Origin of the sequence: Bacillus sp. SIMBA_008 (assembly GCF_046535495.1) — a bacterium.
Taxonomy (GTDB): Bacteria; Bacillota; Bacilli; order Bacillales; family Bacillaceae; genus Bacillus; species Bacillus subtilis.
Genome location: NZ_JAWRWL010000005.1, coordinates 1 through 230,686 on the forward strand (window position 1 = coordinate 1; position 230,686 = coordinate 230,686).

General features: G+C 45.6%; 226 protein-coding genes, 8 pseudogenes, 4 riboswitches and 2 other annotated features (1 of these 240 cut by a window edge). Of the genes and pseudogenes, 68 read left to right on the forward strand and 166 right to left on the reverse strand.

Annotation, left to right across the window (positions count from 1 at the left end):
• Window positions 1-132: 132 nt before the first annotated feature.
• Window positions 133-361 (reverse strand) — a binding site (T-box leader).
• A gap of 54 nt (window positions 362-415) precedes the next feature.
• From SB658_RS16280 to SB658_RS16300, 5 genes are all read right to left on the reverse strand, one after another.
• Window positions 416-1,816 (reverse strand): MFS transporter, encoded by a 1,401-nt coding sequence (locus SB658_RS16280; RefSeq protein WP_015714901.1) that lies wholly within the window; start codon window positions 1,814-1,816, stop codon window positions 416-418.
• The gene (locus tag SB658_RS16285) at window positions 1,816-2,286 is read right to left on the reverse strand and encodes an Rrf2 family transcriptional regulator (RefSeq protein WP_015714902.1); all 471 of its coding nucleotides are present in this window, start codon (window positions 2,284-2,286) and stop codon (window positions 1,816-1,818) included. The genes SB658_RS16280 and SB658_RS16285 overlap by 1 nt, the downstream gene beginning before the upstream one ends.
• A 111-nt stretch (window positions 2,287-2,397) precedes the next feature.
• Window positions 2,398-2,898, reverse strand: coding sequence for a YwgA family protein (locus tag SB658_RS16290; protein WP_003227524.1), 501 nt, complete (start codon window positions 2,896-2,898; stop codon window positions 2,398-2,400).
• A 35-nt stretch (window positions 2,899-2,933) separates the two neighbouring features.
• On the reverse strand, window positions 2,934-4,235 hold the full coding sequence (locus SB658_RS16295; RefSeq protein ID WP_024571616.1) for an HD domain-containing protein: 1,302 nt from the start codon (window positions 4,233-4,235) through the stop codon (window positions 2,934-2,936).
• 161 nt (window positions 4,236-4,396) lie between these two features.
• Window positions 4,397-4,621, reverse strand: coding sequence for a YuzB family protein (locus tag SB658_RS16300; RefSeq protein ID WP_003222050.1), 225 nt, complete (start codon window positions 4,619-4,621; stop codon window positions 4,397-4,399).
• Between the two features lie 215 nt (window positions 4,622-4,836).
• On the opposite strand from SB658_RS16300, the gene rsfA reads away from it, so the two are divergent.
• Window positions 4,837-5,613, forward strand: a complete 777-nt coding sequence (gene rsfA / locus SB658_RS16305) for a prespore-specific transcription regulator RsfA (protein ID WP_015714903.1) — start codon at window positions 4,837-4,839, stop codon at window positions 5,611-5,613.
• A 143-nt stretch (window positions 5,614-5,756) separates the two neighbouring features.
• Here rsfA and SB658_RS16310 read toward each other — a convergent pair whose 3' ends face one another.
• The 4 genes from SB658_RS16310 to pta all read right to left on the reverse strand — a co-directional run bounded on the left by SB658_RS16310 (window position 5,757) and on the right by pta (window position 9,728).
• Window positions 5,757-6,650, reverse strand: a complete 894-nt coding sequence (locus tag SB658_RS16310) for a carboxylate/amino acid/amine transporter (RefSeq protein WP_015714904.1) — start codon at window positions 6,648-6,650, stop codon at window positions 5,757-5,759.
• A gap of 167 nt (window positions 6,651-6,817) precedes the next feature.
• The gene (ywfL, locus tag SB658_RS16315; RefSeq protein ID WP_015714905.1) at window positions 6,818-7,663 is read right to left on the reverse strand and encodes an octanoyl-[GcvH]:protein N-octanoyltransferase; all 846 of its coding nucleotides are present in this window, start codon (window positions 7,661-7,663) and stop codon (window positions 6,818-6,820) included.
• Window positions 7,664-7,711: 48 nt separating this feature from the next.
• Window positions 7,712-8,611: a cysJI operon transcriptional regulator CysL gene (gene cysL / locus SB658_RS16320; RefSeq protein ID WP_014481233.1), complete on the reverse strand. Its 900-nt coding sequence runs from the start codon at window positions 8,609-8,611 to the stop codon at window positions 7,712-7,714.
• 145 nt (window positions 8,612-8,756) lie between these two features.
• Entirely contained in the window at window positions 8,757-9,728 is a 972-nt protein-coding gene (pta, locus tag SB658_RS16325) for a phosphate acetyltransferase (protein ID WP_015714906.1), read from the reverse strand.
• A gap of 269 nt (window positions 9,729-9,997) precedes the next feature.
• Between pta and hemQ the strand changes: the two genes are divergently transcribed.
• Together hemQ and bacG are read left to right on the forward strand one after the other, a co-directional pair.
• On the forward strand, window positions 9,998-10,762 hold the full coding sequence (gene hemQ / locus SB658_RS16330) for a hydrogen peroxide-dependent heme synthase (RefSeq protein WP_003242896.1): 765 nt from the start codon (window positions 9,998-10,000) through the stop codon (window positions 10,760-10,762).
• 132 nt (window positions 10,763-10,894) lie between these two features.
• Window positions 10,895-11,674: an NADPH-dependent reductase BacG gene (gene bacG, locus SB658_RS16335; RefSeq protein WP_015714908.1), complete on the forward strand. Its 780-nt coding sequence runs from the start codon at window positions 10,895-10,897 to the stop codon at window positions 11,672-11,674.
• Window positions 11,675-11,688: 14 nt separating this feature from the next.
• Here the strand turns inward: bacG and bacF are convergent, their stop codons facing one another.
• From bacF to spsA, 23 genes are all read right to left on the reverse strand, one after another.
• Entirely contained in the window at window positions 11,689-12,888 is a 1,200-nt protein-coding gene (gene bacF, locus SB658_RS16340; protein WP_014481235.1) for a transaminase BacF, read from the reverse strand.
• Window positions 12,889-14,073, reverse strand: a complete 1,185-nt coding sequence (bacE, locus tag SB658_RS16345) for a bacilysin exporter BacE (RefSeq protein ID WP_014481236.1) — start codon at window positions 14,071-14,073, stop codon at window positions 12,889-12,891.
• Entirely contained in the window at window positions 14,070-15,488 is a 1,419-nt protein-coding gene (bacD, locus tag SB658_RS16350; RefSeq protein WP_003242921.1) for an alanine--anticapsin ligase, read from the reverse strand. Before bacD ends, bacE begins: the two co-directional genes overlap by 4 nt.
• 18 nt (window positions 15,489-15,506) lie before the next feature.
• Window positions 15,507-16,268: a dihydroanticapsin 7-dehydrogenase gene (gene bacC / locus SB658_RS16355; protein ID WP_026009856.1), complete on the reverse strand. Its 762-nt coding sequence runs from the start codon at window positions 16,266-16,268 to the stop codon at window positions 15,507-15,509.
• 2 nt (window positions 16,269-16,270) lie between these two features.
• A complete protein-coding gene (gene bacB / locus SB658_RS16360) occupies window positions 16,271-16,978 on the reverse strand; it encodes a 3-((4R)-4-hydroxycyclohexa-1,5-dien-1-yl)-2-oxopropanoate isomerase (RefSeq protein WP_003244300.1) in 708 nt (235 codons plus the stop codon).
• Window positions 16,968-17,582, reverse strand: a complete 615-nt coding sequence (bacA, locus tag SB658_RS16365) for a prephenate decarboxylase (protein WP_009968341.1) — start codon at window positions 17,580-17,582, stop codon at window positions 16,968-16,970. Before bacA ends, bacB begins: the two co-directional genes overlap by 11 nt.
• A 151-nt stretch (window positions 17,583-17,733) precedes the next feature.
• Window positions 17,734-18,972, reverse strand: coding sequence for an MFS transporter (locus SB658_RS16370; RefSeq protein ID WP_095010536.1), 1,239 nt, complete (start codon window positions 18,970-18,972; stop codon window positions 17,734-17,736).
• 209 nt (window positions 18,973-19,181) lie between these two features.
• Window positions 19,182-20,594: an amino acid permease gene (locus SB658_RS16375; protein WP_144500472.1), complete on the reverse strand. Its 1,413-nt coding sequence runs from the start codon at window positions 20,592-20,594 to the stop codon at window positions 19,182-19,184.
• A complete protein-coding gene (locus tag SB658_RS16380) occupies window positions 20,594-22,294 on the reverse strand; it encodes a M20 family metallopeptidase (protein WP_003227487.1) in 1,701 nt (566 codons plus the stop codon). Before SB658_RS16380 ends, SB658_RS16375 begins: the two co-directional genes overlap by 1 nt.
• Window positions 22,295-22,367: 73 nt before the next feature.
• Window positions 22,368-23,915 carry an L-glutamate gamma-semialdehyde dehydrogenase gene (gene pruA / locus SB658_RS16385; protein WP_003243454.1) on the reverse strand — a complete coding sequence of 516 codons (1,548 nt, stop codon included), beginning with the start codon at window positions 23,913-23,915 and terminating at the stop codon, window positions 22,368-22,370.
• A 226-nt stretch (window positions 23,916-24,141) separates the two neighbouring features.
• Entirely contained in the window at window positions 24,142-25,416 is a 1,275-nt protein-coding gene (gene rocG, locus SB658_RS16390; RefSeq protein WP_003227482.1) for a glutamate dehydrogenase, read from the reverse strand.
• 176 nt (window positions 25,417-25,592) lie between these two features.
• Window positions 25,593-26,057: a biofilm surface layer hydrophobin BslB gene (bslB, locus tag SB658_RS16395; protein ID WP_003242493.1), complete on the reverse strand. Its 465-nt coding sequence runs from the start codon at window positions 26,055-26,057 to the stop codon at window positions 25,593-25,595.
• A 323-nt stretch (window positions 26,058-26,380) separates the two neighbouring features.
• Window positions 26,381-26,836, reverse strand: coding sequence for a dTDP-4-dehydrorhamnose 3,5-epimerase family protein (locus SB658_RS16400; RefSeq protein ID WP_003242881.1), 456 nt, complete (start codon window positions 26,834-26,836; stop codon window positions 26,381-26,383).
• Window positions 26,829-27,680 (reverse strand): dTDP-4-dehydrorhamnose reductase, encoded by an 852-nt coding sequence (rfbD, locus tag SB658_RS16405; protein ID WP_003242585.1) that lies wholly within the window; start codon window positions 27,678-27,680, stop codon window positions 26,829-26,831. Before rfbD ends, SB658_RS16400 begins: the two co-directional genes overlap by 8 nt.
• Before the next feature lie 13 nt (window positions 27,681-27,693).
• Window positions 27,694-28,641 (reverse strand): dTDP-glucose 4,6-dehydratase, encoded by a 948-nt coding sequence (rfbB, locus tag SB658_RS16410; protein ID WP_072173258.1) that lies wholly within the window; start codon window positions 28,639-28,641, stop codon window positions 27,694-27,696.
• Window positions 28,641-29,381: a sugar phosphate nucleotidyltransferase gene (locus SB658_RS16415; protein ID WP_014478328.1), complete on the reverse strand. Its 741-nt coding sequence runs from the start codon at window positions 29,379-29,381 to the stop codon at window positions 28,641-28,643. The genes rfbB and SB658_RS16415 overlap by 1 nt, the downstream gene beginning before the upstream one ends.
• A gap of 24 nt (window positions 29,382-29,405) precedes the next feature.
• Window positions 29,406-30,425 carry a PseG/SpsG family protein gene (locus tag SB658_RS16420; protein ID WP_144500470.1) on the reverse strand — a complete coding sequence of 340 codons (1,020 nt, stop codon included), beginning with the start codon at window positions 30,423-30,425 and terminating at the stop codon, window positions 29,406-29,408.
• 2 nt (window positions 30,426-30,427) lie between these two features.
• Window positions 30,428-31,150 (reverse strand): glycosyltransferase family protein, encoded by a 723-nt coding sequence (locus SB658_RS16425; RefSeq protein WP_029726216.1) that lies wholly within the window; start codon window positions 31,148-31,150, stop codon window positions 30,428-30,430.
• Complete coding sequence (locus SB658_RS16430) at window positions 31,143-32,264, reverse strand: N-acetylneuraminate synthase family protein (protein ID WP_029726215.1); 1,122 nt, start codon at window positions 32,262-32,264, stop codon at window positions 31,143-31,145. The genes SB658_RS16425 and SB658_RS16430 overlap by 8 nt, the downstream gene beginning before the upstream one ends.
• Window positions 32,264-33,133 carry a GNAT family N-acetyltransferase gene (locus SB658_RS16435; RefSeq protein ID WP_029726214.1) on the reverse strand — a complete coding sequence of 290 codons (870 nt, stop codon included), beginning with the start codon at window positions 33,131-33,133 and terminating at the stop codon, window positions 32,264-32,266. The genes SB658_RS16430 and SB658_RS16435 overlap by 1 nt, the downstream gene beginning before the upstream one ends.
• On the reverse strand, window positions 33,134-34,303 hold the full coding sequence (locus SB658_RS16440) for a DegT/DnrJ/EryC1/StrS family aminotransferase (RefSeq protein ID WP_014481249.1): 1,170 nt from the start codon (window positions 34,301-34,303) through the stop codon (window positions 33,134-33,136).
• 20 nt (window positions 34,304-34,323) lie between these two features.
• Window positions 34,324-35,748, reverse strand: a complete 1,425-nt coding sequence (locus tag SB658_RS16445) for a CDP-glycerol glycerophosphotransferase family protein (protein ID WP_085185484.1) — start codon at window positions 35,746-35,748, stop codon at window positions 34,324-34,326.
• A gap of 4 nt (window positions 35,749-35,752) precedes the next feature.
• Window positions 35,753-36,523: a spore coat dTDP-glycosyltransferase SpsA gene (spsA, locus tag SB658_RS16450; protein WP_015250957.1), complete on the reverse strand. Its 771-nt coding sequence runs from the start codon at window positions 36,521-36,523 to the stop codon at window positions 35,753-35,755.
• Between the two features lie 319 nt (window positions 36,524-36,842).
• On the opposite strand from spsA, the gene gerQ reads away from it, so the two are divergent.
• Window positions 36,843-37,388 (forward strand): spore coat protein GerQ, encoded by a 546-nt coding sequence (gerQ, locus tag SB658_RS16455; protein ID WP_014481253.1) that lies wholly within the window; start codon window positions 36,843-36,845, stop codon window positions 37,386-37,388.
• Window positions 37,389-37,431: 43 nt separating this feature from the next.
• Here gerQ and SB658_RS16460 read toward each other — a convergent pair whose 3' ends face one another.
• From SB658_RS16460 to SB658_RS16470, 3 genes are all read right to left on the reverse strand, one after another.
• Window positions 37,432-37,803: a DUF423 domain-containing protein gene (locus tag SB658_RS16460; RefSeq protein ID WP_003227446.1), complete on the reverse strand. Its 372-nt coding sequence runs from the start codon at window positions 37,801-37,803 to the stop codon at window positions 37,432-37,434.
• 61 nt (window positions 37,804-37,864) lie between these two features.
• The gene (locus tag SB658_RS16465) at window positions 37,865-39,187 is read right to left on the reverse strand and encodes a purine/pyrimidine permease (RefSeq protein WP_015384975.1); all 1,323 of its coding nucleotides are present in this window, start codon (window positions 39,185-39,187) and stop codon (window positions 37,865-37,867) included.
• 19 nt (window positions 39,188-39,206) lie between these two features.
• The gene (locus tag SB658_RS16470; RefSeq protein ID WP_003243806.1) at window positions 39,207-39,524 is read right to left on the reverse strand and encodes a YwdI family protein; all 318 of its coding nucleotides are present in this window, start codon (window positions 39,522-39,524) and stop codon (window positions 39,207-39,209) included.
• A 167-nt stretch (window positions 39,525-39,691) separates the two neighbouring features.
• Between SB658_RS16470 and SB658_RS16475 the strand changes: the two genes are divergently transcribed.
• On the forward strand, window positions 39,692-41,062 hold the full coding sequence (locus SB658_RS16475; RefSeq protein WP_003227441.1) for an aldehyde dehydrogenase: 1,371 nt from the start codon (window positions 39,692-39,694) through the stop codon (window positions 41,060-41,062).
• Between the two features lie 24 nt (window positions 41,063-41,086).
• Here the strand turns inward: SB658_RS16475 and SB658_RS16480 are convergent, their stop codons facing one another.
• Window positions 41,087-41,764 (reverse strand): uracil-DNA glycosylase, encoded by a 678-nt coding sequence (locus tag SB658_RS16480; RefSeq protein WP_014478341.1) that lies wholly within the window; start codon window positions 41,762-41,764, stop codon window positions 41,087-41,089.
• 12 nt (window positions 41,765-41,776) lie between these two features.
• Window positions 41,777-42,583, reverse strand: coding sequence for a glycosyltransferase family 2 protein (locus tag SB658_RS16485; protein ID WP_015250953.1), 807 nt, complete (start codon window positions 42,581-42,583; stop codon window positions 41,777-41,779).
• Window positions 42,584-42,773: 190 nt separating this feature from the next.
• Between SB658_RS16485 and SB658_RS16490 the strand changes: the two genes are divergently transcribed.
• Window positions 42,774-43,589, forward strand: coding sequence for a bifunctional hydroxymethylpyrimidine kinase/phosphomethylpyrimidine kinase (locus SB658_RS16490; protein WP_014665830.1), 816 nt, complete (start codon window positions 42,774-42,776; stop codon window positions 43,587-43,589).
• A gap of 90 nt (window positions 43,590-43,679) precedes the next feature.
• Here the strand turns inward: SB658_RS16490 and SB658_RS16495 are convergent, their stop codons facing one another.
• From SB658_RS16495 to scrA, 3 genes are all read right to left on the reverse strand, one after another.
• Window positions 43,680-43,928 carry a hypothetical protein gene (locus tag SB658_RS16495; protein WP_003243437.1) on the reverse strand — a complete coding sequence of 83 codons (249 nt, stop codon included), beginning with the start codon at window positions 43,926-43,928 and terminating at the stop codon, window positions 43,680-43,682.
• 93 nt (window positions 43,929-44,021) lie between these two features.
• The gene (gene sacA, locus SB658_RS16500; protein ID WP_029726209.1) at window positions 44,022-45,461 is read right to left on the reverse strand and encodes a sucrose-6-phosphate hydrolase; all 1,440 of its coding nucleotides are present in this window, start codon (window positions 45,459-45,461) and stop codon (window positions 44,022-44,024) included.
• On the reverse strand, window positions 45,458-46,843 hold the full coding sequence (scrA, locus tag SB658_RS16505; RefSeq protein WP_410601953.1) for a PTS system sucrose transporter subunit IIBC: 1,386 nt from the start codon (window positions 46,841-46,843) through the stop codon (window positions 45,458-45,460). Before scrA ends, sacA begins: the two co-directional genes overlap by 4 nt.
• 301 nt (window positions 46,844-47,144) lie before the next feature.
• Here scrA and SB658_RS16510 point away from each other — a divergent pair, with 301 nt between their 5' ends.
• Window positions 47,145-47,915, forward strand: a complete 771-nt coding sequence (locus tag SB658_RS16510) for a formate/nitrite transporter family protein (RefSeq protein WP_014481261.1) — start codon at window positions 47,145-47,147, stop codon at window positions 47,913-47,915.
• 38 nt (window positions 47,916-47,953) lie between these two features.
• On the opposite strand, the gene sacT is transcribed toward SB658_RS16510, so the two are convergent.
• Complete coding sequence (gene sacT / locus SB658_RS16515; protein WP_119899917.1) at window positions 47,954-48,784, reverse strand: sac operon transcriptional antiterminator SacT; 831 nt, start codon at window positions 48,782-48,784, stop codon at window positions 47,954-47,956.
• A 39-nt stretch (window positions 48,785-48,823) separates the two neighbouring features.
• Window positions 48,824-49,126 (reverse strand): hypothetical protein, encoded by a 303-nt coding sequence (locus tag SB658_RS16520; protein WP_003222155.1) that lies wholly within the window; start codon window positions 49,124-49,126, stop codon window positions 48,824-48,826.
• Window positions 49,127-49,655: 529 nt separating this feature from the next.
• Between SB658_RS16520 and vpr the strand changes: the two genes are divergently transcribed.
• Window positions 49,656-52,076 carry a serine protease Vpr gene (gene vpr, locus SB658_RS16525; protein ID WP_144500468.1) on the forward strand — a complete coding sequence of 807 codons (2,421 nt, stop codon included), beginning with the start codon at window positions 49,656-49,658 and terminating at the stop codon, window positions 52,074-52,076.
• 37 nt (window positions 52,077-52,113) lie between these two features.
• Here the strand turns inward: vpr and SB658_RS16530 are convergent, their stop codons facing one another.
• The 3 genes from SB658_RS16530 to rodA all read right to left on the reverse strand — a co-directional run bounded on the left by SB658_RS16530 (window position 52,114) and on the right by rodA (window position 55,325).
• Complete coding sequence (locus SB658_RS16530; RefSeq protein ID WP_144500467.1) at window positions 52,114-53,115, reverse strand: LLM class flavin-dependent oxidoreductase; 1,002 nt, start codon at window positions 53,113-53,115, stop codon at window positions 52,114-52,116.
• A gap of 173 nt (window positions 53,116-53,288) precedes the next feature.
• Complete coding sequence (nfsA, locus tag SB658_RS16535; protein WP_017696211.1) at window positions 53,289-54,038, reverse strand: oxygen-insensitive NADPH nitroreductase; 750 nt, start codon at window positions 54,036-54,038, stop codon at window positions 53,289-53,291.
• Window positions 54,039-54,143: 105 nt separating this feature from the next.
• Window positions 54,144-55,325 (reverse strand): cell shape-determining peptidoglycan glycosyltransferase RodA, encoded by a 1,182-nt coding sequence (gene rodA, locus SB658_RS16540; protein WP_015250943.1) that lies wholly within the window; start codon window positions 55,323-55,325, stop codon window positions 54,144-54,146.
• 496 nt (window positions 55,326-55,821) lie between these two features.
• Here rodA and ywcE point away from each other — a divergent pair, with 496 nt between their 5' ends.
• Window positions 55,822-56,085, forward strand: a complete 264-nt coding sequence (ywcE, locus tag SB658_RS16545) for a spore morphogenesis/germination protein YwcE (protein ID WP_003227411.1) — start codon at window positions 55,822-55,824, stop codon at window positions 56,083-56,085.
• 41 nt (window positions 56,086-56,126) lie between these two features.
• On the opposite strand, the gene qoxD is transcribed toward ywcE, so the two are convergent.
• From qoxD to qoxA, 4 genes are read right to left on the reverse strand one after another with little or no spacing between them, the layout of a single operon-like run.
• Window positions 56,127-56,501, reverse strand: a complete 375-nt coding sequence (gene qoxD, locus SB658_RS16550; RefSeq protein ID WP_003227410.1) for a cytochrome aa3 quinol oxidase subunit IV — start codon at window positions 56,499-56,501, stop codon at window positions 56,127-56,129.
• A 1-nt stretch (window position 56,502) separates the two neighbouring features.
• Window positions 56,503-57,117, reverse strand: a complete 615-nt coding sequence (gene qoxC, locus SB658_RS16555; protein WP_003227409.1) for a cytochrome aa3 quinol oxidase subunit III — start codon at window positions 57,115-57,117, stop codon at window positions 56,503-56,505.
• Between the two features lie 13 nt (window positions 57,118-57,130).
• Window positions 57,131-59,080, reverse strand: a complete 1,950-nt coding sequence (gene qoxB / locus SB658_RS16560; protein ID WP_003227407.1) for a cytochrome aa3 quinol oxidase subunit I — start codon at window positions 59,078-59,080, stop codon at window positions 57,131-57,133.
• A 27-nt stretch (window positions 59,081-59,107) separates the two neighbouring features.
• Window positions 59,108-60,073: a cytochrome aa3 quinol oxidase subunit II gene (gene qoxA, locus SB658_RS16565; protein ID WP_010886637.1), complete on the reverse strand. Its 966-nt coding sequence runs from the start codon at window positions 60,071-60,073 to the stop codon at window positions 59,108-59,110.
• 515 nt (window positions 60,074-60,588) lie between these two features.
• On the opposite strand from qoxA, the gene SB658_RS16570 reads away from it, so the two are divergent.
• Entirely contained in the window at window positions 60,589-60,834 is a 246-nt protein-coding gene (locus SB658_RS16570) for a GlsB/YeaQ/YmgE family stress response membrane protein (protein ID WP_009968363.1), read from the forward strand.
• Between the two features lie 70 nt (window positions 60,835-60,904).
• Here the strand turns inward: SB658_RS16570 and galT are convergent, their stop codons facing one another.
• The 4 genes from galT to slrC form a co-directional block, all read right to left on the reverse strand.
• A complete protein-coding gene (gene galT / locus SB658_RS16575) occupies window positions 60,905-62,446 on the reverse strand; it encodes a UDP-glucose--hexose-1-phosphate uridylyltransferase (RefSeq protein WP_029726204.1) in 1,542 nt (513 codons plus the stop codon).
• A gap of 3 nt (window positions 62,447-62,449) precedes the next feature.
• The gene (locus SB658_RS16580) at window positions 62,450-63,622 is read right to left on the reverse strand and encodes a galactokinase (RefSeq protein WP_015250940.1); all 1,173 of its coding nucleotides are present in this window, start codon (window positions 63,620-63,622) and stop codon (window positions 62,450-62,452) included.
• Between the two features lie 80 nt (window positions 63,623-63,702).
• Complete coding sequence (locus SB658_RS16585; protein ID WP_003227398.1) at window positions 63,703-64,086, reverse strand: GtrA family protein; 384 nt, start codon at window positions 64,084-64,086, stop codon at window positions 63,703-63,705.
• A gap of 17 nt (window positions 64,087-64,103) precedes the next feature.
• Window positions 64,104-64,775, reverse strand: coding sequence for a transcriptional regulator SlrC (gene slrC, locus SB658_RS16590; RefSeq protein WP_014478350.1), 672 nt, complete (start codon window positions 64,773-64,775; stop codon window positions 64,104-64,106).
• 354 nt (window positions 64,776-65,129) lie between these two features.
• On the opposite strand from slrC, the gene slrA reads away from it, so the two are divergent.
• From slrA to SB658_RS16605, 3 genes are all read left to right on the forward strand, one after another.
• Window positions 65,130-65,288 carry a transcriptional regulator SlrA gene (gene slrA, locus SB658_RS16595; RefSeq protein WP_003243648.1) on the forward strand — a complete coding sequence of 53 codons (159 nt, stop codon included), beginning with the start codon at window positions 65,130-65,132 and terminating at the stop codon, window positions 65,286-65,288.
• Between the two features lie 442 nt (window positions 65,289-65,730).
• Window positions 65,731-66,039: a DUF485 domain-containing protein gene (locus SB658_RS16600; protein ID WP_003227392.1), complete on the forward strand. Its 309-nt coding sequence runs from the start codon at window positions 65,731-65,733 to the stop codon at window positions 66,037-66,039.
• Window positions 66,036-67,577: a solute symporter family protein gene (locus SB658_RS16605; RefSeq protein ID WP_003227390.1), complete on the forward strand. Its 1,542-nt coding sequence runs from the start codon at window positions 66,036-66,038 to the stop codon at window positions 67,575-67,577. The genes SB658_RS16600 and SB658_RS16605 overlap by 4 nt, the downstream gene beginning before the upstream one ends.
• A gap of 12 nt (window positions 67,578-67,589) precedes the next feature.
• On the opposite strand, the gene SB658_RS16610 is transcribed toward SB658_RS16605, so the two are convergent.
• From SB658_RS16610 to cidR, 7 genes are all read right to left on the reverse strand, one after another.
• Window positions 67,590-68,210 carry a DsbA family oxidoreductase gene (locus tag SB658_RS16610; protein ID WP_029318659.1) on the reverse strand — a complete coding sequence of 207 codons (621 nt, stop codon included), beginning with the start codon at window positions 68,208-68,210 and terminating at the stop codon, window positions 67,590-67,592.
• Window positions 68,211-68,490: 280 nt separating this feature from the next.
• Window positions 68,491-69,741, reverse strand: coding sequence for an iron uptake transporter deferrochelatase/peroxidase subunit (gene efeB / locus SB658_RS16615; protein ID WP_017697028.1), 1,251 nt, complete (start codon window positions 69,739-69,741; stop codon window positions 68,491-68,493).
• Window positions 69,742-69,759: 18 nt separating this feature from the next.
• On the reverse strand, window positions 69,760-70,917 hold the full coding sequence (gene efeO / locus SB658_RS16620; protein ID WP_144500466.1) for an iron uptake system protein EfeO: 1,158 nt from the start codon (window positions 70,915-70,917) through the stop codon (window positions 69,760-69,762).
• The gene (efeU, locus tag SB658_RS16625) at window positions 70,914-72,359 is read right to left on the reverse strand and encodes a ferrous ion permease EfeU (protein WP_144500465.1); all 1,446 of its coding nucleotides are present in this window, start codon (window positions 72,357-72,359) and stop codon (window positions 70,914-70,916) included. Before efeU ends, efeO begins: the two co-directional genes overlap by 4 nt.
• Before the next feature lie 156 nt (window positions 72,360-72,515).
• Window positions 72,516-73,184 carry a thiamine phosphate synthase gene (gene thiE, locus SB658_RS16630; protein ID WP_029318655.1) on the reverse strand — a complete coding sequence of 223 codons (669 nt, stop codon included), beginning with the start codon at window positions 73,182-73,184 and terminating at the stop codon, window positions 72,516-72,518.
• On the reverse strand, window positions 73,181-73,999 hold the full coding sequence (gene thiM, locus SB658_RS16635) for a hydroxyethylthiazole kinase (protein WP_029726196.1): 819 nt from the start codon (window positions 73,997-73,999) through the stop codon (window positions 73,181-73,183). Before thiM ends, thiE begins: the two co-directional genes overlap by 4 nt.
• Before the next feature lie 7 nt (window positions 74,000-74,006).
• Window positions 74,007-74,912: a cidABC operon transcriptional activator CidR gene (gene cidR, locus SB658_RS16640; protein ID WP_015250931.1), complete on the reverse strand. Its 906-nt coding sequence runs from the start codon at window positions 74,910-74,912 to the stop codon at window positions 74,007-74,009.
• A 105-nt stretch (window positions 74,913-75,017) separates the two neighbouring features.
• Here cidR and SB658_RS16645 point away from each other — a divergent pair, with 105 nt between their 5' ends.
• The 4 genes from SB658_RS16645 (at window position 75,018) to SB658_RS16660 (ending at window position 77,600) form a co-directional block, all read left to right on the forward strand.
• Window positions 75,018-75,404, forward strand: coding sequence for a CidA/LrgA family holin-like protein (locus SB658_RS16645; protein WP_003227375.1), 387 nt, complete (start codon window positions 75,018-75,020; stop codon window positions 75,402-75,404).
• Complete coding sequence (locus SB658_RS16650; protein ID WP_003227371.1) at window positions 75,386-76,063, forward strand: CidB/LrgB family autolysis modulator; 678 nt, start codon at window positions 75,386-75,388, stop codon at window positions 76,061-76,063. The genes SB658_RS16645 and SB658_RS16650 overlap by 19 nt, the downstream gene beginning before the upstream one ends.
• Before the next feature lie 103 nt (window positions 76,064-76,166).
• Window positions 76,167-77,369, forward strand: a complete 1,203-nt coding sequence (locus tag SB658_RS16655) for an MFS transporter (RefSeq protein WP_015250930.1) — start codon at window positions 76,167-76,169, stop codon at window positions 77,367-77,369.
• A gap of 33 nt (window positions 77,370-77,402) precedes the next feature.
• Window positions 77,403-77,600 (forward strand): YwbE family protein, encoded by a 198-nt coding sequence (locus SB658_RS16660; RefSeq protein ID WP_015385004.1) that lies wholly within the window; start codon window positions 77,403-77,405, stop codon window positions 77,598-77,600.
• Between the two features lie 33 nt (window positions 77,601-77,633).
• Here SB658_RS16660 and SB658_RS16665 read toward each other — a convergent pair whose 3' ends face one another.
• Window positions 77,634-78,821, reverse strand: a complete 1,188-nt coding sequence (locus SB658_RS16665) for a class I SAM-dependent rRNA methyltransferase (protein ID WP_038428011.1) — start codon at window positions 78,819-78,821, stop codon at window positions 77,634-77,636.
• A 120-nt stretch (window positions 78,822-78,941) separates the two neighbouring features.
• Between SB658_RS16665 and glxA the strand changes: the two genes are divergently transcribed.
• A complete protein-coding gene (gene glxA, locus SB658_RS16670; protein ID WP_003227362.1) occupies window positions 78,942-79,322 on the forward strand; it encodes a glyoxalase GlxA in 381 nt (126 codons plus the stop codon).
• Window positions 79,323-79,359: 37 nt separating this feature from the next.
• Here the strand turns inward: glxA and SB658_RS16675 are convergent, their stop codons facing one another.
• Both SB658_RS16675 and celB read right to left on the reverse strand, forming a co-directional pair.
• Window positions 79,360-80,037: a DUF2711 domain-containing protein gene (locus SB658_RS16675; RefSeq protein ID WP_003242887.1), complete on the reverse strand. Its 678-nt coding sequence runs from the start codon at window positions 80,035-80,037 to the stop codon at window positions 79,360-79,362.
• 76 nt (window positions 80,038-80,113) lie between these two features.
• Window positions 80,114-81,448 (reverse strand): PTS cellobiose transporter subunit IIC, encoded by a 1,335-nt coding sequence (gene celB / locus SB658_RS16680; protein WP_003242539.1) that lies wholly within the window; start codon window positions 81,446-81,448, stop codon window positions 80,114-80,116.
• Between the two features lie 227 nt (window positions 81,449-81,675).
• On the opposite strand from celB, the gene epr reads away from it, so the two are divergent.
• The 3 genes from epr to sacY all read left to right on the forward strand — a co-directional run bounded on the left by epr (window position 81,676) and on the right by sacY (window position 86,316).
• Window positions 81,676-83,613, forward strand: coding sequence for a minor protease Epr (gene epr / locus SB658_RS16685; protein WP_003243950.1), 1,938 nt, complete (start codon window positions 81,676-81,678; stop codon window positions 83,611-83,613).
• A 427-nt stretch (window positions 83,614-84,040) separates the two neighbouring features.
• Window positions 84,041-85,420, forward strand: a complete 1,380-nt coding sequence (gene sacX, locus SB658_RS16690) for a SacY negative regulator SacX (protein ID WP_003243800.1) — start codon at window positions 84,041-84,043, stop codon at window positions 85,418-85,420.
• Between the two features lie 53 nt (window positions 85,421-85,473).
• Window positions 85,474-86,316, forward strand: coding sequence for a transcription antiterminator SacY (sacY, locus tag SB658_RS16695; RefSeq protein WP_003244589.1), 843 nt, complete (start codon window positions 85,474-85,476; stop codon window positions 86,314-86,316).
• Between the two features lie 50 nt (window positions 86,317-86,366).
• On the opposite strand, the gene SB658_RS16700 is transcribed toward sacY, so the two are convergent.
• Window positions 86,367-87,227 (reverse strand): glycosyltransferase family 8 protein, encoded by an 861-nt coding sequence (locus SB658_RS16700; RefSeq protein ID WP_003242748.1) that lies wholly within the window; start codon window positions 87,225-87,227, stop codon window positions 86,367-86,369.
• 109 nt (window positions 87,228-87,336) lie between these two features.
• Window positions 87,337-88,050 (reverse strand): YwaF family protein, encoded by a 714-nt coding sequence (locus SB658_RS16705; protein WP_003242863.1) that lies wholly within the window; start codon window positions 88,048-88,050, stop codon window positions 87,337-87,339.
• Window positions 88,051-88,200: 150 nt separating this feature from the next.
• Here SB658_RS16705 and ywaE point away from each other — a divergent pair, with 150 nt between their 5' ends.
• The 3 genes from ywaE to ywaD all read left to right on the forward strand — a co-directional run bounded on the left by ywaE (window position 88,201) and on the right by ywaD (window position 91,731).
• Window positions 88,201-88,716, forward strand: coding sequence for a tyrZ transcriptional regulator YwaE (gene ywaE / locus SB658_RS16710; protein ID WP_410601965.1), 516 nt, complete (start codon window positions 88,201-88,203; stop codon window positions 88,714-88,716).
• Window positions 88,711-88,925 (forward strand) — a binding site (T-box leader). Its footprint overlaps the gene before it by 6 nt.
• 41 nt (window positions 88,926-88,966) lie before the next feature.
• Window positions 88,967-90,208 (forward strand): tyrosine--tRNA ligase, encoded by a 1,242-nt coding sequence (gene tyrS, locus SB658_RS16715; RefSeq protein ID WP_144500464.1) that lies wholly within the window; start codon window positions 88,967-88,969, stop codon window positions 90,206-90,208.
• A gap of 155 nt (window positions 90,209-90,363) precedes the next feature.
• A complete protein-coding gene (gene ywaD / locus SB658_RS16720) occupies window positions 90,364-91,731 on the forward strand; it encodes an aminopeptidase YwaD (RefSeq protein WP_003242515.1) in 1,368 nt (455 codons plus the stop codon).
• A gap of 29 nt (window positions 91,732-91,760) precedes the next feature.
• Here ywaD and ywaC read toward each other — a convergent pair whose 3' ends face one another.
• From ywaC to SB658_RS16735, 3 genes are all read right to left on the reverse strand, one after another.
• On the reverse strand, window positions 91,761-92,393 hold the full coding sequence (gene ywaC / locus SB658_RS16725) for a GTP pyrophosphokinase YwaC (protein WP_003244564.1): 633 nt from the start codon (window positions 92,391-92,393) through the stop codon (window positions 91,761-91,763).
• Between the two features lie 141 nt (window positions 92,394-92,534).
• Window positions 92,535-93,470 carry a 1,4-dihydroxy-2-naphthoate polyprenyltransferase gene (locus SB658_RS16730; RefSeq protein WP_009968370.1) on the reverse strand — a complete coding sequence of 312 codons (936 nt, stop codon included), beginning with the start codon at window positions 93,468-93,470 and terminating at the stop codon, window positions 92,535-92,537.
• A 162-nt stretch (window positions 93,471-93,632) separates the two neighbouring features.
• Complete coding sequence (locus tag SB658_RS16735) at window positions 93,633-93,767, reverse strand: hypothetical protein (protein WP_021480955.1); 135 nt, start codon at window positions 93,765-93,767, stop codon at window positions 93,633-93,635.
• Between the two features lie 149 nt (window positions 93,768-93,916).
• Here SB658_RS16735 and SB658_RS16740 point away from each other — a divergent pair, with 149 nt between their 5' ends.
• The 7 genes from SB658_RS16740 to SB658_RS16770 all read left to right on the forward strand — a co-directional run bounded on the left by SB658_RS16740 (window position 93,917) and on the right by SB658_RS16770 (window position 100,291).
• On the forward strand, window positions 93,917-94,066 hold the full coding sequence (locus SB658_RS16740) for a teichoic acid D-Ala incorporation-associated protein DltX (protein ID WP_003227330.1): 150 nt from the start codon (window positions 93,917-93,919) through the stop codon (window positions 94,064-94,066).
• 17 nt (window positions 94,067-94,083) lie between these two features.
• Window positions 94,084-95,595, forward strand: a complete 1,512-nt coding sequence (gene dltA / locus SB658_RS16745; protein ID WP_144500463.1) for a D-alanine--poly(phosphoribitol) ligase subunit DltA — start codon at window positions 94,084-94,086, stop codon at window positions 95,593-95,595.
• Window positions 95,592-96,779 (forward strand): D-alanyl-lipoteichoic acid biosynthesis protein DltB, encoded by a 1,188-nt coding sequence (gene dltB / locus SB658_RS16750; protein WP_003227327.1) that lies wholly within the window; start codon window positions 95,592-95,594, stop codon window positions 96,777-96,779. Before dltA ends, dltB begins: the two co-directional genes overlap by 4 nt.
• A gap of 16 nt (window positions 96,780-96,795) precedes the next feature.
• Entirely contained in the window at window positions 96,796-97,032 is a 237-nt protein-coding gene (dltC, locus tag SB658_RS16755; RefSeq protein ID WP_003227325.1) for a D-alanine--poly(phosphoribitol) ligase subunit DltC, read from the forward strand.
• A complete protein-coding gene (gene dltD, locus SB658_RS16760; protein ID WP_144500462.1) occupies window positions 97,032-98,210 on the forward strand; it encodes a D-alanyl-lipoteichoic acid biosynthesis protein DltD in 1,179 nt (392 codons plus the stop codon). Before dltC ends, dltD begins: the two co-directional genes overlap by 1 nt.
• Window positions 98,211-98,300: 90 nt before the next feature.
• Window positions 98,301-99,059 (forward strand): SDR family oxidoreductase, encoded by a 759-nt coding sequence (locus SB658_RS16765; RefSeq protein WP_029318645.1) that lies wholly within the window; start codon window positions 98,301-98,303, stop codon window positions 99,057-99,059.
• 140 nt (window positions 99,060-99,199) lie between these two features.
• Window positions 99,200-100,291 carry a branched-chain amino acid aminotransferase gene (locus SB658_RS16770; protein WP_003244231.1) on the forward strand — a complete coding sequence of 364 codons (1,092 nt, stop codon included), beginning with the start codon at window positions 99,200-99,202 and terminating at the stop codon, window positions 100,289-100,291.
• A 33-nt stretch (window positions 100,292-100,324) separates the two neighbouring features.
• On the opposite strand, the gene licH is transcribed toward SB658_RS16770, so the two are convergent.
• From licH to SB658_RS16805, 7 genes are all read right to left on the reverse strand, one after another.
• Window positions 100,325-101,653, reverse strand: coding sequence for a 6-phospho-beta-glucosidase LicH (gene licH, locus SB658_RS16775; RefSeq protein WP_003244285.1), 1,329 nt, complete (start codon window positions 101,651-101,653; stop codon window positions 100,325-100,327).
• Window positions 101,650-101,982, reverse strand: a complete 333-nt coding sequence (gene licA, locus SB658_RS16780) for a PTS lichenan transporter subunit IIA (RefSeq protein WP_003227313.1) — start codon at window positions 101,980-101,982, stop codon at window positions 101,650-101,652. Before licA ends, licH begins: the two co-directional genes overlap by 4 nt.
• Before the next feature lie 18 nt (window positions 101,983-102,000).
• The gene (gene licC / locus SB658_RS16785) at window positions 102,001-103,359 is read right to left on the reverse strand and encodes a PTS lichenan transporter subunit IIC (RefSeq protein ID WP_015250911.1); all 1,359 of its coding nucleotides are present in this window, start codon (window positions 103,357-103,359) and stop codon (window positions 102,001-102,003) included.
• Window positions 103,360-103,374: 15 nt separating this feature from the next.
• Window positions 103,375-103,683: a PTS lichenan transporter subunit IIB gene (gene licB / locus SB658_RS16790; protein WP_003218755.1), complete on the reverse strand. Its 309-nt coding sequence runs from the start codon at window positions 103,681-103,683 to the stop codon at window positions 103,375-103,377.
• A gap of 128 nt (window positions 103,684-103,811) precedes the next feature.
• Entirely contained in the window at window positions 103,812-105,737 is a 1,926-nt protein-coding gene (licR, locus tag SB658_RS16795; RefSeq protein WP_032676958.1) for a transcriptional regulator LicR, read from the reverse strand.
• 162 nt (window positions 105,738-105,899) lie between these two features.
• Window positions 105,900-106,058, reverse strand: coding sequence for a hypothetical protein (locus SB658_RS16800; protein ID WP_009968374.1), 159 nt, complete (start codon window positions 106,056-106,058; stop codon window positions 105,900-105,902).
• A gap of 28 nt (window positions 106,059-106,086) precedes the next feature.
• Window positions 106,087-106,677, reverse strand: coding sequence for a DNA-3-methyladenine glycosylase (locus SB658_RS16805; protein ID WP_003227303.1), 591 nt, complete (start codon window positions 106,675-106,677; stop codon window positions 106,087-106,089).
• A 128-nt stretch (window positions 106,678-106,805) separates the two neighbouring features.
• Here SB658_RS16805 and katX point away from each other — a divergent pair, with 128 nt between their 5' ends.
• Complete coding sequence (gene katX, locus SB658_RS16810; RefSeq protein WP_144500461.1) at window positions 106,806-108,449, forward strand: catalase KatX; 1,644 nt, start codon at window positions 106,806-106,808, stop codon at window positions 108,447-108,449.
• Between the two features lie 103 nt (window positions 108,450-108,552).
• A pseudogene (locus SB658_RS16815) lies at window positions 108,553-109,735 on the forward strand (MFS transporter).
• Here SB658_RS16815 and SB658_RS16820 read toward each other — a convergent pair.
• Genes SB658_RS16820 through sigY form a run of 6 tightly spaced genes read right to left on the reverse strand, consistent with a single transcriptional unit; the run spans window position 109,732 to window position 112,636 of the window.
• Window positions 109,732-110,508 (reverse strand): ABC transporter permease, encoded by a 777-nt coding sequence (locus tag SB658_RS16820; protein WP_024573402.1) that lies wholly within the window; start codon window positions 110,506-110,508, stop codon window positions 109,732-109,734. The pseudogene SB658_RS16815 and the gene SB658_RS16820 sit on opposite strands and share 4 nt — an antisense overlap.
• A complete protein-coding gene (locus SB658_RS16825) occupies window positions 110,505-111,392 on the reverse strand; it encodes an ABC transporter ATP-binding protein (protein WP_085185429.1) in 888 nt (295 codons plus the stop codon). The genes SB658_RS16820 and SB658_RS16825 overlap by 4 nt, the downstream gene beginning before the upstream one ends.
• Before the next feature lie 6 nt (window positions 111,393-111,398).
• On the reverse strand, window positions 111,399-111,587 hold the full coding sequence (yxlE, locus tag SB658_RS16830; protein ID WP_003227293.1) for a sigma Y negative regulator YxlE: 189 nt from the start codon (window positions 111,585-111,587) through the stop codon (window positions 111,399-111,401).
• Complete coding sequence (yxlD, locus tag SB658_RS16835) at window positions 111,584-111,790, reverse strand: sigma Y negative regulator YxlD (protein ID WP_014481311.1); 207 nt, start codon at window positions 111,788-111,790, stop codon at window positions 111,584-111,586. The genes yxlE and yxlD overlap by 4 nt, the downstream gene beginning before the upstream one ends.
• Complete coding sequence (locus SB658_RS16840) at window positions 111,787-112,107, reverse strand: YxlC family protein (RefSeq protein WP_085185427.1); 321 nt, start codon at window positions 112,105-112,107, stop codon at window positions 111,787-111,789. The genes yxlD and SB658_RS16840 overlap by 4 nt, the downstream gene beginning before the upstream one ends.
• On the reverse strand, window positions 112,100-112,636 hold the full coding sequence (gene sigY, locus SB658_RS16845; protein WP_015250905.1) for an RNA polymerase sigma factor SigY: 537 nt from the start codon (window positions 112,634-112,636) through the stop codon (window positions 112,100-112,102). Before sigY ends, SB658_RS16840 begins: the two co-directional genes overlap by 8 nt.
• A 211-nt stretch (window positions 112,637-112,847) precedes the next feature.
• Between sigY and SB658_RS16850 the strand changes: the two genes are divergently transcribed.
• Window positions 112,848-114,221, forward strand: a complete 1,374-nt coding sequence (locus tag SB658_RS16850) for a cytosine permease (RefSeq protein ID WP_003244111.1) — start codon at window positions 112,848-112,850, stop codon at window positions 114,219-114,221.
• Window positions 114,222-114,235: 14 nt separating this feature from the next.
• Here the strand turns inward: SB658_RS16850 and SB658_RS16855 are convergent, their stop codons facing one another.
• From SB658_RS16855 to cydA, 5 genes are all read right to left on the reverse strand, one after another.
• Window positions 114,236-115,066, reverse strand: coding sequence for an NAD(P)H-hydrate dehydratase (locus SB658_RS16855; protein WP_410601973.1), 831 nt, complete (start codon window positions 115,064-115,066; stop codon window positions 114,236-114,238).
• 85 nt (window positions 115,067-115,151) lie between these two features.
• Window positions 115,152-116,879: a thiol reductant ABC exporter subunit CydC gene (gene cydC, locus SB658_RS16860; RefSeq protein WP_049140906.1), complete on the reverse strand. Its 1,728-nt coding sequence runs from the start codon at window positions 116,877-116,879 to the stop codon at window positions 115,152-115,154.
• Window positions 116,876-118,579 carry a thiol reductant ABC exporter subunit CydD gene (gene cydD, locus SB658_RS16865; RefSeq protein WP_410601975.1) on the reverse strand — a complete coding sequence of 568 codons (1,704 nt, stop codon included), beginning with the start codon at window positions 118,577-118,579 and terminating at the stop codon, window positions 116,876-116,878. The genes cydC and cydD overlap by 4 nt, the downstream gene beginning before the upstream one ends.
• Window positions 118,579-119,595 carry a cytochrome d ubiquinol oxidase subunit II gene (gene cydB / locus SB658_RS16870; RefSeq protein ID WP_003244559.1) on the reverse strand — a complete coding sequence of 339 codons (1,017 nt, stop codon included), beginning with the start codon at window positions 119,593-119,595 and terminating at the stop codon, window positions 118,579-118,581. The genes cydD and cydB overlap by 1 nt, the downstream gene beginning before the upstream one ends.
• Window positions 119,579-120,985 carry a cytochrome ubiquinol oxidase subunit I gene (cydA, locus tag SB658_RS16875; protein ID WP_144500457.1) on the reverse strand — a complete coding sequence of 469 codons (1,407 nt, stop codon included), beginning with the start codon at window positions 120,983-120,985 and terminating at the stop codon, window positions 119,579-119,581. The genes cydB and cydA overlap by 17 nt, the downstream gene beginning before the upstream one ends.
• Window positions 120,986-121,538: 553 nt before the next feature.
• On the opposite strand from cydA, the gene cimH reads away from it, so the two are divergent.
• From cimH to SB658_RS16890, 3 genes are all read left to right on the forward strand, one after another.
• Window positions 121,539-122,891, forward strand: coding sequence for a citrate/malate transporter CimH (gene cimH / locus SB658_RS16880; protein WP_015714950.1), 1,353 nt, complete (start codon window positions 121,539-121,541; stop codon window positions 122,889-122,891).
• A 121-nt stretch (window positions 122,892-123,012) separates the two neighbouring features.
• On the forward strand, window positions 123,013-124,701 hold the full coding sequence (locus SB658_RS16885; protein WP_082200987.1) for a M56 family metallopeptidase: 1,689 nt from the start codon (window positions 123,013-123,015) through the stop codon (window positions 124,699-124,701).
• 57 nt (window positions 124,702-124,758) lie between these two features.
• The gene (locus SB658_RS16890; protein ID WP_038429858.1) at window positions 124,759-124,959 is read left to right on the forward strand and encodes a hypothetical protein; all 201 of its coding nucleotides are present in this window, start codon (window positions 124,759-124,761) and stop codon (window positions 124,957-124,959) included.
• Between the two features lie 13 nt (window positions 124,960-124,972).
• On the opposite strand, the gene SB658_RS16895 is transcribed toward SB658_RS16890, so the two are convergent.
• The 3 genes from SB658_RS16895 to SB658_RS16905 form a co-directional block, all read right to left on the reverse strand.
• Window positions 124,973-125,812 (reverse strand): polysaccharide deacetylase family protein, encoded by an 840-nt coding sequence (locus tag SB658_RS16895; RefSeq protein ID WP_144500455.1) that lies wholly within the window; start codon window positions 125,810-125,812, stop codon window positions 124,973-124,975.
• A gap of 106 nt (window positions 125,813-125,918) precedes the next feature.
• The gene (gene msmX, locus SB658_RS16900) at window positions 125,919-127,016 is read right to left on the reverse strand and encodes a maltodextrin ABC transporter ATP-binding protein MsmX (protein ID WP_003242648.1); all 1,098 of its coding nucleotides are present in this window, start codon (window positions 127,014-127,016) and stop codon (window positions 125,919-125,921) included.
• A gap of 120 nt (window positions 127,017-127,136) precedes the next feature.
• Window positions 127,137-128,030, reverse strand: coding sequence for a PucR family transcriptional regulator (locus SB658_RS16905; RefSeq protein ID WP_038429859.1), 894 nt, complete (start codon window positions 128,028-128,030; stop codon window positions 127,137-127,139).
• Window positions 128,031-128,213: 183 nt separating this feature from the next.
• On the opposite strand from SB658_RS16905, the gene SB658_RS16910 reads away from it, so the two are divergent.
• The gene (locus SB658_RS16910; protein ID WP_038429860.1) at window positions 128,214-129,671 is read left to right on the forward strand and encodes an aldehyde dehydrogenase family protein; all 1,458 of its coding nucleotides are present in this window, start codon (window positions 128,214-128,216) and stop codon (window positions 129,669-129,671) included.
• Between the two features lie 41 nt (window positions 129,672-129,712).
• Here the strand turns inward: SB658_RS16910 and SB658_RS16915 are convergent, their stop codons facing one another.
• On the reverse strand, window positions 129,713-130,549 hold the full coding sequence (locus tag SB658_RS16915; RefSeq protein WP_003242615.1) for a YitT family protein: 837 nt from the start codon (window positions 130,547-130,549) through the stop codon (window positions 129,713-129,715).
• A gap of 76 nt (window positions 130,550-130,625) precedes the next feature.
• Window positions 130,626-130,728: riboswitch (guanidine-I (ykkC/yxkD leader) on the reverse strand.
• Between the two features lie 388 nt (window positions 130,729-131,116).
• Here SB658_RS16915 and SB658_RS16920 point away from each other — a divergent pair.
• Window positions 131,117-131,659 carry a DUF4352 domain-containing protein gene (locus SB658_RS16920; RefSeq protein ID WP_003227255.1) on the forward strand — a complete coding sequence of 181 codons (543 nt, stop codon included), beginning with the start codon at window positions 131,117-131,119 and terminating at the stop codon, window positions 131,657-131,659.
• A 71-nt stretch (window positions 131,660-131,730) separates the two neighbouring features.
• Here the strand turns inward: SB658_RS16920 and galE are convergent, their stop codons facing one another.
• Entirely contained in the window at window positions 131,731-132,750 is a 1,020-nt protein-coding gene (gene galE / locus SB658_RS16925; RefSeq protein WP_003227253.1) for a UDP-glucose 4-epimerase GalE, read from the reverse strand.
• A gap of 113 nt (window positions 132,751-132,863) precedes the next feature.
• On the reverse strand, window positions 132,864-133,370 hold the full coding sequence (locus SB658_RS16930) for a YbhB/YbcL family Raf kinase inhibitor-like protein (RefSeq protein WP_003227251.1): 507 nt from the start codon (window positions 133,368-133,370) through the stop codon (window positions 132,864-132,866).
• A gap of 129 nt (window positions 133,371-133,499) precedes the next feature.
• Between SB658_RS16930 and SB658_RS16935 the strand changes: the two genes are divergently transcribed.
• The 10 genes from SB658_RS16935 to SB658_RS16980 all read left to right on the forward strand — a co-directional run bounded on the left by SB658_RS16935 (window position 133,500) and on the right by SB658_RS16980 (window position 142,271).
• A complete protein-coding gene (locus tag SB658_RS16935) occupies window positions 133,500-134,375 on the forward strand; it encodes a LysR family transcriptional regulator (protein WP_029726185.1) in 876 nt (291 codons plus the stop codon).
• Between the two features lie 78 nt (window positions 134,376-134,453).
• Window positions 134,454-134,927, forward strand: coding sequence for a DUF1453 family protein (locus SB658_RS16940; protein WP_015714958.1), 474 nt, complete (start codon window positions 134,454-134,456; stop codon window positions 134,925-134,927).
• Window positions 134,928-134,944: 17 nt separating this feature from the next.
• The gene (gene yxjM, locus SB658_RS16945; protein WP_129138213.1) at window positions 134,945-136,165 is read left to right on the forward strand and encodes a two-component system sensor histidine kinase YxjM; all 1,221 of its coding nucleotides are present in this window, start codon (window positions 134,945-134,947) and stop codon (window positions 136,163-136,165) included.
• A complete protein-coding gene (gene yxjL / locus SB658_RS16950; protein WP_410601981.1) occupies window positions 136,152-136,808 on the forward strand; it encodes a two-component system response regulator YxJL in 657 nt (218 codons plus the stop codon). Before yxjM ends, yxjL begins: the two co-directional genes overlap by 14 nt.
• A 49-nt stretch (window positions 136,809-136,857) precedes the next feature.
• Window positions 136,858-138,090, forward strand: coding sequence for a peptidase T (gene pepT, locus SB658_RS16955; RefSeq protein ID WP_046161014.1), 1,233 nt, complete (start codon window positions 136,858-136,860; stop codon window positions 138,088-138,090).
• 105 nt (window positions 138,091-138,195) lie between these two features.
• Window positions 138,196-138,324 carry a hypothetical protein gene (locus SB658_RS16960; RefSeq protein WP_003227241.1) on the forward strand — a complete coding sequence of 43 codons (129 nt, stop codon included), beginning with the start codon at window positions 138,196-138,198 and terminating at the stop codon, window positions 138,322-138,324.
• 289 nt (window positions 138,325-138,613) lie between these two features.
• On the forward strand, window positions 138,614-138,877 hold the full coding sequence (locus tag SB658_RS16965) for a hypothetical protein (RefSeq protein ID WP_072173222.1): 264 nt from the start codon (window positions 138,614-138,616) through the stop codon (window positions 138,875-138,877).
• Between the two features lie 128 nt (window positions 138,878-139,005).
• Window positions 139,006-139,494, forward strand: coding sequence for an LURP-one-related/scramblase family protein (locus tag SB658_RS16970; protein ID WP_106073246.1), 489 nt, complete (start codon window positions 139,006-139,008; stop codon window positions 139,492-139,494).
• A gap of 65 nt (window positions 139,495-139,559) precedes the next feature.
• Window positions 139,560-139,666, forward strand: a riboswitch (SAM riboswitch).
• 82 nt (window positions 139,667-139,748) lie between these two features.
• Window positions 139,749-140,882: a 5-methyltetrahydropteroyltriglutamate--homocysteine S-methyltransferase gene (locus tag SB658_RS16975; RefSeq protein ID WP_033882904.1), complete on the forward strand. Its 1,134-nt coding sequence runs from the start codon at window positions 139,749-139,751 to the stop codon at window positions 140,880-140,882.
• A 68-nt stretch (window positions 140,883-140,950) separates the two neighbouring features.
• Window positions 140,951-141,057: riboswitch (SAM riboswitch) on the forward strand.
• A gap of 77 nt (window positions 141,058-141,134) precedes the next feature.
• The gene (locus SB658_RS16980) at window positions 141,135-142,271 is read left to right on the forward strand and encodes a 5-methyltetrahydropteroyltriglutamate--homocysteine S-methyltransferase (RefSeq protein WP_144500454.1); all 1,137 of its coding nucleotides are present in this window, start codon (window positions 141,135-141,137) and stop codon (window positions 142,269-142,271) included.
• A gap of 51 nt (window positions 142,272-142,322) precedes the next feature.
• On the opposite strand, the gene SB658_RS16985 is transcribed toward SB658_RS16980, so the two are convergent.
• From SB658_RS16985 to SB658_RS17005, 5 genes are all read right to left on the reverse strand, one after another.
• The gene (locus SB658_RS16985) at window positions 142,323-143,096 is read right to left on the reverse strand and encodes a 3-hydroxybutyrate dehydrogenase (protein WP_029318623.1); all 774 of its coding nucleotides are present in this window, start codon (window positions 143,094-143,096) and stop codon (window positions 142,323-142,325) included.
• Window positions 143,097-143,112: 16 nt separating this feature from the next.
• A complete protein-coding gene (locus SB658_RS16990; protein ID WP_003243049.1) occupies window positions 143,113-143,763 on the reverse strand; it encodes a CoA transferase subunit B in 651 nt (216 codons plus the stop codon).
• The gene (locus SB658_RS16995; protein ID WP_106073245.1) at window positions 143,760-144,476 is read right to left on the reverse strand and encodes a CoA transferase subunit A; all 717 of its coding nucleotides are present in this window, start codon (window positions 144,474-144,476) and stop codon (window positions 143,760-143,762) included. The genes SB658_RS16990 and SB658_RS16995 overlap by 4 nt, the downstream gene beginning before the upstream one ends.
• A gap of 23 nt (window positions 144,477-144,499) precedes the next feature.
• On the reverse strand, window positions 144,500-145,918 hold the full coding sequence (locus SB658_RS17000) for a GntP family permease (protein WP_160221906.1): 1,419 nt from the start codon (window positions 145,916-145,918) through the stop codon (window positions 144,500-144,502).
• A gap of 153 nt (window positions 145,919-146,071) precedes the next feature.
• On the reverse strand, window positions 146,072-146,920 hold the full coding sequence (locus SB658_RS17005; RefSeq protein ID WP_015250893.1) for a methyltransferase domain-containing protein: 849 nt from the start codon (window positions 146,918-146,920) through the stop codon (window positions 146,072-146,074).
• Between the two features lie 386 nt (window positions 146,921-147,306).
• Window positions 147,307-147,408: riboswitch (purine riboswitch) on the forward strand.
• 127 nt (window positions 147,409-147,535) lie between these two features.
• Between SB658_RS17005 and SB658_RS17010 the strand changes: the two genes are divergently transcribed.
• Window positions 147,536-148,729 carry a NupC/NupG family nucleoside CNT transporter gene (locus SB658_RS17010; protein ID WP_014478419.1) on the forward strand — a complete coding sequence of 398 codons (1,194 nt, stop codon included), beginning with the start codon at window positions 147,536-147,538 and terminating at the stop codon, window positions 148,727-148,729.
• Window positions 148,730-148,770: 41 nt separating this feature from the next.
• On the opposite strand, the gene SB658_RS17015 is transcribed toward SB658_RS17010, so the two are convergent.
• The 3 genes from SB658_RS17015 to SB658_RS17025 form a co-directional block, all read right to left on the reverse strand.
• A complete protein-coding gene (locus SB658_RS17015; RefSeq protein ID WP_144500452.1) occupies window positions 148,771-149,442 on the reverse strand; it encodes a DUF3298 and DUF4163 domain-containing protein in 672 nt (223 codons plus the stop codon).
• A gap of 144 nt (window positions 149,443-149,586) precedes the next feature.
• Window positions 149,587-149,877: a hypothetical protein gene (locus tag SB658_RS17020; RefSeq protein ID WP_014478421.1), complete on the reverse strand. Its 291-nt coding sequence runs from the start codon at window positions 149,875-149,877 to the stop codon at window positions 149,587-149,589.
• Between the two features lie 49 nt (window positions 149,878-149,926).
• Complete coding sequence (locus SB658_RS17025; protein ID WP_015714970.1) at window positions 149,927-151,987, reverse strand: catalase; 2,061 nt, start codon at window positions 151,985-151,987, stop codon at window positions 149,927-149,929.
• Between the two features lie 200 nt (window positions 151,988-152,187).
• On the opposite strand from SB658_RS17025, the gene citH reads away from it, so the two are divergent.
• On the forward strand, window positions 152,188-153,468 hold the full coding sequence (gene citH, locus SB658_RS17030) for a citrate transporter CitH (RefSeq protein WP_003227205.1): 1,281 nt from the start codon (window positions 152,188-152,190) through the stop codon (window positions 153,466-153,468).
• Window positions 153,469-153,623: 155 nt separating this feature from the next.
• Here citH and bglS read toward each other — a convergent pair whose 3' ends face one another.
• The 3 genes from bglS to SB658_RS17045 form a co-directional block, all read right to left on the reverse strand.
• Window positions 153,624-154,352 carry a beta-glucanase gene (gene bglS / locus SB658_RS17035; protein ID WP_024571825.1) on the reverse strand — a complete coding sequence of 243 codons (729 nt, stop codon included), beginning with the start codon at window positions 154,350-154,352 and terminating at the stop codon, window positions 153,624-153,626.
• A 295-nt stretch (window positions 154,353-154,647) separates the two neighbouring features.
• The gene (gene licT, locus SB658_RS17040) at window positions 154,648-155,481 is read right to left on the reverse strand and encodes a transcriptional antiterminator LicT (RefSeq protein WP_003242598.1); all 834 of its coding nucleotides are present in this window, start codon (window positions 155,479-155,481) and stop codon (window positions 154,648-154,650) included.
• Between the two features lie 94 nt (window positions 155,482-155,575).
• Window positions 155,576-156,256 carry a hypothetical protein gene (locus tag SB658_RS17045; protein WP_046664020.1) on the reverse strand — a complete coding sequence of 227 codons (681 nt, stop codon included), beginning with the start codon at window positions 156,254-156,256 and terminating at the stop codon, window positions 155,576-155,578.
• Between the two features lie 206 nt (window positions 156,257-156,462).
• Here SB658_RS17045 and SB658_RS17050 point away from each other — a divergent pair, with 206 nt between their 5' ends.
• A complete protein-coding gene (locus SB658_RS17050) occupies window positions 156,463-157,749 on the forward strand; it encodes an MFS transporter (protein ID WP_003227194.1) in 1,287 nt (428 codons plus the stop codon).
• A gap of 18 nt (window positions 157,750-157,767) precedes the next feature.
• On the opposite strand, the gene dbpA is transcribed toward SB658_RS17050, so the two are convergent.
• The 12 genes and pseudogenes from dbpA to SB658_RS17110 form a co-directional block, all read right to left on the reverse strand.
• The gene (gene dbpA, locus SB658_RS17055; protein WP_085185406.1) at window positions 157,768-159,207 is read right to left on the reverse strand and encodes an ATP-dependent RNA helicase DbpA; all 1,440 of its coding nucleotides are present in this window, start codon (window positions 159,205-159,207) and stop codon (window positions 157,768-157,770) included.
• 81 nt (window positions 159,208-159,288) lie between these two features.
• Complete coding sequence (locus tag SB658_RS17060; protein WP_144500451.1) at window positions 159,289-160,437, reverse strand: rhamnogalacturonan acetylesterase; 1,149 nt, start codon at window positions 160,435-160,437, stop codon at window positions 159,289-159,291.
• 371 nt (window positions 160,438-160,808) lie between these two features.
• Window positions 160,809-160,937 (reverse strand): annotated as a pseudogene (locus tag SB658_RS17065) (hypothetical protein); the annotation flags it as partial.
• Window positions 160,938-160,954: 17 nt separating this feature from the next.
• Window positions 160,955-161,407 (reverse strand): hypothetical protein, encoded by a 453-nt coding sequence (locus SB658_RS17070; protein WP_144500450.1) that lies wholly within the window; start codon window positions 161,405-161,407, stop codon window positions 160,955-160,957.
• Between the two features lie 15 nt (window positions 161,408-161,422).
• Complete coding sequence (locus SB658_RS17075) at window positions 161,423-161,719, reverse strand: YxiJ family protein (protein WP_144500449.1); 297 nt, start codon at window positions 161,717-161,719, stop codon at window positions 161,423-161,425.
• Between the two features lie 26 nt (window positions 161,720-161,745).
• Window positions 161,746-162,234, reverse strand: a complete 489-nt coding sequence (locus SB658_RS17080) for a DUF2716 domain-containing protein (RefSeq protein ID WP_021480992.1) — start codon at window positions 162,232-162,234, stop codon at window positions 161,746-161,748.
• 17 nt (window positions 162,235-162,251) lie between these two features.
• Window positions 162,252-162,704: pseudogene (locus tag SB658_RS17085) on the reverse strand (hypothetical protein).
• 72 nt (window positions 162,705-162,776) lie between these two features.
• Window positions 162,777-163,103: pseudogene (locus SB658_RS17090) on the reverse strand (DNA-binding protein); the annotation flags it as partial.
• A gap of 119 nt (window positions 163,104-163,222) precedes the next feature.
• Entirely contained in the window at window positions 163,223-163,639 is a 417-nt protein-coding gene (locus SB658_RS17095) for a YxiG family protein (protein WP_144500448.1), read from the reverse strand.
• A gap of 46 nt (window positions 163,640-163,685) precedes the next feature.
• Window positions 163,686-163,979, reverse strand: coding sequence for a DNA-binding protein (locus SB658_RS17100; RefSeq protein ID WP_250634986.1), 294 nt, complete (start codon window positions 163,977-163,979; stop codon window positions 163,686-163,688).
• Window positions 163,980-164,615: 636 nt separating this feature from the next.
• A complete protein-coding gene (locus tag SB658_RS17105) occupies window positions 164,616-165,551 on the reverse strand; it encodes a DMT family transporter (RefSeq protein WP_021480999.1) in 936 nt (311 codons plus the stop codon).
• 68 nt (window positions 165,552-165,619) lie between these two features.
• Window positions 165,620-166,363, reverse strand: a complete 744-nt coding sequence (locus tag SB658_RS17110; protein ID WP_144500447.1) for an SDR family NAD(P)-dependent oxidoreductase — start codon at window positions 166,361-166,363, stop codon at window positions 165,620-165,622.
• A gap of 167 nt (window positions 166,364-166,530) precedes the next feature.
• Here SB658_RS17110 and SB658_RS17115 point away from each other — a divergent pair, with 167 nt between their 5' ends.
• Window positions 166,531-167,262, forward strand: coding sequence for a 2OG-Fe dioxygenase family protein (locus SB658_RS17115; RefSeq protein WP_144500446.1), 732 nt, complete (start codon window positions 166,531-166,533; stop codon window positions 167,260-167,262).
• A gap of 32 nt (window positions 167,263-167,294) precedes the next feature.
• On the opposite strand, the gene SB658_RS17120 is transcribed toward SB658_RS17115, so the two are convergent.
• The 14 genes and pseudogenes from SB658_RS17120 to SB658_RS17185 form a co-directional block, all read right to left on the reverse strand.
• Window positions 167,295-167,741, reverse strand: coding sequence for a universal stress protein (locus SB658_RS17120; protein WP_113712947.1), 447 nt, complete (start codon window positions 167,739-167,741; stop codon window positions 167,295-167,297).
• 102 nt (window positions 167,742-167,843) lie between these two features.
• A complete protein-coding gene (gene bglH / locus SB658_RS17125) occupies window positions 167,844-169,253 on the reverse strand; it encodes an aryl-phospho-beta-d-glucosidase (protein WP_144500445.1) in 1,410 nt (469 codons plus the stop codon).
• A 21-nt stretch (window positions 169,254-169,274) separates the two neighbouring features.
• On the reverse strand, window positions 169,275-171,104 hold the full coding sequence (gene bglP / locus SB658_RS17130) for a beta-glucoside-specific PTS transporter subunit IIABC (protein ID WP_213384300.1): 1,830 nt from the start codon (window positions 171,102-171,104) through the stop codon (window positions 169,275-169,277).
• A gap of 390 nt (window positions 171,105-171,494) precedes the next feature.
• A complete protein-coding gene (locus tag SB658_RS17135) occupies window positions 171,495-171,797 on the reverse strand; it encodes a contact-dependent growth inhibition system immunity protein (RefSeq protein ID WP_038428046.1) in 303 nt (100 codons plus the stop codon).
• A gap of 45 nt (window positions 171,798-171,842) precedes the next feature.
• Window positions 171,843-172,286, reverse strand: a complete 444-nt coding sequence (gene yxxD, locus SB658_RS17140) for a type II toxin-antitoxin system antitoxin YxxD (protein WP_015714989.1) — start codon at window positions 172,284-172,286, stop codon at window positions 171,843-171,845.
• Window positions 172,283-173,563: pseudogene (locus tag SB658_RS17145) on the reverse strand (pre-toxin TG domain-containing protein); the annotation flags it as partial. The pseudogene SB658_RS17145 and the gene yxxD, both read right to left, overlap by 4 nt.
• A gap of 31 nt (window positions 173,564-173,594) precedes the next feature.
• Window positions 173,595-173,801, reverse strand: coding sequence for a hypothetical protein (locus SB658_RS17150; RefSeq protein ID WP_041850331.1), 207 nt, complete (start codon window positions 173,799-173,801; stop codon window positions 173,595-173,597).
• On the reverse strand, window positions 173,802-174,080 hold the full coding sequence (locus tag SB658_RS17155) for a DUF4176 domain-containing protein (RefSeq protein WP_041850330.1): 279 nt from the start codon (window positions 174,078-174,080) through the stop codon (window positions 173,802-173,804). It lies immediately after the preceding gene.
• A 12-nt stretch (window positions 174,081-174,092) separates the two neighbouring features.
• Entirely contained in the window at window positions 174,093-174,341 is a 249-nt protein-coding gene (locus SB658_RS17160; protein WP_041850329.1) for a hypothetical protein, read from the reverse strand.
• An 834-nt stretch (window positions 174,342-175,175) separates the two neighbouring features.
• Window positions 175,176-175,908: pseudogene (locus SB658_RS17165) on the reverse strand (ribonuclease YeeF family protein); the annotation flags it as partial.
• 19 nt (window positions 175,909-175,927) lie between these two features.
• The gene (locus SB658_RS17170) at window positions 175,928-176,197 is read right to left on the reverse strand and encodes a YwqI/YxiC family protein (protein ID WP_038428049.1); all 270 of its coding nucleotides are present in this window, start codon (window positions 176,195-176,197) and stop codon (window positions 175,928-175,930) included.
• A gap of 11 nt (window positions 176,198-176,208) precedes the next feature.
• The gene (locus SB658_RS17175; protein ID WP_038428052.1) at window positions 176,209-176,574 is read right to left on the reverse strand and encodes a YwqH-like family protein; all 366 of its coding nucleotides are present in this window, start codon (window positions 176,572-176,574) and stop codon (window positions 176,209-176,211) included.
• 305 nt (window positions 176,575-176,879) lie between these two features.
• Window positions 176,880-178,289: an arabinan endo-1,5-alpha-L-arabinosidase AbnB gene (abnB, locus tag SB658_RS17180; protein WP_069703581.1), complete on the reverse strand. Its 1,410-nt coding sequence runs from the start codon at window positions 178,287-178,289 to the stop codon at window positions 176,880-176,882.
• A gap of 136 nt (window positions 178,290-178,425) precedes the next feature.
• A pseudogene (locus SB658_RS17185) lies at window positions 178,426-178,588 on the reverse strand (hypothetical protein).
• A gap of 344 nt (window positions 178,589-178,932) precedes the next feature.
• On the opposite strand from SB658_RS17185, the gene hutP reads away from it, so the two are divergent.
• The 6 genes from hutP (at window position 178,933) to SB658_RS17215 (ending at window position 186,406) form a co-directional block, all read left to right on the forward strand.
• The gene (gene hutP / locus SB658_RS17190; RefSeq protein WP_003243875.1) at window positions 178,933-179,379 is read left to right on the forward strand and encodes a histidine utilization transcription antiterminator HutP; all 447 of its coding nucleotides are present in this window, start codon (window positions 178,933-178,935) and stop codon (window positions 179,377-179,379) included.
• A 112-nt stretch (window positions 179,380-179,491) separates the two neighbouring features.
• Complete coding sequence (hutH, locus tag SB658_RS17195) at window positions 179,492-181,018, forward strand: histidine ammonia-lyase (RefSeq protein WP_015714995.1); 1,527 nt, start codon at window positions 179,492-179,494, stop codon at window positions 181,016-181,018.
• Window positions 181,015-182,673, forward strand: coding sequence for a urocanate hydratase (gene hutU, locus SB658_RS17200; protein ID WP_015714996.1), 1,659 nt, complete (start codon window positions 181,015-181,017; stop codon window positions 182,671-182,673). Before hutH ends, hutU begins: the two co-directional genes overlap by 4 nt.
• A 12-nt stretch (window positions 182,674-182,685) precedes the next feature.
• Complete coding sequence (gene hutI / locus SB658_RS17205) at window positions 182,686-183,951, forward strand: imidazolonepropionase (protein ID WP_015714997.1); 1,266 nt, start codon at window positions 182,686-182,688, stop codon at window positions 183,949-183,951.
• Window positions 183,944-184,903, forward strand: coding sequence for a formimidoylglutamase (hutG, locus tag SB658_RS17210; protein WP_015714998.1), 960 nt, complete (start codon window positions 183,944-183,946; stop codon window positions 184,901-184,903). The genes hutI and hutG overlap by 8 nt, the downstream gene beginning before the upstream one ends.
• A 75-nt stretch (window positions 184,904-184,978) precedes the next feature.
• The gene (locus SB658_RS17215) at window positions 184,979-186,406 is read left to right on the forward strand and encodes an amino acid permease (RefSeq protein ID WP_015714999.1); all 1,428 of its coding nucleotides are present in this window, start codon (window positions 184,979-184,981) and stop codon (window positions 186,404-186,406) included.
• 43 nt (window positions 186,407-186,449) lie between these two features.
• Here the strand turns inward: SB658_RS17215 and SB658_RS17220 are convergent, their stop codons facing one another.
• The 18 genes and pseudogenes from SB658_RS17220 to SB658_RS17305 all read right to left on the reverse strand — a co-directional run bounded on the left by SB658_RS17220 (window position 186,450) and on the right by SB658_RS17305 (window position 202,959).
• Window positions 186,450-187,751, reverse strand: a complete 1,302-nt coding sequence (locus tag SB658_RS17220) for a pyrimidine-nucleoside phosphorylase (protein WP_144500443.1) — start codon at window positions 187,749-187,751, stop codon at window positions 186,450-186,452.
• A 29-nt stretch (window positions 187,752-187,780) separates the two neighbouring features.
• Complete coding sequence (gene nupC / locus SB658_RS17225; protein ID WP_003244143.1) at window positions 187,781-188,962, reverse strand: nucleoside permease NupC; 1,182 nt, start codon at window positions 188,960-188,962, stop codon at window positions 187,781-187,783.
• Window positions 188,963-189,042: 80 nt separating this feature from the next.
• Entirely contained in the window at window positions 189,043-189,714 is a 672-nt protein-coding gene (gene deoC / locus SB658_RS17230) for a deoxyribose-phosphate aldolase (protein ID WP_003227127.1), read from the reverse strand.
• Window positions 189,715-189,819: 105 nt separating this feature from the next.
• Window positions 189,820-190,761, reverse strand: a complete 942-nt coding sequence (deoR, locus tag SB658_RS17235; RefSeq protein ID WP_014478458.1) for a DNA-binding transcriptional repressor DeoR — start codon at window positions 190,759-190,761, stop codon at window positions 189,820-189,822.
• A gap of 133 nt (window positions 190,762-190,894) precedes the next feature.
• Window positions 190,895-191,722, reverse strand: a complete 828-nt coding sequence (locus SB658_RS17240; protein WP_003227122.1) for a DUF1206 domain-containing protein — start codon at window positions 191,720-191,722, stop codon at window positions 190,895-190,897.
• A gap of 72 nt (window positions 191,723-191,794) precedes the next feature.
• Window positions 191,795-192,907 carry an ethanolamine utilization protein EutH gene (gene eutH, locus SB658_RS17245; protein WP_032676947.1) on the reverse strand — a complete coding sequence of 371 codons (1,113 nt, stop codon included), beginning with the start codon at window positions 192,905-192,907 and terminating at the stop codon, window positions 191,795-191,797.
• A gap of 69 nt (window positions 192,908-192,976) precedes the next feature.
• Complete coding sequence (locus SB658_RS17250) at window positions 192,977-194,314, reverse strand: MmgE/PrpD family protein (protein WP_003227118.1); 1,338 nt, start codon at window positions 194,312-194,314, stop codon at window positions 192,977-192,979.
• On the reverse strand, window positions 194,311-195,453 hold the full coding sequence (gene sndB, locus SB658_RS17255; protein WP_003227116.1) for an N-acetyl-sulfur-metabolite deacetylase SndB: 1,143 nt from the start codon (window positions 195,451-195,453) through the stop codon (window positions 194,311-194,313). The genes SB658_RS17250 and sndB overlap by 4 nt, the downstream gene beginning before the upstream one ends.
• Before the next feature lie 16 nt (window positions 195,454-195,469).
• Window positions 195,470-196,219, reverse strand: a complete 750-nt coding sequence (locus SB658_RS17260) for an amino acid ABC transporter ATP-binding protein (protein ID WP_014478463.1) — start codon at window positions 196,217-196,219, stop codon at window positions 195,470-195,472.
• A gap of 12 nt (window positions 196,220-196,231) precedes the next feature.
• Window positions 196,232-196,906, reverse strand: a complete 675-nt coding sequence (locus SB658_RS17265; RefSeq protein ID WP_003227111.1) for an amino acid ABC transporter permease — start codon at window positions 196,904-196,906, stop codon at window positions 196,232-196,234.
• Between the two features lie 22 nt (window positions 196,907-196,928).
• Window positions 196,929-197,723, reverse strand: a complete 795-nt coding sequence (locus SB658_RS17270) for an amino acid ABC transporter substrate-binding protein (RefSeq protein WP_003227109.1) — start codon at window positions 197,721-197,723, stop codon at window positions 196,929-196,931.
• Window positions 197,724-197,747: 24 nt separating this feature from the next.
• Window positions 197,748-198,245 (reverse strand): sulfur-containing aminoacid acetyltransferase SnaB, encoded by a 498-nt coding sequence (snaB, locus tag SB658_RS17275; RefSeq protein ID WP_003227107.1) that lies wholly within the window; start codon window positions 198,243-198,245, stop codon window positions 197,748-197,750.
• A gap of 13 nt (window positions 198,246-198,258) precedes the next feature.
• The gene (locus SB658_RS17280) at window positions 198,259-199,584 is read right to left on the reverse strand and encodes an LLM class flavin-dependent oxidoreductase (RefSeq protein ID WP_003227105.1); all 1,326 of its coding nucleotides are present in this window, start codon (window positions 199,582-199,584) and stop codon (window positions 198,259-198,261) included.
• A 185-nt stretch (window positions 199,585-199,769) separates the two neighbouring features.
• Window positions 199,770-200,006: pseudogene (locus tag SB658_RS17285) on the reverse strand (hypothetical protein).
• Window positions 199,993-200,979 (reverse strand): penicillin V amidase, encoded by a 987-nt coding sequence (gene yxeI / locus SB658_RS17290; RefSeq protein WP_029726152.1) that lies wholly within the window; start codon window positions 200,977-200,979, stop codon window positions 199,993-199,995. Before yxeI ends, SB658_RS17285 begins: the two are co-directional and overlap by 14 nt.
• Window positions 200,980-201,134: 155 nt before the next feature.
• Window positions 201,135-201,947: a sugar-phosphatase gene (gene yidA / locus SB658_RS17295; protein ID WP_003227099.1), complete on the reverse strand. Its 813-nt coding sequence runs from the start codon at window positions 201,945-201,947 to the stop codon at window positions 201,135-201,137.
• A 39-nt stretch (window positions 201,948-201,986) separates the two neighbouring features.
• Window positions 201,987-202,544: a hypothetical protein gene (locus tag SB658_RS17300; protein ID WP_003227097.1), complete on the reverse strand. Its 558-nt coding sequence runs from the start codon at window positions 202,542-202,544 to the stop codon at window positions 201,987-201,989.
• Window positions 202,525-202,959: a lipocalin family protein gene (locus tag SB658_RS17305; RefSeq protein ID WP_003227095.1), complete on the reverse strand. Its 435-nt coding sequence runs from the start codon at window positions 202,957-202,959 to the stop codon at window positions 202,525-202,527. Before SB658_RS17305 ends, SB658_RS17300 begins: the two co-directional genes overlap by 20 nt.
• Before the next feature lie 90 nt (window positions 202,960-203,049).
• Here SB658_RS17305 and cotNE point away from each other — a divergent pair, with 90 nt between their 5' ends.
• Together cotNE and SB658_RS17315 are read left to right on the forward strand one after the other, a co-directional pair.
• A complete protein-coding gene (gene cotNE / locus SB658_RS17310) occupies window positions 203,050-203,415 on the forward strand; it encodes an inner spore coat protein CotNE (RefSeq protein WP_003227093.1) in 366 nt (121 codons plus the stop codon).
• Window positions 203,416-203,662: 247 nt separating this feature from the next.
• Window positions 203,663-204,016, forward strand: coding sequence for a hypothetical protein (locus SB658_RS17315; protein WP_003236356.1), 354 nt, complete (start codon window positions 203,663-203,665; stop codon window positions 204,014-204,016).
• A gap of 43 nt (window positions 204,017-204,059) precedes the next feature.
• Here the strand turns inward: SB658_RS17315 and SB658_RS17320 are convergent, their stop codons facing one another.
• Entirely contained in the window at window positions 204,060-204,458 is a 399-nt protein-coding gene (locus tag SB658_RS17320) for a hypothetical protein (RefSeq protein ID WP_003227087.1), read from the reverse strand.
• 176 nt (window positions 204,459-204,634) lie between these two features.
• On the opposite strand from SB658_RS17320, the gene SB658_RS17325 reads away from it, so the two are divergent.
• Window positions 204,635-205,600: an iron-hydroxamate ABC transporter substrate-binding protein gene (locus SB658_RS17325; protein ID WP_144500442.1), complete on the forward strand. Its 966-nt coding sequence runs from the start codon at window positions 204,635-204,637 to the stop codon at window positions 205,598-205,600.
• 40 nt (window positions 205,601-205,640) lie between these two features.
• On the opposite strand, the gene SB658_RS17330 is transcribed toward SB658_RS17325, so the two are convergent.
• The 15 genes from SB658_RS17330 to iolA all read right to left on the reverse strand — a co-directional run bounded on the left by SB658_RS17330 (window position 205,641) and on the right by iolA (window position 221,834).
• Window positions 205,641-205,988 carry a YxeA family protein gene (locus tag SB658_RS17330; protein ID WP_003227084.1) on the reverse strand — a complete coding sequence of 116 codons (348 nt, stop codon included), beginning with the start codon at window positions 205,986-205,988 and terminating at the stop codon, window positions 205,641-205,643.
• A 13-nt stretch (window positions 205,989-206,001) separates the two neighbouring features.
• On the reverse strand, window positions 206,002-207,870 hold the full coding sequence (yxdM, locus tag SB658_RS17335) for an ABC transporter permease YxdM (protein ID WP_119899948.1): 1,869 nt from the start codon (window positions 207,868-207,870) through the stop codon (window positions 206,002-206,004).
• A complete protein-coding gene (gene yxdL, locus SB658_RS17340; RefSeq protein ID WP_003243557.1) occupies window positions 207,845-208,618 on the reverse strand; it encodes an ABC transporter ATP-binding protein YxdL in 774 nt (257 codons plus the stop codon). The genes yxdM and yxdL overlap by 26 nt, the downstream gene beginning before the upstream one ends.
• Window positions 208,619-208,761: 143 nt before the next feature.
• Window positions 208,762-209,739 (reverse strand): two-component system sensor histidine kinase YxdK, encoded by a 978-nt coding sequence (gene yxdK, locus SB658_RS17345; protein ID WP_015385109.1) that lies wholly within the window; start codon window positions 209,737-209,739, stop codon window positions 208,762-208,764.
• On the reverse strand, window positions 209,736-210,425 hold the full coding sequence (gene yxdJ / locus SB658_RS17350) for a two-component system response regulator YxdJ (RefSeq protein WP_003243527.1): 690 nt from the start codon (window positions 210,423-210,425) through the stop codon (window positions 209,736-209,738). Before yxdJ ends, yxdK begins: the two co-directional genes overlap by 4 nt.
• 107 nt (window positions 210,426-210,532) lie before the next feature.
• Complete coding sequence (gene iolJ, locus SB658_RS17355) at window positions 210,533-211,405, reverse strand: 6-phospho-5-dehydro-2-deoxy-D-gluconate aldolase (RefSeq protein ID WP_119899950.1); 873 nt, start codon at window positions 211,403-211,405, stop codon at window positions 210,533-210,535.
• Window positions 211,406-211,425: 20 nt separating this feature from the next.
• Window positions 211,426-212,262, reverse strand: a complete 837-nt coding sequence (gene iolI / locus SB658_RS17360; RefSeq protein WP_080529990.1) for a 2-keto-myo-inositol isomerase — start codon at window positions 212,260-212,262, stop codon at window positions 211,426-211,428.
• A gap of 85 nt (window positions 212,263-212,347) precedes the next feature.
• Entirely contained in the window at window positions 212,348-213,217 is an 870-nt protein-coding gene (locus tag SB658_RS17365) for a sugar phosphate isomerase/epimerase family protein (RefSeq protein ID WP_015250852.1), read from the reverse strand.
• A gap of 19 nt (window positions 213,218-213,236) precedes the next feature.
• Window positions 213,237-214,271, reverse strand: a complete 1,035-nt coding sequence (iolG, locus tag SB658_RS17370; RefSeq protein WP_003244482.1) for a bifunctional inositol 2-dehydrogenase/D-chiro-inositol 1-dehydrogenase — start codon at window positions 214,269-214,271, stop codon at window positions 213,237-213,239.
• Between the two features lie 22 nt (window positions 214,272-214,293).
• A complete protein-coding gene (gene iolF, locus SB658_RS17375) occupies window positions 214,294-215,610 on the reverse strand; it encodes a myo-inositol transporter IolF (RefSeq protein WP_015715016.1) in 1,317 nt (438 codons plus the stop codon).
• A 14-nt stretch (window positions 215,611-215,624) separates the two neighbouring features.
• Window positions 215,625-216,518, reverse strand: a complete 894-nt coding sequence (iolE, locus tag SB658_RS17380; protein WP_003227062.1) for a myo-inosose-2 dehydratase — start codon at window positions 216,516-216,518, stop codon at window positions 215,625-215,627.
• 15 nt (window positions 216,519-216,533) lie between these two features.
• Entirely contained in the window at window positions 216,534-218,447 is a 1,914-nt protein-coding gene (gene iolD / locus SB658_RS17385) for a 3D-(3,5/4)-trihydroxycyclohexane-1,2-dione acylhydrolase (decyclizing) (RefSeq protein WP_049140861.1), read from the reverse strand.
• A gap of 32 nt (window positions 218,448-218,479) precedes the next feature.
• Entirely contained in the window at window positions 218,480-219,457 is a 978-nt protein-coding gene (gene iolC, locus SB658_RS17390) for a 5-dehydro-2-deoxygluconokinase (RefSeq protein WP_038429915.1), read from the reverse strand.
• Window positions 219,458-219,480: 23 nt separating this feature from the next.
• Window positions 219,481-220,296: a 5-deoxy-glucuronate isomerase gene (gene iolB, locus SB658_RS17395; protein WP_144500441.1), complete on the reverse strand. Its 816-nt coding sequence runs from the start codon at window positions 220,294-220,296 to the stop codon at window positions 219,481-219,483.
• A 74-nt stretch (window positions 220,297-220,370) separates the two neighbouring features.
• Window positions 220,371-221,834 carry a methylmalonate-semialdehyde dehydrogenase gene (gene iolA, locus SB658_RS17400; protein ID WP_003243682.1) on the reverse strand — a complete coding sequence of 488 codons (1,464 nt, stop codon included), beginning with the start codon at window positions 221,832-221,834 and terminating at the stop codon, window positions 220,371-220,373.
• A gap of 416 nt (window positions 221,835-222,250) precedes the next feature.
• Here iolA and iolR point away from each other — a divergent pair, with 416 nt between their 5' ends.
• The 5 genes from iolR to SB658_RS17425 all read left to right on the forward strand — a co-directional run bounded on the left by iolR (window position 222,251) and on the right by SB658_RS17425 (window position 226,839).
• The gene (iolR, locus tag SB658_RS17405) at window positions 222,251-223,006 is read left to right on the forward strand and encodes a myo-inositol utilization transcriptional regulator IolR (RefSeq protein ID WP_003227050.1); all 756 of its coding nucleotides are present in this window, start codon (window positions 222,251-222,253) and stop codon (window positions 223,004-223,006) included.
• 53 nt (window positions 223,007-223,059) lie between these two features.
• The gene (locus SB658_RS17410; protein WP_003227049.1) at window positions 223,060-223,992 is read left to right on the forward strand and encodes an aldo/keto reductase; all 933 of its coding nucleotides are present in this window, start codon (window positions 223,060-223,062) and stop codon (window positions 223,990-223,992) included.
• 261 nt (window positions 223,993-224,253) lie between these two features.
• Complete coding sequence (locus tag SB658_RS17415; protein WP_019712600.1) at window positions 224,254-224,904, forward strand: hypothetical protein; 651 nt, start codon at window positions 224,254-224,256, stop codon at window positions 224,902-224,904.
• A gap of 3 nt (window positions 224,905-224,907) precedes the next feature.
• Window positions 224,908-225,216, forward strand: coding sequence for a DUF2653 family protein (locus tag SB658_RS17420; RefSeq protein WP_019712601.1), 309 nt, complete (start codon window positions 224,908-224,910; stop codon window positions 225,214-225,216).
• Window positions 225,217-225,453: 237 nt separating this feature from the next.
• Window positions 225,454-226,839 (forward strand): sugar porter family MFS transporter, encoded by a 1,386-nt coding sequence (locus tag SB658_RS17425; RefSeq protein WP_019712602.1) that lies wholly within the window; start codon window positions 225,454-225,456, stop codon window positions 226,837-226,839.
• A 41-nt stretch (window positions 226,840-226,880) separates the two neighbouring features.
• Here the strand turns inward: SB658_RS17425 and htpG are convergent, their stop codons facing one another.
• Both htpG and SB658_RS17435 read right to left on the reverse strand, forming a co-directional pair.
• Window positions 226,881-228,761: a molecular chaperone HtpG gene (gene htpG / locus SB658_RS17430; RefSeq protein ID WP_017696079.1), complete on the reverse strand. Its 1,881-nt coding sequence runs from the start codon at window positions 228,759-228,761 to the stop codon at window positions 226,881-226,883.
• Window positions 228,762-228,928: 167 nt separating this feature from the next.
• Window positions 228,929-229,180, reverse strand: a complete 252-nt coding sequence (locus SB658_RS17435; protein ID WP_003227043.1) for a hypothetical protein — start codon at window positions 229,178-229,180, stop codon at window positions 228,929-228,931.
• Between the two features lie 116 nt (window positions 229,181-229,296).
• Here SB658_RS17435 and SB658_RS17440 point away from each other — a divergent pair, with 116 nt between their 5' ends.
• The gene (locus SB658_RS17440) at window positions 229,297-230,118 is read left to right on the forward strand and encodes an SDR family oxidoreductase (RefSeq protein WP_069323024.1); all 822 of its coding nucleotides are present in this window, start codon (window positions 229,297-229,299) and stop codon (window positions 230,116-230,118) included.
• A gap of 28 nt (window positions 230,119-230,146) precedes the next feature.
• On the opposite strand, the gene SB658_RS17445 is transcribed toward SB658_RS17440, so the two are convergent.
• Window positions 230,147-230,686: the end of a TetR/AcrR family transcriptional regulator gene (locus SB658_RS17445; RefSeq protein ID WP_144500439.1), read on the reverse strand. The gene runs 606 nt beyond the window's last position; only the last 540 of its 1,146 coding nucleotides appear in the window; its start codon lies off the right edge, out of view; its stop codon occupies window positions 230,147-230,149.

A 230,686-nucleotide genomic window follows, 5' to 3' on the forward strand; every position in this document is an offset into this window, starting at 1 on the left:
CCAAGGCGGTAAATGATATTCCTAAGCTGGGAAGCTCTCACCTTTCCTTCCCTCTCTGAAAACCGTAACTATCATTCGTGTCCTTTTCAACGCATTTATGTAGTTCATATAAAAAAACACACCCATCCCTCTAAAAGGGACGAATGTGTTGATCATCCGTGGTTCCACCCAAATTCCCGATCAATTACACATGGTGATCGGCTTAAAGATGCTGTAACGCAGCATGACGGTATCAGATACTTGTTTTCCCCGATACGGCTCAAAGGCGGTAAGCTGCTTTCCCTGCGTTAGGAAGATCTCAGCTGTCCTTCCCTCTCTGGAAACCGTAAAAAGCATCTCGTGTCCTTATCAGTGCCTGTTGTTTCAATAATTTTTTACATCTTACTATATATTCCCACAAAGTGCAATCAGTGATTTACATTTTTTCTGACGCGGCAGTCCCGTTATGGGCAGCCAGAAACAGCCATACAAGCAATGCAGCGAGGCTGTATGACGCTCCCATCATCAAAAACGTAAACCCGGCACCAGCATACCAAGTGGCGGACAGATGAATGATCACCCCGGTTATCGCTACGCCGACCAAGGCTCCGATTTGCCGGTTTGCATTTAACGCCGCACCGGCGATATTAGCATGTCTTTGCCCGGCAGCCTGCATGATCACAGTTGTCATGGCAGGAACTGTAATACCGGTACAGAGGTTCATAACAGACATCAACACCGCCAGCTGCCAATAAGGAAAATCCGGAGAAATCAGCACAAACAACAGCAATGCAATGATACAGCTGACCGCCATTGATACAAACATAAGCTGCCCGGCTTCAAACCGATTCGCCAGACGGGCAAACAGCAGATTGCCGATCACGAAGACCGCCATCATCGGCAGCAGCTCCACTCCAGCCATAAAGGAACTTGCACCTCCTGCTTCCTGCAAAAAAAGGCTGAGCATAAACATGCCGCCAAAAAGGGCGAAATTCAGCAAAAACCCGATAAATTGGGCAGCTGAGAAGCGGCCGTTTTTGTATAAGGACGCCGGCAGGATGGGTGCTTTTGCAGAAATTTCCCGCAGCAAAAACAGCACAAATGCCAAAATCGCTGCAGTAAATGCTACAAGAATCACTGGCGAGCGCCAGCCCGCTGAAGGCCCCTGTATCAAAGCATAGGAAAGAAACCCGAGAGCCATCATGCCAAGCAGATGCCCGATGATGTTCACGCGGCTGCTTTTTCCCGGAACGCGGCTGAGGATTCGGTAAGCTGAAATGAGCGCAGCAGCCCCTATTGGCACATTGATCAGAAAAATACTCTGCCATCCCGCCAACTCTACCAGCACGCCCCCGATAAAAGGCCCAAGGGCTGAAGCGGCGGAAACAAGCGCGGCCCACAGTCCAAACATTCTCGCCCGCGCCCGCTCATCAGGGTAAGAGGCAGCCAAAAGGCTGAGTGAGCTTGGCATAAACAAAGCTGCGCCAATTCCCTGTATAAGGCGTCCGGCAATCAGCATTTGCCCATTAAAGGATGCACCGCATAGACAAGAGGCGAGAACAAAAATAGCTAAACCCAAGATATAGATCGTCTTCGATCCGAAACGGTCGGCCAAGGCTCCGCCCGCCAGCAGAAGCGACGCAAAAGTAAGAATGTACCCGTCCACAACCCACGTTACACCTGAAAGTGACATTGAAAGAGTGCTTTTCATATCAGCCATCGCCACATTCACAACGGTCACATCAAGAGTTGCCATGAGGAAACCAAGTGCGAGCACGATCAGCACGGATATGCCTGTTGATGATGTTGATTCTTGTATAGACGCGCTATTTTTCATTACAATTGCCCTTTCACTTGCTTGATTACCCAATCATCTATTTTTTCAAGATCATACAATTCCCCGACTCTGTCCATGACATGCTGCAAGGATTCTTCTCTCATGAGATTAGCCCATTTATCCTCGATTTCCGCCATGACTGTCTCCAGCACACATTGACTTTCCCCCTCAAATACAGATTGCAGCAGGCCTTTCCCCTGATACATCGAACCTCTGCCTTCGACCGCTTGATAAACATCATAAAGCGTAATGTCAGCCAAAGGCTTCGTCAGGGTAAAACCGCCCTTCGTCCCTGGTAAGGATTCTGCCAAACCGGCTTGAACTAATGTTCTCATCAGCTTCTTCAAGTAAGACGGAGACACACGCAATCGCTGGCTTATAGCCTCTGACGTCAAAGAAGCCTGTACAGGCAGCCGTGACAGTAAAAGCAACACAGAAACCGCCTGCTCCATTCCTGATTTCATTTTCATCCTATTCACTCCTGATTCATTATGGATAACTATTATCCATAATGAATCTCTTAGCAGCTTTTGTCAATAAAAAAAGCAAAAGAAACGATTCATTTCTTTTGCTCGGTATGGTTAACAAATCTGCTTCAGTTCCTCTATGTATTGAAGCGCTTCGTCATATTCTTCATTTGTATATTTTTGCTTACTTTTGATGGTAAAGACTTTTTCTTTCTTTTCCTCATCCTCAAGCCCGTCAAAGTAAAGGATCGTGGAAACCAGCTCTAAAAACCGTGAAGAACGGCTGTTTACACTGTCGATATAGCCTTTCATATCCGGCATGTCCAGATCAGCATGGTCTAAAAATGCGGAGCCTGTCTCAGTCAGCGAATACCGGTATTGAAAGTAGCCGCCCTTTTTTTCCTTCACCTCATGCAGAAATCCAAGGTTGCACAGCTCTTCAATCTGGAGCGTCAGTTCCTCTGAATATGGTCCGTAAAAGTGAAAATCATATTTCTCATAGAAAGGAAACTGCATTTTCTTGGCGATATAAATCATTTTCTGCAGCTTCTTTCGCCCGATGATTTCTCCAGAATCCGAGAACACCTTCATCAGTTTTGCATGTTCTTTCAACAAATTCCCGACATCTCCTTTTTCCTTCTTTCCAATTTCTATGTCAGTCCCAGCAGCTGCCGGATTTTCATTTTCGCTTCCGGATGTTCAGAGCCGTCACAAATCAAGTCCTTTGGATAGTACAGCTTGTGGTCCGTCCGCCGTTTACCTGAGATGGATTCCACAATAGCCGACTGCCTGGACAGCTCTTTAATTTGGCCGTTTTGCGTCAAGAGATGGATCGGCAGACGCTCCTCTTCCTCTCCCGGTCGGTAAAAATCGTATGGCAGATCTGATGAAGAATCAACGACCAAATAATAGCTCGGATCGATTCCCGCCTCTTTGAACAATGAAGTCAGCTCAAAATAAGCCGACATTTCTTCATTCGGATTGAATTCAACGTATTGGAACAGCTGGCGGTTAATGAATCTGCGGCACAAGTCGGATAAAATCGCGTCTTCTTCATCCTCCCAGGCCTGGAAGTAATACAAAATAATAGATTCATCCAGCTTTACATAATCCTCCAGTGTCAATTTCCCTTCAAAAATAGAATAGAAATGAACAGGAGCGTGAGTGAAGACATAGCCTTCATCGTGCAGCTGCTTCGCCCTGTGAAGAATCTTCGTTAAAATGACCTCTGCACTTCTAGTCACAGGATGGAAGTAGACCTGCCAGTACATTTGGTAACGGCTCATGATATAGTCTTCGACAGCGTGCATTCCGCTTTCTTTAATGACGATCTGATCCTCGCGCGGCCGCATCACCCGAAGAATCCGCTCCATATCAAAATGGCCGTAGCTGACGCCCGTATAATATGCGTCGCGCTGGAGGTAATCCATGCGATCTGCGTCAATCTGACTCGAAATCAGGCTGACCACTTGCTTGTTTTTATATGTTTTGGCAATGACTTCAGCAACATCCTGAGGGAACCCCGGGCTCACCTTTCTGAGCACCTGATTAACCTCCGTGTCTCCCAAAATGATACCTCTTGTAAAATCCTCGTGGTCAAGGTGAAAGACCTTTTCAAATGAATGCGAGAACGGCCCGTGCCCGAGGTCATGAAGCAGCGCCGCGGCCAAACAGAGTTCGCGCTCACTGTCATCCCATTCAGGGCGGCCTTTAAAGACGTCATCAACCATTCTTCTGACAATTTCATAGACACCGAGAGAATGGTTGAACCGGCTGTGCTCAGCCCCATGGAACGTCAAATAGGTCGTTCCGAGCTGCTTAATTCTGCGGAGACGCTGAAATTCACGGGTTCCGATCAAATCCCATATCAGCTTGTCCCGAACATGAACATAGCGGTGCACCGGATCTTTAAACACTTTTTCTTCTGATAATTTTCCATTTGGATACGCCATCGTCATTCCCTCTTTTTTTTAGCCGTGTTTCTATTATATCGACTCTATTCTTTGAAAACATCCTTGAATTTGCCCGGCGATTTGTTCCATCTTCATGAAAAACACATCTTGTGAAGCAAAAAAGCCTGACCTGAGGGCCGAGGCTAAGAAAAAATATGTTTTTACTTTTTTATTTTCTTTTTTACTTTGTCAATCAGCTCATCCTCTGTCGGAGCTGACAGCGGGCGATTGTTCACAAAAGCAAATGATTTTTTCCGTCCGGGCCCGCAATAAGATTGGCATCCTACCTCAACCTTTGCGTCCGGGTCCACTTCTTTCAAACGCGGCAGCAATGTTTTGATATTAGTGGCTTGGCAATCATCACACACTCGAAATTCATTAGCCATGACGTACGCTTCCCTTCATTTCTATGTTCATCTATGTGAATAACCTAAAATCACGTTTCAAAAAAAAATCACATCACTCTTCATTTTACAAGGATTCGACTGTTCCTGCAAGCCGCTCCATCCTTCGTATCTCCTATTCTTTCAGCCAATTTGTATAAATATTTTCCAACCTGGACATTCTAATACCATGAAAAGAAAAATGGGAGTTGAGATAAATGACAAAACAGCGACAAGACGCTTGGTCAGAGGAAAACGATCTGCTTTTAGCCGAAACAGTGCTTCGGCATGTGAGGGAGGGCAGCACTCAGCTGAACGCCTTTGAAGAAGTCGGCGATAAATTAAACCGGACATCTGCAGCCTGCGGATTCAGATGGAACGCAGTGGTCCGCCATCAATATGAAAAAGCGCTCCAGCTTGCGAAGAAACAACGAAAACAGCGGATGAGAGCGCTCGGAAACGGGCAGCCCGCGAAAAAAAGATTATTATATCAGCCTCCTGCCGTTGATCCTGAAATCATTCAAGAAACCGCTGCAGAAGAGCCGGTTAAAATGGAAACACCATCTGTCGAAAATGAGCAACCTTTAATGTCTGGCGAACATATGCCTTTTGTTGATGAAAGCTTTAAGGAAGAGTTAGCTAGTCTATCACACTTATTGTCTCCTCAAACGCCTGCAGCTGCGCCTGAGATGACGATGAATGATGTGATCCGCTTCCTGCAGAATTACGAAGGCAATAACGAGCAATCATCAGCATTAAAAATGGAAAACGAGCGTTTAAAGAAAGAAAATCATGAATTGCAAAACAAAACAGAGCAGCTAGAGGCAGAAGTTCAAAAGCTTGAAAAAGACCAAAAAACGATCCAAGAAGATTATGAAACCTTGGTGAAAATTATGAACAGAGCCAGAAAGCTAGTTTTATTTGAAGAAGATGAACATGCCTCTCCGTCCTTCAAAATGGACCGGAACGGCAATTTAGAAAAATTAGCGGAATGACATAGAAAAATCCCAAAACGGGCAGCTGTTTTGGGATTTTCGCCATGTGCAAAATCCCCTTTTCTATTGAGAAAAGAGAATTTCCTCATTTTGCAGCCGGATCAGCTATTCTTGTAAAATGAGGCGAAGCTTATGTGAATCTATTAAGACATGTGAGTTGCCTCGGCCGTTTTTTGTTTTCGAGGCTCAGCAGAAATGACCAAAAGCCCCAGCATCATAAGCGCAATGCCGCCCAGCCACGAGGAAGGCGAAAGCATTTCCCCTATGAAAAACACGCCAAGCAATGAAGCCGTCAGCGGTTCAGCTAAAGACAGCGTGACCGCCGCCGAGGCCGGAACCCCGGTAAGCCCTTTCGCAAACAAAAAGTATGCGGCACATGTTGCAATTAACCCGATGTAAAGGCTTGTTCCCAGTCCTCTAGGGGTCCATATCCACGAGATATCTGACTGCCATAATAGCGGCGTCAGCAAGATGGCGCTGATCATGAATACAACGGCGGAGGTCGCTCGAGGAGGCTGGGTTTTCATCATCGCTTTACTGATGAGCGTATAGCCTGCAAAAGAAGCACCCGCTCCAAGCGCCATAAGAACACCAGCCACATCAATCCGAACATTGGAACTGTCGGAAAACAGAAGCCAGCAACCCGCTAAAGCCAGCACAGTCGCAATCCACCAAGAGTTTCGCGGGCGTTTCTTCAATACAGCCCATTCGAGGGTCCCGGCAATGATAGGCGCACTGCCGATGGCAATCACAGTTCCCACTGCAATTCCCGTTTCTTTAACCGCTGTGAAAAACAGCGGCTGGTAACACGCCATACAAACAGCGGCTAAAAATACGAGCGGCCATGACCAATTTTTCACGTGAAGCTCTCGGCTGATCCAAACCGCAAGCAGCATGGCGCTCCCTCCTATTAATAACCTGAACGCCCCAAATGCCAGCGGTGTGGCGCTTTCTGGAGCCAATGCCTGAACGGTTCCCGTGGTCCCCCAGAAAAAAGCCGCAATCAATACAAAAAGGCTGTAAATATTCCCTTTCATCTGCCTCTCCCCTTTAATATGGATGCTGATATCATTTTATCGTTTTTCTTTTTGCTGTGGTTATCTGTATGTAAGAAGGATTTATCTGAAAATAAGATTATTGGGGTAAAATGCCGCTTGTGATAAAAAATGCATGCCGGCATATACAGCCGGCATGCGAAGAACGTTCACCCAAATACCTTTGCATTCCGCTCAGCCATCCGGGCGAGGTTTTTCTCAAATTCCATTTCCTCATCAATGGACAGTCCGGCAGAGTAAAGATGGGTGCTTAACGCTTTTAATTCCGTCAATAAAGCGAACATTAAGTCTTGTACGGAGATGTCTTTTTGCAGAAGCTCACTTAAGGACGCCATCGTTTCCGGACGTATTTCCGGATAGACGCCTTTTTTATCGTTTTGTTTGTCTTTCAGCGCCGCTTGATAGAATCGTCTGATCAAGTCGGCCCTTTCACTGCCGCTTTTATCCGCACAGAGATAAATTTGAACAGCAACTCCGCCGCGAACGCGTCTCTGAGAGATGCCGGCGAACTTTTTGCCATTTATACTGAGGTCATAGCTGCCGGGACAATAAGACCCTTCAATTTCATAGGCTTCGATCTTTGCGTTGTACGGTCTCAGCATTCGTCTCATCAGCTCGACCATCGCTTCATATCCTTTGTCTATATCGATGCCTTTCTTTTCGTCCTCGAATATGAGAGAGATATTTAAAACACCGTCATCCAATACGACGGCAAGACCGCCGGAATTGCGTACGATCACACGGTATCCTTGACTCTCCAGCAAGGAGATGCCATCCTGCAAAAACGGGAGGCGTGTATCCTGTATTCCAAGGACAATTGTATCGTGGTGCACCCATGAGCGCGCTGTCGCCGGCGACACGCCTTTTCCGACGGACATGCACAGCGTATCATCCATTGCGAAGGATTGCTTCGCATCAAATAAAGGGCCGAGACTGGATTGGTCAATGACTCTCCATTTCGGCTGCATCAGTAAATCAATCGGTTGGTTTGCCATCTATGTAAAACCCTTTCATGTTAGGCTTATTGAACGAAAACTATTATATCATTTCAGCAGCTGTGATTGATAATTGCTTTTCAGCATCGTAATAAAAATTTCTTTATTTTTTGTATTCTCCATGAGAGGAGAATGAATGTAAGACAGCTTGCGCTTTAACGAGAAATCTTTAATATGCAGAATTGAGATTTCCCGGTGGATCAAATCCTTATGCAGTACGCTTCTGGATAGAACCGAAAGTCCCATGCCGTTAATCACCGCTTCCTTTACACCTTGATTGCTGCTGATGGTGAACATTGATTTCGGCCGAAGTCCATTTGAACTGAGTACATGATCGAGATATTCTCTCGTCCCGGAGCCTTTCTCTCTTGTCACCCACGCTTCGTTCTGCAAATCGCTGATCGAAATCTCTTTCCGCCCGGCGAGCGGATGCTGATTTGGAGCGGCAATGCACATTTCATCCTCCATGAACGGTTCAATTTCCAGCTCATTCTCGTTTGTATGTCCTTCAATCAGCCCGATATCAGCCTGAAGCATCCGCACACGCTCGCTGACCTCCTCTGTATTGCCAATCATGACATCTAGATTCAGCTCTGGATACAGCTTTTGCAGCTGGGCCAATAGCGGCGGAAGAATATACTCACCGATTGTAAAGCTTGCAGCTATTTTCAATTCACCCTTCACATAGTGATGATGCGCATAGATTTCAGCCTTGGCTTGTTCGTAGAGAAACACCATTTGCTTTGCTCTTTGATATAAAATGTCTCCTGTCGGCGTTGTCGTAAAGTGTTTTGGCGACCTGTTCAGAAGAGCCGTTTGAAATTCTTTCTCAAGATTTTTGATATGCAGACTGACGCTGGGCTGGGAGATCATCAGCTTTTCCGCCGCTTTTGTGAAGTTTTTTTCTTCTACCACCGCTATAAACGTTTTCAGCACGTCGTAATACAAAAACCCCACCCCTGTCATTAATGAAATATATGGTTATGATTAGTTTTCTTTATTGTACTCATATCATCCGTCTTGGTAAAGAAGGCTATACGGAAGCGCAAAAAAGGCAGCCCTCGGTCGAGAGCTGCCATCGCCTTCATTTTTACTACAGTGCTTGCGCCGCTGTAATTAATGCGAGATTGTAAACATCTTCAGCGTTACATCCTCTTGAAAGGTCGTTTACAGGCATATTTAAACCTTGCAGGATTGGTCCTACCGCTTCAAAGTTGCCCAAACGCTGAGCGATTTTATAGCCGATGTTTCCTGCTTCAAGGCTTGGGAATACGAATACGTTAGCGTCCCCTTTGATCTCGGAATCCGGCGCTTTTTTCTCAGCTACAGATGGAACAAATGCAGCATCAAATTGGAATTCGCCGTCAAGTGTCAGTTCAGGCGCTTTTTCTTTCGCGATTTTAACTGCATCCGCTACTTTTTCTGTTTCATCAGATTTTGCTGAGCCTTTTGTAGAGAAGCTGAGCATTGCCACGCGAGGCTCAATGTCGAACATTTTTGCCGTATTGGCACTTTCGATCGCAATCTCGGCAAGATCTTGGCTGTCAGGCGCAATGTTGATCGCGCAATCTGCGAATACGTATTGCTCTTCTCCGCGAGCCATGATGAACACGCCGGAAGTCTTTTTCACGCCTTCTTTTGTTTTGATGATTTGAAGAGCCGGGCGGACAGTGTCAGCAGTTGAGTGAGCAGCTCCGCTTACAAGTCCGTCTGCAAGTCCTTTATACACCAGCATTGTACCGAAGTAGTTCTCGTCTAATAATGTTTTACGAGCCTGTTCTTCAGTCGCTTTGCCTTTGCGGCGTTCTACGAATGCTTGTACAAGGTCTTCCATGCCTTCATATGTATGAGGATCATAAATCTTAACGCCGTCCAGCGTAAGGTTCAATTCTTTTGCTTTTGCTTGGATCTCATTTTCATTGCCGATCACAATCGGATTCAGCACTTTGTTTCCTGCAAGCTTGCTGACCGCTTCTAAAATACGCTCGTCTAAGCCTTCAGGAAATACAATTTTAACGTCTTTTCCAGCTACTTTTTCTTGCACTGTTGAAAATAAATCTGCCACAATAAAACCTCCTCAAAAAGTTACAAAAACGCTTTCTTTTACTAGCATACTCTTCTTCCAATCAAATTCAAACAGCCAACTTTCATTATAGCGCTTTCATAAAAAAATCTTATTTTTCTAACTAATTTAAGTGACTCAATCTTCCCTTATAGGTTCTTCTATTTTGATGGAGTTATACGGAAGGGATGTTCAAGGTTTCTCCACAGTAGAATCGGATAAACTATGGTATAGTGAAGGCAATCATGAAAAGATAATGGGAGTGAAGATAAATGAGTGAACAGCAAATGACGAATGAAGCGGCAAAAACGCTTGACGGCTGGTATGCGCTTCATGATTTCCGCACAATGGATTGGGCTTCCTGGAAGCTTCTGTCCAGTGATGAGCGCCAATCTATCATACATGAATTCACCGGGTTGCTTGAAAAATGGGGCGTAGCCCAAAAAGAAGGAAAAGGATCGCAAACTCTTTACAGCATCGTCGGCCAAAAAGCTGATTTTATGCTGATGATCCTTCGTCCTACAATGGAAGAATTAAATCAAATTGAGCTTGAATTCAACAAATCAAGACTTGCTGAGTTCACCATTCCGGCATACTCCTACGTATCAGTGGTAGAGCTGAGCAACTACTTGGCAAGCGGTGACGGCGATCCTTACGAAAATCCGCATGTGCGCGCGCGCCTTTACCCTGAACTGCCGGAATCAAAATATGTATGCTTCTATCCAATGGATAAAAGAAGATCCGGCAACGACAACTGGTATATGCTTTCAATGGAGGAACGCAGAAACTTGATGAGAAGCCACGGTTTAATCGGCCGCAGCTATGCGGGCAAAGTCAAACAGATCATCACCGGCTCTGTCGGCTTTGACGATTACGAGTGGGGCGTTACATTATTCAGCGATGATGTCCTTCAATTCAAGAAGCTAGTGTACGAAATGCGTTTTGACGAAGTCAGCGCTCGCTATGGCGAATTTGGTTCATTCTTTGTCGGCAATCACCTTTCGCTTGATACACTTCCTCAATTCTTATATGTATAATATCCCCTCCCGCCCTATCCGGCGGGAGTTTTTCAATTCTCCTTTATCAGAATTTAAATAAAATTTGCTATTTTCTTCGTTTTTTCTTACGATGTAGATAATAATCCATTTTTTTCAAAGGGGTGCAGTTATTTGTCAAAACGAACCGCATTTGTTATGGGAGCCAGTCAAGGGATTGGGAAAGCAATCGCTCTGAAATTAGCAGACCAGCACTTTTCCCTCGTCATTAATTCGCGAAATTTGGATAATATTGAATCTGTCAAAGAAGACATTTTGGCCAAGCATCCTGAGGCGAGCGTCATTGTCCTTGCGGGCGATATGTCTGACCAGCATACGAGAGCGGCCATTTTTCAGGCAATCGAATCTCAATGCGGACGGCTTGATGTTCTGATTAATAATATCCCGGGCGGCGCGCCTGACACATTTGATAACTGCAATATAGAGGATATGACGGCCACGTTCACTCAAAAGACCGTTGCCTATATTGACGCAATCAAGCGTGCTTCCTCACTGATGAAACAAAACGAGTTTGGCAGAATCATCAACATTGTCGGAAATCTGTGGAAGGAACCCGGCGCCAACATGTTCACAAACAGTATGATGAATGCCGCTTTAATTAACGCCAGTAAAAATATTTCCATCCAGCTTGCTCCTCACAACATTACTGTCAACTGTCTGAATCCTGGTTTTATCGCTACAGACCGTTATCATCAATTTGTGGAAAATGTGATGAAAAAGAACAGCATATCCAAACAGAAAGCAGAAGAACAGATTGCTTCCGGGATTCCGATGAAACGGGTCGGATCAGCCGAAGAAACCGCAGCGCTCGCCGCATTTCTTGCCTCTGAGGAAGCCTCCTACATCACGGGACAGCAAATTTCCGCTGACGGCGGCAGCATGAAAAGCATATAAAAACATCCCGCTTTTTAGCGGGATGTTTCTTGTAATGACCCGAACGGCAGGTTCAGCTTTTGAATCCGCGTGACAAATTCCCTCAGATCCTCCTGCTTCGACACCATTGAGATTCTGACATGCCTTTTTCCGTTGCTTCCAAAAATTTCGCCCGGTGTGACTACGACATGGGCATGCTCCAGCAAGTAATCGGAAAATTGGTGAGATGTCTCAAACGTATTCGGAATTTCAGCCCATACGTAAAAGGTTCCTTTTGGCTTTTCCATCTTCCAGCCCAGTTCCTTTTCACAAAGCGCCGTAAAAAAGTCAATTCGTTCCTTATAAATTCGTTTCAACGATTCCGTATGCTCCGGATCTCCAGAAAGCGCCGCACTCGCTGCCTGCTGCAGCCCGCCGAACATGCCGACAAATACATGATCCTGAAATTCATTGACGGCCTGAATGATCCTTTCGTTCCCAACCGCAAACGCCATTCTCCAGCCGGCCATGTTAAATGTTTTTGAAAATGAATAAAGCTCTGCTCCGACAATTTTGGCATCCTCTGCCTCAAGAAAGCTGGCCGGTTTTTGATCGAATTCAAACGCTCCGTATGCAAAATCATGAATCAAATGGATGTTATGCTCTTTCGCAAAAGCAGCAGCTCTTGCATAAAAAGCCGCATCAGCCACAGCTCCAGTGGGGTTGTTCGGGTAGTTTAAAAACATAAGCTTCGCTTTTTCCAGCACGGCTGGATCAATCTTTTCAAAATCCGGCAGATAGCCATTTTCTTCATACAGCGGCATTTCGTAAAGCTCAGCTCGCGCCATCGTAATCCCTGATAAATATTCAGGGTAGCCTGGATTCGGGACTAAAGCGATGTCTCCCGGATTGAGCAGGCATTGTGTCAGCACATACAAACCGGCTTTCCCGCCTCCGAAAAGCGCGACCTCCGTTTCAGGATTGATTGTCACGCCGTATTCTCTTTTATAGAAAGCAGCGATTGCTTCCTTCAAAAAAGGATAGCCCCTGAATGGGCCGTATCCATGAAATGAAGGATTCAGAGACGCCTCCCGCAAAGCCTCGACAATATGCGGCGGAGTGGGAAGGTCAGGGTTCCCCTGTCCGAGATTAATGATATGGGCTCCCGTTTTTTCCATTTCCTTTACCTTTTGAAAAACGAGAGAAAACTCCTGCCTTGGAAGTGTCTTGATGACATCGGACGGTGTTATTTCCATCTAAAAGACTCCTTTTTGCTCCGTTTTGTTATCCCGTTCCAAAAACGATTTGTTGACGAGCTTCGTATGCAAAAACAAACCGCATACGATCACGACAATCAGCCCCATAATGACCGGAGCGCTTAGGATATTAATGAACATTGAACCAATAGAAATGCATAATCCGATAGACGCTTCGGCCACTGAAAAAATGCGCCCTTGAATCTGGTTTGCCGCATTTTCCTGAACCTTCACTTTTGCAAGCACTTCCCCGTATTCCATCGCGATGAAAAAGAGGATCGCCGCGATGACAGAAACAGCGAATATCGGTGTGAATAAAAACAGCGCCAGCGAGACAATGGATAAAACGGTAAAGTACGTCAGGCCTCTATTGTTGTTAAAGCCCCATTTGCTGACAAGCGCCGCTCCGATAAAGCCGCCGAAGCCGATGCAGAACGTGAGAATAAAGTTACCGATTTCCCCGTCACCCAGAAAGCGGCTGACAATCGGAAAATAGCTGTACACAACTCCCCACAGCAAAGCCATCGTAATCATCGTAAACATGGCGTTTAATACGAATGCATTGGTTTTGATTTCCTTGAGTCCTTCCTTAAAAGACTGAAAGGCCTCTTTAATGTTTTCAGATTGAATCGGCACAAATTGCAGCTTGATACGGCTGATAAAAAATGCCGAAACCAGGTATGTCACACCGTTAAAGGCAACAGCCAGCTCTACAGATCCGCCTAACAGAAAGAGCCCTCCGGCAGCCGCCCCGACGATAATGGAAATGGTTGTCGCTTTTGCAAATAACGTGTTGATGCTTTTAATATCTGATTCTAAGGACGACATGACAGCGAGACGGGCGGGATTAAAAAACACGCCGCTTCCATAAGAAATAAACAGCAGGGCCAGAAAAATCAGCGGATACTCGCCTTTTGGAAGAAATGTGAGCCCCAAAAAGATGATGCCTCTGATGATATCCGTCCACAGCATGATCTTAATTCTGTCTAACCGGTCGACCAGAACCCCCAAAAACGGCTGAAACACCATCGGAATGCTTCTGACCACGATGACCCCGGACGTCACCCAATAATCGTGATAATATGTAGACAAAATGAGCAGGGCAGGGAGAACACAATAGTCTCCCATGAATGATAGCGCCTGCCCGTAAAGCAAGTATTTAGAGTTGGGTTTCAGCTGTTTCATACTGGCAGCACATACTTTGCCGTCAGCTTCGCATGCTGCTGAATTTGTCTGATTGATTCAGCCACATCCTGTGAATTACTGCCTTTCAGTTCAAATGCAGCAATGGAATTGAAAGCTTCAAACAATGTCAAATCAACTGAAGTTCCTGGTGCTGCGGCCGAAAAAGAAACGATTTCAGTATCCCCTTTTAAAAGCCCGTCCGGAATATCGATCGCTTCAATGACCAAATCCTCAGCAGTTTCAGGAATTTGGCCATTTTGTTTGAAATGCTGCGGGTACAAATGGCAGTCGGCAACATAATAAGGCTCTTGATCCAATAATCCGTCCGGCAGATCGGCGTCTTTTCCGAAACAGAGGACATCTAATAATAATTGCGCCATATCAAGGCCGAAAACCTTTTTAATGTTAGGGATCATATTCCAGCCGGCAAATCTGGCTGCTGACTCTATTAAACCCGGTTCTCTGTTTTTCATTAGCTTGATCTCTGTATGTGTTGCGCAATTTTGCAGGCCAAGACCTTCATTTGCCTTTTTGGCAGCTTCGACAATTTTCTTTTTTGCCTCTTCATCCAGAATGGACGGCGTAATGTGGGATGTCTCTGTAAACCCGATTTGCGGCGTTTTATCATGAATGGCGATCGGGAAATACTCACCGTCAGCCATGATGCCTTCTATACTGATATAGTCGGAGTACCCTTCTGTTTGATACCAGTCTCCGTACTCACCCTGTAAAAATTCTTCAGCGATAAACGGCGCTTCAAACGTAACCGCCTTTGGCACGTTAATTGATTTCAGATAGTCATTGACTCTGTTAAATTCATCTTCTGCCGTCTCAGTGTCCGTAATCAGCGTTACACCGATTGAACTCGCTAAGTATGTAGGCTTTAAGATAAGAGGTGTGCCGATCTCTTCAAGAGCAGCACGGAAATCTTCGAGAGTTGTGACTCGTTTGTTTTTGATCGATTTGACTCCGGCCTTATTAAAAGCGTCCCTCATTTTATTTTTATCTCTGGCATTTTCGGCTGCCTGCACGCCGGCACCTCTCAAGCCCAGACGTTCACAGGCTTTCGCCATCGGAGCAATGAATAATTCATTGTTTGTTGTGATGGCATCCGCCCCAAACATTTCGGCAACCTTGACGATTTGCTCGACGACCTCTTCCTCAGGCTTGTTATGATCCTCATGCGCCCAATAAATGGAGTCAGGATGCTCAAAATCAGCTAAACTCTTAAAATAGTCTTTATCTTTTATGACCGCGACCGAGTATTTTTCAATCAATGCTGCATGGGAGGCTGTAATTGCAAAAGGTCTTGGAATAAAGCTGACCAGGTTATATTTTTCAGCAGCGCTTTTATAAAACATGTGCGGCGGGCAGCCTCCAAGATCAGCGATGACCAATACTGTTTTTCTCTCCATATGTAAAACACTCCTTCTCTATTGTGCGGTGTATCCTCCGTCTGCGGTGATGGCGCTTCCGGTCATATAGCTTGATAAATCCGAGGCTAAAAACAGCATCACGTTTGCGATTTCTTCAGGTTTCCCAAGCCTCAGCAGCGGATTTACCTTCGCCTTTTCTTTTTTGATCTCTTCAAGTGTGCCTTCGTTATTTTCAAGGAATGATTTTTCATTCAGCGGTGTGTCGATGATCCCCGGGCATACGCAGTTCACGCGAATGTGATGTTTCGCATAATCAACGGCCATTGATTTAGTCAGCTGCAAAACCCCGCCTTTGCTGGCGTTATAGGCAGGAATATCAGGCCATGCCACGAGTCCGCCGACAGAGCACGTATTAATGATGTTGCCCTTGCCGGCGGCCAGCATATGCTTGAGTGCATGTTTGCTCATTAAAAACATGCCGGTCAAATTGACTTGCAGCACCTTGTTCCAATCGCTGAGCTCCATCTCGTGAATAGGCGCCACGATTTCAATGCCTGCATTATTAATCAAGACATCGAGCCCGCCAAATGTATGAACCGCCGATTCAACTGCGTGCTGGCAGGCAGCTTCGTCTGTGATGTCCGTTTGCACAAAGTGCAGCCTGTCATTATTTTCTTTTCGTACCATTGCTTCTCCCTGCGCTTCGTCAATATCCGCCACAACCACATTGGCCTGCTTGCCCAAAAAAGCCTGAACCGCAGCATAACCAATGCCTGATGCGCCTCCTGTTATGAGGACGGTTTTATCGGTGAGGTTCATGATCATTCATCCGCCTTCATTTTTTTTGCTTTTGCTCTGTTGTAGCGCGGCGGGAAGAAGATATTAATCGATTTTGATTCTTTTTCCGAACGGTTGATGGCACCATGATCTTCACGAGGCTCACAGAAATAGGCTGTGCCGAATTTCATCTCGACTGTGCAGCCTTCGACCGTCATGTCATAGCCGCCGCCGATGCAGATGCCGATTTGTTCATTCCGATGTTTATGGAAAGGCATTTCTCCGCCATTTCCAGGGATTTTGGCAAGCATAATTTCTACCCAATCCTCAACAAAGAACGTAACTTCCATGCCCGGCAGCAGGTCTCTTGTTTTGAAAATATCCAAAAAGTAGTCCTCAGGACTTGTATATGTTTCATCAGCTTTCAGCCGCTTGATATCAATAGCAATCACTTCTTGGTCTGTGTCGTTTCTTGCCCCGTGAGGCACATGCGGCGGCGCGATATAGGCAGATTCCAAGGCTGTCATTTTTCTTGTCACATCTCCGACAGTCATCATCAGCTCGCCAGAAACGACCATGCCGATTTGGACCTCCTTATGCTGATGGGGTTCAACATTGGTATGCGGCGGGACGTAAGACATTAATACTTCAGTATCCCCTCGTACGGTTGAATACTGCCTCACTCCGTTTTCCCATTCAATTAATTTCGGTGTCGGGAAATAAAGCTCCTGCATATCTTCTTTAGTTTTCATCATCAACGTCTCCTTTTCCAAATAATGACCAGCTCATTGGAATGCTTTTGAATGTTTTTACAAAGGTTAGCCCGTACTTTTGCCGTGCAAGCTCATTGGTTAAGGCAATGTCATACAAACCTTCTTTTACTTTTCTTGCGGCTTGACTGGTTGAATTGACTAGTTTGAAACGAACATCTTTGCGGGTAAAATATTTTATTAAATTAATAGGTGAAGGATGTGAAACAATAACAGATGTATCAAGCATATCGTCCCTGAATTCAAAATCAGGACGAACAGCCAGGCCGTACATCGGTGTATCGCACCTGAAGATCTGCAATAGCTGCAAATCCGGCCTCATGTAGAAATGCTTAATGCCATCGTAAGCATGTGGGACGATGGTATATTCCAGCGGGCTTTGGAGCGTCCTTTCGATGCATGATTCAAAAGTATCATGCAAGGACAATTTACTGTTCAGCCCTTGTAGAAGAGTAAAATTGGAAATGAAATGCTTTGCTGCGTACTCACTGCTTGTCCCCTCAGGGCCGAGCGTGTTGACTGTAATGAGTTTGGATAGTGAATCAGTTCTTTTTTTTGTCTGAATGCTATTATCCAATATAATCATGAGCACCAACCAATCTTTTAAAATTTTAAGTAAATTTTATCCAGCGGAAATTGAACTGTCAATGTTTTTTGAAAATATTGATAATTATTCCCATACAAACAAAAAAACCCTTTAAAAAGGGTTTTTAATTATAGGAATTTAGAAACTTTGTTTATTGAGATAAGGATTGATCGGCCTTCTGCTCAAGTTTGCCGTACTTTTTATATGCGAATATACTGAGCACAAATCCGAGGACTGTGATGGCTGCGCAAATCAATCCGACAGCTGCATAGCCGTATGCCACATAGACGGGTCCCATTAAAGCAGAACCTAATGTCACGGCCAGATTCGAGGCGAGGCTGTAAAACACCATGACTTTTCCGCGATGACGCTCTGAGCAGTCACTCAAAATGGTGCTGAGCAGCGTCACCGTCAAACTTTGCATTAATCCCCAAATAAATAGGCTGGCGATTAACAGAAACATAGACGCCGGCGCATATGGTAAACACGCCAGCAGAACACTGATGACCCCCAGCGCAATCAAAAGGGAGCGCATTTTTCCGATGCGGTCGGCTATCTTTCCTGTAATCACACTCATGGAAAACCCGATTCCATAAATCATGATAAATAAGCCCGCAGCCGTGTTTCCTCCGGTAAAAACGTCCTGAAGATAGGTGCCTAAAAAGGAATACATACCGTAAAAACCAATCATATTACAAAAGGTTATCGTGATATAAACAGGTACACGAGGGACTTTCAGCGCATCCCGGAATGTTCCTGCCGGCTCTTCTATTTCTTCCTTGCCGCTGTTTTTATGTTGGGCATGGCGGCGCATTTCAAGGAGAATCAGCAGGACAACTAAAACGCCCATCAAGGCGAAAATCCAAAACGTCCATCTCCAATGCAGGACGCCGCCGATAAATGATCCGAGCGGCACTCCGAAAATCAGCGCCAGCGACCAGCTTGAAACGATCAGTCCCATCACCTTGCCCCGGTATGTATAAGGGACACGATCACCGACAACTGCGTAAGCGGTCGGAACAAACGCTCCCGCAGCCAATCCCGAAAGCGCCCGGCCTAAAAAGAAGAAAAAAATATTTTGAGCTAAAGCGCATATCACCGTTCCTATGATAAAAATCATAAGCCCGGCCAATAAGCTCAGTTCTCTGGAGTATTTATCGCCTAATGGAACCAAAAGCGGCGCACCGATAAAAATCATAACGCCGTAAATACTGATAGATAATGCAAGGACGCTGACATCTGAGCTGAAGGCTTTTGCTAAATCCGGCAGCAGCGGTGAGATTACAAGCTCTTCAGATCCGGCCGCAAATACCCCCATCGTTAAAGCCAGTGCCAACAATAACGGAAAATGATGTTTTGTTTTGATGTCATTGTTTTGATTGCTGTTCATTCTTTCTCAAACACCTCTTCCATAATCTTCTTATCATAAAGTTGTATTATAGTTTAGCATTGTTTTTTCACTATTTACAATTCGAACGAAATATTTATAAGTTTTATTGTTTTCATTTAAATCCCATTATATATTTCTATATTTCATTCTAAAAACACATGAGGATGTAATGCGTAGAAAAAGCTCTCCGGCCTCCCGGAGAGCTTTTTCTATTGCGCCTCTGTCTGCTCTTTTTCAATCGTTTCATGATTTATACGCTTTTTGATGCTTAGATGATAGTATGCATAACAGAAAATAATGATCGGCACACCGCAGTATAAGCCAATTCTTTGATCCGGAATGAAAATAAGGCTGATCAACACGCAGCCATATAAACAAAATCCGAGAATCGGGACTAGCGGATAAAGCGGCGTTCTGAACTCCAGATCATTCACATTTCCGCCTTCAGCAAGGAAACGCCTGCGAAAGAAAAATTGCGACGCACAAATGGACATCCACGCGACAACTGTCACCATGCCCGAGATTGAGATACACCATAAATACACTGTTTCTGCAGCCATGACACTTGTCAGCAGCGAACAGCCTGAAATGCCTAGCGTAATCAGCAGGGCATTCATCGGCACGCCTTTTTTTGTCAGTCTGGTGAGAAAGGAGGGACCCATTTGATTTGATGAAAGTGACCACATCATACGCGACGCCGCATACAATCCCGAATTAGCAACAGATAAAATGGCCGTTAAGATGACAAAGTTCATGATATCTGCCGAAAATGGGATGCCGATTTGATCGAGTACCGCTACAAACGGGCTTTCAATCACCCCCGCCGTTTTGTACGGAAGGATGGCAACCAAGACGAACATAGCGAGCACAAAGAAAAACAGCGTGCGCCAAATAACATTTCGAATGGACTTTGGCAGTGTTTTTTCCGGGCTTTCACTTTCCCCTGCCGCAATGCCGACAAGCTCCGTTCCCTGGAACGAGAAGTTTACCATGACCAGCGTAAACATAACGGCCAGCACCCCATTAGGGAAAAGCCCTCTATCAGTCATAAAGTTAGACAAAAAGGGTGTCTCCTGTCCGCCTTTAAAGTCAATCAAGCCAAACACAGCGGCTCCGCCAATCACAATAAATAATATGATCGCCGCCACTTTGATGCTTGAAAACCAAAATTCCATTTCCGCAAAGCTTCTGACAGAGAGCGCATTAATCAAAAAGATGACGATGCCGAACACGAGGCACCATATCCAGATCGGAACGGAGGGCAGCCACCTTTGCATCAAAATGCCTGCTGACGTCAGCTCTAACCCCACTGTATTCGCCCAGCTGAACCAATACAGCCAGCCAATCATAAAGCCTGTCGACGGTCCCAGAAATTTAGTGGCGTAGGCCTGAAACGATCCGGCCACCGGCATGGCAACAGCCAATTCTCCTAAACAAAGCATGACGAGATACATTAAAAATCCGCCGATGATATACGCGGCAATGGCGCCGAGCGGTCCCGCCTGGCTAATGGTAAAGCCAGAGCCTAGAAACAGCCCAGTGCCAATCACCCCTCCCAAAGCAATCATAAACAAATGCCTGCTTTTCATGCTGCGCTGCAATTCATTTTTATGATTCTGCATCATCCTTCCCCCTTTGGTTCTTTTGCCGTGATGGTCATCCGGTAGCTTTGCAAAAGATGAACGGTGGTTTGCTGTATGAGGAGAGGCAATACATGAAATGTGTACGGTTTATAGACTCGTTCTGTCCATTTATGGCCGTCTTTTCCGTACACGCCCATATTAATGGATGGAATATTCAGCTTGCGTATGTCTTTGAACGGAATGGTCCCAATCATATTCCACCCAGGGAAGTTCCTGATAAAAGAATCAATTTCGCCATCGGTTTCGTGCAGTGATAAAAAACTGCCGTCTGCCAAGTAGGGGAAAAACTTTTTGAAGACAAATGTTTCGCCTGTCGATTCAGCGGTTTTGTCAGCCGCTTCTTTAATCACATGCTGCAAAAGCTGATCTCTTGCGCTATCTTCTTTCAAATAGTTATGCGGCAGGTAAGGAGGTGCGTAAAATAGAATGACTTTTGCGCCTTGATCGGGGTCAAGCTTTTGAAGCTCTTCGATTGCCTGAAAGCATCTCATGCGAAGTTCAAGGTGCTCGTTGGCTTTGAATGTCTGCTCGATACACTGCTCGGGATCTATTCCCCGGTTTCTCAGCTTTTCTAAGTATTGCTCCAGGCTATACACTTGAATGCCCCATGATAAATGTTTCTTTGGCAGGTTGGCTCTTTTTACATATTCTTCGTAATAATCTGATAATTTTTGTTCTGTCTCCCGGCATGCTTCCTCAGTGACTTCAATAAGCAAATCCATCATTTCTTTTGCTGTTCTTTCATAAATAAAACAATTGAAATACAAGCTGGTGCTGACAGCCGTTTGCACATTATAGGATTCCTTGTTATCACGCTGATACAAACAGGATGGGGGCAGAACCAACTCCCCTTCAACCTTTTCTGCCAGATGGATGTTATTGTGGAGACGGCTTGTGATTTCAGATGAAATGAAATTTGGGTCAATCCCTGCCAGTGTATCGCCAACATGGACTTCACGCCCGTAAATGTAAAAGCAAGGCAACAGTTTTCCCGCGGCTCCGGTATAGATATATCTTGTCTGATCACCATCGTAAAGCGGGGTAATAAAATCCGTATTAATAGCAGCCAAATAGTGAAGCTGTTTTTCTTTTTTTAGCCGGTTCAGCTCTGAAATGCTGGCGAGAATGCCCGAATGCTGGCTCTCCTCATCGGGATTGGCCATAAACAATACATTTCCCGGCAACGTCTCAAGGTTCTCCGAAAAATGCAGGAGATTGGCTAAATGCACGGCGATGCCGCTTTGCATATCGACAGATCCTCTTCCGAACATCCACTCGCCTGATTTGGCATCCCGCTGAACATCCTGATCGAACTCATAGCGGCTGAAATACTCGGCCAATTTCTCACAATCAAAAGCGATATCCTTTAAAGGGCCGAAATCTTCAATTCCAACTGTATCCAGATGGGCATGGTAAATGACTGTATTTCGGCTTTCTCCATGTCCTTTAATAAACGCAAAAATATTTTTGCGTTTGTATGGGTCATTGGGAATGGCCTGTTCCCACACATGACTGGGGTTTTCCTGAAAATAAGGATAGCTCGTGATCACTTCTTTGATGAAATCTGCTTTTGTCCCTTCTCCAACGGTGCCGTTCACGCTGCTGAGGCTGACCAGAGATGCTGTCAGCGCCTCCACTCTTTCAGCCGGATTCATGTGACTGATTTTTGTATACTGCATAAATTGTCCTCCTGATCAAAAAGTTGAAATCGTGCGATCCGCTAAAGAATCGCACGATTTTATTTCTCTCAAATCAAAAAGCTTCGGACGTTGTTTTGGCTTGCATATGAAGAATTAAGTAATCGGGACCGCCTGCTTTTGAGTCTGTTCCTGACATATTAAAACCGCCGAACGGCTGATAGCCGACAATTGCTCCGGTACATCCTCTGTTAAAATATAGGTTTCCGACATGGAAATCCTCGCGCGCCCGTTCAATGTGCGCACGGTTTTTCGTCAGAAGCGCACCTGTTAATCCGTATTCCGTGTTATTGGCAATCTCCAGCATATGATCGAAATCACGCGCTTTGCAAATCGCAACAACCGGGCCGAAAATTTCTTCCTGCATCAAGCGGGCGTTTTCATCAACATCTGCAAAGATCGTCGGCTGAATAAAGTAGCCTTTTGAATCATCGCCTTCTCCGCCGGCCAATAGCTTGCCTTCAGATTTGCCGATTTCAATGTATTTCATCACTTTGTTGTAGGATGCTTCATGAATCACGGGACCCATATACGTATCAGGATCTTCTGGATTGCCGACAGTCAGCGTTTTGGTCAGCGCCACAGCTTTTTCCACCACTTCATCATACACATCCTGATGAATGACCGCGCGGGAGCCCGCAGAACACTTCTGTCCTGAATATCCAAATGCTGAATACACGATAGAGGATGCAGCAAGGTCAAGATCAGCGTCCTTGTCGACAAGCACTGTGTCTTTTCCGCCCATTTCTGCAATTACCCGTTTGAGCCATTTTTGGCCCGGCTGCACTTTGGCAGCTCGCTCATAAATCCGGCAGCCGACTGCACGGGAACCTGTAAATGAGACAAACCGTGTCTTCGGATGCTCAACTAAGAAATCACCGATCTCCGCACCATCTCCCGGAATGTAATTCAGAACGCCGTTTGGCAGACCCGCTTCCTCCATGACCTCGACAAATTTTGCTGCCACTACCGGGGCTGCGTCAGCCGGTTTTAAGAGAATCGTATTTCCTGTCACAATCGCTGCCACCGCTGTTCCCGCCATAATCGCGAGCGGGAAGTTAAATGGAGAAATGACGATGCCGACGCCAAGCGCTTCGTAATGATATTGATTGACCTCGCCAGCACGGCTCTTCACCGGAGCCCCTTCCTTGAGCTTTAACATTTGGCGCGCGTAGAACTCTAAAAAGTCTATCGCTTCAGCCGTGTCCGCATCTGCTTCCTTCCACGGTTTTCCTGCTTCCTTCACAAGATAGCTTGAAAATTCATGCTTTCTTCTGCGCAAAATAGCCGCTGCCTTAAAGAGAATATTTGCGCGGTGCTCCGGTCTTTGTTTTTTCCAGGAATCAAATGCCTGCAATGCGGCTTGCATCGCTTTTTCAGCAAGCTCTTGATCCGCTGTAGACGCGTACCCAATGATCTCTTCTTTATTTGCCGGGTTAATAGAAATGATTTTGCGGTCCGTTTCAATTTTTTCTCCATTTATGACAAGCGGATAATGCTTGCCGAGCTGAGTGTTTACAAAGGCCAATGACTCCCCAAATGCAGTTTTATTCTTTGCTTCCGTAAAATCGGTAAATGGTTCGTGCGCGTATGTGACTGTCATATGTAGTCCCCCTCGTGTTATGAAATATATCTTCGCATATGAATAAAAATGCAAGAATCATGCCATTTTCTTGTCTTTTGCTGAAAAAACTTGTTGAATCGAACAGAAATTTGTCTAACAGGTGATCACCTTTCTCTATTTCCGATCTTGAACGCAAATTTATTTTGCGTTTTTTGCTCTTTACGCAAAAAACAAATGCAAAATTATTTTGCGGAGGCTTCTCAAATTAGACCCATCCGCGGAAACGCGATGCTTCTGCCGATTTTCTGATGCCCGTCATGTAAGCCGCCAAACGCATATCCACTTTATGTGTTGCCGCTGTTTGATAAATTGTTTCGAACGAGCTGACCATGACGCTTCTCAGTTTTTCTGCAACCTCTTCTTCCGACCAATAATATCCTTGGTTGTTTTGCACCCATTCAAAATAAGAAACCGTGACGCCGCCGGCACTCGCTAGGATATCCGGCACAAGCAGCACGCCTCTTTCATTCAGGATCTTAGTGGCATCAATGGTTGTCGGGCCGTTCGCCGCTTCAACGACGATTGACGCCTGAATGTTATGTGCGTTTTTGGCTGTGATTTGATTGGAGATCGCGGCAGGCACTAAAATATCGCAATCCTTTTCAAGCAGCTCCTCATTTGTGATGACGTCAGTAAATAAATTGGTGACCATACCAAAGCTGTCCCGTTTATCGAGCAAATAAGGGATATCAAGGCCGTCTGGGTTGTAGAGCCCGCCATTGGCATCAGAAATCCCGATCACCTTCGCGCCCGCATCGTGCATGAATTTGGCCAGGAAGCTACCCGCGTTTCCAAAGCCCTGTATGATGATGCGCGCGTTTTGCAGCTTGATCCCTTTTTTCTTCACCGCCTCTTCAATACAAATCGTGACGCCCTGTGCCGTCGCTGTTTCCCGTCCTTGCGATCCTCCCAAAACAAGCGGTTTACCTGTAATAAAGCCCGGAGAATCGAATTCCCGCAGCCGGCTGTACTCATCCATCATCCACGCCATAATCTGCGAATTGGTGTACACATCGGGAGCTGGAATATCCTTTGTCGGACCGACGATCTGGCTGATGGCACGGACATACCCCCTGCTCAGCCTTTCCAGTTCTCCAAATGACATTGTCCGCGGATCACAAATAATACCGCCCTTCCCGCCGCCGTAAGGAAGATTGGCAATCCCGCATTTGAGCGTCATCCAAATGGATAATGCCTTTACTTCCTCTTCATTAACTTCTGGATGGAAGCGAACGCCCCCCTTTGTCGGACCGACAGCATCATTGTGCTGTGACCGGTAGCCTGTGAACACTTTGACGCTCCCATTGTCCATTTTGACCGGAATGCGGACAGTGAGCATTCTCTGCGGCTCTTTCATGAGTTCATACATATCTCCCGGATAACCCAGCTTCCGAAGGGCTTCCTTAATGATTGTTTGGGTAGACAGAAATAAGTTAAGAGCTTCTTTTTCTTCATCTTTCGAGACTTGCTTTGCTGACATCTTTTTCACCTCATTGTTTTTTTGGCCGGCTGTAATGTAAGCGCTTTAAAAAATCAGCCCGCCAATTCCTTTCTTCATTGGATTCACCCTTATCATCATGCAAGATCCGTACCAGCTTTTGAATCCACAAAAAAAGAGACTGAAAACATCTCAGTCTCTGACTACAAATCTATCGATTAACGGGGATCAATCACCAGCTGCGTTTCAGCATAAAAACTGCCGATTCCCAAACCGTTTACTACATCGCCTTTAATCGTGTAAGTGCCTGCGCGAGGAAGCGTTTTGCGCACCATGACAAGGTCAAATTCGGATGCGCCTAACAAATCAAGCGTAAGCGGGAGTCTGACTGTTTTTCCATCGTTTAAAATCTGTGTTTCTTTCAGTGTTCTTCCATTCACTGAATCTCTTGTCGTAGCATGAAACCCGTCAGGAAATTGAAATTCTACCGCTCCAAGAGAAAGCACCGCATTTGGTTTATATGTCACTTCAATATCAGAAATGGTCCACTCTTTCGTGCTGTTAACTGTTTTTGCCTCGATTGATGCAGACTGTGCATGAGCTTGGCCCGAAGGAAGTAAGATTGATAGTAAAACAGCTGAACTGATGAATAATGAAGATACGAATGAAGTTCTTTTTAGCATGACATTTCCCCCTAATTGATTGTTGAAATTTGGCCAGAGCGTCCTCTGCAGAAAAAGCGCTTTTTCATAATTCGCGAATTACCAGTTCTTTTTCTTAAAAATTAATCTATCATCATTTTCCATGGAAGTAAATGTTTTTTAAGGAATATTAACACTTGGAATTCAATGAGAATTCCTTCCTGTTTATACAAGGTTCAAATGGACGATTTCCCTCTCTTTTTCTAGTAACATCTGCCTGACATTTTATATCTTTTATCCTATTTTAAAAAAGGGCAAAAAAAGTCGAAGATGCCTCTGCTCTTCGATTGATCACGTTCCTATTTTTATCTGAATTCAGTGTTCCAGTTAAAACCGATCGTCTCATCATCCCACGGAATTCTTTTTTCATCAGGCTGATCCGGGTTATACGACATGGTGGTAAAATAGATAATTGTCAGCGGCGTCTCTCCCAGCACTCTATATCCGTGAGCCACCCCTTTTGGGATTAATAACAGCATCGGGTTGTCTTCGCCCATATAATAGACGTCCGTTTCTCCTTTTGTCTTTGAATCCTCTCGAAGATCGTATAGGACAACCTGAGCGTGGCCGGTTGGGAAGAACCAGAGATCATCCTGCTTCTCATGATAATGAAATGCCTTAATCACACCCGGATAGCTTTTCGACCAAGAGGCCTGCCCAAAATGCTCAAGGAGATTCTCATCGTCCCGGACCAGCTCAGCAAAAAAGCCTCTGTCATCGCTATGCTTCATCAATTTTTTCACCTTGACTCCATCAATCACACGCACTGCTCCTTTCCTGCAAATACTCTCGTAACGCTTCCCGCCAGTGGCGGGGGCGGATGCCGGCTTCTTCAATAGCCCGATGGCTCAGCACAGAGTATGCCGGACGGGGCGTTTTGTTCCCGTATTCCTCTGTCGTTACAGACAAAATGGCTGTTTCCAGCCCGCTTTCTTCCATAATTGCCGTCGCAAACTCATACCAGCTGCATATGCCTGAATTGCTGACATGATAGATGCCCGGCGGATGGCTGAACAGCTTGATGACCGCTTCTGCTAAATCCTTCGTATAAGTCGGCGAACCAATTTGATCGCTGACAACCCGAAGCTCTTGTTTCGTTTCAGCAAGTTTCAGCATGGTTTCAACGAAATTACTGCCGCCATGTCCGTACACCCACGATGTCCTGATGATCGTGCTGTCTTTTGTCGTTAATCGTATCAGTTCTTCTCCGAGCCTTTTGCTTTTGCCATAAATGGTTTTCGGATCGAGGGGATCGTCTTCCCTATATGGCTGGGTTCCTTTCCCATTGAATACATAGTCCGTGCTGATATGAACATATTGAGCTCCGATGCGGGTTGACTCAAGCGCTGTATAATAAGCGCCGATTCCGTTAATCAAGTACGCTTTATCAAGCTCTTTCTCGCATTGATCAACCGACGTAAACGCGGCGCTATTGACCACGATATCCGGCTGATAATGGCCAAACGAATGCCGTACTGAGCGCTGGTCAGCAATGTTCATCATCTTCTTTGTTAACGCAATGACCTCATATCCGGCTTGCTTCAGCTGGCGGCATAGTTCCAAGCCAAGCTGTCCTCCCGCCCCAGTCACCAATACCTTTGTCAATCAGATCACCTTCTCATCGGTCATTGTCTGTATACCACTGAATCGTACGCGCAATGCCTTCTTCAAACGTCACTTCCTGCCGCCAGCCCAGTTCGTTTTTCAGCTTTGATGCATTGATCGCATAGCGCCGGTCATGCCCTTTTCGGTCTTCCACGTGGGCGAACAATTCCTCACAGCCCAGATGCTTCAAAATGGCACTCGCCAGCTCTTTATTCGTGCGTTCATTTCCGCCGCCGATGTTATACACCTCGCCGTCGGTTCCTTTTTCTAAAATCAGTTTGATTGCGCGGCAATGATCCTCCGCAAACAGCCAGTCTCGGATCTGGAGTCCATCGCCATACAGCGGAACAGGCAGGCCCTGCTTCGCATGACGGATAATCGTCGGAATCATTTTTTCGCTGTGCTGATAAGGTCCGTAATTGTTGCTGCATCGTGTAATGATGGCCGGAAGCTTGTGGGTTTTCACATAAGACAACACGAGCAAATCAGAGCTTGCTTTGCTGGCTGAGTATGGGTTATTAGGAGAAAGCGGCGTCGTTTCTGTAAACGCGGGATCATCCGCTTTTAAATCCCCGTATACCTCATCTGTTGAAATATGAATCAGTTTCTTGGCTTTTCCTTTCAAGACCGCTTCCGCCAATCGGTATGTCCCCATGACATTTGTGGTGATAAACGGCTCTGCTTGGGAAATGCTTCTGTCCACATGCGATTCTGCTGCGAAGTGAATGACGCCATCGTAGGTCTCATCAAACGCGCGGTCGATATCCTCCTGAACGCTGATGTCCCCTTTTACAAAGCGAAAACGGCTGTTTTGCTTTAATTTTTCCATTTCCTCCGGGTGGCTAGCGTACGTCAGTTTATCTAAAACGGTAATGCGCGCATCCGTTTCCCTCAGCATGAGCTTTGTAAACGTGAGCCCGATGAAGCCGGCACCGCCTGTAATTAAATATGATTTTGCCATCACTTTTCGTCCTGTCCTTTCCGTAAAGCCTGGTGTACAAGCTGGGAAGCGAGATAAAGCGATTCGTGAGTTCCGGCATCTACCCACCAGCCTGATAACACATCATACGTAAGCTGGCTGTTTTCGATGTATAGATTATTCACATCGGTGATTTCCAGCTCGCCGCGCTTTGATGGTGATATTTGTTCAATATATGAAAACACCTCTGCATCATACATATAAATACCGGTAACACAAAGGTTGGTCGGTGGCTGTTCGGGCTTTTCGATGATGGAACGAATCCGCTTGTTTTTCTCATCAATCTCAGCAATCCCGAAGCGTTCCGGGTCATCAACTTCTTTCAGAAGCACTTTTGCTCCTTTCCCCTGCTGTTCAAAGCGTTCTGTATAAGGCTTTAATGAATCTTCAAATATATTATCACCTAATAATAAAATGAAAGACTCTTTTTTCGTAAAGCGCTTTGCATAAGACAGCCCATCCGAAATGCCCGATGCTGCCGGCTGTACTTGATAAGTGATAGTAACGCCAAGCTCTTCCCCGTTCCCAAGCAGTTTGTAAAATTGCGGCATATGCTCCTTTTGGCTGATGAGTAAAATGTCTTTTATTCCGGCTTCCTCCAGCTTCATAATCGACCAGTATATCATCGGATACGGGCCTACAGGAAGCAAATGCTTGTTGACGGCTTTCGTTAAGGGCATAAGGCGTGAGCCGTTTCCTCCGGCTAAAATAACACCTTTCACATTAACACTTCCTTACATGCATTTTTATATCTCTTGTTCATATAAATCTTGAAGAATAGCTGTTACCCGCATAATGCCTTTGCCATCCACGATCGGCCTTCCTCCCTTGTGCAAAGAAAGGCGAAGAGGATAGCTGCTCATAATGCGCGACATCTGATAGATGAGTGTTTCATCCGGTACAAGCTCACCTAAGCCAAGATCAAGAGCGGCGCCTTGGTCAGCAAATGTTTTGGCTGTAGCCGTTTGATGCTCAACCTGAGAAAGAACAAGGCACGGCACGCCGATGCAAATGGCTTCATATAGAGAGATGCCGCCGGCGACAATGGCTGCGTCCGCTTGTTTCATCAAACCTGCCATATCATTTGTCTGTTCGATCATCTTGTACTGCGGCTTCTTTTCGATCCGCTTTCGGACTGCCTCTTGATGCGGTGAAGCGCTCCCCATTACAAACATTATGTTTTTGTCTTTTATGTCGGGGACTTGATCAGCGGCAGCCAGCACTTTAAAAATAAGCTGCTTCGGATCACTTCCTCCTAATGCAACAAGGATATTGCGACAGTCTTTCTTAAGTGTGTAATCCTCTCTTGCGGCCTGAAAGGCGGGGTGAAGAATAAGATAGTCCGGACCTTCATAGATGCGTGTGTTTCCCTGAACGTACACCCTGCTTCTGATGTCACCGTAAATTCCGTTAATGACTGCGTCACTATATTGAATTGATTTACCGTTTTTCTCTTCAAAAAGAACAATTTTCGCATCTGTCTCCGTCTTTATTTTCTTTAACAGCTCTGCAGGCGCGCCTAGAATATCAAACAAAAGCAAATCAAGCTTCTTGCTTTTTATTTCCCGGAGAATAAATTCGTGCTGCTGCAGCTCCGGCTTTACGATGACACGCCAATGCTCTTCATGAAGAAACGCTTCAGACTCCTGATTCGTATAAAACGTAATCAAGCATCGCTGTTTGAGCCCCTCCGCAAGCCTCTTCATCCGGACAACATGGCCCATTCCCTTTTCATAGCCGCCGTCTGCGAAGATCCCAACATGCATGGCTAGTCAGCCTCTCGTTCGATTGCCGCATCGGGATTCCGGTTCAGAAGGGTGATAAGCTCTGAGGCGGATACATCGGGGCGCTCGCCTGCTTTTTGATAGAGGGCCTTTATCGATTCATAGTCTTCCTTTGTATCAATAGTCAGCCGATATTGAGGGGCGCGAAATCGTTCCGGCGCCTCTAAAAACTGAACACGATAAAGAGCTGGATGATTCCTTATATATAACGTGACATGCTCCTGATATTGATCCTCCAAATCCTGAATACGGCTGATGTCAATTAACAGGTTGGCGTTGACCACTTCGCCGCAAATCCCTAATGGGGCATTCAGGATATACGTATAATCCGACCCTTGATCAAAATGCGCCTTAATCATTACATCGAGCAGCTCCGGATCGACAAACGGATTATCACCCGTTAACCGGATGATGACTGACGGTTTAACAGCTTCTATGACCTTCACAAACCTATCGAGGACACGTTCTTCGCTCCCGCGGAAAACACGAAAGCCTTGTTTGATACAGTGCGCCTCTAATATGTCGTCAGTTTCTTTGTCAGACGTGGCGATGACAAGATTATCCCGATCCTTTTGGTAAAACGCGCTTTTCCGGACACGGTGAACGAGAATGTCAAGTAAACGATTCGATCCGAGCGGCCGAAGCACTTTTCCCGGAAGCCTTGTTGAACCCATTCTTGCCTGAATGATAAAGAGAATATCATTCATGAAACGGGCTGTCCTTCAGTAAAATGTCATCCCAGATAATGCCTGTGTCGGCCGGAATGTCTCTTACAGCCCGAACACCGCTGGTCAGCAGTTCAAAAAATCTCGGGTGCAGCCCCTGCGGCTTTTGTCCGGGCCGAAGCACTGCGATATTGTCTTCACTAAAGGCTTCACCTTTTTGAATCGGAGCTGTTGTAAAAATGCCTCTATATGCAAAATTTCTGATTTCTCCTTCGATGGCGGTCGTTGTTTTGTATGAACTGCCAAGCAGTTTTTCAGAGACCGGCTTTGTGATCCCCTGTTTCAGCTCAGCTTCCGTTTTCCTGATACCATCGACCATTTCTTTCAATTCATCCGGATTTAATGCAAACGAGTGGTCGGCACCCGGCAGATCTTTATCGATCGTAAAATGCTTTTCTATCAGTTTTGCTCCGAGCCGAACCGCGGCACATGGCGCTTCTGTCGGATGCTCGCTATGATCGGAGAAGCCGATTACCGCCTCAGGAAAAGCGGCGGCAAGCATCGGAATGACGCTGAGGTTGCTGTACTCCGGCGGTGCTGGGTATTTCGCCACACAATGCATTATGGCAATTTGATTGTTTCCCTCTGCCCTGATGGTGCGCCAAGCTTCGTGAACATCAGAGATTTCAGCTCCGGCTGTCGAGAAAATCATCGGCCTGTTCAGCCGGGCGACATATTTGAGCAGCGGGAGATGGTTAATTTCATAGGATGCGATTTTAAAAGCGCTCGGCGAGGTAGACTGAAGCAGATCAGCTGACCCCTCGTCACATACCGTACTTAAAAAGATCACCTGCTTTTCGCGGCAGTAATCCAATAGCGGTAAAATCCACTCAGCAGGCATTTCCATAGATTGAACCAAAGAAAAAATAGAGACGTCCTTGCCCGCTGCCGTCTTGTACAAACCAGGATCTTTCTGGTACATCCTATCAGCTTGGAACATTTGAAATTTCACGGCATCCGCTCCCGCTTCCGCCGCGGCGTCTATCAGCGCAAAAGCCTGATCAAGCTTCCCGTCATGATTAATCCCCGCCTCAGCAATAATAAAAACAGGAGCGTCTTTGCCTACAGTTTTATTCGCGATCTGAAACGCTGCCATTATCTCGCCTCCTTGCCCGGCCAAATATGATAATAGTAATACGATTGTTCAGCGGTGAAGCCCATTCGTTCATAAAGGCGGATCGCCCTTACATTGTGAAGCTGCGTCCCCGCTGTTACCGTTCTATGCTTCTGGGTCTCCGGTTGTTCTATGAGATTCGCCAATAAATGAAACGCAATACGTTTCCCTTCAAATCCCGGCTTTACAGCCATCAAATCGAGAATGCACTCATCATCTCTTGATAAGCCCTGAAGATAGCCGATGACCTCGCCATTGTGTTTAGCGACAATATTGACCGCCGCCCTTCCATTCAGATTGTTTCGTGTCCACTCCTGAAATATTTTGTTTGCTGCATCGCGGCTGAGATGAGGATCCTGAAAATATCTGCTTTTTGTAAACGAGTCTCGGGCCAGCTCACATATCGCTTCTGTGTCTCCGGGCTCAGGCGGTCCCAGTTCAAAAAATGGCGGTGTTTTGTCATAAAAAGACGGAGGCATCGCCAGCTTCAGCAAACTCCCGACAAAGTAAGAGGATGGCTGCTGCTGTATCACATGCGCGGCTCCGATATCTTCAGCCGGAACACGGACAAAGATAAAATCCGTTTCATCCATTTGGCGTACAGTATAAAAAGCTTCAAACAGCCTCTTTAGCTGCCCGGTACTATTTGCCGCAAGAAGTTTGACGTTCATGACTTTCTTCTGAAGCACCTTGCTTTCCCACAAAGAATCTTCGTAAAGCAATACGCCTTGGAGCCTGCTGTTTTCAAAAAGGCCGAGGGAAAATTGATACGGAACATCCAGTGTAAGCTTTCTGCTTTGGAGAAATTCCTCAATTGCCTCTTTGGAGACATTTTCTTTTACCGTATACACTTAATCAGCCCCTTTTACGATATCCCGCACAGCTTCAATGACATCATCTACATCGTCGTCAGACATTGATGGATAGAGCGGGAGAGAAAGGGTTCGTTTATAGTAATTCATGGCATTCGGAAAGTCCGCTTCCTTATATCCAAATTGCTTTTGATAATACGGATGAATGTGTACTGGAATAAAATGAACGCTAGTGCCGATATTGTATTTATCCTTTAAAGCCGTAATCATTTCGCTGCGCGTAACCCCGGCCTTTTTTTCATCAACTTGCAGAACATATAGATGCCAGGCGTGCCTGCCGTCATCATGGACAAACGGCGTGATCAGTCCCGGAATCTGCTGAAAAGCGGTTTGATAGCGGCCGGCAATCTCTTCTCTCCGTTTCTGCATATCATCCAGCCGTTTCAGCTGATGAAGTCCGAGGGCCGCCTGCAAATCAAACATATTCATCTTATAGCCGGGCGATTCGACTTCATAGTACCAGCTGCCATTTGAAGAATAACGGTTCCATGCGGCTTTACTCATGCCGTGAAGGCTTAGCACCCGGATCTTATCGGCAAGCTCCTCATCATCAGTCGTCAGCATGCCGCCTTCCCCTGTCGCGAGGTTTTTGGTGGCGTAAAAGCTGAATGCCGTTGCATCCCCGATAGAACCGATCATTCTTTGCTTATAAGTCGTATATACCGCATGTGCCGCATCCTCCAGCACGAATAAACCATGATTTTGGGCAATAGCCAATATTGCATCCATATCGCAGGACTGCCCGCCAAAGTGGACGGGCACAACTGCTTTCGTTCGCGGTGTGACGGCCGCCTCAAGCTTTACCGGGTCAATATTGAGCGTGTTTTGGTCAATATCCGCAAACACAGGCGTCGCTCCCGTATGAATAATCGTATTGGCAGTCGAGCTGAACGTAAGCGGAGAGGTAATGACCTCGTCCCCGGGCCCGATCCCTTTTGCTTTCAAAGCCAAAAATAAAGCTGCGGTACATGAATTTACCGCCACGGCGTGCTTCGCCCCGACAAACGCGGCAAACTCTTTTTCAAACTGCTGAACCTTCGGGCCTTTAGAGAGCCATCCCGATTCAAGCGTTTCTGTAACCTCCTGAATTTCTTCCTTACCGATTAACGGCAATGAGTAAGGGAGAAAATGATTTCTCTTTTGCACCATTTCTTTGCGCTCCTATCATTTTATTCAGTATCTTCCCGCCTGTAATCAACCCCTGTTTTGGCTTTCAGTTCCGCAAATAAAGCATTTGTTGATTCTGCCACCGGATAATTAGCCGCTATGAATGCCAGGCGCGCCTCTTCTGCTTTTTGATGCACGTCGGGACTTCGAAGAACCTCAACCAAGGTGTGCACCAGTTCATCCGGCTGGTCAAACATAAAATCGCCAAGAGACTCATAATACGGATACGAGCGATTTCCGGACGATTTTCCGATCAGCACAGGCTTTTGAAACAGCATGGCTTCAAGACCGACTGTCGAGGTCTGCGTCACTGCGGCATCAGCATACGGCAGCAAATCATAAAGCTCCAGCTCCTTTTTGATGACTCTGCATGCTTTATGTTTTTTCGCCGCCTCGTGATACAGATCAAGCTTGTTTTTTCCGATTTCCCACGGGTGGGGTTTGATAATGATTTGCAGCTGCTTCTGATTAGAAAGCCCCTGGAGCACACCCGAATAAAAATCTTCTGAAAAGGGCTGAGTGGCAATGAGCACAATTTTTTTAGTCGGCTGAAAAGCAAGTTTTCGATAGAATATGGACATATCCATAGGCGTTCTGTTAAAAATCTGATCGAAGCGGGGATGTCCCGTTACGAGAATCTGCTCGGGTTTACAGCCTTTTCGTATGAACCACTCTGCTTCATACGCACCAAAAACAGCTTGATAGGTTGTAAAAACAGGAATGAAGGCTTCATCTCCCATCAATGCGCCATGCTGAAGACAAATGCTGACGGCCCCTTTTCTTTGACACATGAGAGCGAGCACCCTGCTGTAAATGTCTTCTGCCGTTCCGACAATAACAGCTGAAATCTTTTCCTGTTCAAACAGCGCATCAACTGTATCAATGGCCTCTATAAATAAAGGAATATCTTTGAAAAGCCGGTCGCGAAACGCTTGATCACCAAATGCCGGGTGATCATCATAAGGGGCGAGAAGCGAACAGGCTGTTTCGAGATACTGCTTCGAATCGCCTTTTTGGCATGAATCCGCAATCTCCCGCTTGCTAATTACAGGCAGATCACAATAATGCGGCAAACTCCATCTGGCCAAAACAGCCGTTTTTTCAGGATCAAATTGATAGTAATTTCCGTTTGAAAAACGCAGGTAATCAAAGTGCAAAATGACTTTCCCTTTAACAGGTTTGTCATTTGTTTTAACGATTTTTTGGATTCTTTCTTCAAAAAACGGCTGAATCTGTCCCTCATCGATATGCTGATCCACCGATCCGAACAATTCCGGTTCTTCTTCCATCATCACCCTCAGCTCAGGGCTGATGTATTGATAAAAATTACTGATAAGCCCAAGCGGAATCCCTTTGTAGCGAAGTTTGTCAAAAAGCTCCACGTACTTCCGGTACAGCACCCAATAATTGCTTAAATAGGCCGACAAGCTCTCACCCCATTCCAAGCTTTTTTAATGATTCACGCAGCTCTCGGCAATTTCGCTGCGGAGGAAGGTTCCTGACAAATTCATTTTTTTCTGATTCAAACAGCTGAAAGTGAATCGATTGGTCGGTAATATAATTCAGGTCCAGCTCCTCATCCAGTGGGTAAAACGGATAAAAATGATTGACTCTCCAAAAGAACCGGGCATCTCCTATACGGTAAAACGCCGGGCTTTCATCCCAATAGGAGCCAAACTTCTCCTTTACCTTCTCAAGCACCGAATACCTGTGCATCACCGAGCAATGATCAATTGCGCACGGTGCGTTCCATGTCACTTGAGCGGCAGGCCTGACAGTTTCTTTTACAATGTCGCGATTCTCGTTTAAATGATAGGTTTTGGAGGCTGAGTAAATCACAGCCTTTTCAGGATGGGTATCGAGCTCCCGCACCATTTTCAGGAGGCGGTCCGGCATATAGATGTTGTCATCCGTCGCATAGGTGATATATTCACCCTCCGCCATCTCAATCGCCTGATTGATCAGTGCCGCGTATCTCGTTTTTTCTGTTCTTTCCTTCACTCCAGATATATCGCTTTGATAAAAACGCACTCGGTTATCATTCAAAAAAGGACGGATTACATTCAGCGTCTCTTCATTGGAGTTGTCATCCATAATAAACAATTCAAAATCTGAAAACGTTTGTGAGAGTATGCTAGAAATGGACTTTGCCACATAATCGCTTTTGTTATAGCTCGTCATAATGACTGATACTTTAGGCAAATCCTACACCTCCTTCTTGGAACTTCACACCTGAAACTATCGTTATCTTATGTTGCTTATGCTCAAGTTGCGCTAGGGATACAAACCAATATGCGAAAAGTTTGTGTATGTCTATGAAAAACAGCGGCTGCCCAGAGCGAAATCTGATCGGTCCGCTGTTCTTTTTCAGCATAATCCAAGCATCAGCCTCATAAGGTGAAAGAGATAAAAATCGCACCAGCGACTAAGATCGTTTTCCATCGGAGGTGAGTCATCGCGGAGCGTTCACCTATACATCCAGAACATGTTTTGAATGGTTTTCATAAAAAGGAGGAACGATATGAAACCGAAAAAAAATCAATATCAGCAAATGCAGGCATTTGATAATATGCAGGGGTATCAGCCTCAGTTTGGCGCCAACCCGTACCCGCAGCAAGGCCAAGGCTCACAAATGCAGCCAATGGGGATGCAGCCAATGATGCCAATGCAGCAGGGACAGCAAGGACAACAAGGACAGCAGGGATTTGGATTCCCAGGCCAGCAGCAGGGCGGCGGTTTTCAAATTCCATCGGGGCCTACACCGTCAGGACCGGGCCAAAGCGTTCCCGGCATGCTGCCTGTTGAGGAATCTTACATCGAGAATATTTTGCGCCTGAATCGGGGAAAAACGGCCACCATTTATATGACATTTGAAAACAGCAAGGAATGGGGCTCGAAGATTTTTCGCGGCGTCATCGAAGCTGCGGGCCGGGATCACATTATTATCAGCGACCCGAAATCAGGAACACGCTACCTGCTCCTGACAATCTACCTCGATTACATTACATTTGATGAAGAAATTGCTTATACGTATCCATATTCCATGGCGTCCTATTCGCCAAGATAAGAAAAAAGCCAATCACTCATATGATGAGGATTGGCTTTTTTGTTTATAGATATTTGACGGCTGCGACAACGATCATAATCCAAGAAATAATAAACGCCACACCGCCGAGCGGGGTGATCGCTCCAAGAATAGAGATTTGCGTCACACTTAGAATATATAAGCTTCCGGAAAACAGCACAATTCCCGCAAACATCAGCCAGCCGGCTGTCGTGACACTGCCTATGCCGGATAATTTATCAGCCAGAAACGCGACAACGAATAACCCAAGGGCGTGATACATATGATACTGCACGCCTGTGTGCCAAACCTGAAGATACTTATCAGGTATTTTCCCTTCTAATCCGTGAGCGCCGAATGCTCCGAGTCCCACGGCAAGCAGGGCGTTAATGGCCCCTAATATGATAAAAACTTTCATCTATCTCTCCCGCCTTTTCGTTAAACTCATATCATTTATCTTATCGCACCTGCACCAAAATTCAATGTTTGTTCTCCGTTGACACGAGATTGTCGGATTTTCTCCTGCGCCAAAGCTGGAACTGGTCAGCTGCTATTGCAGCAAGCGTCCCTAATACGAGCCCGTTGCTTAATAGAGAAATAAATACCGGATGCAATCCCTTTAACGCAGTTTCAGGAACAAACATGATACCGACCCCTGTCAGCAGTGAGATACCGATGATAGACCTCACCCTTTTTGATTCTTCTTTCTCATATGAATCAAATTCGGCAAAGGCCAGACCGCCCATTGCGGAGAACACAACAAAATTCACCGCAAATCCAACGGGTGACGGCAGGCTCGCAAACGTATTCATAAAAAACGGGATCACGCTGATCACGATAACCAGAATACTGCCGAGCATAAACGGTTTTTTAGAAGGCATTTTGGTCGTTTCAATAAAACCTGCGGCTCCCGAAATCGGAACAGGCGCAATGGCTCCCGTCAAACCGCTAAGCAGATGGCTGAATGAAGCGGCAAAACCGGCATGGCGTTCATGATGCTTTCCATCAGGCTGTTTGCTGAATTTTTTCACTGCGATGTCCACGACCTTCATGCTCGCCAGCATATTCACGATCAGCAAGATAGTAATAAAAATAGAAGTGATGATCAGGCCGCTGTTAAATAACGGTGTCCCAAAAGGAAACAGGGAAGGCAGCTGAAACAGCCGGTCCGGCATTTCAATCGGCTTTGCCGCTCCGGCAGCCGCAAACAGCACCCATCCGCCGAACAAGGCTAATAAAATAGAATATTGCTTAAAAAACATGATGTTCGAATTTGTCATTATAAAGGCGGCAGCGATCACAACAAGCGCCAGACCAAATACAAGACCGTCCACCCCGTCCTGTCGATAACCGATTCCGAGAATTCCTTTTATAATGGGCTGACTCAGCTGCATGACAAGAAGCAATAAATAGACGCCCGTTACAACCGGAGTAAACAATTTTGCAAGTCTGTCAATGACCTTGAAAACACTTAATAAAAAGAAACATACAGCGCTTACAAGAAGAGCTCCCTGCAAACCCCGCAGTGTGTCTCCATATGTCGCAAACACAGTTCCCGTCAGCCCTGCGTAAATCGTATACACTCCCCACCACAAGCCGGCTGGGCTTTCATTGATCGGCAGTCTGTGGCCTTTCAAACACTGAATGACGGCGGCAATTCCCAGTACAAAAAAAGTGCTTTGAATCAATCTTGCAGAATCTGAGTGATCCAGATGAAACGACTGGGCAACCGCCACCGGAACAACAATCGCCGCAGCAATAATAAACGCTGTCCATTGCAGCGCGCCAAGAACCAATTTCACGTAAGCTCAACCTCTCTCTTTAAAAATCAAATAAAGACTCTCCGTTTCCATCCTCTTCCTGCTTCTCTTTTTCTTGCTTTCGATATTTGTTTAATCCCGCGCTCCCCATCATTTTTTCCATCATCAGCTGGTCTGTCGATGGCGGCGCGGCGGGACTTGGCGTAACGCTCGGCTGTATGCGGGGCGCGCTCGCGTTCTCCGGCTGATCAAGCACGACATCACACAGAGAACGGACAACCGCTACATAACGCTTCAGCTCCTCATCCCGTTCAGCTGTTTTTGCTTTTTTCAGCTCCTCTTCCATCTTTTGAATTAATGCAGATATATGAATGTTCATGAAGCACCCTCCAAAAAAATAAATGTTGTCTTCCTGCATTTTATCAAATTCCTGCTGTAAACGCAGATATGAGTTTGTTATTTTTTCTGACAAACCTTGCGCGATTGACAAGCAGAAGAGATTTTTCACATAATAAATCACCATACCTTACAAAAAGGAGAAACGGAATGAACAGCATCCCCTCTATCATCAGCAAGCATAAAGCCTATTTTGCGGCGGGACATACGAGACCGCTTGAATCGAGACTGAACATTTTGCGAAAGCTGAAACAAGCCGTCAGAACTCATGAAGCCGATCTCATAGCCGCTCTCTACCAGGATCTCCATAAATCCGAGCAAGAAGCATACTCAACAGAAATCGGAATCGTCTTGGAGGAAATCAGCTTTGTCATGAAACGGCTGAGAAAATGGTCCAAGCCGAAACGAGTCAAAACGCCGCTGACTCATCTAGGCTCCAAAAGCATCATCATTCCTGAGCCGTATGGAACCGTTTTGGTGATTGCGCCTTGGAACTATCCCTTGCAGCTGGCGCTTTCTCCGTTGATTGGAGCCATTGCGGCGGGGAACACGGTCGTTCTCAAGCCATCAGAATATACGCCGGCTGTTTCTGCTATTCTTTCCAAACTCATCAGCAGCGTTTTTCCAACTGATTATGTCGCTATGGCAGAAGGCGGGCCCGATGTCAGCACAGCATTATTACAGCAGCCCTTTGACTACATTTTCTTTACAGGCAGTGTAGCTGTAGGAAAAATCGTCATGGAGGCCGCCGCCAAACAATTAATTCCCGTAACCTTGGAGCTCGGCGGCAAAAGCCCCTGCATCGTCCATAAAGATGCTGACATTCAGCTTGCCGCCAAACGCATCGTCTTCGGGAAATTTACAAATGCGGGACAAACCTGCATCGCACCGGATTATTTATTTGTCCACGAGGACATCAAAACGAAGCTCACAGAAGAAATGAAGCGTGCGATCAGAGAATTTTACGGCCCTCAGCCGGAACGGAATCCGCAGTACGGCAAAATCGTCAGTGAACGGCACTATCAGCGGCTGCTCAGCTTTCTGAATGACGGCATCCCACTCACAGGCGGACAATCTGATCCCAATCATCACAAAATTGCGCCGACCATTCTCGAACAAGTGAGGGATGACTCTCCAGTGATGCAGGAGGAGATTTTCGGGCCGATTCTTCCGCTCTTTACATACCGCAATATCGGGGAAGTCATTGAGAAAGTCCAATCGCGCCCTAAGCCGCTCGCCCTGTATCTCTTCACCACAAACAAAGAAATTGAGCGCGCTGTTTTAGGAAATCTGTCGTTTGGCGGGGGCTGTGTCAATGATACGTTAATGCATGTGGCGACGCCGTATTTGCCATTCGGCGGCGTCGGGGAAAGCGGCATCGGCAGCTATCACGGCTTTGACAGTTTTAACACATTCACGCACAAAAAAAGCGTCGTCAAACAAACGAACCGCTTCGACTTCGCATTTCGTTATCCTTCCTCCAAAAACGGGCTGCGAATGATTCGAAAAATACTCAAATAAAAAAGCGCAGATCACCTGCGCTTTTTACAAATCCTTAATACACCAATCAATCGGCGCCTCACCCATTTTCTCCAAATAGGCATTCGCCCGGGAAAACGGTCTGCTCCCGAAAAATCCGTTTCTCGCCGAAAACGGGCTGGGATGCGTCGATTCAATGATAAAATGCTTGGACGTGTCGATCCGTTCTTTTTTCATTTGAGCATGCCGTCCCCACAAAATAAAGATAACCGGCCGCTCCCTTTCATTCAGCACGTCAATAATTCGGTCCGTCAGTCGCTCCCAGCCTTTTCCCTTATGGGAATTCGCCTGTCCGCGCCTTACTGTCAGCACAGTATTCAGCAAAAGAACGCCTTGCTTTGCCCAGCTCACCAGCGACCCGTGATTCGGGATGCTGCACCCGATGTCCTGCTGCAGCTCAAGAAAGATATTTTTTAACGAAGGCGGCTGCTTTACACCGGGCTTGACAGAGAAGCTTAAACCTTGAGCCTGTCCCGGCCCGTGATACGGATCTTGACCCAAAATGACGACCTTGACATCATCATATGATGTATAATGCAGCGCGTTGAAAATATCCCGGCTGTCCGGATAAATCGTTTGCTCCGCGTATTCCCGCTTCAGCATTTCTCTGAGCTCTTGATAATACGGTTTCTCAAACTCTTCCTTTAGCTGATTCCACCAGCTGTCTTGTAAAAGCTGTTTCAAGATTAGGCCCCCTTACGAACGATGAAGTCTGGAATAGACAGGCTCGCCATCCCAAACCATTTCACTTTTTGCTTCCCGCCTCTTCATCTCAGGCTCTTCAAGCAGGACGGCAAAGTTTTTCGTCGGCAGCTCCCCGAGTCCGTGCTTTTCACTTAAACGATCCAAATATTGCTTCCGCTTGGCGCCAAGGTCAGCAGACTGATTGTCTCCCGCGTCACTGAAGGCATAAATCACGCTGGCGCAAGGGACACGCTTCACCCGGTAATCCTTGGCCGCGCGCAGATAAAAATCCCAATCCCAGTAATTGTGCACATCAGCATCGAAATACCCGATTTCATCATGCAGAAAACGTCTGTACATGCTGCCCGACGGCACGTATGTAGAAAACACTCTCATATCCTCATAGTCAGCGGTATAAGCAAACAATTTCCTTGACACTGGATACCTTGTTCCGTTTTTCTCTTCAAACGAAACTATTTCCGCATCAGAATGAACGAAGTCTGCCGTTTCTATTTCCTTTGCCATTTTTTCGATATGCCCTGGCGTAAAGAAATCATCGTCATCACACAGCATAATGCAATCGCCAGACGCCTCTTTTACACCGGCATTTCTCGCAGCCACATGCCCCGAGTTCTTTTCTAAATTGATGACAGCAATCGGCAGCTCCGGATACAGTGCTTTGACCGGCACGACCGATTCACCGGCATCATTCACAATAATAATTTCATACGGCTTCAAGGTCTGGCGGGAAATCGACTCCAAAAGCTCACACAGAGCCGGAATCCGATTATAGGTCACAATTACGATAGAAATCTTCATGATGCTCTCCTTCTCATTTTCATAGTCATGTACTATTAAAACATATATTGGACGGGAGATCAGTGGGAATATCCTACTGAAACAGGAAAGGAGACCTTGAGAATACCAGATGATTTGCTAAGCCTTCTATATTGTGATACAGAGAAAATCTAACTATAATGAAAGACAAAACATGATGGAGGTTCAAGACATGTCTATGCATAAAGCACTCACCATTGCCGGCTCAGATTCCAGCGGCGGTGCTGGGATTCAAGCTGATTTAAAAACATTTCAAGAAAAAAACGTATACGGGATGACCGCCTTAACGGTGATCGTTGCGATGGACCCAAACAACAGCTGGGACCATCAGGTATTCCCGATCGATACTGATACAATCCGCGCCCAGCTTGCAACAATTACGGACGGCATCGGCGTGGACGCCATGAAAACAGGAATGCTGCCAACCGTTGACATTATCGAGCTTGCGGCAAAAACGATCAAAGAAAAACAATTAAAAAATGTGGTAATTGACCCGGTTATGGTTTGCAAAGGTGCTAATGAAGTCCTTTATCCGGAGCACGCCCAAGCCCTGCGTGAGCAATTGGCTCCGCTAGCCACTGTCATTACGCCCAACTTGTTTGAAGCCAGCCAGCTCAGCGGCATGGATGAACTAAAAACAGTTGACGATATGATCGAAGCCGCGAAAAAAATTCACGCACTCGGCGCTCAATATGTCGTCATTACAGGCGGAGGCAAACTCAAACATGAGAAAGCCGTTGATGTTCTCTATGACGGAGAAACAGCAGAAGTCCTTGAAAGCGAAATGATCGATACGCCTTATACACATGGCGCAGGCTGTACATTCTCAGCAGCCGTGACAGCGGAGCTCGCCAAAGGTGCGGAAGTCAAAGAAGCCATTTACGCAGCGAAAGAATTCATCACAGCGGCTATTAAAGAATCCTTCCCGCTAAACCAGTATGTTGGTCCTACGAAGCATTCTGCACTGCGCCTGAATCAACAATCATAAACAAAAGGGGCTGCCTTACAGAGAGGCAGCCCTTTTTAAATCACCGAAGACTTTTCACAGAAAAAACTGCCGATCCCATCGGCAGCCTGTTTATTTGATTTTTAAATTGTTTGCAGATTTCCTCAAAAATGTTTCTATCGACTGAACAAAAAGTGCATATTCCTTCATTTGTTCATATGCCCGCGTGAGAATTTCCGCCGTTTCACTGTGCGGCGTTGTTCCGCCAAGCATTTTTTTCAGCTGAAGCAGCACATCCTTATATTCTTCTCGCTTATCTTCAACTTGGTTAGCAGCCTTTTCCAAACATTCCGGTGTTATCTTCTGTTCATGTATATTCAAGAAAACAACTCCTTTTACAGAAAAAAATAGTAGGTTATCGTTGAAGAATAGCACAGATGGCTCAGATTTCACATAAGAAAATAGAAGGATTTTCTACATAAGTGTCCAAATTCCGACATTCATTTCAGATTTCCCGGTCGAACTGGCTGTTACTTCATGATTTCCCGGGAAAGGAAAATATCTCGCACTAAAGACCTCTTCTCCGTTATTCATAAAGATTTCCACAGATGACGCGTCGAGAAACATGTGTACGGTATGCAAATCCTTGATTCGGCAATGTCTCGCTTCTGTTCTTTTTCCGTCAAAGCTCTTTCGTTCCAGCGTAACAATCCCCTCGTCTTTATGGAAGGAAAACGTAGCCGTTCCGCGGATACTGATTGAAAAGCCAGACTCCGTATGAATGTCTTCCAGCAGAATCTCAGCTCTTTCAGGTTTTTCCACTGGAAGCGTACCAGATGATCCATGCATATTGATGTGTATTTTTTTCTCATTTCTGCGCATGGCTTTTAGCTCAGGCAGCGGCTGCTGAATCAGCTTCTGGCCTGAAAGCGTCAGCTGTCTCGGCAGCGTCATGCAGTGAATCCAGTGGCAGTCAATGGTCGGATGGGACCCTTCATCCTGATCAGGCACCGCCATCCATGCAAACAAAATCCGCCTTCCCTGATCGTCTTCAAGTGTTTGCGGCGCGTAAAAATCAAAACCTTGATCAAGCTCCGTAAATTCACCATGCTTCAGTTCAGGCTTGTTATAATCGAGACGGCCGACAAAATAACCTGATTGATATACGTTCTGATAACGGAAACCGTCAGCCTCAAGCCCTTGAGGCGAAACAATCAGCACGTCCGATCCTTGAAGGGAAAACAAATCAGGGCATTCCCACATGTATCCAAAATCGTCCAGCCCGTTGAAGCCCGCGCCGGTTATCGGGCCAAGAAATCTCCACTCACTCAGGTTATCAGAAGCAAACAATACAGCCTGCCCTTTCAAATTCTCTGTTTGCGCACCAATCACCATATACCATGTGCCTTCATGCTCCCATACCTTCGGATCGCGAAAATGCGCCGTATATCCTTCCGGAAGGCGGGCGACAACACCCTTTTTCTCAAAGGACAGCCCGTCGTCAGAAACAGCAAGGCATTGATACGTTTCCCGATTTCCATCCTGATCCCTGACATTTCCTGTGTAAAACAGATAGAGCCGATCGTCTTTCGTGACAGCGCTGCCCGAGTAGCAGCCGTTTTTATCAAACCAATCACTCGGAGCCAGCGCAATCTCTTCCCGCTTCCAATTCACAACATCCTGTGTCGTATAATGCCCCCAAAATTTTGCGCCGTGCCCTGTCTGAAACGGCTGCCACTGAAAGAATACATGATAGCTGCCCTTCCAATAAATCACGCCATTCGGGTCATTCAGCAGCCCAACCGGCGGCATGATGTGAAAATGCTGGCGGTACGGATCGCTGTTAGCGATGGGCTCTTTTTTCTCCACTTCTTCATAAGCCCGGCGACGAAGCTCCTGGTCATGTGCTGTCATTTTTTCCTCTCCTCATCCTCATTAATCTTCATGACAAATGCTGCAATGAACGCTGACACTGCTGCAATCGCCATGCCAATCAGATAGTGAATCAAGTTGCTGACGCCAAACGGAGCCGCAATGGCGATCATCGGAATTCCCGTTAACCCGTAAGCGTTTGCAGCTACATGTGTAAAGACGACATATGCTCCACCCAATGCGCCTCCGATCATCGCGGCGATAAACGGTTTTCGGTAGCGAAGATTGACTCCGAATATGACGGGCTCAGTAATGCCGAGAAAAGCGGAAAATGCTGCCGGAAGCGCGATTTCTTTTGTCTTTGCCTTTTTCGCCATAAAGAAGACGGCAAGACCTGCCCCGCCCTGTGCGACATTCGCCATTGACCAGATCGGCAGCAAGTAGTTTTTGCCTATATCTGCAATAAGCCCAGCCTCAATCGCATGGAAGCTATGATGAACGCCTGTCAGCACGATGAGTGAATACGTGCCCCCGAAAATCAGGCCCGCAACAAAACCGGCATGGTCATACACATAAGTTAAAGCAACCGTAATGCCGGAGCCAAGCGCTCTGCCTAGAGGGCCAATCGCGATAAAAGCAACAAACCCGGTGACAATCACAGTAACAAATGGTGTAACAAGCAAATCCACCGCATGTGGAACCACTTTTCTCGTCCATTTCTCTACCTTGCTCATCACATACACCGCAAGCAGGACAGGGATAACAGTTCCCTGGTAGCCGAGAAGAGCGATATCAAATCCGAAAAGATGCATGTAATCAGGTGTCGCTTCCGCCAATCCCCATGGATTTAAAAGATTCGGATGAATCATGATTCCCCCGATGACCGCTCCCAAGTATGGATTGCTGCCAAACTCTTTTGAAGCGCTGACCCCGATTAGAATCGGCAAGAAAATGAATGCTGCACTTGAAAACATATCAAGCAGCTGCAAAAGCGCAGAATCCTTGCTCATCCAATGAAACGCATTGATCATACCCAGCAATCCCATTAATAGGCCGCTGGCTACAATAGCCGGGATGATTGGAACAAAAATATTAGAAAGCGTTTTCGCAAATCTCGCAGCGGGATTCAGCTTTTCTTTTGCCGCATCCTGATGATTTACGTGTTCTTCACGCTCGATATCAGCTTCTTTAGCAAAGGCATCGAATACTTTATTCACAAGGCCTGTTCCGAAAATGATCTGGTACTGGCCAGACCTGCTGAAAGCCCCTTTGACGCCATCAAGCTCTTCTACTTGTGCTTGATCTATCTTTGATTCATCTTTCATCACTAAACGCAGTCTTGTTGCACAATGAGCCGCGCTGATAATATTTTCTTTCCCTCCGAGAAGCTCAATGAGGCGTTTTGCAGTCTCTTTGTAATCCATCTATTTCTCCCCCTTTTATTTAAACAAAAAAGACCTAAAATTCGCCAACGAATAAAGGACACAGCGATCCTTTTTCATTTACGCAAATTTTAGGTCTTGCCTGCTTTACCAGTCACAATCCCGCTTATTCAGATTAAGAATACGCTTTCATCATAAATCATGACAGCGTTTTCGTCAACTATTTTTTTAGTTAAATAGTTTGATAAAACATGTAGACAAAAATTCGTAAAAATTAATTGTGAAATACTTCACAATATCGTGTTATACTATGCTCAATCATGAAAGAAAGCAGGAAAAGACAATGGAAACTCAAGCATTGCAAAAGGTTGAACAGTATGCTTTGAAAAAACAAAACATATTCGCTTCAAGCAAAATCCGTTATGTGCTTCGGTCCATTTTGGCCAGTATGTTTATTGGTTTTGGCATTACAGCCGCAAGCAAAACAGGCAGCTATTTCTTTATGGCTGATTCTCCGTTTGCCTTTCCGGCAGCCGCTGTCACTTTCGGGGCCGCTATTCTGCTGATTGCTTACGGAGGCGGAGATTTATTTACCGGCAACACCTTTTATTTCACCTATACCGCGCTCCGGAAAAAACTCAGCTGGCGCAACACCCTGTACTTGTGGATGTCAAGCTATGCCGGCAATTTAATCGGCGCCATTCTGTTTGCCATCCTGATCAGCGCGACGGGACTTTTTGAGGAGCCTTCTGTTCATTCCTTTTTGATTCATTTGGCAGAGCACAAAATGGAACCGCCGGCTTCCGAATTGTTTTTCAGAGGAATGCTGTGCAATTGGCTTGTGTGCCTCGCCTTTTTCATTCCAATGTCTCTCAAAGGGGAAGGAGCAAAGCTTTTTACCATGATGCTATTCGTTTTCTGCTTCTTTATTTCCGGCTTTGAACACAGCATTGCCAATATGTGCACATTCGCCATCTCGCTTTTGATCGAGCACCCTGATACAGTGACACTGATGGGAGCAGTCAGAAACTTAATCCCCGTTACGCTCGGCAATCTGACCGCGGGAATAGTTATGATGGGCTGGATGTACTACACACTGAATCCTGATCAATAAAAAAACTTCCAGAGATCACTCCCTGCAAGTCAAAGCGGTTATTCCGAGAGATCTTGAAGACGCTGGACATGCAGCGTGATATAGCCGGCCTCGGATTCCGGCAAATGTAATTGATATTCATTTTTCAAAAACTCCGCCAGCTCCAGCGCACATTGATAGGCGAATGAATACTTTTTTTGGATGAAATAAAGCATCTCCTCGTCCATACGATGGAGCGCTTCATTTGATTCCAACCGGCTGACCGCGTATCGCAAATGCGTGACAAGGCGTTGATAGGAAATGCTGTTTTCATCCACCTTTCGATTAAAGTATTGTTCTATTTTCTCTATCATTTCTTTGATCATGGTCGTATGCTTCAGCGCCGAATACATGCTCTCCGCATCCATCTTGGCCGTATGGATGTGAAGGGCAATATAACCCGCTTCATCTTCAGGCAGAGACACGCCCAATGTCTCTTTTACATGTCCGATCGCCCACAGGCCGATCTCATATTCTTTTTTATAGAGCGCCTTTATCTCATGCAGCAATTTATTCTGCACAAGCAGCCCATTTTGAATCCTTTCGATCGCAAAGGACAAATGGTCAGAAAGCGCGATATGAATGTGATCGCTCAGCGGCGCCGCGAGCTCTCCTTCCGCATAGCTGATGATATCCTCAGCTATTTCTATATGCTCCTCCGGCAGTGTTTGCAGGATTTGTTTGAACTTTTCATTCTCGTCGCGCACGACAAAGATCTTTTCCACTTTACTCATAGGGATGAGATCATTTTTCTTTTTTTGAAAAGCGATTCCCGGCCCCATCACGATTTTTTCCTGATCATCCTCTTTTATTAAAGCCGCATTGTTGTTTAATACTTTATAGATTTTCAAGAGGTTATCTCTCCCGCCAATTTGCTTTTGACTGGGATTTTACCTCCTTTTGACTGCCATGTAAAGATGCGGGCCCGCTCTCTCCTGCTTTGGCGATTCCTTGAAGGCTTGCAAACATCTTCTTTTATAAAGCGCGGCGGCTTTCGCTTTCTGCTTTTCTTCCTCATTCACAGCCATCCGCCACTCATAAAACGAAACGAGTCCTGCGGCCTGCACAGCCGCCTTTCTTTGGTATGTACGCTGAGCCGAATAGACCGCGGCAGCCGCAGTTTTTCTGTCCGGCGTCACCCAGTTCATCAAAAAGACCATCCACACCCGTAAAGATACAAGCAAACGTTTCATAGAAAAACATCCCTCCGCTTCTTTTTGGCAGGCAGCCTTTTTAGCAGCCCGTTTTCTCAGCCGCAGCCCGCAAGAAAAGACGGCCGATTTCTTTTCTCGCAAACTAGCAGCTCTAGCAAAACTCATGACTCTATGATAGACCGTGGAAAGAGAATTCTTTGTCACAATATGAGTGAAAAAACCAACTAGTTTTTAGAAGTTTTGTTGAAAGCTGAAAGAATTGAAATGAAAATTGGAGAACCGCTTTGAAAACTTTATACACAAGTTATCCCAAAGATAAGAACAACTTAATCACAAGAGATATCCACATGTCCACAAACTCTATCTATATTTTGTATACGAACGTATATTCCTAACTATATATATACACAGGTTTATTCACTTATACACAGGGTTCTGTGTATAACTCCTTCGTTATACACAAACAAAATCCAATAAATGGTCCAAATGACACAAGGATTTTTTTGAATTTTCAAGAAATATATACTAGATCTTTCACATTTTTTCTAAATACAAAGGGGGAAACACATTGAAAAAGGGGATCATTCGCTTTCTGCTTGTAAGTTTCGTCTTATTTTTTGCGTTATCCACAGGTATTACGGGCGTCCAGGCAGCTCCGGCTTCTTCAAAAACGTCGGCTGATCTGGAAAAAGCCGAGGTATTCGGTGATATCGACATGACGACAAGCAAAAAAACAACCGTTATAGTGGAATTAAAAGAAAAATCCTTGGCAGAAGCGAAGGAAGCGGGAGAAAGCCAATCGAAAAGCAAGCTGAAAACCGCTCGCACCAAAGCAAAAAATAAAGCAATCAAAGCGGTGAAAAACGGAAAAGTAAACCGAGAATATGAGCAGGTATTCTCAGGCTTCTCTATGAAGCTTCCAGCTAATGAGATTCCAAAACTTCTCGCGGTAAAAGACGTTAAGGCAGTGTACCCGAACGTCACATATAAAACAGACAATATAAAGGATAAAGACGTCACAATCTCCGAAGACGCCGTATCTCCGCAAATGGATGACAGTGCGCCTTATATCGGAGCAAACGATGCATGGGATTTAGGCTACACAGGAAAAGGCATCAAGGTGGCGATTATTGACACTGGGGTTGAATACAATCACCCAGATCTGAAGAAAAACTTTGGACAATATAAAGGATACGATTTTGTGGACAATGATTACGATCCAAAAGAAACACCAACAGGCGATCCGAGGGGCGGAGCGACTGACCACGGCACACACGTAGCCGGAACTGTGGCTGCAAACGGAACAATTAAAGGCGTAGCGCCTGATGCCACACTTCTTGCTTATCGTGTGTTAGGGCCTGGCGGAAGCGGCACAACGGAAAACGTCATCGCGGGCGTGGAACGTGCAGTGCAGGACGGGGCAGATGTGATGAACCTGTCTCTCGGAAACTCTTTAAACAACCCGGACTGGGCGACAAGCACAGCGCTTGACTGGGCCATGTCAGAAGGCGTTGTCGCTGTTACCTCAAACGGCAACAGCGGACCGAACGGCTGGACAGTCGGATCGCCGGGCACATCAAGAGAAGCGATTTCTGTCGGTGCGACTCAGCTACCGCTCAATGAATACGCAGTCACTTTCGGCTCCTACTCTTCAGCAAAAGTGATGGGCTATAACAAAGAGGACGACGTCAAAGCGCTCAATAACAAAGAAGTTGAGCTTGTCGAAGCGGGAATCGGCGAAGAAAAGGATTTTGAAGGGAAAGACCTGACAGGCAAAGTCGCCGTTGTCAAACGAGGCAGCATTGCATTTGTGGATAAAGCGGATAACGCTAAAAAAGCCGGTGCCATCGGCATGGTTGTGTATAACAACCTCTCTGGAGAAATTGAAGCCAATGTGCCAGGCATGTCTGTCCCAACGATTAAGCTTTCATTAGAAGACGGCGAAAAACTCGTCAGCGCCCTGAAAGCTGGTGAGACAAAAACAACATTCAAGTTGACGGTCTCAAAAGCGCTCGGTGAACAAGTGGCTGATTTCTCATCACGCGGCCCTGTTATGGATACGTGGATGATTAAGCCTGATATTTCGGCGCCAGGGGTCAATATCGTGAGCACGATCCCAACACACGATCCTGACCATCCATACGGCTACGGATCAAAACAAGGAACAAGCATGGCATCGCCTCATATTGCCGGAGCGGTTGCCGTTATTAAACAAGCCAAATTAAAGTGGAGCGTTGAACAGATTAAAACCGCCATCATGAATACCGCTGTCACTTTAAAGGATAGCGATGGGGAAGTATATCCGCATAACGCTCAAGGCGCAGGCAGCGCAAGAATCATGAACGCGATCAAAGCCGATTCGCTCGTCTCACCTGGAAGCTATTCATACGGCACGTTCTTGAAGGAAAACGGAAACGAAACAAAAAATGAAACGTTTACGATTGAAAATCAATCTTCCATTAGAAAGTCATACACACTTGAATACTCATTTAATGGCAGCGGCATTTCCACATCCGGCACAAGCCGTGTTGTGATTCCGGCACATCAAACCGGGAAAGCCACTGCAAAAGTAAAGGTCAATACGAAGAAAACAAAAGCTGGCACCTATGAAGGAACGGTTATCGTCAGAGAAGGCGGAAAAACAGTCGCTAAGGTACCTACATTGCTGATTGTGAAAGAGCCCGATTATCCGAGAGTCACATCTGTCTCTGTCAGCGAAGGGACTGTACAAGGCACCTATCAAATTGAAACCTACCTTCCTGCGGGAGCGGAAGAGCTGGCGTTCCTCGTCTATGACAGCAACCTTGATTTCGCAGGCCAAGCCGGCATTTATAAAAACCAAGATAAAGGTTACCAGTACTTTGACTGGGACGGCACGATTAATGGCGGAACCAAACTTCCGGCCGGAGAGTATTACTTGCTCGCATATGCCGCGAACAAAGGCAAGTCAAGCCAGGTTTTGACCGAAGAACCTTTCACTGTTGAATAAGAAAAAGCCCTGCCGAATCGGCAGGGCTTTTTAAAGATCAGTCAGCAAACGCCTCCTGCAATAATCGATACGATCGGAGCTTATCTTCAAAATGATGCGTGATGGTCACCACCATGATTTCCTCTGTTTCATACGCTTTACTCAAAGCTAGCAGCCGCTCCTTAACCTGTTCTTTCGTACCAACAATCATTCGATTTCGATTATCAGCAATTCGTCTCTGTTCATAAGGAGAATACGTATTTTTCCGAACAGCTTCATACGAAGGAACTCCCTCTAAAGGAATACCCTGCTCTCCCGCCAAAAGTGTAAAATCAAGCACAGCCCCAAGCTCCTCTGCCTTCTCCTCCGTGTCAGCACAAAGAACAAAAACAGCAACTGCCGCTCGGGGCGTATCTCCTAACACAGATGGTTTGAATCGCCTCTTATACTGTCTGACAGTACCCTCTCCGCCCTCTCCATTGATAAAATGGGCAAACATATAGCCAGCGCCAGATTCAGCTGCGAGCAGCGCGCTTTCTCCAGATGAGCCGAGCAGCCACACATCCGGAGCCGTTGAAATATGCGGCGCAGCCGTCAGATTCGGAAAACGGTGTTTATCATCCACCAAATCATGCAAATACATGGTCAGCTCCTTGATTTGCTGCGGATACTGATCAGCATTGCGCTTACCGCCGTCATTCAGCGCCCATGATGCAATCGGCATTCCCCCCGGTGCTCTGCCAAGCCCCAGGTCAATTCTTCCTGGTGTCAGCCCCTCCAGAACACGAAAGTTTTCAGCAACTTTATAAGCACTGTAATGCGGCAGCATGACTCCTCCTGATCCAACACGGATTCGCTTTGTTTTCGCCGCTATATGACTGATTAGCACCTCAGGACTGGACCCTGCCAGCCGTTTTGAAAAGTGATGCTCAGAAACCCAAAATCTCTTATATCCAAGGTCCTCAGCAGCTTGAGCAAGCGCAACGGTTTGCTGTAAGGCCGTTTCTGCATTGCTGCCCTCTGATACTGGAGATTGATCTAATATACTTAATGAAACCATCCCTACCACCTCATCCTCATCGTATCACTGATCTTCTATTTTTTCTCCAAAGCCGCTCACACTGCTTATCAGTGTCCCCTATCATTCGCCATTTATTTGTGAAAGCCTGTCCCTATTTGTCGGAATATGTTACACGTGAAACATAAAAACCCCTCCAGACGGAGAGGTTTGCTTTAGTTTTTATTAAAGCCCTTTTCTTTCACGTAGTCATTTAAATACGTACGCGGCTTTTGCTTCATAAAGTTCAGTATTTGATCGGACCACGTTTCTTCCCGCTGCCCGTTTGTTCTTTCTCTATAGTAATCAGAAATGGTTTTGTCATACGTATTCATAGTATGACGGAAATCGTCTGTGTTCACATTATACGTATTCTCATGATAAACGGCCTGCTTTGGCAATCTCGGTTTTTTGCCGGAAAGGTTCGCAGGATGGCCTACTGCCAGTCCGAAAAGCGGGAGCACATGGTCAGGCGTTTGCAGCACCTCTGTCACCTTGTCCAGTTCATTCCGAATGCCGCCGATATAGCAAATGCCAAGCCCCATGGATTCAGCGGCAATGCTCATATTTTGCGCTGCCAGCGCCGCATCAATCAAGCTAACCATAAACATTTCTGTATTCTCGAGCAGCTCAGAAATATGTTCACCTTTTTCCTCAGCCAGTTTTTGATGGCGGTACAAATCCGCACAAAATACAAAAAAGTGTCCGTTCTTCTCAACGTAAGGCTGATTCCCAGCAAGCACGGACAGCTCACGTTTTTTCTCAGGATCAGAAACCCCGATAATCGAATATGCCTGCACATAGCTGGATGTAGACGCAGCCTGCGCACTTTTCACTAATGTATCAATTTCTTCAGCTGTCAAAAGCTGATCAGTAAAAGACCGGATTGACCGATGATTCAAAATGGTTTCGATTGTGTTATTCATCACAAAAACCTCCTTATCACTTTTTATCATATCCGAAAAAAAGTGATCTCAAAAGCGAAATGCTCTGCACAAAAAAAGACAGCCTCTGTAAAGGCTGTCTGCATATTAAGAATTAAAAAGATAACTTCTGTATTTCGTCAGCTGCACACTTGCATTATATACAATCCCAAATCCGATTAACGTGGAAAGTGTCGAGCTTCCCCCATAGCTGACAAACAGCAGCGGAATCCCGGTAACAGGCATAATTCCAATGTTCATTCCGATATTCTGGAATGTGTGGATCACAATTAACGCCGTATAGCCAACGCAAAAGAAAGAAGCGAAACGGTTAAACGGATGTATTTTGTCTATTAGAACAACAAGCCTGTAGATTAAAAAGAAGAACATGATGACAACAATTGCACAGCCTATAAAGCCAAATGACTCACCTATTATAGAAAAGATAAAGTCAGTCGTACTCTCTGGAACATAAACCTTCAAATTAGAAATACCATTACCTAAAATACCACCAGATCCTATTGCCATGATGGCCTGGTCAACTTGCCAGCTGTCATTTGAATCTTCCTGTGTCTCATTTGAAGCAGACACCCAAGAAGTGACCCGCTTAATTTGATAATCCTGTATTCCAACTGATTTAGCAACGTCAGGAAAGTTTATCATTACTAATAAAATTAATGAAATGAGTAAGATACCTGAACCAGCTATGATCGCAATCAATTTCCAATTTATACCTGACATAAAAACCATTACAAGAACGATAAACATACATATTCCCGCAGTCCCAGCATCCTGCATCAGGATAAGACCTACAGGAATAACTGCGACACCCGCAATCTTTAATAACAAGTGGATATCATCCCTAAGCGTCCGAACTCCTTTAGGATTAGCTTTTCCAATAACTGAAGCAAGCATCATAATCAAACCAACCTTCATAAACTCTGACGGCTGTATTGTTATTCTACCGATCCTAAACCAACTTTTTGCCCCTTTAATAACAGGTGCAATAGACTCGGGACTGATTTTAAGAATAATCAAAGATAAAATACCAATGATAAAAATATATAAACTTAACTTTTCAAGCTGTTCTAAATCAAAGTACAAAAGAACTGTAATGGCAACAGCTCCCAAAAAATAAAACACAATTTGCTGAATCCAATCCGTGTTCCCATACTGCCCAAACTGACCGGCAGCATAAATTGATACTACGCTTATAATAAAAAACACACCAAATATAAAAATCAAATCCCCCTGGTAAAAGGGGCTTTGCTGTTTCTTATATCGACTCATTCTATCCCGCCTTACATTTTCATCGGAAAATCACTAATGTTTATTATACATGAACCACGTTCAAGATGACACGTGAAGCTCGCTTCCTTTTATGTTTTTTCAGCATTTGCAGCGCTTTTTCAGCTACACGAAATATGACGTATCATAAACCGAAATGTTTCGATTGACACAAAACTTTTCAAATGAAAAAAACGCCATACCAAAAGAATTTGTTAAAAAACGAATGCGATAATGTGTTATGTTCCCAAATAATGTGATACCTCATATAGAAACAGCTAAAAATTCAGAGCCCCATGCCCATACATTCTCCTAGCATATTGAACGAAAAAAATAAGACGATAGATCCAGTCCATTTCTGCAAAAACACGTATCAATTTCTGGAAAACATGGTATAATAATTGTAACAGAATGTTCAAAAAACAATCACAAAACAGACACAACTCAGTTCCTCTATTTCATTTTTGTAAACGCTATCACAAAATGAAAGGAGACGGGTATGATGGACATGTTTTTTGCTTACTTATTGGTTGCCAGCGCAACGCCTCTCTTTATTTGGCTTGATAACAAAAAAGTCGCACTCTCAGCTATTCCGCCAATCATTTTAATGTGGGTATTCTTCTTCTTTTACGCAACAGAAAGCCTTTCTCCACTTGGACACACTCTCATGATTATCTTGTTTGCCGTTAACGTCATTGTCGCTCATATCGCCGCATTTATCATTTACGGCCTTCCGTATCTTCGCAGAAAGCGAAGCAGCTGAAGACAGCAAAAAACCCTCTTCCAATGAAGAGGGTTTTTGTATTATTCGTTATGGCCTGAATGCTCTGAGTGTTCAGCGCCTCCAGGAGGATTTCCGTCCATATGGTCACCATGGTGATAGTGAGCCGCGAAAATCCAGATGGATCCAAGTACGATAACGATCGCGCCAAAGAATCCGAACAGCGTGTTTCCGACTTGGATCGTGCCGTTTTCGCTCTCTGTCATATGCATGAACATGAGAAGCTGCAGCGCCGCCTGAATGAAGGCGAAGCCGAAGATAATCCAAAGTTTTGCTGATGAGCTCAGGTCAGTATACACTGCAACCCATAGAGCCAGCAGGGTCAAAACGATAGACAGGATAAAACCTACAATGTGTTTCCATGGAAAGTGACTGTGTTCAGCAGATTTGTTTGCCATTTTACAGACCCCCCAATCCCATGAGATAGACACCTGTAAAGATGAAAATCCATACAACATCTAAGAAGTGCCAGTACAAGCTTGAGATAAAGATTTTAGATGAAGTTTGCGGAGTTAAGCCGCGTTTCTTCAACTGAATCAGAATTCCTGTGATCCAGAAAATCCCGATTGTTACGTGAGTTCCGTGAGTTCCAAGTAAAACAAAGAATCCAGACCAGAACGCACTTGTACTGAGAGCCGCTCCTTCATGTACATAGTGAACAAACTCGTTGATCTCGCATCCGACGAAGCCGGCACCGAGAAGAAGAGTGATAATTGTCCAAATGACTACGCCTTTTAAACTTCCGCGGCGCATTTCATGAACAGCGATCCCGCAGGTAAAGCTGCTGATCAGCAGCAAGAACGTCATAATCATTACCAGATTGACTTCAAATAGTTCGTCTGGCAAGACACCTCCAGCTGTTCTGTTTTTAAGAACGAAGAAGGTTGCAAATAGTGTTGAGAACAACACAATTTCTGCCCCTAAAAAGATCCAAAACCCGAGAATATTAAGTCTGCCGGTTTCAGATTGATATTCCATAGGCGCGTTAGAATTGCCGTGTTCTGCATGTTCCATAACTCACGCCTCCTTATTCGGAAATCTTTCTTTCCGTCTCTTTTATTTCATCAACACTAATGTAGTAGCCGTTGTCGTATTCGAATGAACGCAGAACCATGCAGAGCAGGACTCCGATCAATCCGACTACGCCCATCCAGTACCATTCAAAGACAAGTCCAAAGCCTGCAAGACCGAAGGCAACAGACATAAAGAACGGTCTGCCTGAGTTGCTTGGCATATGGATTTTCTTGAATTTGCTTTCAGGGTATAATTCAGTTTTTTCTTCTTTCATATGCAGGAATGCATCTTGAGATTTGACTTCAGGAAGCACCGCAAAGTTGTAATGCGGCGGAATCGCAGAAGAAGTCGCCCAATCAAGCGTACGTCCCACACCCCATGAATCTCCGCTGATTTCACGAGTAGAGTAACGGAAGCTGTAGTAGATGTTATAGCAAAGGATTAAGAATCCTACACCCATCATGAAAGCTCCGACTGTTGAGATAAAGTTCAATGTTGTCCAGCCGTCATTCGGTCCGTATGTGTAAATACGGCGAGGCATGCCTTGAAGCCCCAAGAAATATTGCGGGAAGAAACAAATATTGAACCCGATCATAAAGATCCAGAAGAACCATTTTCCGATTCTTTCGTTCAGCTTGTGGCCGAACATTTTTGGATACCAGAAAATAAATCCGGCGAAACAAGCAAATACAGTACCCGCGATCAGCACATAGTGGAAGTGAGATACAAGGAAGTACGTATTATGGTATTGATAATCCGCTGCTGCCATCGCAAGCATAACCCCTGTAACCCCGCCGATAACGAAGTTAGGAATGAACGCAAGCGCCCACAGCATAGGTGTTGTAAAGCTGATTCGGCCTTTATACATTGTAAAGAGCCAGTTAAAGATTTTAACCCCGGTTGGGATTGAGATTGCCATTGTCGTAATTGAGAAGAATGAGTTAACGGACGCACTGTTCCCCATTGTGAAGAAGTGGTGAGTCCAAACTAAGAAACTCAATACAGAGATGGCGATAATAGAACCAACCATCGCTTTGTAACCAAACAATTGTTTTCTTGCAAAGCTTGAGATGATTTCTGAGAAAATACCAAACGCCGGAAGAATAACGATATATACTTCAGGATGTCCCCAAATCCAGAACAAGTTAGCCCAAAGCATCGGCATACCGCCTGCTTCCAATGTGAAAAAGTGAGCGCCGAACAAACGATCAAATGATAAAAGTGCTAATGCTACTGTAAGTACAGGGAAAGCAAACACGATAATAACCATTGTGATCAGTGTTGTCCATGTGAACATTGGCATACGCATTAATGTCATGCCTTTTGTTCTCATTTTTAAGATTGTTACCATAAAGTTGATCCCTGTCATCAGGGTACCGATACCGGCAATCTGAAGTCCGAGGAGGTAGTAGTTCTCACCCGGCCCAGGGCTCATGTCGTTACTTGCAAGCGGCATATAACTCGTCCAGCCTGCGTTCGGAGAACCTCCGATAACGAAAGAAATATTGAAAAGCATCGCCCCTACAAAGAACGTCCAGAAGCTCAGGTTGTTCAAGTAAGGGAACGCAACGTCGCGGGCACCGATTTGAAGAGGCACAACAACGTTGATAAGACCGATTAAGAACGGCATCGCCATGAAGATGATCATGATTGTACCGTGAGTTGTAAAAATTTCATTATAGTGGTTTGAGTCTAAAAAACTGTTATTCGGAAGCGCTAGCTGGGCACGCATCATCAGACCGTCGACACCGCCGCGGAATAACATAATTACAGCAGATATAATGTACATGATTCCGAGTTTTTTATGGTCAACAGTAGTTATCCATTCAGACCACAGCCATTTCCACTTTTTGAAGTAAGTCAGTACAAAAATAATGGCAATGGTTGAAAGCGCAATGGAAACTTGTGCGCCCAGAATTAATGGGTCACCAGTTACGAAAAATTCGTCCCATTTGAATTTCATGCAGGCTTCCTCCTTTCCTGATCAATATCATTCTTCTGTATCATCAGACTTCTTAAATTCGTTTTTCTTTACGTTTTCAAACGGATCTGTTTTAGAGTGCGGTGAAACGGCTTGATAGCCAAGGCGTTTGCGCGCCTCCATCGCGTACTCAGCGTCTTGTCCGTGATCAACGTATTTCAAGTGAGTAGAAGAGAACGTTAATTCGTCCACATTTTCAGGAAGCATCAATTCATCATACTTCTCTTTTGTCAGCTTAGGAGCCTCGTTCTGAGTCTTTTTCACCCAGCTGTTAAAGTCTTTTTCTGTAACTGCATTCACATCAAACTCTTGGTCTGCAAAATGTTCACCTGTGAAGTTCGCGTTGCGGCCTTCGTAAGTACCCACTTTGTCAGCCTGTAAGTATTGATCCATCAGCATTCCTGCCATCGCATATTTTTGCCCTCCAAGCTGAGGAATCCATAGCGAAGCCATTGAATCTGCAGATGAGATTTTGAACAAGATCGGGCGGTCGACAGGAATGTTTAAGTAGTTGACCGTTTCAATATCCTGTTCAGGGTAGCTGAATACCCATTTCCAGTCTACCGAAGTAGCATAAACAACAAGAGGCTCTTTATCTTTTGTTGCTTCAGGAGCTTTTTCTAACGAATATATCGTCTGTACTGTTGGCACAGAAAGTGCAATGACGATTAAAATTGGGATCACTGTCCAGACTACTTCTAAAAACGTGTTACCGTGAATTTCTGGGTTATAAGATCCATTATCTTTGCCTTTACGGTCGCGGTATTTTACTAAAATAATGGTAAATAGAACAAAGACGACCCCGACGATAAACAGCATAAATCCGATAGATAACAGGATTAAATCACTTTGCTGTTCAGCTACAGGTCCTTTCGGATCTAGTACTGAAGCATTGCTGCATCCCCCAAGGACGAAAACCACAGTTAACAGCGCTAATACAAGCAACGGTTTTAATGCTCTGAACAAGAAGATCACCATCCTTCCTATTGATGTAATAAATCTGAAGTGCATACTTCCTCAAAATCTTTTCTCTACTTTGTTATGCTATCAAAAACTTCACTTATTAGCTTTATTTTTTTATAAACTTCATCCCATTTTCGCTTAAATGTCATAAAATCGACAAAAATTGCTCCAACTTTATTCACATCTATCGCTTAAGATGAAAAGTTTCTAGTTATTTCCGCATATAAGTAAAGAAAAGATGATGAAGAACTAATTCTGACAAATAAAGGTTTACCACAATAAAAAACTTAGGTCAATCAAAAATTTCATTTTGTTAAACTTTCTAGATAGGAATTATTTTTTCCTTGTCTAGCATCTTTTCACACGGTTACCATTTTAACGCATCAAATATTGAAAGAAAAGGCGCAATGAAGAGCCAATATGCTCTGAATTGTCCGTATTTTTTAATGAGAGCATCCAGTTGTTTATCTTATACAAAAAAGAGGAATGATATAAGCAAATAAATAAAAAATAGGATGTGTTGCATGATGAGTTTTCTTATTTCACTTATCGTCGCTATTATTATCGGATGGCTTGGAAGCCTGTTTGTAAAAGGAGATATGCCCGGAGGAATTATCGGGTCTATGATCGCAGGTCTTATTGGCGCCTGGATCGGACACGGGCTGCTTGGAACATGGGGGCCGCACCTAGCCGGATTTGCCATTATTCCAGCGGTAATCGGTGCAGCCATTGTTGTCTTTCTAGTAAGCCTGTTAACCAGAAAAAGAGGATAAAAGCAGCAGCACCCGAAGCGTCAGCGCTTTGGGTGTTTGTTTTGCCATAAAAATCGAAAAAGCCTCAACCCTAGCGGTTGAGGCTTTTGACTGGTTTGGCGCCCAACTGGTCGATAAACCTTCTGAAGGCCTGTTTTCCTTCTGTTGTCTGTTTAAACACACCGGCGTGTTCAAGGATGCGCGCGAATACATGTCCCAGCTCTTCTTTTATGACTAGATCTGCATTCTCTTTTGTTATGGTTCTTTTTTCCATCATCCGATTAGCCCACTCACTATGTTTTGCCGTGAGCGGATTTTGTTCTAAAGCTGTTTTCGGATCAGCAGAGCATAGCGCCGCTGCCGTTTCTTTCATTTCCTCCTGTAAGCGGCCCGGCAATATCGCCAATCCCATGACCTCAATCAGGCCGATATTTTCTTTTTTAATATGGTGAACTTCTTTATGGGGATGAAATATCCCTAATGGATGCTCCTCATCCGTCCGGTTGTTCCTCAGTACGATATCGAGTTCGTACAAGTCTCCCCTGCGCCGCGCAATCGGTGTGACCGTATTATGGGGCGTATCGCCTGTATAGGCGGCAATGCCGGCTTTTTCATCGGAATACGTCTGCCACGTGCGGAAGATATGGTCAGCAGCTTCGGCGACATGACCCGGTTCGTCTCCTTGGAGCCTGAGCACAGACATCGGCCACTTCACTAAGCCCAGCGACACGCCGGGATAATCATTTAATCCATAAACGTCTTCTGCTTCTGCACGTGCCATTGGAAAATCATGCGCGCCGCCTTGAAAATGATCATGGCTTAGGATGCTGCCGCCGACAATCGGCAGATCCGCGTTTGAACCGATAAAATAATGCGGATACTGCCCGAGAAATGACAGCAGCCTTTCAAATGTTTTTTTGCTGATCTCCATCGGTTCATGTTCACCTTTTAAGACAATGCAGTGCTCTGGATAATAGACATATGGCGAGAATTGCAGGAACCATTGTTCGTCCTCAAGGGTGACCGGAATGATTCTGTGATTTTGCCGGGCTGGATGATTCACGCTACCCTCGAACCCGACATTTTCTTTACACAGCAAACACATCGGATAATTTGTCTGTTCCTGCTCTTTTGCAGCCGCAATCGCTTGCGGGTCCTTTTCAGGCTTTGATAGGTTAATGGTCATTTCCAGTTCGCCATATTCGGTCGGCACCGTCCAATGAACATTTTTGGCGATTCTGTCAGTCCGTATATAATAGACATCCTCTGAATATTGATAGAATTCCTTTGTCGCCTGTTTTGGGCCGTATAATGCTTTTGTCTCTTCAAATTTGCGAATGACCTCTGACGGAGCAGGTACAAAACAGCCCATCAGCTTTGCGCTGAGCAGGTCACGGTACGTATCTGTATCCGCTTCCATTCGGCCGGTTTCGGCAGCCCATTTATAGATGGGAGCGAGCAAGTCCGGCAGGCTTTGTGACTGCTTGATGCAGATGCCGGAGACCGGCTCGGGATGTGTGATGCCCAGCGCTTCATAAAGACGGTTTCTCGTATATTCCCGATCCCAGATCGAAATCAATTTTCGTTCCAGGCCATACTCAAGCAGCTGTTCCAGATGTTCAAAAATACTCATATGTCACTCCCCCTTTAGTTCTCTCGCTCCCTCTCCGATATCCGCGACATAAAAATCCGCTCGGAGCCCTGTTTTTTCTTGATATCTGTCTCCAACCTTCTGAATAAAATCATCAACGAATTCATCTTTTACAATGCTGATGGTGCATCCGCCAAAGCCTGCTCCCGTCATTCTTGATCCAATTACACCTTCGTGATCCCATGCCGCAAACACAAGCTCATCAAGTTCAGGGCATGTTACTTCATAGTCATCCTTCAATGAAAGGTGGGATTCCTTCATTAACTGCCCGATTTCATCTATATTGTTCTCTTTGAACATATGGGCCGTCTTAATAGCACGATGATTTTCGTATACAGCGTGCTTTGCCCGGCGTCTGTTCGTTTCATTTTGGATCAGGCTGGAATGCGCATCGAAATCAGAAGGCTTGATGTCGCCCAGTGCGGCAATATCGAGGCCTTTTTTCAAATCAAGCAATGCATCATTGCATTCTTGGCGTCTCGTATTATAGCTTGAGTCAGCCAATGTCCTTTTTTTGTTCGTGTTCGCGATGACCAGCGCGAGGCCTGAGACATTGAGTTTGCTATATTCATAGTCAAGCGTGTCGCAGTTCAGCAGCATCGCATGATGTTTTTTCCCCATTCCAATTGCAAATTGGTCCATAATTCCGCAATTGACGCCGATAAAATGGTTTTCCGCATGCTGCGCCATTTTCACAAGCTCAAGCGCATCTACTTCAGGATGAAAATAGCTTCGGAGCACGACCCCCATCAGCAGTTCAATAGAAGCGGAAGACGACAGCCCCGCCCCGTTTGGAATATTCCCTGAAAATACAATGTCAAAGCCATGGGGAACTGCATATCCCCTCTGTTGAAATTCATAAATCACGCCTTTTGGGTAGTTCGCCCAGTCGTCTTCTTTTTGATAGCGAATGTCGTCAAGGCTGCATTCCTTGATGCCTGCGTTTCTAAAGTTATCTGAATACATCCGGACAAGCCCGTCGTTTCTTTCTGCAACAGCAGCATATGTACCCATTGTCAGCGCGCACGGAAATACATGCCCGCCGTTATAGTCTGTATGTTCTCCAATCAGATTCACTCTTCCAGGTGCGAAAAAAAACCGTAACCCCTCTTTTTCTCCGAATACACTTGCAAATATCCCCTTTAGCTCTTCCCGCATGTGCAATCACCTTTCTGGTTTTTATTTTTTATTCCCCTTATTTCTTCATAGAAAACGGCAGATCATATGCTGCAGTCCTCTCATACCCCTTCTTCTTTTGTTTTTTTAAAGACGAGCCATTTGCTCGCAACATAGTTGACGACAACAATGACCGCGTTGTCGAGTATTTTGGCCAAGGTTTCATTTGTATTGAACTGGCCGACAAGAATGATCATCATGCCTAAATCTATGCCGAGAGACAGGACCCGAACGCTGAAAAAAGCAGTGAGCTCTTTCAGCAGGCTCTGCAGATCATGTGTTTTTTGCTGAAACACATATAATTTATTTGTTATGTAAGCAAACAGCACGGACAAAATCCAAGCGGCAACAGTGGCGGCTTTGTAATCCACATTCATGATCTCTACCAATATATAAAAGCTGGCGATATTCACAATGGTTGTGAAAACCCCCATAATGATATACATAATTATTTCTCTATACTTCACTGATGTTCCTCGCTTTCCGAAAAACTTTTCAAAATTCTTGGCGTCTCGTGCTCTCTGTCTAAAGTAAAAAATACCGAGAGTGCGTCTAAAAAGCTGCGGAAGGTGGCTGGCTGGCCCAATACATATGATTGTTTGATGATTCCGTCGAGGACTGCACATATTATTTTAGCCGTATATTCAGGATCAATACAGGCGTCAATCAGCTTTCTCTCCTTCAGCCACTTAATATATAACACATTTTCTTCCACCCACAATTCGTACAGCCGGACATAGGCCTTGCATTTCTTTAAGACTTTATATGTCGGCATGTTCATGGCAAACGAGGTGATGTCCCACGACGGCTTATTTATGTAATAGGAATAAAGCAGTTCTGCAGCGTGTTTTGCAGCCTCGTCCAATGTCAGCGATTTCACTGACTCCCGCTCCATTTGATCAAGATACCCTATAATGATCTTTTTTTTCATCTGACGTTTTTCGAGAAGGTACAGCAGAAAATCGTCCTTGCTGACAAAATGAACATAAAATGCTCCTTTGCTGTACCCGGCGGCTCTGCTGATATCTTCTACAGAAACCGGATCATACGCTCGGTCAATCAACAAATTCACGCCAGCGTCTATAAAACTTTCAAATGTTGCTTCTCTTTTAATTTGAAATTTGTTTTTTTTCATATTTTTCTCCTGGCGGTAATGATTACCCTTATCTTACACCGGATCAATCTTTAGCGGTATTTATTTCTTTGAACGGTTATGCTATTCGGTTTCCCAGGGGTCATTTTTAATAGGCTAAATGATTTATTTTCATTTACATACTATCCAGTCAGTATTTAATTGTTTATTATTATAAATAAGGTCCATTGGTTATATTAGTCATTTTTTTAGGGAATAGGTAGGTGGTTTTTCCTTCAGTTTGTGAACACCGAGCAACTATGTGTGAAATTTGTTGTACTCGCCTCATCATCGCGCTGGCTTGTCTTTTATTGCCCGCATGTTGCAGGAAAACATTTTATACAATTGGAGGTTACTATGAAAACTCATGTTAAAAAAGATTTGGACAAAGGTTGGCATATGTTAATTCAAGAAGCTAGATCCATTGGATTAGGCATTCATGATGTGAGGCAGTTTTTAGAATCTGAGACAGCATCGAGAAAGAAAAACCACAAAAAAACCGTCCGGCAAGACTAGTCCGAACAGGCGGATCTATTTACCTCTGGCTTTTCTATCACCTGATCTGAGTTTTCACCATATCCTCTATTCAAAAGCAAATCGCTGCGCTGAGCTTGAGGACAAACGGTGTGTCAGCTAACTACGACAGACAGCCGGTGATGCGATCACCTCTTGGCACATGCATTGTCATAAAGAGGTGATGCGAACATGATAACCGTGCTCTGGTAAACAGCAGCTTTGCTGAGAACAAGCTGCATTCGGTGAGGTTTTGAAAGCAAACTCGTTTATACACGGCCGAGCTTGAAAACCTTCGCCTGTCTTTAGACCACTGTGTTCACCTCTTCACGACTTCCTTCTTTTTTCATCCTCCAGATATTGTTCAACGCATAAATCGGACTTTCAGTACATACCTATTGGTGTACCTTTTTGCTTACGTTTAGCGAATAAAAGGAGGAAAGCCATGTACAAAGCTGATTATAAACAGATTGCTGCAACGCCGTCTTTTCAAGCTTTTTTAAAGCAGAAACGCGCTTTTATTGTTCCTTCTGCGATTTTCTTTTTTGTTTTTTATTTTTCACTCCCTGTTTTGACATCTTATTTCACCTTTTTGAATGCACCGGCCATTGGAGCTGTTTCATGGGCTTGGCTGTTCGCCATCGCCCAATTCGCTATGACCTGGATACTGAGTACTGTGTATTCCCGGAGAGCCGCCCATTTCGATAAGTATGTAAGCGCTTTAAAAGAGGATCTGAAGGGTGAACAGACATGAATATGACTGCTTTTTTATTATTTTTGGCGATTGTTGGCCTGACGCTTATTATCACGTATTTTGCCGCGAAGCGGACGAAAACGACGAGTGAGTTTTATACGGCGGGCGGCGGGCTCACCGGCGTTCAGAATGGACTGGCAATTGCCGGTGACTACATGTCTGCCGCCTCGTTTCTCGGGATTGCCGGAATGATTGCGTTATATGGATTTGATGGCTTCTTTTACAGCATCGGTTTTCTGGTGGCTTATCTCGTTGTCTTGTACATCGTGGCGGAGCCGCTTCGGAATCTTGGAAAGTACACGATGGCAGACATGATTGCCGCTCGCTTTAAAGAAAAGAAAATCCGCGGTGTCGCGGCTCTCAATACCATTGCCATCTCTACTTTTTATATGATCGCCCAGCTCGTGGGGGCGGGCGCGCTGATCAAACTGCTTCTAGGGCTGGATTATACCGCGGCTGTCCTCATCGTCGGAGTGCTGATGACCATTTATGTCGTGTTTGGCGGCATGATCGCGACAAGCTGGGTTCAAATTATTAAAGCTGTTTTGCTGATGGCCGGCACACTCGTGATTTCGATTATCGTGTTTTCGAAATTCGGCTTTAGCCTTAATACCATGTTTGAACAGATGAAAACGGCTACTCCGCTTGGCGCTGATTTTTTGAACCCCGGAAATAAATACAAGGTGCCGCTTGAGACCTTGTCGTTAAACTTGGCACTCGTGCTGGGAACCGCCGGGCTTCCGCATATATTGATCCGGTTTTATACCGTTAAGGATGCCAAGACGGCCCGTACATCCGTTGTGTCAGCGACATGGATTATCGGTGTGTTTTACATTATGACGGTATTTCTCGGCTTTGGTGCCGCGGCATTTGTCGGTTTTGACGCGATTACGGCGGCTGATCAAGCGGGAAATATGGCGGCTCCGCTTTTAGCAAAAGCGCTCGGAGGAGACTTTCTGTTCGCGTTTGTATCAGCCATCGCCTTTGCCACCATTTTGGCTGTCGTGACAGGGTTGGTGCTGTCTGCCGCCTCAGCATTTGCCCATGATATTTACAGCCAGATCATCAGAAAGGGAGAAGCAACTGAAAAAGAACAAATGAAAGCGGCCAGATGGGCTTCTGTCGCCGTGTCAGTGCTCTCGATTCTCCTTGCGATTTTTGCACAATCCTTAAATGTGGCGTTCCTTGTTGCACTCGCGTTTGCGGTAGCCGCCAGCGCAAACCTTCCGCTGATTGTGTTTACAGTCTTCTGGAAACGATTCAATGCCTCAGGCGCTTTATGGGGCAGCCTGACAGGCCTGATCAGCGCGCTTGTGCTGGTATCGATGAGCCCTAGTGTGTGGGACCCGGCCGGAGGTGCTATTTTTACCGGTGATCCGCTCATTCCGCTGTCTAATCCAGGAATTATTTCCATCCCGCTCGGCTTTCTCGGCGCGTGGCTCGGAACGGTGCTGTCGTCTGATAAAACAATTGATGAAGATACGTTTGCAGAAATTCAGGTGAAGGCGCATACTGGCGTCCATATGGAACAGGAATAAAAAAAGCTCTCTTTATCGAGAGCTTTTTCCTTGTCTTTTCTTCTGTTCTTCAGAAATCGCTTTTTCAAATACATCCTTGCCGGCAGCACCTGGAATTACAGTGTCGCCAATAATAAAGGTTGGAACGGCTGTGATGTCAGCCTCTTCATAAGCGTGCTTCAAGGCTTGGCGCTGCACGTCCTGATATGTTCTTGTTTCCAGTGCTGATTTGAATGCTGCACCGTCTAATCCCACTTCCTCGGCGAGCTTCGTCAAGATGTCAATGTCGCCGATATTTTGGCCCTCCTGGAAAAACGCCTGAAAGACACGGGTGTTGTATTCATGTCCTTTATTGTATTTCTTCGCAAAATGGAAGCCTTCAAACGCGAGGTCTGTATACGGATGGGGCGAGACGTTTGGAAAATTGATCTCAACTCCTAATTTCTCCGCCATTGGCTGAATTGATGTCTGCCACATGTACTGTTTGGAAGGATCATTGACCGGATCAAGCTGAGGAGATGGGCTTGGGCGCAGTTCAAACGGCATCCACTCGACATCAACATCCTTTCCTTTTATCGCTTCTTCAAAAGCGGCTTTTCCAACAAAACAAAATGGGCAGACGTAATCTGAATAAACTTTAATGTGTACTGTCATGATAATCTCCTTTCGTATAAATTGATTTTAAACTGTAACAATTAAAGTTACAACTTTTTTTTAAAAAAGAAGCCGATAAGGCTTCTTTCAGATTGTTGACAAAATCCTAAAAAGTTTTAGGATTTTGTCATCCTTTCAGCGTGATTGAAAACCCTTGAAGTCTAGGAAAGCCGAGCATTGGAGCGGAGCGAATGCTCTAATTCGTGAGCACCAACGCACAGGCTTGACAACGAATGCGAGGGTTTGTCGACACGCTGAAAGAAGCCTGTAAAGGCTTCTTTTATGATTCCAGCAAACGCTGGGCAATATATTCTCCTTTTTTGCAGCCGCCTGGGCATGCGTATAAAGCAGAACCGATTGTTTGTGTATATTCGTTTAACGCATCCTTTGCTGAAAGAGCCTTCAGCATCGGGATAAACTGATTGTCGGGATTTTTTTGAAAACTGATAAACAGGAGACCTGCATCCATATAGCCGGTTTTCGGATCAAGTCCTTCTGTGTAAGAGAAAGCTCTTCGCAAAATTTGTTTTCCCGTAGATTTCGCTAGACTGACGTGTGAATTAGACGGAATTTGATTCAGCTTCACGGGATCTGTTTCCTTTTTCTGTCCGAAAGGCGCCCCTGAGCTTTTTCTGCGGCCGAAGGTATCCTCTTGGTCCTTGAGGGAAGAGCGGTCCCATATCTCAAGGAACATTTTGATTTTCCGGAAAGCCATATAGGTGCCGCCCGTCATCCAGTCAGGCTCACCGGACTGAACCCACACGATCGAGTTCATCAAGCTGTCATCCTCCGTGCTCTGGTTGCCTGTTCCATCTTTAAACCCGAAGAGATTGCGCGGTGTTTCGCCATTTTTTCCTCCGCTTAAAAAGCCTTTGTTCACAAAGCGGACCTCACAAGTGCCGACCGCTTGATTTAGCAGGTTACGCAGCGCGTGAAACGCCACTTGCTCGTCGTCTGCACATACTTGAATGCAGATGTCCCCGCCTCCCTGCTTTTCATCCAGGTTGTCATTGGGCATCGCTGGAAGAGCGGCTAGGTGCTTCGGCTTTTTGCTTTTCAGCCCGAAGCGGTCCTTTCCATCTTTTTCAAAAAAGCCAGGCCCAAATCCAAATGTGACCGTTAAGTTGGAAGGGGATAAATCAGCAGACTCACCTGTATCCTGCGGCGGCAGATACTGATTTCTCTGCTCCGCTGACATTTTCTTGCCAGATGTCAGCATCTGTGTGAGACTTGTCCAGTTTCTAAATAACGTAATGATGTCGCTTTTGTCTTTTGCTGTTACATCCAGCGCAGCAAAATAGACATACGTTTGATGGGCAGTTGTGATTCCGGCCTGATGCTTTCCGTAAAACGGAACAATCTGCTCCTCCTCTTTTTCATCCTTTTTCGATGGCTTAGCCGCAGTCTGAACAAGCGGAGCGAGACCGCCGAGTCCGCTGGCACCGATCGCAACGGCTGCCCCCGCCATTGCCCCCCACTTTAAAATGTCCCGTCTGTGAATTTGTTCTGGCTTTTTTTGTTCATCGCTCATGCTGTTACAAAACTCCTTTTATAGCACATTCGCAATCTTCGACATGGTTTCAGAAAGAGTCGTCAGCTTTGTGCTCAGCTCTCTGATTTGCTTTTCACTTAATTTATCATAAGTCGTATAGGACTGATCATTTGTTTTGTATTTTGCCATTAAAACTTCAAATTCGCTGAACTCCGTATCCAGTTTTTCCGTCAAGTCGGAGTGATCTTTTACAAGCGCGCTTTTCACTGTTTGATAAACGGCTTCGGAGCCTTCCACATTTGCCATAAGGTCCACTAAATCAATTCGTGAGTAGCGCTCTTCTTCTCCCGTGATTTTCGAAATTCCGGCTTCGTTGAGAAGCTCCATCGCGCCTGCAACAATTTGTTCAGGTGTTAATTTCAGTGATTGAACTGAACCGTCAAGCTCTTTTACATCCTTGAGAAGCTGGTCAGCTGTTGCCTTTTCCCCGGAAATATCTTGATCCTTCCAAATGGCCTTCTCAAGCTTATGGAAGCCTGTCCATTTGTCTCCTTCTTCAACATCGTTTTCTCGAGCATCAATTTTCGGATCAAGATCTCCGAGGCTTTCAGCGATCGGTTCGATTCGCTCGTAATAAACACGCGCTTTCGCATATAACGTTTTGGACTTTTCGATATCGCCGGATTTCACAGCACCCGTAAATGCTTCAGTCGCTTTGACAAGCTGGTCACTCTGCTCTTTGACATAGCCTTTATACTCATCCGCTGCTTTTGCCAGCTGATCGCTAGCCTTTTTGCCGCTCTTCTTCGCTTCTGTCAGGTCTTCTAAGGACGCTTTCAGTGACTCGGATTCTGTCTTGATTTTTGCTGTATCCGGTTTGTCTTTTTGCGCTTCTGTGTAGATTGGCTGAAGATGCTTTTCGATTTCTGTATATTCGAATGGATAATCGCTGCGAATATCGTTTTCAAAGGAAAGCCAGTAGCTGTTTAACTCTTTCCCCTTCTTTTCAATCTCTTTTTGGTCTCCTTTTTCCGCTGAGTCATTCAGCTTAGAAATGATGGTTTCCATTTTATTTACGGATGCGGTGATTTCTTTAGTGATCCCGCTTTTTTCAGATGAAGCTTTTTCTTTAGTTGAAGATGTGTCGTTGGCTCCGCAGCCTGCGCACAGCGCAAGGATGCATCCGGCTGATACAGCGATTTTTGTGAAATTCATTTTGTCAGTTCCTTTCCGTTTGTAAAATGTTTTGCCGCTTCTGAAACAAGCGCAATCAGTAAAAAGAGGAAAATCAACATTTGCGGAATCGTGCTGTACACAGACGGATAAATTCCTAGCACCGATACAGACGGCAGCCAGCTTTCTGCATCAGACGGAAGAATGCCCGCCAGTTGAAGGCTGTGAACGCCGGTTCCGAGAAATTTCACGCACATATACAGGACAACCGCCATTGATAGAAGAAAAAACGGCTTCAATGGAATGCGCATTCCGAGCTTGATCATCAGAACACCGACGATGACGAGAACGATAAGCCCTGCGGCAGTTCCGCCGATCAGTTCAGTGAGCGGGAGCTTCCCGACAAGCCCGATGAAAAAGATGACCGTTTCGAGACCTTCTCTTACAACTGCCAGAAATGCAATGAGCGCAAAGGAAAGCAGGCTTCGTTTTTTTAGTGCCTGTGACTTCTGGATATTGATTTTTTCTCTCCATTTATCCATTGAGGCGTTTCTGTGCAGCCACACCCCGACATACAAAAGCATGACAGCAGACAGTACGCCGGTAACGCCGCCAAGCAAGAAATTGTTTTCTCCGAATACACTGGAGGAGAACAGAACCGTGACACCGATGCCGGCTGCTAAGGAAACAGCCATGCCGGCGGACGCCCCGCCCCAGATCCATGTCGAGGAACGCGTAACCCGCGCTTTTTTTGTCATGGTTAATAGCGCTCCGATGACAAGGAGGGCCTCCATTCCTTCACGAATCGGGATCAGCGCCGCATCCCACCAGCTGTAGCTGCTTGAAGCGATCGGCTCGAGCAATTGAATCATTTCGTCAATTTGCTTTGATACCTTTTCGGGATGGCTGCCGATCTCCGCCTTCATCAGTGCCAGATTTTCCTCCGATGTCGTATAGGCTTCTTTCGATTGGGACACGACGTCTCCCTCTACGGCGAGCCAGGATGTAACTAAATTGTCGATTGCGGATGACGCTTCATCCAATTGTTTTTTTTCTATGAACTGTTTTGTGTCTTTCAAGCTTTGTATATAGGCTGTTAAGGACGCCCTTGATTGACCTGAGGATGTCTTTTGCAGCACGACAGCCTGCTGGTAGGTTTCTAAATGAGACGCAAGCTCTTCAAGCTGTGTTTTGAGCTTGCCTGCGTCTTGATTGATAAAAGAAAGAGAAATCATCGCGATATTCGCGTCCATTTCACTGTGAGAAGAAAGGTTTTCTTTCTTAATAGAAGGTTCTTCTTTTTTCCACTTCGCTTTGAAGGTTTCAAACGTTTGTTGTGCCGAATCCATATCCCCGTCTTTTACGGATTTGATCATTTGCTTGTTTAATTGAATTAATGCGGCGATCGGATCATCTTCCGCATGTGCCGCAGAACCGAAAACCATCAACAAGCTGAATAGAATAAGTGCCAGCCCCCGAGCCATCATGTTCCTCCTATAATTGAAAATGATTATCATTGTATAACATAATCATAGCCAGTTCTTGTCCTTTGTCAATTAAAATTTGAAGGTCTGAAAACCTTGATGGACAGCAAAAAAGCTGTCCTTTTACAGAACAGCCTTTTGAAGGAAGATGAACGATTATCTTTTTGTTTTATATGTTTGAATTTCCTCACGAAACTTGCGTGCAGCACTCTCAGGATCTTCCGCCTGACTGATGGCGCTGATCATACTGACGCCATCGGCCCCCGCTTGGATAACAGGTGCGGCATTTTCTATTGTGATGCCGCCGATGCCGACAATTGGAATGCTGATGCCTTGGCGGCGCACTGCTTCGATAAGTGATACACCCTGTACCGCTCTCGTATCCTTTTTCGTTTCAGTCGGATAGATCGGCCCAAGCCCGACATAATCGGCTCCGTCTTCTTCAGCTTGCTTCACCTCAGACATCGTATGGGCAGAAACGCCGAGAATCATATCACCTATGGCAGCTCTTACCTCTTTCGCATTTGCGTCTTCCTGGCCGATGTGGATACCATCAGCTTTCAGCTTCAGAGCCATTTCCACATCATCATTGACAATGAACGGAATACCAGCTTCACGGCAAGCTGCCTGCGCTTTTTCAGCAAATTTAATCCGAGCCTCTCCTGTCAGCGCATCCCCGCCTTTTTCACGGAACTGGTACAGGGTGGCACCGCCTTTTAACGCTTTTTGTACAACTGTAACAGGATCGGCTTTCGTATTGTTTGACCCCATAATGAAGTATACAGATAATAACTCTTTCATCATTTCCCGAGAAATACGAGTCATGAGACAGTCACCCTTTCTATAGCCGCCCATTCTTGGACGTCTTGTTCAGTAACAGTTGAAAGCTTGTTCAGCAATTCAATCTGAAAGCTTCCAGGGCCTTTGTCAGCCGTCTGCTGTGCGGCAAGCTGAGCGGCGACCCCATACGAAGTAATGGCCGCAATAGCAGCAAACAATGGATTTTCTTCCACAGCGCAAAACGCACCGACGACGGAAGTCAGCAGGCAACCGGCGCCTGTCACTTTTGTCAGCAGCTTGTGGCCGTTATGAAGGGTGTATACATGTGACGTGTCGGCTATGACATCAACTTCACCAGTTATCGCAATGACCGTGTTTAGCTTTTGTGCCGCCTGCTGAGCCAGCCGGATGATGTCGCCTCCGCCTTCACCCGCATCAACACCTTTGATCAGCCAATCCGTCACACCGACGGTATGGGCAATTTCCGCCGCATTTCCTCTGATTGCAGCAAGGCGAACCTCACGAATGATGTCACGTGCCGATTCAGTTCGGAACGGTGTTGCTCCGGCACCGACAGGATCAAGAATGACGGGAACGCCATGTTCATTAGCTGATTTTCCCGCGATGATCATCGCTTCGACTGACTCCTTGCTCAGCGTCCCGATATTTAAAACGAGTGCACCCGCAATCTTCGCCATATCGGCGACCTCTTCTTTTGCGTACGCCATAACGGGCGATGCGCCGAGGGCGAGCAGGCCGTTTGCTGTGAAATTCGTTACGACATTGTTGGTTATGCTATGCACCAGTGGGCTATGCCGGCGGACAGCCGTAAGACATTTCGCTGCTGATTGTGCATCCATGTTTGCATCATCCTTTACTTTCTTTTTTCGGGTCCCATAAATACGATTTCGTATGTTCGAGCCAAGCTCTGGCGGCAAACGACAAGTACCTGTCCTTTCTCCAAATAATGGCGAGGTGCCAAGGGATGACCGGATCGACAAGCGGAATGACTTTCACTTTTTCCGGGTCAAGGCCGCGGCAGATCCGTTCCGGCAAAAGCCCGATCCCAAGGTTTGCTGATACCATCTCACTGATAAAATCCCATTGTGATGTTTCATAAATGATATGGGGCCGGAACCCAGCCTTGATACATTCCGTCATAATTCGGTTGTGCAGGACAAAATCCTCCCTGAAGAAAATAAAAGGCTCGTCCTTCAACTCACGCAGCTGACATTCTTTCTCATCAGCCAGCCGGTGGGAAGGGTGAACGACAAGCATTAAGGTTTCTTTTACGATTGTAAACGAATGAAAGATATCTTCGTTTGCGGGAAGGACCACAACGCCGATATCAAGAGAGCCGTCCCCGACACCTTCTTGGACTTTTATAGAACCGTCTTCGACTAGCTGAAAGGTGACATTCGGATAGTTTTCACGGAAATCGCCGAGCACTCTGGGGAAAAACCCCGATCCAATCATCGGCGGCAGTCCAATCCGTACGTGTCCTTTCTTGACTTCCATAATATCATTTAATTCTGACGTCAGGTTTTGAAATGATTTAATGATTTCCTGCGCCTGCACATACATGCTATGACCAGCATCAGTCAGTTCCACCTGCCTGCCGTTTCGGTAAAACAGTTCAATTCCGAGCTCTTCTTCTAAATTTTTGATCATTTTTGATATCGTCGGCTGAGAAACATAAAGGGATTGGGAAGCCTTCGTAAAGCTTTTTAATCGGGCGACTTCCAGAAAATATGTTAAATGGCGGATATCCATGTGCTTCACCCTTTCTATAGACAAAAGGAATACTTCTTATTCTTTATATATATTTTACCTATAGCGCTAGCTTATGTACAATATGAATATAAGGGAGGCATCAATATGAAAAAACTGTTGCTAACCGTTATTCAAATCGCTCTGTTATTTATATTTGCTCGGCTGATTAATTGGGTGACAGCCCTTCTTCATATAAATATTCCCGGCAGTATAATTGGGATTGTGATTCTTTTCACATTATTACACTTTAACATTATCAAGCTTGAATGGATCGAGCTTGGTGCAGCGTGGCTTCTCGGGGAGCTGCTTTTATTTTTTATCCCGTCTGCCGTCGGAGTGATTGAATACGGAGACATTATGTCGAAATTTGGTGTCAGCATTCTGCTTGTTGTCATCATCAGCACGTTTGTCGTGATGGTGTCTACAGGAACGCTTACACAACTCATTGCAAAGAGAAAGGAGAAAAAGCATACGTGTTCATCGGAATTGTAAGTTTGTTTTTAACGGTTTTGGTGTATTTAGGAGCAAAAAAGGTATATCAACGCTTTCCGCGTGTTTATACGTCGCCGCTATTGGTGACGCCCGCTGTGTTAGTCGGTCTGCTGCTGCTGGTGAATGTCCCGTACGAGTCCTATAATCTCGGCGGCGGATTGCTGACCGATATGCTACAGCCGGCCACCGTGGCATTCGCGATCCCGCTATATAAATATTTCCCTGTTTTAAAGAAATACGCAGTGGAAATTATTTTGAATGTGGCCGTCGGTTCATGCATCGCGATTATTTCTACCGCTCTTATTGCGAAATGGCTTCACCTCGGCACCGGCTTAATTGACAGCCTCGTCCCGCGATCAGTGACAACGCCGATCGCGATGAACGTATCTGAAATGATCGGCGGAATGCCTGCCGTCACAGCCGTGTTTGTGATTTTAACCGCTTTGCTCGGCACAGTGATCGGCCCGATGGTCATCCGCTATTTCCGTATTGATAACGAAATCGCGCGGGGCGTGCTGCTAGGCACAAGCGCACACGGAGCGGGAACGTCAAAGGCATTTGAGCTCAGCTCTGTGTCCGGCACGATTTCAAGCGTATCGATGATCTTAGCTGCGATTATGACGCTTTGCGCGGCGCCGTTTTTACTTTCATTTATGTAAAAAACTGTCCTCTCGAGGGCAGTTTTTTTATGTGCTTCCCCTTATTGAAAAGCTCGCAAATTACAATATAATGTAATTTGTGGATACCAAAGGAGGCACCTTGATGCACAACTTGCAGGTGAGACGGCATTATGCCGCGTTAAAAGGATTTTATTTGTTTGCTTTTCTCGGTACGGGCAGCATGATTCCCTTACTCAGTATGTATTTAACGAAGGAACAGCATTTAAGCGGATCACAGGTCGGCTTGATCATGTCGCTGGGCCCGATTGTGATGATTTTCTTTCAGCCGTTTTGGGGCATGCTCAGCGACTATACGCAAAAAACGAAAGGCCTGCTGGCGGTTTGCACATCAATCACAGGCATCATTGGATTAGCCTATATTGCATTTGACAGTTTCCCTCTGTTTATTTTGATTGCGGCCTGTTTTGCAGCCTTTCAAAGCACGATTATTCCACTTTCGGACAGCATTTCACTAAGGTACACACAAGAAACAAACGGCAATTATGGCGGAATCCGCCTGTTTGGTTCTCTCGGCTTCGGTGTCGCGGTGTTTGCCATGGGACAGGTGACGAACCAGCTGTACCCCATTCACGTGATCTTTATCTTTGGCTGTGCCTTTCTGTGCATTGCCGCCATATTGGCTTCACAAATGCCCGGCCAGCAGAAAACAAAAACAAAGGTCAATATCCGCAAAGGATTCCGGGAGCTTATCAGCAACAAAACTTTCCTCATCTTTATGATCATCACCTTTACGACATTTGCTCCAAACTTAGCGAACAATACGTATTTCAGTCTTTTTCTGGACAAAAGCGGCGCGTCTCTTTCCGCTATCGGCATTTTATTTTTCATCGGCGTGATTTCAGAAATACCATTTATGCGGTTTGCCCAAACATTTATAGATAAAATGGGGCTGCTCAACGTCATTATGCTGTCAGGCGGAGTCTCATTATTCAGGTGGGCGCTCTATTTCACGGCGCCTTCACTATGGATCATTTATGCGACGGTCTTTCTTCAGGGAGTGGCCATCGGTTTATTTATCCCGGCGGCGCTTCAATATGTGAAAAAGATTACCCCAAGACACGTTGAAGCGACGGCGCTGACCATGTACGCCGCCATTGGCAACGGGTTCGGCAACTGGTTCTGCACATTTGCAGGCGGGTACATTTTTGACTACGTGTCGATCTTCGCAGTCTACTTGCTTTTTGGCATTCTGAGCATAGCAGGCTTTGGCCTGACATTATATTTAATGAAGGCTGAAAAAAACAAACATACACTTCATCAGCCGGCTGTTACTTTTAAACCATAATGACTATAATGAACAAAAGAAAGGATGTGCGTTATGAACGGGCAAGAGCGAAACAGCATTTCGAAAGGGTTGCAGGTTGATATTGTATTGAAAGCAGATCAAAAAACAGGAAAACTGACGAGAGGGACAGTGAAGGATATTTTGACGAAATCAAGCTTTCATCCGCATGGCATTAAAGTCCGGCTTGAAGATGGCCGCATCGGCCGCGTCCAGCAGATCATTTCTACATAAAAAAAGCTCCCCCTGAACAGGGCAGCTTTTTCATTATTTTTTCTGCAGAAGGACCACTTTCAGGTAGTTGCCTTCCGGAAATGCCGAAATCGTTTTGAAATCCTCCGGCAGCGTAAATTCCTCAATGATGGTGTAGCGTTCGTTTGTTTCTTTAAATGCGGCATCGATAAAGCCTTTGAATTTCTTCATGCCAAAGGCGCTGCTGTTTGTAGAGGCAACAATGACACCCTTGTCAGCAGTGATGGCGATCGTTTCCTTCAGCAGGTTTTTATAATCCTTGGCCGCGCTGAAGGTGCGTTTTTTTGTGCGCGCAAAGGAAGGCGGATCGAGAATAATCAGATCAAAGCGCAAATCCTTTTTTGCAGCATATGAAAAATAGTTAAACACGTCCATCACTTTAATGTCGTGCGCTTCGTAATCCAGCTTGTTCACGCTGAATTGCTCGATCGTTTTGGCAAGACTTCGATTTGCCACGTCGACGCTTGTTGTTTTCTCCGCTCCGCCAAGCGCCGCCGCCACGGAGAATGCACCCGTATAAGAAAATGTATTTAAAACGTTTTTCCCTTTTGCATAGCGGTCTCTGATCGCCTTGCGCACATGTCTCTGATCCAAAAAGATGCCCGTCATGGCGCCTTCATTCAGATCCACCGCGTATTGAATGCCATTCTCTTGGATGATGATCGGGAACTCGCCCCTTCTCCCTTTCACGAAGTCATCATCTTCAACGTATTGTCCAGCCGTGTCGAAGCGTTTCTTCTCGTAAATCGCTTTATAGTCAAGATCCATCTCATCCAATGCGGAAATCAGCATGTCTTTAAAGGTGTAAACCCCCTTGCTGTACCATTGAATCAGCAGGTAGCCGTCATAATAGTCGATGGTGACGCCGCCGACACCGTCGCCCTCACCGTTGAACAGGCGGAAAGCTGTTGTATCTTGAGCCTCAAATAGTTTGGCGCGCGCTTGGGCCGCTTTTGTTAATTTGGTGAGAAAAAATGCCTGGTCAACCTGTTCATGTTTATTGCGGGTAAGCGTCCAGCCGACCCCTTTGTTTTGCAGGCCATAATAGCCCCGCGCGAGAAACTCGCCGCTCTCAGACACGATATCAACGAGGTCTCCTTCTTTCATGTGCCCCGCACTCCCTGCGAGAGCTTCTTTTTCGATAAGGGGATAGCCTTTTTTGATTTTGGCAGCGTGTGCTTTCTTTAGGGTGAGTAGCTTCATATATGTCGTCCTCTTTCCGTTTGCTTTCTCTTATCGTACCACAAAACGCCAAGATGTCTGCATTGACAGAAAGGAAAGGTTTTTCTACGATAGACAAAAAGAGTTTCGAGGAGGAGCAGCATGCCAAAACGAATTGACCATACAGGCATCATGGTAAGAGATATTAACGCGTCCATCACATTTTATGAAGAGGTACTAGGCATGAAATTGAAGGATCGCATCACTCACACGAACGGTGTAATCGAGCTTGCTTTTCTTGGCTTTGAAGACGGCCCGGAAACAGAAATTGAACTGATTCAAGGCTACAGCAGCGAGCTTCCCGCTGAAGGAAAAGTGCACCACATTGCCCTGCTGACGGATGACATCGCGGCTGAATATACAAAAGCGGAAAAAATGAACGCAAAATTTATCGACGAGGAGATCACAACACTTCCAAACGGATACCGTTATTTCTATATCGAAGGCCCTGACGGTGAGTGGATTGAGTTCTTTCAGCGGTAAAAATAAAGAACGTACATTTTGTGATGTACGTTCTTTTTTATCTATACCAACTGATATACGTTGACTCATCGCAAATCATAGCTTCCCAGCCCATACGCTCAACCAATTCATGGATGTTTTTATCTTTGGCTAAAAAGACATTAATGAATGAGTCATATACACTCATAAACACAAAATCCATTTTCTCATCAGTTAAAACGAGCTCTGTTGCGGCTTCATCAAGAACCGTCCGCAAGTTGGCTTCAGTTATGTCCAAAACGCCGCGGTTTTCCACAATCGGTTCTGCGTAATAAAACCGATTGGATCCGTTCGCACCTAATACCTTTACCAAACTCGGAATATGAAAATTTGAAATATGATCCTCACTGGGATAATAGAGGTCTCCATTTATGTTTTCATGTAACACCTCAGCCAAATCCTCTCTCGCGAACTCGTCCCTTAAAGCGCCTATCGACGTCATTAAAGCCAGCGCCAGCTCAGCATGTGTTTGAAAGCCGCAAGAAGACATAACCTTCTTCCAGGAAACAGCCTTGCCTATTCCTCTTATTTCATTATCGTTTGGATAAATATGTTCATAATCATTTTTTCTTTTTGCATTCTCCCATCCTTCAGGCATTTGGATAAAAGGAGAAAAGATAAGAGCAGCAGATGAGTATTCAACTGGTACTTGTTGTAAGATTGGTGATTCGTCATCTAACCATATATAATCTAGCATGCGCACCTCCTTTACATATTCTAACATTCCTTTCGTTTGAAAGAGATGATCAGCCCTATGACAGGCTGATCATCTATCACATCACATTTTTATCCCCAGATTCAACCGCACTCTCTTCCCGCCATTTTTGATGATCCCATATTCTGAAAAACGGATAGTAGATAGCACAGGTGATCAGCAGATTTACCAGCTGCATAACTGCGCCCGACACCTTTCCGCCTGTCGCCAGGTAACCTGATATGAGCGGCGGCATCGTCCATGGCACCGCGATTCCGGCCGGTCTTGCCACCAGCCCGGTGCTCATGCCGATATAAGTCGCGGTAATCGTGAGGAGCGGTGCGATGATAAATGGGACAATAAGGAGGGGATTCATGACAATCGGCATGCCGAAAATGATCGGCTCGTTGATATTAAATAGCGCAGGGCCGATTCCTAATCGTCCAAGCTGCTTCATTTGTTTGCTGCGGGAGCGCACAAGCATCGTCAGGACAAGCGCCAGCGTCGCCCCGCTTCCGCCGACATTGATCCAAATTTGAAAAAACTGAGTCGTAAAAATACTCGGCAGCGCCTCGCCTGCTTGGAAGGCGAGACGGTTGGCATCCATCGCGCCGTACCAAATCGGCGCCATGATTCCGCCAATGATGGAAGCCCCGTGAATCCCGCACGACCAAAGCAGCATCTGCACAAATTCAGCGATCAGGCTTCCGCCGAGACTGCCGCCAAGGATGGAAAGCGGTGTGCCAAGCAGGTCTCCTACGACATTGTGCAGACTCTGAAAAGGTGTCATTTCAATCAGAAGACGCGCCAGCCATACGAGAAGCACAATGATAAAGCCGGGAATCAGCGCGACAAATGATTTGCTTACCGCAGGCGGCACACCGTCTGGCATTTTGAAGACGATATTTTTTTGAATAATGTACCGATAGATTTCGGTTGAAAACAAGGCGATCAGCATGGCGACAAATAAGCCCTTGCTGCCGAGCAGCGTGATCGGGATTCCGCCCCCTACCATGATGGACTCCGTTGAGCCATGCGGTGTAAACGGCACCTCAAACGGTGTTGCCAGCAGAAATGCGGCAATTGAAATCGCTCCGGCAGAAAGGGCATCGACACCATAGCTTTCTGCCAGCCGATAGGCGATCCCAAAAGCGGCAATCATCGCCATAATATCAAACGAAGCGTTAACAGGATATCCGAGCTTATCGGCCCACTCGTTCCCAAACACACTCGCCATGAAATCAGCATACCCCGGAATCGGCAAGCTCGTTAAAATCAAGAAGACAGACCCGATAATAATCAGCGGCATGGTCAGGATAATTCCGTCACGCAAAGCGCTGAGATGCCGCTGCCCGGCAATTTTCCCGGCGACAGGCATTATTTTTTCCTCCATCACCCGAGTGAATGTGCTCATCTTAAAAACCCCCTTTTCTCATTGCTTTGTGAACAACCTCCGCAATGTTTTCTTTATCTTATTTTGAAAACGCTTACAAATTCATTTGGAAAATTTCCTCTTCATGCGGAAAAAATCTGCATTTTGCTAAACAACCCTGCCCATGAAAAATTTTTTCCTTCTTACTATTAATCTCTCTTTTTTTCTCCGATATATATATCAAACATCATAGAAAAAGGAGATGAATCATGAAAAACATGTCTTGCAAACTTGTTGTATCAGTCACTCTGTTTTTCAGTTTTCTCACCATAGGCCCTCTCGCTCATGCGCAAAACAGCAGCGAGAAAGAGGTTATTGTGGTTTATAAAAACAAGGCCGGAAAGGAAACCATCCTGGACAGTGATGCTGATGTTGAACAGCAGTATAAGCATCTTCCCGCGGTAGCGGTCACAGCAGACCAGGAGACAGTAAAAGAATTAAAGCAGGATCCTGATATTTTGTATGTAGAAAACAACGTATCATTTACCGCAGCAGACAGCACGGATTTCAAAGTGCTGTCAGACGGCACTGACACCTCTGACAACTTTGAGCAATGGAACCTTGAGCCCATTCAGGTGAAACAGGCTTGGAAGGCAGGACTGACAGGAAAAAATATCAAAATTGCCGTCATTGACAGCGGGATCTCCCCCCACGATGACCTGTCGATTGCCGGCGGGTATTCAGCTGTCAGTTATACCTCTTCTTACAAAGATGATAACGGCCACGGAACACATGTCGCAGGGATTATCGGAGCCAAGCATAACGGCTACGGAATTGACGGCATCGCACCGGAAGCACAAATATACGCGGTTAAAGCGCTTGATCAGAACGGCTCGGGGGATCTTCAAAGTCTTCTCCAAGGAATTGACTGGTCGATCGCAAACAGGATGGACATCGTCAATATGAGCCTTGGCACGACGTCAGACAGCAAAATCCTTCATGACGCCGTGAACAAAGCATATGAACAAGGTGTTCTGCTTGTTGCCGCAAGCGGTAACGACGGAAACGGCAAGCCAGTGAATTATCCGGCGGCATACAGCAGTGTCGTTGCGGTTTCAGCAACAAACGAAAAGAATCAGCTTGCCTCCTTTTCAACAACTGGAGATGAAGTTGAATTTTCAGCACCGGGGACAAACATCACAAGCACTTACTTAAACCAGTATTATGCAACGGGAAGCGGAACATCCCAAGCGACACCGCACGCCGCTGCCATGTTTGCCTTGTTAAAACAGCGTGATCCTGCCGAGACAAACGTCCAGCTTCGCGAGGAAATGCGGAAAAACATCGTTGATCTTGGTACCGCAGGCCGCGATCAGCAATTTGGCTACGGCTTAATCCAGTATAAAGCACAGGCAACAGATTCAGCGTACGCGGCAGCAGAGCAAGCGGTGAAAAAAGCGGAACAAACAAAAGCACAAATCGATATCAACAAAGCGCGAGAACTCATCAGCCAGCTGCCGAACTCCGACGCCAAAACTGCCCTGCACAAAAGACTGGATAAAGTACAGTCATACAGAAATGTAAAAGATGCGAAAGACAAAGTCGCAAAGGCAGAAAAATATAAAACACAGCAAACCGTTGACACAGCACAAACTGCCATCAACAAGCTGCCAAACGGAACAGACAAAAAGAACCTTCAAAAACGCTTAGACCAAGTAAAACGATACATCGCGTCAAAGCAAGCGAAAGACAAAGTTGCGAAAGCGGAAAAAAGCAAAAAGAAAACAGATGTGGACAGCGCACAATCAGCAATTGGCAAGCTGCCTGCAAGTTCAGAAAAAACGTCCCTGCAGAAACGCCTTAACAAAGTGAAGAGCACCAATTTGAAGACGGCACAGCAATCCGTATCTGCGGCTGAAAAGAAATCAACTGATGCAAATGCGGCAAAAGCACAATCAGCCGTCAATCAGCTTCAAGCAGGCAAGGACAAAACGGCATTGCAAAAACGGTTAGACAAAGTGAAGAAAAAGGTGGCGGCGGCTGAAGCAAAAAAAGTGGAAACTGCAAAGGCAAAAGTGAAGAAAGCGGAAAAAGACAAAACAAAGAAATCAAAGACATCCGCTCAGTCTGCAGTGAATCAATTAAAAGCATCCAATGAAAAAACAAAGCTGCAAAAACGGCTGAACGCCGTCAAACCGAAAAAGTAACCAAAAACCTTTAAGATTTGCATTCCAAGTCTTAAAGGTTTTTTTCATTCTAAGAACACCACACACAACCTTTTTCCCATCCATTGTACAGGCTTTTCATACTATTGCTATACAGCCATGAACAGCATAAAATGAACGTTATTACAGTTATCACCACATATGGCGGGATTGTGACTGGGCAGGCAGGCAAGACCCAATGATGCAAAGGGAGTATTAATGCCTAAAAAACAGGGCATTTTAACTCTTCTTTTCGTGTTGGGCTCATAACGGCGCCTTGGACAACCCCCTATTCTCATGCTCCGTCGTCGACGCGGGCATTTTTGTCATTTTCAGCCGGTATTTCTCACTTTTTTCATTTTGATTGTCAACTTTTCATTTGATACGATGAACAAGCCGACTTTTCTTCAGCAAAGGAGGTTTTAATTGCTTGCATAAAGAGATTGCAAAAGAATTACTGCTGCTCGCAGGAGGAAAAAACAATATTATCAGCATCAGCCATTGTACGACCCGTCTTCGTTTTGATGTAAAGGACGAGACGAAAATTGATATACATGCCATTGAGAACCTGCAAGGTGTGCAGGGCACCTTTTTCCGCTATGGGCTTTTCCAGATTATCTTCGGAGCAGGCGTCGTCAACAAAATATATAAAGAAGTCGTTCATGTATGGGAGACCGCGCCTTCTGAAGAGCCTGTCCACCAGAAAAAAGCCAGCCGGAAGCTGAACCCTGCCGCAGCTTTTGCGAAAACACTGTCCGATATTTTTGTGCCGATTATTCCGGCAATAACAGCAAGCGGCCTGCTCATGGGGCTGATCGGCATGATTAAGGTGTTTCATTGGTTCGCTGCCGGCAGCCCATGGATTAAAATGCTCGACCTCGTGTCCAGCACAGCCTTTATTTTACTGCCGATTTTAGTCGGCTTCAGTGCTGCACGGCAATTTGGCAGCAACCCATACCTAGGGGCAGTGATTGCAGGGCTTTTGACGCATCCTGATCTGCTGGACCCGTCTATGCTCGGCAGCAAAACCCCGTCTTCTTTAGACATATGGGGGCTTCATATCCCAATGATGGGCTATCAGGGTTCCATGATACCGATTCTTCTTTCCGTTTTTGTCATGAGCAAAATTGAGAAGCTATTAAAATCGATTGTGCCGAAGTCGCTTGATGTCGTGATCATTCCCTTTATTACGGTCATGGTGACAGGGTGCCTCGCGCTGATTGTGATGAATCCCGCCGCGTCCATCATCGGCCAGATCATGACACAATCGATCGTCTATATTTATGATCACGCCGGCATTGCTGCCGGAGCTCTTTTCGGCGGCATCTACTCCACCATCGTCCTATCTGGATTGCATCATAGCTTTTATGCAATTGAGGCAACGCTGCTTGCTAATCCGCATGTCGGTGTCAACTTTTTAGTGCCGATATGGTCGATGGCGAATGTGGCCCAAGGCGGAGCGGGGCTTGCGGTATTCCTCAAAACGAAACAATCAAGCCTGAAGAAAATTGCGCTCCCCGCTTCTCTGACCGCGTTTTTAGGCATTGTTGAGCCGATTGTATTCGGGGTAAATCTCAAATTGATCCGTCCCTTTATCGGAGCAGCCATCGGCGGTGCTATTGGCGGAGCATACGTGGTTGCGGTACAAGTTGTGGCAAATTCCTACGGACTGACAGGCATTCCGATGATTTCAATCGTGCTGCCGTTTGGCGCCGCTAATTTTGTTCATTATATGATCGGTTTCTTGATCGCAGCCGTCTCTGCTTTTATAGCTACATTGTTTCTCGGGTTTAAAGAAGAGACAGAATAACTGGATTTATTCGATTTCATTCATAAAACGGGGGATGAAAGGACAAAAAAGCTATGAAAATTAAAAGAATATTAAATCATAATGCTATCGTCGTAAAGGATCAAAATGAAGAGAAGATTCTCTTGGGTGCAGGAATTGCGTTTAACAAAAAGAAGAATGATATTGTCGATCCGTCAAAAATAGAAAAAACCTTTATCAGAAAAGATACACCTGACTATAAGCAGTTCGAAGAGATTTTAGAAACATTGCCTGAAGACCACATTCAGATTTCTGAGCAAATTATCTCTCATGCCGAAAAAGAGCTGAACATCAAAATCAACGAGCGCATTCATGTCGCTTTTTCAGACCATCTTTCTTTTGCAATTGAACGCCTGAGCAATGGGATGGTTATCAAAAATCCGCTGCTGAATGAAATCAAAGTCCTTTATCCAAAGGAGTTCCAGATCGGCTTATGGGCCAGAGCACTGATTAAAGATAAACTGGGGATTCACATTCCTGATGATGAAATCGGCAATATCGCCATGCATATCCACACAGCAAGAAACAATGCCGGCGATATGACACAAACGCTTGATATTACAACAATGATCCGTGATATTATCGAGATTATCGAAATTCAACTGTCTATTAATATCGTTGAAGATACCATCTCTTATGAAAGGCTCGTGACCCATCTCCGCTTTGCCATTCAGCATATCAAAGCAGGCGAATCCATTTACGAGCTGGACGCAGAAATGATTGACATCATTAAAGAGAAGTTTAAGGATGCCTTCCTGTGTGCCCTAAGCATCGGCACCTTTGTGAAGAAGGAATACGGCTTTGAGTTTCCTGAAAAAGAATTGTGCTACATCGCCATGCATATTCAGCGGTTCTACCAACGGTCAGTCGCACGCTGAGACAAACAAAAAACGCTTTTGATCATCTCAAAAGCGTTTTTTTATCTGATTTATTGGTTGATCGCCGGATTCCCAATCGTATTCCACTTCGTATAGGACATGTAATGGAAATACTCATCGCGATACGGATGTTTTGTATTGGAGTTCCAAGGCTTTTCTCCGCCGCAGAAGTGCACGATTGCCGGGTTTTCTCTTGTTTCATTATATTGCTTCCGCCCTAACAGAGTCGATGGGGTTTTCAGCTTTAACATGATATAGGTTTGAGCGTTCCAGCGCGGATGAAGTTCATACCACTGATCATACAAGATCGCATTCAGTGCATCTTGGTCATGCAGCACAAGAAAGTCTTCGTCTGGGTGTTCATTGATAAAGTTGATGACTTTTTCTGTGATGTTTTGCTTTCTCCAAGACTCAAAATCAATAATCATGATACCTGAGTTAAAATACTTCCCTGTATCAGTGACGTTCATTTCTTTCAGGCGTTCATGCTGCCCCGCATCCTCAACAGCGGCTACGGTGTATGGCGCAATGTCTAAGTCCCATAGCTTAGAAATATCCTCTAGGACAAGCGCATCACAATCGATGTAAATCATTCGTTTGATGCTTTCATCCTTAATTAAGTCGGGAATCGAAATGCGGTAATACGCGGCTTTTGTAATATGGCTGCTCTCAACCGCATGTTCATACATGTTGGTATCCACTTCTAAAAACTCAATCGGCACTCCGAATTTCAAAGTGGTTTCTTCCAGTCTTTTTTTGTTATCAGGCTTAATTCCGCCATCAATGACGTATAATTTTACCTCTCTCTCCTGATCCATGTTAGTCAATAAAGAAACGAACATCCCACCTAAATGACGAGCATAATTATCATCTGCGCATGATACGATATGCATGATTTCATCTTTCCTCAATGGTATTCATCTCCCTTTTTGTTGTACAAGTTACATACCCTTTTTCAAAAAAATAAACACGTTCTCCGACATTTTTTTAAACAGAATGTGTGATACAACAAAAAAGGTGTCATTTTTTGAAGATGCGATAAAGCCAATAAAGAATGAAAAAGCTTGCGATTGTGATGGCTTCAGCCGAGACGATATACCACGGCCATGGCCCGAGAACATCTAAGAGAGAGGAACCGCCCGGTTTTTTCGTCAAATACATATAATTCGCGCCAAGCCAGCGATCAATCAGAAAAATACAGACGCCGTACACATTAACAAGCAGGACTGTCACCCATAACGAGCGCTGGCCCATTCTGTAGGTGCCAATCACAGCCATCAGCAGACAGGATAAAAACACAGACCCGTGAGAAATAAAAAAGAGGATATATCGGATATGCGGAAATGAAAACATACCGAGGTCAGGAGTGGCAAGAGCCTGAATCGAACTGCCGATGCCGACAAAAAACAAAAACACAAACAGCTTTCTGCTTTTTGTCACTAACATAATAGCTGACAAATACACCGACAGGTCACTAAGCTGGAGAGGCAATGAAGTGCGCACCGACCACCTGTCCGTGGCGACCATCCATATTTGATAGCCGATTTGCGAACCAAGCAAAAGAAACACAAACAGAGAACGCAAAAACCGGCTGGCCCTCGGCTGCTTGACCTCATCTTGGAACAAAAACAACAGAATGGCCAAAAGGGAGATAATCGCTAACGTCACTACATGCTCTGTCGAAAACAGATGAAACGGATCATGCTTATAGTCGGATTGAACATATTTTTGCAAAACTGCACCCCCGTTTTCGGGTTTTTGTTTATTTTGGCGTTGTTTGGGCTTTTTTTATTCAACCGATATATGGGCTTGAAGTTCACACCAGACTCTGTTAAAATTCGTTTCATAGCTAATGATTCTGATAATTTAAGGCAGGCCTAAAAAATGGAACGTTCACATCAACATCAGCAGCTTCGGAAGGAAGAACACGATACACTTTCTAAGCTCAAACAAATGCCCGTCGAGTCACTCAACCTGGAAGCCATTTCGATCGCTACAAATCTGTATCGGTCTGCACAAAGGCTCCGTGTCAAAATGGAGACTGAGGTTCTTTCTTCCTATAACCTTTCTTGGACCGCTTTCTCCATTCTTTATGATCTATGGGTATGGGGAGCGCTCGAAACGAGAAAAATCGCTGAGCTGTCAGGGATATCTACAGCTACAGCAAGCAACGTGATCAAAACGCTCGAAAAAAAGAATTTTTGCCGTAAAAGCATCGACACAAGAGATCGGCGACTCGTGTTTGTCTCTATCACCGATTCCGGCAAACAAGCAATCAAAGAACTCTACCCGGAGTTTCACAAAGGAGAAACAGAGCTCATTGCGGGAATGACGAAGGACGAACAGAAAATATTGACAGGGCTGCTTAGAAAGGTAGCTGACAATCTTCATACAACATAAGCTTTGACGGGAATCCAGTAGCGGTTTGTCTCCCTGTTTCAGAGAGCCGGCGGAAGGTGCGAGCCGGAACACAGCAAACGTGAATTACCTCCCCGAGCTTTCTTTGTGAACCTTAAAAGTAGCAAAGAACGGGAAACCGTTATTCGAATGAGCGGAAGACAATGTCTTCAACCAGGGTGGTACCGCGTGCATTGAGCCACGTCCCTTATCGGGATGGGCTCTTTTTTGTGTTTGTAAAAAAGGAGGAAAAATGATGAGAACATTTGAGCAGCTCACAGCGTCACAGCAAAAAGAGGTAGAAAGACAGCTTCAGCTATACATGACAGGCGCCCACGAAGTCATACCGCCGGAGGAATTAAAGGCAAAGCTCATGAAATCAATTTCCACGGGCACGCCGCTTAAAATTAAGCTCGGATTAGATCCGTCTGCACCGGATGTACATTTGGGCCATACGGTTGTGTTAAATAAGCTTCGCCAATTTCAAGAAAACGGCCACATTGTCCAGCTGTTAATTGGGGATTTCACAGGAAAAATTGGTGATCCGACGGGAAAATCGGCAGCCAGAAAGCAACTGACTGATGAAGAAGTTCAGCACAATGCCAAAACCTACTTTGAGCAATTCGGAAAAGTGCTTGATCCAGAAAAAGTCGAGCTTCACTATAACTCAAAATGGCTGAAAACATTGAATCTGGAAGATGTCATTGAATTAGCAGGGAAAATAACGGTAGCCCGCCTGATGGAGCGCGACGACTTTGAAGAACGCATCGCCATGCAAAAACCAATCTCACTGCATGAATTCTTTTACCCATTGATGCAGGGATATGATTCTGTCGTTCTCGAAAGTGATATTGAATTAGGCGGAACGGATCAGCATTTCAATGTCCTCATGGGACGGCATTTCCAAGAACGATACAACAAAGAAAAACAAGTCGTCATCCTTATGCCGCTCTTGGAAGGCTTGGATGGCGTCGAAAAAATGTCAAAGTCGAAACACAACTACATCGGCATTAACGAACATCCAAACGACATGTACGGAAAAACGATGTCACTGCCCGACAGCCTGATGAAAAAATACATCCACTTGGCAACAGACTTAGAGCTTGAAGAGAAAAAACAGCTCGTGAAAGACTTAGAAACCGGCGCAGTTCATCCGCGTGATGCCAAAATGCTTTTAGCCAAAACAATCGTCCGAATGTATCACGGAGAGAAAGCAGCAGAAGCTTCCGAACACTCGTTTAAAACAGTCTTTCAGGAAAACAGCCTTCCTGATGATATTCCGTCTGTCCAATGGGAAGGCGAGAAAACAATCGCGATTGTCGATCTGCTCGTTACATTGAAGCTCCTCTCTTCGAAGAGCGAGGCGCGCCGCATGATTCAAAACGGAGGTGTACGCATCGACGGAGAGAAAATAACAGATGTTCACGCCAAAGCAGAGATAAGAGAGAATATGATCATCCAAGTCGGCAAACGCAAGTTTTTAAAGCTCCAATAGTCTGATATTCCGAAACGCTTATGACCCTTCATTCATAAGCGTTTTTTTGCAGGTATAAAGCACTGTCTTTTCAAAAACGCTCTCCATCTTGCAGGAAACTCCTTTAGCATCCCGAAATATTCCCCAACCATACATTTAGGGGAGGTTTATTTTTGATGAAAAAGCTTTTGACTGTCATGACGATGGCTGTTTTAACTGCCGGCACACTGCTCTTGCCGGCACAGAGTGTCACCCCTGCCGCGCACGCTGTACAAATATCAAATAGCGAGCGCGAGCTTCCATTCAAAGCAAAACATGCGTACTCTACCATTTCTCAGCTAAGTGAAGCAATCGGCCCCAGAATAGCCGGAACTGCAGCTGAAAAAAAGAGTGCCCTATTGATCGCCTCATCAATGAGAAAATTAAAGCTTGATGTGAAGGTTCAACGATTCAACATTCCTGACCGGCTTGAGGGTACACTGTCTTCAGCAGGACGCGATATTCTTCTCCAAGCGGCGTCGGGCTCAGCTCCGACTGAGGAACAAGGGCTGACGGCCCCGCTTTACAATGCGGGATTGGGCTATCAAAAGGACTTTACCGCTGACGCCAAGGGCAAAATCGCCTTGATTTCCAGAGGAGACCTGACTTATTACGAGAAAGCCAAAAATGCCGAAGCCGCCGGAGCGAAAGCTGTCATCATTTATAACAACAAAGAAAGCCTCGTGCCTATGACGCCAAACCTGTCGGGAAATAAAGTCGGCATTCCGGTCGTCGGCATTAAGAAAGAAGACGGCGAAGCACTTACCCAGCAAAAAGAAGCCACCTTAAAACTAAAAGCATTCACAAACCAAACCTCCCAGAATATCATCGGAATCAAAAAACCAAAGAACATCAAACATCCAGACATTGTGTACGTGACCGCCCATTACGACAGTGTTCCTTTTTCGCCCGGAGCAAATGACAACGGCTCAGGTACCTCTGTTATGCTGGAGATGGCGCGTGTCTTAAAAAGCGTTCCATCTGATAAAGAAATCCGCTTTATCGCTTTCGGCGCCGAAGAGCTCGGCCTGCTCGGCTCCTCTCACTATGTAGATCATCTATCGGAAAAAGAGCTGAAACGAAGCGAAGTGAACTTCAACTTAGATATGGTAGGCACAAGCTGGGAAAAAGCGTCTGAGCTGTATGTCAACACATTGGATGGCCAATCTAACTATGTTTGGGAATCCAGCCGTACGGCTGCTGAAAAAATTGGGTTTGACAGCCTGTCTCTGACACAGGGAGGATCATCTGATCATGTGCCATTCCACGAAGCCGGCATTGATTCCGCTAACTTTATTTGGGGAGACCCGGAAACAGAAGAAGTTGAGCCGTGGTATCATACCCCTGAAGACTCGATCGAACATATCAGCAAAGAACGCCTCCAGCAAGCAGGCGATCTTGTGACAGCCGCTGTCTATGAGGCTGTGAAAAAAGAGAAGAAACCGAAAACCATTAAGAAACAAATGAAGGCGAAAGCATCTGACATTTTTGAAGATATCAAATAAAAAAAGACGGCACTTGGGTGCCGTCTTTTTTAATCCACTTCTTTCTTAATCCCCAGCATTTTCTCATCTAGGTAATGGGCAATCTCCGCGGCTTCTTTCAGCTCATCTGTTAATTGCTTAGGAACGTCATTGTTCAATTTATAATAAATTTTATGTTCAAGGCTCGCCCAGAAATCCATCGCGATTGTCCGGATTTGAATTTCTGCTTTGACGTATTCCACACGGTTCGTTAAATTCACAGGCATCTCAATGATTAAATGCAGGCTTCGATAGCCATTCGGTTTGGGTGTCTGGATATAATCCTTTACCTTTACGATTCTCAAATCTTCATGCTGCTTCAACACATTCACGACATTATAAATGTCAGAAATAAAGGAACAGATGATGCGCACGCCGGCAATGTCGTGAATATGCTCCTTCATTTCCTTCGTCGTAATCTCACAGCCCTTTCTCATTAACTTATTCACGATGCTTTCAAAGCTTTTTACACGGGATTTTGTATGTTCAATCGGGTTGTGTCCGTGAATGAGGTTATATTCCTGGCTGATAATTGAGAACTTTGTATCGAGCGCATCTAGCGCAAATTTATAAACTAATAACTCATTTTTCCAATCTTCCATTACTGTTTTTAAATCGTCCATATGTGTTACAGATAAATCCATGTTCGTCATCTCCTTTAACGGAACTTTATCCGCTGTCCATGTACTAGACGTCCCTGTCTGCTGCAAGGTTCTATGAATTTTTTTACAAAATGCGGTCGATTGTAACAAAAAAAGACCGCATGAAACGAGCGGTCTTTTTTATTATCGGAAATAGCTGATCAATAATCCGATCGAGAGCAGGAATCCGAAAAATGTATTTGTTTGGGCTGTTGATTTCATTGCGACAATCATATTCATCGGCATTTCGTTCTGGACGAAGCCCTTCACTGCCTGAACCGGCTTAGGCACGCTCAAAAAGACGACAAACAGCCATGGGCTTGCGGCACCGGTAATAACCAAGCCGACAACCCAGATATAAGCGACGGCAAACGACGCAGCTAACAGAGTAACAGCTCCCTTATGCCCCATCAAAATCGCCAATGTTTTGCGTCCGCCTTTTTTGTCCTCTTCAATATCACGAATGTTGTTCGACAGGTTAATCGCGCCGACAAGAATCGCAATCGGGATGGAAATCAAAATGCTCTGCATATTGATCTTATCTGTCTGAATGAAAAACGAAATCAGCACAAACACCGAACCCATGCAAATGCCTGAGAATAATTCACCGAACGGCGTGTACGCAATCGGGAGCGGCCCGCCTGTATACAGGTAGCCGATCGCCATGCCGACAAGGCCGATCAGCGCAAGCCACCAGCTGCTGCTCGCACAAATATAGACACCGAGCAAAATGGCAATCCCGTATGAGGCCAGAGCTAATTGCAAAATCGTTTTAGGCTTCATTCCGTGGCGTACAATGGCCCCTCCGATTCCGACTGATTCTGCTGTATCTAATCCGCGTTTAAAATCATAGTATTCATTAAATAAGTTCGTCGCGATCTGGATCCATAGGCAAGAAAACAGCATAGCCAAAAACAGCAGCAGATCAACCTTCACATAAAACATCGCCAAAACGGTTCCGAGCAGCACAGGCACAAACGATGCGGTTAACGTATGAGGACGGGTTAACTGCCAAAGGATCTGCCCCATGCTTTCTTTTTGCGGCGCTGTCTGACCCTCACCCTTATTTGTTTGGTTCATCTTCCTCTTCCTTTCTATTAAAAGGCTTACTTTTTTTCAGCCGGCAGCTTAATAAAAAACTCCTTTTGCTTCCTTATCTATCATAATGACTTCTCCCTTATTTCACAAGATACCGCAAGAAGGCGTTTTCTTTCTTATTATACGCTTCTCGCCCTGATTTCATTAGGTTTCTGCTTTCACTTGAACGAACAGGTACAGAAAAATTTTTTTAAGTACATTACACTTTTTAAAAGTTAAAAAGATCTTTTGACTCCAGCTATCTTTTCCTTTATTATGAATCAGCTCGAAACATTCCATTCTTGCCCTTGCAGGTATAAAGATTCATTTTCAAAAACATACGCCGATATATTAATTTGAGGGAGATTAGGGAAAAAATGAAACTTTTTGAGCATCTGATCGTCAAATAATCATGTGATTGTCGAAAAAACGGGAAGGGAATTTTTGATATGCTGCAATTAATGAAACAGCTGTATGAAAAACCCGCTGTCAAGTGGACATGTCATACAGGCTTTTATTTGATGATACTGCTTGTTTTGTTTTTTATGTATGGTTTTCACACCGCGAATACCGGTTCATATATTTATAACGATTTCTAATTGGAGAGAGAATAACTATGAAACTTTTACATGCTATTCAAACACATGCGGAAACTTATCCGCAAACCGATGCCTTCCGCTCTCAAGGCCAGTCGCTCACGTATCAGGAATTATGGGAGCAGTCTGACCGCGCGGCTGCCGCGATCCAAAAACGCATTTCTGGGGAAAAGAAATCTCCTATCCTTGTGTACGGCCACATGGAGCCGCACATGATCGTTTCCTTCTTGGGAAGTGTCAAAGCGGGACATCCTTATATTCCGGTTGACCTTTCTATTCCGTCCGAACGGATTGCGAAAATTATCGAAAGCTCTGGAGCAGAATTGCTGATCCATGCAGCAGGACTCTCAATTGATGCAGTCGGCCAGCAGATTCAGACAGTTTCTGCGGCAGAACTGCTGGAAAACGAAGGCGGCTCTGTCAGCCAAGATCAATGGGTCAAAGAACACGAAACGTTTTATATCATTTACACTTCCGGAAGCACAGGAAATCCGAAAGGCGTGCAGATTTCCGCTACGAATCTTCAAAGCTTCACAGACTGGATTTGTGCAGACTTTCCAGTCAGCGGAGGAAAAATATTTTTAAACCAAGCGCCGTTCTCATTTGATTTGTCTGTCATGGACCTATATCCGTGCCTTCAATCAGGCGGGACATTACATTGCGTGACAAAGGATGCTGTGAACAAGCCGAAAGTCTTATTTGAAGAGCTGAAGAAGTCCGGGCTGAATGTGTGGACATCAACACCTTCCTTTGTGCAAATGTGCCTGATGGATCCGGGTTTTTCACAGGATCTGCTGCCTCATGCGGACACATTTATGTTTTGCGGAGAGGTTCTTCCGGTTTCTGTGGCAAAAGCGCTGCTTGAGCGTTTTCCGAAAGCAAAGATTTTTAATACGTACGGCCCGACTGAAGCGACAGTGGCTGTCACATCGGTTGAAATTACGGCTGACGTCATCAGCCGCAGCGAATCGCTTCCAGTGGGCTTCGCCAAACCAGATATGAACATTTTCATTATGGATGAACAGGGACAGCCGCTTCCTGATGGAGAAAAAGGAGAAATCGTCATTGCAGGGCCGAGTGTAAGCCGAGGCTACCTTGGTGAGCCAGAGCTGACGGAAAAAGCGTTTTTCTCTCATGAAGGCCAGTGGGCATACCGAACTGGCGATGCCGGCTTTATTCAAGACGGTCAGATTTTCTGCCAAGGACGTTTGGATTTTCAGATTAAACTTCACGGCTATCGAATGGAGCTGGAGGAAATCGAGTTCCATGTCAGACAGTCACAGTACGTTCGTTCTGCTGTCGTGATTCCTTATCAGCCAAACGGAACAGTTGAGTACCTGATCGCTGCTATTGTGCCTGAGGAGCATGAGTTCGAGAAGGAATTCCAGCTGACAAGCGCTATTAAAAAAGAGCTTGCCGCTTCTCTTCCGGCATATATGATCCCAAGAAAATTTATCTATCAGGATCACATTCAAATGACGGCTAACGGCAAAATTGACCGAAAACGCATTGGCGAAGAGGTTCTTGTATGACGCCCTACAGCTCGTTTTTATTCTTTATACTGCTTGGCATTCTTCTTCTGCCGACGATCATTCTCGGCTTAAACGGAAAAAGATTTCAAGCATACAACATGTTCATATCTATCATTATATTGGCTTTAATTTTTTCGCACGACTTACACGGGGTCATCGCGCTGTGCCTGTTTACAATATGGCAGGTGCTCCTGATCAGCGGCTATCTGGCATACCGGCAGAAAGCGAACAGCGGCTTTGTCTTTTGCGGAGCTGTTATCGCGTCTATTCTGCCTTTATTTCTGTCAAAAATATGGCCGTTTCTTTCACACCCGCAGCCGCATCATCCGCCGCATAACCTGATCAGCTTTTTAGGGATTTCATATTTAACCTTTAAAGGCGTTCAGCTGATTATGGAAGCAAGAGACGGACTGCTGAAAGAACAGCTGCCATTGCACCGCCTGCTGTATTTCATCCTGTTTTTCCCGACGATTTCCTCCGGCCCGATCGACAGATACCGCCGGTTCGTCAAGGATGAACAGAAGGCTTGGACGAAAGAAGAATACGCCGACCTGTTGTATACGGGAATCCATAAAATCTTCATCGGTTTCCTGTATAAATTTATTATCGGCTACGCGATCAATACGTACTTCATCATGAATCTTCCCGCAATCACGCACAATAAGATTCTTGGGAACCTGCTGTACATGTACGGCTACAGCATGTATTTATTCTTTGATTTCGCCGGCTACACGATGTTTGCCGTCGGGGTCAGCTACATTATGGGCATTAAATCACCAGAAAACTTTAATAAACCGTTTATCAGTAAAAATATTAAAGATTTCTGGAATCGCTGGCATATGTCTCTGTCATTTTGGTTCAGAGATTATGTGTTTATGAGATTCGTATTTTGGATGACTAAGAAAAAGTGGATCAAAAACCGTATGGCCGTCTCAAACATCGGGTATTTCCTGCTGTTTATGCTAATGGGGGTTTGGCACGGGCTTGCGCCGCAATATATCATTTACGGCCTCTATCACGCCGTTCTGATGACGTGTTACAACTTTTTCGAGAAGTGGAATAAGAAATATAAATGGCTGCCGTCCAACCGCTGGACAACCATTCTGGCGATTGTGATCACATTCCATTTCGTTTGCTTCGGGTTTTATATTTTCTCAGGAAAACCATTTCATCACCACCATTAAAGGAGATTAGAAAGCTATGGATTTTAAACAAGAGGTATTAGACGTTTTAGCAGAGGTTTGCCAGGATGACATCGTAAAGGAAAATCCTGATATTGAAATTTTTGAAGAAGGTTTGCTTGATTCTTTTGGAACAGTAGAATTGCTGCTTGCGATTGAAAACCGTTTTGATATTTTAGTGCCGATCACTGAATTTGACCGGGACGTTTGGAATACACCTAACAACATTGTAAATCAGCTGTCTGAGTTGAAATAATGAAAAAGCGTTTTTTCGGTCCAATTATTTTGGCGTTTATTCTATTCGCAGGCGCCATCGCAATTCCATCTTCATGGCTGACAGGCTTCATCACCGATAAGCGTGTGAAAGAGTCAGCAACAGCCTTGAATCCGAGTATGTTTCAAGGGCTATATTTACAAGATCAGATGCTCAAAGATCCGACATATCTTCCGATTTACGGGTCTTCTGAGCTTTCTCGGCTGGACGAGTTCCACCCATCTAATTATTTTCAGGTAAACAATGAGGGATTCACGCCATACCTTGTCGGCAAAGGCGGATCCCAGTCATTGATTCATTCTTTAAACTTCGCTGCCCATATGGATCAGCTGAAGGGCAAAAAAATCGTATTCATCGTGTCTCCGCAATGGTTTATTAAGCGCGGGTCTGATGAACAGCATTTCGCGCCGAACTATTCTGCGCTGCAAGGGCTTGATTTAGCATTTAACGATAAGATCGACCCTGAAATTAAAAAGAAAATGATGAAACGCATGCTTCGCTTTAAGGCTGTGCAAAACGATGCCATTCTTTCTGAGCTGTACAAAGCAATGGTAAACGGCCAGACGTGGAAAGTGAACGCGCTGAAGCCGGCGGCGAAAGTGTATTACAGCATGCTGGAAAAGAAAGATCTGTATTATTCAACGACAGAATCATCCGGGCCAAAGCGCTATATCTCGCAGTCAGTAAAGGATAAGTCATGGTCTGAATTGAATAAACTAGCGGATCAATCGGGCAAACGCCACTCCGGTTCTAACGATTTTCACATCGACAACCCTGTCTATAAAAAGCTGAAGCCGAAAGTGCCTAAGCTGAAAGGGAAAAACAAAGGAAGATCGTATGCGGTGTCACCGGAATATGGCGACTTTGAAATGATGCTCGATATCCTGAAGGATGCGGGCGCAGAGCCTATGTTTGTCACCATTCCTGTTAACGGGAAATGGTACGATTACACGGGCTTCCCGAAAAAAGGACGCACTGACTATTACAAAAAGGTAAATAAACAAATCAGAGCGAAGGGCTTCCAGGTTGCTGATTTCTCAGGGCATGAATATGACCCGTATTTCATGAAAGACACCATTCACATCGGCTGGAAAGGCTGGGTGTATGTCGATAAAGCAATTGACGAATTTTATAAAACCGGAAAAGTCACTTCATCCTGAGCATCTCATAGGACGCGGCTGCATATTTCCTGCTAAGATTTGAAATAGTAAAGGAATCACAGCCAACTTAATTAAGAGGTGTTACATCCAATGAAGATGACAGGCAATACGGTTTTAATCACAGGGGGTTCTGCTGGCATCGGGCTTGAACTGGCCAAGCGCCTGCTGGAAATTGGCAATGAAGTTATCATTTGCGGACGCAGCGAAGCACGTCTTGCAGAAGCGAAGCAGCAGCTCCCAAACATCCATACAAAGCAATGTGATGTTGCAGACCGTTCGCAGCGGGAAGCATTGTATGAATGGGCTTTAAAGGAATATCCGAACTTGAATGTTCTCGTCAACAACGCCGGCATTCAAAAGGAAATTGACTTTAAAAAAGGGACAGAGGAGCTTTTTGTGGACGGTGATGAAATTGAACTTAATTTCCAAGCGCCTGTCCATTTATCCGCCCTTTTCACACCTCATTTGATGAAGCAGCCTGAGGCGGCAATCGTTCAGGTCACATCCGGGCTTGCGTTTAACCCGTTAGCTGTTTATCCGGTGTACTGCGCAACAAAAGCAGCACTTCACTCGTTCTCGCTTACGCTCAGACACCAGCTCCGCGACACGAGCGTGGAAGTGATTGAAATGGCACCGCCTATGGTGGACACGGGCTTAAACCAAAAATCACGCGATAAACAAGGCCTGACGTACCGGGGCATTTCATCTGAAGAATATGTTCAATATTTCTTGGACGGCTTGAAGGAAGGCAAACAGGAGATTACAAATGAACGTGTTGAAGGTCTTCGGGATGCCACTCGCGCCGATTATGACAGGTTATTCGAGCATATGAACACGCAGGAGAATTAATTTCTCCTGCTTTTTTCATATGAATTTCTTACAAATTTGAGCAAACCTATTGCGATTATTTGTTGAAGGTATACAATAGAATATAATTATTTTCAAATAAGTTTGATAATATAAACAATTTAACAGCAGGGAGATTGACCATGACTAAACAAACGATTCGCGTTGAATTGACATCAACAAAAAAACCGAAACCAGACCCAAATCAGCTTTCGTTCGGAAGAGTGTTTACAGACCACATGTTTGTAATGGACTATGCCGCAGATAAAGGTTGGTACGATCCAAGAATCATTCCTTATCAGCCCTTATCAATGGATCCGGCCGCAATGGTCTATCACTACGGCCAAACCGTGTTTGAAGGGTTAAAGGCTTACGTGTCAGAGGATGACCATGTTCTGCTTTTCAGACCGGAAAAAAATATGGAACGCCTGAATCAATCAAACGACCGCCTCTGCATCCCGCAAATTGATGAAGAACAGGTTCTTGAAGGCTTAAAGCAGCTTGTCGCAATTGATAAAGACTGGATTCCAAATGCGGAGGGCACGTCCCTTTACATCCGTCCGTTCATCATCGCAACCGAGCCTTTCCTTGGTGTTGCGGCATCTCATACGTATAAGCTCTTGATCATTCTTTCTCCGGTCGGCTCTTATTACAAAGAAGGCATTAAGCCGGTCAAAATCGCTGTTGAAAGTGAATTTGTCCGTGCGGTAAAAGGCGGAACAGGAAATGCCAAAACCGCAGGAAACTATGCTTCAAGCTTAAAAGCGCAGCAGGTAGCCGAAGAGAAAGGATTTTCTCAAGTACTCTGGCTGGACGGCATTGAGAAGAAATACATCGAAGAAGTCGGAAGCATGAACATCTTCTTCAAAATCAACGGTGAAATCGTAACGCCGATGCTGAACGGGAGCATCCTGGAAGGCATTACGCGCAATTCAGTCATCGCCTTGCTTAAGCATTGGGGCCTTCAAGTTTCAGAACGAAAAATTGCGATCGATGAGGTCATCCAAGCCCATAAAGACGGCATCCTTGAAGAAGCCTTCGGAACAGGTACAGCAGCTGTTATTTCCCCAGTTGGCGAGCTGATCTGGCAGGATGAAACACTTTCGATCAACAACGGTGAAACAGGAGAAATCGCAAAAAAACTATATGACACGATTACAGGCATTCAAAAAGGCGCTGTCGCAGACGAATTCGGATGGACGACCGAAGTCGCAGCGCTGACTGAAAGCAAGTAAGAAAAAAGCCGGCCCATTACAGGCCGGCTTTTTTTACGCTTCAATTTTGTTGAAAAACTGCGGCAGATACGCTTTGTGCGCCTCCAGCATTTCGTCTAAAATCTGTTTGGCCACAGTATCGGACGGGACAAGCGGGTTAATCGTCATGGCAAGGAGCGCAGTTTGATAGTCACCTGTAACTGCCGCTTCTGCCGCGACACGTTCAAAGGATTTGATTTGCTGGACAAGGCCGCGGACAGACACCGGCAAGTCGCCGACAGCAATTGGCTTAGGGCCGGTTTTCGTCATCACACAGTTCACTTCAACTGCGGAATCGTCTGGAATACTCGCTATCGCACCATTATTGATCGTGTTCACCGGCTGAATGTCATGTTTATCATTATAAATGGAGCTGATTAAGTTACATGCTGCATCACTGTAGTAAGCCCCGCCCCGTTTTTCCAGCTGCGGCGGTTTGATCGCAAGGTTCGGATCTTTATAAAGCTCGAACAGCTCTTTTTCGACCTTCTGTACGACTTCAGCGCGGGTGCCCTCCGTTTGTGATGCTTCCAGTTCGTGCTCCAGCATCTCTTTTGTTTTAAAATAGTAACGGTGATAGCCGCAAGGGATGACATTGAGCGCTTTTAAGAAATCCGGTTCCCATTCGGCGCCTGAGATATTTTTCATCGTCATCGCGTTTTTCGGGTCGCCCATCGCCTCGATGACTTGCTCCTTCACACTTACGCCGTCCAAGAAAACATCCAGCCCAAATACCATATGGTTCAGTCCGGCGAATTGGACTTCTACGCGGTCCACATCTACATCAAGCGCTTTGGCTACGCCCATTTTGATGCCGATTGGAACATTACAGAGACCGACGACTTTCTTCAGGTTGGAGTAGCGAAGCAAGGCTTCTGTTACCATGCCGGCAGGGTTTGTGAAGTTAACAAGCCAAGCGTTCGGGCAAAGCTCTTCTATGTCCTTTGCGATCTCAAGGATGACCGGAATCGTGCGCAATCCTTTAAACAGGCCTCCCGGGCCGTTTGTTTCCTGGCCTATTACACCGTATTTTAGCGGAATGCGCTCATCCTTTGCTCTTGCCTGCAAAAGTCCGACACGGAATTGGGTCGTAACAAAGTCTGCGTCTTTCAGCGCTTTTCTCCGGTCGAGCGTAAGATGAATGTCAATCGGAACGCCAGCTTTTTCAACCATCCGTTTGGCGAGTGTGCCGACAATATTCAGCTTTTCTTCGCCCTCGGGGATATCGACAAGCCATAATTCGCGCACAGGCAGCTCATCATACCGTTTAATGAACCCCTCCACTAGCTCGGGCGTGTAGCTTGAACCTCCGCCAATCGTTACAATCTTCAATCCTTTTGTCATATGCTTGCTCCCCTTTGCTCGGTGATTTTTTCATATAACTCAATGATCTCTGCAGCCATATCCTTCACTGTCATTGCATTCATTAAATGATCCTGTGCATGAACCATCAGAAGCGTCATTTCCGTCTTTTCTCCGCCCGCTTCATTTTGGATCAGCTCTGTCTGATAATGATGGGCTTTTGACAATTCTTCAGCAGCGTCTTGAAGCTTTTTCCGCGCTTCTTCTGCGTCACCGCTTTTCGCAGCGGCAATGGCCTCCATTGCGGAGCTCCTACCGTTTCCTCCGTGAAGGATGATTTGAAAAATGATTTGTTCCATTTCCTCATTCACGCGATTCACTTCCTTTCTCTACAGAGCCGCTTCTTTGTCATCTGATGCTGCAGGCGTTTGGACCAGCTCCAGATCGTTTTCTTCTTTCAGCTTCTGCTTATCCCACATTCTGAAGAATGGATAGTAGACAACAAAGGACACGGCAATATTAATGGCTTGCATGACCGCGCCTGAGACTTTTCCTCCTGTCGCCAAGTAGCCTGAAAAGATCGGCGGCATGGTCCACGGCACTGCGATACCCGCCGGTTTGGCGACAAGGCCGGTGCTCATTCCGATGTACGTGAGTGTCACTGTGACAAGCGGTGTGATGATAAACGGAAGTAAGAGCATTGGGTTCATGACGATCGGCATTCCGAATATAATCGGTTCGTTAATATTGAAGATGGCCGGGCCGACCGCAAGCTTCCCGAGCTGCTTCATTTGTTTGCTTCGGGCGCGCAGGAACATCGTGACAACCAGTGCCAATGTGGCGCCGCTTCCGCCAATATTGACCCAGATATCGAAAAATTGCTGGGTGAAAATCTTAGGAAGCTCCTCACCAGCTTGGAATGCGATCCGGTTGGCATCCATTGCGCCGTACCAAATCGGTGCCATGACGCCGCCAACAATGTTTGCACCGTGAAGGCCGCAGGCCCATAAAAGCATTTTGACGGCTTCGGCGACAAGGCTTCCTCCAAGGCTTCCTCCCAGAATGGAAAGCGGAGTCCCCAATAAAACGCTTACAATATTATGAAGGCTTTCAAACGGTGTCGCTTCAACAATCAGCCGGGCTGCCCAAATTAGGAAGATGACGGCAAAGCCGGGGATTAACGCGACAAATGACTTGCTTACCGCCGGCGGGACACCGTCCGGCATTTTGAAGACTAAATTGCGCTGGATAATAAGGCGGTAAATCTCTGTGGACACCATTGCGATAATCATGGCGACAAATAGGCCTTTGCTTCCCATGAGCGAAAGCGGAATCCCGCCGCCAACCATGATTTCTTTCGTCGCGCCATCCGGCATAAACGGCACTTGATAAGGTGTTGCTAATAAAAATGCCGCAAGAGAAATGGCTCCGGCCGACAAGGCATCAACGCCGTATTTCTCGGCGAGCCGGTAGGCGATGCCGAACGCGGCGACAAGACCCATAATTTCAAAGGTCGCGTCGACTGGGTAGGCCAGTTTTTCAGACCAGGAGCTGCCAAACGTTTTCGCCATAAACTCAGCGTATCCCGGGATCGGGAGGTTGCCAATGATGAGGAAAAAGGAACCGATGATAATCAGGGGCATCGTGAGGATGATACCATCACGCAGCGCCTGCAAATGACGCTGTCCCGCAATTCTTCCCGCTATAGGCATGACCTTTTCTTCTAAGATCTGATTGACTTTATTCACATAGCCCGCCCCTCTCTATGACACATGTCCAAGCTGTTCAGCTGATTTCAGCACTTCCGCCCCATTGCACGTGCCATAATGGACGGTATTAATGACGTCTACCGGAACCCCCTTTGACTCTCCTAATTTTTTGAGCTGCGGAAGCATGTAACGGACTTGCGGACCGAGAAGCAATACATCCGCTTTATCGATATGATTTTGTACAGAATCGCCTGAAACTGCCCAAATGGTATAGTCTTTTCCCTGTTCCTGCGCACTTTTTTCCATCTTGCTCACCAGTAAGCTAGTAGACATGCCTGCTGCACAAACGAGTAATATATTCATGTAAAAGACCCCCTAGAGTTTGATCAATTTTGTAATGTCCTGCTGTTGCTATCATCATATTATGAAATCGCTTTCATAAACACTCAGGGTTTTTCCGCAGGCAACGGAAAAAAGGTATATACAGGCTGTCAGCTCAGCATTTTTTGGTCAAACACATCCGAAAGCTCTTGATATGAACGACATTTGATCAGCTGGTTCACCGCCGCCGGGTCATCCAAAATGCTGCCAAGCAGTTTATACATGCTTTGCAAATCCGCTTTGTTCTCCTTTTCGACACAAAGCAGACAGACAAATTGAACTCGCTGACTCTCCCAATCGATCGGTTTTTTGAGCGTACAAACGGCCCAAAACGTTGTTTTCGTCTGCGGAACAAGCGGGTGCGGGATGGCAACAAGATTGCCAAAACACGTTGGCGACATGTCTTCTCTTTCAAAAATGGAATCTATGATTTCTTCATCGGCAAAGCCGCATTCGACCGCTTTCTGCCCTAAAAATTGAATCACTTCTTCTTTTGAGCGCAGATCCTCCTGAAAAAAAACGAGTTCTTTTTTTAGGTAGCGATTGGCTTTTTCCTTTTCATCACTCAGAATAGATTCTATTTTTGTAAAGTCAGTTCCGCCTAAGATGGTGTTAACCTTCAGTACTGGTACAGGGAGCTCTTTTTTAATCGGAATGGTGCTGATGACAAAATCAATTGATTCGTAGGACATTTGATCAAGACTATAATACTCAGCCGTTCCAAGAATATCGAGCCGCTTGCCGAAATGGGAACGCAGTTTTTCGCGCAGAAGCTGGGCGCTTCCGGCTCCCGATGCGCATACAATGATACAGCGTTTCGGCGGGCTTTCTGTTTTTTTTCGTTCAATCGCGGCGCCAAAGTGGAGAGCCAAATATCCAATTTCGTTTTCATGAATCTCAATACCCGTTTGTTCCTTTATCACGATTCCGGCAATGATCCCGGCTTCAAAAGCGAGTGGATAATGTTCCTTGATCGCTGCCAGCATCGGATTTCGAAGATTCATGCCGTATCGGTTGCGGCTGATCGCCGGCTTCATATGCAGGGCCAAGCCGATTTTCAGCTCTTTGTCATGCAGGATGCCAAGCTTCAGTTCACGATCAACAGCTTCGATCATGGCAAGTGTCAGCTGATCGGTTTCTTCTTCTATTGAGAATGTGCCCTCTCCGCATTGTGATTGTGTCATTCGTTTTGTGCCAAGGAGATGCATGGTGATGTAGGCCGTCTCGTCTTTCGGAAACGTAACGGCAAGCGCTGATTCCAGCTCTTTTACGATGGCTTCTGCAGCCTGGTACTCCTTTTGATGCAGGATATGATCCATATCTTTCGGGAAAAGAGATACATAGTTTTCCGTTCTGATCCGTTTACAGGCGATAGCAATATGGATAATGAGGTTATTCAGTCCCATGTTGGACAGAGGGATGCGGTCGTTTTTCATTTTTTTCAAGATGGCGGAACGGATGATCTCAATTTCTTCTTTTGGTAAAATATCAGCCTTTTCATTTAAAACATCTATCTCCGTTTCTCTTTCATCGACAATGTACTCCGCCATGCAGTACCTCATCTGCACCTCGTCCCCGCGCAGCTTGAAGCCGTAATTCGGACGTGTTTCCATGACGATGCGGTAAGGCAGCAGACGTTTCTTTACTTCCTTTAAATCCGTTTGGAGTGTAGATTTTGAGATAAATAGTTCTTCAGCAAGTTCATCGAGCTTGAGATAATGGTCCGCCAGCAGCAGACGTTTCATAAGATAGGCCATTCTCTCCTCCGGCAATACCGGCAGGCCCTTTTTTTGCTGAAATTCATCTTGCAGCAGTGTTCTGAATACTTGCTCGTCATCAATGCGGAGCTTGTAGCCGGAGCCTCTTACAGATTGTACAAAGGCACCGTGACCGCTTAGCACACCTTGAAGTTCCTTTATATCATTGCGGACTGTCCGCGTCGTTACGTTTAATTGCGCGGCAAAAAACGAACTTGTCACCGGGGCTTCAGCCGCCATCAGCAAGCGCAGAATATCACGTAGTCGCCCATGAAGCATGAGAAAAACCTCCTAACTAGTAGATGCAGGGATTCAGTGAATAGGCAGAAAGGATGATGAAGGGATGCGAAATGTATATAAATTCTATAATGGAGAGAATGGCAAGTCAATGAACATCCGGAGGACTAGAGGGAAAACTGACCTATAAAAAAACAGCCGGGATCAGCCGGCTGTTCTAGATGCGGACATATTCTTTTGTTTAGACGCCTTGCGATCCTTCATGATTTTTCGAACAATCGGGTAAATGACCGGCGCCCATTTGATAACGGTTTTGATCATCTTTTTCAAAGCTCCGATTCTCCCTTCTTTTTTCTCAACCATTCCCCTGATTGCCTCTTCCTTAAACATGCTAACGCGACACGTACCTGTTTCCCGTCACCCAGAAACGCCATGGATAATCGCGTGCCTCCCCGCTGTTGTCAATGCCGATGCGCGGGCCGGTTGAAATTGCTTCCGGTGTGTACCCGCTTTCGATGTAAAGCGGCTGTTCCGTGATCCAGCGTCCGTAGTCATTCATCGTGACGCCAAGCGCTTTCGTCAGCTTTCCTGGTCCGTTTGTCCATTCCCTCGGACTCCTGCCCGGCCTTCTCTCCTCCATTAACAGCTGGCCTTCATGCGGCTCAATCGCCCTGATTAATACCGCTTGCGGGACATCCTCTTCCGCGGCAACGACATTCAGCAATGTATGGGTGTGCATCACGTATGTATATACCCGCCCAGCTTCTGCAAACATGATCTCAGTCCGCTTCGTCCGGCGGTTGTTAAAGCTGTGGGCCGCTCTGTCTCCAGCCCCCATATAGGCCTCTGTTTCCACAATATAGCCTGACGCTGTGCCTTCGTCTGTTTCTTTTACAAGAAGGCAGCCCAGAAGCGATGGGGCAAGCTCAAGAGCGGTTTTTTGATAAAACGTGATGGGCAGCGGATTTTTTTCTCTCGTCACGAATCGACCTCTCCTTTTACCGATTTTTGTACATTGTACCATTCCCGAAGCAGATCAAAAAAAACGGCTGTTTTAAAATCTTTCCATTCAGGGAATATTGTTACCGTTCAAAAAAGGAGGGCCAACCATTGAAAGATGATCATCAAAACAAGCAGCACCAAACAAATGCCCAAGGAAGCGAGGAAGCGCTTTCCCATAAGACATCCGGGAAAAACGAGTCAGAGGATACCTTAACGAATAGGCAGGGGCATCCTGTTACTGACAACCAGAATGTGAGAACCGTCGGGAATAGAGGGCCTACAACACTTGAGAACTATGATTTTCTCGAAAAGATCAGCCACTTCGACCGGGAACGCATCCCTGAGCGGGTTGTTCATGCCAGGGGAGCAGGTGCACACGGGTATTTTGAAGCGTACGGAAGCTTCGGAGACGAACCGATTTCAACATACACACGGGCCAAGCTCTTTCAGGAAAAAGGCAAGAAAACACCGGCATTTGTCCGTTTTTCAACTGTGAATCATGGAAAACACTCGCCTGAAACATTGAGAGACCCGCGCGGTTTTGCTGTAAAGCTATATACAGAAGACGGAAACTGGGATTTGGTCGGGAACAACCTAAAAATCTTTTTTATCCGCGACCCGCTGAAATTTCCGGATCTTGTACATGCATTTCAGCCTGATCCAGTGACCAACATCCAGGATGGTGAACGTATTTTCGATTTCATTTCTCAATCTCCAGAAGCGACACACATGATCACCTTCTTGTTTTCGCCTTGGGGCATTCCGGCCAACTACCGGCAAATGCAGGGTTCAGGCGTACATGCCTATAAATGGGTGAATGAGGAGGGCAAGGCTGTTCTCGTGAAATACCATTTTGAACCGAAGCAGGGCATCCGCAACCTGACACAGAAGGAAGCAGAAGAGATTCAAGGGAAAAACTTTAACCATGCCACACAGGATTTATATGACGCGATTGAAAATGGCGATTATCCAGAGTGGGAAGTGTATGCTCAAATCATGAGCGATGATGAGCATCCTGAACTTGACTTTGATCCTCTTGATCCGACAAAACTGTGGTATAAAGACGATTTCCCATGGAAACCGATCGGCAAATTGGTTCTGAACAAAAATCCGGAAAACTACCATGCGGAAGTGGAGCAAGCTTCATTTGGAACGGGAGTGCTTGTCGACGGGCTTGATTTTTCAGACGACAAATTGCTCCAGGGGCGTACGTTTGCCTACTCTGATACGCAGCGCTACCGTGTAGGCGCAAATTACCTGCAGCTTCCGATCAACTCGCCGAAAAAGCATGTCGCCACCAACCAGGAAGGCGGGCAAATGCAATATCGGGTCGATAGAGCAGAAGGACAAAACCCGCACGTCAACTATGAGCCATCCATTATGGGCGGGCTGAAGGAAGCGAAGCAGGACGGAAAAGACCATATGCCGCATGTCGAAGGTGATGTAAAGCGTGAAGCGATTGACAGAACAAACAACTTCGGACAGGCTGGAGAAACGTACCGGAGATTTACTGAATTTGAGCGGAACGAACTGATTACGAATTTGGTGAATACGCTTTCTACGTGCCGAAAAGAAATTCAGGATCAAATGATTGAGAATTTCACAAAAGCTGATCCTGACTACGGAAAACGCGTAGCGGAAGGGCTAAAAAAGGTTTCCGAAAACAACAGCAACGGGCCGATCGGCACAACTGAAACGGAACAGGCTGCAAAGCAGGCTGAACAGGAGAGCCATCCATCTGATCCGTATTAACAACAGCGAACAGGGCTTTTTTTGAAGCCCTGTTTTTTTATTTTTCTATTGAAACGCTTTCAACAATTGTGTTGTACTGGAAGGAAAGGGGTGGAGAGATACGATGGAATTACAGCAGGACTTGATTCCTCAGAAAAAAACAATCGGCGCCTTAGATCACGCCGTTTTTTTATGCATGGTATTTTGTTTCTGGTTTTCAGGCTATATTTACGTTCCTGTATTCAGCCTGTATTTGGAGGATCTGCACTTTTCATATGGCGCAATCGGCATCATTCTCGGCAGCTACGGGGTCACGCAAATCCTTCTGCGATTCCCGCTCGGCCTTCTGTCGGACATTCTGTTTTCCTTGCGCAAGCAATTGTTAATTGCCGGGTTCGGCTTTTCCGTCCTCAGCAGCCTGCTTTTTTTGATGTTTGATTCTTTCTTCTTCGTGCTGGCCGCCCGGCTTTTCGCGGGAATCACTGCTTCTATGTGGGTGATGGCGACCATTTTATACGCACATTATTTCAACAATGGCAATGCATCAAAAGCAATGGGCATCATGCAGTTTTTTACCGTCATGCCTCAGTTTGCCAGCATTGTGTTCTGCGGGCTTGCGGCAGCCCATTTAGGCAGGCAGGTCCCGTTTTGGATGGCGCTGGCAGCTTCTGCCGCAGGTCTGGTGATCTGCTGCTTTATTAAGGATCCGTCTGCTCCTCCCGCAAACCGTGACACCATTCGTGTCAATCAGTACATCAAAGATACATTGCGGCTGCCAAAGCTGAAGCTTTTCACCATCCTGTCTATGACGGCCCATGCCGTATTATTTATGACAGTGTTTGGTTTTACGCCGCTTTACATGAATCAGCTCGGAATGGGTGATGAGCGCCTTTTTCCTCCCACACGCAGCCGCCACATTAAGCTTTGTGTTTCTGCGCTTTACAAGCCGTATCGCTTACTCCGTGATGCTCATTAGTTTCGCTGTCATCGGGGTCTGTTTGCTATATGTTCCTTTTTCAGCTGCATTGTTCACGGTTTGCATCACACACGCCTGTATCGGACTGGCGCTCGGCTTCGTTTTTCCTCTGCTGCTAAGCCATGTCGTCGAAATCAGTTCTGCCCGTTTAAAAATGTCAGTGATGGGGTTTTATCAATCATTTTATGCGCTAGGCATCTTCCTCGGGCCCCTTCTTGCCGGAAAAATCGCACAGCTTGTCGGGCTTGCGGGAGTTTTTTATGGAGCCGGGTCTCTGGCATTTGCCGCCTTTTTTGTGATGCTCGCGCAAAAACGTAACATGATCAATTAATAGCTTTCATACCGCCGGAAGCGCCACACAGAAAACACGGCCAGAAGCATGATGCACAGAATGGAGAAAGTGAGTGACCATCCGAAAAAACCTGCCCGCTCTCCATGAAGAAGGATATGCTCCGCCTGCTTGCAAATCTCAGCCGGAAGCCACTTCGCACCATCTGGAAATAGTGAAACAGCAAAGGAAACAGCTGCTGTGAGCCCGATCCCGCAAGCCGCAGCTGCTCCGACAGACCGGAATATCGTACTTCCGGCAAGGCCGGCGGTCACAATAAATATCACCCAAAGCGCGTAAAGGCCAAGGCTTGCGGCAAAGCGGCTGAATGATGCGTCCTCAAACAGCAGCCGAACGTAATAATAAGCAAGCCCGTATCCAGCTGCAAACGACATAATGCCGATCACGCTTTGGATGAGCCATTTACTCACGATATAATGGGCTGCCGTCACAGGCCGCGACATAATCAGCGCTGTTACCCCTTGATTTCTTTCATTGGCTACACTGCCCATCACGCTAAAGATGACCAGAGCCATGCCAAGCGTGTTGAATTGAGAAAGCGTGCTGACCATCACTTCAGACCCGGATGGCATCGTAAAACTGATTTTCATGCCGTCAGGAAGGTTCCCTCCATGTGCGATGATTTCCGGCATATAATAAATGGTCAGCGGCTGTGTCAGCCCGACGATCATCATCGCAATCGGCAGCCAAATCAGCTTGCCGCTTTTCCATCCTTCCAGCCACTCCTTCTGCAATAGCGCCGTCATCACCTTCATGCGTGCACCACCTTTAGATAGACGTCTTCTAGAGACTCCGTTTTCTGTTCAAAGCGGGTGACGGTCAATCCCTTTCGGATACAGTCACTTAATAATGACCGGCCAGCGTTTATATCAGGCAGCTCGAAAACCGCTTGGGACGGATTCTTATAGACAATAGCTGAGACGTAAGGCTTCTCTTCAAGCCAACCTTCCAGCTTCTCTTTCACTGAAAGGGTAAAAACGTTCGTTTGCTGCTGTTGTTTCAGCTCCTGTAACTCGCCTTTCCATGAAATTTCACCGTTTTTCATAATCACCACTTGATCACACACCTGCTCTGCATCGTGCAAAACATGTGTAGAAAACAGAACGGCCATATGCTTTTTCAGCTCCCGCATCATGTCCAGCACCTCAAACCGTCCTGTCGGATCAAGTGCAGACACCGGTTCATCCAATATCAAAAACTTCGGTTTATGGAGCAGTGCCTGTGCCAGACCGAGTCTTTGTTTCATGCCTCCTGAATAGCCCCCGATCTTTTTGTGCGCCGCTTCGTGCAAACCCACAAATTCCAGCATCTCGCCGATTTCCTCTTGGCATTTTCTCTTCGAAAGACCGGACAGTCTCCCCGCAAATGTCAAAAATTCATTTGCGGTCATCCAGGAATAAAAAGCTGGATACTGCGGGAGGTACCCAATCAAACGCCGATCCAGCTTTTTTTCTCCTAACAGCTTAATGTTTCCGGAGGTTGGTGAAAGCAGACCGGCAAGCATTTGCAGAGTCGTGGTTTTGCCGGCTCCATTAGGTCCTAATAGTGCGACACACTCGTTTTCATTCACGTGAAAACTGACATTCTTTACAGCTTCATGATGCCTGTACGATTTGCATAATGATTCAATAGACAGCATATCGGCTTACCTTTGCTTTCTGCCGACGGTGAAAAATAAAATCGGCCCGATAATATTGATACATACGATGATTGCAGCCCACATCCACTTTGGCCCGTTCGTCCGCTCTTCTTTTATACAGCTGATAAGGGCAAACACCGCCAAAGCCAGCTGTAATACAATCAGCGGCAAAATCATTTCCCAAGAAATATTCATTGCTTGATCCCCCTTTTCTTCCGATCCGGCCTAATGACAAAAAAGTAATAACAAATCAGAGGCATCGGTGCTGTAATCAGTCCGACAATTCCCCAAATCCATGCCATGCGATTTCGTTTTTTCGCATCAATAAATAAAAAGATTCCCTGCGCCAATACGATGAGATAAGCCGCAACCGTTATGACAATTTCTGTTTGTGTCATCTGCGTTTCACCTCGCATTCGCCGAGATGCCTTTTTTTCTCAGCCGCAATCAAAATCGGCAGCACCGCAAGCACACAAACCTGAAGCACAATAAACACAGCAGGAACTTGAGTGAAAGCTAAGATTGCAGCACTCACAACCATCAGCGCGCAGAATACAAATAAAATGATCTCTTGAAGAAGTTTTTTTCTGTATTCAGCTTTCATTTGTGACAGCTGGTGAAGCAGTTCTTTTTGATTCGGTATAGAGGGATTGGCTGTTTGATCAACTTTTTTCCATTCTGACTTTAAATGATCAGAAAGCTTTTCTTTATTCATCGTCCCACTCCTTTCTGATTTGCTGGAGCCCTTTATGAACTCTGGACTTTACAGTGCCTTCTTTGATTTGAAGCATCACCCCGATTTCAGCGTAGGTATAGCCGTAGTAATGCCTTAATAAAACCGGTGTGCGCAGTTTAGGGTCCAGCTTTGAAAACAGATCGAGCGTTTCGCTCCACTCTGCCCCTTTCGCCGACACGTCCCACTTGATCTTGCGGATTGTTTCCTCCGTAACTGTCTGATTCCGTTTCCATTCTCTCTTTCTCTTTTTCTGGTGATCGAGATAGAGCCGCGATGCAATGGAGATCAGCCATGTGGAGAATTTTGAACGGCCCTGAAAGCTTCTTAAATGGATGTACCCTTTCAGAAAGGTTTCCTGAACAAGTTCCTCGCTGAGATCGGGGTGAAGGGAAAGCTTTAACAAGTATTTATATAAGAAAGAATAGTGATAGTGGAAAAGGGCTGTAAACGCCTCGTCGTTTCCCTCTTTCGCCTGCTGGATCAGCCGCTGTTCTTCATGTGTATCCAATGACCGTGATCCCCCCTTTTTTGTTTTTCTGCCTTATGAGACGACACTGGATTCAAAAGCGTTCATCTTTTTTACAATTCTTTTCAGCCATTGACAGATCAGGCTTCCCGGCCGTTTGGCTGCATATCCTTATTTGTAAACCCCCTTATAGTCTGTTAAGCTATGACTTTATGTCGATTTCAAAAAAACATCCAATATGGAGGACGATGCATTGAAAGTAGAAAGGCGAACGATTGAATATATTCCGAATGAAGAAAGACATGGTAAAGCGAAAGATTTATTTCCCGTATGGTTCGGGGCTAATATGCATATCACCACGTTAGTGACCGGCACGATTCCCGTTGCAATGGGACTTAATCTGTTTTGGAGTGTTGCCGCTATTATTTGCGGAACCTTAATCGGTGCCATATTTATGGCGTCTCATTCCGCGCAAGGCCCTCAGCTAGGCATCCCGCAAATGATTCAAAGCCGTGCCCAATTCGGCGTAATCGGAGCGATTCTTCCCCTCTTTTTAGTCATGTTTATCTACCTTGGTTTCTTCGCAAGCAGCACGATTCTGGCGGCCGGAACCTTAAGCAGCTTTGTTCCCATCCCGGGATCATGGAGCATTATAGGCTTAAGCGCCGTATGTTTTTTACTCACCATTTTCGGCCATGATTTGATTCACAAAATGCAAAAAATCCTTTCTTGGACCTCTTTTGCTGTATTTTTTGCTGCAACGATTCTCATTTTTCAATTGCCGATTCCGGCAGGCAGCTGGATTCCCGGAGCGATTGATCTGCCAATTTTCTTGGTGGCAGTCAGCGCAGTTGCGACGTGGCAGCTTGCCTACGCGCCGTATGTTGCCGATTATTCAAGATATCTGCCAGTTAAAACACCGGCTTCAAAAACATTTTGGTACAGCTATGCAGGTACATCTGTCAGCTCCATCTGGATGATGCTGCTCGGCGCATTGCTGACAACCTCACTTCCTGACTTTACGGCAAACTCAGGCAGCCAGATTGTCCAATTGTTCGGTCCCTTCTCGTTTATTATGCTGATCATTGTGTTATTTGGGCAAATGGCAATCAATGTTTTTAACCTGTATGGGGCCTTCATGTCCACGACAACAACGCTGGAGCCGTTTCTGAAATTAAAAGTCACGCCCAAAGTCAGAATCATCATGATCCTGGGTGTCACGCTTGTCGGCACAGTCTTAAGCCTACTGGGACAGAGCAATTTTATGGAGCTGTTTTTGAATTTTATCTTTTTCATCAGTTATTTCTTAATTCCGTGGACGGCAATCAATTTAGTCGATTACTACTTCGTTCGCCACGGAAAGTATCAAGTCAAAGCCATGTTCGACGTAAACGGGCCTTATGGAAAGGTCAATTGGATCACCACAATTGCGTTCGTTCTGTCTATCTTGCTGGAAATTCCGTTTATCAACACAAGCTTTTACATCGGACCGCTTGCCAAAATGTTTGGCGGCGGAGACATCGCATGGATTATCGGCTTGGCCGTGCCTTCTGTGCTTTACTATGTATTAATGAAACCGCGTCTGAAAAAACGGGCGGGGTATCAAGAAAAGCTGTCTTCTCTCTGAAGACAGCTTTTTTATCATTCAAATCGTTTCCACACGCGGGGCAGGATGTCAGATAGCTCATGAGCGAGCAACGTATGAGCGGAGTGCTCGTCCGTCCAGAGCTCGGCGCACGCACCATGCAAATAGACCGCGTTTAATATGGCGTGCTTTGGATCTTCATGGCAGCAGAGCATCCCCAATATCATGCCCGTCAGTGTGTCACCGGTTCCGCCCTTGGCGAGCGCCCCGTTTCCGGTTGGATTGAGCCAGCAGTCTCCATCAGGAAACGCGATGACGGTTTGGTTTCCTTTTAACACAATGACAGTCTGCAGCTGAGCCGCCCACTCCTTTGCATATTCCGCTCTTTTTTTCTGCAATTCGTTCACGGGCACCCCTGTCATTCGGGAAAACTCGCCCGGGTGCGGCGTGAGGATGACGGGGGCCTCCCGTTTCGGATATGTGCGCTTCGCCAGCGCTCCGGCATCCAAAATAACAGGACAATCAGCCGTAAGCACATGATCGACTGCCTGCTGTACGCTTTCCGTTTGCGGAAGGCCCGATCCGATGGCAATGGCTCGGTACGTCTCTTCAAGCTGAGCATCCGCCGCCTTTTTCCAGCCGTCACGCCAATAGGTCGCCTCGGGCAAAACAAGAACAATTAGCGGGATTACGCTTTCTGATGTACCGATGACAAGCTTGCCGAGACCGCTCCGCATGGCCCCAAGCCCTGCAAGCAGCGCTGCCCCCGGCATGTCGTCACTTCCAGTCAGCAGCAAAGCCGTACCGTACGTGCCTTTATGGCTCTCCGCATCTCTTTCAGGAAGCGTGGCCCTTACATGCTCTTCCGTCCAAAATGGAACATTCATCTCTATCCCTCCTCTGCTTTCTTTTCCTATTTTTCCTGTCCCTTTTCTTTTTCAAACAAAAAAGACAGCCTTTTAGGGCTGTCTTCTATTTTACAGGAACATCAAGGTGATATAGACGGCGATATCGTTCGTTTGCCGCCAGCAGCTCCTCATGGGTTCCTTCCATTTCTGTTTTGCCGTTTTCGAGAAATACGATTTTATCAGCCGCTTCCACTCCCGCGAGATGGTGGGTAATCCATAAAATCGTTTTTCCTTTCAGCACCTCAAACACCGTTTCCATCAATTCACGTTCGGTAATAGGATCGAGGCCGACTGTTGGCTCATCGAGGATGATGATCGGTGTATCCTGCAGTAAAATCCTCGCAAGCGCGATCCGCTGGCGCTCTCCACCGGAAAAACGGATGCCCGTTTCCTGTACAGAGGTATGATATCCGTCAGGCAATGACTCAATGTAGTCATGCAGCTTGACCTGCTTTGCGGCGCGGCGCACATCCTCGTCGCTTGCTTCTCCGTTTCCGAGCCTGATGTTGTTCAAAATACTTGTATCAAACAGGTGCGGTTTTTGATTTAACACGGCCACCGCATCCGCAATCTGATCCTTTAACAGCGCTGTCTCCACTCCGTTTAACGTAACAGAACCGGAGTCCGGTTTCAAGGCGCCCTCGATTAATGCAAGCGATGTTGATTTCCCAGAGCCGCTTCGGCCGAGCAGCGCCATTTTTTCTCCTTGGCGCAGCGTAAAGGAAAAGTTGTCAAGCACTTGGCTGCTGTAATCATAAGAAAACGTCACATCACGAAAGGCCAAGGTGACATCTTGAAGATCGAGCATTTGAGCCCCTGATTCTGTTTGTGACGCCTCCGGCTGAGGAGCCACCTTGTTCATGCGTCTGATAGAATCCTGATAGCCCGGCACTTCGCCTAAGGCATCCGAAAGCGGCAAAAAGGCTTCCGTCAACGGAAACACCACTAGCACAAAAGCGGCAATCATTGTTTTAGCAAGCTCGCCGTCTGCTTGCTGTCCCGCCGTCCAAAACAGCATCAGCAAAATAAGGCCGGCGACAAGGCATTGCGCAGCAAAATCCCGCCATCTTGTAAAGCGTTGTTTTTTCCGTTCAAGCTCAAACCAATCATGTTCCTCTTTTTCATAAGCATCAATAAAAGCATGCCGGCGTCCGCTGAACATCCAGTCGCTGACACCCATCACAGCATCTGTCAGACGGCTGTACAGCACATTCCGCCCGCTTTTCAGCTTCGCATTCTTCGCTCTCGTCACGAGCAAAGACACAACCGGAAACAATACAACAAGAACAAACAAATAAAGCGCAAGCAATATGGCAAACGGCCAAGAGAAGAAGCCAAGCGCTATCACTGACACAGCATACAGGAACAAGGCTGAGATCGCAGGAAAAATCGTTTTTAAGAAAGCATCCTGCAAATGCTCAATATCCTCAGACAAAATGCCGAGCATATCCCCCGTGCGAAAACGGGAACGCAGCATCAAAGCACCCGGCTCAAGCATATTGTAAAGGCGGACGCGCATGTCGGATACGATTTTCAAAATGATGTGATGCCCGACGAGCCGTTCCACATATCGCGAAACAGAGCGCGCAATCCCAAAGGTGCGCACAGCGACAATCGGCACATAAATAAGCAGAATATTTTCCGGCCTTGTCGCCGCTTTAGAAATCAAAAACCCTGAGGTGAACATGAGAAAAGCAGCAGAAAAAATCGTCACCCCGCCCAAAAAGATAACCAGAACGAACAGGCGAGCATTTTGCTTGATATACGGCAAAATCCATTCTTCTTTCTTCATGCTCTTTCCCCCAGTTGTGCCTTCACGAGTTTGGTATACACACCGTTTTTCTCCAGCAGTTCATTGTGAGTCCCGATTTCCGCAACCCTGCCCCCGTCCAGCACGATAATTTCGTCCATATCGAGCATCCAGTGAAGGCGGTGAGTCGCGAGAAAGACAAGCTTATCCTCAAATAAATCCAGCATCGTTTTTTTTATTTCATATTCTGTTTCGATATCAAGATGGGCGGTCGGCTCATCCAGCAGCAGGATCGGACGGTTTCCCAAAAAGGCGCGGGCCAGGGCGACACGCTGTGCCTGGCCGCCGCTGAGCGCCCGGCCGCCTTCCCCGATCCGCCCCTCTAATCCTTCAGGAAGGCTATCCACCAGCTCCGCCAGTCCCGCCGCCGCAGCAGCACGGGCTGTATCCTCTGCCGAAGCGCTTGGGTGGTAGAAGCGAATGTTATTGCCAAGCGTATCATCAAAAATGTACGGATGCTGGGGGATGTACAGAAGGTTCTTCTGCCAGCTGCCGTCCTGCAAATGGGACCGGCTTGTACCATTAACCTCAATCATCCCGCCATCCGGCTCCAAAAATCCGCCGAGAATATCAATTAATGTTGATTTTCCGGCGCCGCTTGCACCGATAATGCCGATTTTTTTCTTGCCCTTAAATGAGAGATGAATATCAGACACCGATCGGCCGACTGACACGCCTGACAGCTTCAGCTCATCCTGATCGGACCAAGCTTCGAGCTGAAGCGGCGTCTCTTCTTTAAAACCAGGCTGCGACAAAATCTCTTGAATGGTTTTTCCTGCTTCCTGGCCGTTCAGCGTTGCATGATAATCATTCCCCACTTCCCGCACCGGCAAAAAATACTCAGGCGCCAGAATAAGCGCCGTTAAAGCAGGTCCAAGCAAAATATCGCCGTCAATGAGGCGCAGGCCCAGAAATACTGCGACTGTCGCCACCGACAGCATCGTGAAAAAATCGAGGGCGAATGATGACAAAAACGCCACCCGGAGTGTGCTCATCGTTGCCTTGCGATACCGCTCACTCACATAGAAAATATTTTTGCTGTGTGACTTGCTCAAACCTAGGAAACGCAATGTCTCCAGCCCGCGAAGAGAATCAACAAAATGATTGGAAAGTCTCTGATAGGATTTCCACTGACGATCCGCTTTTCTCTGCGCGACAAGGCCGAGGAGAATCATAAAGATGATCAGAATCGGCATAGCCGCCACTAAAATGATGGCTGATGTGCGATCCTGAAAAAACACATAAATGACAACCGCCGCAGGCACAATCGCCATGCTGACCATTTTCGGCAGAAACAGCTCCAGGTAGCGGCGGAACTGGCTGATGCCTTCCATCGCCAGCGTCACCATTTGCCCCGTCCCCTCTTTCTTTGCAAAGCGGGGGCCTAATCGGAACAGCTGATCAAGAAAACTTTTTCTCAAATCTGCTCCTGTCCGGGCGGCGTATTGATAGACGATTTTCTGTCGCGCCACCGTCACCCCGTGCCGGGCGATAAAAGCGATGAGGAAAAAGCCGATCACCGGAAAAAGGGAGGTAATGCCCTTCCCGTTGAACAGCCCGGTTACGGCCTCACTCAGCCACTCTGCCTGCATGATAATGGCAGCTGTCTGAATCAGCGTTAAACAAGTAATCACGGTGAGAATTTGCTTCATTCCTTTATATCGAAACAGGTCTTTTCCCATTAATAAGTCATAGGCTCCTTATGGCTGACGCGCTTCCGGAAGACATAATAGCTCCAGATCTGGCTGCCGATGACGAACGGCAGTAGCGTTAATGCTGCAATTGACATGACTTTAAGCGAATAATCTCCGGAAGAAGCGTTAGCTACTGTTAAATCGTATGCGCTATGAAGCGAGCTGACCATTACGCGAGGGAATAGGGAAATAAAGATCATTCCCACGGTCAGCGCCAGACCAGCGCCTGTCATCCCAAATGTCCAGCCGTCTTTTTTCTTGCGAATAAATACAGCCGCGAGCATAAAGCAGATGACAATCAAAACAGCGAGCGGAATGGTAATCTCGCCGCGGCGTGTAAACATGTCTGTCTGATACGCAGAAAGGGCCGCGAAGGCAAGAACCGCTACAAAAACAACACCCATTATCTTTTGCGCCATTTTCCGGGCGCGGTTTTGCAAATCACCAATCGTACGCAGCGTGATAAACATTAATCCATGCTGGAAGCAAAGAAGTGTTACCGTCACACCGCCAAGTATAGAATATACATTGATATAATCAGATACATGTGCGTGAATGTTCATGTCGGCATCAATCGGCATCCCGCGGAATAATGTCGTGAACAGCACACCAAGCACAAACGGAGGAATCAGACTGCCGAAGAAAACGACCCAGTCCCAAACCTTTACCCATTTTAAATGATCCACCTTGCCGCGGAACTCAAACGCGACCCCGCGGCCCATTAACGCAAGCAGCACTATGACAAACGGAATGTAATAACCGCTCAGCATCGTTGCATACCAGTTTGGGAATGCCGCGAAAATGGCGCCTGCGCCAGTCAAAAGCCAGACTTCATTCGCGTCCCAGAACGGCCCGATCGTGTTGATCAGCACTCTGCGTTCTAATTCATTATGGCCAAGAAAACGGGTCGCCATGCCGACCCCGAAATCAAAGCCTTCCAAAAAGAAGAATCCTACAAACAATACAGCAACGAGTATAAACCAAAGATCATGAAGAGATGCCATGGTATACCTCCTGACTAAATGGATCTGTTGATACAGGCACATCATGATGATCATCATGCTCCGCACCTTTTTTAATCTCACGGATAAACAAGAAGACAAGCAGTGCACCAAGAATCAAGTACATCACACCGAATGCGATGATTGAGAATAACAAGGAGCCCGCTGTTACGTTAGGCGACACAGATTGAGCGGTTGTCATTAACCCCATAACCGTCCAAGGCTGACGTCCGATTTCTGTCATAATCCAGCCCGCGGAGTTCGCAAGAAACGGGAAGGAAATCAACGCGATCATGATGCGCAAATACCATTTGCTGTTTTCAAGCTTTTTGCGGCGGTTTAACCAAAGGCCGCCTAACGCAGCAAGAATCATGACAACACCTGCTCCTACCATGATGCGGAAGCTCCAGAATGTCGTTTTCACTGGCGGAATGTAGTCTCCTTTTCCGTATATTTTTTCGTACTCAGCCTGAAGGGTTTTCATCCCTTTGACACTTCCGCTGAATTTCTGATAAGCCAAGTAGCTCAAGGCATAAGGAACTTTGATTTCATTTGAGCTTTTTTCATTTTTTGTATCGATCGTCGCAAAAGCGGTCCAAGCAGCAGGGTCACCGCTGTCTTCCCATAGACCTTCACTGGCAGCCATTTTCATCGGCTGTGATTCCATCAAGTGCTCAGCCTGCATGTGTCCGCTAAGGCCGACGCCAAGACCTGCACAAAGGCCGACGATCATTGCGAGTTTAAGAGATTGCTTAAAGAACGGCACTTCTTTTTTCTTCAGCAGTTTAAAAGCACTCACTCCGGCAATAAAGAAAGCTCCAGTGGCAAGCGCACCGAAAATAACGTGCGGGAATTCAACCCAAAGCTGAGGGTTTGTAATCAACGCGCCAAAATCATTCATTTCCGCGCGGCCGTTTTTGATCGTAAAGCCGACCGGCTCCTGCATAAAGGAGTTTGCTGTTAAAATCCAGAAAGATGACATGATCGTTCCGAATGATACGAGCCATATGCAGAGAGCGTGAATTTTCTTCGGCAGGCGGTCCCAGCCAAAAATCCATAATCCGATAAAAATAGACTCCATGAAAAACGCCAATAATGCTTCAATCGCAAGCGGCGCGCCAAATACATCTCCGACAAAACGGGAGTAATCAGACCAGTTCAGTCCAAACTGGAATTCTTGTAAAATCCCTGTTACAACACCGACTGCGAAATTTATTAAGAATAAGTGTCCCCAAAACTTTGCCATTTTGAGATACAGCTCATTTTTCTTTACAAGATAAAGAGTCTCCATCAACGCAACCATAAACACAAGCCCGATAGACATCGGCACAAACAAGAAGTGAAACAACGTTGTTGATGCAAATTGTATGCGGGCTAATACCAATTCACTCATGCTTTCTCCTCCATTTCCGGTTAAAACTGTAATTTGCTCACTACTTCACAAATAGAACCGAGACTTTGATCAGTAATTCACAAAATAGACGAAAAAAATATTGCTCAATATTTCACAAATGTGTCAAAAAGTCATCCAATATGATGCAAGATTGCCAGACTGACCAAATGACACAATCTCTGACTGGTTCATATTAAGTACTTTACAACGATTCATTTCAAAAATAAAGCCTAAAATACCTAAAAAGTCCCGCCCTATGTGACGGATTTTTGTCTATTTTGTTGCTTATTTATGTCGGCTGCTAGGATAAATGACCCTTTATTATCGTACATCAACACATCGTTCCTTGCGAACAAAATGCTTGCCCCGCACCAGCACTCGTTTCTCAGCACTCCGTCATAAACAGATTTTAGGCAGGATGCCTCTTTTCATTTGAACCGGCAAGTGGAGAAAAGTTGAATAGTAAATTTTTAATATATTAATAATTTCAATTTTTTAGTATACTTAACATAGTGAACAATTTCACTGCATCAAGAATAGGGGAGGTTTTTCAATGGGAGAGCTTCAAACACAAATGCAATTGCAAACGGATACAATTCACGAAGGGGTTCGAAAAGAGAATTGGTTTGCGAAAGCCATGAATATAAAAGTAGGCATCATACCGCTTCCTGTGTATGCCTTGCTGTTTATATTAATCACTGTTTTTGTTATGCATCACGATGTAAAAAGTGACATTTTGACATCCATTGCCGTCATGGCGTTTTTCGGGTTTACCTTTGCCCAAATCGGCAAATCGATACCGATTGTGCGTTCTATTGGCGGCCCGGCCATCCTAGCTACTTTTATTCCGTCCGCTGTCGTGTACTATCACCTGCTGCCTAATGATATCGTCAAATCCACCACAGAATTTACAGAAAACTCAAACTTTCTATATTTGTTTATCGCCGGTATTGTCGTCGGAAGCATTCTCGGCATGAAAAGAGAAACACTCGTAAAAGCATTCATGAAAATTTTTATTCCGCTTATTGTCGGTTCTGTCACAGCCGCTATTGTCGGACTGGCTGTCGGGACATTGCTCGGACTCGGATTTCAGCATACCCTGCTGTACATTGTCATTCCGATTATGGCTGGAGGAGTCGGAGAAGGCGCTATCCCGCTGTCCATCGGATATTCTGACATCATGCCCATTTCTCAAGGGGAAGCGTTTGCACTTGTTCTGCCATCGATTATGCTGGGCAGCTTGTGCGCGATTATTCTAGCGGGATTGCTGAACCGCATCGGAAAGAAAAAACCGGAATGGACAGGCAACGGCAAAGTGGACCGCTCCGAAGAAGAGTCCCCTGCGCTGGAGGAATCTCAAAGCGGACAGCAAATGTTCAACCTTTCTTTATTTGCGTCAGGCGGTATCCTTGCTGTTTCTTTATACTTAGTCGGCATGCTCGCTCACGATTTTTTCGGTTTTCCGGCACCCGTTGCCATGCTGTTACTGGCTGTTCTAATCAAGCTGTTCAGATTGGTGCCTGCCTCAATTGAAAATGGCGCGTTTGGAGTGTCCCGCTTCTTTTCAACAGCTGTGACCTACCCGCTTCTCTTTGCGATTGGGGTATCCATGACTCCGTGGGACAAGCTTGTCGCCGCTTTTAACCTCAGCAATATTATCACGATTCTGTCTGTCGTTGTGACCATGATGGCCGTTGGCTTCTTCACTGGAAAATGGCTGAACATGTATCCGATTGAAACCGCCATAATCAATGCGTGTCATTCTGGGCAAGGCGGCACGGGTGACGTTGCCATTTTAAGCGCCGCTGAAAGGCTTGAGCTAATGCCTTTCGCCCAAGTGTCTACCCGCATCGGGGGCGCGATTACAGTATCCTTAACCTTATTGCTGCTGCACCAGTTTTATTGATCCCCGCAAGCAAGTTCTTCGTCAAACGAAAGAGCTTGCTTTTTTGCATGTCCATATTTTTGCAAATTCCCGCCTCATGCTATAGTAATAGTTGGAAATACTAGATAGAAAGGAATATGGCATGCCTATGGGAACTCATCTATTTCTCTTTATGCTACTCGGGCTGGGATTTTATTTGATATCAGCCCTAGCTGCAAAACTCATTCCGGCCATAGACTTCTGGATTGATATTGTTCTATGGGTCGGCGCTGCAGTTTACATCTTCTCTCATCTCTCATTCATGGACGGCATTGTCTCACTCGCGACAATGTTCTACTGCTATTGGACCGCAATGGATCTCATTGTTTCAGAGCGTGCGGAAAAACCTTCGGGAGACTGGCAGGAAATCGAGCTGGCCAGAAACAAAACACGTCTCCTGTCAGACATTACGCTGACCGCCATTGTGTTTGCAGGGGCTGTTATTTTTTTCATCTATGGACCTGACACAAGCCCTCTCAAATATGTGATCCTTCTCGGCATGATCTCCGGCGGAGGGGCACTGGTAAAGCGTATACTGAATGTTTTCAGCGTAAAGGTTTTTTATTCAGCTGCCTTAGAAAAATTGCATATCAGCTCACACTATGAAACCCGTACATACCCGCTTTCCGATTTGAAGGACATTCAGCTTGAATCAACAGCTGATCTCTTAAAGCTCCATCCGCTTCTGACGGTGTATTCATCCCGTTTAGATTTGACAACAAGCTTTCAGCAAGTCATTAAACTGTCTCTTCCCGGCGAAACACTGTTTCTGACGGTGAAGGAACCGCAAAAATGGAAAACAATTCTCCAGGAATACACAGATGCAGAAAACAATGTGGACAATGTGATTTCTGTTTTGCCGTTTTATCATAGAAAAAATGTGAAGCGGCTGCTCGGTAAGCTTTATTTTGCCGCCAGCGTAAAAGGGGTATCCGCTTACGCCTTATTGGTGCTCGCGTTATACGCATTACACGCCTCTCCATGGGTCATGGCTGTTGCCGTAATCCTATATTGGGTATTCAACATGTATATGTCAGACCGTGTGTTGCGGGCAGCGATGGACGCCAAGCCTTGTCATCATCCGCATGTACAGGCAGCGGCCGATATGATTTTCCGATCGGCCGGCATTTCCCATGTCCGCATATACGAAACGGAGAGTGATGATTACAACGGAATGGCAGTAGGCATGAATGTCGGGAGGTCAATGGTCATCCTGACAAGCGCCACACTAACACTTCCACAGCGTGTCATCGAAGGCATTCTGGCCCATGAGGCAATTCATATCAAAAAACGTGACGTTCTGTCATCACAGCTTTTGCGTTTTCTATATCTTGGAGCTGTCGTTGGGATTTTCCTCTTGTTTGAGCAGCATATCACCCATCCCGAGGCCCACAAAATTGCGCTTTGGGCTTTCATTATGGCAATCATTATCCTATTCCAGCTCTATCAATCCTTTTGTTCACAATGGATGGAGGTGCGTGCTGACAACCTTGGCGCATCCTTGCTGGAGGGCGGTTACAAACAAATGGCTGAAGCCTTGAGAATCTTGGCGGTTCGGCAGGATGAGGACATACAGAAACAAAGTGCCTACAGCTCTGAAGCAGGTGAAGACGAGCTTCAAATTGATTCTCTCACCCGTGATAAAAGCTGGCTTTTCAGACTGATTGATTTTCAGTTCGCTCCTCATCCCCCTATGTATTGGCGTGTCGGCACTTTATTGTCAAACAAAGGACATGGGGTGCTAAAGCGCTGGCTCAGAGACCGCCTGAAAGAATCAATCACTTTGAAATGAAACCGGTCAGCGTTTCATCCGTATAACAGATATGGCGAAAAAAGGGAGTGACGCGAAGTGATTGTGATCATCTTATTGTTTATATCTATTATAGTTTTTCTTTCAGTCATTCAGCCGCAGCCATCGGAAAATAAAAGCCGCCAGCAGGCGGACAGCGGGTATTTCGGTTATTCAGATCATAGCTCACACCATGATGGATGCAGCAGTGACGGAGGTTTCAGCGATTCCGGCTGTGGCGGCGGAGGGGGCGGCGATTAAACGCCGCCTTTTTTTATTTCATTGATTCGATGTACGCACCAAAAGCCGAGCCTGACATGCCTGGGGACACGCGCACACGATGGAGGGCATACATTCCCTGGTCTCTCGAAGCCGCGCCCGGTTCTGTCGTCACGCCCATTTGATAGCCTGTTTTTTCAGCGGCCTTCAGCGTCTCCTCATTGTAGCGCCCTACCGGATAGCTGATGATGGTGGTTTGCTGATGAAACATGTTGTCGAACAGCTTTTTCGAATCAGCCATCTCACTTTGCTGCTGTTGAGGCGTTAATCCGTTCAGCTCAAGGTGGTCAATCGTATGGCTTTCAATCGATATGCCGTGCTGTGCCATTTCCTTCATTTGTTCCTCTGTCAGATGGTGCTTATGTCCGATCGATTTGCCGATCATAAAAATCGTTGCCTTCATCCCGTACTTTTTCAGCACCGGATACGCATCTTGATAATTGTCGGTGTACCCGTCATCAAATGTGATCAGCACGCACTTCTCACTCGGTTTTTTATCCTGCGTCAGCATGAGAGATGCCTCTTTCGGCGTTAATGTCTGATAGCCGTTATCATGAAACCACTTCATATGCGCCTCGAATTCTTTCTTTGGCACACGGAGGCTGTTTCCTGAAGAAATGCTGTGGTACATCAAAATCGGCAGCTTTGCCGGTTTCTCTGTTTTGATCCATGCGGATGTATCGTCTTCTTTTTTCTGAACTTGTACTGCCTTTTTTTCCGGTTTCTTTTGTTCCGCTTTTGGCATCGGCTGCTCTGCATTCGCCTCTTGATCAGCGCAAGCCGCAAGAGCCAAACAGCTGCCCAAAAGAAAGATGCTTAAAAACAATCGTTTCATCGTTCTCCTGCTTTCTGTCTATTTCTTCCTCCTTTTTCATCGGTTTGATTCTGAGATTTTCAATAGCAAAAAACCGGACATGTCTCCATGTCCGGTTTTTTTGATCCTATCGAATTCTCACTTCTGTCTCACTGTCAAAGAAATGGCCTTTATTCATATCAAATGCAACCGTCAGCTCATCGCCCGATTGAATATCGAGGCGGGCGTCGATCCGCGCAATAAAGTCTTGGTTGTCTATCTGCGAATAAATCATAATTTCAGAACCGAGCAGCTCTGCAACATTGATTTTCGCCTTAATCGAAGAGTTCTTATATGATTCCACGACAATCAATTCATCATGTATATCCTCAGGACGGATGCCGAAGATGACCTCTTTGCCGATGTAGCCTTTTTCACGCAGCACTTTCATTTTTCCTTCCGGGACGGTTAATGCCGCAGAACCGATTTTGATTAAGCCATCCGTGAGCTTTCCTTTGAAAAAATTCATCGCCGGTGATCCGATAAACCCGCCGACAAAGACGTTTTCAGGGAATTCATATACATCCTTCGGCGTCCCGATCTGCTGAATTTTCCCATCTTTCATGACTACAATCCGTGTCGCCATTGTCAGCGCTTCTGTCTGGTCATGCGTCACATAAATCGTTGTAGTCTGCAATCTCTGGTGGAGCTTAATGATTTCCGCCCGCATTTGCACCCTCAGCTTCGCGTCCAGGTTTGACAAAGGCTCATCCATCAGGAACACCTTTGCATCCCGCACGATTGCCCGGCCCAGCGCAACCCGCTGTCTCTGTCCGCCTGACAGCGCTTTCGGTTTACGGTGCAAATATTCCTCAAGCCCGAGAATTTTAGCGGCTTCTTCGACTCTTTTTTTGATTTCAGGCTTCGGCATTTTCCGAAGCTTGAGCCCGAACGCGATATTATCGTAGACCGTCATATGCGGATAAAGCGCGTAGTTCTGAAATACCATCGCGATATCCCTGTCCTTTGGCGCTACATCATTGACCCGTTTTCCTTCAATATAAAAATCACCTTTCGAAATTTCTTCAAGTCCTGCGACCATTCGCAGCGTCGTTGATTTCCCGCAGCCGGACGGGCCGACGAATACGATAAATTCCTTATCGGCAATATGAAGGTTAAAGTCATCAACCGCCGGTTCCTTCTGATCATAAAATTTATAAATGTGCTCCATCCGCAATTCAGCCATCTAACATCCCCCTTTGTTATTGTAAACGCTTTCTTATATTGAGTGTAACAGCAATTCCCTCTCGCTAAAATGGGCAGCGTTCATAAAATCACCCAGCCATTTTTCGTGCATATTTCCAATTTATTCTGAACTTTCATTTTGCAGGCAGATAAAATAGGCAAGAAGCGCGCCTTTGTACGATTTGATATCTATCCCTGACCGCTCAATAAATTTATCAATCCGATATTGCAGGCTGTTGCGATGCAGATGCAGCTTTTTCGCTGTTAATGTGACGTTTGAGTTGTTTTCAATAAACAGCTTAATGGTCTTCCTTAGCTCAGATTCACTTCCAAATAAAAGCTCAGCTTCTTCAGAGAGCAGTGTTTCCAGTTTTTCTTTTTCTGTTTCTAATAATAGAAAAGGAAAGATCATCTCAAAGGTCACACTCTGCACCTGAGGCAGCCGTTTTTCAGCAAACAGGAAATACGCCTGTTCACGAGCATAATGTTTTCGCAGACACTCATCCGGCTCGTAAAATCTTCCGGCGTAAAAACGGACACTGAAGTAGAAATCACTTTCAAGAACTTTTGCGAGCGATTCCAGTTCGCCCTTCTTCGCCGCCGCTTCACTTTCCTGCTCGACAATCACGCCTCTGTCCTCATGAATCCACACAATCACAAAAGACACCGGCCAAAAATGGCGAACCGCTTCTGTAAAGGACGTCCTTTCTATTTTGCCGAATAAATGAAAGTGAACAAATCTCGTCCGTTTCTTTATGTACGCCGGCAATTCCCCTCTGGAAAAAAGGAACGAAAACCACTTGTTTTCCTCAGGTGATTTCATAGACAGTTGATTGCCCTCATCCGCAGGCGTCAAAAATGATTGCAGCACCAATACTTCTTTTTCACTGATCTCTGTTTTCGGAATGGAGATATATCTCTGATTGCTCTCATCAAAAAAACATAGACAGCCTTCCCTTATGCAAAGCTCCTCAGACACAATCGAACCGGGATAAATAGCCAGCAGCGATTTCATAGAGTCTCCTCTCTTATGTAAGGATCTGTATATTCAGTATAAGGCGAAACACACATGTTCTCCACTAAAAAAGAGTATATCCGGTATAGATAGACGAGAAACTGAAAGGGAAACCTCATTCGTTTACATATTGGCTTCAGCGGAAATAGAAGAGGATATGCAGGACCAAAGGAGGGCCATCTTATGAGTTTCGAAACGTTAAACAAAAGTTTTATCAACGGAAAATGGACTGAGGGAGAAAGCGGACGTACGGAGGACATTTTGAATCCGTATGACCAGTCTGTGATCACAGCAGCATCTTTGGCAACGGGCAAACAGCTGGAGGATGCGTTTGACATTGCACAGAAAGCCCAAAAAGAGTGGACCAAGAGCACAACGGAAGACCGAAAAGCCGTCCTGCAAAAAGCGCGCGGCTATTTACAGGAAAACCGTGAAGACATCATTATGATGATCGCCCGCGAAACTGGCGGAACGATCATTAAATCAACAATCGAGCTGGAACAAACGATTGCGATTTTAGATGAAGCCATGACGTATACTGGTGAGTTAGGCGGCGTCAAAGAGGTGCCATCCGACATTGAAGGGAAAACCAATAAGATTTACCGCCTTCCGCTAGGTGTCATTTCATCGATTTCTCCATTTAATTTTCCAATGAATTTATCTATGAGATCCATTGCGCCCGCAATTGCGCTGGGTAACAGTGTTGTTCACAAGCCTGATATCCAAACTGCTATTTCCGGCGGGACCATCATTGCGAAAGCGTTTGAACACGCCGGCCTTCCTGCGGGTGTCCTCAACGTCATGCTGACGGATGTAAAGGAAATCGGGGACGGCATGCTCACCAATCCAATCCCGAGATTAATCAGCTTTACGGGATCAACAGCAGTCGGGCGCCACATCGGTGAAATCGCCGGGCGTGCCTTCAAACGAATGGCACTTGAGCTCGGCGGCAACAATCCATTTGCCGTTCTTTCAGATGCGGATGTCGATCGTGCTGTGGATGCCGCGATTTTCGGAAAATTTATTCACCAGGGACAAATCTGTATGATTATCAACAGGATCATCGTTCATCAAGATGTGTACGATGAGTTTGTAGAAAAGTTCACCTCCCGTGTCAAACAGCTTCCGTACGGCGATCAAACCGATCCAAAAACCGTTGTCGGCCCGCTGATCAACGAGCGCCAAATCGAGAAAGCACTGGAGATCATTGAGCAGGCAAAGGCAGACGGCATAGAGCTTGCGGTTGAAGGAAAACGCGTCGGAAACGTGCTGACGCCGTACGTCTTTGTCGGTGCGGACAACAACAGCAAAATTGCCCAAACGGAGCTGTTTGCCCCAATCGCGACCATTATTAAAGCTGGCAGCGACCAGGAAGCGATTGACATGGCAAATGATACCGAATACGGCCTCAGCTCTGCGGTTTTCACTTCTGATTTAGAAAAAGGCGAAAAGTTCGCCCTGCAAATTGACAGCGGCATGACCCATGTCAACGACCAGTCCGTCAATGATTCGCCGAATATTGCCTTTGGCGGAAACAAAGCAAGCGGTGTCGGCCGCTTTGGCAACCCATGGGTAGTAGAGGAATTTACCGTGACGAAATGGATTTCGATACAGAAGCAATACCGCAAATATCCGTTCTAAATGAAAAAATCCCTCTGCTTCAAGTACAGAGGGATTTTTCTTTATTTAGATATATCCACAAACCCTTCGCCAAACACATCGCGTACGTCATGAACGATCACAAACGCTTTTTTGTCGCAGCTTCTAATGATTTTTTTCAGCATAGACAGCTCCTGTTTGTTAATGACGATATACAAAATCTCTTTTGATTGGCCCGTATAATTTCCCTTCCCTGATAAAATCGTCACGCCCCGATCCATCAAGGTATTTACCTGCTCTGCAATCTCACTCTTATTTTCTGAAATGACCGTAATGGCTTTTTTCGTATTCAAACCTTCAATAATGAAGTCCATCACTTTGGTACCGATATACAGCATCACGATCGTAAACATCATTTTTTCTGCACCAATAATAAAATAAGAGCTAAATACTACGATTAAATCAAAAAACAAGAGTGCATAGCTGATATTCCAGTCTAAATATTTATTAGCAATTCTGGCCAGAATCGCGGAACCAGCCGTCGTCCCGCCGACCCGGATAATCATGCCGATCCCGACTCCCGCAAATACACCTGCGAAAATCGTATTAATGATCAATTCATCAGACGGAATGCTCCACCCATGTGTCAGATGAAGAAAAAGCGAATTTGCCGCAACCGCAATGATCGTATAAACCGTTGTTTTTCCATCCAGAAACTTGTAGCCGATTAAAAGCAAAAACGCATTTAAGATAAAGTTCGTGACACCAGGAGACCATTGAAACAGATAATACAATATCAGCGTAATCCCAGTGACTCCGCCTTCCCCAAGATCATTGGGAATCGCAAATAAATTAACCGCAAGCGCGAAGAAAAAAGCGCCAATCACAAGCATAAGTACATCCAGCATTCTCTTTTTCATCACGAAAACACTCCTTCTCATTGTTCTGTTCTAGCAAATAAAAAAACCCAGGAGAACGCTCTCGAAAAAGAGCAGAAACTCCTGGGCTTTTATCCCACCGTGTCATAACAGCCAAGCTGCTATGTGTTTTCTCTCGGTCACAGTCCAATTTGCATTGCGGAACCCTAGAAAACCACTGTTTTTATCATATCCTTTTCACTTTCCAATATTAGCATTATAAGGGACGGTTCGAATTGGTTCAAGGGGTATTTGCGGAGTTTTCATCAGATAAGCTGGAAGAAAAAACGATTTATCTATTAAAAAAGAACAGATATAACCGATAAGAAAAAAAGCATATATTTTACAAGTAAATTTAACTATAAATGATAATAATTATGAGAAATTCATAATTTTATATTGACTAAGTGAAATAATATAGGCATTATAGTACATATGTTTCGTACATTTTATTACATAGGAGGAAATATAATGGCAGGAAAACTAGTACCCTGTAAAGCTTGCGGTCAAGAAATTGCAAAGGGTGTAAAAAAATGTCCTAACTGCGGTAAGGATCAACGTAACTTTTTTATGCGACATAAAATCATTACGTTTATTCTCGCAGTTGTTGTCATCATTATTATCGGTAATATGATTGGCGGCGGAGGCGGTTCAGAAGCCACTTCCAAAACATCAAGCGGAAGCAAAGCAGAAACTGAAAAAACATACAATATCGGTGATACTGTAAAAACTGAAAAAACTGAAGTGACAGTTACGAAGGTAGAGGACAGAGATACTGTCGGTACTCAATATGTTGAAAAGAAAGCATCTGATGGTGGTACAATTGTAGCTGTTCAATATACAATTAAAAACGTATCTAAAAAGCCAATAAGTTCTTTTTCAATTCCAACTGTTAAATTAGTTGATGCTGATGGTACTTCTTATGATTCTGATATTGATGCTTCTGTAAACTATGCAACTGAGACAAAAGTTGATAACTCTAAAATTTTGAGTGATCTAAATCCTAATATTAAAGTAACAGGTGTAAAAGCATTTGAAGTTGACAAGGAAGCTTATGCAAAAGGCACTTGGAAACTAAAATTCAGTAATGATGTTATTGTGAAAATCAAATAACAGCTAACAAGGGTGCCTGTTCAGGCACCCTTGTTCTTTAAAGGCCTTCTCTATTGAGAAGGCCTCCATTCTTATTCCGCACTCTTATACCCATTCACATTAGAAGACTGCCATCTCCAGGAATCAGCGCACATTTCCTCAAGGCCGCGTTTCGCTTCCCAGCCCAGTTCCCGCTTGGCTTTCGCAGGATCTGCAAAGCATGTGGCGATGTCTCCCGGACGGCGGTCCGCAAAACGGTACGGAACCTCTTTCCCTGACACTTTTTCAAAGGCTTTGACCATTTCAAGCACGCTGTAGCCTGTGCCTGTTCCAAGGTTGTATGCATCGGCTCCTGTAGAGTTCAATACTTTTTCCAACGCCTTAACGTGGCCTTCTGCGAGATCAACGACGTGAATATAATCGCGTACGCCTGTCCCGTCTTTTGTCGGATAGTCATTTCCGAATACGTTTAATTGCTCGAGCTTCCCGACTGCTACCTGTGCCACATACGGCATAAGGTTATTAGGGATTCCGTTCGGGTCTTCACCGATCCGTCCGCTTGGATGCGCGCCGAACGGGTTAAAGTAACGAAGCAGCGCAACGCTCCACTCATTGTCGGCTGTATGCAAATCACGCAATATTTGTTCAAGCATGAGCTTCGTCTGCCCATAAGGATTTGTCGCGCCTAATGGAAAGTCCTCCGTAATCGGCGATGTTTCCGGAACGCCGTACACTGTCGCAGATGAACTGAATACGATTTTCTTGACGCCGAATTTCTCCATGGCCTCGCATAAAATAAACGTTCCTGTCAGATTGTTATGATAATATTTGAGCGGAATCGCCACAGATTCACCGACTGCTTTTAACCCAGCAAAATGAATCACAGCTTCGATTTCATTTTCAGCAAAAACCGCATCTACCGCTTCCCGGTCCAATAAATCTGCTTCGTAGAACGTTAAATCTTTTCCCGTAATCTCCTTGACACGGTTCAGCGCCTCAGCCGAACTGTTGGACAGATTATCAAGAACAACAATCTCGTAGCCGCTGTTCAATAATTCAACACATGTGTGGCTGCCAATGTACCCGGCACCGCCAGTAACAAGTATTGCCATGATGTAACCCTCCTAAAAAATGACCTGTTTTCATTATATAGTGTTTAAAACCGGTCCACATCCATTTTTAAGAAGTTTAATCGTTTATTAATAGTTTTTTCATATTTTTTAGCTTAAACCCTTGCCAGCAATTCGATAGAGGCTTCAGCAAGAATGTGCTCTTTCATTTCTTGATAGAGCTCGTTCAAGTAAAAGCCCGGCTGAAGATTCAGCTCAGCATCTAAAGCATAGACCTTCAATGTATACGCATGATCCTTGTCAGGCGGTGTCGGCCCGCAATACTGGTGAATCACCTTTGGATCGTTGCTTCCCGCAAGCGGTGAAGCAAAGCTGTTTTGCCCTTGTATCATCAAGTCCTGTCTTTCCTCACTCGCATGTTCAGGAAGCTCTCCGATGTAAGCCGGAATGTTAGCCGCTGTCCAGTGAATCCAGCTGAATCCGCATACGGGAATGGCGTCATGATCGATGAAAGTAAGTGCGAGCGTCTTTGCTCCGGACGGGATGTCATCAAAATGAATCGGAAAGGAGACAAATGGGTTTCCTTCTCTCTTATATTTTTCATTCGCGTATTTTGAATACTTGTCATGTAAATATGGATTTGCTTCTACGTATATGTTCATATGAATCCCTCTCTCTATTTTCTCGTTCTATAGGTATACTAAACGAATGGATGTATAATCAGTGATAAACAAATGCGCATGTAAACTTAACAATTTGTTATGGATAACTTGCAGTGAAGGAGATATTTCATGGATTTAAAATGGCTGCAAACCTTTATTGCCGCAGCGGAATCAGAGAGCTTCAGGGAGGCGGCTGAGCATCTGTATCTCACACAGCCTGCCGTTTCTCAGCATATGAGGAAATTGGAAGATGAACTGGGCATGCGGCTGTTTTTGCATAGCGGAAGACGAGTCGTACTGACTGACGAAGGCAGGCTCTTTTTGCCTTATGCCAAAGAAATGATCCATGTTTACCAAGCTGGAAAGCAGAAAGTCAGCCAATGGAAACAGGGGTACAGCCGATCACTCACGCTGGCCGTACACCCCTACATTGCGTCCTATATCTTGCCTCGATTTCTGCCAGCCTATATCCAAAAACATCCGCATGTCGAGCTTTCAACTCATGTGGCTGGATCTGACGCTATTAAACAAGCGGTGGAACACAATGAAGCTGATATTGGTTTGTCGCGGAAAGACCCGAACACCAACACTCTTTATTATCAGCATATATGCGAAGGTACGCTTTGCCTGGCGGCTCCTTTCCAAGAAAGCAGGCCGGATGCTGCATCCGTCTTAACCCGCTATCGGCTGCTAACGCATGATCATCCGTCATATGGGGATGCCTTTTTAGATAACATCCGATCACATTACCCGTATCTTCAAATGATGGCTGTCGGGCAGACGGATACGGCTGTCCACATGATGAAAGCGGGAATGGGGGCATCTTTCCTCCCTACCTACATTATCAAACAGGAAGAAGCCGAAAAAAAGCTGATGGCTGTAAGCACGCCTGCACATCTAGAAATGCCTGCGTCCCAAACGTTTATGATGTGGAAAAGAAACAGCGAAGACATTCAGCATTTTCACGCCATGTTACATGACTTTATGCAGCGTGAACAAGTATAGCAGCTGAAAAATCAATCTGCCGGTTGACGTTTTTCTTTCCCTTTTTCGCTATGCTTAATGCAGAAAGGATTTGATGACATGGCGATGAGCCCATATATTTTTATTGTATTGATTCTTATTATTTTATCGATGTACCGAGAGAGAGCTGTCAGACCCGGGAAGTTGCTGATCATTCCGCTGCTGCTCTTATGGGGCGTATCAGCATCGTTTCAGCCGGCGTATTTTCATTCCGTATTACATGTGGCGATCAGCGGCATTTTATTATTAATCGGGCTGGCCTGCGGGTTTGGCATTGGGAAGATGGTAAATGTGCGGATTCACCCGGAAACCGGAAAGGTCACTTCACGCGGCTCACTTGGGAGTGTTATCCTCATTCTAGTGATACTTTCTTTGCGCATGGCCGCGAGAACATGGCTGCCTGAGAGCAACGAGATGTTTATTGCCATTATTCATTCTATGTTCTTCGTTCCCCTCGGCACCATCACAGCCCGCAACATCATGCTTTACAAAGCATACAGACGGCTGACCGCCGGCAAAGTATCCATTCCATAACCGAAAGAAGGACCAGCATGAACGGACAAACTCCGGCTCGGCACTACTACAAGAAGCTTGTGCCGAGCCTTATTCTCATTTTGAATTGCATACAATTTTTATCTCATCCAACTAAGGCTGATCCCATTTTGTTAGCATTTGTATTTGCGGTATACTTAGCATTCATTTGGATCATTCCCTATGTGGCATCCACTGCTGTTAGTTTGAGCATATTCATCGGGCTTTGGCTCCTGACCGATTTCTTTTGGGCTGTTTCCGGCCAAGAGCAGAGTGCCGCCTATTTTTTGATTGTATTTTTAATGATATATGCCGCCTTTAGACTCCCTTCACGGCTATCCTTGATCTTCACAGCATGTTTAATTGGAGGCAACATATTCCTCCTATCCTCACATGGAGGAAGCTTGGAAACCATCATTAGCAACATCTCGATCATGATCGGACTCTACGTCTTCTTCTCCTCCATGCGTTTCAGACGAGAAGCGAGAAAGGAGGCTGAACGGAATCATGCTGAATTGGCAAAAATGCATGTGCAGCTGGAGCATGCTCATAAAGAACTCCAGAAAGCACATGCAGAGCTGCAGGAGGCTTCTGTTCTTTCATTAAGGTACGCGGTCCTTGAGGAGCGTACAAGAATTGCCCGCGACATTCATGACAGCATCGGTCACGAGCTGACTTCTGTTATTGTTCAGCTTCAATCCCTTCCCTATATCCTTAAAAGCAGCAAGGAGGATTCAGAAAAAGTCATTCAAAATGTACTGAGTGTCGCCAGGGAGTGTCTTCAAGAAGTGCGGTCTGTCGTTCACCAAATGGGCCGTAGTGAATCGATGGTGGGGCTTACCGCTTTGCGGGGGCTCATTCATCAAGTGGAGGAACGGAGCGGCTTGCACGTTTCTTTAGATACTGCCGGACTGTCAGAAGAGTCTTGGCCTCCAAACGTGAGCGAAACGATCTACCGCATCTTGCAGGAAGCGCTGACCAATATCATTCGTCACGCTGACGCTTCTCATGCGGCGGCCGTCATTTCTAATGACAAGTCCCATCTCTATGTCACAATCACCGACGACGGACAATTCACCGGCATCCTTACTTATGGATTTGGCCTGACAGGAATGAAAGAGCGCGCAGAAAAAGCAGGCGGTTCCCTTACTTTCAGTGCCGTACAGCCGAGCGGCCTGAAAATTGAGCTGTCATTGCCGCTCATGACAACGAATAAGGAGCAAAAAGATGAACAAAGATAACATACGCGTCGCGCTTGCCGATGATCAGCCGCTTGTGCGTGAAGGCTTCCGCTACGTCATCAACGCACAGACGGATATGACGGTTTCTGGCGAGGCCGGCGACGGTCACGATATTATAGCACTCGCAAAACAAACAAAACCCGATGTCATCCTCATGGATGTCCAGATGCCGCGTTGCTCAGGCATCGAAGCGGCGAAAGACATTATGTCCGCACTTCCAAATACAAAGATAGTCATTTTAACCACCTTTGACACGGAAGAATACGTATTTGAAGGCATCCGTGCGGGCGCAGTCGGCTATCTGCTGAAGGATACACTTCCTGAGGAGTTGGTAGATGCGATTCGCGCTGCGGCGAGAGGCGAGGCGATTTTCCGTACAGTCACAGCTGCTAAAATTATCAGTGAGACATTTCGAGCGAAGCAACAGCCTCATGCAGAAGAACTGGCAGAGCCGTTCACCAAAAGAGAGCTTGAGGTTCTTCAGCAAATGGCCTACGGACTGAGAAATGAGGATATTGCTGAAAAGCTTTTCGTCAGTGAAAGCACTGTGAAAACCCACGTGCACCGCATCCTGCAAAAATGCAATGCCCAAGACCGGACACAGGCAGTCGTATTTGCCATTCGAAACGGTATTGTGCAATAGAAATCTCTCATCCCGCCATGCTAAAATAAGACAAAGGAGATGATTGGAAATGAAAGAAGAAATCATTGAACGGTTTACTACATATGTAAAAGTCGACACACAGTCCGATGAATCCGTTGACACGTGTCCTTCCACACCCGGCCAATTGACATTAGGAAACATGCTCGTTGATGAATTGAAGTCCATCGGCATGCAGGATGCAGCCATTGATGAAAACGGCTATGTCATGGCAACTCTTCCCTCCAATACTGAAAAAGACGTGCCGACAATCGGCTTTCTCGCTCACGTCGACACCGCTACAGACTTTACCGGCAAAAACGTGAATCCGCAAATCATCGAAAGCTATGATGGAAAAGACATCGTTCTTAACGAAAAGCTGCAGGTCACCCTGTCACCTGATCAATTCCCTGAGCTGTCTGGCTATAAGGGCCATACACTCATCACCACAGACGGCACCACCCTTCTCGGCGCAGACAATAAGGCCGGTATCGCTGAAATTATGACAGCCATGGATTACCTCATCAAACACCCTGAAATCAAGCACGGCACAATCAGAGTCGCCTTTACGCCTGATGAAGAAATCGGAAGAGGGCCGCACAAATTTGATGTGAAACGGTTCAATGCTTCCTTTGCCTACACGGTTGACGGCGGGCCGCTCGGCGAGCTTGAATATGAAAGCTTCAATGCCGCTGCCGCAAAAATTACGATTAAAGGCAACAACGTACATCCCGGAACAGCTAAAGGAAAAATGATCAACTCTGCGAAAATCGCGATGAAGCTGAACAGCCTGCTGCCGGCAGACGAAGCGCCTGAATATACGGAAGGCTATGAAGGCTTCTACCACCTGCTGTCGATTCAAGGAGACGTAGAGGAAACAAAGCTCCACTACATTATTAGAGACTTTGACAAAGAGAATTTCCAAAACAGAAAAGAAACAATGAAGCGTGTCGTTGAAGAACTTCAAAACGAATACGGGCAAGACAGGATTCTGCTGGATATGAACGACCAATACTACAACATGAGAGAGAAAATTGAACCTGTCATCGAAATCGTCAACATTGCCAAGCAAGCGATGGAAAACCTCGGCATCGAACCGAAGATTTCTCCCATCCGCGGCGGCACCGACGGATCGCAGCTGTCCTACATGGGGCTTCCGACGCCAAACATCTTTACAGGCGGGGAAAATTTCCACGGCAAATTTGAATACATCTCAGTTGACAACATGGTCAAAGCCGTAAATGTCATCGTTGAGATTGCAAAGCAGTTTGAAGCGCAAGCATAGTGCCAAAAAACCAGTCCAAAAAAGGACTGGCTTTTTTGTGTGAAAATGAAACATTTTAAACACGTCCTCCGTAAAACAAGTATTAACAAATGAGGAGGAAAAACAATGACAAAACATGCAATCGCTGCCAAGAGTCTCTTGAAAAAATGGATCATTTCCAGGCCGCTTAACATGCAAAAGAAATCCAGCCCATTTCAAAAAATCAGAAAAATGTTCAAGCGCTTCTTCAAATAAAACATTCAAATCCCCTAAATACAATCCGTATTCACCCGTACCGCCCAAATGCTCCGTAATTTGGGTTTTTTGTGTTCAATTCCGCAAAATAGGGTATAAACCAAACAAGCAAGAAAACAGCACCCAAAAACAGGTAATTAGAATTACGTAAACTTAGGTTAAAAGTTATATAAAGGAAATTATTTTATCGTCGATAGTAACTATAGAACCAATCATCAACAAGAGCAAACAGCGTGATTCAAGACTATTTTCAGGTCATCAGGTTATACTGTTTTAGAGGGACAGTTTCTTGTTATTTATTGATTTAGAATTTTTTGAATACTTTTTGACTTTTTATCCGTACAATAGAGAGTACCAAAACTTTTTTTGGGAGGTATGTAATATGATCCTATTTATTATCATCGCATTATGCGGCTATCTTCTTTTTTCTTTCAGCAAGGACAATCGCCGCAAACCGCAAAAGACAAGCCCTCTGCCAGCAGCCGCACCTCATCACAACAACCTAATCGACCTTGACGCCATCCGCCAAAAACGTCGGATGCACCTTTCCTAATTCTATATTTCAAACGAAAAGGCTGCTGAATCACGCAGCCTTTTAAAATTGTTTTGATTTAGAGCCTGAAACCTTTTCGCCACCTATCCGTAATTTCATACAAGGCAAATCCAAAGGAGACTTCAGCAATGATCGAGTTATTTATGAAACAAAAAATGTTCTCATTTAAAGATGCATTTCACATTTATAACCGGGATGAACAAGAAACATTCAAGGTGGAGGGGCGTTTTTTTTCGTTAGGAGACTCATTACAAATGACAGACTCATCCGGGAAAACGCTCGTTTCCATAGAACAAAAACTAATGTCTTTATTGCCGCGCTATGAGATTTCAATTGGCGGGAAAACAGTTTGTGAGGTAACGAAGAAAGTAACGTTTTTCAAACCGAAATTTGTGATTTCCGGGCTTAACTGGGAAATCGATGGTGATTTATGGAGGGATGAATTCCAGCTGACGGACGGGGAAAATGTCCGGATGTCAGTGAGCAAAAAGTGGCTCAGCTGGGGTGATTCCTATCACTTGCAGATTGCAAACGAGGAAGATGTTCTGATTTGCACTGCCATCGCTATCGTGCTTGATATGGTTTTATATAACGATGAAGATGAAGGTATTTTCTAAAAAGCATTGACAATTGATCCAAAAGTAATAATATTAAGATAATTGAAATCTGAATATGAAGTTGTACCTTATCAAGAGAGGTGGAGGGACTGGCCCTATGATACCCGGCAACCGCTGTTTCAAACAGAATGGTGCTAAATCCTTAAGAACATTGCGTTCTTGCAGATGAGGCGGAGATTTGATCGTTCAAGCTCTTCCTTACACAAAGGAAGAGCTTTTTACATGCTCATTATTTCAGAAAAGAGGCGAATAACATGGCTCAACAAACGAATGTTGCAGGACAAAAAACAGAAAAACAACGCAAAGCACCTTTCCGCGCCGATCATGTCGGCAGCTTGCTTCGTTCCGTTCCGGTAAAGGAAGCCCGGCAAAAAAAAGCGGCTGGTGAGATGACAGCGGAACAGCTTCGTGATATCGAAAATCAAGAGATCACCCGCATCGTGGAAAAACAAAAAGAAATCGGTCTCGATGTGGTAACAGACGGGGAATTCCGGCGTTCCTGGTGGCATTATGACTTCCTGGAAGGGCTTGACGGTGTGGAACCGTTCATCCCGGCTGAGGGGATTCAGTTCCATAACACAAAAACGAAAGCGCGCAGCATCAAAGTGACGGGAAAACTCGATTTTACGAGCCACCCAGCGCTCGCTGATTATCAATTTTTACATGAGATTGCCGGTAACGCGACGCCAAAATTGACCATTCCCAGCCCAAATATGCTGTTTTTTGGCGAAAAGGCGGATAAAGGCATTTATGACGATCAAGAGAAATACTTTCATGATCTGGCCCAAGCGTACAAAAAAGCAATCAAAGCCTTCTATGATGCTGGCTGCCGTTATCTCCAGCTTGATGATACGTCATGGTCTCTCTTCTTTGAGGAAAAAGGCAGAGAGGTTGTCCGGGCGCTCGGCGGCGATCCAGAAACATTGCCTGCCTTGTTTGCCAAAACGATTAACGATGCAGTGGCAGACCGGCCTGGCGATTTAACGATCACAATGCACATTTGCCGCGGCAACTTCCGCTCAACCTGGGCGGCATCAGGAGGGTACGACGCTGTAGCGGAAACGATTTTGGACGGCTTAAACCTTGACGGCCTTTTCTTGGAATACGATGATGACCGCTCCGGAAACTTTGATCCGCTCCGTTTTGTGAAGCGCAAGGATCTGCAAATTGTGCTCGGCTTGATCACATCGAAATACGGCGAGCTTGAAAATCCTGAGGATGTGAAACGCCGTATCAATGAAGCCGCGCGTTTTGTCAGCTTGGACCAGCTATGCCTGAGCCCGCAGTGCGGTTTCGCCTCTACAGAAGAAGGCAACCTTCTGACAGAGGAGCAGCAATGGGCAAAGCTTCGCCATGTCATCGACATTGCCAACGATGTGTGGAGATAATCTATCATTGACAGAAATAGAAAATGTGTGAATAATAGATACTATCAGAAAATTTCATAAAAAGGTTTTCCTTATCAAGAGAGGTGGAGGGACTGGCCCTGCGATACCCGGCAACCGCTGTTTAACAGAATGGTGCTAAATCCTTTAGAGCAATGATTGCTCTTGAAGATAAGGTTGAGATTGTCACGCAAGCTCTTCCTTATCCAAAGGAAGAGCTTTTTTACATTTGAATGGAAAGAAGGAATGGACAACATGTCACAACAAACAACACCCGCAGAACAAAAATCACTTCAAAGAAAAAAACCGCCGTTTCGCGCGGATCAAGTCGGAAGCCTGTTGAGATCTGAGCCCGTTAAAAAAGCGCGGCTGCAAAAAGCGGCCGGCGATATTACGGCTGAGCAGCTTCGCCAGATCGAAAACGATGAAATTATCCGCATTGTGGAAAAACAGAAGGAAACCGGCCTGAACGTCGTGACAGACGGTGAATTTCGCAGAGCATGGTGGCACTTTGATTTCCTGGAGAACCTGGATGGCGTTGAGCCGTTTACTCCTGAGCAAGGCATTCAATTCCATAACGTACAAACAAAAGCACGCGGCATTAAAGTCACAGGCGATATCGACTTTTCAACTCACCCAATGCTTGAAGATTATTCATTTCTCCATAGCATTGCCGGTGACGCGACGCCAAAGATGACGATTCCAAGCCCGAATATGCTGTTTTTCCGCGGAAAACTGGAAAAGGATACGTATAAAAAAGATTATCACCTTTTCCAGCATGATGTATCCAAAGCATATAAAAAAGCGATTCAAGCGTTTTATGACAGAGGCTGCCGCTACCTCCAGCTTGATGATACAGCGTGGGCCGTTTTCTTATCTGAAAAAGGCTTAAAACAAATCGAAGCGTTCGGAACAACGCCTGACGAGCTTCGCCAGCTGTTTGCGAAATCGATTAACGACGCGATTGCAGACCGCCCGGATGACTTGACGGTAACCATGCATATTTGCCGCGGCAACTTCCAGTCCACTTGGACAGCGGAAGGCGGATATGACGCAGCAGCCGAAACCATTTTTGACGGCTTGAATCTTGACGGACTTTTCTTAGAGTATGATGATTCACGCTCAGGCGGATTTGAGCCGCTCCGTTACGTAAAACGGTCTGATCTTCAGCTTGTTCTTGGCTTAGTGACATCTAAATTCGGTGAGCTTGAAAATCCGGACGACGTGAAACGCCGTATCGAAGAAGCGTCCCGTTATGTAAGCTTAGACCAGCTTTGCCTCAGCCCTCAATGCGGATTCGCTTCAACTGAGGAAGGCAATAAGCTGACTGAAGAACAGCAATGGGCGAAGCTCCGCCATGTGGTTGAGATCGCTAATGATGTTTGGAAATAAGCAAAGAAAAAACACACTTGATTCCCTAGCGGAGCAAGTGTGTTTTTTATGTCATTGTGCGGTGTAGCCCCCATCAAGGACGACAGCCTGCCCAGTGACGCCCTTCGCCTTCTCGCTTGCCAAAAACACGGCATAATCCGCAATTTCCTTGACAGAAAGCAGTCGCTTTTGCGGCACAAGCGGAAAAATGACTTGTTCAAGTACAGAGTCGTAAGGGACATTTCTAGTTTTCGATAGATCGCTAAGCTGATTGCGTACAAGCTGGGTATCGACATAACCCGGACAGAGCGCATTGACTGTTATGCCGTGGGGCGCGCCTTCCAGCGCCCCTACTTTTGTGAGTCCAATGACGCCGTGCTTGGCGCTATTATAAGCGGATTTCCCTGCAAAGCCCACTAATCCATTAACAGACGCAATATTAATGATTCTGCCAAACTGCTGTTTTTTCATGATCGGAAAAACATGCTTCATTGCAATAAAGGGAGCCGTCAGCATGACCTTGATCAGCTGTTCAAAGGTGTCTGTCGGAAACTCTTCAATCGGAGCGACGTGCTGAATACCGGCATTGTTCACCAGAATATCCAAGCGGCCGTATCGTTTTTGGATGACGTTCACCGTATCAGCAACTTGCGCTTCCTTTGTCACATCATACGGAATGGCCGCCGCGTCAAAGCCTTCTTCTGCAAGCTTGGAGGCTGCTTGTTCACATGCTTCCGGACGGAGGTCTGAAACGATGACGCTAGCGCCTTCACGGGCGAATTCTCTTGCCATTTCGAATCCGATTCCGCCGGCAGCCCCTGTCACCAAAGCGACTTGTTTTCTCATGTCAAACACCTTCCCATTAAGAATTGAGTACAGATTGGCTTACAGCGAAATCAGCTTCTGTTTTTTCATAAACCTCTTCAATTGTGACACCATCCTGAAGCTCCGTCAGTGTCATGCGGCCGTTCACAAAATCAAATACAGCCAAATCCGTAATCAGCCTGTGTACGACTTTCTGGCCTGTCAGCGGAAGGGAGCATGTTTTTTTCACCTTTGATTCACCATGCTTATTGACGTGCTCCATGATGACAACGATTCGTTTCGCCCCGTTGACGAGATCCATGGCGCCGCCCATCCCTTTTACCATTTTGCCCGGGATCATCCAATTGGCCAAATCCCCCTGCTCCGAAACCTCCATTCCGCCGAGAATAGCCAAATCGATATGCCCGCCTCTTATCATCGCGAATGACTCAGCGCTGTCAAAATAAGAGGCGCCGGTCACTTCAGTGATCGTTTCCTTTCCCGCATTGATCAAATCCGCGTCTTCCGTTCCTTCCAGAGGATAGGGGCCAATTCCGAGCAAGCCGTTTTCCGACTGAAGCATGACGTGAACGCCGTCGGGTATCTCATTTGCGACAAGCGTCGGCATTCCAATCCCGAGATTCACATTCATGCCGTCCTTGATTTCTTGTACAGCCCGTTTGACCATTCGTTTTCTCGCTTCCTTCACTTGGCCTCACCCTTTCCCGATGCTTGCTGAACTGTTCGTTTTTCAATCCGTTTTTCATGGCTCGCGCCAAGCACGACATGCTGTACGTAAATTCCCGGCGTATGGATGTGATCTGGATTGAGCTCTCCTGCTTCCACGATTTCTTCCGCCTCGGCAATCGTGATCTTGCCTGCCATGGCGGCAATGGGATTGAAATTTCTCGCCGTTTTCCTAAAAACCAAATTGCCCATGGTGTCCGCTTTCCACGCTTTGACAATCGCCACATCGCCGGTAATGCCTCGCTCCAGCACATAAGTCCGGCCGCCGAATGTTTTATGTTCTTTTCCCTCGGCTATGGAGGTGCCGACGCCTGTCGCCGTATAAAATCCCGGTATGCCTGCACCGCCTGCACGAATTCTCTCAGCGAGCGTTCCTTGGGGAACAAGCTCGACCTCAAGCTCTCCGCTTAAAAACTGCCGCTCAAAAATTTTATTTTCACCGACATAGGAAGCGATCATTTTCTTGATTTGCTTGTTAGCCAGAAGCAAACCAAGCCCCCAGTCATCGACTCCGCAGTTATTGCTGACAACGGTTAAATCCTTTACTCCCTGATCTCTTATAGACAAAATGAGCTGTTCAGGGATGCCGCACAGCCCAAACCCTCCCGCGATCAGCGTATCCCCATCATGAATCAGTTTCGCAGCTTCCTTACTTGATGACAGCACTTTTCCCATATTGATGCCCCTTTCGTTTTCTTCTACACTAGACCAGTCAGGCTGTAAATCGCGATCACAGCAAATACGGCAGCCGTTTTAATGAGCGTGATCGCAAAAATATCGCGATAGGATTGCCGGTGGGTCAAACCCGTCACGGCCAGAAGCGTAATAACGGCGCCATTATGCGGCAGTGTATCCATCCCGCCTGATGCCATTGAAATGACCCGATGCATCACCTCTGGCGGAATATTGTAAGCCTGAATCGCCTGTAAGTATTGTTCTGACATCGCGCTTAACGCAATGCCCATTCCTCCTGAAGCCGAGCCGGTGATTCCCGCCAGCGCAGTTGTCGTAACGGCGCCATTTACAAGCGGATCGGTAAAAGTATGTGAAATTCCGCTGCTCAGCTTATGAAACCCCGGCAGCGCGGCGATAATGCCGCCGAACCCGTACTCGGCACCCGTATTCATAGATGCCAGCAAGGCGCCGCCAATCCCTTCATTCAGCCCTTCCTTCAATTGGGCAAACACACTTCTCCAATCAAATAAAATCGTTGTGATGATGCCAATCACTAAAGCAATCTCCACCGACCAAATAGCAGCTGCTGAAGAAATATCAAGCCTGCCGAACTCCTTTAATCCTATGGAAGAAAAATCAAATCCATTCGGATACCACTTTGGCAGGTAAATGGTGAAATATTTATTCACTGCACCGACGAGAATAAGCGGGACAAAGGCAAGCGCGTGCCGAATCGGGCTTTTGTCCGGTTCAGCCGCGGACTCAATCGATTCAGGAGCAGGAGCATTCTGCGAATCAAAACCGCCATAGCCTTCGCCAGATGCCTGCGCTTTTTTCCGCCTTGATTCCAAATAGAGCATCCCAGCTACCAGCACAATCACTGCGCCCATCAAGCCCAGCCAAGGGGCGGCATAAATGTCTGTTTTGAAAAACGACGTCGGAATGACATTTTGGATTTGCGGCGTTCCCGGAAGTGCGTCCATCGTAAACGTAAAAGCCCCTAAAGCAATCGTTCCCGGGATGAGGCGTTTCGGTATATTTGCTTCTTGGAACATGTTTTTCGCAAAAGGATATACGGCAAATACGACAACAAACAGGCTGACACCGCTGTACGTCAAGACAGCACCCATCAGCACAATGGCAAGTATCGCTCTTTTTGCCCCGACAAGCCGGACAATTGTTTTCGCGATTGATGCCGCAAGCCCGGCCATTTCAACGATCTTTCCAAAAATGGCACCGAGCAAAAACACTGGGAAATACAGCTTAATAAAACCCGCCATCTTCTCCATAAAAATTGATGAAAAAAAAGGAAGCACATGGCTTGGATCTGTCAGGAGCACCGCGAATAACGCGCAAATCGGCGCAAACAATATGACAGAAAATCCCCGATACGCCGTAAACATCAGCAAACCTAACGCCAATAGAATGATGATCAGTTCCACACACACATCCCCCGTTTCCGCGAACTAGAAAGCGTTTACAAAAACCTGTCCGCATCGGCTGTTTCCGTCCCCTTTCCATATGTACGAGAAGCGTGGGCCAACTATTCCGATTAAAAAAGGAAAGCTCCTTTTTTCGGAGCTTTCCTCTGCCATTCATTTCATTCCTATTAGGATATCAACATCAACCGTAATATCGGCTGATTTCATCTCTTTCAGGAGGCTGACTCGATCTTTCGGCGCCGACCAGGCAAGCGGCGTCATCTTGAGAAGCCAGTGGATCGCCTGCTGGTCAAGCGTTTTAACATAGCGCAGCCTGAAAGGACGGCTGTGTGCTGCATTTGCTGTAAAACGCTCAACAGCTGCCGCATTGGAATACGTGCGCCTTGGTGAATCATTATATAAAAATTGCCTTAATTCTATTAAATAGTCGCTTCGCGGCACTACTTTTACGAGCATGCCATCATTCTTCAGCAGTCTATGAAACTCTGCATAATTGGACGGCGAAAAAATAGACAGAACAACATCAAATTGGCGATCATGAAAAGGAGCATGCGCCACATCGGCAACCGCCCACATCTGATCTTTGAATGCCTTAGAAGCTTTTAAGATCCCATCCTTCGAAAGATCTATGCCGGATCCTATCGCTGCTTTCCCTGCATAATCAAACCCGCAAAGCGCATTCAAATGAGAACCCTCACCGCAACCGCTGTCCAGGATGGTGAATGCCTCATGACCAGATTTGGGATGACTGATGAGTTCTGCAATCGCATCATGGAGCGGGTCAAAAAAACCACATTCTCCAATCAGCCTGCTCCTCGCTTCAAAAAGCTCAGCACCGTAACTGGTTTTGACCGGCTTCGTCAGAAAGTTCACGTAGCCGTGCCGAGATAGATCAAATGTATGTCCTCGTTCTGTACAAATCAAGCTTTTCCCTGATGCCGCATCCATAGAAGAATCGCAGAGCGGGCATCGAAACATGCTGAAATCAACTGTTCGCTTCATGATAAAAAACACCCCATTCATTCATTTTTAGTTAAATGAAAAAGGCATAGACAAATAAACCTAGGCCTATCTCAAAAATTGGCCAGGTCTGGCAGTTTGTCTACACCTGTCATTATCTATAACGAATGAATTGGATAATCATGAAAAAAACTCCCTTTCTGCTGTATGGGTTTCCCCATTTCCATCATACAACAAATCTCCAGGAGCTAGAACCTTATAGTGAAGAAAAATCAGTACTGACATGCTGGTATCCCGCCAACATCATATCAGCATAGCAATCCAGCATGTTTTTCCTTTATTTTCTCATTTCAGAATATAAATTTTATTATTGTGAAAATAGTTAAAAAGGTTGATTTTCAAAAAGTGAAAGGATAAAATACTGCTATCATCTTAGAAAAAGACATTCTTGTATATGATCAGTAATATGGTCTGATTGTTTCTACCTAGTAACCGTAAAAAACTAGACTACAAGAAAGTTTGAATAAATTTGAACGAGTTGAAAAGGACAAGTTCTTTTCTGTTTGCTCTTATTTTTCACACTTTCTGCACTTCCAGAATTTGTGAAGGATAAGAGCTTTTTTTGTTTCCATAATAACCCTCATAGGAGTTGCTATCATGTACTTTTTACTAAACCTTGTCGGTCTCATTGTGATTATGGCAGTTGTATTCCTATGTTCTCCGCAGAAAAAGAAAATCAAGTGGCGCCCGATCATGACGTTAATTGTTCTGGAATTGCTGATTACTTGGTTTATGCTGGGAACAAAAGTCGGAAGCTGGGCTATCGGTAAAATCGGTGATTTCTTCACTTGGCTGATTGCTTGCGCCAGTGACGGTATCGCGTTTGCCTTTCCGTCAGTAATGGCGAATGAAACAGTAGACTTTTTCTTTAGTGCGCTTCTTCCAATTATCTTTATCGTCACATTCTTTGATATTTTAACGTATTTCGGCATTTTGCCTTGGCTGATTGATAAAATCGGATGGGTGATTTCAAAGGCTTCCCGCTTGCCGAAATTAGAAAGCTTTTTCTCTATTCAAATGATGTTCCTGGGAAATACCGAAGCACTTGCGGTTATTCGCCAGCAGCTAACGGTTTTAAGCAACAACCGCCTGCTCACATTCGGCTTAATGAGCATGAGCAGCATCAGCGGCTCCATTATCGGATCTTATCTGTCAATGGTGCCTGCGACATACGTGTTTACAGCCATTCCTTTGAACTGCTTAAACGCGCTGATTATCGCAAACCTGCTGAATCCTGTTCACGTGCCGGAGGATGAAGATATCATCTATACACCGCCTAAAGAAGAGAAGAAAGACTTTTTCTCTACGATTTCTAACAGTATGCTTGTCGGCATGAACATGGTTATCGTTATTTTGGCAATGGTGATCGGATATGTCGCATTAACGTCAGCAGTTAATGGCATTCTTGGCGTTTTCGTACACGGCCTGACCATCCAGACGATTTTTGCTTATCTGTTCAGTCCGTTCGCATTCCTGCTTGGACTGCCAGTGCACGATGCGATGTATGTTGCTCAGCTGATGGGCATGAAATTAGCAACGAACGAGTTTGTTGCGATGCTTGACTTGAAAAACAATCTCAAATCCCTTCCGCCTCACACCGTTGCGGTGGCGACGACATTCCTGACGTCCTTTGCAAACTTCAGTACGGTCGGCATGATTTACGGCACGTACAATTCGATCCTTGACGGAGAAAAGTCAACGGTCATCGGGAGAAACGTGTGGAAGCTCCTCGTCAGCGGAATTGCGGTATCTTTATTAAGTGCTGCGATTGTCGGCCTGTTTGTGTGGTAGAAACATTGAGCCATATCCCTTTTCGGATATGGCTCTTTTCATTATTGATAAATAGAGGCTGGCACCTGCACATTCCGGATTCCCGCTGCATAAGGCCCCAAGTCATACTGGCCGAAGACGATGGCGATCCCGTTTGCCGTAAAGTAAAACATTGTGTCTTTGTTTAGGGTTATATCCTCTTTCTTTACATCAGGGAAAAACAGCTCATCGTGTTTTTTGATATAGCTATATAGGTAATCTCTCGTTTTGCTGACTTTTGTTTTGGTGTTCAGAATCTGATCCAGCGTCACCCGCTTTTGTGCTTTCAAGTCATAGTTGAAGGACTGGACAGACGTTAAACCGTGGGCGCCCCCTGAATAGATATAATTGAGTGTTTGAATGCTGAGCTTGCCTGCCGCATTGTATTTGACGCTGAAGGATGTTTGATATTCCGTTTTAAAGCCCTGCTGTTCGCCTGCTTTTTTGTTTTTCAGATATTCCTGATACGATTGTTCAATGTAGGCTTTCAGCTCTTGATTGATTTTCTTTTCAAACGCGGCATTCCCGACGTGATGCACTTGTGGATACGTTAACTCCTTGATCTTTTTGTACGTATGGGTGCTGACAGTCGGTGTTTTCGCTTGAACTGCTTTTAAAGATGGGGCCGCATATGCAACTACGGAAAAAAGCAAGACTGCAATCCCCGCTGCTTTCAGCATGTTATTCCATTTCATACGATCTCCTCCTTCGATGTCGTTGTTTAACATTCCCTTATTTAAGCAATACACACTTTTATAGACTGATTAAATCGAAAGAAGTTTCTAGGTCTAACAGCATGATTTTTCCAATAAAAAAAGAGACACAGGATGTCTCTTTTTTTACTGTTTGCGCCCAGAAATCGCTTCATGAACGGCCTGTGCCAAATCTGTATTTCCGAACATCTCTAATACCGCAATGACAGTCTGGTCCGGAATGTGCTCTGCTTCGTGCTTTGGCACGACCAGATCGTCCATGGTTTTTTTCAAGCTTTCATTCAGCTTTTGCTGCGGATACGCTTTGGCGTACAGCTCCATCGGATCAAGATCATGGTTCACGCACCATTGGGCAAACACCAAAATCATCATATTTTCATCGCGTTCGTAAGCTTCAGCGAGCTGTTTTTCGTTCATTTGTCATGCTCCTTATGAAAAGTATCTTCCTTAAAGATACAGGAGCCGATCAAATTCGTCTATCCCAATGGCGATGAGCAGAAACCGCATCGATAAATGCCTTGCTGAAAGCGGTGTAGTCAGGTTCATCTTTAGCCGTTACGATGCCTGGCCCCTCTGTTGTCCCGACAGAGGATTGAAGAAGGTCAATTCCTTCATTTGCCGCACCGATCGCCTTGTAGTGATTGTAAGCTTCTCTGATAAACGCCATCGCTTGTTTGTTGTCTTTTAACTCCAGCCCTCCTGCAGCATAGACGGCATCATACAGAACAGAATCAACCGTCAGGAACGTGCCGCTGGCCTCAAGCTGCTGTCCGCTGCCGCTTGTCATATACCCCAGATTTTGACTGATGATATCCACTGTGATTCCTTCTTGCTTTAAGGCTTCCAGTACTGTTTGCAGCTCTTTTTCATGAAATCCGTTTCCGGCGAGTACAGCGACTTTTCTTGTTGACGCGGTTTTCACTGTACGGGCTTGGCTTAACGCAGGCGAAGTAAGAATTTCTTTAGATGCTTTACGCTTCGCGGGCGCCGCCACGCCTACTCCTTTGGCGATTTCTTCTGCTAAATCTGCATCGACATTGCTGAAGACATCAACGACCTGCCGCTGTACGTCTTTGCTTTTGACCTTCCCGACCTCGAAGCAGAAAGCAGAAATGATGTGCTGTTTCTCCACAGGAGACATGCTGTTCCAGAAAAGCTTCGCCTGTGAGTAATAATCGTTGAAGCTGTCGCTTCGCTGGCGGATTTTTTTGCCCTCGACTTTTTCCTGATAGTGGACGTAGCCGCCTTCTTCAGCTGTCGCTGGCGACGGATCATTGTTTTGCAGAGAGTTTTTATGATAAGCGACAGGTCCCTTATTGATCGTCATCCGGTGATAGCCGTCATATTGATTGTTATGGAATGGACATACCGGCCGGTTAATCGGAAGCTCATGGAAGTTCGGACCGCCAAGACGAATCAGCTGTGTATCCGTATAAGAGAAAAGTCGCCCCTGCAATAGCGGGTCATTTGTAAAATCGATGCCCGGCACGACATTTCCCGGGTGGAATGCGACTTGTTCTGTTTCCGCAAACACATTATCCTGGTTGCGGTTCAGCGTCATTTTCCCAATGATCTTCACCGGCACAAGCTCTTCCGGCCACAGCTTAGTCGGATCAAGAATATCAAAATCAAACTTGAATTCATCTTCCTCATCAATCATCTGCACGCCGAGCTCGTATTCAACCTTGCCGCCGTTTTCAATTGTTTCCCACAGGTCACGGCGATGGAAATCCGGATCTTTCCCGGCAATTTTCTGCGCTTCATCCCATACGAGAGAATGCACGCCGAGCACCGGCTTCCAGTGAAATTTCACGAAACGTGCCTTTCCTTGTTCATTGACAAAACGGAACGTGTGCACGCCGAAGCCCTCCATCATTCTGTAGCTGCGGGGGATGCCTCTGTCAGACATCGTCCACATCACCATGTGGGCAGACTCAGGGTTATTGGCGACAAAATCCCAAAACGTATCATGAGCAGTCGCGGCCTGAGGCATTTCATTGTGTGGCTCAGGCTTAAACGCATGAACCAAATCCGGAAATTTGATCGCATCCTGAATGAAAAACACCGGAATGTTATTTCCCACAAGGTCATAGTTTCCTTCTTCAGTATAAAATTTTGTCGCAAAGCCTCTGGCATCCCGCACCGTGTCTGCGGAGCCTTTAGAACCCGCGACCGTAGAAAAACGGACAAATACCGGTGTCTTCACCGAAGGGTCCTGAAGAAATTTGGCCCGTGTATATTCCGTCATTGGTTCGTAAACCTGAAAAAAGCCATGCACGCCATACCCGCGCGCATGCACAACGCGCTCCGGAATCCTCTCATGGTCAAAGTGCGTCATTTTCTCCCGAAAGTGAAAATCCTCCATCAGCGTCGGACCGCGAACCCCGGCTTTTAACGAATGCTCATCCTCTGACACTCGCAAGCCTTGGTTTGTCGTCATTTTCTTCCCGCTGTTATCGGTCCTGTACTGCTCAAGCTGCTCGTCCTTTGAGTGTTCATTTACACGTTTGTTTTGGTCATCACTCATGTCTGCTCCCCCTTTTTAAAACGAAACATTCTACAGCACATTTACCCGTGGCGTTCTTCATATAAACTGCTAATCCGCTCATTAGGATTTTTGGTCTACATATAAATATGCGGTCATACACATTTGAAATAAGCCTTCTTCACAGAAAGAAAGGATGGAAGCGCTTACTAAAAAAGCTGTTGAATAGGGGAGGTCATATCATGCTTGCCATACTCGGTTTTGTGATGATGATTGTCTTTATGTACCTTATTATGTCTAACCGGCTTTCCGCTCTTATTGCTTTGATTGTCGTTCCTATTGTGTTCGCCCTGATCAGCGGATTTGGCAAAGATCTCGGCGAGATGATGATTCAGGGCGTTACAGACCTCGCCCCTACCGGTATCATGCTGTTATTCGCCATCCTGTATTTCGGCATTATGATTGACTCAGGCCTGTTTGATCCTCTCATTGCCAAAATCTTATCGTTTGTCAAAGGAGATCCGTTAAAAATCGCCGTAGGCACAGCGGTTCTGACCATGACCATTTCGCTGGACGGAGATGGGACAACAACCTATATGATTACCATTGCAGCGATGCTGCCTCTCTACAAACGGCTCGGCATGAACCGTTTGGTGTTAGCGGGAATAGCGATGCTCGGTTCGGGGGTTATGAATATTATCCCGTGGGGCGGGCCGACTGCGAGGGTTTTGGCCTCCTTAAAATTGGACACGTCAGAGGTTTTCACGCCGCTGATTCCCGCTATGATCGCCGGCATTCTCTGGGTGATCGCCGTTGCTTATATCCTCGGAAAGAAAGAGCGGAAGCGGCTCGGCGTCATTTCGATTGATCACGCACCGTCTTCCGATCCGGAGGCCGCACCGCTCAAGCGTCCCGCTCTTCAATGGTTTAACCTGCTGCTGACTGTCGCTCTGATGGCCGCACTGATCACCAGCCTGCTGCCGCTTCCTGTTCTTTTTATGACTGCGTTCGCCGTTGCCTTGATGGTTAACTATCCAAATGTCAAAGAGCAGCAGAAACGAATCTCGGCGCATGCGGGTAATGCGTTAAACGTTGTCTCAATGGTGTTTGCTGCGGGCATATTCACAGGCATTCTCTCCGGCACAAAAATGGTGGATGCCATGGCGCATTCTCTCGTTTCACTCATCCCTGATGCCATGGGCCCGCACCTGCCGTTAATCACTGCGATCGTCAGCATGCCCTTCACCTTTTTCATGTCGAATGACGCCTTTTACTTCGGTGTCCTTCCCATCATCGCCGAAGCCGCTTCCGCTTACGGAATAGACGCCGCTGAAATCGGAAGGGCCTCCTTGCTGGGGCAGCCTGTGCATCTGCTCAGCCCGCTTGTGCCTTCCACCTATCTATTGGTTGGAATGGCAGGCGTCAGCTTTGGCGACCATCAAAAATTCACTATTAAATGGGCCGTGGGAACAACGATTGTGATGACGATTGCCGCACTTTTGATTGGGATTATTTCTTTCTAAATGTATGAGCTTGATCAGCATTGAGTGAGTACGTGATTTACAGAGGGGAGAAGATCAAATAGGATATTATGAGTGAATAGAAGATTCATGCCAACAACTTCTCATTACAATCATAAGAGCCTGCTATATTGCAGCAGGCTCTTTCACATTTTGCATTATTTTTTTGTATAGCGCACCCAGTCATAATGAGCGTATAGCGGATTTACACCATTGTAGGAGCCAAGCCATTCATCGACACCCGTGCCATTCCACAAGTTCATCATGATCTTTCCAGGTGTTGTCGGAATTTGGTTTGTTGCAGTATGTTTTAATTGCCCGTCGACATACCATTTAATAGAGTTTGGCTGCCAATCGAATGCATACGTATGATAGGCATTGGCTGCATCAAACCCGAGATCAACAATCTTCTCATGGTTTCCTGCACCATTTGTATAATAGTTAAATTGAACCTTCGTTGTGTCTTTTCCTAAAAATTCGATATCAATCTCATCCCAAGGAGTTCCATCTGTTGGACCTGTGTAAGTGAAGAACGATGAAACGATCCCTGTGTTTTTAGCTGGTTTCATTCTGACTTCATAAAGTCCATAGCCATATGTTTGAACAGAACGGTTTTCCCCGCAGTCAAACTTGTTATAAGCTGGGCTTGTTAGCGCTAAACGCATTTCACCCAATGACGTCATTGATACGTTATTAGCCCGCCACGTGCAGTTGAACATATTTCCATTCGAATAACCATCTGCTTTTTGCCAAAAACCGGAGTTATAGCCGTTAAAAGGGTCAAAAAACGATCCACCTGTTTGAGCCGAGGCAGTAGAAGTGACTGCAAACAAACTCATAAACAATCCAGTGACAAGAAGCAGCAACACTCGTTTCAGATAAGGCATATTGGCATTCCCCTTTCATCGAAAGCGTTTTCTATGTTGATCTTACATGATTCTTTTAAAAGGGAACATCGGTCAAAATAATGATAATACCGAATCTTACTTACTTGAATCCTGTAACTATCATCATCTTCCCTCTGAAAAAAATAAAAACCTAAATTACCATCAGCACAGACAGAGATGATCCGCACTCATTGTAATTTAGGTTTTGCCTGCTTTATCAGTAACAATCCTAGCATTTTCATATGTGAATGTAAGAAAAAGTGAACACAAGGAAACAAAAATGTCAGCGCTCTCATTATGCTTGTTTAACTACCCTTTCTATGTGAATGGTTAAATACAGCAGTTCGTCACTTGTGAGCTTGTGCTCATACTCCCGCTCAATGTAGGTTTGGATTTTCTTCGTGCATTCATACGCGCGATGATACTTTTCTTTCACTGTATCCAGCAAAAAATCGTCCTGGCTTTCCATGTGAGTGCCGTTAAATAGACGCTGCGCGAAAAACTTTAAGTGGGTGACGAACCGATAATAGTGAAGCGATTCTTCGTTGAATTCAATCTTAAAATGGTATTTTACAATACTCAAAATCTCTTGCATGACTTTTGTAATGTTGATGATATTGGGCATCTCTTCATTCAGCTCGGCATTTACAATATGCAGAGCAATAAAGCCTGCTTCATCCTCTGGCAGAGACACACCAGTCTTGTTTTTTACCATAACCAACGCTTCTTTGCCGATCGCAAATTCGTCTTTGTAGAGCCGTTTTGTTTCCCACAGCAAGGCGTTTTTGATATCAAGCCCTTTCTGGTTGCGCTGGATGGCAAAGTTAATATGGTCGGTCAGCGACACATAGATGCTGTCGTTGAGCTTTTTGCCGAGCTGTAATTTTGCGTAGCTGATAATCTCTTCGGATACTTCCATACACTCGATCGGTATATCATACAAAAGGGTTTTGAACTTTTCTGATACATCCTTGTTATCGAGCGTGAACACTTTCTCAATGCGGGCTTCATCGACATCATCGCCGGACTTTTTCTGAAACGCGAGCCCCCTGCCCATGACGACCAATTCTTTCCCCTGTTCATTGACCACACTGATCACATTATTGTTGATCACCTTCGCAATTTTCATGACATGTCCCTCCATTCAACTAAGAACAGACTATATCTTGATTGTACATTCTTTTTGTACTAGGTCAATATCATCAGGGAAAGACAGAAGCTGGTCAGTACAATTCACTCCGTACCTGCTGCCCGGGCTGTTTTTGAAGCAGCGCCTCCAGATGGCGTTCAAATGATGCCTTGTCAGCTTTCTGCTTTTTGACAATGCTGTTCATGATTTTGACGCTTTCGGCGCTGTATTGTGTATATTGTTTTTTCAGCTGATCCAGCTGCTGTCTTGTCTTCTTCGCGTTTTTCGGTGTGACTTGGCCGATGAGTTTGATCATATTGTCTGCGGTCTCAAAAAAAGCGGCTCTATTTTCTGTCAGCTGCTGAATTTCGATCCGGCTCATGTCTTGATTACGCGTTTTTTGAAGCAAGGCGACCGCCTCGCTGTTTTGTTTTTTGAGCGATTTGTTCTCAAGCTTAATCGATTCGAGATTCTCCTTCGCAATGTCTGCTTCTTCTTCAGTCATGCTGATTCGCACGAAGTATTCTGGATTGCCGATTCCATAATCAAATGCTTCGCTCACTTGTATCATGGAACTGAACACAATGGCCAGCTGCCTGTCGCTTGCGAGGGCTTGGAAATCCTGCTTTTTCTTGCTGCTCATCGGTTTGGCTGCGGTTTGTTTTACTGTCTTTTGATCACAGTCTGCGAACATCTGAGCCTCACCTTCACTTTCGCATGCGCTCATCACAAGAACTGTGACCAGCAGGCTTATACACAAGCCTATTCGCCTCATGCTCTGTCTCCTCTCTGCTGAATCCCTTCTGGAAAATACCATGAAATATAGTTAAATGGTACCAGATGCACCTAACCCCAGCAATAAATCAAAAGTATGATTTGAAGCGAAAAAACATAAATATTTTGTAAAAATTGACGTGCATTCCATTCTTTTCAGGCCTATTTCTCGTACAATAGAAGTATCGTTACCGGAGAGGGGCTCTGATGATGAAACGTTTTACGAAACAAGAAAACAGCTGGGTGTTATATGACTGGGCAAATTCTGCTTACTCAATTGTCGTGACCACCGCGGTATTTCCGTTATTTTATAAATCAGCAGCTGCGGAAAGCGGTGTCAGCGCCGCTCAATCGACTGCCTATTTGGGCTATACCATTGCGATTTCAACGTTTATTCTTGCGATGCTCGGCCCTATTTTAGGCACAATCGCCGACTATGAAGGGTGCAAGAAAAAGTTCTTCGGTTTCTTTGTGTCAGCCGGTGTCGCCAGCACCGCGATGCTCGCCTTTATCCCTAGTGAACATTGGCTGCTATTGTTGCTGTTTTATACGATATCGGCTATCGGTTTTTCCGGCGCCAATGTGTTTTATGATGCCTTTCTCGTGGACGTTACGCCTGAGAAGCGGATGAATCTCGTCTCGGCACGGGGTTTTGGCTTAGGATACATTGGAAGCACGATTCCATTTATCATCAGTATTGCTGTCATCCTGCTCGCACAAGCAGAGACGATTCCAGTGTCTGTATCGGCCGCAAGCCAGCTGTCCTTCTTCATAACGGCTGCCTGGTGGGGGCTGTTCACCATCCCAATGATTAAACATGTCCATCAACGCTATTACATCAAAAAAGAACCTCATATTGTCATCAACAGCTTTAAGCGGCTCGGCCAAACGATGAAACGGATCAGACAATACCGGGCACTTTTCCTCTTCTTGCTCGCTTATTTCTTTTATATCGACGGAGTCGGCACGATTATTACGATGTCGACATCCTATGGATCAGATTTAGGGATCGGCTCCTCAAGCCTTCTGATCATCCTATTTGTCACTCAGGTGGTCGCTGCACCGTTTTCGATTGTATACGGAAAACTGGCAGAACGCTTCACGGGGAAGACCATGCTGTACGTCGGGATCGTCATTTATATGATCGTTTGCGTGTATGCCTATTTTATGAAGACAACACTTGATTTCTGGATACTGGCTATGCTTGTCGCCACCTCGCAGGGCGGCATTCAAGCCCTCAGCCGTTCCTATTTCGCCAAGCTTGTGCCAAAGCGCCACGCCAATGAATTCTTTGGCTTCTACAACATTTTTGGAAAATTCGCCTCAATTATGGGGCCGCTGCTCATTGCCGTTACCGCCCAGCTGACCGGGAAATCCTCGACTGCGGTGTTCAGTCTGATCATTTTGTTTGTAATTGGTATTGTGATTCTTGCCTTTGTTCCGGAGGAGACCAGCGCCGATGTCAGCCAGCAGCAAAATGACCTGCCCCTTTAACTGGGAGCAGGTCATTCATCATTTATTCGCTTTATTCACCTTCAGCTTTTTCCCTTTGACGGTTGTGTTCTTCATCACTTTGAGAACATGAGGGCCTTTACCATTTAAAATCTCAACGTATGAGGCGTTATCCATGATCGTAATGATGCCGATGTCGTCAGCTGACACACCGTCAATTTTGGCAATCGTTCCTACAAAATCAACGGCTCTGATTTTCTTTTTCTTTCCGCCGTTAAAATACAGCTTCATAATGTCTTTATTCAGCTCTTCGCTTTTGTCCTTTTTGCTTTCCGGACGGTCATTCATTTTAGCTAGAAATTCTGGTTTCTTCCTTGCCACTTCCTCTTGAGAAGGGGCTTCTATTTTTTGAATCTCAAATCCGATATATTCTTCAATGTCGGCTAAAAACCGTTTTTCGAAGGCCGTGACAAACGAAATGGCCTTTCCTTTGTTCCCTGCGCGTCCCGTTCGGCCCGTGCGGTGGACATAGCTTTCTTTTTCAAGCGGCAGATCATAGTTGATGACAAGGGAGATATTTTCAATATCAATCCCGCGCGCGGCGACATCCGTTGCGACTAAGTAACGGTACTCGCCACGTTTAAATTCATTCATGACGTCGAATCGGTCTTCCTGAATCATTCCGCCGTGAATTTTATCGCATGGATATCCTAAGTCATCCAATTCATCGGTCAGCTGATTGACGTGCTCCTTCGTTCGGCAGAAAATGATGCAGCTGTCGGGATTCTCCGTCATCAGCACATCTTTCAGCAATGAAAATTTATTCTCTTCTCTTACTTGAATCACCGCATGTTCAATATTCCTTGTGGTTAGGCCGGCCGCTTTGACTTCGATATGCTCGGGGTTTTGCATATATTGACGGCTCAGCTTCTCGATATCCTGCGGAAGCGTCGCTGAAAACAGCATCGTTGTGCGCTCAGTCGGCAGATGCTTGATAATCGCCTCCACCTGCTCAATGAAGCCCATATTCAGCATCTCATCCGCTTCATCAATGACCAAATAAGAGAGACGATCCAACGGCAGCGTGCCTTTTTCGATATGATCCAGAACACGTCCCGGCGTGCCGACAACAATGTGGCTTTTTTGCTTAAGCTCAGCTTTTTGTTTATCAAAGGAGGATTTTCCAAATACGGCTGTCGCTTTGATCCGTTTAAATCGTCCGATGTTCGTGATATCTTCCTTTACTTGCACCGCAAGCTCACGGGTTGGAGTTAAAATAAGCGCCTGCGGCTTGTTTTCATCCCAATCCGCCAGCTCACAGAGAGGAATCCCGAACGAAGCCGTTTTCCCGCTTCCCGTCTGTGATTTGACGACAAGATCCTTTCGTTCAAGGGCAGCGGGGATCACGCTCTGCTGCACCTTGGTCGGTTCTGTATATCCCAGTCCTTCCAATGCTCGTAAAATGTCATGACTGATTTGATAGTTTTTAAAATGACTCATGTATAAACTCCTGTCTCTTGCAGATGTTCTCATTATACTCTAATTGACGAAGGCATATGTGTTTTGACGAAAAATGATGTATTAAAAGCCAGCGATTCCCTGGCGTTTTAGCTCCTGAACAGCCAATCGCGCCAGCGCGTCAGCCCCAGCGCGGTTCGGGTGCAGCGTATCTCCGTCCATATAAAGCGCGAGTGTTTTTTCCGGACCGATCGATGTAAAGTATGCCGAGCTGAGGACATTTAAGTCAATGAGATGTGTTTTTTCCTCTTCGGCCAAAGCCAAAATAGAGGCCCTGTACCATCTGTTTACAGACGAATGGATGCCTTCAGAAGTAAAATCGGTCGCCCGGCCCTGAGGCGTTGATAGGATGACGTCCGCTCCTTTCGCTTTTACCTGACGAATCATATCACGCATCATCTCTTTAAACTCCGCTTCAGATTCATTATGCTTCGGATTTGTGTCATTAATGCCAAGCTGCAATATAAAATAATCTCCCGGTTTAATATACTTCAGGATCGCCTCAAGCTGTCCATCATTTCTGAACCCTCTCGCGATCTGCCCGCCGGACGCCATGTTTCTCACTTGAAAGGTGTGTTTATCGATATAGTGAGGCAGCATCTGCCCCCAGCCCGCCTGCTTGCTGCTGTTGAGCGGATAATAATTGCACACCGTCGAGTCGCCGCCGACATAAATGGTTCGTTTCGTCACCGGCTGATCAGACAGTTTCTTGATTTTCAAGGCGCTGAGCGTAAAAGCGGTGCCTGCCTTTCCCTCTATCACCAGCAGATTCAGCTGCCCGTCGGTGACAGGAATTTGGAACGTATCCTCAGCGCCATCCCCTGTCATATTGATGACCTGAAACACGCCCTCCGCTGCCACACTAGCCCTTGCCGTATTGCCAAGCGTCACCTTCACCTCATAAAGGCCGTTCGGGAGATCCACATTAAACGTGTTATTGCTTTTCGTCCCATACGCTAAAAACTGAACCGCATCACTCTTCACACCAGTCCCGGATGCCGCCACATCCTTCATATTCTCCGGTGTTTGAAAACCGTAGCCCTTTGACCGGTCATACCGATCAGACGCCCTGACACCAATGTAATGAGGCTCCACCGAACCGCTTCCAAAGTCAAACTGATACACCTTCGGCTCCGCCGCCTTCACATTCTCAATCCCGCCAAAACCCAGCATCAGCATCATCACAAAACTCGCCGTTATCCATTTTTTCATTAAGAATCCCCCTCTATGAAAACGCATACATTAATGCATACTCGGTGATTGTTTCTTTATGATGACTGAATGAAGAAAAAAATGGCGTTGAAAAATAAAATTGATGTGCCATATTTAAAAAGGGGGTCTCAAGCAAAAAAAGGGGAAAATCAGTGTGACTTCTTGTCACACTTGATCACATCCCAACCTCCGCAATAGAAACTCATCTGATCTTCTTGATCATACACATAATAACGGAGTCTTTCCCATTGATCGTCAGTCGGTTCAATCTCCAACTCAACCGCATCGATGGATTCAAGGTCATCCAGCTTTGATGCACTAATGTCTTCAAACCGCAAATGAATGTCACAGGTTTGAGCTGATAGTTTTAATTCAAACACAGGAATTTGAATATAACGATCATCTTCTTTCATATAGAAAGAAAACTCGTTTAATGTAAATGGACCTGTATCCTCATCAGAAAGATGCTTTTTCAATTTCTCGTATTGTGTGATATTCAAATGAATTCCTCCTATTTTTAGTTACCTCCAACCATATAGATCTCCGCAGCATCGTATTCAAACCATATGATCCGTTCGCCTGAGTCCGTTAGGCATTGGAGCTTCCCTTCTGAAAAATAGCTTTTATCCGGTTGAGGATCAGTGATCAGAAAAACATCATCATTGATGGAAGCTAACAGAAAGAGAAGTCCTGCAATGTCCCGGTCTGCTTTCTGTAATACAGATTGAAAATGAAATTCTCGTTTCGCCAGCTTCGTCACCTTGTAAGCATAACCTTCAAAGTACTTGGATAGGTCTTCTATAAATGAACCAGTCGTTATCACCTGTATCATAATTCGCTCATAGGCAAGCCCTTGCCATACACGATAAAACGACTCTGCATCTTCAAGTTCACACGACATAACAATTTGGTCAGGCTTTAGATCGACCATATCTAAATTTCCGATACTGCTTATAGAGGTTATTTCCATAAAATCTTCCCCTTATCAGTTGGTTAGCGCAACGCAAATCTCTTGTCTGACTTGTTCATACAAGAGAATGTGCTGATACAGATCTTTATCGTTTTTGATCATACCCGGAAGTATGTCAGGATAAAGCTCAAAAAAGCTTTTCTCCAACGTACGCCGCTGATGCCGGGGCATCCTTTTATTCGCCAGCACATAATCCAAACTGCCATCAACAAGCATAAAAAACTCATAGATTTCCGCTTCAAATTCGTACAGTTCATCAGGGTATGCCTTTTCTTCAAGCTCTTGCTGTCTTTTTCTCAGTTTTTCAAACATGCTGATCCCCTCCCTTCGCAACAATCTCATTTATCTTGAAACAAGATAGGCGGATCATGATCAATCGCCTCCAACAGCTCCTCACCAAACACTGTGATTGTACATTTCCACGGGTCTCCCAAAAGTCCCCAAGAGAAGTCCTGATGAAAGAAGAAATAATAGTCTCCGTTTGGAAATACCGGAACAGGCCATTCACCAAATTCATCCTGAGGCATTGCCTGATGAGGACTAAAGGTATATCCGTCATGTTGCCAGTCTAATGCGTACATGACATCGTTCTTTTTAGTGCATGATTGAAATGCTTTTAAAATTGAAGTTTCTAAATCATTCAGCACTCTGACCACATCTCCATTACTGGCTTTACCGCTCATCGCGCTTGAGATATCAAACACTCGATATGGATCAGGCGGGATGATGGGATGACATCTGCTTCCTGGCTTCCATTTAATGAGCTTGTTCACTTCTGACCAGATGCGATCTTGTTTTGTCTGACTTAAAGCGCGCCAATTTACCATAATCTCATCTCTACACCTTACTGGATATCCTGCTTATAAATACCAGAAGAGGCCACTGCGTAAACAGCGTTGCTTGTCAGTTTCAGCTATTGAATGTCTAGGGCTTCACCGTTCGAATCACAGCATGTTATCTCTTTCATCTCTTGACTCACATCGGCAGAAATTAAATAAAGAAACGACTCAAGCTCTTCACTGTAACAATTGAACGTCCCAACCAAAAAACCTTCTTCGGATATCGCGAGCTGATCAAATGCTTCTGAGTCCGGCTCTTTATCCGACAGAATCCACACTCGTCTCACGACCGTTTCATCAAATGCGGCAATGACTGCGTCTCCGTAATACAGCATATAAATCAAGCCGTTTTTTTCTGCAAGTCCATAACAATCATCTACAGCCGGCGCATCCATTTCTTCGAGCTTTCTATCAATGTGTATTTCCTTCTGCTGACCATCTAACGTAAAACACCACACACTATGGCCGTTGGGATTCTCATCATGATAAATCCCTTCATCACATAAACCGACCCAAAGCTGTTGTTTTTCATCCAAAAGACAGCAGGAAACCCCTGAAGGTAAGTGAAAAGCACTTTTCACCCTTCCCTCTTCTGAAAAAACCTTTACCTTCGGCTCATACGATTCGTAATAAACGAAGACATAGCCATCTGCACATTGTTGAAAGAGCAGGATATCACTGTATGAAATCTGCTCTTTCACTTTAAAAACCCGAATATCACCGGAAGGATCATAGATTGAGATGGTCACATCACCTTTCACACCTTTTCCAATGTAGACACGCCCCAGTGGATCAGCATGGAAAAAACAATCTTGGGTGTCCATGTTGATAATTTTATTCATTTTTAATTTTTTCATTTGTTATGCTCCCAGTTTAGAAATGAAGTGATAATTAAGCATTTATTAGCTATTAGTAACGGACAGCCTAGTTTCATTAATCGTTTTGATATAAAGCTACTTTCCAATTCAGTCTTAAATCATTTAGTGTTTAATTGGTATGCATAAAACGATTGATCATCAAAGCGAACGGTTTCAGCTTCTATAGCAATCAGCATTCTGTTCATGTCAATAAGAAAGTTAGCATTTGATTGATACTCCGGAATTATAGAATTTGATAGATTCCCGTTTCCTTCTGGATGATAACTCATCTCAAATACTTGCCAATTGTATTCTTCCGGATCTATTTTTTCCAATCTCATGTCGCCAACATCTGCACTATAATAAGCGGATGCCACATTTTGAAATAATATTTTATGGGTATATTCAGCTTCACTTTCAAAAACCTTTATATTAAGTGAGAGCTCTTTTTTATACACATTAAAATCTAAATAAAGGACACTGCACCCCTCATCAATGTAATCAACCCATTCACTAATTGTTTTGTACATTGTCATCTCCTGCCTCTTTTTTAATCAATAACACCTTACCACCAAACACAAATTACTCCATATATTGTTTGATCCAATCATTCAAATCATCTGTTGAATGTAAATAAGTTTCAGGAGAATCTTTCAAATCAATCCCACTTAGAAGGATTAACATACTCCAGACTCTATCATCTTCTACTTCGGGGTCATCCGCATGAACATAAGTTCCAGCCCAATCCGACACTTCTTCTCTTGTTGTTTGTCCATTTAAGACACTTTTGATTTTATTTATGCATTCTATTAGCTTTGGCTCGCTCAATTTGATCACCACGCACTCAATCTTCGTTTGGTATACCGATAATTCTATTTATTTTATTAAAGCCTGCTAAGCAATCAGATGATCAACAGACAATTCGGTAAAGATCCTCTACCGAATGAATTCTATTATTCGCTTTGAAGATCCAAACAAATTATTAAATAATTGTTAAATGATATTTAGAATATTTTCTCTGTTTATTGTCCCTATTCTGATAGTCTCGGAGTCTATTATTTCTATTTGGCAGAAGACCCCATTCAGTAAATCTTTAACAAGTGTTTTTTCTGTTAAATGAACTCTGCTCAATATATCCTTTAACTTAACGTCTTTTTAGTAAAATGATATTCTCATGAGCAACATTTGCATTTTTAGATTCTTGCAGAGTATATATAATCATTACTATCGCTTTTTAATATTAACTAAGTTTTCAATATATTGTATGCTCTATTGTTTTATATTTTTTTCAAGCCAATCATAGTCATTAAGAGTTGATATTTCATCAAAATAGTACATTCACTTTTCCTTTTACTAATTGAGAAAGCTTTTTTTTCGCACCAAGAATTTGAAATAACTGTATTATTGATTTAACATGTTAGCTTCATTGGAATAGGATTACAATATTTTTCTAGAATGTTTATGTTATTTTAAGAATCAAAAAAGGCCGCATAGGCCTTTTTACATTTTCCATTATTGCATTTGTTCAATATCCGTACCCTCAGCTGTCACATTCGCCTTCCCCTGCCTCCTGACAAGCGTCAAGGCCATGCCCGCAAAGATCAGCACGATGCCAAGCGTTTGATAGAGGTCAGGGCGGAAGCCTGTGAAGACGGTATCGAGCACGATCGCGACAGCGGGGTCGAGAAATACAATGATTGAAATAAATTTCGTTGATAAAAATCGCAAACTGTCAAAAAACAACAAATATACAATACCCGTATGGATGATGCCGGTAGATACCACCATAATCCAGTTTCCCTGAGATAGGTCAGCAAAAGCACCAAAGTGAATAAACGGAATCAGGATGATAACCCCTAAACCCGTCTGCAAGAAGGTGGTCGTGTAAGGACTGAGATTGTGAATGCCTTTTCCCAATAAAGTGGTGAACGCATAAAACAGTGCGGCGAGAACTGCCCATATGATCCCTGATCCCATCAGCTGTGTCAATGAAGTGCTGCCGTTAATCCCGGAAATCAGCGCAGTTCCCAGAAAGCAGATGATAATGGAGCTGACGGAGATCACATTTAATTTCTCTCTGTAGAGGAAGCTCCCCAGAAGAAGAACAAGCACCGGCGCTAGATGATAAACGGAGATGGCAATTGTAACGGACGTTTCTTCAAAAGACTTAAATAAGAACACCCAGTTGAATACAAGAAAGAAACCGCACGCCAATGTTTGCAGCACGTCTCTCTTGCTCCATTTTTCAGTTTTATACTGGCCGGACGCCAGCCAGCAAAGGCCTAAAAACAGCGTCGCGCAAAGGCAGCGGACAAAGACTAATTCAAATGACGGCAGATTGGTATGCTCTGAGAAAAAGCCGATAGAGCCGAAAATCACCATGGAGATGACCATTTTGATTACGGCTGTTGATTTTTGTTTTGGTGTGATTGAGAGATCTTGCTGCATCAAGCGTATTCTACCTCCAATTATGTATAGGGAAAAGCACCCCAACTGCAAGGTGCTTTTCCTTTTTTTTATAGTTTCTTGCCGGCCGTCCAGCCGCCGTCTATGACAAAGTTTGAACCTGTAATAAAGTGCGCCTCATCAGAAGCCAAATACTTCATACAGGAAACGATATCACTCGGCTGCCCCCACGTATGAAGGGCATGGTTATCCTTGATCAGCTGAACCATTTCATCGTCTTGAAAATACTCTTCCGTTAATTCTGTTTGGATCACGCCCGGTGAAATGCTATTCACCCTGATCCCCTTTGATCCGAATTCCATAGCGAGCTGCTTCGTCAGTCCGATGACCGCATGCTTGGAAGACACATAGGCAGCCCGCGCAGGCTCTGCCATCAGCCCGGACACAGAGGCGATGTTGATTATACAGCCTTGTTTCCCCAGCTTTGACCACAGCCTTGCCGCGTCCCGAGAAAGAATAAAGGCGGCCGTGAGGTTAATGTCTATGACCTTTTTGAATGATTCTGCCGATAATTCAAGAACAGGTGTGATTTCCCTTATCCCTGCTGCATTGATTAAGATGTCCGGAATCAATTGGCTTTGTTCAAGCTTTGTCATCAAAGATTCCGCCTGCCGGACATCAGACAAGTCTGCTTTTTCCATGTGAAACTCACCGTTTACTATAAATTCTGACATTTTATTCGTTTGAATATCCACTCCAACGACTCGAAAGCCTTCTGTTAGAAATTGCTTTACCGCCGCAAAGCCGATTCCGCTATTTGCCCCAGTTATCATTATATTCTTTTTCTTCATCATTTTACATTCTGCCTTTTTTCATTTTGGTAATTTGTAATAATCTCAATATTATTATTTGACAATATATTACAAATAATTTAGCATTGCACTACATCCTCTATTTTCCACATTTTCTATCGTACAGGAAATTACTAAAAAAATCATCTACTTTTTAAGGAGAGATTCATATGGTTCAAGTTTCAAACGTACAAAAAGAGTTGACATCCGATATTTCTAAATATGCTTCTTTTTTAAAGGAAAACGGCTATTCGTATATCCCAGCAGATTTCTATCAGCAGAAAACAAAGGACGCTGCAGTCCGCGAACTACAGCTTACATATGATGATTTGAAAGCTGATCCTAAAGGAGGCGGCCGTTACAGAGCGCATTCCCGCTACATTTTGGCTCCTCACTCCGACACTCTTGAATTAGATCCGGATAATGGATATTTCCAATCAAAAGAATATAATTATGATGATGGCGGTATCGTCAGACAATTTGAAAAAATATCAGATGAGTTTCTACAGCATCCTGTAACGCGGCAAATGATACATTCAAATGTAGAAATGGCCCGCCAAACCGATTTTGTAGATTGGGAGAAAGAAGTGATCGTCGGGCTTCACCAAGTGAGATATCAAGTGACACCTGACGCGCCTTCATACAGCTCACCCATTTGGCTGCATCGTGACGATGAACCGCTTGTTTTCGTCCATCTATTTCAACTGAGCGAAGATGCTATCGGAGGAGATAACTTAATTGCTCCGTCTGTTAAGCAAATTGATAAAGTGCTGCGGCTGACAAACCCGCTTGAGACACTTGCTCTCGGGCAAAAGGTCTTTCATGCGGTTACACCGGTCGGCACTGCCAATAGAGATGGTGCACATCGAGATATATTATTAGTTACATTTTCTAACAGATAAAAAAAAGCGCCCAAGGGCGCTTTTTTACAAATCTATCGAACAATCAAAACCGGGCATGTTGATAATTGAGACACTTTATGGCTGACGCTTCCAAGCATCATTTCTTTCAGGCCGCTGATCCCCCGGCTGCCAACTACAATCAGGCTGACGCCTTTCTCTTTTGCGTGATTTAGTATCTCATGCGCCGGCTCGCCATTCGCGTAAATGGTTTCAGCTTGAACGCCTTTTTCGGCTGCTTTTTCTTTTGCATTCTCAAGGATTTTCAGGCCCTCTTTTTTAACCTCGCTCCTGATTTCATCAATAAAGTGTTCAGGCACATAGACAATTCCCGTCAGAGAAGAAGTCGTGACGACGGCTTCTCTCCCCACATGAAGAATGCTTAGTTCCGCTTGCTGCTCTTTTGCCAAATGCACTGCGGCATCAAGCGCTTTTGCACTCATGTCTGATCCGTCAATCGCTACTAACATTTTGTTAAACATGCTCTTCCCGCCTTTCGGACTGTGGGTGGTTCATCTTTCTCTTTTATTGTCCGCCTGCATTTCGTTATTGTCAATTGAAGCGCATGATTTTTCAAAAATTTGTCAGAGACTCTCTCCGTTTGTGGCGATAACCTGCTGATACCAGTTGAAGCTTTTTTTCTTGATGCGGTTAAATGTTCCATTTCCTTCATTGTCCCTGTCCACATAAATGAAACCGTAGCGTTTTTTCATTTCCGCAGTAGATGCGCTGACAAGGTCAATTGGCCCCCATGATGTGTATCCGATTAATTCAACGCCGTCCGCAATGGCTTCGCGCGCTTCAAATAAATGATCACGCAGATAGTTGATTCTGTAATCGTCCTGAATCGTGCCGTCCTCTTCAACCTTGTCTACAGCGCCAAGGCCATTTTCAACAATGAACAGCGGCTTCTGATAACGGTCGTATAAGGTGTTGAGCGTGATGCGCAAGCCTTTCGGATCAATTTGCCAGCCCCATTCTGATGATTTGAGGTAAGGGTTTTTGACTCCGCCCAGCAGGTTGCCTCCTGATTTTGCAAGCTCTTCCGGATCTGTGCTCGCCGCCATCGACATGTAGTAGCTGAATCCAATATAATCCACCGTATGTTCTTTCAAGAGCTCTTCATCGCCTTCAGCCATTTCAATTTCAATATTGTTTTCTGCCAGATAGCGTTTCATATATCCCGGGTATGCGCCTCTTGCCTGAACATCTGAGAAGAAAAGTGTTTTGCGCTCATTCTCTATTGCCGCGAAGACATCCTCCGGCTTAGAAGTCATCGGATAGGTTGTCGTTGCCGCTATCATACAGCCGATTTTCGAATCAGGAATGATGTCGTGGCCCGCTTTGACAGCAAGAGCACTGGCCACAAATTGGTGGTGTGCCGCCTGGTACATCGCGTTTAATTTGTTTTCTCCTTCTTCAAAAACAAGACCGCCTCCGGTAAATGGCGCATGGAGCACCACGTTAATTTCATTAAACGTCATCCAATACTTCACTTTGTGTTGATAGCGTTTGAAAACCGTTTTGGCATAGCGTTCATAAAACTCTATGACTTTGCGATTCTTCCAGCCGCCATAATTTTTCACTAAACCGAGCGGCATTTCATAATGAGAGATGGTTACGACAGGCTCAATATGATGCTTTAACAGCTCATCAAACAGATCATCATAAAATCTGAGACCGTCTTCATTGGGCTCCTCTTCATCGCCATTCGGAAAAATTCTCGTCCACGCAATCGATGTGCGGAACGCCTTAAATCCCATTTCTGCAAATAAGGCGATATCCTCTTTATAACGATGATAAAAGTCAATCCCGTTGTGATACAGATTCAAGGAAGTCATTGATTCATCAAATGGAGACATGATCCCGTTCGGCGATACGTCAGCTGTCGAAAGCCCCTTACCACCCTCGTTATAAGCACCCTCCACTTGGTTGGCAGCAACTGCGCCGCCCCATAAAAATCCTTCTGGAAATCGTTTTGCATTTGAACTCATATTGATCACCCCATCAGTTTTTTAAGATAAAGCAAGCAGCGCTTCTTTTGGCTGCACTTTACCGATCTCTTTCACCGGCGAAAACGAATATTGGTCTGTGTTGGTCACAATCACCGGGGTAATGACGTCATATCCCGCGGCTTTGATTTGCTCCAGATCAAAGGACACGAGCGGATCTCCCGGTGCGACCTTGTCGCCTTCTTTGACGTGAGCCGTGAACCATTGTCCCTCCAGCTTTACCGTGTCCAATCCAATGTGTATGAGTATTTCAGCTCCCTGATCACTCGTAATGCCAATGGCGTGTTTTGTTTTAAAAATGGTGGTAACGCTTCCACGAACAGGCGACACAACTTCTCCTTCTTCAGGCTCAATGGCGAATCCTTTTCCCATGATCCCGGCAGAAAACACTCCGTCTTTGACTTCACTTAATGCTTTCACTTCTCCCTTAATCGGGCTGTGAATGATCTCTCTGCTGCCTTCTTGCACTGCCGGCTGCTGGCTGCCGTCAGAAGGCACATCCTCGAATCCAAGCAAATACGCAGCTGCTGTTCCCGCCGCAAACGCAATCACAAGGCCGATCATCGCGTAAATAAACGTTGGGCCGATAAAGACAGGGATGCTCGGGAGACCTGCATTCCCCCCGACGATATAGGAAGCAACACCCGTCATGCCGTAAAACGCGCCACCGGCTGCACCGCCAATCAAAGCGGCCGCAAACGGCTTTTTCAATCGCATATTCACGCCGTACATCGCAGGTTCTGTAATCCCCATCAGCGCCGTGATGCTTGTGGTAAGCGCAAGTGATTTAAATTTTTTGTTTCTGGAGCGAAGGAAGACGGCAAATGATGCTCCCGCCTGCCCCATATTCGCCAAAAACATAGCCGGCAGTAAATAATCGTGGCCGTTTTGAGCGATGTTGTTGATCATGATCGGCACAAAGGCATAGTGCATGCCCGTCATAATGATTAAAGAGAATGTACCCGCCAGCAAAATCATCGCCACAAGCCCTGCATGATCAAACAAATAATTGACCCCAGAAGACAAGTATTCTCCTAAAATAGCGCCAAGCGGACCGACTGTAATCAATGTCAGCGGCACGACAATCAATAGCGTGAATGTCGGAACCACAATCAATTTGAGAGATGCGTGTGTAAAACGGTCAATCCATTTTTCTACGTACGAAGCAATCCAAATCGCCAGCAAAATCGGGATGACCGTTGACGAATAAGTGGCAGCGGTTACAGGAAGCCCGATAAAGGAAATCGGTTTCCCCGCACCGAGCAGGGCTGTCAAATCCGGATGCAGAATCGCCGCCGCAATGGCTGCCGCTACGTACGGATTGCTTCCGAATTTTCTCGCCGCACTCATCGCTAGCAGGAGCGGCAGGAAGTAGAACGCGCCGTCACCGACAGCCGTTAAAATGACATGAACCTGGCTCTTCTCCGCCATCCAGCCAAACGTAACTGCCAGCGCAACAAGCCCTTTGATCATCCCCGCTCCCGCAATCGCAGGCAAAATCGGGGTAAACACACCAGAAATCACATCAAAGACCGCACTCAGAACATTCTTTTTCTGAGAGGATGAACCAGCGCTCTTTTCATCACTGAGATTGCTGTGCCGCACAATCGCCTGATACACCTTCGGCACATCGTTTCCGATAATGATTTGAAACTGCTCGCCGCTGATATTGGTGCCCATCACTCCAGGCAGCTGCTCCAGCTGACTGCGATCCGCCTTCGCGTTGTCATGAAGATTAAAACGCAGCCTCGTCATGCAGTGGATCACGCGCTGAACGTTTTCTTCACCGCCTACGAGTTGTAATATGTCCTTCGATAATTTATCATAATCCATGTGTATACCTCCTTTTTATGGGGGGACTGCTGGATGAAAGGTGGCCGCCTTTCACCAGCTTTTTTTGTATCAAATGCCGCATCACCTCCTAAAAGAGAATAAAAAAAACCTAAATGACACAGATTGCGAGAGTCTCCTCCTGCACCTGCACCATTTAGGTTTTGCCTGCTTTCACAGTAACAATCCTGACGGGTCGTTTTATTTGTTTGTAGGTATACTTTAGCACTAGATTTGCGGGATGTCAACGCTTTCATTTTTGGTGTTGACTATCGTTTCTAGAACAAAAGTAATCATAAAGATTTGAACTTAGTATTAACTTCAATAAAAAATTATTGTAATTAAAAACCTTGAAAGGCATTTTTTTCAATCAAGGTTATGAATCGTTACCGTTTAAATTTTTTTTAAAGACTTCTTTATCTGTACTATTACATTCTTTAGCCAATCTATTGGTTCTAAATTAAACGCAGGAAAATACACGCCATCTGCGCAAGATTGAATGTAATCGTTTTTCTCATTTTCTGAATGCTCACTTTTAATAAAATCCGTTAAAAAGACAATAGCATCCTCCAAATATTCTTTACTTTCCTCTGTTAATAACTCTTGTATAGCGTCATCAGGAGTTTCAATATCTTGATGGAATGTTCCAGCTAAAAACTGAAAAACAGGGTCCTTCTGTTTATTGATCAATAACATGTCATCTTGCTCCTTTAAGGGAGAGGTAACGGGATAATGTTAAAATCATTCATCATCTAATAAATCAAGATAATACTGATCATTCTCTTCTATTTTTCTTAAGAACTCGGTAAGAGAAGTTGCAATTTGAATATCATAATAGTAAATCGGATTTTTATTATTATCATTTAATTCAATTGACATTAATGCCGATTCACTACCTTCAAAAAATATTAATTTATCATTCTCAAACTCATCATATATTTCTATGTCAGGATAAAATTCAAAGTCATTTATCCTCAATCGAAAGTCTCTTACAGAATATGGATCCAAAATGCGATTAGTATTAAACTCTGATCCTTTAATAAACCCATAGCCAACTTCTAAATAAAAATTCACTAATTCACTAGGTAATTTTAAGTTTAAATTTTTTTCAACCTCTTCAATCTCACTTTGATTCACTGGATAAAAATCATTTTCTTTGTTTGCTTTTATAAAATTATAACTCATTTTTTTTTGCCTCCTTTAAATAATTCATTTGCTGGTGAGCCTGTACCATGAATCCCAGCTTGATGCTCGTTAGGAAATTTTGCTGGATGCATATTCCACCATTCATGTTCTCCGCCAAAAGTATTTTCAATTATATGGTGAGCATCATACTTATCCCCTTTTTTTCTAATAATTTTACCTGTTTTTTCAGATACAACATTTTCCTTATAAACAGGCCATTTTTGTCCAGTGTTTTCTTCCCATTCTTTTATAACTTTATTTTTTACTTTATCAAATTTAGTCCTGTGTTTTGCAGTCTCTATTGGTGACATTTTTTTATATTCTTTATTTCTTAATGCTTCCTTTAATTTATCTATTTGATTTTTAGGTAATTCTCTACCTGTGCGTTGTTCTATATCTCTAGCATACTTTTTTATTAAATCAGAATTAATTTTATTAGCAGATCCACTTACATCATTCGCAATTTTCCCTTTATCCTTAGCAACGTTTTTAACTTCCGAAGCCTTCTTAGCCTTTTTCCCATCATTAATAAGTTTATTAATATCTATTAACTTTTCTAACTTAGCTATTTTGGCAAGTGGTACTGAGTTTATGGAGGCAACAACACGGTCTTTCCCTGTGACTTTTTCGCCTGATACCGGATCTCTGCCCGTGGCTGCCTTAAAAAGATCATACACGCCGGTAAGTTCTACAGCTGTCTCTAAAATTTTCACATATCCATTCTCATCCACTTTAATGTCCGAAAGCGAGACGACAGGTTCAAGCTTCATGTCATTACCAGATATGTATACATTGTAAAGTGTATCATTATAAACGACTTGCTTAACCTCTGCATTTGAGAAATCAGTTTTTATATGTTCTCTATGTTCACTCGTATTATACACTTTACCATTGATAACGATGATATTTTTACTTACCTTTTTAGAATCACCCGTTTTGACAACTGAATCCACTTTAGACTTTTCATTCTCGGCTAATTTCTTCAGCATCATCTCCATCGGAGAATCAACCGCCTGCTTCATTTGCGGGTTAATCGCGCCGAAGGTTTGGTTGATGTTTTCTTCCTCCTGCGATTTCAGGATGGAGCCGCTTTTGTAGCCTGTGATTTCAATTTTCGGACCGGTGTACATGGTTTCAAGCTGGTCTATATATTTTTTCATCGTTTGAAAATCTGATTTTGCGGTTTCTAGTGCTTGGGTTTGCTGGCCGTCAAATTGAAAGAGCTTATTCAGGGTGTCTGAAATCAGTCGCTCAGCCTGTTCTGTTTTATAAAAAAACTCCAAAGACACTTCTTTGGAGGGGCAAAATTTATTTTCTATTGAGCATTTTATTTGTTACTATATAACCTAACACTAAACAAAAAATTATCATAATTAATCCAATTGCATACATTATTAATTTCTCTTTAATTGAAAATCCCTCTATTAATAAAATAGCAAGAGTCCATGTAAAAAGTAAAAATAGGGAGAAAAAAAACATGATTTTTTTTCTGAATTTCTTCCAGAATTCCTCCATCTATTTTTCCTCCTCTATAATTTCATTTAACTTATCTCTTAACAATTGGTCTTCATTATCAGTATATCCCTCATAAATTACCTTTTCTATCATTTCTTCATCAAAGAACACATTGAAGTTTTCACTAATGTTCCCTTCTGGATATGGGACTGCGACATAATCAAATTCCTTTCCACTGGAAGACTGTATCTGATGTCTACCGAAAACCATTACAAGTTTTTTCATATTTTTTAACTTTACTATAGTTCCTATTGGAAACCAATTTCTAATCCGACTCATTTCTATATACTCCTAAGGATTATTTTTTTTTAACTTTTTAAGCAGTATTTTTTTTCTAAAGATATAAATTCCTAATGGAAACAAAAAGAAAAATACACCATATGTAAAACCGGCAATAACATATAACTCTATATCGTTAACTTGATTTGTATTTGCTAACCAAATTGTCATTATGGTAAGAAATATACCAGCTATAGGGAAAACAATCTGCATTATCAATAATGCTTCATTTATTTTTCTTAATAAAAAGTCTTCATTCATCTTCCTTATCCTCATCCTCTATACCTGCCTTAAATGAAATTCCAACTCCATCAGCTATATAAACTTCAAAACCCTCGTTAGCCGAAGCGCCTAATCCTAAACTTCCTATAGAAAACCCTACACCGATGTACGGATTTTTATTTTCTATTCCAAACCATTCTTCTAAAGGCTCATAACCAAACCAATTTAGAGGGGACGCAGTTACTCCTACTTCAGATACGCTAGCCGATCCTCCTAGACCTCCTCCGGTATTCGAAACATTCGCCTCTACCCCTGCATGAAGTAATTTAAATTCAAGAGCAAGTGGCGATTTTTCATGGTCAATCACTGCATTAATACCATTAAGTTCAGCAGAACCGCCAATCATATCACCAGATAATAAAGTATTAAAAACATTAGAAAATCTCGGAATCGAAAATTCTGCACTTCCTCCCAAAGCAGTAAAATAAGTTTCTGATTTCTTAATTTTTTTAACTTTTTCTTTTTTGTTTTTATCCTTTATAGCCTTATTCGTATCAAAAAGGCTCATATCAATTTTTGTATTAACTAATTGTTCATCACTAATTTCAAAAAGTCCTGAAACATTTCCTGTTCCATAGAAACCAAGGATTCCGTTTCTTTCTTCTTTAATTTTAACACGATAGTCCATAAACTTTTTATATAAATCAAGGATATTTTCATCCCTGTTCCCAGCTATACCTTGGATTTCAGGACTGTTTATCGTTTCGTTATAATCACCTATGTCTCTTTTTGCAGTAAAAATTGTTGTTTGAATGTTGTTTGTGTTGCCTTTGTCTTTTTTTATATGACTAGCTTTGTTGCTAATTTTATCTTTTAGCTTCTCAATCATCATCTCCATCGGTGAATCATCCGACTGCTTCATTTGCGGGTTAATGGCGCCGAAGGTTTGGTTGATGTTTTCTTCCTCCTGCGATTTCAAGATGGAGCCACTTTTGTAGCCTGTGATTTCAATTTTCGGACCGGTGTACATGGTTTCAAGCTGGTCTATATATTTTTTCATCGTTTGAAAATCTGATTTTGCGGTTTCTAGTGCTTGGGTTTGCTGGCCGTCAAATTGAAAGAGCTTATTCAGGGTGTCCGAAATCAGTCGCTCAGCCTGTTCTGTTTCCATCCGAAAAAAGGAATCATTGACTGTCGGCAGGCTGACGATGTGATCAATGGCTGATGTCTGGCGATTCACTGCGTCTGTGAGCTGTTCTGTCACTTCTCGTGCATGCTTGACCCCGTGTCTTGCATCGTGTGAGAGAAAAGCCTCTGCAATCATGCCATGGGAGTCAGATTCTACAGAGGAAATCGCATGCTGTGTTTGTTTCAGCACTTTTTTGTATTCGTCGATAAACATGCCAAAGAAAAGGAGAAAAGGCTTGTGGCACTCCTCGTAAAAGGTCCGGATGGCATCTCCGCCTTTTCCTTTCAGCGCATCCTTCATGCCTGCCAGATGCTCAACGCTTTTTTCCAGCTTCTCCAGCTGTTGCTTTTGCTTGTCCAGTTTCTCAATCGTATGCTGAATGCCCTCGTGAAGAGCGTGGACATCTAATGTTTTCAATCCCTTGTCCTCCCGTGCTTTATTTCATGGAAGATGATATGTTTTCGTCCGTTTCCTTCATGGCGTTTACCGCGCTTTCCGTTTGTGCGATATGCTTGGCCAGAACAGACGCATATGCTTCAGTGAGCTCTTTGATGTCCTTATTTAATTGCTCGATGGACTTCACAACATTCAAATGGTTTCTGCCTGAGAGATGGCCGGGCAAGGAGGACTTGAGTGCAGCTGAATTCTTGAGCTGAGAAAGCCCTTTCTTCACTGTGCCATACACCATTTTAATTTCCTGTGCCATTTGTGCTCACCTCACTTTTTATGTTTTTCCTTCTCTATTTCAAGCTCTATCCTCGTAATTTGGCGTCTTATGGAATAGACATCGCCCTCTAATGAGTGGATTTTTCCTTCTATGCTTTCGATGATTCCGCTGACTTGATCGCTTTTGATTTGCTGATATGCTTTGTTCATTCCTTCACGAATATCTTCAAACCGCTGAGCATGTGTTCCTCTCCATGCCTCCCGGTTAAGATGAGGCCGGTGAATGAGATGCTGGGCCTCAGAGAAATCGTGTTTGATTTGCCTAATTTCGTGCAGCACTCGTTTTAATTGATGGATCTGTTCCTGCTTTTCATGTAAGTCGGCTTTTACCGAATGTAACAACATTTCACTATGCATGCCGCAACACCTCATGTTTTTATCAAACTGTGTCAATTCTTTACAATACAGACTATTTTCATATTACATGATGGGTCATATTGGATAAATAGGTAAAAAGGATTGTCTTGAGAGATGTTTAACTGGTTCTAAAATGCTAAAAATAGATCTCATCACCTTATGAGAGGGAGAAAATAATCATAGGAGGGACTTTTTATTTAAGTCTTTAATCTCTCTTTCATTTTTATTTTTTCTCCCACTTAACCATTTCTTATAGTCAATAAAACTCATAAAAAAACGCCTTCCTACGAAGGCGCTTCTCCATCTTATTTAGATCCCCAAACAGCCTCACCGCTGCTATTCAACACACTAAACGTCATGACGTTCTTCTCTCTCACCGAATCCCACTGGCGTAAAAATACCCCGTTATACGTCTTGCCCGCTAACGTGATGTCGGCTGTATTTTTTCCGGTTTTCTTCCATGTTCCGGTCATTTCCCCGGAAATGGTGTGGTTTTTGTTGAGCTGGATGTTGATGGTTTTTTTGATGTCGGCTGAGATGTCTTTTCCGTGCTGGATGAGTTTGTATGTTCCTGTGATATCTTTTTGTTTTACTTCTTTCAATGTTTCGCCCGCATAACGATAGGGCGCTGCTACCGGCCAGCCGTCTTTATTCATGAACAATTGGTGGACTCTGACTTCGTGTTCCTCACCCCTGCCCGGGAAGCGGGTGTGGAAGATTAAATAGGAACGCCCGGTTTTTTCGTCATAGTATGCGGAGTTGTGGCCTGGTGAGACGTACCCGGTGCCTTTTTCATTTTCTGTTTCAAAAGTGTAGCTGCCCATGAGTTTGACGCCGTATGGTTCGATGGAACGGTCGTCGAAGAATGTGCCTTCTTTGCCGCGGACGTCGAGCATTGGATTGCCTTCTGCATCATAGTAAGGGCCGTCTGGTTTCTTGGAGCGGGCCACACGGATGTTATAGCCGCCTGTTGCATCAAGACCGCCATATGATAGGTATAAGTAGTAGTATTTGGTGTCTGGATTGTAGAGAACATACGGGCCTTCGATTCTGCTGTGGTTGCCGCCGAGCAGTTTTTTGCCGTAGCCCTGCCCAGGAAGCGGGAAGCCCGTTTTCGGATTCATTTCAAGTATGAAAATGCCGCCTGAGTATGATCCGTACACCATCCACAGCTTGCCGTCTTTATCAAAGAAGGTATGCGGGTCGACGACATTCGGGTGTTTGGTTGCGTCATACGGTGTTCCATCGCTGCTTGTGCCTTCCATTCCTGATTTCAAAAAAATGCCTTTGTTTTTGTATGGGCCTTCGATGTTGTCAGCAACGGCAACACCCATGGCGGATCTTGGCGAATCGCCGCGGCAGGCGTTGTAGTACATGTAGTATTTGCCGTCCGCCAGCTGCGTGACGTCAGCAGCCCAAAGAGTATCGGATTGCGCCCATTCGAAGGTTTCTTTTAATTCTTCATAGACATTCGGGATCAGTGGGTTGTCATTGCTTACGCTGGTGGTCAGCTGCTGCCATTGCATGAGGTCATTCGATTTCGCTGAAGCGAGATGAGATCCAAAAACATAATAGGTGCCGTTTGTTTCAATGATGGAAGGATCATGAACGCTGACTTCTTTAAATACGGGTTTTTGTGCATTGGCGGAGTTTGGCAGGGTGAAGGCCATGATAAGAGCTGCAAGAAAACATACATGAAACAATCGGTTGAACATCTAAACAATTCGCCTCTCTTTTTTATTAAATTTTTAAGCGCTTACATTTCTCTATGAAGAAACACCGGCCTATTAAAACAGCCGCATGTTTTCATATTCAAACAGATAGGTGATTTCTCACTGTTCTCTTACATAGTCAGACTGATGTCTGTCTGTTTTGCGCAGAACTGCTGCTTGCATATCCTCTCCTTCATAGTTCAACTCTTTTGCTGTTTCTCCTTCTTTCATCACTCTGTTTTTCATTCGCGTACATGTAATAACTGCTTTGTCAGGTTTTGCATCGACTGTGATACAGCCATTTCGTTGTCGGCGTTTTTTAAGATGATGCCTGATTGCCCGTCAACACCGGAGTCAGTTGGCTTGGCTGTACTGAGGATGTCATTCGGCTGGCTCTTTATAAAATGCCTTGCGAAAAATACGACTTAGTAAACGCATATTAAGAGTTAGACAGCGGCCGCTTGTCTCCTGTCTGGATATCGTGTGCAATCGCTGAAAAAACCTGTCCTGCTTTCTGCGTCTCGCTATTACAATAGCAATCTAACTTGTTAAAGACTGTAAAAAACCTTTTGACTTCTGCTGCTGAACCAATTAATATAATACTCAGTTAATAGTTATCAGAATTTTTAGGAATTGAGTGATTCATATGACACTGCATAAAGAGCGTCGGATCGGACGGCTGTCTGTTCTCCTGCTGCTGAATGAGGCGGAAGAGAGTACGCAGGTTGAGGAGCTGGAGCGAGACGGATGGAAGGTCTGTCTTGGCAAGGTAGGATCAATGGACGCGCATAAAGTAGTAGCCGCAATTGAAACCGCTTCCAAAAAGAGCGGTGTCATTCAATCTGAGGGTTATCGGGAGTCACATGCGCTTTATCATGCGACGATGGAGGCTTTGCATGGCGTGACCAGAGGTGAAATGCTGCTGGGATCGCTGCTTCGGACGGTGGGCTTGAGGTTTGCCGTTTTAAGGGGAAATCCTTATGAAAGTGAAGCGGAAGGCGATTGGATTGCTGTCTCGCTTTATGGAACAATCGGGGCGCCGATTAAAGGTCTTGAGCACGAGACATTCGGTGTTGGAATTAATCACATATGAAACAGCCCATAGATCTTAGACGATAGGGGGCTATGCGTGAAAACGAATGTTCACAGCATAGCTCCTTTTTGTATGGGCGCTTTACCAAAGTAAAGAAAAAGGAGTTGGGCTTATGGTGACTTTAGACGGTTCTTCATTGACAACAGCCGACGTCGCTCGTGTGCTGTTTGATTTTGAGGAGGCAGCGGCTTCTGAGGAAAGTATGGAGCGCGTGAAAAAAAGCAGAGCGGCAGTGGAACGGATTGTACGCGACGAAAAGACAATCTACGGCATCAACACCGGATTTGGCAAATTCAGCGATGTCCTGATTCAGAAAGAAGACTCGGCGGCGCTGCAGCTGAATTTAATCCTTTCTCATGCCTGCGGAGTCGGCGACCCTTTTCCCGAGTGCGTTTCCAGGGCAATGCTGCTTTTGCGCGCCAATGCGCTGTTAAAAGGCTTTTCCGGTGTCCGCGCTGAGCTGATCGAACAGTTGCTTGCTTTTTTAAATAAACGCGTCCATCCTGTCATCCCTCAGCAGGGATCACTTGGCGCAAGCGGAGATCTGGCGCCGCTTTCCCACCTGGCGCTTGCGCTGATCGGACAAGGAGAAGTCTTTTTTGAGGGGGAAAGAATGCCGGCAATGACAGGCTTGAAAAAAGCAGGTATTCAACCGGTAACGCTGACATCCAAGGAAGGGCTTGCCTTGATTAACGGGACTCAGGCCATGACTGCAATGGGGGTGGTCGCCTACATTGAAGCTGAGAAACTAGCCTATCAAACAGAGCGCATTGCCAGCTTAACGATTGAGGGGTTGCGGGGAATTATCGATGCATTTGACGAGGATATTCACTCAGCCCGCGGCTATCAGGAGCAGATCGATGTCGCAGAACGAATTCGCTTTTATCTATCTGACAGCGGCCTGACAACTTCCCAGGGAGAACTGCGGGTCCAGGATGCCTATTCATTGCGCTGTATTCCGCAAGTACACGGTGCGACTTGGCAGACACTAGGCTATGTCAAAGAGAAATTAGAGATTGAAATGAACGCAGCTACAGACAATCCTCTCATTTTCAATGACGGTGACAAAGTGATTTCCGGCGGAAACTTTCACGGACAGCCGATCGCCTTTGCCATGGATTTTCTGAAAATCGCAATATCAGAGCTTGCGAATGTCGCAGAGCGCCGGATCGAACGACTTGTGAATCCGCAGCTGAATGACCTGCCGCCGTTCCTGAGCCCTCATCCCGGTCTGCAATCCGGTGCAATGATCATGCAGTACGCCGCGGCCTCACTCGTTTCTGAAAATAAAACACTGGCCCATCCGGCAAGTGTGGATTCCATTCCGTCATCCGCCAACCAAGAGGACCATGTCAGCATGGGAACCATCGCCGCTCGGCATGCTTATCAGGTGATCGCAAATACAAGGAGAGTCATTGCGATCGAAGCCATTTGCGCATTGCAGGCTGTTGAATACAGAGGCATAGAACATGCTGCGTCCTATACGAAACAGCTTTTTCAAGAAATGAGAAAAGTCGTGCCGTCCATTCAGCAGGACCGTGTTTTTTCCTATGACATTGAACGCTTGACTGACTGGCTGAAGAAGGAATCTTTAATACCTGATCATCAGAATAAAGAACTAAGGGGGATGAACATATGACTGATGTAAAAAAATCAATCCGTGCCAACAGAGGAACAGAGCTTGAATGCTTAGGATGGGAGCAAGAGGCAGTGCTTCGGATGCTTCGAAACAACCTTGATCCAGAAGTCGCCGAGAAGCCGGAGGACCTCATCGTATATGGCGGGATTGGCAAAGCCGCACGAGATTGGGATGCTTTTCACGCCATTGAGCATTCCTTGAAAACATTAAAAAATGATGAAACATTGCTCGTGCAATCCGGAAAGCCCGTTGGCATGTTCCGTACACACCCGCATGCCCCGCGCGTGCTCCTGGCAAATTCTGTTCTTGTTCCGAAGTGGGCAGACTGGGAGCATTTCCACGAACTTGAGAAAAAAGGGTTAATGATGTACGGACAGATGACGGCTGGCAGCTGGATTTACATTGGCTCACAAGGCATATTGCAAGGAACCTATGAAACCTTCGCTGAGCTGGCGCGACAGCACTTCGGGGGCAGCTTAAAAGGAACGTTGACGCTGACAGCGGGTCTCGGCGGAATGGGAGGCGCCCAGCCGCTGTCAGTCACGATGAATGAAGGCGTCGTGATTGCCGTCGAGGTTGACGAGAAACGCATCGACAAGCGGATCGAAACAAAATACTGCGATCGAAAAACTGCATCGATTGAGGAAGCCTTAGCTTGGGCTGAAGAGGCAAAGCTGGCAGGAAAACCTTTGTCCATTGCACTTCTCGGAAACGCAGCTGAGGTGCATCACACACTTTTGAACCGAGGCGTCAAAATTGATATTGTGACAGATCAGACATCTGCCCATGACCCTTTAATCGGTTATGTTCCCGAGGGCTATTCCCTTGATGAAGCTGACCGTTTGCGTCAAGACACTCCAGAGCTTTACGTGCGCCTTGCGAAGCAAAGCATGAAAAAACATGTCGAAGCCATGCTGGCCTTTCAGCAAAAGGGCTCTATTGTATTTGACTACGGCAACAATATCCGGCAAGTCGCAAAGGATGAAGGGCTGGAGAATGCCTTCGATTTTCCGGGGTTTGTCCCTGCCTACATCCGCCCCTTATTCTGTGAAGGAAAAGGGCCGTTCCGTTGGGCGGCGCTTTCCGGAGATCCGGCAGATATTTACCGTACGGATGCGTTATTAAAAGAGCTGTTCCCGACAAATAAAGCCCTTCACCGCTGGATTGATATGGCACAGGAAAAAGTCACCTTCCAAGGCTTGCCGTCCCGTATCTGCTGGCTTGGATATGGAGAACGAAAAAAGATGGGCCTCGCCATTAACGAGCTGGTTAGAACCGGGGAGCTAAAAGCGCCTGTCGTTATTGGGAGAGATCATTTGGACTGCGGGTCTGTCGCCTCTCCAAACCGGGAAACAGAAGCGATGAAGGACGGAAGTGACGCTGTCGGTGATTGGGCTGTGCTCAATGCGCTTGTCAACACGGCGGCGGGTGCAAGCTGGGTTTCCTTCCACCATGGCGGCGGCGTCGGAATGGGCTATTCCCTGCATGCCGGCATGGTTGCAGTGGCCGATGGAAGTGAGCTGGCTGACGAGCGGCTCGCGCGGGTCTTAACGAGCGACCCAGGAATGGGCATTATCCGTCATGCGGATGCGGGTTATGAACGTGCCGTTGAAGTAGCGAAGGAACAGGACATTATCATGCCGATGCAAAAATAAAGGAGTGATGACATGCCAAAGCAAATTGATACGATTCTCATCAACATCGGTCAGCTTTTGACGATGGAAAGCAGCGGCCCGCGGGCAGGCAAAAGCATGCAGGATCTTCATGTGATCGAAGACGCTGTTGTCGGCATCCATGAACAGAAAATTGTGTTCGCCGGACAAAAAGGGGCTGAAGCCGGTTACGAGGCAGACGAAATCATTGACTGTTCGGGACGCCTTGTAACGCCTGGCCTCGTTGATCCGCACACCCATCTTGTATTTGGCGGATCTCGTGAAAAGGAGATGAACCTTAAGCTTCAGGGCATTTCATATTTGGATATTCTGGCGCAGGGCGGCGGGATTCTGTCTACAGTCAAGGATACCAGGGCGGCTTCAGAAGAAGAGCTGCTGCAAAAAGCCCATTTTCATCTGCAAAGAATGCTGTCCTACGGCACAACCACAGCAGAAGTGAAAAGCGGCTACGGCTTGGAAAAAGAGACAGAGCTCAAACAGTTGCGTGTCGCAAAGAAACTGCATGAAAGCCAGCCTGTTGACCTTGTCTCCACATTTATGGGAGCCCATGCGATTCCTCCCGAATATCAAAACGATCCAGGTCAATTTCTGGATCAAATGCTTTCCCTTTTGCCGGAAATCAAAGAGCTGGAACTCGCCAGCTTCGCTGATATCTTTACAGAAACAGGCGTTTTTACAGTCAGCCAATCCCGCCGTTATTTACAAAAAGCAGCTGAGGCAGGCTTCGGATTAAAAATACACGCAGATGAAATCGATCCGCTTGGAGGTGCTGAATTAGCAGGTGAGCTAAAGGCCGTCTCAGCCGACCATTTGGTAGGTGCATCGGACGAAGGCATAAAGAAATTGGCTGAGGCAGGAACGATCGCCGTCCTCTTGCCGGGCACGACATTTTATCTTGGCAAAAGCACATACGCCAGGGCAAGAGCTATGATTGATGAAGGTGTATGTATCAGCTTGGCAACGGATTTTAACCCTGGCAGCTCGCCGACTGAAAATATCCAGCTGATCATGTCGATTGCCGCGCTTCATCTGAAGATGACTGCAGAAGAAATATGGCACGCGGTCACAGTCAATGCCGCATACGCCATAGGGAAAGGAGAAGAAGCCGGTCAGCTCAAAGTCGGCCGCTCAGCTGATCTAGTCATTTGGCAAGCCACGAACTATATGTATATTCCGTATCACTACGGGGTTAATCATGTACATCAAGTCATGAAAAACGGAACAATTGTTGTCAACAGGGAGGGAGCCATTCTTGGATAAGTACCCTTTTCTCAGAGAGGCCGGATCTTCGTTTAAAGACCGGGATGTCACAAAAATGAGCGACCTGATCGCAACATGGGACGGTCAGGACATTAAGGGACCGGCGTTGATGGGTGTCCCCCTATCAAAATCATCCATCAGTCATTCAGGCGCTTCCTTTGCACCCGGAACAATACGCCAGGCTCTGAAACATTCATCAGCCTATTCTGCTGAGCTTGGAGAGCATGTCGTAGCAGAGCTTCTATATGATCTGGGGGATATCGATATTCATGTCACTGATATCGTAAAGTCACATCATCACATTTTCCAAACCATGCACGCTCTGCTTTCGGACCATCCGGATTGGGTGCCGCTCATACTCGGGGGAGATAACTCTATCAGCTACTCCACTATAAAAGCGATAGCACAAACGAAAGGAACGACAGCAGTGATTCAATTTGATGCCCATCACGATGTACGCAATACGGAGGACGGGGGGCCGACAAACGGCACCCCCTTCCGCCGCCTTTTGGATGAAGAGATTATTAAAGGTCAACATTTGATCCAGCTGGGTATCAGAGAATTCAGCAACAGCCAGGCCTATGAAGCATATGCAAAAAAACATAGCGTAAACATTCACACGATGGACATGATCCGGGAAAAAGGACTACTCCCAACGATAAAAGAGATTTTGCCTGTTGTTCAAGATAAAACAGATTTCATTTTTATATCTGTTGACATGGATGTCTTAGACCAGTCCCATGCACCCGGCTGTCCAGCGATTGGCCCGGGCGGCCTCTATACAGACGAATTGCTTGAAGCAGTCAAGTACATCGCACAACAGCCCAATGTCGCCGGGATTGAAATTGTTGAAGTCGATCCTACCCTCGATTTTCGAGATATGACAAGCAGAGCTGCAGCTCATGTTCTGTTACACGCATTAAAAGGAATGAAACTCTCCCCATTCAAGTGATCTTCTGGCAGGTTGTATTTTGGGTATAGGAAACTCATCTGCCTTAGGAATGGCAGCTAAAAGGAGGGCGAGACAGTGAATCTTCAGGAGAACAGCAGCCAACAGCTAAAACGCACAATGAAAAGCAGGCACCTATTTATGATCTCATTGGGAGGCGTCATAGGCACAGGACTTTTCCTCAGTACGGGCTATACGCTACATCAAGCCGGACCCGGCGGTACGATACTCGCTTATGTAATCGGCGGGTTGATGATGTACCTCGTCATGCAATGTCTCGGCGAATTGTCGGTTGCCATGCCGGTGACCGGCTCTTTTCAAAAATATGCTACAACATTTATTGGTCCATCTACCGGTTTTATGGTCGGCATCATGTACTGGATCAATTGGGTGGTGACGGTAGGCTCTGAGTTTACCGCATCCGGTATTCTCATGCAGCGCTGGTTCCCTGACAGCAGTGTATGGATGTGGAGTGCGATTTTTGCAGCCCTTCTTTTTATATGCAACGCATTTTCAGTTAAGTTATTTGCGGAGACTGAATTTTGGTTTTCCAGCGTAAAGATTGTCACCATTATTTTATTTATCATTTTAGGAGGAGCCGCCATGTTTGGCCTGATCTCTTTAAACGGAACGGCGGATGCTCCTATGTTGTCAAACTTCACGGACCATGGCGGGCTGTTTCCGAATGGCTTTCTTGCCGTTTTTATCGCGATGATATCTGTGAGCTTCGCCTTTTCCGGTACAGAGTTAATCGGCGTTACAGCAGGAGAATCAGCAAATCCTCAAAAGGATATACCGCGATCCATCCGTAATGTCGCATGGAGAACCGTGATTTTTTTCATTGGCGCTGTCTTCATATTATCCGGATTGATTTCGTGGGAGGACGCAGGCGTGATTGAAAGCCCGTTTGTAGCCGTATTTGCGGAGATCGGAATCCCTTACGCTGCTGATATTATGAATTTCGTGATATTAACAGCCTTGCTGTCTGTCGCCAACTCAGGCTTATATGCTTCGACCCGTATGATGTGGTCGTTAGCAAATGAAAACATGATCAGCTCCCGTTTTAAGAAAGTGACCTCTAAAGGCATTCCTTTAAATGCCTTAATGATCAGTATGGCTGTATCTTGTTTATCTCTCGTTTCCAGTATCGTGGCCCCTGGAACTGTCTATGTGGTGATGGTCGCAATTGCTGGATTTGCAGGAGTCGTGGTCTGGATGAGCATTGCCTTGTCCCAGCTCTTGTTTCGAAAGAGATTTCTGAAAAAAGGGGGGAATGTAAAAGAGCTGACATTTCGCACGCCGCTTTATCCTCTTATGCCTATAGCCGCTCTCTTATTATGTTCTGCTTCTTGTATCGGTCTTGCTTTTGATCCCAATCAAAGAATCGCACTTTTCTGCGGAGTTCCTTGTATCATCCTTTGCTATCTCATCTACCATTTCAAAAGAAATGTTACAAAAGCGAAAAAAATCAGCCAAGAGGAATATCCGGCCGATCACATCCTATAATTAAAAAAGCACACCCCGCTCAGCATGGGATGTGCTTTATTTTTTATTCTGTAATTAACTTATGAATCAGCTTCGGCGCCTTCGCTTCCGCGGCGATGCGGATGTTGTCATAGACTTTTGCGATGACTTCATCAACGTTTTCGCGGTTGGCGTAAAGCGTCACGAGCGGTTCGCCTTTTTCTACTTTGTCCCCGACCTTTTTGCGGAGCATGATGCCGACGGCTAAATCGATCTCATCTTCTTTTGTGGCGCGGCCGGCACCTAACAGCATCGCCGCGACGCCGATTTCGTCCGCAACGATTTCAGAGACGACACCCGCTTCTTTGGCAGGCACATCAATTTGATATGCGGCTTGCGGAAGCTTAGACGGATCATCAACAATTGAGCTGTCGCCGCCTTGGTTTTTCAGGAAATCCTTGAATTTCTCAAGTGCTTTGCCGTTTTTCATGACTTCTTCCAGCTTCGCTCTCGCTTCGTCCAATGTATCGGCTTTTTTCGCAAGCACAACCATCTGGCTGCCGAGCGTTAAGACAAGCTCATGAAGATCCTCAGGCCCCTCGCCTTTGAGCGTGTCGATCGCTTCTTTGACTTCAAGCGCATTTCCGATCGCAAAGCCGAGTGGCTGGGACATGTCTGAAATGACAGCCATTGTTTGACGGCCGACGTTATTTCCGATGCGTACCATCGCTTTGGCAAGTTCAGCTGCGTCTTCTTCTGTTTTCATGAAGGCGCCCGCTCCCGTTTTTACGTCAAGCACGATGGCGTCCGCCCCGGCAGCGATTTTTTTGCTCATAATCGAGCTTGCAATGAGCGGAATGGAATTGACCGTTCCCGTTACATCACGAAGCGCGTACAGTTTTTTATCAGCCGGCGTTAAATTGCCGCTTTGGCCGATGACCGCAACCTTGTCGCGGTTCACAAGTTTAATAAATTCATCCTTCGTCAGTTCCACGTGGAAGCCGTCGATTGCCTCTAACTTATCAATCGTGCCGCCCGTATGGCCGAGGCCGCGGCCGGACATTTTGGCAACCGGCACGTCAAGAGCCGCAACAAGCGGAGCGAGAACGAGTGTTGTCGTGTCGCCGACGCCGCCGGTGGAGTGTTTATCCACTTTAATTCCTTCAATGGCAGAAAGATCAATCGTTTCACCGGAGTTCACCATAGCCATCGTCAAGTCCGCGCGTTCACGGTCACTCATATCCTGGAAGAAAATCGCCATAGCAAGCGCGCTTGCCTGATAATCAGGAATGCTTCCGTCTGTATAGCCGTTCACGAAAAATTGAATTTCTTCAGTGGTGAGTTCTTTTCCGTTTTGTTTTTTGATGATGATATCTACCATTCTCATGTTTGGTCACCGATCCTTTTCGATTAAGTTCAGTAAATCAAGCCCACAATTGCTGCTGATAAAAAGCTGACAAGCGTAGCACCGTATAATAATTTCAAGCCGAAACGAGCGACGACATTTCCTTGCTTTTCATTCAGTCCTTTTACGGCACCGGCAATGATTCCGATTGAGGAGAAGTTCGCAAATGACACAAGGAATACTGATACGATCGCTGTTGTACGGCCGCTGAAATGGAAACCGTTTTGCGTAAGCGACGTCATGGCGACAAATTCATTCGATACCATTTTTGTTGCCATAATGCTTCCCGCATTAACAGCTTCATTCCATGGGATACCGACAAGAAAAGCGAATGGAGCAAACACATATCCAAGAATGCCTTGGAATGAAATACCGAATACTGCATTAAAAATGCCATTTATCAAGGCGATAATCGCGACAAATCCAATCAGCATCGCAGCGACGACAACCGCTACTTTGAAACCGTCAAGGATGTATTCTCCGAGCACTTCGAAGAAGGATTGTTTTTCTTCTTCCTCAACACGAAGCATATCCTCTTCTTTTGCAACCTCGTACGGATTAATAATAGAAGCAATTATGAAACCGCCAAATAAGTTCAAGACCAGCGCTGTTACAACATATTCCGGTTTCAGCATTGTCATATACGCGCCGACAATCGACATTGATACAGTTGACATCGCAGATGCACAAAGCGTGTACAAGCGCTGCTGATTTAAAAGACCGAGTTCTTTCTTCAAGGAGATAAATACTTCTGACTGCCCTAAAATCGCAGAAGCCACTGCGTTATACGATTCCAATCTTCCCATACCGTTTACCTTGCTGAGGGCAAGGCCGATATATCTAATAATAAACGGGAGGACTTTCCACTTTTGCAGAATCCCGATCAGAGCGGAAATAAACACGATTGGTAAGAGAACATTCATAAAGAATGTCGTTTGGTCCGCATTCACCAAGCCGCCAAACACAAAGTTAATTCCCTCTGCCGCGTATTCAAGCAGATAACCGAATCCTTTTGCAAATCCTCCCACGAGGAAATTCCCTATTCCGGTATTGAGGAGAATGTAGCCAAGAATAAATTGCAAAATGAGCATAACAACAATTGGGCGGATCTTAATTCTTTTTTTGCCGCTGCTCGCGATCCACGCGAGGCCTAAAAACACGATTAAACCGATAATCCCAATCAAATACTTCATATGTGTTTCTCCTTTATTTGTATTCGCTTACAATTACTGTTTCCTCAGAAAACGGAAAGCAGTCTGCCTTCCGTCAGCTCTTAATAGTTGTCTCCGCCTGATGCATTTTCTCCTTTTACGATAGAAACGCCTGCGCTGGCGCCAATTCGGCTTGCTCCGGCCTCTACCATTGTGTCTACATCTTCTTTCGTTCTGACGCCGCCAGATGCTTTCACGCCGATATCAGGTCCTACTGTTTTGCGCATTAAGGCGATATCTTCCTTCGTTGCGCCGCCTGTAGAAAAGCCTGTTGATGTTTTTACGAAATCCGCTCCCGCAGACACCGCTAAACGGCATGCACGTTCTTTTTCTTCATCAGTCAGAAGGCACGTTTCGATAATGACTTTGACAAGCGCTTTTCCGGCTGCAGCTTCCACTACACCGCGGATATCAGCTTCCACCACATCGTCTTCCTTGTCTTTTAAAGCGGCAATATTAATGACCATATCCACTTCAGTGGCGCCTTTTGAAATGGCGTCTTTTGTCTCGAACGCTTTTGTTTCAGTTGTATTGGCACCGAGCGGGAAGCCGATGACCGTACAAACGTCGACTCCAGTTCCCTTAAGCTCTTTTGCAGCAAGCTCCACCCATGTCGGATTGACACATACTGAAGCAAATTTGTATGTTTTCGCTTCTTCAATTAGTTTTAGAATGTCCGCTTTTTGTGTATGCGGTTTCAATGCTGTATGATCAATTATGTTGGCTAATGACATCCTTCGCACACTTCCTTTTTTGTTAAGATATTTTTTAGCATAACCGACTTTTGAACATATGTAAATTGGTAATTGAAATTTTGTTCAACGAAAGGTTTGAACGTGTCACAAATCATTAACAAGCGCCCTCGCGGTATGCTGGTCAATGATTAAAACGTTGGCATATTTTCCGGTTAATGCTCCGTGAATGGAAGATACTTTTCTGCTTCCGCCGGCAACTAAAATGGAGCGTTCCTTCAGCCTGAGGTCTTCAAGCTCAACACCGATGGTCCGGTCATTGATGGCGCTGCTGCAAATATTCCCTTTCGCATCAAAAAAGCGTGAACAAATATCCCCCACGGCCTGTTTTTTCAGCAGGGCTTTCTCTTCTTCGTTAAAATATCCGAGCCGGAACAACAGCGCTTCATCACGGACAGTCCCCACCGTGAAGAGAGCGATATTCGCCTGCTTTCCCATCTCGATGATCCGCTCAATATGACGGTCTTTCTCCACCATTCGCTTCACATCCGCATTATCAAACACGACGGGAAGCGGGAGATAGCGCGGCATCGTTTGAAAAGCCTCTGCAAACAGCTGAATCGTTTCAGCCGAATACGTGTTTACCCGGGAATGGCTGATGCCGCCTTTCAGCTGGACGACCTCGACGCCTTTTACCTGCTTCGGCTGCATGTTTTGCGCGATTTGATACATGGTGGTTCCCCAGCTGACGCCGACAATGTCGCCGTCTTTTACCGTTTCATGCATATATTCTGCACCATAGCGGCTTAGGTCATGTGTAATTCCTGCATAATCGGGTGTCGGGGAAAACACAACATGCGCCTCGAGGAGCCCGTATTTCTCTTCAAGTATGGAACCGAGCGCATCCAAATCCTCAAAAGGGTCCATGACGCGAATCTGGACATACCCTTTTTCCTTTGCATATTGCAGCAGCCGGGAAACGGTTGGCCTTGAAATGTTGAGCTGCTCAGCAATTTGCTGCTGACTGTAGTCAGACTGATAGTAAAGCCTTGCCGCTTCTATGCTTAATTGTTGTTTTTCCCGATCCATTCTGCACCTCCCTGTGGATCAGTCCTGATAAAACTGCTTTTGATTTGCTTTTATTATACAGGCTGGCGCCGGCTTTCATCCACCTGATTTCTAAGAAACTGAAAAACGCTCTGGGCGCGGACCTGCCCAGAGCTTACTTCTCCCAGGTCATATGCTGATAAATGCCTTTGATAATGGCGTACATTCCATATAGGATCAGGCCTAATGCCAATATAGACAGAATCAATTTGCCATGCGGCTGCTGCGCGAGTTCGGCGAGCGCGCCGTCAAAGCCTCTTGTGTCGTCGGGATCAGCGGTCATGGCTGTCTTGATGAGAAAATAGCCGATGGCTGAGAAAATAATGGCGCGGGCGATATTGCCTGCGCGCCCGGTGTTTTTCGTGATGCATATCATCTGTTTGTTCATTTTTGATGTATCGAATTCTTTCATAAAAGCAGCCCGAACGCCTTTCATAAATTGAACAATCGCAAATACGATAAAACCCGCACCCGTAAGCCCTGTGAGCCATTGGCCGAATGGCTGCGCCAATACATAAGCGGACCACGTCTGTTCTGAAGTGCCGCCGTCCCCTTGGCCAAACACAAATCGCAAGGCATTCCAAGCGATGGATGTATAAACGGCGGCACTGAAAAAGTTTCCTATTCTCCGTGACAGGCCTCGCCTGCTGTTTCCGTGCCCCTCCGTGTCCTTGATTGCGCTTAACACCATCCAGCTTACATAGCCGATAAGGCCGATGCCTATTAAAAAAAGCAATAGTGACCCATACGGCATGCGTGATAGCGTTTGGAGAGCTCCGCTCGAATCTTTGGCGCGGCCTGCCCCGGCAGCCGTCATAAAAGCCAAAACCCCAAGCAGAATAAAAACGCCGCCGAATGCAAAATAACCAAGCCTCCCGAATCGTTTGATCCAAGGCTTGGTTTCCTGTTTTATTTTTGACATGTACCGGTCTTTCACCGCCATGTGTCCAACCCTCTTTCACAGAAATCTTTACTGTAACATTCCCGATTGGACAAAGTTGAAACAGCTTCTGCCTCAGCTATGGCCGGCTGAGATACGTTTTTGCTGATTAGCTGATTGTGCAGGTGTCATCCAAGCAGCCGCTGCGGCAGCTGTGACTCCGCCTGCTAATTTCCCAATGATCATGGCCGCCGCCATTTCTTTTTTCATTCCAGCCACAAAACCGAGGTGGCTGCCGAGTACAAAGGCGCCGCTGACCGCAAACGCGACATTGATGACCTTTCCTCTCGGCGTCATATCCTTTAATGAAGCCAGCATTGGGATATGGTGCGCCAAAGAGGTCACCAAGCCTGCTGTTGCTGTCTCATCTAAATGAAGGCATTTCCCCAGAGCCTTTAGCGGTTTTTTAAAGGTTTTTGTAATAAAAGCCGTCATCGGAAATGCCCCTGCCAGAGCAATGGCAATGGTCCCTGTCGTTTGTATCCCTGTCTCGACATTCTCCATTCCCGGAATCAGCACAATGCCTGTCAGCGTTTCAACGGAGACAGCCGCAAGCCCGATAATCGCAACCACACTGACCGCTTTCCCGAAGAGATGAAACAACCGAATCATACTGTCGGTATACCGCCATAATCCAAAAGCGATCACAGCAGATAACAGACTCGGGATCAGAAGGTTTTTACCTATCATGCCGATGTCAAAGCCCGCGCATAATCCGCCGATGAAACAACCGATCGGCACTGTGCACAGCCCGATTAATATGCCTTTCGCAAAATACGGATGATCCTCTTTTTCGATGATGCCAAGAGCGACGGGAATTGTGAAGACGATTGCCGGTCCCATCATTGTTCCTAAAAACACCCATGAAAACAGCCCGGCCTCCGGATCTTTCGCCATTTCTCCAGCCAGCGCATATCCTCCCATATCAATCGCCAAAATGGTGTTCGCAAAGGAAGAAGGGTCCGCGCCAATCGCTGTGTAAAACGGAGCAACAATGGGAATCAGGATTGCTGCCAGCACGGGCGCCAGCGACACAATTCCGATCATGGACAGCGCCAGCGGCCCCATAGCCTTAAACCCGGCCGCAAACCGCTCGCCTAGCCCCCATCTGTTTCCCAAACAATAATCCGCCGCTCCCCATAGTAAAAAGGCAGCCAAAATGAATACAACCGCGTCATTCACCGTCATGGTTTTCTCCTTTTTCAAACATATGATTGGTTTTATCATATCATCTGAAATCACCGAATAGAGTTGATCTTATTCAATATGAGCTAAAAATTCTTTTATATCGGCTTTTTCAACGGCTGTTATGATGCTCCGCGCTTTTTCTTGCGGGACCGTTAATGTCAATTTTTCTATTATGTCTTCTTCAGACAGCTCATTTCCTGGCGCCCCTTTTGGGCAGTCCACACGCGCTTCGCAAATCCGGCCGTCTGATAAATAGGCCCGGACAATCGTAAAACGGCCTTTTGGAACGGCACGGGGAGCCGGCTGAGTAGCATTGTCATATACGCGCTGAATATGCCCTATTGTCGTTTGAATGCCGTTTGGGATCGGCTGGCTGTTGAAATGTTCAACGGTCAGGTCGTGTCCGTGCAAAGCAAGAGCAATCACATATTCAACGCTGAAACGGCCTTCCTCTCCAGTTTTTGGAGATCGTTCCGTCAATGCAGCATCTCCGCCTGGCGGAAATATCACTTCAATACGTTCGGTATTGGCCGCAGAAATGGTTTCTTCGGAGATAAGCTGTCGTACCGCATCTGCAGCATGGTGTGCCGCGGAACAAAATGGATAGATTTTAAACCATAGACCCGGCTGCACAATTCTCCACGGTGCCCCCCAATCGTTTAGCAAAGTGTGTTGTGCTTTTTCAACGTCACCGTACAGACTGAAGAAACCAGTTTCTCCATCAAGTGCCGTGCGGGACCCGCCAAATTCTGATTGGGCCAGCTTAACGGCCAGCAAGCCAGCCTGAGCCGCCAGACCGGCGTGCAGCGGTTTCATTTCTGTTCCAAATTGCACCCTCATCCCAGCAGATTGCGTAGCCGCAAAACCAATTGCTTTTTCCAACTCTTCCTGAGTCAGCTCCTCAGCATAACCTACGGCGCAGGCAGCAGCGATGGCACCAAGCGTTCCTGTATTATGCCAGCCCTTTTCATAGTGGCGGCTGCCAATTGATTCTCCCAGCCGTGCCATCACTTCAACACCAACAACATAAGCGCCAAGAAGCCGCTCGTTATGTCCGCGAGCGGCAGATGCAATAAGGGCCGGTACGATGACTGCACTGGGGTGTCCTCTTACATCGGAGTGGACATCATCAAAATCCAATGCATGAGCGATAAATCCATTGAGCATCGCGGATTGTAATGGCGCGGCCTTTTTGCCCTGTCCGATAATAGGAACAAGAGGCAGGCCTCCTTCATCCTCTATCAGCCGGAGCAGCTTTTGAATTCCTTTATCTTCTCTTCCTGCGAATGAAGCGGCAGTAAAATCAAGTAATCCCTTTTTTGCTTCGTGAATCGCGTCAACTGAATGCTCAGGTTGTGACGTTCTCACAGCCGCTGCAAGACCTGCTGTCAGCCCTTGTTTGCTCATTTGATGGTCTCCAATACAATAACCGCCAGCTCCGCAAAGTACTGAGAGGCAACCGTAAGGGCTTCTTCATCCAGTGTAAAGGCCGGATGATGCCACTCCTCCGTCCCGTTCGTTCCCATCCAGACAAAAAATCCCGGAATCTTCTCTTGATACAGAGCGAAGTCTTCTCCGCCCGGAGACTGCTCAGCGTGAACGGTTTGATAGCCAAGCCGTGCCGCAGCTTCGGATGCCGCATTCAAAAATGTGCCGTCATTCTGAACGGAAGGCAAATAAGGAAACCACTTGAATTCTGCTTGTGCCCCATAGCCCGCTGCAATTCCTTCAGCCACTCGTCTCATATGCTCCGGAACAGCCTGCCTCGCTTCTTTTTGAAAGGTTCGAACCGTTCCCTCCATTTCAGCTTGGTCTGGAATTACGTTCCACGAGGTGCCCGCCTGTACTCTTGTGATACTGACGACTGCGTTTTGCAGTGAGCTGATATTGCGGCTGACCACAGATTGCAGCCCGCTGATGATTTGTCCGGCTGCAGCGATTGGATCAATACTGTTATTTGGGATGCCGGCGTGCCCGCCTTTCCCTTTGATGACGATCTCAAATCGGTCAACACTTGCCATGAGCGGACCTTCCTTTACACCAATGGTCCCGACAGGCAGATCCGGCTTATTGTGCATGCCGAAAATCGCAGAAACGTCATTAAGTACGCCAGCTTCTAGAACCTTTCTTGCTCCTGCGGCAATTTCTTCGGCCGGCTGAAAGATAAAGCGGACTGTACCTTTCAGCTCGGCCTTTCTTTGATTCAGCAAAATCGCTGTGCCAATAATAGAAGCAGTATGAAAATCGTGTCCGCACGCATGCATTGTGCCATCAACCTTAGATGCAAACGGGAGATTCGTCTGTTCTTGGATCGGGAGCGCGTCAATGTCCGCTCGTATTGCTATCACGGGGCCGTCTTCCCGTCCTTTGATTTCTGCAATCACGCCAGTCTCCAATTGAGGAACATCAAGTATTTCGATTTGCTCCTCCTCAAGCCAGCGGCGGATTTTTTTCGTCGTTTCAACCTCTTGAAATGACAGTTCAGGATGTTCATGAAGATCACGCCGCATATTGATTAAACGGGTATAAAACGCTTTGTCGGCCATTGTTCTTCTCCCCTTCTTATATAAGCTCTGCAGGCTCTCCCACCTGCTTGATAAATCGTTTCGTCCGTTCGTTTTTCGGATGGTCAAACAGTTCCTCTGGCGTTCCCTGCTCGATAATATGGCCGTCTGCCATAAAAATCACTTTATCAGCAACCTCTTTTGCAAACGCCATTTCGTGTGTAACAATGATCATCGTTGTTTGTTTTTCCGCAATGGACTTGATGACCTGAAGCACCCCTGTGACGAGCTCAGGGTCAAGCGCTGACGTTGGTTCATCCAGCAAAATCGCATGCGGATTGACCGCAAGCGCCCGCGCGATGCCGATTCGCTGCTGCTGGCCGCCGGACATTGTGATCGGATAGCTATCAGCCTTATGCTCCAGACCGACTTGTTTCAGAATCTCCATTCCAATACGTTTCGCTTCGTCGCGTGGTTTATGTTGAGCCACGATTAAAGCTTCTGTAATGTTTTGCAGAGCCGTTTTATTTTTAAACAGATTGTAGTTTTGAAAGACCATGGCCGTTTGCTGGCGAAGCCGGTGTGCTTCTTTGCGTGTAAATTTTTCCGCGTTCAGTTTGGCTTCTCCGATTTCAATGAGGCCTTGATCCGGACGTTCTAATAGATTCAAGCACCGGAGAAGCGTTGATTTTCCGGAACCGGACGGACCGATGATCGCCACCACTTCTCCGCGCTTCACTTCTAGATCGATTCCATCTAGCACGACGAGATCTTTAAACGCTTTGCGAATATTTTTTACTGTTATCAACTGATTTCACCTCTAAGTCCGGTATGGCTTGCTCATGGCGCGTTCAAACAAGTCCTGCAACATGCTGTAGATCATGGTAAGAACCCAATAGACGATCGCAACCGCCAAGTACGTCTCAAAATATTTGAGGTTTCCTGAAGCGTACATCTTCCCTTGGGCGAACATCTCCATGACCCCTAATGTAAAGGCCAGTGACGTTTCTTTCAGGAGCCCGATAAATGTATTGCCCGTTGCCGGAATCGCATTTCGGATCGCTTGCGGCAAAATAATCCGTCTGTATGCCTGAAATTTTGTCATACCGACAGACAGGCACGCCTCCAGCTGCCCGTCATCAACAGAATTGAGGGCAGCCCGGAAGATTTCTGCCAAATATGCTGCATTTTTTAAGCTTAACCCGATGATAGCGGCTGTGAGAGCTGTCATTTTGCTCATCTCTGGAAATAGCTGCGGCAGCCCATAATAGATTAAGAACAGCTGCACCAGTGTCGGCACGCCTCGAAAAAAGGATATATACAGCTTTGACAGCTGATGAAGCACTGGAATTTTGTTCTTTGTAATGAGTGCGAGAATAAGTCCTCCGATAATGGCAAAAATCATAGCCGCTATGGCCATAAACAACGTGATCGGAAGGGCCTGAATTAAAGTCGGGAACGCTGATATCATGAATTCCCAATCAATCGTGTTCATTCTGGTGATTCACCGCCGTTTCTTAATGCTTCTGTTCTACTGTGATATCTTCATTAAAGTATTTTTCAGAGAGTTTTTTCAGTGTTCCGTCTTTACGCAATTCATCTAGCGCCTTATTGACTTTTTTGCGGAGCTTGTCGTGCGCATCGTCCTTGGCAAATGGGAATGCAACCTGTTCGTAAACAATCGGATCTCCTGCAAGCTTTAATGGCAAACCGGTCTTCTTGATTTGCGCGATCAATACAGTTCGGCTGTTGACATAAGCGTCTACCCGGCCGTACGCAACATCCTTCAGCGTACCCTCTTGTGTTTCATACGTTTTGATATTGATTTTTTTATCAGGATCTTTGCTTTCAAGGTTTTTCGCGTGGTTTGAACCGAGAACGGCTGCGACTGTCTTGCCTTTTAAATCGTCTACTGATTTGATGTCTGTATTGTCTTTTTTGACGACAATCTGTGTTCCCGCATAAGCGTATGGTTTCGTAAAGTTATACGTTTCCTTACGTTCGTCTGTCACAGCTACCTGGTTAGAAATGGTGTCAAGCTTGCCTGTTTGAAGCTCTCCCATCAGCCCGCTGAATTCAAGCAGCTTCCAGTCCAGTTTCATGTCAATTTTCTTAGCGACTGCTTCCATCACTTCCACGTCAAAACCTGTCAGCTTTCCGTTTTCTTTATAAGCAAATGGGTAACTTTGTCCTGTCGCACCGACATGAAGCACATTGTCATCCTCTTTACTGCTGCTGTTTCCATTGCCGCAAGCTGAGAGCACCGCTAATAATGCAGCAACGACCAGCACTGTCCATTTTTTCATCTTCATTTGATTTTCCCGCCTTTTCTATTTTTATAGATCATGTCGCAATTGTTTTTTCATATAGACTGTGATATGCCCTTTTCCAAGGTCTTGTTCACCTGAGCGGACATATCCTTTTCGTTCGTACATCTCAATCAGCCACGGATGCTTATCCGCTGTTCCGAGTGAGACAAACGGAACCTTTAACGTATCGCGAAGGATTGTTTCCTCCAGCCATTGAAGCAGCTTTGTTCCGATTCCTTTTTTTCCGGTGTCGGGGTCCACAGCAAACCACCAGATATGCGGAACGCCATACGGTCCCGGCTGTTTTCCCCAAGGCATTCTCAAGGTGATGGTCGCGATGATCCGCCCGTCTTCTTCCATGACGTAGCAAGCATTTTCCCGAATATTTTTCAGCACCAAATCCAAATCCGCATGAGCGGCAGCAAAACGAATGCCGAGCTTTCGAATCGGTTCATAAGCCCGCAATGTCAGCTCGAGAAGCTGTTCGGCATCACGTTCAACTGCAAGGCGGTATTGTGGCTTCATCTAGCGTTCCTCCTTACTTTGCATAGCGGTTTACCGGCTTTTCCAAACCGAAGTGCTCTCGTAATGTTGTGCCTTCATATTCTTTTCTGAACACGCCGCGCTCCTGTAAAATCGGAACCACTTGATCAACAAACACTTCAATTCCTTCTGGAAGAAGCGGAGGCATGATGTTAAACCCGTCACACGCTTTCGTATCCACCCATTCCTGCATCTTGTCGGCGAGCTGCTCCGGCGTGCCGACAAAGATATGGTGGCCTCTGGAGCCTGCAACGTATTTGTAAAGCTCTCGTATCGTCATATTGTCACGTTCAGCCATCTCCTGAACAAGCTTGAAGCGGCTCTTCACCGCATTGGAAGCTTCTGCGTCAAGCTTCGGCAGCGGCCCATCAAGCGGATATGCCGACAAATCAATTCCGCCTAAGTAATTTTGGAGAATTTGCAGACCGACAGATGGGATAATTAGATCTTGAAGCTCCTTGTATTTGGCTTGCGCTGCTTCTTCTGTATCGGCAATGATTGGGAAAATACCCGGCATGATGGCAATTTTTTCTGGATCACGTCCGAATTCCGCAGCCTGTTCTTTAATGGATTGATAAAATTCTTGAGCTGATTCCAGGTGGTTTTGTGCTGTGAAGATCACTTCGGCTGTTTTGGCAGCCAGCGCTTTTCCGTCTCCTGATGATCCTGCCTGGATAATGACCGGCTGGCCCTGCGGGGTTCTTGAAACGTTCAGAGGTCCGCGAACCGAGAAATATTCTCCTTTGTGATTCAGCTCGTGCATTTTTTCTTTGTCAAAGAATTCACCCGTTTCTTTATTACGGATAAAGGCGTCCTCTTCCCATGAATCCCAAAGCCCCTTTACAACCTCGACAAATTCCTCTGCCCGCTGATAGCGCAAATGGTGTTCAAGGTGCTTTTCACCGCTGAAATTCAGTGCTGTTGATTCAATAGATGAAGTGACGACGTTCCATCCGGCACGGCCATTGGAGAGATGATCCAATGACGCAAACTGTCTGGCAATATGGAATGGCTCGCTGTATGTAGTGGAGGCTGTTGCTGTCAGTCCGATTTTTGATGTGACCTGCGCCAAAGCAGAGAGCAGGGTGAATGGCTCAAACCTTGTTAATACATTTGGATGTGATTTGCTGTCAATTGAAAGGCTGTCCGCTAAAAACAGCATATCCAGCTTGCCCCGCTCCGCTGTTTTCGCAAGCTCTTTAAAATAATCCAAATTCATGCTCGCATCTGAGGGCGCGTCCGGGTGCCGCCAAGACGCAACATGATGGCCTGTACCTGCTAAAAATACCCCTAATTTGATTTGTTTCTTTTTGCTTGTCATGACGATACTCCTTTTATCATGTTTTTAGGCTGAATAATCCGAAAAATAAACTCCTATATTCCTAGTCGTTTAATATGAATAAATCAAAATGTACCTTTGTCTTGGACGTTTGTCAATGAGTTAAGATTAATTTTTTCTATTCAAGCGAAAAGACCCTTGCGTGACCATGATGGAACGGCATTGATTCATTCAACTAGTGCAACCTCTATATCGGCAAGAAAACTGAGTCTAATGAAGCAAAGACTCAGTTTTCATCCAAGAATTTCATATAAGATTTCGCCATTTCCTTTGCCTTTTCTTCCTTTTCTTCGCTTTTGCAAACCGCCTATCCATTCAGACGCCGTAACGATTGTATAAAAAAACAGCTGACTCCAGATATTCAAACCGGAATCAGCTGATTGATGTGAATTAATTAAGCTCATGAATACTCTCTTCTGCTTTAGCAGAAAACACTTTAGGCTCCAAACAGTCAAGGTCTTCATGAAATAAACTCACTTTTTGGATTTGCCGATTGTCATAGTGGTGGAAATAGTAGTTTCCAGTTTCGTTGCACATCACGGAAGTATATTGCGTATAATGAATTTCGTCTTCTTCCGTTATCACTGCGCCCTTTGGTATCGTCATATTTGCCAAAATTTGAAAAGCGGCTGTTACACCTTTCGTTTCATCGGCCGCCGGCTCTAGATGTTCTTTCAAATAAACAGCTCTGACAAACCGGGAAGGCGGTGTATAATCCCCCGGCAGACCAACAGTTCCTAAGCCTTGGCCAAAAGCGGAAAGGGCTAATCCGCCCATCTCTTTGCTCTCTAATTGCTTCGGTCTGATTCCTGTATATTGCTGCAGATTGGTTACATGCCATATAAAGTCGGGGCTGTTCGTCATGACACCAGGTTGATTATCATAGACTTTGAGGCCGTCTGCTCTCGGTTCTATCGTCAGGCTTCGGCCCGTCCGGTCTGACAATATCCAGTGAAGCGGTAAAACTGTATCCAATAGATCTAATTTTTTCTCTACAATCGTTAAAGATCGAATCTTTTCTTTTACGTCTTCCAAAGACTTACAGACTGACAGCACCCATGTCACAAACTCATGCGGGGCAATGTGAACGGTATCTTCCCGTATCGTTTTTTCGTACTCCGCATAGCCCGGAAAATAAAGCGCCGCACAAGATAAACCGCTTTCATTAACGCCGTCGGCAAATAATATATTTCCAAGTTTTCTCCCCATACCGATAAACGCGTACTGTGTCTGATGGGCCTTTCCGTCAGCTTCACTCTTCCAGCTGTAACGGCGCGGATAGAGAATGACCTCCGTCCCCAGCTGAAATGCAAAATCCATTGTTCTCGCTAATAAATGATTCCGGTCAGCAGTTTCCAATGTAAGACTTGTGCACATTTGATCAGTCCCCTTTTCAATTCAGATTAATATCATACATATTGTGAACGAATTGGTTTTATCAGCATAACGAAAGTCAAATCGATTCGTCAAAGAATTGACATTACATCAAATAAAACGAAAAAATCCAGCCTTCTAAGAGGCTGGATTTTTTATTATTTAGCCAAAACAAGCTCGTGAATCGCATGCGCAACACCATGTTCATTATTGGAGCGCGTTTGAAAGTTTGCGGCTTCCAATACTTCTGGGATGGCGTTTGCCATGGCAACCCCGCAGCCCGCCCATTCGATCATTGTCAGGTCGTTCCCGTTGTCGCCTATGCACATGACTTCCGCCTGTTCAATTCCAAGCAGCTGAGCCAGCTGGCGTACAGCATTTCCTTTGCTGGCTTCCGAGTGCAGAATTTCATAAAAGAAAGGCGCGCTTCTGACCATTGTATATTTTTCTCTCACGTCATTTGGAATCGATGTAATGACGCGGCTTAAGTTCTCCGGTTTATCAATAAACATCACTTTCGGGATGAGGATATCTTTTGGCACCTCGTCAATTTTGCGGAAATGAAGCGGCACCTGTGTCACATAGGATTCGTATACGGTAAATTCGCTAATGTCCCGGTTAGGCGTATACAAATTAGATGAGTCAAAGAAATGCATCGGCGTCTTCAGCTCTAAACTCAGGTCATATAATGAAGTCAAATCATCATAACCGAGAGACAGCTCCGAGACCACTTCATTTGTATGCGTATTTTGAACAAGTGCTCCATTATACGCAATAACATAGTCGCCTTCTTCAATTAAATTCAGTTCATCTAAATATCTCTGCACACCCCCGATAGGCCGGCCGGTGCAAAGCACAATTTTGACACCTTCCGCTTTTGCCGCGTGAAGGGCGTCGCGGACCTCCTCTGTTACTTCATGATGATCATTTAAAAGTGTTCCATCCATATCAATTGCAATTAGTTTGTACATCCTGCATCTCCTTCATGTCGTTTTCAGGCTATAGTCCCATCATATCGTTTTTTCTTTTTGATATTCAACCGGAAGAGATGGTTTTCTCCGAATTCTATTTAGACGCCGCCCTTGTCTTCGGATACGCAAGCGCGGTTTCCGCTTTCTTTCTGCCTTGACGCCGTTTTCTGCTTTTTTCTGTTTCATCAGCAGAAAGCCGGCAGCTAAAAATGGAATGCCGGTTATATTCAAGATGGCAAGCTTCACACCCGCAGCGATTAAAAAGAACCCCCATGAAGATGATGGATTCCGCCTGATCATGACGTAAGCCGCCATTTCCAGAACAATCAGGATGGCATGAAGCACTATGCCATAAATCAGCCATACAAGGGCAAAAAACAATACATAATTCACGATTGCCCCTGAGTACATCATAGCGCGCATCATTTGTATAAACGATAAGGACTGCATGGAGCCGCTGATGACATTAGGGTTATAGATCGTATAGTCACTAAATAAATGTTTGACTTTGAGAAAAGCCCATAATATAAATATCCACTGAATAATATGTAAAACAAGCCCCGCTGCCACCAGTCTTTCAGCTTTTTGATTTCTCATCTTTCTCCTCCCTGCCGGTCTTTGATTCAATTCTCGTCATCGTTTTTCTCTGTCCATTTTGCTTCCATATCAACGTCCCGTTTTCTCCTCTTTTCAGCGTGCTTTTGAGCGGATAATAGGGGCCGAGGTACTGAATCTCGATAGACCCGTCAGTGCTTTGGGAAATCACCTTGTATGCCATAAAAGGCAGCTGTACCTCTCCTCTTCCTTCCATCACTTCCGTTTCCACAACCTCGTCTTCGGTAAATGTGACTGTTGCTGATTTCACGCCGTCCGTTGGCCCGGGGGCAAGCCCCTCATCCCACGTTCCGTAATAAAACGGCGTCTCTTCTTTTTGCTGCTGGCAGCCCGATACCATGATGCATACAACAATTAAAAACAAAATGCCATATTTGTTTCTCAAGGGGATCACCATCCTTTCCTCCTTTTTTTGGGCGAATGCCGTGCCACTGTGCCAAGGACTACATAAGTTATAAGGAATTCACCCACAAGGAGATTGATCATAATGAACCCTTATCAATATTACAGCCCTCAGCTGCCTCAGCAGGAACCTTACTATAGCCACTATGAGTACAATCCTTATCCGCAGCAGGATGTATACGATCCATACCAAATGGATAGACAGCCGGCATTGGAAAGAAGAATCGCAGCACTTGAACGGCAAAATGAACAGCAGTCAAGAGAATTAACCCGGCTGACAAACGAAGACCGCCGTCAAAATCGGGAAATTGCACGGATTGCCGAACAGGTCAATCAGCTAAGCCAGGCTGTTGAACGCCATACACGCCGCCTAAATCGGCTCAATCAGCGCCTCCGTACAGTAGAAAACCGGCTGAATATCCCATTTACTGCAGGGGAAGGCGGTTTCTGAGCGAAACAAAGAAAAAAAGCGGAATACGATTCTCCCATCTCAGGGTTTCGTTTTCCGCATTTCTTATATGTTAAAACGGAACATTTACATAAAAAGGGTTTGTACCCAGTATACAATCTTTACCGTTTTCATTCAAAGATAGAGGGGCTGAGGAAAATAATTGTAGTTCCTCTTTGACGGAATTTCTTTTCATTCAAGTTGCATGATAATACCGACTCACGTCAATCGATACATGGAGGGATCATTCATGCATAATACACAACACGGCTTGCAGCAGCTGAACCAATGCCGCCAAACTGCTCAGCAGCTCATTCAGCAAACACAGCAAAGCAGCCAGCAATATCGCCAAATGCTTCATCAGGAACAGCAAAACATCCAAATGCTGCAGCAGATTCTAAACCACGAACAACAAGCTGCACATACCATTCAGCAAGCACTGCACGGGCATGATATGGCGATTCAAAAGTGCCAGCAGGTTGTCAACATGTGCAACCAAATGCAACAGGAACTTACTGGACAATCCAGCGTCATGAATACGAATGTGTCTACACTTCCATTCGGCCAAAACACGCCATTTCAGCAGCAATCCTATCAGCAGTAACATATAAAAAGCTCAACACAATGCGAGTGTTGAGCTTTTTTTCTTACTGTTCTTTGCGAATATGTATATCCTGAATAGACTGTTTCGGTGCATGAAATCTGCTCTCGGCTTCACTTCTTGCCTCGGCAAAAGCCCGCGCCTCCACATGATCTTTGTAGACATCCAGCTGAATCAAATACAGCGGGCGCACTTTAAATCCATGAATAATGGTTACCGCCCATAACGGAACCACAATAAAAACACCGGGCAGATCGGGCAAAACAAAACCAAACGCAAAAATGAAAAAATAAATGATGCCGTACATGATCCACTTTCTATTTCTAACCTTGATGCCAATAAATAAAAAGGCAAAAAAACTGGTAATGGCAAAAGGCATGAAAATAAACAGCATCCACCAGCTATGCAGCCATTCCCAAGCGGAACCTCTTTTTGTAATTCCCATATTTTTCTCCTCCTATTTACCTATAATAATCGATTAGGCATACCGCGTCACCCATAAACGGGAAAAACTTTCCCCTTAAAAATAGTGATAGACGGAGAACAGGTTTCTTGCTATATTATTAATTGATAATGATAATCATTACTAATCTATTGAGATACATAGTGGGAGGGTTCTTGATGAAAAAGAACATATTGCTCGTGGGCATGCTTGTGCTGCTTCTCATGTTTGTCAGCGCTTGCAGCGGCACGGCTTCTAAAGGGAGCTCAAGCGATTCTGCTTCCGAAAAAACAGAAATGAGAACATACAAATCACCAAAAGGGAACGTCAACATTCCTGCACATCCGAAACGCATCGTCACTGATTTTTATGCCGGTGAATTGCTGTCTGTCGGGGCCAATGTGGTCGGCTCAGGCTCATGGTCATTTGATAATCCGTTTTTAAAATCAAAGCTGAAAAATGTGAAGGATGTTGGTGATCCAATCAGCGTTGAAAAAGTGATGGAGCTTCAGCCTGACTTAATTGTTGTCATGAATGAAGAGAATGTTGATAAATTAAAGAAAATCGCTCCGACTGTTGTCATACCTTATAACACAGCGAAAAACGTAGAAGACACAGTCAGCATGTTCGGAGATATCGCCGGAGCGAAAGACAAAGCAAAATCCTTTATGGATGACTTTAACAAAAAAGCGGAAGCAGCTAAGAAGAAAATTGCCGGCGTCATCGACAAAGATGCGACCTTCGGCATTTATGAAAACACAGACAAGGGCGAATTCTGGGTGTTCAATGACAATGGCGGACGCGGCGGCCAAGCTGTATACAATGCACTTGGGTTAAAAGCGCCTGAAAAAATTGAGCAAGATGTCATCAAAAAAGGAGAGATGAAACAGCTCTCTCAAGAGGTTATTCCTGAGTATGCCGCAGATTATATGTTCATTACGGATTACAACCCGAAAGGCGAAAGCAAAACACTCGACAAGCTGGAGAATTCCTCTATTTGGAAAAATCTTGACGCTGTTAAACATAATCGCGTGTTTATCAATGACTTTGACACGTTCTACCCGTACGACCCGATTTCTGTCAGCAAACAGGTGGATATCATCACCGACATGCTGATCAAACGGACCGAAGAAAATAAAAAATAAAAAAACGGCACAGTCATGACGCTGTGCCGTTTTTTATGATTCACTTTAATTTTGACTGTACGGAGTCCGGCATATCTTCAAACTTGACTTCTTCCCAAGTCTCGACATACTTTCCTTTCGCCTTCACCTTCAAATACGCGTTCTTCCGAAGCTCTTTGCCGGCGAAAAAGGTCACTTCTTCTTTTTTCCCGGATGCATTATATCCGTCTAATGTATATTCAGTACCGCCCGGACTAAGATGTCTGCCATCTCGATCAATCTGAACATAGACATCTTGCTGGTGAATAAACGGATTAAATCTGTCTGTAACATCGTTATGAAAAAAGAGAAGCCCGCATATTACGGCAGCAGCCGCCAAGACGGCCAGGATTGCCATTGCTTTTTTCATCTTTGCACTCCCCTTACTTGTTCATTTTTTTCAAATAGCTTGACCGCACCGCGAGGAAGAATAGAAGCTGAAAAATGAAAAACCCTCCGATGGTGAGACTGAGCGGCCCCGCTACATCGGAATAGCCTTCCACAGCCAATGTTCTCAAGGCAAACAGTGTATGCATGACAGCAATGACAAATGGAAAGAAGAAAAGAATGGCCAATTGTATTGTCACGCTTTGTGCCATTTCACGCTCACTCAGGCCGATTTTGGCCAGTGAACGGTAGCGCTCCCGGTCTTCATCTAAATCAGTGAACAGCCTGAAATATAAGAAACTTGCTGCCGCGACAAAGAATACAATTGCGATAAACAGGCCGATAAATAAACTCAGGCTCGGCAGCTGCACCGTATCATAGTAAGTCCCAGCTTTTGAAGCAAAATCAGAATGCACGTCGATATAATTGCCGTAAATCTCATTTTGCAAGGATTGGCTGATCTCAAGACTGTCTTTCCAATGATCATAGCTGTAGCCGTATAGTGACGCTTTATCACCGAGTGATTTCAGCTGATCAAAGGTTTGATCATTCACCGCGATGATGGCGTTCAATGAGATCAGCGGTTTTTTGACTTCTTTTACCGACAGTTTTTGATCAGACAGCTCCCCTTTTTGGTTCAGCAACTTCAGCTGATCCGGCGCTTCGTTTTTGAAATTGCGGTCATACGTGCCCGGGAAATAGACAGCCTCATCATTTTTCAGGCCGCTCAGCTTAACATGGAAGTATTTTGATACATCCGATTTGCTGATCATGTAAACAGGGGGAACAGTTTCTCCTTCCTGATAGCGAACATAGGAAACATCTATTTTGTCTTTCTTATACGTAAAGCCGTGTGTTTTCAGTTCATGGTCAATATCTTTCAAATGAGTCTGTTCTTTTGGATTGTTGCTGTAAGATAAATACTCCATTTCATAAGCGGACTCTTCCGCTCCGACGGTCGATTTGTACATCGCGAGCACGCCTGTCGCAGTAAACGCAACCGCGGAAATAATGCTGACAATAAAGAACAGGCGGGCGTTGTCTTTTAGACGATAGACAAGGTCAGAAACCCAAATGACATTTTTCCCGCGCAGATAAAAGGTTTTCCACTTCTTCAGCGCGCGCAGAATCCATATGCTGCTTTGGCTGAAAAAGAAATATGTTCCGATGACGGTGAGCAGTAAAATGATAAACGGTTCGGCCCCGTGGACATTGCCTTTAAGAACCATGCCGTACCCGCCGCACAGACAGGCGATGCCGAATAAGGACAGAAGCACGGACGGCTTAGGCTCCGGTTTAACCTTGTCAGTGCCCTTTATTAATTTGATAACCGTATTTGATCTGACAAAAAGGATCGTAAACTGCGATAAAAAGAAAAATAAGAGCAGAAATCCGCAGGCCGTAATACCGAGCGCTTTCCAAGGCATATACAAAGGCAGCGCGTCCATTTCTAAAATATAAGCGCCGACCGTAAAGAACGTCTTTGAAAAAATGAATCCTCCGATAATACCGGCTGCAATTGACATGACGCCGATGATCATATTTTCCGCAGTAATGAGCTTTCTCAGCTGCCCCGGCGTGATGCCCTGCATGAGCAGAATGCCGAATTCTTTATTTCTCGATTTCAAAAATGCATTAACCGAATACAGAACAAATAAGAAAGAAAAAACAAAGATCATCCATTCCGCGGCGGTTAAGCCTTTTTTGGCGATGTTATTCAGGTAGCCTTCCTTTAATGCCGGATGAAACAGGAACATCGCAAAGGTAAAGAAAATCAAAACGGAAAAGGCGCTGCTTAAAAAGAATGCAAGATAAGCCCTTTTGTTTCTCGTGACGTTTTTATAAGCGAACTGAAGAAAGGTCATTTGCGTTTCCCCCCAGCATAGACAGCACATCAAGAATTTGTTCATAAAAGACTTGGCGGTTTTCCCCGCGGTAAATCTCATTAAACAATTCGCCGTCTTTTATAAAGATGACGCGGCGGCAGTAGCTTGCCGAAACCGGATCGTGGGTCACCATCAAAGCCGTGACATGATCATCCCGATTCAGGCTCTGCAACGTTTCCATGACGTCTTTTGTCGCTTTGGAATCAAGGTTTCCAGTTGGTTCATCGGCCAGAATGAGTGACGGCTTATGAATGACCGCTCTTGCGATGGCGGCCCGCTGGCGCTGGCCTCCGGATACTTCAAACGTCCGCTTGTTAAGCAGGTTTTCGATACCGAGCTTTGCCGCGATGCCGTGCAGTTTTTCTTCCATGACAGACGGCGCTTCTTTTTCAAGCGTTAACGGCAGCATGATATTTTCACCGATCGTCAGCGTGTCCAGAAGGTTGAAATCCTGAAACACAAATCCGAGCTGCTTGCGGCGGAAATGAGCGAGCTTTGTCCGCTTCAGGCGATGCGGGTTTTCTCCGTTAATCAGGATATCGCCTGAATCTGGACGGTCAATCGTTGAAATGATATTCAAAAGCGTTGTTTTTCCGGACCCGGACGGCCCCATCACCGCCGTGAACTCGCCTTCTTCTATTGAAAATGAAATTTGCTTTAAGGCCTGATAGGACACTTGTCCTTTATAGGTTTTATTTATATGTTTGACTTCAAGCATATTCGCCATGAAAATCCTCCTTATGGTTTTATTCTTGTTGATCTGGGCTGCTTTCATGTAGTGCCGGGACGTTCAACATAAAAATCCCCTTGACATAAATCCATGTTATCAAGGGGAAACAAAGCGGGCTATGTTGTTTTCTTAACGCAGCCTTACATTTTTGTAAGAAATGAAAATCGAACTGATGTCCCTTCACCGGGAGACGAGCTGATGTCCACCGTATGATTGAGCTTATCTGTAATTTCTTTGACGAGATGGAGGCCGATTCCCGTAGATTCTTGGAAACGCCGCCCGTTTTCACCCGTGTAATAAGGGTCAAACACCCGCTTGATGTCTTGTGAGGGAATCCCGACACCGTAATCTTTGACTTCAAGCACCGTCCTGTCTTCATCGCGGAAGACATTCAGCTCAAGTCTGTCACTCTTGCCCGCTGAATACTTGACCGCATTTGTGACCACTTGGCCGATCGCAAATTTGAGCCATTTGGCATCGGTGTAAATCTGATGATCATCGCAAACGTTCATTTTCGGATAAACGCGATATTGAATAAAAAATCGTTTATAGCTTTGAATGACTGATTGGAGAAGCTCGGACAGGGAAACCGCTTCGATTTTAAAATCCCGTTCAAACAGGTCGAGCCTTGAAGAATAAAGAAGCGTCTCCAGCCCGAATTCAATCTGCCGGACTTCTTTTTTGATTTGTTCAAAAACGGGCTCATCCTCTTCTTGAATGATTAAATTAATGACCGACAGCGGCGTCTTCACTTGGTGCACCCATTGATTCATATACGTCACCCGCGCGTCAAGCTTGGCTTCGGTCTCATGGAGCTTCTGGTGCTGCAGCCGGATCAGCTCCATCTGCTTTTCATACAGCTCTGAACAGAACACTGAAGAACCGAGATACGGGATATCCGTCCCTTCCTGCCCCGAGCTGAGCCAATGATACACGCCGCGGTCTTTGTACCAGCGATAGGCAAGATAGCCCGCCAAAATAAGAAGCTGCACGCCCAATATGTAAAACAAGTGAGAAAAAGAATGCAGACCCGCAAACCAGTAATAAAAGAAGACAAACAGCCCTTGAAGGAGAAAAAGCAGAATCAGCACTGCATGAGACCGGAGAAACAGCTTCATGACTGCGCCCTCAGCTGGTAGCCTTCGCCCCGCACCGCTTCAATAGAAACAGGCGCATTCAGCTCCCGCAGTTTTTTTCTGAGCCGCGTGATATACACGTTAAGTGTATTATCATCGATGAATATGTCGGTGTCCCACGTCTTTTCCATGAGACGGTCCCGACTCGTCACCTTTTCTCCCCGCTCAAGCAGCACTTCCAAAAGCTTGCTTTCTTTTTTAGAAAGCTCGCTTTTTTCATCCTGAAAACGCAGTTCAAACCGTTCCACAAAGAGCTGAACGCCGGCATATTCAACCACTTTCTCTCCCTGCTTTGCGGCGTACTCCCCGTACGCCCTCCGGATCTGGCTTTTGATTTTCGCAAGCACAATATCATAAGAAAACGGTTTTTCGATATAATCGTCTCCCCCATTTTCAATCGCCATCACCTGATCCATTTCCCCGCTTCTGGCAGAAATAAAGATGATCGGGCTTGTGGAGTGCTGGCGGATCTGCCGGCACCAATAATATCCGTCATATGCCGGCAAATTGATATCAAGCAGCACCACATCGGGCTTTTCCCGCAAAAAGACATCAAGAACAGCTGTAAAATCCGCGGCGACCACTGTTTGATATCCGTATTTTTCAAGGTAATTCTGCAATAGTCCGCGAATGTCTTCACTGTCTTCCACAATCATAATTTTATTCAAACTGAACCACTCCCGTTTCTTACACTGCTGCCATCATCATAATCGTTTTGGGCGTATGGACGCAACACCGCACAAAAAAACCGCCATCTCGGCGGTTTCTGATCTCTTTAGCCGACCTGCTGCTTAGCTGCTTTACCGGCTGATCCGAACTCTCTCATTTTGCTTCGCACTGTCTCTTCCACGGCTTCAATGCCGGGTGTCAAATAGCCGCGCGGTTCGTACAGATCGCTGTTTTCCTGAAACATGCGGCGTGTTTCGTCTGTCCACGCTACCATACATTCCGTATTGATATTGATCTTCGCGTGGCCGAGTGTGATGGCTTTTTTGATCTGATCCTGCGGAATCCCGGATGCCCCATGAAGAACGAGGGGAATATCAGTCATGCGAGAGATAGCCTCCATTTCCTTAAATCCGAGATTCGGCTCACCCTGATATTTGCCGTGTACAGAGCCGAGGGCGGCGGCCAGCGCGTCGATATTGGTTTCTTTGACGATCCGCTCACATTCCGCGATATCGGCATAGCGGACCCCGCCGACCAGGCCGTCTTCCATTCCACCGACCGTGCCGACTTCGGCTTCTACTGACACGCCGTGTTTTGCGGCATAATCGGTGACTTCTTTTGTCATCGCGATATTCTCGTCAATCGGCTGATGGGAGCCGTCAATCATCACTGAGCTGAATCCGGCATCAATGGCCTGTCTACAGCGTTCCGCACTGCTGCCGTGATCGAGATGAAGCACGACCGGAACGGTAATCGCCATGTCCTCCATTAACGCGCCGACCATGGCGGCAATCGTTTTAAATCCGCCTAAATAGTCGACCAGGCGATCGGAAGCCGCGGCGATGACCGGTGATTGCTCCTTTTGCGCCGCCTGCAAAATCGCCTTCGTCCACTGCAGGCCGTTGATATTAAACTGGCCGATCGCATACTGCTCCCGCTTTGCATCTTCAAGAAGCTCTTTCATCGATACAAAAGCCATGTCCACCCCTCCTTTATCCATTACATGTTGAAGTATTTTGATACGACGTCCACTGTTGTTTTTTTCGCTGTTTGAATGGCTTCCTCAGCAGTCAGCTTATAGTATTCAGGCCGGAATAGCTCAACCGATACAACATCAGAGAAGCCGATTTCCTTCAGTGCTGATAAGTGGGCATCTAAGTCAATTGCCCCTTGTCCCGGCCATACACGATCCTCATCTGTTAAAAAGCCGATTGGGAAATCTTCTGTATCATCGATATGATAGATGAAGATTTTCTTTCCGTCCGCCTGCTTTAAGCTCTCAATATTTGAACCCATTGCATGGAAGTGAAAACTATCAAGGACAAGCCCGACATTGTCACGGTTAACTGTGTTTACGATCTCATACGCCTGTTCAAACGTATTGACCGTACATTGCGGATGGCCGACAAATTCAAGCGCGATTTTTACGCCGTACGGCTCCGCGATATCTGACAGCTCAGTCAGCACCTCTACACTGCTCTTTTTGATCTCTTCTTTTACAATCTTCTGCTCTGTCACAAGCGGAACGGCCACCACATATTTCACACCGAGGGTTTTGCATGTTTCCATCATGCCTTTAAATTCAGTGATGATCTCGTTGTGGCCCTTTTCATCACGGTTGTTGAAGAAAACAAGCGCGTTTAGGGCAAGCGGTTTGATGTGATGGGTTTGAAAATATTCCGCAAGATCTGCCAATGAATGATCTTTTAAGTACTCGGGCAGCTTATCCATTGTGCGGATTTCAATATAATCATAGCCGTGCTTTTCGCATAGTTCTAAATCCTGTTTAAGGTTTGAGTTTTCCAATGTTGTCGCTTCATTAAAACAAAGTTTCATGCCAGACTCCCCCATCTGCGTTTTAGATATGAAGGGAGTTCGGCAGGAAGGCTGTCGCCATATCCCGCCGAACTCCATGCTCAGCTTATGCCAGACCTAATTCTTCTTTCATTTTCTTAAGCATAAATCGGCTTGATTCATCCGCTCTTTCATCGACCCAAGCAAATACGGCATTCGTCGCAATTCCGTCGAACTTCATCTCTCTCAGTTTTCTGAAAATCGTATCAAAATCAACCTCGCCTTGGCCAATGTCCAAATGCTGGTGAACCGTTACTTTCGCGTCAGGCGGATTGACGATGTAGCGAAGGCCATGAGCCGCTTTATGATTATAGGTATCTGCAAATAAAACATGTGTGAGGCGGTCGCCGGCTTCGTCAAACATGGTCTCGATGTCGCCTTTGCCGTCATCATAGAAGAACGTATGCGCAGTCGAGTAGACAAGATTGATCCAATCCTTGTCAAGCGCGCGGATCATATCCATCGCACCTTTGTGCGTTTCGATAAAATCGTATGGGTGGGCTTGAAGATTAAGTTTAATACCTTCTTTTTCAAAGACTGGCAGAAGCTCATCCATGGATTTGATAAATTTTTCTTCACTTGTTAAAGGATCATATTTTGAACCGCTGAATTCGCTGTTCATCAAATCCACTTCAAGTTCAACCGCAATTTCGATTGCCCGTTTCCAATTGCGCACCGCTGCCTGCCGGCGGTCTTCATCAGGACCCGCCCAGTGGTAAAGAGGAAGAAGCGATGAAAGCTTAACACCTGTATCTCTTAAAAGGCGCTTTAATTGTTTGATCTTTGCTGAATCAACTTTCGGATATTTATAAAACGGACAAAAATCCTCACGCGGAGACAATTCGATATATTCATAGCCAAGCTCCGCCGTTTTATAGACCGTTTCCTCTAAAGTTAAATCATCACGATACATGGATGGATCCAATGCTAACTTCATATTTTCACTCCTCTGTTTTTTAGTTTTGAACTGTTGTAAAAGATTGATAGAATTCCGGTTTTTCCTTCAATTCAACCTTTTCTTTTTGTCCAGATTCCTGGGCTTTTACACACGCGTCAGTCGTGACAGCAGCAATATAGCCGTCCCATGCCGTCGGTCCGCTGACCTCGCCTTTCTTTTGAATCGAATCAATAAAGTCTTGGATTTCCACATCATACGCAGCGACAAAGCGTCTCTGCCAATCCATCAAAATATCAGTACTGAATCTGCCTTCTTTTCTCAAGCTGATGCTTGATGGCTCGGGAAGCTTGATGATGCCGTCTTCTCCGACGATTTCGCATTGAATGTCATAGCCGTATTTACAGTTCACATAGATTTCAGCATTGATGACGATACCGCCTTTTGTTTCAATTACGACGATTTGCGGATCTTTTAAATGCGGCAGCGCGTTTTTCGATTTTTTCGGGTAGATGACTTGAACGGACTCGTAGTCATCGTTGACGAGCCAGTGCAGCACATCAATTTCATGAACAAGCGTGTCGACTACGGCCATATCGGTTGTGTAGTTATCTCCTACAGTCGGGTTGCGGTGCGCGCAGTGAATCATAAGCGGTTCGCCAATCACATGGTTATCGAGTGCTTCCTTCAGCTGTACGTAACCGCTATCATAACGGCGCATGAAGCCGACTTGAACAAGGCGTTTGCCCACTTTGATTTCTTCTTCGACGATTCGCATGCATCCTTCAGCCGTTGTCGCGAGCGGTTTTTCACAGAACACATATTTCTGGGCTTTAATGGCTTTCAGCACGCTTGACTCATGCGCAGGCCCCCAGCTTGTCACTAAAACAGCGTCTACATTTTCGTCTGCAAGCAAGCTGTCATCATTCGGATAAACCGTCGCGTTTAATTGGTATTGCTCAACGACCTTTTGTGCAGCTTCTTGATTAACATCCGTTACAGCTACAATTTCCGCGCCGGACAGCTTGTTCGTGATGCGGTTAATATGTTCTTTTCCGATTGCTCCAGTTCCAATTACGCCAATACGTAAACTCATTGACAGCCACTCCTTCTGTTGATTACATAATTTTGCTTTCTGTTTCTTGCTTTACTTGGCTCTGAGGAGATCCGTAGAGTTCCTCTTGAATTTGTTCAAGCGACTTGCCAGACGTATTCGGCGCAAAGAGCAGCCCGATGATCATACTGGCCGTCACACATCCGAGAAGAATTGCAGCCATCGTTCCAATGCCGAAATTGGTGATAATCATTGGGACAAACAGACTCCAAATCCCTATTGAAATACGGACAAGGAAAAACATCAGTCCTTGTGCGGAAGCACGATATTGCGTAGGAAAGATTTCACTGGCCCATAACTGATAGTTCGCTTGCTGCCCTGCTCCGTTATTGATGCCGATCACGACAATAAACAGGAGCAGAATCGGCAGGCCTTCAATTGGCAGCAGAAACAGTGTCCACCCGATCACCGCCATGAAAGCGGCGATTCCAAATACGGTTTTTCTATATTTGTCGGCAAAGGGCATGAAGATCAAGGCGACCCCCAATCCTGTGAAGATAAACAGCCCCATTTGCAAAAGGTTGGCCATGTTGGCAGATACACCGCCGACCTGCTGATAAATGTATGGCATAAAGAAGCCCATGACCCCGGCAGCTAAGTTCCAAACCAAGTACACACCCATCAAAAACAATATGCTTTTTAGATACATAGGCTTGAGCAAATCAAAATACGATGTCTTATTCAGTACAGCCGGCTTCTCTGCCTGAGCATCCTCCGGCTGATTTTTTGTCTGCCAGGCGTCTGATTCCGGAAGCCTGATTCTCAGGATGTACGTAATCAGCGCAATCACAAGCAGATGGGCAAATACGATTTTATTCCCCAAGAGTCCCAAGTCACCGGCCAGTACGGAGAGAAGCAGTACAACGACAGCGCCCGCGGCCCAAGCGACTTGTGCTACGCCGCAATGCCTGGCCCGATTCTTCTTTGGCGCATTTTCCGCAATAATGGTCCATGACGCGGTTATATCAGCTCCTACTGATAAACCGATAATGATGTAACCGCTTAACAACATGGGGAAATTAACCCCGAACAAAACCAAACAAATCCCTAGTGCATAAACCAGCATACTATTGGTATAAACAGCCTTCCGTCCGACTTTATCAGCCAGAAACCCGCCAAGCAGCGCGCCGACAGCGGCAGAAATCGCATTCGCGCTCAGCGCGCCGAGCAGCCCGATTTGCGTATCGGATAGCTTAAGGTAACTGACCCATAATGATAAACCGGCGGAGCCTGCCACAATTGAACCGGCATCAATATAGTTGGCCAATGCTGCCGCGATTGTCCGTTTATTGAAGGCTGAATCTCCATTGGTATTGCCCATATGTTCATTCCCCATTAAGCCAGATCCAACAACTGCTGATCAATATAGTTTCTCGCAATCAATGCATACTCCAGCGGGTTTGCAACATCGGGGTCCTGTTCAGCTTCAATGACAATCCATCCGGAATAACTGTGCTTCAACAGCAACTGATATACTTCTCTAAAGTCAATGCAGCCGTCACCGGGAACCGTAAACATGCCTTTTAAAAATGATTGCCGGAACGATTGTCCTTCGAGCCTGCATTGTTCCATGACATTCAGGCGGGCATCCTTAAAGTGCACATGCTTAATGCGGCCGATATGCTTCTCAAGCATCCCCATGTAATCGCCGTCAGAAATATACGCATGGCCTGTATCATAGAGGAGGTGTACATGCGCAGGGTCAGTTCCTGCCATCAGGCGGTCCACTTCTTCCGCTGTTTGGACACCAGTGCCGAGATGATGATGATAGACAAGCTTCAAGCCATGCTGAGCGGCAATTTCGCCAAGGTGATTCAGCCCTTCGCAAAGCCGCTCCCATTCATCATCCGTAAAGTGCGGCTTCTCTGTGAACACGTTTTTCTCCAAGCTTTGCACGCTGTACGTTTGTTCAGAGACAACTGCGACATCCGCGTTTACTTGCTGCAAATACTCACAATGCAGGGTAAATGTCTTTGCCGCTTCACCAAGTCCGTCACGCAAAATAAAACTGCTGAACCACTTTCCTGCAATGCGTAAATTCCGAAGCTTCAGCTCTTTGTTCAGGATGGCAGGTTCGGGGAAAAAGCCCCCGACCTCCGTGCCTTGAAAACGTGCGACAACGATATCACTTAACAAATGCTGAAGTGTATTTCCCGCTCCAATTTCAGGCATGTCATCATTCCGCCACCCAATGGGAGCGATTCCCCACAGGATTTCATTTTTGCCCATCTTGGTGCCTCCCCTCTAATACTGCTTCGCAGATTCCAGCTTTTTCTCTTTTGCTTCGTATGCCTTCTGAACGCTTTCTTGTTTAGATACCTCTGCCACCCCGACATGCCACCAGCTGTCATAGCCGTCCGTCATTGTTTTAGGCAGCACCTTCATTTCAATTAATGTTGATACATCCTGTTTCTTCGCATCCTCTAACGCCGCTTTTAATTCTTCTACTGTGTTTGCGCGGTAGGTTTTCGCGCCGTATCCCTCAGCGACTTTCGCGTAATCGACATTCAGGATTTGGTTGTCATCTGTGCGGAACTCGCAATAGTAGCTGCCGCTGCCGTGATCCATTTGCAGGTTGTTGATGCATCCGAATCCTGAGTTGTCAAAGAGCAGCACATTGATTTTCTTGTTGTACTGAATCGCCGTGATCAGTTCAGAATGAAGCATCAGGAAGCTGCCGTCTCCAACGATTGAATACACTTCTCTGTCAGGGTGGGCCAGTTTAAGACCGAGTGTCCCGGACACTTCATAGCCCATGCAAGAATACCCATACTCCAGGTGATACGTATTCGGAACATTAGAATGCCACAGACGCTGCAAATCTCCTGGGAGTGAGCCTGCTGAACAGATGATGACGCTGTCTTCAGGAATCGTCTCGTTGATTGTCAGCAATGCCGTTGTTTGCGGAAGCTCCGTATTCAACGCGTCAGCATATTCATTCAGGACCTCTTGAGAAAAGTGATTTTTGATTTCCGGATCAAATGCTTCCCGCTTAAACGTCACTTTGCTGAGACGCTCGCGTTCAGCTAGCCATTCGTCCTTCAGCTCCCGGATCGTTGTGCCGAACTCGCTCTCATAGCCTTCAAGCAAGCCATGCAGTTTGCCAAGCGTCACTTTCGCATCCGCCACCACTTGGAATGCATCAAGTTTATACGCCTGCATTCGGCTGACGTTAATGTTCAAAAACTTCGCTTTATCAAAATCAAAAGCGGTCTTAGAGGATGTCGCAAAATCTGTATACCTTGTGCCGATGCCGATAATCAAATCAGCTTGGCGGGCCGCTTTGTTTGCCGCAAGTGTACCTGTGATGCCCATTCCGCCAAGGTTGTTTGCAAAATCTGCCTCAACGGTAGACTTTCCTGCCTGCGTTTCAACTAACGGAATGTTATAGGCTTCAGAAATGGCAACCAATTCATCGCGCGCACCGGAATATTTTGCGCCTCCGCCGACGAGAATCACAGGTTTTTTGCTGGATTTAATCAGCTCCGCCGCACCTTGAAGCTCGCGCTCGCTCGGCTGCATGCGATCAATATAGTGAACCCGTTTGACGAAGAAACTTTCATCAAAATCGTATGCTTCCCCTTCAACATCCTGAGAAATACAAATCGTTGCCGGACCTGCTTTTGCCGGATCAGTCATGACTTCAAACGCGCGCAGCAAACTGCTCATCAGCTGCTCAGGGCGCGTAATGCGGTCCCAGTATCTCGATACAGGTTTCAATGCATCGTTTGTCGTAATCGCCGCACTGTATTCTTGCTCCATTTGCTGCAGTACAGGGTCTGGCTGTCTTGTCGCAAATGTGTCTGCCGGAATCAAGAGAACTGGGATATTGTTTGCCAATGCAGTGCCGGCTGCCGCCACCAAGTTAGCCGCTCCCGGTCCGACGGATGTAGACACCGCATATATTTTTCTTCTCAGCATTTGCTTGCTGTACGCCATGGCCGCATGCGCCATTCCTTGTTCATTTTTCCCTTGATAGACTTTCAAATGGCCTGCATCCTGCTCAAGCGCTTGCCCGATCCCTAATACGTTTCCATGGCCGAAAATTGTGAAAATACCTTCGACAAAAGGCTCTTCCTTTCCATCAACATGGATGTACTGCTGGTTTAAGAATTTAATCAGCGCCTGTGCTGTTGTTAAGCGAATTTTCTTGCCCACAAACGATCCCACCTTTACTCGATCTTTTTCAATTATGACTGTGCTTCAATAAGCTGTACGATTTCTTCCGCAGTCGGCATCGCTTCTGACGAACTGTGCTTGCTCACCACAATGGAGGCTGAAGCACTGCCGTATTTCAATGCCGTTTCAATGTCTTTTCCGCTGACAAGGCCATAGATAAAGGCTGACGCATAGGAGTCACCGGCCCCAAAGGTTTTCAGCACTTTTGTCTTGTACGCTTGAGCGCGGAATACCTCGCCGGATTTGCTGTATGCGTAAGAGCCTTCGACGCCGTGTTTGATGACAACGAGGTCGGCTGAATGGCCAAATAAATGATTGACGGATTCTTCATTGCTTCCGCCTGTGCGGTTTTCCATCACATCAAATTCATCGCGTGTGCCGATGACGATATCAGACTGCTCGGCAACCAAAGAATAATAAACGGCTGTTTCATCTGATGACTGCCACGTATACGGGCGGTAATCCAGTTCGAACACCACTTTGACTTGATGCTTCTTCGCGTATTGAACAGCTTTTAATACCGCTTCCCGTGACGGGCTTTTGGCGAGCGCTGTCCCGGAAACAAGCAGCATTTTCGCATTTGCGATGTAGTCCTCGCTTACCTCTGAAGGCGCAAGATAAAGATCCGCCACATCATCGCGATACATTAAAATGCTGCATTCTTCAGGGCTGAGGATTTCTGTAAATGCAAGGCCTGCTTTGTGTCCATCTTGATCAACAACCATCTGTGTTGTATCAACGCCGGTCTTTCTCATATAGGACTCTATGAATCTTCCATGCTGGTCATCCGGAATTTTGCCGATGAAGCCCGCTTTTAAGCCAAGCTTCGCGCTGCCGATCGCGATATTCGCAGGTGAACCGCCGACATATTTCGAAAATGTCATCGTTTCTTCCATTGGGCGGTTGTATTCGACTGCGTTCAGATCAATACATGCCCGGCCGATGGCAACAATGTCAAAAGCCTTCTCTTCATTGAATGTATACTTCATCGTAAACAGCCACTCCTCACTTGTTAGCGTTCTAAAATCCACTCATGCGCCGGGTCGTTATGAAACTTCCATTTTCGCGTCGGCCCTGCCATGACATTTAAATAGTAGGATGTATATCCGTCCGGAACGCCTACCGGGTGGTATCCCGCAGGAACGATGACAACGTTTTCATTTTTTACAGTCATTGTCTCGTCAATAGAACGGTCATCTGTGTATACGCGCTGAAACACAAAGCCCTGTCCCGGGTCTAACTCATGGTAGTACGTTTCTTCTAAGAAAGATTCTTCCGGCAAGTTGTCTTGGTCATGTTTGTGAGGCGGGTAGCTGGACCAGTTGCCGCTGTCTGTATAGACTTCAACTACTAATAGACTGTTAGCTGAAGGGTCTGAATCCGGAAGAATGTTATGAACAGTACGTTTGTTTGAAAATTGCCCGCGATGCTCAATTCCGTTGTCTTCCGCTTTGATCAGCTTTGTCGGAAGCTGCTTTTCCGATGGAGAATAGCAAAGCGCCACTCTTGCGTTGCTGACCGCTGTGATCTCAAATGCACGGTCATTTGATATATAGACGCTGTCTGTCGGTTTTCGTTCAAATACGCTTTCACGCGTGCCGATATTCTCAAAAGTCGACTCATGATCTGTCACTGTAATTTTCCCCGTTACCGCCACAATACAAATTTCTTGTTTTTTCAATTCTTCTGTATAGCTTGAACCTGGAGCAAGATCTAACACTTTAAACTCTACATAAGTGAGATCAGAGTTGGATGTCGTTACTTCGTGCACGAGTTTGACCCCATTAGATACCTCATGCGATTGCGGCTTACGCAACAAATAACTCATAGTGAAGCCCTCCTCTTTCTATTGGCAGAATGAGTCCGAACAGCGCACATGGACGCCGTTCGGCTGTTCGTCGTTTAGTTGAAATCAGGTGCCGGATATCTTGCCGTCACCACTTTTTTACGTGTATAGAAGTCGACGCTGTCTTTTCCGTTCGCATGCAGCGTTCCAAAGAATGAAGATTTCCAGCCTGAGAATGGGAAGAACGCCATTGGAGCCGGCACACCAAGGTTGATGCCTAGCATTCCCGCATCAATGTTTTCACGGAAGTAGCGGATTGCGTTTGAGTTGGATGTGAACAAGCAGGCGCCGTTCGCAAACTCAGACTTATTGGCGATTTCAATCGCTTCTTTCAGGTTTTTCACACGAATGACAGATAAGACCGGAGCGAAAATTTCATCTTTCCAGATCGTCATTTCTGTTGTGACATTGTCAAAGATCGTCGGGCCGACAAAGTAGCCGTCGTCAGACACATTTTCACGTCCGTCACATACGAGTCTGGCACCTTCTTCAAGACCTTTTTCGATATAGCTGAGCGTGCGCTTCTTGTTGTCTTCGCGAATCACCGGTCCTAAGAACACGCCGTCATCAAGGCCGTTACCGATTTTAATGTCCGCCACTTTTTCCTGCAGCTTCGCCATAAATTCATCGGCGATTCCTTCTTCAACCGTCACAACCGCACAAGCCATGCAGCGTTCACCGGCAGAACCGAAGGCAGCTCCGACGATGTTTGTGACCGTGTCTTCAAGATTCGCATCGTTCAAGACAATCGTATGGTTTTTCGCACCAGTCAGAGATTGAACGCGTTTTAAGTTTTCGCTTCCTTTTTTGTAGACGTATTCGCCGACTGGCTTGGAGCCTACAAATGAAATCGCTTTAATTTCGGGATGCTCGAGAATCCCGTTTACAACGTCATGCGCACCGTATACGACGTTGAATACCCCTTTCGGAAGGCCCGCTTTTTCAAAAAGCTCAACCAATTTCTCTGTTAACAGCGGAGTTCGCTCAGATGGTTTTAAAATAAATGTGTTGCCGAGCGCGATCGCCATCGGGAACATCCAGCAAGGAACCATCATCGGGAAGTTGAATGGCGCGATTCCGCCGACAACTCCGATTGGGTAACGGTAGTTCGCCGCTTCAACGTCCGTTGCGATGGAAGCAAGTGAGTCACCCATCATCAGGGAAGGAGCTCCAGCGGCGAACTCTACGTTTTCAATCCCGCGTCCCACTTCACCTAAAGCTTCTTTTGTGTTTTTTCCGTTTTCAATGGTAATCAGATGAGCCAGTTCTTCTTTATGCTGGGACAGCAGCTGCTGGAAGTTAAATAGAATTCTGGCACGGCGCGGAACCGCCACCTTTGACCATGTTTTAAATGCTTCAGCAGCCGTTTGCGCTGCGTAATCAATATCCTCTTTTGTAGAAATCGGCACTTGGCATAGTACTTCTTTCGTCGCCGGATTGACGACATCTTCATATTGATCTGTTTTGCTTTCAACCCATTCACCGTTGATGTAGTTTTTTAATTTTCTGATTTCTGCCATTCTTATTGCCTCCTTCATTAGTAAACACATACACTTGTATGGATGGTTCAGGATAGATTCATATCAATATCCACTTTTCAGTAAGCCAAGAATTAAACGCTTTCAAAAAAACCAAAAAAATAAATGGCGGATGCATATTTACATACAAGCAACCATTTCATGCACAACAGGTTACTTTTTGGTCATTTCTTGGTTATATTCTAATCGTATAATACCCATAAGTCAATCATAAACACTACATTTTTTCATTATTTTTATTATATTAATCTTTTAATCAAGTAAGAGAGGTAAGAGAAGGCCGTCCAATCTTGCAAAAGATATACACCGATGTTATCATTTTTTAAGCAACTATTGATTAACTTTTGGTTTTTATTATATATTTATGTTACGTAAAGATTCAAGAAGGAGTTTTTTATATGAAACTGATGCGGATTCAGGAAATGGAGGAGTACATTTTATCGCATGGCACTGTTTCCTTAGATGAGCTGTGCCAGGTGTTCAATGTCTCCAAAAACACAGTCAGACGTGATATCAACAAGCTAACAGAAAAGGGTGCGATTGAAAAAGTATACGGCGGCGTAACATCTATTGAAAAAACCGCATTAGTTCCTTTTGAAAATCGCACCATTCAGCACCAGGATGAAAAAACAAAAATCGCCCATTATGCTTCCCGATTTATTGAAGATCACGATTTGGTCTTCATTGATTCAGGAACGACGACAAAGTCTATTCTTGATACGCTTGATCCAGCCAAAAATGTCACCATCTTAACCAACAGTTTAGACATTATCAATGCGGCGTCAGCTTTGAAGAATATCAACTTAATCATTATCGGAAACAACTATAAGAGAAAAACCCGCTCCTTTGTCGGCATGGACGACCCGGCTATGCTTGATAAGTACAATATCAACAAAGCCTTTATGTCCGCTACCGGAACGACGCTGACACACGGATTGACCAATTCGGATCTGCTGGAGTATGAAATTAAAAAGAGGATTTCAGAAAAAGCAAAAGAAGTGTATCTATTGGCTGACCATTCTAAATTCGGAAAATCAACGCTTCTGACGTATGCACCGTTTGACAGGCTGCATTGCATTGTGACCTCTCAGCCATTAGACGACGAGTACACGCAGTACTGCAATGAGCATCAAATCGGCATTCATCTGGCCTAACGTTTACAATAGTGTTGAGAGTCTATCATCCATTTTATTCTAGGAGGCAGATCATGAAAAAAGCGAAGCTCGGAAAATCAGACTTGCAGGTATTCCCTATCGGATTAGGAACAAATGCTGTCGGAGGACATAACCTCTACCCTAACCTAAATGAAGAAACCGGAAAAGAATTGGTGCGCGAGGCGATCCGTAATGGCGTGACAATGTTAGACACCGCTTATATTTACGGGATCGGCCGTTCCGAAGAATTAATTGGTGAAGTGCTGCGTGAATTCAACCGTGAAGATGTTGTCATCGCGACAAAAGCCGCTCACAGAAAACAAGGCAATGACTTTGTCTTTGATAATTCACCAGAATTTCTTAAAAAATCAGTTGATGAAAGCCTGAAGCGCTTGAATACCGATTATATCGATTTGTTCTACATTCACTTCCCTGACGAACATACGCCTAAGGATGAAGCTGTTAACGCGCTGAATGAGATGAAGAAAGCCGGAAAAATCCGCTCCATCGGTGTATCCAACTTCTCTTTAGAGCAATTGAAAGAAGCAAACAAAGACGGTTTGGTAGATGTATTGCAAGGCGAATACAACCTGTTAAACCGTGAAGCGGAAAAAACATTCTTCCCGTATACGAAGGAGCATAATATTTCATTTATCCCTTACTTCCCGCTCGTATCAGGTTTATTGGCAGGAAAGTATACAGAAGATACAACGTTCCCAGAAGGCGACCTGCGAAACGAACAGGAACACTTCAAGGGCGAGCGTTTCAAAGAAAATATCAGAAAGGTCAACAAGCTTGCGCCGATTGCCGAAAAACACAACGTGGATATCCCTCACATCGTATTGGCCTGGTATTTAGCAAGACCGGAAATTGATATTTTAATCCCGGGAGCAAAACGTGCCGATCAGCTGATTGATAACATCAAAACAGCCGACGTGACGCTTTCTCAAGAGGATATTTCATTTATTGATAAGCTGTTCGCATAAGAAGAAAGCAGCCTTCTCCAATGGAGAAGGCTGTTTTTTTGTGCGATAAATTCCTAAATAACTGATTTTGAAGCAAAACCTTACAAAATGAGCCATAAATCCGATAAAATAAAGGTAGTTTATCTCAGAAAGAAAGTGATTGAGAAAGCAAAAGTATGAAACGTTCATATCATCTAGCTCATATGAAATAAAGCTGACCCAGCTTCTTTTATTTGCTGGTCAGAATAGCGGACCGTTTCGATGGTCTATGGAGGAAACAGAATGAAACTTAAATATGTAAAAGCCTTAGTTGCAGTAACCGTTGCTTTAGGTGTACTGCTGCCATCAACGATTTCTCATGCAAAGAGCTTTAGCGGCCGCTCATCATCTAGTTACAGCAGCCGAAGTTCAAGCTCGTCATACAGCGGAAGCTATAAATCAAGCCCGAAATCAAGCTACAGCTCAGGATCAAGCTCTTCTAGCAAAAAATCCAAGACGCCTGACGATTCATCATCATCGATTTCGCTTAAAAAGAAGCCTTCGGAAAAGGCAAGCTCATCAAGCTCTAAAAAATCGTCAGGCACCTTTTCCGGCGCTACATCAAAAGTAACCGGAAAGACATACAGCGGAAAAACGTCTAAAGCCTATGTTGGCGGACGTTATGTTTCAGTCAATCATTACTATCACGCAGGTTTCGCGCCATCAGGATGGTTTGGATATTATAGCGGATTTACAATGGGTATGTTCATGATCAGCATGATGCACCCGTGGGGTTACACCTATCATCCAGTCGGAGGCCCCGGCTATGTTTCGTATGGCGCTTCACCCATTGCCTGGATCGTTGATATCATTGCTTTGATCATTATTTTAATCATTGTCATCGCGTTGATTCGCGCATTTAAAGCACCGAAGACGTATAGAAGGAGATTTTAGGCAATGAGATTAATATTAAATGAGCAAGAAATTGTAGACGGAATTTGCGTGTATATTTCTAATGAAGAAGATATCTACCCTGAAGACGTTGAAGTAAAAGAACTATCGTACAACAAGCGTACAGGGTTCTTCGCTGAAGCCACATTTGGCCTGCACCACAAGCAGCTTATGTCAGATGACATTTCAGAAGGCATTATTCAGTTCTTAGAGGAATACCACAACTTCAATCCGGAAGTTACCGTCGTTGAATTGCAATTTGATAAGAAAAAAGGCTTCTCTGCCTTGGTTTTCGTCAACGAAGCAGAAGAATAAAAATGTCTTAATCAAAACCTTACTCCGCGCGGGTAAGGTTTTTTTAATGGTTTCTCTGAGCATAAAGTTATTTCGTTTTTCCTAAACTCAGCGGATCTGTGATCATCTCTTTTGGCTTTAACGTTTCCGTTTGTTCAAAACAAATGTTTCAAATGAGATAGGAAATGGGTACTAATCTATTAACTTTGTTATACATTTTAGATACTCATTGGCTCAACAACTGAGGAGGAGACATTTGTGAAGAAAGACACAAGGAAATATATGATCTACTTTTTCGGCGCTTTAGGGGGACTGCTATATGGTTACGATACAGGTGTTATCTCCGGAGCACTCCTGTTTATCAATAACGATATTCCTTTAACGACATTGACAGAAGGATTGGTTGTCAGCATGCTGCTCCTTGGCGCGATTTTCGGTTCTGCCTTGAGCGGCACATGCTCAGACCGCTGGGGCAGGAGAAAGGTTGTATTTGTCCTTTCCATCATTTTTATTATCGGTGCGCTCGCTTGCGCATTTTCTCAAACAATCGGCATGCTGATTGCATCTAGGGTGATACTCGGGTTGGCCGTCGGCGGTTCAACGGCACTTGTGCCCGTGTATCTTTCCGAAATGGCACCGACGAAAATTCGCGGGACACTCGGCACAATGAACAACTTAATGATTGTCACCGGGATTTTGCTCGCCTATATCGTTAACTACCTGTTCACACCGTTTGAAGCGTGGCGCTGGATGGTCGGTCTGGCCGCAGTGCCTGCCGTGCTTCTATTAATCGGCATCGCGTTCATGCCGGAATCGCCAAGATGGCTCGTGAAGCGCGGCCGTGAAGAAGAAGCGAGACGCATCATGAACATCACTCATGATCCCCAAGACATCGAAATGGAATTGGCAGAGATGAAGCAAGGGGAAGCGGAGAAAAAAGAAACGACACTCGGCGTGCTGAAAGCCAAATGGATTCGCCCCATGCTTCTGATTGGCGTCGGCCTTGCCATTTTCCAGCAGGCGGTCGGCATTAACACGGTCATCTACTACGCGCCAACCATTTTTACGAAGGCCGGTCTTGGTACATCAGCTTCGGCGCTCGGCACAATGGGAATCGGCATCCTCAACGTCATCATGTGTATCACTGCCATGATCTTAATTGACCGTGTCGGCCGCAAAAAACTTCTGATCTGGGGAAGTGTCGGCATCACACTGAGCCTTGCTGCTTTATCAGGCGTGCTCCTGACACTCGGACTTTCCGCATCAACAGCGTGGATGACAGTAGTCTTTCTAGGTGTCTATATCGTCTTTTACCAGGCGACATGGGGTCCGGTAGTGTGGGTGCTCATGCCTGAGCTCTTCCCATCCAAAGCACGCGGAGCCGCGACAGGGTTCACGACTTTGGTGTTATCGGCAGCTAACCTGATCGTGTCGCTTGTCTTCCCGCTGATGCTAAGCGCGATGGGCATCGCATGGGTCTTTATGGTTTTCTCAGTCATTTGTCTTCTCTCATTTTTCTTCGCGTTCTACATGGTACCGGAAACCAAAGGGAAAAGCTTGGAGGAAATTGAAGCAAGCCTGAAAAAACGGTTTAAAAAGAAGAAAAGCACCCAAAACCAAGTGCTGAATGAGCGTACATTATAAAAAAAGGAATCGTCTCCTTATGAGACGATTCCTTTTTCTGTTTACACCATGACCTTGCAAATATTGTTCGTAAATTCCACAGGGTCCTGAATCGGCAGGCCTTCGATGAGGAGCGCCTGATTGTACAGAAGGTTTGTGTACAGGCTCAGCTTCTCTTTATCTTGTTCAAACGCGTCCTGCAGTGTTTGGAATACCTCGTGATTTGGGTTGATTTCCAGCACTTTTTCCGCCTTCACATTTTGGCTGTCAGGCATCGCATTTAAGATTTTTTCCATCTCAATTGTCACTTCGCCGTCAGCAGCAAGGCAGACTGGATGTGATTTAAGCCGTTTTGAGATTCTGACGTTTTTCACTTTGTCTGACAGAATGTTTTTCATTTCCTCAAACAGATCCTTATACTTGCTTTCCTCTTCCTCGGACTGCTTTTGATCCTCATCCGTGTCTATGCCAAGGTCTCCGCTTGATACGGACTTGAATTCTTTTTCCTGATAAGAAGCCAGCATTTTAATTGCAAACTCATCGATGTCCTCAGTAAAGTAGAGGATTTCATAGCCTTTGTCCGCCACCATTTCCGTTTGCGGCAGTTTCTCAATGCGGTCGTAAGAATCACCGGTCGCGTAATAAATGAATTTCTGCTCCTCTGGCATTCTGGAAACATACTCGTCTAAGCTGACCAGTTTTTTCTCTTTTGAAGAGTAGAATAAGAGGAGATCCTTCAATTGATCCTTATTCGCGCCAAAATCATTGTACACGCCGAATTTCAGCTGTCTGCCGAACGACTTGTAGAACGTCTCGTATTTCTCGCGGTCTTTTTTCAACAGGCTTTGCAGCTCGCTTTTGATTTTCTTGCTGATGTTTTTCGCGATCAGCTTCAGCTGGCGGTCATGCTGCAGCATTTCTCTGGAAATATTCAGCGACAGATCCTCAGAATCGACCATGCCCTTCACAAAGCTGAAGTGGTCCGGTAGCAGGTCTGCGCACTTATTCATGATCAGCACGCCATTGGAATACAGCTCCAAGCCTTTCTCATATTCCTTGGAATAGTAGTCAAACGGCATGTTTTCAGGGATGAATAGAATCGCGTTGTAGCGAACGGCTCCATCCACACTGATATGAACGTGTGTGAGCGGTTTATCAAACCCGTAATGCTTTTCAGCATAGAATTTTTCATAATCCTCATCTGTCAGCTCGCTTTTGTTTTTTCTCCAGATCGGCACCATGCTGTTGACCGTCTGCTCTTCCTGCACCTCTTCAAATTCATTTTCGCTGCCTTCCTTCGGCTTATTAATGGTGGTATCCATTTTGATCGGGTAGCGAATGAAGTCGGAGTACTTCTTGATGATCGCTTTTAAACGATATTCCTCTAAAAACTCGTCATAGCTGTCATCTTCTGTGTTCTCTTTGATTTTCAGGATAATGTCTGTACCGACAGACTCCTTTTCACACGGCTCAATCGTATAGCCGTCTGCACCCGCAGACTCCCATTTATAAGCCTCTTCGCTGCCAAGCGCTTTACTGATGACTGTCACGACATCGGCAACCATAAATGCCGCGTAAAAACCGACACCGAACTGCCCGATAATGTCATGTCCGTCTTTCAGCTCGTTTTCCTTTTTAAACGCGAGGGAACCGCTTTTTGCAATTGTTCCAAGATGCTGTTCAAGCTCATCCTTTGTCATTCCGATCCCCGTATCAGAGATGGTTAATGTTCTCGCATCTTTGTCAGCTGCGACCTTTATGTAGTAACTGTCTTTATCAAACGTAAGCGCATCGTCCGTAAGCGCTTTGTAATAGATTTTGTCAATCGCATCACTCGAATTGGAGATTAACTCGCGCAGGAAAATTTCTTTTTGGGTATAAATGGAGTTAATCATCATATCCAGCAAGCGTTTAGACTCTGCTTTAAACTCTTTTTTCGCCACTCTTGATCGCTCCTTTACCATTATGTAAACCCTTTTCAGCATCTATTTATCACATAAGATGACAATTGTCAATCAGGTTGATAGATGCATATATATGTAAATTTAACATTAGTTGGATTTGTTTTCACTCTTTTTCTCACTCATTCTCATAAAAAAGAGAGGCTTCATCATCCTCTCTTTTTTTCTGTGTCATTCCAGCGGCCAAACTCCCGCTTCATCCATATATGCACCGGGTAGAAAAACAAACCGAACGGTATAAAAAACAATAGATTATGCCATGAAGCATTCAGAAATGCGCTTGCAGTCACCGGAAACGTAATCTCTTGCAATAAAAAAGAGATGACAGTCAGCACAACAAATGCAGATGGAATGGTAATGAAGCAATAAAACTTGAGCTCCTTCTTATGCTGTACCTTCAAACATACAAACCTCCCAACAATTTCTAATTCATCTTAACATATGCTGGCCTTTCTTTTCTCGCATGTTTATCACTGCACATAGCGGGAAGACAATTAGAAAAAGGAGGTCTCGTATCATGGGAAGACTTGAAAACAAAACAGCAGTGATCACAGGCGCCGCGACAGGCATTGGGCAAGCGACGGCAGAGGTTTTTGCCAATGAAGGCGCGCGTGTGATAATCGGAGATATCAATAAAGATCAAATGGAAGAAACAGTTGACGCAATCAGAAAAAACGGAGGACAGGCAGAATCCTTTCACCTCGATGTGTCAGATGAAAACAGTGTGAAAGCATTTGCTGATCAAATCAAGGATGCATGCGGAACGATTGATATTCTGTTTAATAATGCCGGCGTTGATCAGGAAGGCGGAAAGGTACACGAATATCCGGTTGACCTGTTTGACCGCATTATCGCCGTCGACCTGCGCGGCACGTTCCTTTGCAGCAAATATCTGATTCCGCTCATGCTCGAAAAAGGAGGCTCCATCATCAACACCTCCTCCATGTCAGGCCGTGCCGCGGACCTTGACCGCTCCGGCTACAACGCAGCAAAAGGCGGGATCACGAACCTGACTAGAGCGATGGCGATTGATTACGCTCGAAACGGCATCCGCGTCAATTCTATCTCACCGGGCACGATCGAAACACCGCTGATTGATAAACTGGCAGGCACAAAAGAACAGGAAATGGGCGAACAATTCCGCGAAGCCAACAAATGGATCACGCCGCTCGGACGTCTTGGCCAGCCCAAAGAAATGGCAACAGTGGCACTGTTCCTCGCATCAGACGACAGCTCATACGTCACGGGAGAAGACATCACCGCAGACGGCGGCATCATGGCGTACACATGGCCTGGGAAGATGCTGATTGATGAGAAATGGAAGGAAGAAACGAAATAAGAGAGGGAGCCCCCTCTCTTTTTGTCTTTTAAAGCAATACAACCTTATATTTCTTCACATCCAAAAACTGCAAAAACTCCCTCGCCAGCACTTCTGGCTCATGTGTCTTTCCTTCATCCAGCCGAAACAATATCAGACCGATAATCATTGCGGATACATAGTAGGCATAAAGCTTTTTCTCCGCTGGAATATCAGTCTGCTGTTCCAGATAAAAGGATTCCAGCGCTTTGATCATCCCGGGTATCACATGAGGAACACCCCACTCCCGATTGAGAAAATGGACAATGGGCATGCGTTCCGATAAAGCAGAAAGCAGACTGGTGAGCGCTGTCTCTGCTTCCTCTAAGGAAAGCTCATTCGGATTGGATGCAATCGTCAGGTGTTCAATGATCTCTGTACACGACTGCTGAATCATGGTTTGCAGCAGTTCCTCTTTACTGGCATAGTGATCATAAAAGGTTGCACGGCGGATATTGCTTTTCCGGGTAATGTCAGAAATCGTGATGGCCGTGTAGTCTTTTTTCTCCTCCAACACGTCCAGCAAAGCCTTCTGCAGCGCCTCTCTCGT

Bases quoted from the DNA above. Each gene is read 5' to 3' on its own strand.
- cimH (WP_015714950.1), top strand. From the start codon at position 121,539: ATGGGAGAGCTTCAAACACAAATGCAATTGCAAACGGATACAATTCAC.
- SB658_RS16765 (WP_029318645.1), top strand. From the start codon at position 98,301: ATGAAGATGACAGGCAATACGGTTTTAATCACAGGGGGTTCTGCTGGC.
- SB658_RS17095 (WP_144500448.1), bottom strand. From the start codon at position 163,639: ATGACAATGTACAAAACAATTAGTGAATGGGTTGATTACATTGATGAG.
- SB658_RS16570 (WP_009968363.1), top strand. From the start codon at position 60,589: ATGAGTTTTCTTATTTCACTTATCGTCGCTATTATTATCGGATGGCTT.
- bacC (WP_026009856.1), bottom strand. From the start codon at position 16,268: ATGAACCTCACCGATAAAACCGTCCTCATAACAGGAGGCGCATCAGGC.
- dbpA (WP_085185406.1), bottom strand. From the start codon at position 159,207: ATGAGTCATTTTAAAAACTATCAAATCAGTCATGACATTTTACGAGCA.
- SB658_RS16800 (WP_009968374.1), bottom strand. From the start codon at position 106,058: ATGGTTGAGAAAAAAGAAGGGAGAATCGGAGCTTTGAAAAAGATGATC.
- galT (WP_029726204.1), bottom strand. From the start codon at position 62,446: ATGAGTATTTTTGAACATCTGGAACAGCTGCTTGAGTATGGCCTGGAA.
- glxA (WP_003227362.1), top strand. From the start codon at position 78,942: ATGCCAAAACGAATTGACCATACAGGCATCATGGTAAGAGATATTAAC.
- yxjL (WP_410601981.1), top strand. From the start codon at position 136,152: ATGAACAAAGATAACATACGCGTCGCGCTTGCCGATGATCAGCCGCTT.
- SB658_RS17240 (WP_003227122.1), bottom strand. From the start codon at position 191,722: ATGGCGGTGAAAGACCGGTACATGTCAAAAATAAAACAGGAAACCAAG.
- SB658_RS16430 (WP_029726215.1), bottom strand. From the start codon at position 32,264: ATGGCAGCGTTTCAGATCGCGAATAAAACTGTAGGCAAAGACGCTCCT.
- bacD (WP_003242921.1), bottom strand. From the start codon at position 15,488: ATGGAGAGAAAAACAGTATTGGTCATCGCTGATCTTGGAGGCTGCCCG.
- SB658_RS17155 (WP_041850330.1), bottom strand. From the start codon at position 174,080: ATGAGTCGGATTAGAAATTGGTTTCCAATAGGAACTATAGTAAAGTTA.
- ywfL (WP_015714905.1), bottom strand. From the start codon at position 7,663: ATGGCAAACCAACCGATTGATTTACTGATGCAGCCGAAATGGAGAGTC.
- SB658_RS17300 (WP_003227097.1), bottom strand. From the start codon at position 202,544: ATGAGAAATCAAAAAGCTGAAAGACTGGTGGCAGCGGGGCTTGTTTTA.
- SB658_RS16980 (WP_144500454.1), top strand. From the start codon at position 141,135: ATGTCACAACAAACAACACCCGCAGAACAAAAATCACTTCAAAGAAAA.
- iolC (WP_038429915.1), bottom strand. From the start codon at position 219,457: ATGAAGTATACATTCAATGAAGAGAAGGCTTTTGACATTGTTGCCATC.
- SB658_RS17015 (WP_144500452.1), bottom strand. From the start codon at position 149,442: ATGAAATGGAATAACATGCTGAAAGCAGCGGGGATTGCAGTCTTGCTT.
- SB658_RS16510 (WP_014481261.1), top strand. From the start codon at position 47,145: ATGGAAACTCAAGCATTGCAAAAGGTTGAACAGTATGCTTTGAAAAAA.
- bglH (WP_144500445.1), bottom strand. From the start codon at position 169,253: ATGAGTTCAAATGCAAAACGATTTCCAGAAGGATTTTTATGGGGCGGC.
- SB658_RS17150 (WP_041850331.1), bottom strand. From the start codon at position 173,801: ATGGAGGAATTCTGGAAGAAATTCAGAAAAAAAATCATGTTTTTTTTC.
- SB658_RS16310 (WP_015714904.1), bottom strand. From the start codon at position 6,650: ATGAAAGGGAATATTTACAGCCTTTTTGTATTGATTGCGGCTTTTTTC.
- SB658_RS16825 (WP_085185429.1), bottom strand. From the start codon at position 111,392: ATGCTGTCTATTGAATCATTATGCAAATCGTACAGGCATCATGAAGCT.
- sacY (WP_003244589.1), top strand. From the start codon at position 85,474: ATGAAAATTAAAAGAATATTAAATCATAATGCTATCGTCGTAAAGGAT.
- SB658_RS16885 (WP_082200987.1), top strand. From the start codon at position 123,013: ATGCCTATGGGAACTCATCTATTTCTCTTTATGCTACTCGGGCTGGGA.
- SB658_RS16970 (WP_106073246.1), top strand. From the start codon at position 139,006: ATGATCGAGTTATTTATGAAACAAAAAATGTTCTCATTTAAAGATGCA.
- pruA (WP_003243454.1), bottom strand. From the start codon at position 23,915: ATGACAGTCACATACGCGCACGAACCATTTACCGATTTTACGGAAGCA.
- SB658_RS16915 (WP_003242615.1), bottom strand. From the start codon at position 130,549: ATGAAAAAGAGAATGCTGGATGTACTTATGCTTGTGATTGGCGCTTTT.
- SB658_RS16995 (WP_106073245.1), bottom strand. From the start codon at position 144,476: ATGGGAAAAGTGCTGTCATCAAGTAAGGAAGCTGCGAAACTGATTCAT.
- snaB (WP_003227107.1), bottom strand. From the start codon at position 198,245: ATGAAGCCACAATACCGCCTTGCAGTTGAACGTGATGCCGAACAGCTT.
- SB658_RS16895 (WP_144500455.1), bottom strand. From the start codon at position 125,812: ATGAAACGATTGTTTTTAAGCATCTTTCTTTTGGGCAGCTGTTTGGCT.
- epr (WP_003243950.1), top strand. From the start codon at position 81,676: ATGAAAAACATGTCTTGCAAACTTGTTGTATCAGTCACTCTGTTTTTC.
- cydD (WP_410601975.1), bottom strand. From the start codon at position 118,579: ATGGGAAAAGACCTGTTTCGATATAAAGGAATGAAGCAAATTCTCACC.
- SB658_RS17025 (WP_015714970.1), bottom strand. From the start codon at position 151,987: ATGAGTGATGACCAAAACAAACGTGTAAATGAACACTCAAAGGACGAG.
- qoxB (WP_003227407.1), bottom strand. From the start codon at position 59,080: ATGAAATTCAAATGGGACGAATTTTTCGTAACTGGTGACCCATTAATT.
- dltD (WP_144500462.1), top strand. From the start codon at position 97,032: ATGAAAAAGCGTTTTTTCGGTCCAATTATTTTGGCGTTTATTCTATTC.
- nupC (WP_003244143.1), bottom strand. From the start codon at position 188,962: ATGAAGTATTTGATTGGGATTATCGGTTTAATCGTGTTTTTAGGCCTC.
- SB658_RS16470 (WP_003243806.1), bottom strand. From the start codon at position 39,524: ATGAACATTCATATATCTGCATTAATTCAAAAGATGGAAGAGGAGCTG.
- SB658_RS16375 (WP_144500472.1), bottom strand. From the start codon at position 20,594: ATGCAGAATCATAAAAATGAATTGCAGCGCAGCATGAAAAGCAGGCAT.
- rsfA (WP_015714903.1), top strand. From the start codon at position 4,837: ATGACAAAACAGCGACAAGACGCTTGGTCAGAGGAAAACGATCTGCTT.
- SB658_RS17305 (WP_003227095.1), bottom strand. From the start codon at position 202,959: ATGGTGATCCCCTTGAGAAACAAATATGGCATTTTGTTTTTAATTGTT.
- yxlD (WP_014481311.1), bottom strand. From the start codon at position 111,790: ATGACACAAACAGAAATTGTCATAACGGTTGCGGCTTATCTCATCGTA.
- SB658_RS16930 (WP_003227251.1), bottom strand. From the start codon at position 133,370: ATGAACATATACGTAGAAGCAAATCCATATTTACATGACAAGTATTCA.
- SB658_RS16370 (WP_095010536.1), bottom strand. From the start codon at position 18,972: ATGAACAGCAATCAAAACAATGACATCAAAACAAAACATCATTTTCCG.
- pepT (WP_046161014.1), top strand. From the start codon at position 136,858: ATGAAAGAAGAAATCATTGAACGGTTTACTACATATGTAAAAGTCGAC.
- hutH (WP_015714995.1), top strand. From the start codon at position 179,492: ATGGTGACTTTAGACGGTTCTTCATTGACAACAGCCGACGTCGCTCGT.
- eutH (WP_032676947.1), bottom strand. From the start codon at position 192,907: ATGACGGTGAATGACGCGGTTGTATTCATTTTGGCTGCCTTTTTACTA.
- yxdL (WP_003243557.1), bottom strand. From the start codon at position 208,618: ATGGCGAATATGCTTGAAGTCAAACATATAAATAAAACCTATAAAGGA.
- SB658_RS17080 (WP_021480992.1), bottom strand. From the start codon at position 162,234: ATGGTAAATTGGCGCGCTTTAAGTCAGACAAAACAAGATCGCATCTGG.
- SB658_RS17420 (WP_019712601.1), top strand. From the start codon at position 224,908: ATGAGATTAATATTAAATGAGCAAGAAATTGTAGACGGAATTTGCGTG.
- licR (WP_032676958.1), bottom strand. From the start codon at position 105,737: ATGCTTCATGGGCGACTACGTGATATTCTGCGCTTGCTGATGGCGGCT.
- SB658_RS17270 (WP_003227109.1), bottom strand. From the start codon at position 197,723: ATGAAGATGAAAAAATGGACAGTGCTGGTCGTTGCTGCATTATTAGCG.
- bacF (WP_014481235.1), bottom strand. From the start codon at position 12,888: ATGGAAATAACACCGTCCGATGTCATCAAGACACTTCCAAGGCAGGAG.
- gerQ (WP_014481253.1), top strand. From the start codon at position 36,843: ATGAAACCGAAAAAAAATCAATATCAGCAAATGCAGGCATTTGATAAT.
- SB658_RS16940 (WP_015714958.1), top strand. From the start codon at position 134,454: ATGGCGATGAGCCCATATATTTTTATTGTATTGATTCTTATTATTTTA.
- rfbB (WP_072173258.1), bottom strand. From the start codon at position 28,641: ATGGCAAAATCATATTTAATTACAGGCGGTGCCGGCTTCATCGGGCTC.
- SB658_RS16855 (WP_410601973.1), bottom strand. From the start codon at position 115,066: ATGAATGTTCCATTTTGGACGGAAGAGCATGTAAGGGCCACGCTTCCT.
- bacB (WP_003244300.1), bottom strand. From the start codon at position 16,978: ATGAAAACTAAAGAAGATATGCAGGAGCTTTATTTCCCGACACCGAAA.
- rodA (WP_015250943.1), bottom strand. From the start codon at position 55,325: ATGAGTCGATATAAGAAACAGCAAAGCCCCTTTTACCAGGGGGATTTG.
- SB658_RS17010 (WP_014478419.1), top strand. From the start codon at position 147,536: ATGTACTTTTTACTAAACCTTGTCGGTCTCATTGTGATTATGGCAGTT.
- SB658_RS16665 (WP_038428011.1), bottom strand. From the start codon at position 78,821: ATGAAGCTACTCACCCTAAAGAAAGCACACGCTGCCAAAATCAAAAAA.
- iolB (WP_144500441.1), bottom strand. From the start codon at position 220,296: ATGAGTTATTTGTTGCGTAAGCCGCAATCGCATGAGGTATCTAATGGG.
- yxdM (WP_119899948.1), bottom strand. From the start codon at position 207,870: ATGACCTTTCTTCAGTTCGCTTATAAAAACGTCACGAGAAACAAAAGG.
- licT (WP_003242598.1), bottom strand. From the start codon at position 155,481: ATGAAAATTGCGAAGGTGATCAACAATAATGTGATCAGTGTGGTCAAT.
- celB (WP_003242539.1), bottom strand. From the start codon at position 81,448: ATGAGCACATTCACTCGGGTGATGGAGGAAAAAATAATGCCTGTCGCC.
- SB658_RS17440 (WP_069323024.1), top strand. From the start codon at position 229,297: ATGGGAAGACTTGAAAACAAAACAGCAGTGATCACAGGCGCCGCGACA.
- iolI (WP_080529990.1), bottom strand. From the start codon at position 212,262: ATGAAACTTTGTTTTAATGAAGCGACAACATTGGAAAACTCAAACCTT.
- licH (WP_003244285.1), bottom strand. From the start codon at position 101,653: ATGACAAAAGGATTGAAGATTGTAACGATTGGCGGAGGTTCAAGCTAC.
- SB658_RS16910 (WP_038429860.1), top strand. From the start codon at position 128,214: ATGAGTTTCGAAACGTTAAACAAAAGTTTTATCAACGGAAAATGGACT.
- efeB (WP_017697028.1), bottom strand. From the start codon at position 69,741: ATGAGCGATGAACAAAAAAAGCCAGAACAAATTCACAGACGGGACATT.
- SB658_RS17250 (WP_003227118.1), bottom strand. From the start codon at position 194,314: ATGAGCAAACAAGGGCTGACAGCAGGTCTTGCAGCGGCTGTGAGAACG.
- yxeI (WP_029726152.1), bottom strand. From the start codon at position 200,979: ATGTGCACAAGTCTTACATTGGAAACTGCTGACCGGAATCATTTATTA.
- SB658_RS17170 (WP_038428049.1), bottom strand. From the start codon at position 176,197: ATGGCACAGGAAATTAAAATGGTGTATGGCACAGTGAAGAAAGGGCTT.
- SB658_RS17325 (WP_144500442.1), top strand. From the start codon at position 204,635: ATGAAAAAGAACATATTGCTCGTGGGCATGCTTGTGCTGCTTCTCATG.
- SB658_RS16660 (WP_015385004.1), top strand. From the start codon at position 77,403: ATGAACGGGCAAGAGCGAAACAGCATTTCGAAAGGGTTGCAGGTTGAT.
- hutP (WP_003243875.1), top strand. From the start codon at position 178,933: ATGACACTGCATAAAGAGCGTCGGATCGGACGGCTGTCTGTTCTCCTG.
- SB658_RS17415 (WP_019712600.1), top strand. From the start codon at position 224,254: ATGAAACTTAAATATGTAAAAGCCTTAGTTGCAGTAACCGTTGCTTTA.
- thiE (WP_029318655.1), bottom strand. From the start codon at position 73,184: ATGACTCGTATTTCTCGGGAAATGATGAAAGAGTTATTATCTGTATAC.
- SB658_RS16905 (WP_038429859.1), bottom strand. From the start codon at position 128,030: ATGAAATCGCTGCTGGCTATTTATCCCGGTTCGATTGTGTCTGAGGAG.
- SB658_RS17005 (WP_015250893.1), bottom strand. From the start codon at position 146,920: ATGAAGCGAACAGTTGATTTCAGCATGTTTCGATGCCCGCTCTGCGAT.
- SB658_RS16300 (WP_003222050.1), bottom strand. From the start codon at position 4,621: ATGGCTAATGAATTTCGAGTGTGTGATGATTGCCAAGCCACTAATATC.
- ywaC (WP_003244564.1), bottom strand. From the start codon at position 92,393: ATGGATTTATCTGTAACACATATGGACGATTTAAAAACAGTAATGGAA.
- SB658_RS16840 (WP_085185427.1), bottom strand. From the start codon at position 112,107: ATGAATAAAGAAAAGCTTTCTGATCATTTAAAGTCAGAATGGAAAAAA.
- SB658_RS17045 (WP_046664020.1), bottom strand. From the start codon at position 156,256: ATGAGGCGAATAGGCTTGTGTATAAGCCTGCTGGTCACAGTTCTTGTG.
- iolR (WP_003227050.1), top strand. From the start codon at position 222,251: ATGAAACTGATGCGGATTCAGGAAATGGAGGAGTACATTTTATCGCAT.
- SB658_RS17410 (WP_003227049.1), top strand. From the start codon at position 223,060: ATGAAAAAAGCGAAGCTCGGAAAATCAGACTTGCAGGTATTCCCTATC.
- ywaD (WP_003242515.1), top strand. From the start codon at position 90,364: ATGAAAAAGCTTTTGACTGTCATGACGATGGCTGTTTTAACTGCCGGC.
- iolJ (WP_119899950.1), bottom strand. From the start codon at position 211,405: ATGGCTTTTGTATCGATGAAAGAGCTTCTTGAAGATGCAAAGCGGGAG.
- yxxD (WP_015714989.1), bottom strand. From the start codon at position 172,286: ATGAGTTATAATTTTATAAAAGCAAACAAAGAAAATGATTTTTATCCA.
- SB658_RS16420 (WP_144500470.1), bottom strand. From the start codon at position 30,425: ATGCATGTTGGGATCTTCGCAGACGGCGGCTATGAAAAGGGAATGGGC.
- ywcE (WP_003227411.1), top strand. From the start codon at position 55,822: ATGATGGACATGTTTTTTGCTTACTTATTGGTTGCCAGCGCAACGCCT.
- yxjM (WP_129138213.1), top strand. From the start codon at position 134,945: ATGAACGGACAAACTCCGGCTCGGCACTACTACAAGAAGCTTGTGCCG.
- tyrS (WP_144500464.1), top strand. From the start codon at position 88,967: ATGATGAGAACATTTGAGCAGCTCACAGCGTCACAGCAAAAAGAGGTA.
- dltA (WP_144500463.1), top strand. From the start codon at position 94,084: ATGAAACTTTTACATGCTATTCAAACACATGCGGAAACTTATCCGCAA.
- SB658_RS16735 (WP_021480955.1), bottom strand. From the start codon at position 93,767: ATGGAATGTTTCGAGCTGATTCATAATAAAGGAAAAGATAGCTGGAGT.
- SB658_RS16610 (WP_029318659.1), bottom strand. From the start codon at position 68,210: ATGACAGTACACATTAAAGTTTATTCAGATTACGTCTGCCCATTTTGT.
- SB658_RS17105 (WP_021480999.1), bottom strand. From the start codon at position 165,551: ATGCAGCAAGATCTCTCAATCACACCAAAACAAAAATCAACAGCCGTA.
- dltB (WP_003227327.1), top strand. From the start codon at position 95,592: ATGACGCCCTACAGCTCGTTTTTATTCTTTATACTGCTTGGCATTCTT.
- SB658_RS17020 (WP_014478421.1), bottom strand. From the start codon at position 149,877: ATGAACGAAAAACAGCTCGCTGAAGCTTACGAACGCGATGAAAATATG.
- efeO (WP_144500466.1), bottom strand. From the start codon at position 70,917: ATGAATTTCACAAAAATCGCTGTATCAGCCGGATGCATCCTTGCGCTG.
- slrC (WP_014478350.1), bottom strand. From the start codon at position 64,775: ATGAAAAAAAACAAATTTCAAATTAAAAGAGAAGCAACATTTGAAAGT.
- SB658_RS17060 (WP_144500451.1), bottom strand. From the start codon at position 160,437: ATGAAAAAATGGATAACGGCGAGTTTTGTGATGATGCTGATGCTGGGT.
- deoC (WP_003227127.1), bottom strand. From the start codon at position 189,714: ATGTCATTAGCCAACATAATTGATCATACAGCATTGAAACCGCATACA.
- SB658_RS17160 (WP_041850329.1), bottom strand. From the start codon at position 174,341: ATGAATGAAGACTTTTTATTAAGAAAAATAAATGAAGCATTATTGATA.
- cidR (WP_015250931.1), bottom strand. From the start codon at position 74,912: ATGGATATCCGCCATTTAACATATTTTCTGGAAGTCGCCCGATTAAAA.
- slrA (WP_003243648.1), top strand. From the start codon at position 65,130: ATGAAAACTCATGTTAAAAAAGATTTGGACAAAGGTTGGCATATGTTA.
- SB658_RS16530 (WP_144500467.1), bottom strand. From the start codon at position 53,115: ATGGTTTCATTAAGTATATTAGATCAATCTCCAGTATCAGAGGGCAGC.
- cydB (WP_003244559.1), bottom strand. From the start codon at position 119,595: ATGGCATCTCTTCATGATCTTTGGTTTATACTCGTTGCTGTATTGTTT.
- SB658_RS17120 (WP_113712947.1), bottom strand. From the start codon at position 167,741: ATGTTTAACAAAATGTTAGTAGCGATTGACGGATCAGACATGAGTGCA.
- hemQ (WP_003242896.1), top strand. From the start codon at position 9,998: ATGAGTGAACAGCAAATGACGAATGAAGCGGCAAAAACGCTTGACGGC.
- SB658_RS17315 (WP_003236356.1), top strand. From the start codon at position 203,663: ATGCATAATACACAACACGGCTTGCAGCAGCTGAACCAATGCCGCCAA.
- SB658_RS17110 (WP_144500447.1), bottom strand. From the start codon at position 166,363: ATGATGAAGAAAAAGAATATAATGATAACTGGGGCAAATAGCGGAATC.
- cydC (WP_049140906.1), bottom strand. From the start codon at position 116,879: ATGAAGAAAGAAGAATGGATTTTGCCGTATATCAAGCAAAATGCTCGC.
- SB658_RS16490 (WP_014665830.1), top strand. From the start codon at position 42,774: ATGTCTATGCATAAAGCACTCACCATTGCCGGCTCAGATTCCAGCGGC.
- bacE (WP_014481236.1), bottom strand. From the start codon at position 14,073: ATGAAACAGCTGAAACCCAACTCTAAATACTTGCTTTACGGGCAGGCG.
- SB658_RS17175 (WP_038428052.1), bottom strand. From the start codon at position 176,574: ATGCATAGTGAAATGTTGTTACATTCGGTAAAAGCCGACTTACATGAA.
- SB658_RS17320 (WP_003227087.1), bottom strand. From the start codon at position 204,458: ATGGGAATTACAAAAAGAGGTTCCGCTTGGGAATGGCTGCATAGCTGG.
- SB658_RS16645 (WP_003227375.1), top strand. From the start codon at position 75,018: ATGAAAAAACTGTTGCTAACCGTTATTCAAATCGCTCTGTTATTTATA.
- iolF (WP_015715016.1), bottom strand. From the start codon at position 215,610: ATGGGCAATACCAATGGAGATTCAGCCTTCAATAAACGGACAATCGCG.
- SB658_RS16580 (WP_015250940.1), bottom strand. From the start codon at position 63,622: ATGCGGGAAGAGCTAAAGGGGATATTTGCAAGTGTATTCGGAGAAAAA.
- scrA (WP_410601953.1), bottom strand. From the start codon at position 46,843: ATGGATTACAAAGAGACTGCAAAACGCCTCATTGAGCTTCTCGGAGGG.
- abnB (WP_069703581.1), bottom strand. From the start codon at position 178,289: ATGTTCAACCGATTGTTTCATGTATGTTTTCTTGCAGCTCTTATCATG.
- bslB (WP_003242493.1), bottom strand. From the start codon at position 26,057: ATGCTAAAAAGAACTTCATTCGTATCTTCATTATTCATCAGTTCAGCT.
- yidA (WP_003227099.1), bottom strand. From the start codon at position 201,947: ATGTACAAACTAATTGCAATTGATATGGATGGAACACTTTTAAATGAT.
- SB658_RS16935 (WP_029726185.1), top strand. From the start codon at position 133,500: ATGGATTTAAAATGGCTGCAAACCTTTATTGCCGCAGCGGAATCAGAG.
- SB658_RS16960 (WP_003227241.1), top strand. From the start codon at position 138,196: ATGACAAAACATGCAATCGCTGCCAAGAGTCTCTTGAAAAAATGGATC.
- SB658_RS16770 (WP_003244231.1), top strand. From the start codon at position 99,200: ATGACTAAACAAACGATTCGCGTTGAATTGACATCAACAAAAAAACCG.
- sacA (WP_029726209.1), bottom strand. From the start codon at position 45,461: ATGACAGCACATGACCAGGAGCTTCGTCGCCGGGCTTATGAAGAAGTG.
- SB658_RS16605 (WP_003227390.1), top strand. From the start codon at position 66,036: ATGAATATGACTGCTTTTTTATTATTTTTGGCGATTGTTGGCCTGACG.
- SB658_RS16520 (WP_003222155.1), bottom strand. From the start codon at position 49,126: ATGAAACGTTTGCTTGTATCTTTACGGGTGTGGATGGTCTTTTTGATG.
- SB658_RS17075 (WP_144500449.1), bottom strand. From the start codon at position 161,719: ATGTTTGAAAAACTGAGAAAAAGACAGCAAGAGCTTGAAGAAAAGGCA.
- SB658_RS17050 (WP_003227194.1), top strand. From the start codon at position 156,463: ATGATGAAACGTTTTACGAAACAAGAAAACAGCTGGGTGTTATATGAC.
- deoR (WP_014478458.1), bottom strand. From the start codon at position 190,761: ATGGATCGGGAAAAACAACAATTAAGCATAGAAGCGGCAAGGCTTTAC.
- SB658_RS17365 (WP_015250852.1), bottom strand. From the start codon at position 213,217: ATGAAGTTAGCATTGGATCCATCCATGTATCGTGATGATTTAACTTTA.
- SB658_RS16585 (WP_003227398.1), bottom strand. From the start codon at position 64,086: ATGTATATCATTATGGGGGTTTTCACAACCATTGTGAATATCGCCAGC.
- SB658_RS16485 (WP_015250953.1), bottom strand. From the start codon at position 42,583: ATGAAGATTTCTATCGTAATTGTGACCTATAATCGGATTCCGGCTCTG.
- SB658_RS16820 (WP_024573402.1), bottom strand. From the start codon at position 110,508: ATGAAGGTGATGACGGCGCTATTGCAGAAGGAGTGGCTGGAAGGATGG.
- SB658_RS16655 (WP_015250930.1), top strand. From the start codon at position 76,167: ATGCACAACTTGCAGGTGAGACGGCATTATGCCGCGTTAAAAGGATTT.
- nfsA (WP_017696211.1), bottom strand. From the start codon at position 54,038: ATGAATAACACAATCGAAACCATTTTGAATCATCGGTCAATCCGGTCT.
- yxdK (WP_015385109.1), bottom strand. From the start codon at position 209,739: ATGAAGCTGTTTCTCCGGTCTCATGCAGTGCTGATTCTGCTTTTTCTC.
- SB658_RS16475 (WP_003227441.1), top strand. From the start codon at position 39,692: ATGAACAGCATCCCCTCTATCATCAGCAAGCATAAAGCCTATTTTGCG.
- SB658_RS16740 (WP_003227330.1), top strand. From the start codon at position 93,917: ATGCTGCAATTAATGAAACAGCTGTATGAAAAACCCGCTGTCAAGTGG.
- SB658_RS16425 (WP_029726216.1), bottom strand. From the start codon at position 31,150: ATGAATGATATTCTCTTTATCATTCAGGCAAGAATGGGTTCAACAAGG.
- SB658_RS16975 (WP_033882904.1), top strand. From the start codon at position 139,749: ATGGCTCAACAAACGAATGTTGCAGGACAAAAAACAGAAAAACAACGC.
- SB658_RS16295 (WP_024571616.1), bottom strand. From the start codon at position 4,235: ATGGCGTATCCAAATGGAAAATTATCAGAAGAAAAAGTGTTTAAAGAT.
- SB658_RS17265 (WP_003227111.1), bottom strand. From the start codon at position 196,906: ATGAACACGATTGATTGGGAATTCATGATATCAGCGTTCCCGACTTTA.
- bglS (WP_024571825.1), bottom strand. From the start codon at position 154,352: ATGCCTTATCTGAAACGAGTGTTGCTGCTTCTTGTCACTGGATTGTTT.
- qoxC (WP_003227409.1), bottom strand. From the start codon at position 57,117: ATGGAACATGCAGAACACGGCAATTCTAACGCGCCTATGGAATATCAA.
- SB658_RS16440 (WP_014481249.1), bottom strand. From the start codon at position 34,303: ATGGTGCAAAAGAGAAATCATTTTCTCCCTTACTCATTGCCGTTAATC.
- SB658_RS17280 (WP_003227105.1), bottom strand. From the start codon at position 199,584: ATGACAAGCAAAAAGAAACAAATCAAATTAGGGGTATTTTTAGCAGGT.
- thiM (WP_029726196.1), bottom strand. From the start codon at position 73,999: ATGGATGCACAATCAGCAGCGAAATGTCTTACGGCTGTCCGCCGGCAT.
- efeU (WP_144500465.1), bottom strand. From the start codon at position 72,359: ATGGCTCGGGGGCTGGCACTTATTCTATTCAGCTTGTTGATGGTTTTC.
- SB658_RS17135 (WP_038428046.1), bottom strand. From the start codon at position 171,797: ATGTTATTGATCAATAAACAGAAGGACCCTGTTTTTCAGTTTTTAGCT.
- sndB (WP_003227116.1), bottom strand. From the start codon at position 195,453: ATGGCCGACAAAGCGTTTTATACCCGTTTAATCAATATGCGGCGTGAT.
- iolG (WP_003244482.1), bottom strand. From the start codon at position 214,271: ATGAGTTTACGTATTGGCGTAATTGGAACTGGAGCAATCGGAAAAGAA.
- SB658_RS16380 (WP_003227487.1), bottom strand. From the start codon at position 22,294: ATGCAGTATACAAAAATCAGTCACATGAATCCGGCTGAAAGAGTGGAG.
- SB658_RS17115 (WP_144500446.1), top strand. From the start codon at position 166,531: ATGGTTCAAGTTTCAAACGTACAAAAAGAGTTGACATCCGATATTTCT.
- SB658_RS16460 (WP_003227446.1), bottom strand. From the start codon at position 37,803: ATGAAAGTTTTTATCATATTAGGGGCCATTAACGCCCTGCTTGCCGTG.
- SB658_RS16920 (WP_003227255.1), top strand. From the start codon at position 131,117: ATGCGACATAAAATCATTACGTTTATTCTCGCAGTTGTTGTCATCATT.
- yxlE (WP_003227293.1), bottom strand. From the start codon at position 111,587: ATGAATATTTCTTGGGAAATGATTTTGCCGCTGATTGTATTACAGCTG.
- cydA (WP_144500457.1), bottom strand. From the start codon at position 120,985: ATGAGTGAATTGGTATTAGCCCGCATACAATTTGCATCAACAACGTTG.
- qoxD (WP_003227410.1), bottom strand. From the start codon at position 56,501: ATGGCAAACAAATCTGCTGAACACAGTCACTTTCCATGGAAACACATT.
- licB (WP_003218755.1), bottom strand. From the start codon at position 103,683: ATGAATATATTACTCGTTTGTGCAGCAGGCATGTCTACTAGCTTACTG.
- dltC (WP_003227325.1), top strand. From the start codon at position 96,796: ATGGATTTTAAACAAGAGGTATTAGACGTTTTAGCAGAGGTTTGCCAG.
- iolA (WP_003243682.1), bottom strand. From the start codon at position 221,834: ATGGCAGAAATCAGAAAATTAAAAAACTACATCAACGGTGAATGGGTT.
- SB658_RS17070 (WP_144500450.1), bottom strand. From the start codon at position 161,407: ATGGAAATAACCTCTATAAGCAGTATCGGAAATTTAGATATGGTCGAT.
- ywaE (WP_410601965.1), top strand. From the start codon at position 88,201: ATGGAACGTTCACATCAACATCAGCAGCTTCGGAAGGAAGAACACGAT.
- SB658_RS16730 (WP_009968370.1), bottom strand. From the start codon at position 93,470: ATGAACCAAACAAATAAGGGTGAGGGTCAGACAGCGCCGCAAAAAGAA.
- rocG (WP_003227482.1), bottom strand. From the start codon at position 25,416: ATGTCAGCAAAGCAAGTCTCGAAAGATGAAGAAAAAGAAGCTCTTAAC.
- citH (WP_003227205.1), top strand. From the start codon at position 152,188: ATGCTTGCCATACTCGGTTTTGTGATGATGATTGTCTTTATGTACCTT.
- SB658_RS16285 (WP_015714902.1), bottom strand. From the start codon at position 2,286: ATGAAAATGAAATCAGGAATGGAGCAGGCGGTTTCTGTGTTGCTTTTA.
- SB658_RS17220 (WP_144500443.1), bottom strand. From the start codon at position 187,751: ATGAGAATGGTAGATATCATCATCAAAAAACAAAACGGAAAAGAACTC.
- SB658_RS16985 (WP_029318623.1), bottom strand. From the start codon at position 143,096: ATGAGAAAACAAGTCGCTTTGGTGACAGGGGCTGCCGGCGGAATCGGA.
- SB658_RS17330 (WP_003227084.1), bottom strand. From the start codon at position 205,988: ATGAAAAAAGCAATGGCAATCCTGGCCGTCTTGGCGGCTGCTGCCGTA.
- galE (WP_003227253.1), bottom strand. From the start codon at position 132,750: ATGGCAATACTTGTTACTGGCGGTGCCGGGTACATTGGCAGCCACACA.
- bacA (WP_009968341.1), bottom strand. From the start codon at position 17,582: ATGATTATATTGGATAATAGCATTCAGACAAAAAAAAGAACTGATTCA.
- hutI (WP_015714997.1), top strand. From the start codon at position 182,686: ATGCCAAAGCAAATTGATACGATTCTCATCAACATCGGTCAGCTTTTG.
- msmX (WP_003242648.1), bottom strand. From the start codon at position 127,016: ATGGCTGAATTGCGGATGGAGCACATTTATAAATTTTATGATCAGAAG.
- SB658_RS16675 (WP_003242887.1), bottom strand. From the start codon at position 80,037: ATGCTAGATTATATATGGTTAGATGACGAATCACCAATCTTACAACAA.
- iolE (WP_003227062.1), bottom strand. From the start codon at position 216,518: ATGGGCAAAAATGAAATCCTGTGGGGAATCGCTCCCATTGGGTGGCGG.
- hutU (WP_015714996.1), top strand. From the start codon at position 181,015: ATGACTGATGTAAAAAAATCAATCCGTGCCAACAGAGGAACAGAGCTT.
- SB658_RS16600 (WP_003227392.1), top strand. From the start codon at position 65,731: ATGTACAAAGCTGATTATAAACAGATTGCTGCAACGCCGTCTTTTCAA.
- cotNE (WP_003227093.1), top strand. From the start codon at position 203,050: ATGAACCCTTATCAATATTACAGCCCTCAGCTGCCTCAGCAGGAACCT.
- bglP (WP_213384300.1), bottom strand. From the start codon at position 171,104: ATGGATTATGATAAATTATCGAAGGACATATTACAACTCGTAGGCGGT.
- SB658_RS16280 (WP_015714901.1), bottom strand. From the start codon at position 1,816: ATGAAAAATAGCGCGTCTATACAAGAATCAACATCATCAACAGGCATA.